Origin of the sequence: Streptomyces sp. NPDC002573, from assembly GCF_042889625.1 — a bacterium.
GTDB lineage: Bacteria > Actinomycetota > Actinomycetes > Streptomycetales > Streptomycetaceae > Streptomyces > Streptomyces gibsoniae.
In genome coordinates this window covers 57672-288357 of the sequence record NZ_JBIARC010000002.1, presented here as the reverse complement: position 1 = coordinate 288357, position 230686 = coordinate 57672, and the positions used below count along the sequence as shown (strand labels likewise).

Below are 230686 nucleotides of genomic sequence, written 5' to 3'. Positions count from 1 at the left end.
GTGCCGACTGTCCCCGCAACGCCCTCCCGGCCGTCCTGCTCCAGGTGCTGATCATGGGACAGAGCATGGCGTAACCGGACCGATCAGCACAGAGTGCCTCGCCGCGTGATACGGGCAGGCGGCGGTTGCCCGCCAGGCCGTAGGGTTACGAGCCACACGCTCCAGGGAAACTGGCGCATCACGGAGACTGGAAGAAGGAAGAGCAGCCACGATGACGGTTCCCTTGCCGACCGACACGACCCGCTGGCGCTGCAAGCTCTGCGGCAACCTGACCCGGTTCGACGTGACCCGCTCATCGAAGGTGATCGAGTACGTGCATCTCGATCTGGCCGGGGAACCGACGGTGGAGGAGCGCGAGGTGGTCAGTGAGACCATCGAGTCGGTGCGGTGCCGCTGGTGCAACGCCCTGGATCAGGTGGAACTCGTGGACAGGCCGGGCGCCGGCTCCTGACGGAGGCGGCCCCGCACAGGCATTGGGGTGACGGATGGTGGAGACTTCGGGCGGGGAGCCGGTCGACGGCACCGCTGAGGTGCTCGACCGTCCGATGCCCGACGGAGTGCGCCGTCGGGTCGTACAGATCGTCTCGGACGGCTTCGGCGGGCTGACCCTGGCCGAACTGCCCGCACAGTTGCGGCAGTACGCCCGATTCACCCCGAACCGTCGGGCCAAGTTCGCCAGCAACGCCATGGCGGCGGCCCTGGAGACCGACGCGGTGTTCCGGCAGCGGATCGCGGAGAAGCTCAGAGAGGCCCAGCCGGAACTCACCGGCGCCCTCGACTCCGGCTCGCCGCCCCCGGCCGCGGACCCGCTCGACGTGGCGGCCGCGGCCTATGTACTGCGCCCGGCGGGCTGGGTGAAGCTCGTGACCGCCGCGGGCGAGGAGGCCCAGCGGGCGGACGCCGAGCGCGCCGACGAGGAGAGCCGGGCCGAGCTGGAACGGCTGCGCGAGGAACTGGGAGCCGCCCGCGAGCAGACCCGCGCCGAGACCGAACGGCTGCGCGGGGAGCTGGAGTCGGCCCGCAAGGAAGCCGAATCGCTTCACCGGAAGCTGCGCGCCGCGCTCAGTGACGTAAAGCGCGGCGAGTCCGCCCTGCGCAAGGTCCAGGGCGAGATCGAGACGGTGCGCGCCGAGGGCCAGGCGCAGGTCTCCGCCGCCGAGAGCGAGACCCGGCGGCTCAAGGCGCGTCTCGGTGAGGCGGAGGCCGCCCTGGAGGCCACGCGCCGGGCGGCGCGCGAGGGGCGCAGCGTCGAGGACATGCGGGTACGGCTGCTGCTGGACACCGTGCTGGACGCGGCCCAGGGGCTGCGGCGGGAGCTGGCGCTGCCACCGGTCTCGGTGCGGCCCGCGGAGACCGTGGACGCGGTCGAACCGGGACGGATGACACCGAAGGACATCGCCGCCCGGGCGCTGTCCGAGAACGATCCCGCCATCCTCGACCAGTTGCTCGCGCTGCCCCAGGCGCATCTGGTCGTCGACGGTTACAACGTCACCAAGACCGGCTATCCGCAGATGCCGCTGGAGAAGCAGCGGCTCCGGCTCCTCGGGCAGCTCTCGCAGCTGGCCGCGCAGACCGGCGCGGAGGTCACCTGTGTCTTCGACGGGGCCGAACTGGCCGCCCCCGTGCTGCTCGCGCCGCCGCGCGGAGTGCGGGTGCTGTTCTCCAAGCCGGGTGTCACCGCCGACGAGTTGATCCGTCAGCTGGTGCGCGCGGAGCCGCCGGGCCGGCCCGTCATCGTGGTCTCCACCGACCGGGAGGTGGCCGACGGGGTCGCCAGGGCGGGCGCCCGCCCCGTCGCGTCGGTGGTGCTGCTCAGGCGATTTTCCCGGGCATAACGGACTTCCTTGTCCGGCCCGCCCGGTGCGCCATACACCACCCCATGAGTCGCCTACGCACCAAGCGCAACATCCGTCGGTCATGCCCGAATTGGGGTGGTCGTGGCGCAACGTAGCGTCAAGGCCGCATCACCTGGGGTGAGTTCCGTGCAAAGAATGCATTGCGTGACGGGAATTTTCCCCCTCAGGATTTGAACTGATCACAGCGAGGTCACTAGGGTCGGGCCTCGAACCTCCGCACGGGTGATCACTCACAAGGGGTGGGTGACCGGCGGAGGGCACCGCCCGCCGGCGTGTCGGTAGGCGGCTGGAGGAAGAAGGAGCTCGCCCCCGTGGCGTCCCACCGTCGACCCAAGCAGCCGAGCCGCACCCGTGTGACCGTGCTCACCACCGCCGCTGCCGCCGCCGTGGCCTTCAGCGCCCAGGCCGCAAACGCCGCCCCCAGCGAGAAGCCGAACAAGGACGAGGTCAAGTCCCGGGTAGACAAGCTCTACCAGGACGCCGAGCAGGCCACCGAGGCCTTCGACGGCGCCAAGGAGAAGCAGGAGAAGCTCCAGAAGGAGATCTCCGGTCTGCAGGACAAGGTCGCCCGGGGCCAGGACGAGCTGAACCAGCTGCGCGACGGCATCGGCACCATGGCGAGCGCCCAGTACCGCACCGGCAGCATCGATCCCTCCGTGCAGCTGTTCCTCTCCTCCAACCCGGACGACTACCTCGACAAGGCGTCCACCCTGGACCAGTTGAGCAGCCAGCAGGTCGAGGCGCTCAAGAAGATCCAGGAGAAGCAGCGCGAGCTGGCCCAGGAGCGCCAGGAGGCCGCCGACAAGCTCAAGGACCTCGCGGCCACCCGGACCGAGCTGGGCAAGAACAAGCAGGAAGTCCAGGGCAAGCTCGCCGCGGCGCAGAAGCTGCTCAACTCCCTGACCGCGCAGGAGAAGCAGCAGCTTGCCGCCGAGCAGAACCGGGCCAGCCGGGCCAGTGAGCGCAGCGTCCTCAGCGGCGACACCGGCTCCGCCTCCGGTCGGGCGGCCGCGGCGTTCGCCGCAGCCCAGTCCATGATCGGCAGGCCCTACTCGTACGGCGCCACCGGCACGGCCGAGTTCGACTGCTCGGGCCTGACCTCCTGGGCGTACGCGCAGGCCGGCGTCTCCATCCCGCGCACCTCGCAGGAGCAGGCCAACATAGGCACCCGGATCTACTCGGTCAACGACCTCAAGGTCGGCGACCTGGTCTTCTTCTTCAACGACATCCACCACGTGGGTCTCTACGCGGGCAACGGCCAGATCCTGCACGCGCCGCGCACCGGCACCTTCGTCCGCTACGAGTCGATGAGCACGATCGGCGGACCCTTCATGTTCGGCGTCCGAGTCTGATCGGATCCCTCGCGGACCGGGCCGCCACTCCGCCCGAACGGGCGAATTCCAGCGACGCCCGCTGACCCCACGCCCCGCCGATGACCTGCGTCAGCGGCGGGGCGCCGCGTTGTGCGCCCATCGCGGCGGCTTTGAACCCTGAGTGATCACCCGGCTACTGTCTGCCGCGCTTCCCTCGCCGTTCGGCGGGGGTCTGTCAGCGGAAGGGAGTGCGACCGGTCGTGGGGTCCCATCGCCGCCTTGCACCAACCGGCCTCGGCCGGGGCCGTGGCGCCGCCATGCGTCCGGTGAGCCGAAGGGGCACCGGGGAGGGCGCCCCGGAGGCGCACCAGGCGCTGAGGAAGACAGCCGCCGTGCTGTCGGCCGCCGCTGCGGCGGCAGCCGCGACCGCGTTCGGCGCCGCACCCGCGGACGCCGCCCCGGCGCGTGACGCCCGGGTCACGGTGGACCGGCTGTACCAGGAGGCCGAGCAGGCCACCGAGGCCTACGACAAGGCCACCGAGCAGACCGCTTCGCTGCGCCGGCAGATCGGCCAGGCGCAGGACCGGATTGCCCGGCAGCAGGACCGGGTCAACGCCCTGCGGGACACGCTCGGTTCGCTCGCCGGGGCCCAGTACCGCTCCTGCGGCCTCGACTCCTCCCTCGGGCTGCTGCTGTCCGACGACCCGGGCGAGTATCTGGACCGGGCGGCCGTGCTCGACCGGATCGACTTCCGCCAGGCCGGACAGCTCAGGGAACTCCAGGCGGCCCTGCGCGAGCTGGCCCAGGAACGCGCGGACACCAGCGGCCGGCTGGCCGAGCTGGAGCGCAACCGCGAGGTCGTCGCCCGGCACAAGAGGACCGTCGAGCACAAACTCGCCATCGCCCGACGGCTGCTCGCCTCCCTGCCGTCCACCACGCGCGCCGCCTACGACCGGGCGTCCCGCTCCGGTGCCGACGTGCCCGGCCTCACCGCCGCCAAGGCGCCCGACGCGCGCGCCGCGGCCGCGGTCGCCGCGGCCCGCTCCGCGCTCGGCCGCCCGTATGTGTGGGGAGCCAGCGGGCCGGGCGGCTTCGACTGTTCGGGCCTGATGCAGTGGGCGTACGGGCGGGCGGGCATCGGACTGCCGCGCACCTCCCAGGAGCAGCGGTACGCCGGCCATCAGGTGCCGCTCTCCCAGGTGCGCCCCGGCGACCTGATCGTCTACCGCTCCGACGCGAGCCATGTGGCCATGTACGTCGGCGGCGGCCAGGTCATCCACGCACCGCATCCGGGGGCCGCGGTCCGCTACGACCCGGTCGGGATGCTGCCGATCTCCTCGGTCACCCGGCCCTGACCGCGGCACCCGTACCCGGCTCGGCCGCCGCGTACGATCGGACAGTGGCTGGTCATGGGCGTGTGCCGGGGGTCGTGGCGTGCTGTGTGCTGCTCCTCGCCGGGCTCGTCGGCTGCGGCGGGCAGCCCGCGCCGGACTCCCAGACGGCCGCCGTGCAGCAGGTCCTCGACCGGCGGGCGGCCGCCGTCCTCGCCGGGAACCGGCCCGCGTTCCTCGCGACCGAGGCACCGACCACCGGCACGGCCGAGTTCGACAACCTGCGCGACGTTCCGCTGGCCGCCCTGTCGTACCGCGTGACGGCCCTGCACCGCACCGGCGACCGGGCGAGTGCCGACGCCGAACTGCGCTACCGCGTCAAGGACTACGACCGGGCGCCGGTCACCGCCTCCCGGGTGCTGCGCCTGACCCGCACCGGCGGCCACTGGTACGTCAGCGCCGACCGGCCCGCGGAGAAGGCCGGCGAACAGCTGTGGGAGCAGGGCACGGTCGAGACCGTCCGCGGAACACACAGCCTGGTGCTCGGGGTGGGGCAGCCCCGGGACGTCCTGCGGACCTACGCGGACCTCGCGGACCGGTCGGTCCCCGCCGTCACCCGGGCATGGGGCACGGACTGGGTCCAGCACGTCGTGGTGCTCGTACCGCGGTCGCTGGAGGGGATGGCGGGGCTGCTCGGCGCGCCGGCGTCCGGGTACCGGGGGATCGCGGCGGTCACCACCGGGGAGGCGGGCGGCACGTCCCGGGCGCCCGCGGACCGGATCATCGTCAACCCGGACGCGTACAGCGTCCTCGGCGACCTGGGCAAGCAGGTCGTGCTCCGGCACGAGACCACCCATGTGGCCACTCGCGCCCACACCACGGCGGCCACCCCCCTGTGGCTGTCCGAGGGCTACGCCGACTGGGTGGGCTACCGCGACAGCGGCCGCACCCCCAGGGAGGTGGCCCCCGAACTCGGCCGCTCGGTCGCCCGGGGCCGGATCCCGGCCGCGCTGCCCCGGGACACTGACTTCGCCTTCTCCACGGACGCGGACACCCTGGCGCAGGCGTACGAGAGCGGCTGGCTGGCCTGCCGGATGATCGCCGAGCACTGGGGAGAGGCCCGGCTGAACGCCTTCTACCGAGCGGTGGGCGACCACCGGACCCGCACCGGCGCGGTCGAGTCCGCCCTGCAGCACACCCTCGGGACGAACCTGGAGACGTTCACCCGGGAGTGGCGGGCGTATCTGCGGGCGCAACTGGCCTGACGGTTCACCCCTCGAGTCGGTCGACCGCCTCGCGCAGCCAGGCCCGCTCGGCCTCGCCCGTCGCCCGTGCGACCCGCAGCATGCCCGCCCGGAACGGATCCTCCGCCTCCTCGGCCCGTACGGGCCTGCCGTCACGGTAGAAGAAGCTCGCCGGGGTCTCCAGGAAGTCCAGCCGGCGGCGCAGCACCGCGGCCTGTTCGCCGGGGTCCGGGAGATACCGCAGGAACGCCAGCACGGTGTTGAAGCGGACATGGTCGGTGATCTCGGCCTGCTTGGGGTGCCGCAGCCGCTCCAGGAGGTCCGCGCGGCCCTCGTCGGTGAGCGACAGGATCCGCCGCGGAGCCGCGCTCGTGCCCGCCTCGGTGCGCTGGTCCAGCTTTCCGGCCGCCACCAGGCGGCTGATCGCGGGGTACAGGGCGCCATCGCTGATCCGGTGGACATGACCGTTCAGCGCCGCGATCCGTGCCTTCAGTTCATAGCCGTGCAGGGGTTCCTCCGCCAGGAAGCCCAGGATCGACAGTTCCAGCACGGGTGGCCTCCTCTTGCCGACGTCGCACGCTCATGGTACCTCTTTTCGAGCTACCTCGAAACGAGGTAGCTCGAAAAGAGGGGGCTTTCGCTGTGAACGCGCATCGCAGGCGACTCATCGCGCTCGCCCACCCCGTCTACCTCTCCCTGCTCGCCTCCGTGGCCGCCGGAATCATCAACACCGTCTGGGTCTCCCGGCTCGGGGGCCCGGCCGTGGCGGCGGTCGCCGTGGCGACCAACACCGAGAACGTGCTGCTCGGCATCGCCCTGGTGTTCGCCTCCGGGACGACCGTGCTGGTCGCCCACGCCCGGGGCGCCGAGGACCCCGGGGACGTCCGGGCCGCCGTGCGCGGCGGCTGGGCGCTGTGCGCGGTGACCACCCCGGCCGTCGTGGCGGTCGGCCTCCTGCTGCGGGAGCCCCTGGCCCGGCTGGTCCTGGGCGGCGGGGGACCCGCGCTGCCCCTGGCCACCGCCTACTTCGCGATCTCGCTGCCAGGCATCGCCGTCTTCTTCGTCCAGCAGCTCGTCGACGGCATCCTCAAGGGCGCCGGAGACACCCGCACCCCGATGCGCCTCGCCCTCCTGGCCAACGGGCTGATCCTCGTCTGCGACCCTCTGCTGATCCACGTCTACGGCGTCCGGGGCGCCGCCGCCTCCACCGTGCTGTGCCGCTGCGCCGCCCTCGCCGTGGGGCTGCGCGTCCTACGGCGCATCCCGCTGCCGGGCGCGGCGGAGGACCCTGGACCGGTGCGGCCGGTCGGAACCGCACTGCGCCGCACGTTCACCACCGGCCTGCCGATGTCGGCCGACTTCACCGTGCGACAGACCGGAGCCCTGGTCCTGGTGGCGCTGGTGGCCCGGCTCGGGGTGACGGCGGTGGCCGCCTATGCGATCGCCTACAAGGTCATGTACCTCGCCACCATGGCCTTCTACGCGGTCCGCCAGGCCGCTTCCATCCACACCGCGCAGACCCGGGGAGCCGGCCGGGAGCAGGGGCGGGAGATAGGACGGCAGGCCGTGCTCGTGTCGGGGACGGTGGGGCTGGCCGCCGCGGTGCTGCTGGGCACCCTCGCGCCATGGATCATGCGCGCCTTCGGTGCCGGGCCCGCGGTCGCGCACGACGGTGTGGTCTTCCTCCGCTGCATCGGCCCCTATCTGCTGCTGATGGCGTGCTGCATCGCCCTCGGCGGGGTCTTCGAGGGCGGCGGGGGCGCACCCCGGCTGCTGCGGGTGACGGTGCTCGGCACGGCGGTGCAACTGCCGCTCTCCTACGCCCTGTCGGAACGCGCCGGGCTGCCCGGGATCGCCATGGCGTTCGCGCTCTCCATGGCGTTGCAGTACGGCGCGCTGGCCCTGCTGGTGCCCCGTCAGGAAGGCGCCAGAGTCTCCTGGGTGCGGGGGGTCTGAGGGGGGACGGCCGGCGGGGGGACGGAGACGGTGGTGCGCCACAGGGTCCGGGCCGCCGTCAGCGCGGCGAGGAGCAGCAGGCCGTTGCGGGCGAGGAGGAGGGTGACGCCCAGTCGGTCGCTGGCTACGACGTCCCCGAAGTAGACCGGGAACTCCAGGACGGTGGCCAGGCAGGCGCCGAGGACCAGTACGGCGGGAAGGGTCATCCGGCTGCCGCGCCGGGACAGGCACACCGCCGCCAGACCCACCAGCCACACCAGGTACTGGGGGCTGATCACCCGGCTGGTGACCGTGAACAGCAGGACGGCGACGAAGGCCGCGTCCGCGAGCGCGCGCGGCGGCAGTCGGCGCACGCGCAGCCGCCACAGCAGCAGCCAGCCGAAGGCGATCACGGACAGGGCCAGGGCCGCCGCGCTCACCCAGTCCACGTACGGGCCGAGGAACTCCACCGAGCCGTAGTTCAGCAGCACCTGCCCCTGCCAGCCGAAGTGCCGGGCGATGTGGAAGACCAGCGAGCCCATCGACTCCACCTCGGTGCCGCGGTCGCGCTGGGCGGTCAGGAAGGAGAAGGCGCCGGGCGCCGTCAGACCGAACAGCAGCGCCAGTGCCCCGGCCGTCGCCGCGGCCGAGACCCAGGCCCGGCGGCTCGCGGCCCCCACCAGCAGCAGCGCCGGCCACACCTTCAGCAGGGCGCCGACGGCCGTGAGCGCGCCCATCGCACGCGGCCGGCCCGCTCCCGCGAGCAGCGCCGCGACCGCCACCGCGGTCACCATCACGTCGTAGCGGGCGTAGACGGTCGGGCCGAGCAGGGCGACGCCGGCCGTCCACAGCCAGGCGCCGCGCGGCGTCCGGCCGGGGCGTGTGCCCGCGTACCAGAGCAGGCAGACGACGACCAGGTCGGCGAGGAGGGCGAGGACGAAGAAGGCCCGCGTGTAGTCCAGGAAGGGCAGCAGCGCGGGGGAGAGGATCGCGAGCGCGGCGGCGGGCGGGTACTGCCAGGTGACGTCGTGACGGGGGAACGTCCCGGTGCGCAGGGTGTCGTACCACCCGTGGTAGATGACCGAGACGTCGGTGGTGACGTCCGGGCCGGGGAAGACGAGCACCCTGAGGACGTACAGCAGCAGGGCCACTCTGGTCAGGCTCCAGACGGCGACCAGCCAGACCGGGAACCTCCGTGTGCCCGCCATCTCCACCCGACCCCTGTTCCGGCGCGTCCCGCGTCGTCCTCGCCCTGCGGGGCCATGATTCCGTGCGGGACTGTGCGAGGGCCATGAAGCGCGGCCGTGCGGAGGTGTGAGGACGGTCGCACAGCGGATTCGGTACTGTCGACGGCGATGCACAAGACCCTGATCGTGACCAACGACTTCCCGCCCCGTCCGGGTGGCATCCAGGCGTTCCTGCACAACATGGCGCTGCGTCTGGACCCGGAGCGCCTGGTCGTCTACGCCTCCACCTGGAAGCGCGGCCGCGAGGGCGCGGAGGCGACGGCCGCCTTCGACGCCGCGCAGCCCTTCACCGTCGTACGGGACCGCACGACGATGCTGCTGCCGACTCCGGGCGCGACCCGGCGGGCCGTGGGGCTGCTGCGGGAGCACGGTTGTACGTCGGTGTGGTTCGGCGCGGCGGCCCCGCTCGGCCTGATGGCGCCTGCGCTGCGCCGGGCCGGGGCGCGGCGGCTGGTGGCCACCACCCACGGTCATGAGGCGGGCTGGGCCCAGCTCCCCGCGGCGCGCGACCTGTTGCGCCGGATCGGGGAGTCGACGGACACGATCACCTACCTCGGCGAGTACACCCGCTCGCGGATCGCCTCCGTGCTGACCCCGCAGGCGGCGGGGCGCATGGTGCAACTGCCCCCGGGGGTCGACGAGAAGACGTTCCACCCGGGCTCGGGCGGCGACGAGGTCCGCGAGCGCCTCGGGTTCACGGACCGCCCGGTGGTGGTCTGTGTGTCCCGGCTGGTCCGGCGCAAGGGCCAGGACACGCTGATCCAGGCGATGCCGCGGATCCTGGCCAAGGAGCCGGAGGCGGTCCTGCTGATCGTCGGGGGCGGGCCCTACGAGGGGGACCTGCGCAGACTCGCGCACGAGACCGGGGTCGCCGACGCCGTCCACTTCACCGGCACCGTCCCCTGGTCCGAGCTGCCCGCGTACTACGGCGCGGGCGACGTCTTCGCGATGCCGTGCCGCACCCGCCGCGGCGGCCTGGACGTCGAGGGCCTCGGCATCGTGTACCTGGAGGCGTCCGCCACGGGCCTCCCGGTGGTCGCGGGCGACTCGGGCGGCGCCCCGGACGCGGTGCTCGACGGCGAGACCGGCTGGGTGATCCGGGGCGGCTCCGCAGAGGACGCCGCGGACCGGATCATCACCCTCCTGGGCGACCCGGAGCTGCGCCGCCGCATGGGGGAGCGGGGACGGCAGTGGGTGGAGGAGAAGTGGCGCTGGGACCTCTTGGCGGAGCGGCTCGAAGCGTTGCTGTGAAGGGCTCCGCAGCAGGCCCTGTCGTCACACTCCCGCCTGCCCCGCCGGGCGGACGACGGGAGTTTGACGACAGGGCCTAGCCGGAACCAAATAGTCCGCGGATGCTGCGCTCATGACAGAAAAGCTGACACATCGTCACCCGACCAGACGTCACATACTGGGCATGATCGCCCTCCAGACGGCCGCCACCGCCGGCCTCGCCCGTGTCGGCCTCCAGTCCGCACACGCGGCGGAGCCCGACGCCGTCGACAACGCCCCCGCGATCGTCATCGGCTCCGGCTACGGCGGCGCCGTAGCCGCCCTGCGCCTCGGCCAGGCGGGCATCCGCACCCTCGTCCTGGAGATGGGCCGGCTGTGGAACACCACCGGCTCCGACGGCAAGGTGTTCTGCTCCACCAGCGCCCCCGACCAGCGGGCCATGTGGTTCCGCACCCGCACCGAGGCGCCGCTCGCCACCTTCCTGTGGCTGGACGTCGTCAACCGAAACATCAACAGCTACCCCGGCGTCCTCGACCGCGTGCACTTCGACAACATGTCCGTCTACGTGGGCCGGGGCGTCGGCGGCGGCTCCCTGGTCAACGGCGGCATGGCCCCGACCCCCCAGCCGTCCTACTTCAGCGAGCAGTTCCCCACCGTCGACGCCGGCGAGATGTACGCCACGTACTTCCCGCGCGCCCGCTCCATGCTCGGCGTCAACACCGTCGACCCGGGCTGGTTCGAGTCCACGGAGTGGTACCGGTTCGCCCGCACCTCACGGAAGGCCGCCGCCAACGCCGGCCTGAAGACCACCTTCGTGCCCAACGTCTACGACTTCGACCACATGCAGCGCGAGGCGGCCGGCACGGCGACCAGATCCGCGTTGGCCGGCGAGGTCATCTACGGCAACAACTACGGCAAGCGCAGCCTCGACAAGACCTATCTGGCCGCCGCGCTCGGCACCGGCAACGTCACCATCAACACCCTGGAGCGGGTCAGGGAGATCCGCCGGGCCGCCGACGGCACGTATCTGCTGACCGCCGACCGGATCGACCTCACCGGCGCGGTCGTCGAGACCAGGCAGTACGCGTGCACGTACCTCATCCTCGGCGCCGGCAGCCTCGGCACCACCGAACTGCTGGTGCGCGCCCGCGAGACGGGCACCCTGCCCGCGCTGGACGCGAGCGTCGGCACTGGCTGGGGCACCAACGGCAATGTGATGCTCGGCCGCGCCAACCACATCTGGGACACGGTCGGCGCCAACGAGTCGACCATCCCCGTGATGGGCATCGACGACTGGGCCAACACCGACAACCCCGTCTTCGCCGAGATCGCCCCCCTGCCCATGGGACTGGAGCACTGGGTCAGCCTGTATCTGGCGATCACCAAGAACCCGGAGCGCGCCTCGTTCTCCTACGACGCGGCGACGGACTCGGCACGGCTCGGCTGGACCGCCGCCCAGAGCGCCGTCTCCGTGAGCATGGCGAAGAAACTGTTCGACCGGATCAACGCCGCCAACGTGACCATCTACCGGTACGACCTCTTCGGCACCCCCAGCAAGGCCTTCGCCGACGACTTCACGTACCACCCGCTCGGCGGCTGCGTCCTGGGCCGGGCCACCGACGACTACGGCCGGGTCAAGGGCTATTCGAAGCTCTACGTCACCGACGGCTCCCTGGTGCCGGGCTCCCTCGGCGTCAACCCGTTCCTCACCATCACCGCGCTCGCCGAACGCACCATGACGCGGGTCCTCGCCGAGGACACCGCGCCATGACCTGACAGCCGGGGCCGGCTACTTGCGGTAGATGGCCTCGATCTCCTCCGCGAAGTCCTTGGCCACCACGGAGCGCCGGAGCTTCAGGGACGGCGTCAGGTGGCCCGAGTCCTCGTCGAACTGGGAGGGGAGAATGCGGAACTTCCGCACCGATTCCGCCTTCGACACCGCGGCGTTGCCGTCGTCGACCGCGTCCTGGATCGCCGCGATCAGATCCGGGTCGTCGCGCAGCGACGCCGCAGTGGAACCCGCCGGCTTGCCGTGCTCGGAGGCCCAGCGCGCCAGGAACTCCTCGTCGAGGGTGACCAGCGCGCCCACGAACGGCCGCCCGTCACCCACCACCATGCACTCCGCGACCAGCGCGTGCGCCCGGATGCGGTCCTCGATCACGGCCGGGGCGACGTTCTTCCCGCCCGCGGTGACGATGATCTCCTTCTTGCGGCCGGTGATCATCAGATAGCCGTCCTCGTCGAGGGTGCCGATGTCACCGGTGTGGAACCAGCCGTCGGCCAGCGCCTCCGCGGTCGCGGCCTCGTTGTTCCAGTACTCGTGGAACACGTGCTCGCCGTGCAGCAGCACCTCGCCGTCGTCCGCGATACGGATCACCGAACCCGGCAGCGGCTGGCCGACCGTGCCGATCTTCTGCCGGTCCCAGGGGTTGAAGGCGGTGGCCGCGGTGGTCTCGGTCAGACCGTAGCCCTCCAGGACCGTGAAGCCGATGCCGCGGAAGAAATGGCCGAGGCGCTCGCCGAGCGGGGCGCCGCCGGAGATGGCGTACTCGCCACGACCGCCCAGGACCGCGCGCAGCTTGCTGTAGACGAGCTTGTCGAACGCCTTGTGCTTGATCTTCGGACCGAGCGACGGGCCGGAGGGGGTGTCCAGCGCGCGGCTGTACGCGATCGCCTCGTCCACCGCCTTGTCGAAGATCTTGCCCTTGCCCTCGGCCCGCGCCTTGGCCCGCGCCGAGTTGTAGACCTTCTCGAAGACGCGCGGCACACCGAGGATCAACGTCGGCCGGAACGCCGCGAGTTCGTCGGTGAGGTTCTTGATGTCCGGGACACAGCCGAGCTTGATGGGCGCCATCATGGGCGCGATCTGCACCAGACGCCCGAAGACGTGCGCGAGCGGCAGGAAGAGGAGGACGGAGCACTCGCCCGTGCGGAAGAGCGGGCGCAGCCGCTCGACGATGTTGCCGCACTCGGCGAAGAAGTTGCGGTGCGTGAGCACACAGCCCTTCGGGCGACCGGTGGTCCCGCTGGTGTAGACGATGGTCGCCGTGTCGTCGGCCTTGGCGAGCGAGCTGCGCTCCTCGACCGTCGCGTCGCTGACGTCCTGGCCGGCCCGGCCCAGTTCCTCGACGCCCCCGGCCTCGATCTGCCAGACGTGCTTGAGCGCGGGCAGCCGGTCGCGGACCGACTCGACGGCCGCGGCGTGCGCGTCCAGCTCCACGAGACAGGCGGTCGCGCCCGAGTCGCCGAGGATCCACTCCACCTGCTCCGGCGAGCTGGTCTCGTACACCGGGACGGTGACCGCCCCGGCGCTCCAGATCGCGAAGTCCAGCAGGGTCCACTCGTAGCGGGTGCGGGACATGAGACCCACCCGGTCGCCCGGCTGCACACCGGAGGCGATGAGTCCCTTCGCCGCGCTGCGCACCTCGGTGAGGAAGGTGGCGGCGGTGACGTCCTGCCAGACACCGGCCACCTTGCGGCCCATGACGGCGACGTCCGGATGCTGCGCGGCGTTTCTGCGGACGATGTCGGTCAGATTGCCGTCCGCAGGGACCTCGTACAAAGCCGGAAGGCTGAACTCGCGCAAGACTGCTGCTCCTCATAGGGCGCCGACGCCACGACTCTGTGTGCTGCGACGGTGCGGTCCAAGGCTCGGTCAGGTGCGCAGGGTCTCTGGGACAGTCGTTGGTTGAAACCCTGAGCACGACTGGACTGCCCGGACGTTACCCGCCGGTATGGCCTCCGGGACAGGGGGTCCCGGCGAGATGTTCCGTGCGTCACACGTCTTGGCGTTCCTTGACGCACAGTAGTCCACCGCTTTCCTGACTGGCCAGTAATCGCCGGTCCGGCCGCCACTGTTCACGTATGTCCCACACCCCTACGCTTGATCGTCATGACACCCACACCGACGGGGAAGCCGAGGACGCGCGTCCATGTGGTCAGCGACGTGCACGGCAACGCGCGTGACCTGGCCAGGGCCGGCGACGGGGCCGACGCCCTCGTCTGCCTGGGGGATCTGGTCCTCTTCCTGGACTACGCCGACCACTCGCGCGGCATCTTCCCGGACCTCTTCGGCAAGGAGAACGCCGACCGGATCGTCGAGCTGCGCACCGCCCGCCGCTTCGAGGAGGCGCGCGCCTTCGGCGCCCGGCTGTGGACCGGCGTGGGCCAGGACCGCGCCGCGCTGATCGAGAAGGCGGTGCGCAGACAGTACGCCGAGCTGTTCGCCGCGTTCCCGTCCCCGACCTACGCCACCTACGGCAATGTCGATATACCGACTCTGTGGTCCGAGTACGCCGGCCCGGGCACCACCGTGCTCGACGGCCAGCGGGTGGAGATCGGCGGATGGACCTTCGGCTTCGTCGGCGGGGGCCTGCGCACCCCCATGCGGACGCCCTACGAGCTCAGCGACGAGGAGTACGCGGCGAAGATCGAGGCGGTGGGGGAGGTGGACGTGCTGTGCACCCACATCCCGCCGGAGGTGCCCGAGCTGGTCTACGACACGGTGGCGCGCCGCTTCGAGCGCGGCAGCCGGGCCCTGCTGGAGGCGATCCGCCGCACCCGCCCGCGGTACTCCCTCTTCGGTCATGTCCATCAGCCGCTGGTGAGCCGGATGCGGATCGGCGCGACCGAGTGCGTGAACGTGGGGCATTTCGCGGGGCGCGGGAGGCCCTGGGTGCTGGAGTGGTGACCCGCGGGACCCTTTGCGCCGCCCGGTGCGCGCGGCCGATGGCCGAACCGCAGGTGGGGTGGTAGCGGCCCGGCGCGTGCGCGGTAGCCTTCACGCTGCACACACGTGCGCGCGGGCGCACCACCCTCCCTCACCGGACCGCATCTGGAGGAGCCACGGCGATGGCGGAACACACCAGCTCGAGCATCACGATCGAGGCGGCTCCGGCCGACGTCATGCGGGTGATCGCCGACTTCGCGCGCTATCCGGACTGGACGGGCGAGGTGAAGGAGGCGGAGGTGCTCGCGACGGACGCGCAGGGCCGCGCCGAACAGGTGCACCTCGTCATGGACGCGGGCGCGATCAAGGACGACCAGACGCTGGCGTACACCTGGACCGGCGGCTACGAGGTCTCCTGGACCCTGGTCAAGTCACAGATGCTGCGCTCCCTCGACGGTTCGTACCTGCTCAAGCCGGCGGCCTCGGGCGGTACGGAGGTCACGTACCAGCTGACGGTCGACGTCAAGATCCCGATGCTCGGCATGATCAAGCGCAAGGCGGAGAAGGTCATCATCGACCGCGCCCTGGCGGGGCTGAAGAAGCGGGTGGAGTCGGGCGAGGGCGAGCAGTAGCGGAGCCCGTCAAGGGGGAGCGGGACGGCCCGGTCCGGGGACGCGCGGAACAGGCCGGCCCGCAGGTCCGGGGCGGCGGCCGCCGGACGGTGCCCGCCGTCCGGGCTCGCCGAGGACCTGCTCAGCATGGGGGCCGGGCACCGGTAGCGTTCACCCCCATGCGCACCATCCTGATCACCGGCCCCGGCGGCTCCGGCCGCACCACCGTCGCCGCGGCCACCGCGCTGGAAGCAGCCCGCCGGGGCACCCGCACCCTCGTCCTCAGCGCCGACCGCACCGACACCCTCGGTGCCGTCCTCGGGGTCCCCACCGGCAGCACCCCCGCCGAGGCCGCGCCCGGTCTCACGGCCTGGCGCCCGGACGCCGACGCCCGCTTCCGGGAGGACCTCGTCGCCTTCCAGGACCGTGCGGCCGGGGCCCTCGATCTGCTGGGCGCCGCCCGGCTGGACCCCGAGGAGGTCACCCCCCTCCCCGGCGCCGCGGAACTCGCCCTTCTGCGCGCCCTGCGCGACGCCGCCCTCTCTGACGCCTACGACCTTCTCGTCGTCGATCTGCCCCCCGCCCCGCAGGCGCTCGCCCTGCTCGCCCTGCCCGGGGAGCTCCGCCGCTATCTGCGCCGGCTGCTGCCGCCCGAGCGGCAGGCCGCCCGCGCCCTGCGCCCCGTCCTCGGCCGCCTCGCGGGCGTGCCGATGCCCGCCGAGTGGCTGTACGAGACCGCCGCCCGCTGGGACGTCGAACTGGCCGCCGTCGAGGCCGTCGTCGCCGACCGGGCCACGAGCGCCTGGCTGGTCGCCGAGCCGGGCCCGGCCGGTGCCGACGCCGTCCGGACCGCCGCCACCGGCCTCGCCCTGCACACCCTGCGCCCCGAGGCACTGGTCGCGAACCGGGCCCTGCCCGACGACGCCCCCGACGCGTGGCCGGCCGGCCTCGTGGCCCAGCAGCGCAAGGCCGTGGAGGAGTGGCGGGACGCCTACGACGTCCACGTCGTCCCGCACCTCGGCCGGGACCCGCGCGGCGCCGACGATCTCATCGCGCTCGACGTCCCCGCCGTCAATCCGGCGCCCGCCCCCGTGGAGTGGCCCGTGACGGACCGGCGCGCCGAGGACGGCGTACTGGTGTGGCACATCCCGCTGCCCGGTGCCATACGCGACGAACTGGACCTCGTCAGGCGCGGGGACGAACTCGTCGTGACCGCGGGATCGTTCCGCCGGATCGTCCCGCTGCCGTCGGCCCTGCGCCGCTGCACCGTCGCCGGGGCCGCGCTGCGGGAGGGCGAGCTGCGCATCCGTTTCGCACCCGACCCGGAGCTGTGGCCACGGAGGGTCTGACCGGGACCGTGCTGCCCCCGGAATCGGCCCCCGTACACAGTGAACCGCGTACCCCCGTTCGGGTACCGTCGGAGGTACGAACCGCCAGTCAGGAGTCCGCCATGAGCGAAGAGCGCCCCCCGTCCGACGCCGCTCAGGAGAAGGCAGCCGACGGCTGGGGCACCTCCTCTTCGGGCGCAGCCGACGCCGACGCCTGGGCCGAGGCGTGCGCCGAGGACCTCGCCGCGGAGAGGTCCCGCCGCCGTGCCCGGTACGGACCGCCGCCCGGCTCGGCCGCCGAGGAGCTGCGCCGCCTCGTCGACGCCGTCGCGGACAAGCTGTCCGAGCTGCCGACGCCCCTGTTCGGCGCCGCGGCCTCGGGCGCGGCCCAGCAGATGGTCCAGCAGGTGGTGCAACAGGCCAAGGCCGCCGTGGAACCGGTGATAGAGCGCAACCCGGACATCTTCGACCATCTCGCCGCGGCCGGTTCGGAACTGCTCGCGGCCTACCGCTCCGCAGTCGAGTCACAGGAGCGGCGCTGGACGACCCGAACCTCCGACGACGCAGACACCCGCCGAAGGGGCGGGGAGCAGGGGCCCGGAGAGCGCATCGACCTCGACTAGCGCTGTGGCCGGGAAGGTTTGCCGGGCGTCGCGAGCCGGTGAACCTTGCCGGTCGCAGCACTAGGGCGGCGGGGGCTGCCGTCCGACGGCCCTCAGCCCCCTCGGGTACGGTTGGCCGTAGCGGGGCTCGACCGAAACTGAGGGATTCATGGGACTCACCATCGGCGTCGACATCGGCGGCACGAAGATCGCGGCCGGTGTGGTCGACGAGGAAGGCAACATCCTCTCGACCCACAAGGTGCCGACTCCGGGCACGCCCGAAGCGATCGTGGACGCCATTGCCGCTGCCGTCGAGGGCGCCCGTGCCGGGCACGAGATCGTCGGCGTGGGGATCGGAGCCGCGGGCTACGTCAACCGTCAGCGGTCCACGGTCTACTTCGCGCCGAACATCGACTGGCGCCAGGAGCCGCTGAAGGAGAAGGTCGAGGCCCGCGTGGGCCTCCCGGTGGTCGTCGAGAACGACGCGAACGCGGCCGCGTGGGGCGAGTACAAGTTCGGCGCGGGCAAGGGCCACCGCAACGTCATCTGCATCACACTCGGCACCGGCCTCGGCGGCGGCATCATCATCGGCAACAAGCTCCGCCGCGGCCACTTCGGCGTGGCCGCCGAGTTCGGCCACATCCGGATGGTCCCGGACGGCCTGCTGTGCGGCTGCGGCTCGCAGGGCTGCTGGGAGCAGTACGCCTCCGGCCGCGCCCTGGTGCGCTACGCCAAGCAGCGCGCCAACGCCACCCCCGAGCACGCCGAGGTGCTGCTCTCGCTCGGTGACGGCACCCCCGAGGGCATCGAGGGCAAGCACATCTCCATGGCCGCCCGTCAGGGCGACCCGGTGGCCGTCGACTCCTACCGCGAGCTGGCCCGCTGGGCCGGTGCCGGTCTCGCCGACCTGGCCTCGCTGTTCGACCCCTCCGCGTTCATCGTCGGCGGCGGCCTCTCGGACGAGGGCGAGCTGGTCCTCGACCCGATCCGCAAGTCGTACAAGCGCTGGCTGGTCGGCGGCAACTGGCGCCCGGTCGCCGATGTGATCGCCGCGCAGCTCGGCAACAAGGCGGGCCTGGTCGGCGCCGCGGACCTGGCCCGGGAGCCCGACCCGATCATGTGAGACGAGCAGGGGCGGAAGCGGACCGCACGCGGGAGCTTCCCCGCGGCGGCCCACCTCCGCCCCTCACGCGCCGCCCTCGTGCGACGCCTCTCACCAGCCTGACCGCACCCGCCGCCGTCCCGCACGCGACGTCCCCCACCGCCGACCCCCGCCCCGGCGTATCTTGATCGGCATGGCGACGACCCTCACGCTGCCCAACTCCCGCACCGAGCCCGACGGTTCGGCCGTCATCCGCGTCCTCAGCTACAACATCCGCTCGATGCGCGACGACACCGACGCGCTCGCCCGGGTGATCAGCGCCTGCGCGCCCGATCTGGTGCTCGTCCAGGAGGCGCCGCGTTTCTTCCGCTGGCGCAAGAAGCTCGCCCGGCTGGCGTCGGCCTCGAACCTCGTGATCCTCTCGGGCGGCGCGACCGCCGCCGGACCGGCCCTGCTGTGCTCGCTGCGCGCCACGGTCGAGCGCACCGAGGACGTGCTGCTGCCGCTCACCCCGGGACTGCACCGGCGGGGCCTCGCGACGGCGGTCGTACGGTTCGGCGGCGCCCGGCTCGGCGTCATCAGCTGCCATCTGAGCCTGCAGAAGGACGAGCGGTACGCGCAGGGCGGCATGCTGCTCGACCGGCTCGCCCGCCTCGGCACCCCGCACGCGATCGTCGGCGGTGACCTCAACGAACGGCCGGGCGGTCCCACCTTCGCGCGCCTGGCCGGCGAACTCCAGGACGGCTGGGCCACCGCCCCCTGGGGCGCCGAGCACACCTGGACGCCGTCCGATCCCTATCAGCGCATCGACGCGATCTTCGCCATGGGCGGCGTCGAGATCCTCGGCTGCGGCGTCCCGCTCGGCCATCCGGGAGTGACGGAGAACGACCTGAGGGCGGCCACGGACCACCTTCCGGTCCTGGCCGCCCTCAGAGTGCCCGCGTCGTCGTAGACACATCACCGCCCGGGCGGGGCGCCTCGCCGGGGGCCGGTCAGACCACCGCGCCCCGGCCCGGGTCGTCGCCGTCGTCGTCCGTCTTCATCCGCACCACGAGCGTCGCGCAGCCGCCCAGGAAACCGCCGACGCCGAGCGTGGTGAGCCACCACGTCATGTCCCAGCCGAACACCACCGCGAGCAGCAGCAGGAGCGGGCCACCGATCATGCCGAGCCAGGCGAACCTCGCCGTGGTGTCGGCCGTCGGCAGCGGCGGCGGCTCCGGGGGCACGAAATGCCCCTCGTCGCCCTCGTCGAAGTCCTCCTCCGAGGGCTCCGGCGCCGTGTAGTCGCGCGGGCCGACACCGGGCGCGAAGGAGATCGAGCTGCCCAGCGGCTTCGGCGGCTTCGCCGGCTCGATCTTCGTCTCGTCGCCCTTGCCGCCGGCCGGCTCCGGATCGGGCAGTGCAAGGTCCTCGATCGACCGGAACGGTCTGGCGCCCGGCGGGTCCGCCGGCTCCTCGCCGTACCCCGCGACGATCGCCGCCCAGGCGGCCTCCTCGTCGATGGGCACACCCTTCTCTTCCGGCTCGCGGTCCTCGCGGTCGGAGTCGTGCTCAGCCACCTGCGGCCGTCCCTTCCTTGCCGAGACTGGGCGCGAGCCGGCCGATGAACGCGAGGCTCTCCTCGAAGATCCGGTCCGCATCGTGGTCCAACGTCGCCACGTGGTAGCTCTGTTCCAGCAAGATCTCCCGTACGTCCGTGGAGGAGACCCGGCTGAGGATCCGCGCCGAGTCGGCGGGTGGAACCACATGGTCCTGAGGGCTGTGCAGAAGCAGCAGCGGCTGGGTGACCTGCGGCAGCTCGCCGTCGACCACCCGGAAGAAGTTCCGCACGGAGTGCGCGGCGTGCAGCGGCACCCGGTCGTACCCCAGCTCGGTGCTGCCCTCCTTGGCGATGTCGCTGGCGATGCCCTTCGTCGACCGGACGAGGTGGCGGGCCACCGGCAGGGCGTACCCGGTCAGGCCGTGCACCTTGTTCGCCGGATTGACGACCACGATGCCGCTGACCGTCGACCCGTGCCGGGCGGCGAGCCGCAGGGCCAGGGCGCCGCCCATGGAGAGCCCGGCCACGAACACCTGGGTGCAGCGGTCGCTCAGGGCGCGCAGGGCACGGTCCACCTCCGCGTACCAGTCGTGCCAGCCGGTGAGCTGCATGTCCTCCCAGCGCGTGCCGTGCCCGGGCAGCAGCGGCAGCGACACGGTGAGGCCACGCTCGGCGAGATACTCCGCCCAGGGGCGCAGCGACTGCGGGGAACCGGTGAAGCCGTGGCAGAGAAGGACGCCGATCTCCCCGCCCTCGTGGCGGTACGGCTCGGCTCCGGGGAGGACCGGCACGTCGGTCTCCTGTTCATGAAAAGAGGCGGGGCACGTCGAGTGCAGGTACTTCACCGTACGCGACCGCACTGACACCGACCAGGGTCGTCGGGCTCATTGACGGCGGACCGGGTTAAGGTCTGTTCGACAGACACAGGAGGCACTCGGTTGTTGTACGGCGCGATGAAGGTATCCATCGGAGGGCCGCTGAAGCTTGCCTTCAGGCCCTGGGTGGAAGGCCTCGAGAATGTCCCCGCCGAGGGCCCCGCCATACTGGCGAGCAACCATCTGTCCTTCTCGGACTCGTTCTTCCTGCCCGCGGTCCTGGACCGCAAGGTCACGTTCATCGCGAAGGCCGAGTACTTCACCACGCCCGGCGTGAAGGGACGACTGACCGCCGCCTTCTTCAAGGGCGTGGGCCAGCTCCCCGTCGACCGCTCCGGAGCCCGCGGGGCGGGTGAGGCGGCCATCAGGAGCGGCATCGAGGTGCTGGAGCGCGGCGAGTTGTTCGGCATCTATCCGGAGGGCACCCGTTCGCCCGACGGCCGGCTCTACCGGGGCAAGCCCGGCGGCCTGGCCCGGGTGGCGCTCGCCACCGGGGCGCCCGTCATCCCCGTCGCCATGATCGACACCGAGAAGATCCAGCCTCCGGGGAAGGTCATGCCCAAGCTGATGCGTCCGGGCATCCGCATCGGCAAGCCGCTCGACTTCAGCCGCTACCAGGGCATGGAACAGGACCGTTTCGTGCTGCGCGCGGTGACCGACGAGGTCATGTACGAGATCATGAAGCTCTCCGGCCAGGAGTACGTCGACATCTACGCGACCGCCGCCAAGCGGCAGATCGCGGAGGCGGCGAAGGCGGAGAAGCAGGCCCAGAAGGACGCCGTCCAGGCGCAGAAGGACGCCGCGCAGGCGGAGAAGGTGCCCGGGAAGGAACAGGCGGGCGCGTAGGAGCCGGTCCGCCCGGCTCGGAGGGGGCGGGGGCACGACGTCTCCCGCGGGGCGAACGGCCCACAAGGGGGAGGGGCATGGCCAAGCGCGAGCGGGTCGTCAGGATGTCGGTCGAGCAGCCGCTGTGGCGTGCGCTCACGGCGTACCGGGTGCTCACGATGCTGTACGCGATCGGGCTGTTCGCCACGGCCTACGGCAGGTTCGCGCGCCCCTGGCTGGCGATCGCGTACTACGTCGTCCTCGTCGTCTGGACGCTGGCCACGCTGCCCCGGGTGGCGAACGCGGCGAGCTGCACCAAGCGGTTCCTCGCCGTCGACCTCGCCGCCGCGCTCACCGGCATCCTCCTCACGCCCCTGGCCGACACCCATGCGCGGGTCGTCGCGGGCGGCCCGACCCTGCCGTCGATATGGACCGCCGGATCCGTGCTCGCGTACGCCGTCAAGGGCGGCTGGCGCTGGGCGGCCCTCGCCTCCACCCTGGTCGCGGCGGCCAATCTGGTCGAACGCGGCGCCCCCGCCCGTGACACTGTCCACAACGTGGTGCTCGTGTGCATCGCCTCCATCGCGATCGGCTACGTCGTCGAGGTCGCCCGTGCCTCCGAGCGCACCCTCGCCCGCGCCCTGGAGATCGAGGCGGCGACCCGTGAGCGGGAGCGGCTTGCCCGCGACATCCACGACGGCGTGCTCCAGGTGCTCGCCATGGTGCAGCGGCGCGGCACCGCCCTCGGTGGCGAGGCCGCGGAGCTGGGCCGGCTCGCCGGTGAGCAGGAGGTCGCGCTGCGCACCCTCGTCACCGGCGGCCTGGTGCCCCTCTCGCGGGTGTCGGAGGACGCGGCGCTCGGCGCGGTCGTCCGCGTGGTCGACGAGCCGGACGCCGAGGACGGCCCGGTGGATCTGCGCCTGCTGCTCGCCCCGTACGCCTGCGCCCGGGTGACGCTCTCCGAGCCGGGCGCCCCGGTGCCGCTCGCCCCGGCCGCCGCGCGCGAGATCGCCGCCGCTGTCGGTGCCGCCCTGGACAATGTCCGCCGGCACGCGGGGCCGGAGGCGCGCGCCTGGATCCTGGTCGAGGACGAGCCGGACGGCATCGTGGTGACCGTGCGCGACGACGGGCCCGGCATCCCGGAGGGACGGCTCGTCCAGGCCGAGGGGGAGGGGCGGCTCGGGGTGGCCCAGTCGATCCGCGGCCGGCTGCGCGACCTCGGCGGCACGGCCGAGCTGATCTCGGTCCCGGGCCAGGGCACGGAAGTGGAATTGAAGATACCGAAGGACGCGGGGACCCGGGGGGCCTCACGAGGGAGGGCTGAGACGCGATGACCGCCGACACCGCCGGCACCGGGGAGACGCGGCAGGAACCGATCAGGGTGATGGTGGTGGACGACCACCCCATGTGGCGGGACGCCGTCGCCCGGGACCTGACCGAGTCGGGCTTCGACGTGGTCGCCACCGCGGGCGACGGCGAGCAGGCGGTGCGCCGCGCCCTGGCCGCCGCGCCCGACGTCCTCGTCCTGGACCTGAACCTGCCCGCGAAGCCGGGCGTCCAGGTGTGCAAGGAACTCGTGGGCGCCGACCCGGCGTTGCGGGTCCTGGTGCTGTCGGCGAGCGGGGAGCACGCGGATGTGCTGGAGGCGGTGAAGTCGGGCGCGACGGGCTATCTGCTGAAGTCCGCGTCCACCCAGGAACTGCTCGACGCGGTGCGCCGTACGGCGGCCGGGGACCCGGTGTTCACCCCGGGCCTCGCGGGCCTGGTCCTCGGCGAGTACCGCCGTCTCGCCGCCGAACCGGCCCTCGCCGCGGGTGCCGGCGAGCCCGAGGCGCCGCGGCTGACCGACCGTGAGACGGAGGTGCTGCGGCTGGTGGCCAAGGGCCTGAGCTACAAGCAGATCGCCGAACGCCTGGTCATCTCGCACCGCACCGTGCAGAACCATGTGCAGAACACCCTCGGCAAGCTCCAGCTGCACAACAGGGTGGAGCTGGTGCGGTACGCCATTGAGCGAGGACTCGACGAGGACTGACGAGGATTGACCGGAGCTGACGGGGACTGACGGGAGCGGTCGGGGCTGACGGGAGCGGTCGGGCGCGCGAGGGGAGTGAATCGCTCACACGCGCCTCCAGTCCCCACCTTCGAGTGAAGTCCGAATGATCCAGAGTGATCAACTTCCCGTCCATTCACCGGAATTGACCTTTCGGAGCATGCCGGAGTGACGTGGGTCACCATTAGCGTGACCCGCATCAGGCAACCGCGGCGAAGGGACATTTCCATGCGGGTCGGAGTACTGACCGGAGGCGGCGACTGCCCCGGGCTCAACGCCGTCATCCGGGGCATCGTGCGCAAGGGCGTCCAGGAGTACGGCTACGACTTCGTCGGCTACCGGGACGGCTGGCGCGGTCCCCTCGAAGGCGACACCGTGCGGCTCGACATCCCCGCCGTGCGCGGCATCCTGCCTCGCGGCGGCACGATCCTCGGCTCCTCGCGCACCAATCCGCTCAAGCAGGAGAACGGCATCCGCCGGATCAAGGACAACCTCACCAAGGACGAGGTCGACGCGCTCATCGCGATCGGCGGCGAGGACACCCTCGGCGTCGCGGCACGCCTGTCCGACGAGTTCGGCGTCCAGGTCGTCGGCGTCCCCAAGACCATCGACAACGACCTGTCCGCCACGGACTACACCTTCGGCTTCGACACCGCCGTCAACATCGCGACCGAGGCGATCGACCGTCTGCACACGACGGCGGAGTCGCACATGAGGGTTCTGGTGGTTGAGGTGATGGGCCGCCACGCCGGTTGGATCGCGATCCACTCGGGGCTGGCGGGCGGCGCGAACGCGATCCTCATCCCCGAGCAGCGCTTCGACGTCGAGCAGGTGTGCGCCTGGGTGACGTCGCGGTTCAAGGCCTCGTACGCCCCGATCGTGGTGGTGGCCGAGGGCGCGATGCCCAAGGACGGCGACATGGTGCTGAAGGACCAGTCGCTGGACTCGTTCGGGCATGTGCGGCTGTCGGGCGTGGGCGAGTGGCTCGCGAAGGAGATCGAGAAGCGCACGGGCAAGGAGGCCCGTACGACCGTCCTCGGCCATGTCCAGCGCGGCGGCACGCCCAGCGCCTTCGACCGCTGGCTCGCCACCCGCTTCGGCCTGCACGCCATCGAGGCCGTCCGCGACGGCGACTTCGGCAAGATGGTCGCCCTGCGCTCCACCGACATCGTGCGCGTCCCGCTGTCCGAGGCCACGGCCAAGCTGAAGACGGTCGACCCGAAGCTGTACGAAGAGGTCGGCGTGTTCTTCGGCTGACGGGTCCGCGCCGGCCCCCAACCTCACCTCATGGGGGTGCCGTCCGCACGGGCACCCCCAGCCCCCATTCCCTACCTCGCCAGGCCCTACCGGACCGGTCGCCGCTCGGACAGCGTGCCCGCGCCGGACAGCCGGCCGGCCAGCTCCCGGACGATGCCGATGCCGTTCAGCGTCAGCACCGACTCCGGATGGAACTGCACCCCGGCGAAACCCGGCCCGCGCAGCGCGTGCACCTCCCCGTTCTCCCCGCGGCTGACCTCGATCCCGTGCGCCGCCAGCTCCGTGGCCGCCTCGTCGTCGCAGCGCGCCACGAAGCTGTTGTAGAAGCCGACGGTCTCCCGCCGCCCGAACAGGTCGATCTCCGTCTGCGCGCCTTGGTACGGCACCTCCTTGCGGACGGTCTCCAGCCCCAGTTCGGCCGCGAGCAGCTCATGGCCCAGGCAGACACCCAGCACCCCGTGCCCGTGCGTGCGGACGACCTCCGCCGTGAGGTGCCGCAGGAACCGCATCTTGGGGTCGGTCAGGTCCGACGGGTCGCCCGGGCCCGGCCCGAGCACCAGCGGGCCCTCGTGCGCGAGCACCGCCTCCCGCAGCCCCGGCTCGTCGTAGCGCCGTACCGTCACCTCCAGGCCCGACGACCGCAGAAGATGCGTGAGCATCGCCGTGAAGGTGTCCTCGCCGTCGACGACCAGGGCGTGCCCGCTCAGTTCGGCGGACGGCGTCTGCATCCGCAGCCAGAACGGCGAGAGCTGGGCCCGCCGTCCGTCCAGCGCCGCGCGCACCCGGGGGTCGTCGGCCAGCCGGGGCCGCGCCCGCTCCTCGGCCGGCCGGGACGGCCCCACCCCCAGCGCCGCCAGCACTCCGGCCGCCTTGGCGTGCGTCTCCGCGACCTCGCTCGCGGGGTCCGAGCCGCGCACCAGGGTGGCGCCGACCGGCACCCGCAGCCGTCCGTCCGCGTCGATGTCGGCGGTGCGGATGAGGATGGGGGAGTCCAGGGTCTGCGCGCCGCCCGCGTCCCGGCCGATGAGCGCCAGAGCCCCCGAGTAGTAGCCGCGCCCGCCGGCCTCGTGCCGTTCGATGACCCGGCAGGCGTTCTGCACGGGGGAGCCGGTGACGGTGGCCGCGAACATGGTCTCGCGCAGCACCTCCCGCACGTCCAGGGACGTCCGCCCGCGCAGCTCGTACTCGGTGTGCGCGAGGTGCGCCATCTCCTTCAGCCGCGGCCCGACGACCATCCCGCCCCGGTCGCCGACCGTGCACATCATCTTCAGTTCCTCGTCGACCACCATCGACAGCTCCTCGATCTCCTTGCCGTCGGCGAGGAAGCCGAGCAGGTCCTCGGGGGTCGGTCCGCCGGCCGGATAGCGGTAGGTTCCGCTGATGGGGTTCATCACGACGGTCCCTCCCGTCCGTGCCCCGCCGTCGCCCGGGAGCGAGTCGCCCTCGGTCCTTCCGCCGGACATCCGCACATGCACCTCGGGGCTGGCGCCGACCAGGGTGCGCTCGCCGGTGTGCACCACGAAGGTCCAGTACGCGCCGCGCTCGCCGACCAGCAGCCGCCGGAACAGCGCGAGCGCGTCGGCCCGGCCGAACCCCGGGACGCGGCCCTCGTACGTCCGGCGGATCACGAAGTTCGCGCCCTCGCCCCGTCCGATCTCCTCACGCAGCACCCGCCCGACGATCTCGGCGTACTCCTCGTCGGGAACGTCGAAACCGCCGTCCTCGACCCGGACCTCGTGCCGCGGCAGCTGCTCCAGGGCCCGCTCCAGTGGGAGGGTGCTGGACTCCTCGGGCGTCAGGGCCAGCAGCGGGGTGCCGTCGTCGCGGACGTCGAAGCCGCGCTCACGGATCTGCCGGTACGGGATCAGGGCCAGTGCCTCGCCGGGGAGGTCGGCGAGGCGCGCGTACTCCCGGACCGGGCCGGTCAGCACCTCCACGGTGTTGTGATCGTGCCCCGGGGTGCGGCGGCGGAGCAGGGCGAACGGGCGGGGATCGGTCAGCAGATCGGTCAGCTGCATGGTCCGGTTCCTTCTCGGTGATCGTTGATCGGTGCGGTGAGAGGAACGGCCCGGTGCCGGAAACACGGAAGGCCGCCCCTCGGGCGGCCTTCGCGAAGTCGTGGGTACGCGCGTCAGTGGGCCGCCGGAGAAGCGGTCCACCACCAGTTCTGGGTCGAATGCGCGAACATGCGGAGCACTGTACCCCATGTCCACAGGGTGTAGCGGGTGTCTCACTTTCTGGGCATGCGGCAGGAGGCACCATGGGACCCCGTAATGTTGAGGGCGTGACCGTGAACGCTAAGACCAGCACCAGTGCTGGCAACACCTGGCGAGACCTGCCCGCGGCGCAGCAGCCCGAGTACCCCGACCCCGAGGCTCTGCGCAAGGTGATCGCGGACCTCGAGTCGTATCCGCCACTCGTCTTCGCGGGCGAGTGCGACCAGCTGCGCGCCCGGATGGGAGCCGTCGCCAGGGGCGAGGCGTTCCTCTTGCAGGGCGGCGACTGCGCGGAGGCCTTCGACGCGGTGTCCGCCGATCACATCCGCAACAAGCTCAAGACGCTGCTCCAGATGGGCGCCGTACTCACGTACGCCGCTTCGGTCCCGGTCGTGAAGGTCGGCCGGATCGCCGGCCAGTACTCCAAGCCGCGCTCCAAGCCGACCGAGACTCGCGACGGGGTGACCCTGCCGGTCTACCGCGGCGACTCCGTCAACGGGTTCGAGTTCACCGAGGAGTCCCGGATCCCCGACCCGGAGCGCCTGAAGCGGATGTACCACGCGTCCGCCTCGACGCTGAACCTCGTGCGCGCCTTCACCACGGGCGGCTACGCCGACCTGCGCCAGGTGCACGCCTGGAACCAGGACTTCGTGCGGTCGTCGCCGTCCGGGCAGCGCTACGAGCAGCTCGCGCGCGAGATCGACAACGCGCTGAACTTCATGCGCGCCTGCGGGACCGACCCGGAGGAGTTCAAGACCGTCGAGTTCTACTCCTCGCACGAGGCGCTGCTGCTCGACTACGAGTCGGCGCTGACCCGCACCGACTCGCGCACCGGGCACCTGTACGACGTCTCCGGGCACATGGTGTGGATCGGTGAGCGCACTCGTCAGCTGGACGGCGCGCACATCGAGTTCGCCTCCCGGATCCGCAACCCGATCGGCATCAAGCTGGGTCCGACGACCACGGCCGAGGAGGCGCTGCAGTACATCGAGCGCCTCGACCCCGACCGTGAGCCGGGCCGGCTGACCTTCGTCGTGCGCATGGGCGCGGACAAGGTCCGCGACCGGCTGCCCGAGCTGGTGGAGAAGGTCACGGCGTCCGGCGCGGTGGTGGCCTGGGTGACCGACCCGATGCACGGCAACACCTTCGAGGCGGCCTCCGGCCACAAGACCCGCCGCTTCGACGACGTGCTCGACGAGGTCAAGGGCTTCTTCGAGGTCCACAAGGAGCTGGGCACGCACCCGGGCGGCATCCATGTCGAGCTGACCGGTGACGACGTCACCGAGTGCGTGGGCGGCGGCGACGAGATCTTCGTCGACGATCTGCACCAGCGCTACGAGACGGCGTGCGACCCGCGGCTGAACCGCAGCCAGTCCCTGGACCTGGCGTTCCTCGTCGCCGAGATGTACCGGGACCAGTAGTCCGCGGACTGCTGCCGGCGTGGTGAGTGGGGCGCGGATCACATGCGATCCGCGCCCCGACCCGCTTTTACGGGCCCGGGGCGACAGGTAAGGTTAGGTTTGCCTCACCGAGCGATCGGGGTGGCACGGCCCAGCGACCCACTCGGGAGGTGAACCGCGTGTACGTCTGCAGTTGCTTCGGCGTCACCGAGCAGCAGGTCAAGGACCACGCGGCGAACGGTGCCTGCACTCCCCGGCAGATCGCGTCGGCCTGCAAGGCGGGCACGGACTGCGGATCGTGCGTACGGCGGATCCAGGCGCTGCTGGGCCGCGGCGCGTGTCCCCGCCGTGAACTCGCCGACCAGGGCCGGCCGGTCCTCACCGCTCTGGACGGTGCGGGGAGCCTGCGGGACGCCGCCTAGCTGTCCGGCTGCTCGATGAGCTGCGCGATGTACAGCGCCTCCCCGAGCTTCTCCACCAGCTCCAGCTGGGTGTCCAGATAGTCGATGTGGTGCTCCTCGTCCGCCAGGATCGACTCGAAGATGTTCGCGGACGTGATGTCGCCCTTCTCCCGCATGATCTTGATCCCGCGCCTGAGCCGGTCGATCGCCTCCACCTCGATCTGCCGGTCCGCCTCGAACATCTCCCGTACGGTCTGCCCGACCCGCACATGGAACAGCCGCTGGTAGTTCGGCAGCCCCTCCAGGAAGAGGATGCGGTCGGTGAGCACCTCCGCGTGCTTCATCTCGTCGAACGACTCGTGCCGCGTGTACTTGGCGAGCTTGTACCAGCCGAAGTTCTCCTGCATCTTCGCGTGCAGGAAGTACTGGTTGATCGCGGTCAGCTCGGCGGTGAGCTGTTCGTTGAGGAACTCGATGACCTCGGGGTCGCCCTGCATCGCCCGGGCTCCTTCCAAGCGGGGGACTGGCGGGTTGCGCCGCATGATTGCATCGGCACAAGGGGGCGTCCAGTAAGTTCACGCTTAGTGTGAGTTGTCCGGGTTGCCGGGATTGAGGTCCGGCTGGTCGGATGCACCCTCTGCGGTCTGTCAGGATGGAGCCATGGGTCATCCGGTGGAACGCGTGTCAGGAGAAGCGGTACGGTCCGAGCTTCCGCCGGGACAGCGCCTCCAGCGGGGCTGGCCGGTGACCCATTACGGACCGGTACCCAAGTTCCGCCCCGAGCGTTGGGACTTCCGGGTCTTCGGTGCCACCGCGGACGGCGAGAAGCACTCCTGGAACCACGAGGAGTTCACGGCCCTGCCGTACGCGACCGTGGTGGCCGATCTGCACTGCGTCACCAAGTTCAGCATGCTCGGGGCCGAATGGGGCGGCATCCCGGCCCTCACGGTCCTGGAGATCGCCCCGCCCGCCCCCGCCGTCACCCATGTGATGGTCTGGGCGGAGTACGGATACAGCGCGAACCTCCGCCTCGCCGACTTCGCCTCGGACCGCACGATCTTCGCCACCCACAAGGACGGTGAACTGCTCACCGCCGAGCACGGCTTTCCGCTGCGGCTGATCGTCCCCCACCTGTACGCCTGGAAGGGCCCCAAGTGGGTCCGCGGCATCGAGTACATGACCGCCGACCGGCGCGGCTTCTGGGAGGAGCGCGGCTACCACAACCTCGGCGACCCCTGGCGGGAGCAGCGCTACTCCTACCAGGAGGAACCCGGCGACGGCCCCGAGCTCTGAGCCCCCGCGGCGACCGCGCTGCACCGGGCCCGGAGAGTCAGCCCTCCCGCAGCTTCTTCAGACGCTCCACGTCCGCCGCGTGGCCTTCCTTGCCGCCCGGTGTCTCGATGACCAGGGGGACGCCCGCGGTGGCCGCGTGGGTCGTCAGGGCGCGGAACGGGTCCTCGCCGATATGGCCGGAGCCGATGTTCGCGTGCCGGTCCCGGTGGGCGCCGACCCCCTCCATGGAGTCGTTCGCGTGGACCAGCTTCAGCCGCCCCTCGCCGACGGTGTCCACCAGCAGATCCAGGGTCTGATGCATACCGCTCGGCCCTGTCAGATCGTGCCCGGCCGCGAAGACATGGCAGGTGTCCAGGCACACGCCCAGCCGGGGATGCGCGTCCAGCGCCTCGAAGTACGGCCCGAAGTCCCAGGTGCGCGAGCACAGCGAGGCGCCCTGGCCCGCGGTCGACTCCAGCAGGAGGTACGGGTCGTCGTCGTGCGTCAGCTCGTCCAGCAGGGGCAGCATCCGCTCACGCACCTGCCGCAGGGCGACCGCCCGCTCCCGCCCGCCGGTGGCGCTCCCGGTGTGCACGACGACGCCCAGCGCCCCGATCTCACGGCCCCGGCGCAGCGAGTGCCGCAGGGATTCCACCGACCTCTCGACGGTCGCCTCGGTGTGCGAGCCGAAGTTGATCAGATATGGCGCGTGGACGTACACCGGTGTCGACCCGGCGGCACACGCGGCCCGGAACGCCTCGTCCTGGCGCGGATTGCCGGGCGGGGTCGCCCAGCCCCGGGGATTGGCGACGAAGACCTGCACGGTCTCGGCCCCGATGTCCCGCGCATAGGCCAGCCCGACGGAGTGCAGACCTCCCGCCACGGGGACATGACTGCCGACGGGATTGCGGAGGGCGGCGGACGCGCCGGGGGCTGGGGAGGTGCTCACGCTCCCAGGGTGTCACGCGGGCCGGGACGCCCGGGCGGCCGGGCGTCCCCCGGGCCTCAGCGGATCTTCAGGGTGATCGTGGACCCCTTGGGCGCCTTCTGGCCGCCCTTCACCGACTGGTGCTTGACCGTGTCGCCGAACAGGCCCAGCAGACCGCGGTCCTCCTCGACCTGGAAGCCCGCCGCCTCCAGGGTCTTGCGCGCGTCGTCGACGTTGTCGCCGACCACGTCCGGCACCTCGACCTGCTCGCGGCCCTTGGAGATCGTCAGCGTGACCGTGTCGCCCTCGGCTACCTGCTTGCCCGGGTCCGGGGACTGCCGGGCGACCTTTCCGGCGTCGAACTCCGAGGTGACCTGCGTGTCCGCGATCTTCACCTTCAGGCCCTCGTCCTGAAGCTGGGCGGTGGCCTCGTCGAGGTCGGAGCCGGCGACCTGGGGAACCTCCACCGGGCTGCCCTTGCTGACGGTGAGCGCGATCGCCGAACCGCCGTGGCGCTTGGTGCCCGCCCCCGGGTCCGTGCCGATCACGGAGCCCTTGGGCACGTCCTCGCTGAACGCCTGCGTGACCATGCCCGGGACCAGGCCGGCCTTCGTCAGCCGCTCCTGGGCCCTGGCCACAGGGTCGCCCTTCACATCGGGCACCTGCACCGTCTCGGGGCCGTCCGAGACGGTCAGCGTCACCGAGTCGTGGGAGCGGATCCGCTCGCCCGCGGACGGATCGGTGCTGATCACCGTGCCCTGCCGCACCGTGTCGCTGTAGGCGTGCCGGACCTGACCGACCTCCAGGTCGGCCCGCTTCAGCCGGGTCCGCGCCTCGGCCTCGGTCTTCGCCAGCAGCGGCGGCACCTTGGTGAACTGGCCCGAGTTGATGTACCAGACACCCGCACCGACGCCGAACACCACGAGCGCGGCGAGGACGAGCGCGAGCAGCCGACGGGGGCGCGCGGGGCGTGCGGCGGGCTCGGACGGCGGGGTCTGCAGCACGCTCGTCCGGTTGAGCACGGCCGTGTGGTGGGCGGAGTCCTCGCCGTCCACGGGGCGGACCGGCAGCAGCCGCGGGATCACGCTCGTACGGTCCCCGGCGTTGTCGTGCTCCGCGGCGAGGGCGCCCGGAGGCACGGCGTCCAGCTGCTCCGCGGTGAGCTCGCTGCGCGCGTCGAGCACCTGCCCGAGCAGCGCCACCGCATCGCCCGGACGCAGCTCGGGGCTGCGGGCGGTCGCCGCCGTGACCAGCTCGTCGAGCTCGATCGCCAGCCCCGGCACGGCGGCCGACGGCGGCGGTACGTCCTCGTTCAGATGCTGGTAGAGCACCTGGGCGGGGGAGTCGCCGCCGTGCGGCTTGGCGCCGGTCAGCATCTCGTACAGCACCACCCCGCACGCGTACACATCGACCCGGGGGTCGGCCGTGCCGTGTTCTATCTGCTCCGGGGCGAGATAGGAGACGGTGCCGAGGACGGCGCCCGTGGTGTTCGTGACGGTGTCGACGGCCCGGACGAGACCGAAGTCGGCCACCTTGACCCGGCCGTCGTCGCCTATCAGGACGTTCTCCGGCTTCATGTCCCGGTGCACGAAACCGGCGCGATGCGCGGCGCCGAGCGCGGCGAGCACCGGTTCCAGGATGTCCAGGGCGGCTCGCGGCTGCAGCGCCCCCCGCTCGCGCAGCACGTCCCGCAGGGTGCAGCCCGCGATGTACTCCATGGCGAGATAGACGTAGGACCCGTCGGCGCCCTGGTCGAAGACCTGCACCACATTGGGGTGGGCCAGCCGCGCGACCGACTTGGCCTCGCGGATGAAGCGGTCCACGAAGGTCGCGTCGGCCGCCAGCGCCGGGTGCATCACCTTGAGCGCGAGGATGCGGTCGAGGCGGGTGTCCAGGGCCCGGTAGACCGTGGCCATCCCGCCGATCGCGATCCGCGCGTCGACGCGATAGCGGCCGTCGAGCACCTGCCCGACGAGAGGGTCCTGAAGGGTCGTATCCACGCTGGTGAGTCTACGAGGGACCACTGTCGGTCCCCTCCGCTCCCGCTTGCCCGGAGCATGACTGCAGCCGAGCTGTGACGCGGACCGCACGCGGCCCGGCCGTCCCCGCGCCGGGTACGGCCGGGCCGGGGTCTCAGAAGGCGGGCCGCTCCGGGTCCAGGCGCGCCAAGCCCTCCGTCGGGGACGACGCCTCCGCGAAGTGCCGGCGCGGGATGCGCCCCGCCCGCCGGGCCATGCGGCCCGCCTCCACGGCGTGCCGCATGGCCTCCGCCATCAGGACCGGTTCCTGCGCCCGGGTGACGGCCGAGGCGAGCATCACCCCCGCGCACCCCAGCTCCATGGCCAGGGCCACGTCCGAGGCCGTGCCCGCACCCGCGTCCAGGATCACCGGCACGTGCGCGTGCTCGACGATCAGCTGGAAGTTGTGCGGATTGCGGATGCCGAGTCCGGAGCCGATCGGCGAGCCGAGCGGCATGATCGCCGCGCAGCCGACGTCCTCCAGCTTCCGGGCGAGGACCGGATCGTCGTTCGTGTACGGCAGCACGGTGAAACCGTCGTCGACCAGGGTCTCGGCCGCGTCCAGCAGCTCGATCGGGTCGGGCAGCAGGGTCCGCTCGTCGGCGATGACCTCCAGCTTCACCAGATCCGTGCCGAGCGCCTCGCGCGCGAGACGGGCGGTGAGCACCGCCTCGCCCGCGGTGAAGCAGCCCGCCGTGTTGGGCAGCACCCGGATCCCGAGCCGGTCGAGCACGGACAGCACCGAACCGTGCACCGAGGCGTCTACGCGGCGCATCGCGACCGTCGTCAGCTCCGTGCCGGACGCCACCAGCGCCCGTTCCATGACGTCGAGGCTCGGCGCGCCGCCGGTCCCCATGATCAGCCGGGAGGAGAACGTCGTGCCACCGAGGACGAAGGGATCGTCGGCCATGGGATCAGCCTCCTTGGACGGCGGTGAGGACCTCGACGCGATCACCCTCGTGGAGGGCGGTCGACGGCCACTGCGTGCGCGGGACGACGGTTTCGTTGAGGGCGGCGGCCACTCCCGAGCGGGCACCGGTGAGGGCCTGTACGACGGCGTCGAGCGCCGTGCCGGGAGCGAACTGGCGGGACTCTCCGTTGACCGAGATGTTCATGCGGGCTGCTCCGTGAGCGCGGTGGCGGCGAACCGCCGGGGGGTGAAGGGGCGCGCCTCGTCCGGGAGGTCGCCCGTGGTCAGAACGTGGGCCATGACGTCGCCGGTCACCGGGGTGAGCAGGACGCCGTTGCGGTAGTGGCCGGTGGCCAGCAGCAGGCCGTCCAGCTCGGTCGGGCCGAGCAGCGGCGCGTTGTCCGGGGAGCCCGGGCGCAGTCCGGCCCGGGTCTCGGTGAGGGGCAGCTCGGTGATCCCGGGGACCAGCTCGTGCGCGTCGCGCAGCAGCTCGTAGACCCCGCCCGCGGTGACCGTCGTGTCCCAGCCCAGCTCCTCGCTGGTCGCGCCGACCACCAGCTCGCCGTTCTCGCGCGGCACCAGGTAGAGGTGGCCGCCGCGGACGACGGCGCGCACGGTACGGCTCAGGAACGGGGCGTACCGCTTCGGCACGGTCAGCCGCAGCACCTGCCCCTTCACGGGCCGTACGGGCGGCAGCACCTCGTCGGGCACCCCCGCGAGCTGCCCGCTGAGGCTGCCCGCGGCGAGCACCACCTGCTCCGCGGCCAGGTCGGTGCCGTCGGCGGTCCTGAGGCCGGCGACCCGCCCCCGCAGCACCGTCAGCCGCTCGGCCCAGCCCCGGTGGAAGCCGACCCCGGCCCGTTCACAGGCCGTGACCAGCGCCGCGACCAGCCGCCGCGGGTCGATCTGGTGGTCGCCGTCGACCTTGAGCCCGCCGCGCACCCCGGGGGCGAGCATCGGCTCCAGGCGTCGGCAGTCACGGCCGCTCAGCCATTCCGACGCAAGGCCGGAGCGCTGCTGGAGGGCATGCAGGTCCCGCAGATCGGCGCGGTCGTCGGCGTCCAGCGCGACGGCGAGCGTGCCGCACCGGCGGTATCCGAGGTCCAGACCGGTGGCCTCGGTCAGCTCGGCGGCGAAGTCCGGGTAGCGCCGTGCGGACTCCAGGTTGAGCGCGAGCAGCGTCTGCTCGCCGTAGTGCAGTTCGGTCACGGCGGCCAGCATCCCCGCGGCCACCTGGGCGGCGCCGCCACCCGGAGCGGGGTCGACCACGGTCGTGGCGAGCCCGCGCTGCGCGGCGCGCCAGGCCGTGACGAGTCCGATGATCCCGCCCCCGACGACGAGGACGTCCGAGGTACGTATGGGTGACATGGGCGTTCAGCCCCCTCCCTTCGCCGGCATGATCCGGATCAGGTTCGTACGGTCGGAGGCCGGCCAGCCTCCCTCTCAGCCCGGTGCGTCCGGGCTCCCGCGAGTGCTTGTACGGGGGCCACCCTAATCCGTGCCCGTCCGCGCCGGTAAGGGAGCCTCCCGGGGGGGCCGAGGTTGTCCGGAGCCGCGGCGGGTAGGCGCAAGGGGACCGCCCCGGTCGCCGGCAGGCAGGGCTCGGGCGGGATCGCGGCAGGCAGCGGGACGAGTGCTGTGCAGCAGGTCACTCAGCATGCCCGCTGACTGACACATTGTCAGTTGGCTAGGGTGATCAGGTGAGCGAGCAGACGCAGGAACGGGGCGATTCGGCACGGCGCGTCGTCGTCGTGGGTGCGGGCATGGCCGGGGTGCAGACCGCGGTCGCGCTGCGCGAACAGGGGTTCACCGGCCGGGTGACGCTGATCGGTGCGGAGCCGCACCAGCCGTACGACAGGCCGCCGCTGTCCAAGGCCGTGCTGCTCGGCAAGGCCGAGGGCTCCGCCTTCGACGTCGACTTCGAGGCCCTCGGCATCGAGCTGCGGCTGGGCTGCGAGGTGGTCGGCCTGCGCACCGCCGACCACGAGCTGGACACCGTGGAGGGACCCGTCGCCTACGACGTGCTGGTCCTCGCCACCGGAGCGGAACCGATCCAGCTGCCCGGCGCGGAAGGCGTCCCCGGGGTGCATCTGCTGCGCACGCTGGACGACGCCGAGCGGCTGCGGCCGGTCCTCGCCGAACAGCACGACATCGTGGTCGTGGGCGCGGGCTGGATCGGTGCCGAGTTCGCCACCGCGGCGCGCGAGGCGGGCTGCACCGTGACCGTGGTGGAGGCCGCCGACCGGCCGCTCGCGGGGGCGCTGCCCGCGGAGGTGGCCGCCCCGATGGCGGCCTGGTACGCGGACAGCGGGGCGGAACTGCGCACCCACGCGCGCGTGGACCGCATCGAGTCCGGGGCCGTGGTGCTCGACGACGGGTCCCGGGTGCCGGCGGACGCGGTGGTCGTGGGCATCGGGGCACGTCCGGCCACGGCGTGGCTCGCCGGCTCGGGCGTCGAGCTGGGCGCGCACGGGGAGGTGCTGGCCGACGAGCACCTGCGCACCTCGGTGCCGGACGTGTACGCCGTCGGGGACTGCGCGTCCTTCCCGTCGGGGCGGTACGAGCAGCGCCTGCTGGTCCACCACTGGGACAACGCCCTCCAGGGCCCGCGCACGGTGGCCGCGAACATCATCGGGGAGACCCCGATGGCGTACGACCCCGTGCCGTACTTCTGGTCGGAGCAGTTCGGCCGCTTCGTCCAGTACGTGGGCCACCACGCCGCGGCCGACACGACCGTCTGGCGCGGGAGCCCGCAGGGTGCCGCCTGGGCCGTGTGCTGGCTGCGCTCGGGCAGCCTGGTGGGCCTGCTGGCGGTGGGCCGCCCCCGGGACCTGGCGCAGGGCCGCCGGCTGATCGAGTCGGGCACCCCGATGGACCCGGAGCTGCTGGCGGACGCGTCGCGCCCGCTGAAGGAGGCGACGGCGTAGGGGCAGGTCCCGGGCGCCGCGTCCCGGCCCGCCCATGCCCCCGTTCGCGGGACGGCGGGGGCCCTCCGTGTCCACCGCCGGAGGCAACCGGCACTCTGCCGGAGGTGCCCCGCTTCCGACTGTCAGTCCGGGATGGCACGCTTGATCCCGTGACCGAGATTGACGCAAAGATTGATGCTCTCGTCCCCGGCTGGCTCACCCTCCCCGACATCGCCGAGGCACTCGACGTCGAGGTGACCCGCGTGCGGCAGCTGGTCAAGGAGGGCCAGCTCGTCGCCGTACGCCGTGGCGAGAACCGCGCACTGCACGTCCCCGACGCCTTCATCGACGGGGACAAGGTGGTCAAGGGCCTGTCCGGGACCCTGACCCTCCTGCGGGACGACGGCTTCACGGTCGAAGAGATGATCGAGTGGCTGTTCACCTCCGACCCGACCCTCCCCGGCACCCCCGCGCAGGCCCTCAGGGAGAATCGCGGCACGGAGGTGAAGCGCCGCGCTCAGGCGCTCGCCGTCTGATCCGATCGAGAACAACCGTCCGGCGTACGGGCCGCGGGTCCACGGGCCCCGGCCTCGGGCCGACCGCGCCCGCCGCGGCCCGTACGCCACCGACCCCGGGGGACCCATCGTGCCCGACACCGCCCGCACCGCCCGGCTCGCCGACGCCCGCGTCTATCTGTGCACGGACGCCCGCACCCGCCAGGGCGACCTCGCCGAGTTCCTCGACGCGGTCCTGGCCGGGGGCGTCGACATCGTGCAGCTGCGCGACAAGGGCATGGAGGCGGCCGAGGAACTGGAGCACCTGGCGGTCTTCGCCGACGCCTGCGCCCGCCACGGCAAGCTGCTCGCGGTGAACGACCGCGCGGACGTCGCCCACGCCGCCGCCTCGGACGTCCTGCACCTCGGCCAAGGCGACCTGCCCGTCCCCGCGGCCCGCGCCGTCCTAGGCGACGAGGTCCTCATAGGCCGCTCGACGCACTCCGTGGCGGAGGCCGAGTCCGCCGCCGTCCAGGACGGCGTGGACTACTTCTGCACCGGGCCCTGCTGGCCCACCCCCACCAAGCCCGGCCGCCCCGCCCCGGGCCTCGACCTGGTCCGGCACACCGCCGCGGTGGGCACCGACCGGCCCTGGTTCGCCATCGGAGGCATCGACCTCGGCAATCTGGACCAGGTACTGGAGGCCGGCGCCCGCCGGGTGGTCGTCGTCCGCGCGATCACGGAGGCGACCGACCCCGGCGCCGCGGCGGCGGAGTTCGCGAAGCGGCTGCGGACGGCGTAGAACGGCCGGTTCGTCGGCCCGACCATGCGCGGATGTCCGACTGGTGGACAACAGCGCGACAATTCCGGCAAATCTCCAGCGTCCGGTTGGGGGACCGCCTCCCCCTGGCTAACCTGCGACTATGGCCCTCGGAACCGCATCCACGAGGTCTGATCGCGCGCGAACGGTGCGTGACATCCTCGCCACCGGTAAGACGACGTACTCGTTCGAGTTCTCGGCGCCGAAGACCCCCAAGGGCGAGCGGAACTTGTGGAGCGCGCTGCGCAGGGTCGAGGCGGTGGCCCCGGACTTCGTCTCCGTGACCTACGGCGCGGGCGGTTCGACCCGCGCGGGCACGGTGAGGGAGACCGAGCAGATCGTCGCCGACACGACGCTGACCCCGGTCGCCCACCTCACCGCGGTCAACCACTCCGTCGCGGAGCTGCGCAACATCGTCGGCCAGTACGCGGACGCCGGGATCCGCAACATGCTCGCCGTCCGCGGCGATCCGCCCGGCGACCCGATGGGCGACTGGGTCCCGCACCCCAAGGGCCTGGCCTACGCGGCCGACCTGGTCCGGCTCATCAAGGAGGCGGGCGACTTCTGTGTGGGCGTCGCCGCCTTCCCCGAGATGCACCCGCGCTCCAGCGACTGGGACACGGACGTCTCGCACTTCGTCGACAAGTGCCGGGCCGGCGCCGACTACGCGATCACCCAGATGTTCTTCCAGCCGGAGTCCTATCTGCGGCTGCGCGACCGGGTCGCCGCGGCGGGCTGTGCGACCCCGGTCATCCCCGAGGTCATGCCCGTGACCAGCGTGCGGATGCTGGAGCGGCTGCCGCAGCTCAGCAACGCCGCCCTCCCGGCCGCCCTGAAAGAGCGGATCCTCGCAGCGAAAGACGATCCGGCGGCTGTACGCTCGATTGGCATCGAGTTCGCCACGGAGTTCTGCTCGAGGCTGCTGGCCGAGGGAGTCCCCGGACTGCACTTCATTACACTCAACAACTCCACGGCGACGCTGGAAATCTACGAAAATCTGGGCCTGCACCACCCGCAGCGGGCCTAGACCGGTCGCACCCAACTACGACACACTGCGTAGCGGCCACTGGGAGAGGGGCGTACATGGGCTGGGCGGTCCTCTACATCGCGTTCGGCATCGTCGCGCTGTGGCTTCTGGGCGAGGTGCTGCTGCAGTACAAGGCACGACTGCGCTGGCGGCTGCTGGCCTTCGTCGGCTTCCTCGGAGTCGTGCTCGGCGTGCTGACCGCCTCGGTGCTGGTCATCGCCGTGGGCGCTGCGGCGTTCGCGGTCGGGCAGACCTACGTCACGCTGTCGTTCCGCCGCGGCTTCGCGGCCGGCTGGGCGGTCGGAAACCGTCCGCGTGAGGGTGGCGGCAGCAAGCGCCGCCGGGGCGAGGCGGCCCGGCAGGAGCACGTGCCGGACGACGACGGCCCCGACGACGAGCAGCTGACCGCGGCGACGCCCCCGCAGGACGACGCCTACGACGACGACAACGTCTTCAACCGCGCCCAGCCCGCGGAGAGCGCCGCCGAGGCGACCGCCGTGTACGAGCCGCAGCCGCTGCCCGAGGAGACCGGCTCGTACGGTGTTTACACGGGCGCGGCGTACGCGGCCGCCACGGACCCGTCCTACGCGAACGCGGGCCAGACCCAGGACCAGCAGGCCTACGCCTACGACGGCTACTCCGGCTACAACCAGCAGGGCTACAGCTACGAGGGCGCCCAGCAGCAGTACGGCGGCTACTCCGACCCCTACGCCGGCACCCAGACCTACGGCGGCGGCTACGACCCCGCGTACGGCGGTCAGGAGCAGTACGGACAGCAGGCGTACGGCCAGGAGCAGTACCCGGTCGGTACCTACGGCGAGACCCCGGCCGGCGGTGTCTGGGTCCCCCAGCAACGCAGCAACGAGGACGCGTTCGGCGGTGAGCTCCCGCAGGAGCAGCCGTACCCGTACCAGGGGAACGGCACGGCACCGAACGGCACCGCGCAGGGCCACGGCTACGACGAGCAGTACCGTTTCTGAACGAACGCCTCACAGCTGTCCGAGGGCCCGGTGCCGAGCACCGGGCCCTCGCGCACGGACGGCCCCCGGTGCCTCACTGCGAGCCCCGGAAGTCCGGCCCCTCCACGATCAGCCCGGCGACCAGGGCCCCCGACATCCCGGCGTGCGGAAGCCCACCCCCGGGGTGGGACCAGCCGCCGACCGTGAAGAGGCCGGGCAGGCGCGTGCTGTTGGACGGCTGCAGCAGCCGTCCGCCAGCCGCCGCGAGGGCCGGTGCCGGGACCGCACCGCCGGGCACACCGGTCTCCTCGGTGATGTCGCCAGGGGCGCGCACCTCCCGCCACAGCACCCGGTCGCGCAGACCGGGTATCGCGCGCTCGGCGGTCTCCACGATCCGGTCCACATCGGACGCGGCCGGGCTCAGGCCCGCCGGCACCGTGACCGACAGGGTGACCGCCTCGTGCTCCGCGTCGGGCACCAGCGCGGGGTCGTCCGGGCGCAGCACCGTCACCGTCGAGGCGGCCGGCAGCCCGGCCTCCGCCCCGAACAGGCGGTCCAACTCGCCCTCGCGGTCGGCCGGGTGGACCACCGTCCGGTGCGCCGTCCCCTCCGGCCGTCCGTCGCGCAGCGCCAGCAGCACCGTCAGCCGGGCGGGCATGCCGCGCTGTGCCGGGACCTCGCCGGCCCCCCGCACCGACACCGTCCCCGGCACCAGGCGGTCCAGCACGGCGGGCGCCACCCCGGCGACCACATGGTCCGCCTCCACCACCGATCCGCCCCGGGAGCCGGGCGCCCCGGAGGTGTCCCCGGCCAGCTCCACGCCCGCGGCCCGGCCGTCCTTCTCAACGATCCCGGTGACCTCGGCGCCGAAGACGAACTCCACCCGCCGCGCCACGCACCGCTCGTACACGGCACGCGCCAGCTCCCGTATCCCGCCGCGCACGTACCAGGTGCCGAAGGCATGCTCCATGTACGGCAGCACCGCCGCGCTCGCCGGTGCCGTCCGGGGGTCCAGGCCGTACGCCAGGGCATGGCTCTCCAGCAGGGCCCGCAGCCGCTCGTCGCGCAGCTCGAAGGCGCCGACCTCGGCGAGCGTGCTGGCCTGCCGGGTGCGCAGCAGTCTGCGGTGCGGCACCGACGGGTACGGCTCGCGCTCGGCCAGATCCGCCCAGTTGGGCCACAGCGGCTCCTCCAGGAGCGGCCTGCGGGTGCGGTCCCAGGCCTCGCGGGCCCGCACCAGGAAGTCGCCCCAGCGCTCGCCCGCCCCGCCGCCGAGCGCCGCGTCCAGCGCCGACACGGCGCCCGCGCGTGACGCGTTCGGCAGCGAGAGCTCCGTGCCGTCCGCGAAGACGTGCCGCGCGGACGGGTCCACCTGGACCAGCTCGACCAGGCTCTCCAGCGGCTCTTTGCCGGTCTTGACGAACAGGTCGCGGTAGACCGCCGGGAGCGGCAGCAGGCCCGGGCCGGTGTCGAAGGAGAAGCCGTCACGTATGAGACGGCGCACCGCACCGCCGTACGTCTCCGTACGCTCGTACACCACCACCCGGTGGCCCGCGACGGCCAGCCGGGCGGCAGCCGCCATCGCGCCCATCCCGGCGCCGATCACCGCAATCCGTGCCATGCCGGTGACTTTATCCGCCACCGCCGACAGCCCGGCCACGGGCCGGTGATCAGTGTCCTCGGCGTGCGTCCGGCCCCCTCGCGGCCTCCGGGACGTGGGGATGAGCGCTCAGGCCTGAGTATCCGTACTCATTCGGTGAGATGAGTACGCGCACGGATGGGGCCCGACGTGCGCGAACGAGACAGTGGAGACACGGGAAAGAGGTGCGGTCCGGGACCGCCGACACGGGGCGGCGGAACGGCTCCCGCGCCCTTGCCCGCTCCTTCCGCCGACCCCGCTCGGCGGAAGCGAGGACGGGGGGACCCGGGGGAACGACCGAACGGGGTCCGACGGGGGAGCACGGGGGAACGACGAAGCGCCGGTCCGAGGCGGCCCGACAGGGACGCGGCCATCTCGGACCGGCGCTTTCGCTCTTGTAGGTTCCCGGGGTTTCGGGCTTCCGGTTTTCGGCTTCCGGCTTCCGGCTTCCGGCTTTTCAGGGTTTTCGGGCTTTTGTGTGCCTGGCGCGCTATCTGTTCCCGCTCACGCGTCCCTGGATCAGCCTGGACAGCGCCGCGTGGACGTCGTCCAGGGAGCGTTCCGGCTGGAACGACTGCCAGTCGAGAGCCGCCACCAGGACCATCCCGACCAGCGCGGCCGCCGTCAGCGGGACATCGATCTCGTCGCTGAACTCGCCGTTCGCCACCCCCTCGCGCAGCACGTCCTCGATGGCCGCGACGACCTGCTGGCGCACCACCATGAGCGTGGACTGCCAGGCCCGGTTGGTGCGCCACAGCTCGGCCACGTAGAGCTGGGTGAAGGCCGGGTAGCGGGCGATGAAGCCGAGTCCCGCGCGGATCATGGCGTCCAGGGCGTCGACCTTGGTGCCGCCGGCCAGGGCGGTCTGCTCGGCCGCCTCCCTCAGGGAGGCGGTGAGCAGACCCACACCGTGTCGCAGCAGCTCCTCGAAGAGGACGGACTTGCTGGCGAAGTTGTAGTAGACCGTGCCCTTCGCGACCCCCGCCCGTTCGGCGATCTCGTCGACGGTCGTCGCGGAGAAACCCTGTTCCGCGATGAGGGTGACCGCCGCCTCGTAGAGCTTCTGCCGGGTCGCCGCGCGTCGGCCCGAGCCGCCTGGTGTGGCGGCACTGGTGCGTTCCATGGCCATGATTCTCACAGGAAAGGCTCCCTCGGAGGACGCGGGTCCGGCTGTGGCCGTCACAGGCTCAGCTCCGGATGCAGCCGGTCGAGGGTCCACACCTGCTTGCGGCGGGCGGACAGGGCGGTGAGCGCGAGGGCGCCCGCGGTGAACGCCGCCAGCACGGCGCACGCCTGCCACACGGGGCCGAGACCGCCGCCGGTGATGAGCCTGCGCAGGGCCTCGATGATGTAACTCATCGGCAGGAAGGGGTGGATCGCGTTGAAGAAGCCCGGACTGGTCTCCACGGGGTAGGTGCCGCCCGCGGACGTCAGCTGGAGCATCAGCAGCGCGAGGACGAGGATCCGGCCCGCCGCCCCGAACTGTGCGTTCAGCCACTGCACGATCGCCGCGAAACACACCGCCACCAGGAACAGGAACCCGACCGTGCCGGCCGCCCGCATCATCTCCAGGCCGATCGCCCAGTGCAGTACGGCCATGAGGGCGGTCGTCTGCAGCACACCCACGGCGGCCGCGGGCAGCCAGCCCGCCAGCGCGATCCGCCAGGCCGAGGCGCCCGCCGCGAGCGCGCGCCGGTTCAGCGGCGGGATCAGCATGTACGCCACCATGGCGCCCACCCAGAGGGAGAGCGGAATGAAGTAGGGGGCGAAACCGGTGCCGTAGTTCGGCGCGTGGTGCAGGTCCCGGGAGGCGAGCTGCACCGGGTCGGCCATCACCTCGGTGCGCCGGTCGCGGTCCTGCTTGCCGTAGGCGGGGATCTTGGACGCCCCGTCGTGCAGCCCGCCCGCGAGCTTCCCGGAGCCGTCGGCGAGCTTGTACATGCCGCCGTTGAGGTCGACCGCGCCCGCCTCCAGCCTGCCGACGCCCTCGTTCAGGTCGGCGGCGCCGGTCTGCGCGGTGCCGAGTCCGGCCTGCAGGGTCCCGGCCCCCTGGGCGACCCGGGCGGCGCCCTTGTTGAGCGCGTCCACCTTGGCGACCGCGTCGTCGAGGTCGTCGGAGAGGTGCGGTGCCGCCTTGGCGAGGGCCCGCGCCTGCTGCTGGAGCGTCTTCAGGTCCGACTGCATGGCGGTCATGTCCCCGTGGTAGTCCTGCACCACGGAGTTGACGTCGTGGGCGAGCTTCGCCGCCTGCGCCGCCGCGTCCTTCGCCTTCTTCAGGTCGTCGCACGCGGGGTCGGGAAGCAGCGGGCTGACACAACGCCGGTCGTAGATGTCGTTCAGCGCGTCGGACGCCTTGCGGGTGCCGCTCTCCGCGATGGGGGCCGTGGTGACGAAGGTGTCGAGGTGGTCGCTGATCACGCCCGCGGAGTCGGCCACCAGGGTCGCGGTGTCGGCGATCTGCCGGCCGTTCTTCTTCAGGAAGGGCCGCACCTGGTCGGCCGTGCCGTCCACCCGGTCGGCCAGCGCCTGGGTGCCGTCGGCGACCTGCTGCGCCCCGCTGTGCAGATCACCGGCGCCCCGGGTGAGCTTCGTCAGACCGCCCGACAGCTTCCCGCTGCCGTTCTCGGCCTCCTGGAGACCGTCGGCTAGGTCCTTGGAGCCCTGCTTCGCCTTGCCGATCCCGCCTGTGAGCCGGTCGGCCCCCTCGGCGGCCTGCACGGTCTTGCCGTGGATGTCGGAGAAGGAGATGAAGATCCGGTCCAGGAACGACCGCGACGTCTTCGTGGAGGCCGCCGCGCGCACCTCGTTGAACACCGTCTTGGAGATCTGCCCGACGATGTAGTTGTTCGCGTCGTTGGTGTGCACCTGGAGGGCGCCGGTCTCGGGGGACTTCCCGGAGCTGGAGGCGATCCGCGCACTGAAGTCGGACGGCATCGTCAGCGACAGGTAGTAGGTGCCGTTCTCGACGCCCTTCCTGGCCTCGGCCGCGCTCACCTCGTGCCACTCGAAGGTCTCGCTCTTGCGCAGTCCCTTGACGAGGTCGTCGCCCGCGGTGATCCTCCGGCCGTCCGCCGTCGCCCCCTTGTCGTCGTCGACGAGCGCCACCGGGATGCGGTCCAGGCGCCCGTACGGGTCCCAGAAGGACCACAGATACAGGGCGCCGTACAGCAGCGGCAGCAGCAGGAGCGCGACCAGTGCCGCGCGCGGCAGCCTTCCCCTGCCGAACCGCCTCAGCTCAAGCGCGGCCAGTTTCGGCGAGCGCATCCGCCGTCTCCTTGTCGTCTTCTGCGCCGTCCTCGGACGGCTCGTCGGGGGTGGTGGCCCTCTGGGATGCGTCCGGCGCGCCGCCCTCGGCGGCCGGCGGGGTCACGTCCCCGCCCTGTGCCGCGCGGTCACCCGGGGCCGTGGACACCACCAGCGCGTCCCGGGGGGCCTCGGTGCACACCGCGAGAACCGTGGTCCCGGCCTGCGCGACGGACCTCAACAGGTCCCATGCCTCGGCCCGTTCGGCGGCGGAGAGCTTGTGGTCGGTGTCGTCCACGGCGAGCAGACGCGGCCGGCCCATCAGGGCCAGGGCCACGGACAGCCGCAGGGCCTCCAGGCGCTCCAGATCGCGTACGGCGGTGCGGGGTCCCTTGGGCAGCGCGTCCTGGTCGAGCCCGGCCGCGGCGAGAGCGGTGTCGATACGTCGCCTCACCGACGCCGTGCGCTCGTCGCGCGGCCGCAGCAGCGCGCGCAGGGAGTCCCCGAACCGGCTCTCCAGCAGGGCTCGTTCACGTAGGTGCTCACCCACGGTCAGCGCGGGCTCCAGGTCGGTGACCCCGGACACGTTCGCGATCGCGCTCATCCGGCGCACCGCGGACATCTCCTTGGGCAGCCGGTGCCCGCCGACCGTGGCATGGCCCTCGCCGGGCCTCATCCGCCCGGTGAGCGTGAGCAGCAGACAGGTCCGGCCCGAGCCCGACGGCCCTTCGACAGCGATGAGCGCGCCGGGCCGGGCCGTCACATGGACACCCCGGAACACAGGGCCGCGCGGGCCCTTCAGGCCGAGGCCCGTGACCTCCACAGCGGCACCGGCCGCTTCCTCCTGCATGTCCATGTCCCCCCTCGTTCCCCTGGGCGAGTCGCCCAGTCGTGGGACCGGTTTTGAACTGACTGGTCAGTTCAAAATCTACCCCGAACCTACGAACGAAGCAAAACCGCAGGTCAGGCCGGATTGTCAGTGCCGTATCCCACGATGGGCACATGCGGCCACAGTGCCGTCACGCAGACGACAGGAGGTTCGTCATGGCCAGCTATCCCGCAGGTGCCGCACCCCGGCGCCGCGCCACCGGCCCTGCCCCCTCACTGACCGGCCCGGCGCGCGACGTGCACCCCGTACTGCGCCGGGCCACCGCCCCGCCCGCCGCACTGGACCTGCTCGCCCAGGCCCGCGCCGGACTCGACGAGGCGGCCCGACTGGAAACCCCCAACGAGCGCTATGCGACGGCCCATCTGGCGGCCCTGCGCACGGCGGCCGCCGTGCTCGCCGCGCGCGGCCGGCCGGAGCCCACCGCCCGGCGCCGCGCCAGGATCAGAAGCGCCTGGGAGGTGCTTCCCGAGATCGCGCCCGAACTGGCCGAGTGGAGCGCGCTGTTCGCCTCGGGTGCCGCCCGCCGCGCCCGCGCCGAGGCCGGCATCCCGGGCGCGGCCCGGCCCCGCGACGCCGACGATCTGATACGGGACGTGGCGATGTTCCTGCGCCTGGTCGAGCGGATGCTGGTGCTCCAGCCGGTCCTGCCACAGCCACGGCAGATCGGCGAGCGGGAGACCGCCGAACGGAGCGGCGGGGCGCGGGGTCCCGGCGAGCGGGGGAGCGGGGGCTGGGGGGACAGGGGCACGGGAGAGCGGGGGACGGAGGACAGGGAGATGCCGGACGCGGGCTGAGCCCTCCGGGCCGGTGTGCGGTGGTGTGGGTCGGGGCTCCGGACATGGTGCCGGAGGCAATAGGGTGGAGGCGCTGAAGCCTTTCGCCCTGGTACCGGGTCCGGAAGGCCGTCCGATCGCTCCGCCGCACGAGCAGGCGGTGCCGCGCCGAGGAGTCAACTGCCGTGTCGGACCCGATGCGCCCCCGCGCTTCTCTCCGTACCGCCGTGGTCTGGGAGGTCCTCAAGGACGCCCTCGACCGCCGCGTCAAGGCCACGGGGCGGGACGTGCTGGACGTCCTCGACACCGGTGGCGGCAGCGGCAACTTCGCGGTGCCCGTCGCCCGCCTGGGCCACCGGGTCACCGTCGTCGACCCCAGTCCGAACGCGTTGTTCGCGCTGGAGCGCCGGGCCGCCGAGGCCGGGGTCGCCGACCGGGTGCGGGGCGTTCAGGGCGACGCCCACGGCCTCTTCGACGTGGTGGAGCCGGCCGGCTACGACGCGGTGCTGTGCCACGGCGTCCTGGAGTACGTGGACGACCCCGCCGAGGGCGTACGCAACGTGGTCGCCGCGCTACGTCCTGAGGGCGTCCTCAGCCTGCTCGCCGCCGGGCTCGGCGGCGCCGTCCTGGCCCGGGCCCTCGCCGGTCACTTCAAGGAGGCCAGGCAGGCGCTCCAGGACCCGGACGGCCGCTGGGGCGAGGGCGACCCCGTGCCCCACCGCTTCACCGCGGACCAGCTCACCGCGCTCGTCCAGGACGCGGGCCTCGGCGTCGCCGCCGTGCACGGCGTCCGGGTCTTCGCGGACCTGGTGCCCGGAGTGCTGGTGGACACCGAGCCGGGGGCCCTCGACGCACTGCTCAAGCTGGAGGCCGCGGCGGCCGAGGAACCCGCCTTCCACTCCGTCGCCACCCAGCTTCATGTCCTCGGTGAGACCCGCGGCACGGCCGAGGTCTGAGTCCGCCGCCGGGACGCGCCGTTGATCAGCGGCGAGACGGCGGATGGAGTACGCCACAGGACCTCCGATCGGGCGGTGCGCGCCGTATGATCGAGGGAGACCGCCCGGCATGACGGGTCGGCCACTGGGGAATGGAAGCCTCAGTGAGCCAGGACGGCCATGGCGGATTCCGGTTGGCCAATTGGCGTAGAGGGGCGGGTTTCAAGGGGGCGATTCCCTGCCTATCCTGAAGGGGACCCCCGGTCGCCCCGGCGACTGCACGATGAGGAGGACTCCGTGCCGCTCTCGGAGCACGAGCAGCGAATGCTCGAGCAGATGGAGCGAGCGCTGTACGCCGAAGATCCCAAGTTCGCGACAGCGCTTGAGGGAAGCGGGCTGCGTACATACACCCGGCGACGGGTCTACCAGGCCGCAGCGGGCTTCCTGGTGGGTATCGCGCTCCTCATGGCCGGAATGGTCGCGAAGCAGATCTGGATCAGCGTGGTGGGTTTCCTCGTCATGCTGGGCTGTGCGGTACTCGTCGTGACCGGTTGGCGCAAGGTTCCGAAGCCGGGCGAGCAGGGGGCGCCGGGCGCCCGCAGGCAGGTCAGGCAGCGACGTTCCATGATGGACCGGATCGAACAGCGCTGGCAGCGACGCCGGGACGAGCAGGGTCACTAGCCCCCGGGCAGGCTGAGAACTTCCGGAAGGGGGCGACCACCGACGAGGTGGCCGCCCCCTTCCGCATGCCGGAACAGGCCTGCCATCGCTTCGGCCGCTTTTCCAGGGTTCCCGGGGTTCCCCAGGGCCCCGGAGCGTGACATCCGCTCCGGGGCCCTGGCCGGCCGCCTCGCCCCGCCTCAGCCGCTCTGCTGGCCGGACGGGCGGCGGAGCAGAGTGGACCAGCGAGTGGCCCAGCGGCCCTTGAGGTCCGCCCAGCGGTCGCCCATCGCCCAGACGACACGCAGGGAGGAGCGCGGTGCCACGACCGCACGCACCCGGGTCCGCAGGCTGACCTGGGACCGCAGTGCCGTCCGCACCTTGCGCACATCGTCGACGAGCCCGGCCTCGGGGCGCGGCTGCGGAGCGAAGAGCACCTGCTCCACGGCGCCGGCCACACGGTGCACGGCAGCGGCGGCGGGCCCGTCCAGGCGGCCGAGCCCCACGATCCGCTCGGCGGCCCCGCGCGGGGTCAGGGCGTCGTCCGGCACGATGCCGTAGTCCCACGCCGTGTCCGTGAGCTCGCGCCACACGGCCAGGGTGTGCCCCACGGCCGCCTCGGCCGCCCGGCCCGGTGGTGCCTCGCCCGGTACCACGGTCACCTCTATGTCCCCGGCGTACTGCTCACCGGTCCCGGGGTCGCGGCCCCGGGACCCGGCCGCCCGCAGGGCCGTCGGCGCGTGCCGGGCGGAGGCCAGCCGGACCGAGCGGCTCCGCAGCCGCCACAGCATCGGCGTCAGCGGCACCGCGACCAGGGCCAGCCCCAGCAGCGTCCACGCGACGACCTGGTACCACGGCGGCCCGCTGTCGCCGGTGACCGCCAGGGCGCCCGAGGACTGGGCCGGGCACGCCTCCAGCTTGCGCATGACCGCCGAGCAGCTCTCGCTCGCCGTCGGACCGGTGGACGCCGCCGCCGTCGACGACAGCGACGCCCGAGGCGGAAGGGGGTTCTGTCCGCTGGGCGCGTCCGACTGGGTGTACGAGGGGGTCGTCCCCCGGTTGGGGGTCGGCTCGAAACGGGTCCAGCCGACGCCCTCGAAGTACAACTCGGGCCAGGCATGCGCGTCCCGCAGTCCCACCGACATGGAGCCGTCCGCCAGCGGGGAGCCCGGGGTGAAGCCCACCGCGACCCGGGCCGGGATCCCCAGGGTCCGCGCCATCGCCGCCATCGCGAACGAGAAGTGCACGCAGAAGCCCTGTTTGTCCCTCAGGAATCGCGCGATCGCCTTCGGCCCGGTGCCGACCTGCACAGCGGTGCTGTAGGTGAACCCGCCGCTGAGCGCGAAGTAGTCCTGGAGCTTGACCGCCTGCTCGTAGTGGTTGGACGCCCCCGCGGTCACCTTGCGGGCCGTCTGCGCCACGACCGCCGGCAGCGACGTCGGCACCTTCGTGAACTCGCGCTTCAGCGGCTCCGACGGCTCCGGCGCGGTGGCCAGCTGCTCCGCGGTCGGCTGCACGATCAGACTCTTGACGTCGTACTGGATGCCGCGTGTGTTCTGCCCGTGGTCGCCGACGAGCGTGCGGCCGACCGGCTCGTAGCGCCAGTTGCCCCTGATCTTCACGCTGGTCGCGGGGTACGGCATCGGCAGCCAGTTCTGCGCGTACCAGTCCGCCGACGAGATCCGCGTCTCGATCTCGGTCCGCCGCACACTGCCCGAGAGGCCGGCCGGTGTGGGGAGCGAGTCCGGCACGGCGGTGATGCGCCGCTGGGCCGGCCGCCAGGTCGTGCCGTCGAAGTCGTCCAGGGCGACGATCCGCAGATACATGTCCTGGGTGTCGTCCGAGTTGGTGCGGTAGGCGATGACCTGGCGGTCCTGGTCCACGTTCAGGCTGTCGCGCAGCGAGACCAGGGGGTTGACCGCGGAGATCGTCTCGCCGTTCCCGAAGCCCGCGCCGACGCCGGTGCCGGTGTTGTCCAGCAGGCCGCCCTTGAGCGAGGGCAGTGCCAGCGGCACCACCAGGGCGACCCCCAGCGCCACCGCGCCGATGCGCCGTCCGGTGCGGACCGGGGCGACCGCGCCCCCGGAGTCCCGGTCCCGGCCGCGCGCGGCGCCGGCGAACACCCGCCCCCACTGGGAGAGCCGGTCACGGCCCTCGGCCAGCAGCAGCATCAGATAGCCGCTCGCGGCGACGAGGAACCACAGCCAGTCGGTGGCGCCGTCGGAGAGCCCGGCGGCCACCGAGTACAGCGCGAGCAGCGGCAGCCCGGCCGGGGCCGCCGCGCGGAAGGTCACCGCGAGCGCGTCCACCAGGAGCCCGATGATCAGCACTCCGCCGACGACCATCAGCCGGATGCCGGGGGTCAGCGGCGCGGGAATCGCATACTGCCCCACGTCCTCGGCGCCCGACCGCAGCAGCTCCGAGAAGTGGCGGACGGCCTCGGGGCCGGGCAGGATCCCGGCGACGGACTGACGGTGCGCGAACATCAGGGTGAGCAGCAGCAGGTCGACGACCCCCTGACAGGCGATGGTCAGCGAACGCGCCAGCGGCACCCGCCGGGCCAGTGCCCCCACCCCGGTCTGCACCGCCAACAGCAAGGCCGCCTGGAAGATCCAGGTCATCGGGGACACCAGGGGCAGCAGCGCGCACGACGCCGCCAGCGTCGCCACCGCTGCACACAGCGCCAGGCGGGCCCGCCCGCTCATGACCGTCCCTCCGCACCGCTCACGGCGCCCACATGCGTGCGCTGCCGGTCCGCCTCGCGCCACAGCTCCGTGATGGACACACCGCGAGGCACGGCCAGCGCCGTCCAGCCCGCCTCGCGCAGCATCCGCAGCCGTTCCCCGGTGCGGTCCGGGGGGCCCGGCACATCGGTCTGCTCGCGTCCCCAGGTGTCGCTGTCCAGCAGAAAGGCGAGCGCGCCGTTGCTGCGTCTGCTCATCTTGGCGGCCACCGTGGCCTGCTCCTCGTCCAGGTCGCCGAAGAAGGCGATCAGCAGTCCCTCGTTCCCGCCGCGCAGCAGGTCGTACGCGGGGGACAGACCCGTGCCGTCCGAATGGCCGATCACGGCGAGCGTGTCCATCATCAGCCCGGCCGCGTCGGCGGACTCCTGGCTCGCGCCCGCGAACCCGCTCGCTCCCTCGCCGGGTACCGAGTCACCCGTGTCCGTCAACAGCCTGACGGAGAAGCCCCGTTCGAGCAGGTGGACCAGCGCGGACGCGGCGCCCGAGACGGCCCACTCGAAGGCCGAGTCCGGTCCGGTGCCCTGGAAGGCGATGCCCCGGGTGTCGAGCAGCACCGTGCATCTGGCCCGCTGTGGCTGTTCCTCCCGGCGCACCATCAGCTCGCCGTAGCGCGCGGTGGAACGCCAGTGCACCCGGCGCAGGTCGTCGCCGTGGCGGTAGCCGCGAGGGATCACGTCGTCCTCGCCGGCCAGCGCCAGCGAACGCTGCCGCCCGTCGCCGTAGCCCATCGCCTCGCCGGTCAGCCGTACGGGCGGCAGCGGCTCCACGCGCGGGATGACCGTCAGGGTGTCGTAGGTCGAGAAGGAACGGGTCAGCTCGCACAGGCCGAAGGGGTCGGTCAGGCGCAGCTGGAGGGGTCCCAGCGGATAGCGTCCGCGCAGATCCGAGCGGACGCGGTAGGACACCTCGCGCCGGCCGCCCGGCTCCACCCGGTCCAGGACGAAGCGGGGGCGCGGCCCGAGGACGTAGGGCACCCGGTCCTGGAGCATCAGCAGCCCGGTGGGCAGCCGGGAGACGTTGTCCATCCGCAGATGGACGCGGGCCTCCGAGCCGGCCGGAACGCGCCCGGGGGACAGCCGGCGGCTGCCCGCGACCCGGTAGCGCGTGCGGTAGAGCACCGCCGCGCAGACCAGGGGCAGCGCCGCCAGCAGCAGTCCGACCCGGAGCAGAGCGCCCTGTCCGAGGACGTAGGCGCAGATCGCGGCCGCGATCCCGGCGGCGAGGAAGGAGCGCCCGCGCGTGGTCAGCCCGGCGAGCGCGGTGAGCGGTCCTCCCTGTTCGGGCCGGCCGCCGGGTGCCGTCCCCCCTTGGGGCATCACAGCCTCCGGGGCGGCTGCTGGCCGTAGCCCCGTCCCAGGGAGAGACCGGACTGCTGGGGTGCTGCGGGCACCGGGGTGCTCTGCAGGATCTCCTGGACGACCTGCTCCGCCGTACGGCGGTTGAGCTGGGCCTGCGCGGTGGGCAGCAGACGGTGGGCCAATACCGCCACGGCGAGGGCCTGTACGTCGTCCGGCAGGGCGTACTCCCGGCCGGACAGGGCGGCGGACGCCTTCGCCGCGCGCAGCAGATGCAGGGTGGCGCGCGGCGAGGCGCCGAGTCTGAGGTCCGGATGGGTGCGCGTGGCGGAGACCAGGTCCACCGCGTAACGCCGGACCGACTCCGCCACATGGACGCCCCGGACGGCCTCGATCAGCTTCAGGATCTCGTGCGCGTGCGCCACCGGCTGGAGGTCGTCCAGCGGGTTGACGCCGCCGTGGATGTCGAGCATCTGCAGCTCGGCCTCCGCGCTCGGGTAGCCGATGGAGACACGCGCCATGAAGCGGTCCCGCTGGGCCTCGGGCAGCGGATAGGTGCCCTCCATCTCCACCGGGTTCTGGGTGGCGACCACCATGAACGGGCTGGGCAGCTCGTAGGTCTGGCCGTCGATGGTGACCTGGCGCTCCTCCAGCGACTCCAGCAGCGCCGACTGGGTCTTGGGGGAGGCGCGGTTGATCTCGTCGCCGATCACGATCTGGGCGAAGATCGCGCCCGGCTTGAACTCGAAGTCCCGACGCTGCTGGTCCCAGATGGACACGCCCGTGATGTCCGAGGGCAGCAGGTCGGGGGTGAACTGGATGCGCCGCACCGAACAGTCGATGGAGCGTGCCAGTGCCTTCGCGAGCATCGTCTTGCCGACGCCGGGGACATCCTCGATCAGAAGATGCCCCTCGGCGAGCAGCACGGTCAGTGAAAGCCGTACGACCTCGGGCTTGCCCTCGATCACTCCTTCCACCGAACTGCGGATGCGCTCCACAGTGGCGGTCAGATCAGTAAGGCTCGCTCGATCGTCATAGGTCGTCACCCGGCCCTCCTCGGCCCGTACTTTCTCCGGGCCGACGCTCTGCGATGCGGACCGGCCCACCCCGAACACGGACACCGCGCGGGAAAAGTTCCGCGCGACGCCTCATCCCGCATTCTTGTTGCCGTTACCGGTTCGTGTCACTCGGCTGTGGATAAGTGGCCGCGATATGTCGGCCTTACGGCCTTTTCGGCCCACCGGAGCCGGGGATTTTGCTCGAATGGATGTTTGTGCCGACGTGGTGACGGGTGAAGGCGGCGGCCGGAACGCGGCGCTACGCCGGGTCCACCTCCCGCAGGAGACCCGTCTTGACGTCGAAGACGAAGCCCCGTACGTCGTCGGTGTGGAGCAGGAACGGCGAGGTGCGCACCCGCTGCATCGACTGACGGACGTCCTGGTCGACGTCGCGGAAGGCCTCCACCGCCCAGGCGGGCCGCTGGCCGACCTCCATCTCCAGATCGTGCCGGAACTCCTCGGTCAGGGACTCGAGACCGCAGCCGGTGTGGTGGATCAGCACTATGCTGCGCGTGCCGAGCGCCCGCTGGCTGATGGTGAGGGAGCGGATCACGTCGTCGGTGACGACGCCGCCCGCGTTGCGGATGGTGTGACAGTCGCCCAGTTCGAGGCCCAGTGCGGCGTGCAGGTCGAGACGCGCGTCCATGCAGGCCACGACCGCGACCTGGAGTACGGGACGGGCGTCCATCCCGGGATCCGTGAACGCGGCGGCGTAGTGCTGGTTGGCCTCGACGAGGCGGTTGGTGACGGTGCCGACTATGGCGCCTTCGGGACCGGTGGGTACGGATGCGGAAGTCGTCATACCCATGACGTTACTGGTCACGGCCGATCCAGGCCTGCTGTGAGAGTGGACAAAGAACGACAGCGCAGCTTGTTGTGACCTATTCCACACGGACGGTGACGCCGCTGCCGTACGGGTGAACACCGGCGCCTCGCCCGCCGCGGCGGGCCGGACGGGCGACGCGCAGGCCGGTTGATTGACCGCAAGACACGGTGGACTAAAGTGACCCGAAGTGGGAGGCGAGACGCTCTCCCCACGGACTGTTCACCCAGGAGACGCCGGCCGCGCGCCGGTTTCTCCCCGCGTGTGCGGCGCGTACGTATGGCTCGGCCTCCTCCCGCTCCCGGTCGGCTGACGCTTCCGGCGCCGGCAGGCCACTTCCTCACGGGGGGCGTCCCCAGCGCTGTCTGGAGGAGGGCGGCCGGCCGTCCGTGCGGACCGGCGCGCCGGATCTGAGAGGCCCCCTTGAGCAAGAGTCGACACGTGCCCGTCATGCTCCGGCAGTGTCTGGACATGCTGGCCCCGGCCCTCGCCGAGCCGGGGGCCGTCGTCGTCGACTGCACCCTCGGACTCGGCGGGCACAGCGAGGCGCTGCTGACGCGCTTCCCCGAGGCACGGCTCGTGGCACTCGACCGCGACAAGGAGGCGCTGCGCCTCTCCGGTGAACGGCTCGCCCCCTTCGGGGAACGCGCCACCTTGGTGCACGCCGTCTACGACGAACTCCCCGCGGTGCTCGGCCGGCTGGGCCTGCCCCGCGTCCAGGGCGTGCTCTTCGACCTCGGCGTCTCCTCCATGCAACTCGACGAGGCGGAGCGCGGATTCGCGTACGCGCAGGACGCCCCCCTCGACATGCGCATGGACCAGACGACGGGAGTCAGCGCCGCCGAGGTCCTCAACACCTACCCGGCGGGCGAACTCGTCCGGATCCTGCGGGCGTACGGCGAGGAGAAGCAGGCCAAGCGGATCGTGTCCGCGATCGTGCGCGAGCGCGAGAAAGAGCCGTTCTCCACCAGCGCACGGCTCGTGGAGCTGATCCGGGACGCGCTGCCGCAGGCCGCCAAGCGGACCGGCGGCAACCCGGCCAAGCGCACCTTCCAGGCGCTGCGCATCGAGGTCAACGGCGAACTCGCCGTCCTGGAGAGGGCGATCCCCGCGGCCGTGAAGGCCCTCGCCGTCGGCGGCCGGATCGCCGTGCTGTCCTACCACTCGCTCGAAGACCGCCTCGTCAAGCAGGTGTTCGCGGCAGGCGCCGCGACCACCGCGCCCCCCGGGCTGCCGGTCGTCCCCGAGCACCACCAGCCCCGGCTCAAGCTCCTCACGCGCGGTGCCGAACTTCCCAGCGAGGAGGAGGTCGCCGAGAACCGCCGCGCGGCCCCGGCGCGTCTGCGGGGTGCCGAGCGCATCCGTGAGGACGCCGAGTGAGCCGGGCGGAAGCCGAGCGGGCCTGACGAAGGGGGTGGGCGAGTGAACAGAGCAGCCGCGGGACGTCCGGGTGCGCCGACGGGCGAGAAGCGCCCGCCCCGGTGCCCCGCCCCGCGCCGGTCCCGGCGGTCCCCGGCCCCGGCCCGGCCGCCCCGCGCCTGCCGGCACCGCACACGGAGGCATACGGCCGCCGCCGCACGGCGGGAGGCCGCGTGAGCGGAAAACCCGAACTCAGGGGTCGGGCCGCCCGGCTCGCCCGTCTCATCCCCACCGGCGGTGGCGGCGCCGCCGCCCGCACCCCCTTCGTGCTGCTCGTCGTCCTGCTGCTCGGCGGCGGGCTCATCGGGCTCCTGGTGCTGAACTCCGCGCTCAGCGAGGGCGCGTTCAGGCTCGACGACCTGCAACGGCAGACCAAGAACCTCACCGACGAGGAGCAGGCCCTCCAGCGGGACGTGGACGCCTACGCGGCCCCGGACGCCCTCCAGCGCCGCGCCAGGGAACTCGGCATGGTCCCCGGCGGCGACCCCGCGTTCCTCAACCCCGACGGCACCGTCAGGGGCGCTCCCTCGGCCGCCGCGGGGCAGCCCGCGGTGAACACCGCCGCGCCCCGCCCGCCCGAGGTGCTCAGCCCCTATCCGGACCCCGCGGCGCCGTCGTCCCCGGGCACCCCGGCCACACCCTCACCGAACATCCCGGCGAAGCCGTCCCCGGCCTCCTCGTCCCCGGCCGGCTCCGCGGCCGCGCCCTCCACCCCGCCCGCACACCCCTCCCCGACCCCCGGCAGGTGACGGAAGTGTCCGACAGGGAACCGCCGCGCCGTCGCGTGCCCGGCCCCGCCCGGCCCGTGCGCCCCGACGCCCGGCGCCGCCCCGCCGCGGGCGCCCGCTCCGCGCGCCGCCCGGCCCCGGCCCGTGGCCCCGCCTCCCGCGCCCCCCGCGGCATCCGGCTCGGCAGCCCCCGCCCCCGGCTGCGCCTGGTCGGGCTCGCCCTGACCCTGGTGATGCTCGCCTTCGTCGTACGACTGCTCCAGGTGCAGGCCGTGGACGCGAGCGCGTACGCCGCCAAGGCCGACCAGAACCGGTATGTGGGGCGCACCCTGGCCGCCGTACGCGGCGAGATCACCGACCGCGGCGGGGTCGAGCTGGCGACCAGCGTGGACGCGTACGACATCATCGCCGACCCCACGCTGTTCACCCCTGACGCCACCAAGACCCCGGACGCCCCCGAGCAGGCCGCCGCGCTCCTCGCCCCGATCATCGGCCAGGACACCGCCGAGGTCACCGCGAAGCTGAAGACCCCGCACACCCGCTACGTCCTGCTGGCCCACCGCCGGACCCCCCAGGTGTGGAACCAGATCAAGGACCTGAAGAACACGCTCTCGGTCAAGGCCGGGACCGACCGCAACACGGTCAACGTCCTCGCCGGCGTCCTCGCCACGCCCACCAGCAAGCGCGTCTATCCGAACGGCGACCTCGCCGCCGGGATACTGGGCTGGGTCAACGCCGAGGGCAGGGGCGGGGGCGGCGTCGAGCAGCAGCTGAACAAGGAACTGGCCGGCAAGGACGGCAAGATCCGCTACGCCCAGTCCGGCGGCCGGCTGGTGCCGACCGCGGGCTCGGCCGAGACGCCCGCCGTGGCCGGCACCGACGTGGAACTCACCATCGACCGCGACATCCAGTGGGCCGCCCAGAACGCCATCACCGAACAGGTACGGAAGTCCAAGGCGGACCGCGGCTATGTGGTGGTGCAGGACACCCGCACCGGCCAGATCCTGGCCATGGCGAACTCGCCCGGCTTCGACCCCAACGACCTCTCCAAGGCCAGTTCGGCGGCGCTCGGCAACGCGGCCCTCCAGGACGCCTACGAACCCGGCTCCACCGCCAAGGTCATGACGATGGCCGCCGTGCTCCAGGAGAACGCCGCCACGCCCATGACCCATGTCACGGTGCCCAACCGGCTGCACCGCGGCGACCGGCTGTTCGCGGACGACGTCGACCACGCGACCTGGTACCTCACGCTCAACGGCGTGCTGGCCAAGTCCAGCAACATCGGCACCATCCTGGCGGCCGGCCAGCTCGGCAAGACCCAGGAGGCGGCCAACCAGGTCCTCTACTCGTATCTGCGCAAGTTCGGCATCGGGGAGCCCACCGGACTCGGCTTCCCGGGCGAGACCAACGGCATCCTGGCGCCGCCCGGCAAGTGGTCGACTTCCCAGCAGTACACGATTCCTTTCGGCCAGGGCGTGTCGATCAACGCGGTGCAGGCCGCGTCGGTCTACTCGACCATCGCCAATGGCGGCGTCCGCGTCGAACCCACCCTGGTGCGCGGCACCAAGGGTCCGGACGGCCGCTTCACACCGGCCCCGAAACCCGAGGAGAACAGGGTCGTCAGCGCGAAGACGGCGAAGACCCTCGCCCAGATGCTGGAGTCCGTCGTGGACGACGAGCAGGGCACGGGCATCAAGGCGCGCATCCCCGGGTACCGGGTCGCGGGCAAGACGGGTACGGCCAACCGCGTGGATCCGGCCACCGGCAAATACCGCGGATACACGTCTTCCTTCGCCGGTTTCGCGCCCGCGGACAACCCCCGCGTCACCGTCTACTGCGCCATCCAGAACGCCACGAAGGGCAGCTACTTCGGCGGCCAGATCTGCGGCCCCATCTTCAAGCAGGTCATGGAGTTCTCCCTGAAGACCCTCCAGGTCCCGCCCACCGGGGCCGAGGCCGCGAACCTCCCCGTCACGTTCACCCCGTGAACAGCTCCACGGAAGAGACCGACCAGGAACCAGCTCGTGACAACGATCACTCCCGACCCCGGGAACCACACCCCGCCGTCGCCCCCGTCCTCGCCGGACCGCGCTGAGCGCGGGCTCCTTTTTAGCTCCGGCGGGGGTACGCCCGGTACGCTCACCGCCGTGCCACACGCTGATCAGTCCCAAACCACCCAGAAGGCCGTTACCGTGACATACCCGGGACCGCCGCGACCGGTTCACGTCTCCGCCGTACCCCTCGCGGAACTGGCCGATCAGCTGGGTGCCACCGCCCCGGAGCCCCCGGCCGGCGCCGTCGAGGTCACGGGGATCACCCATGACTCACGTGCCGTCCGCCCCGGTGACGTGTACGCCGCCCTGCCCGGGGCGCGTCTGCACGGCGCCGACTTCGTCACCCAGGCCGCGAGCCTCGGCGCGGTGGCCGTGCTGACCGACCCGACGGGCGCCGAGCGTGCCGCCGCCACCGGGCTGCCGGTCCTGGTGGCCGACGACCCGCGCGCCCGGATGGGCGAGCTGGCGGCCACGATCTACGGCCACCCGGGCCGCGATCTGCTCCAGATCGGCATCACCGGCACCTCCGGCAAGACCACGACCGCGTACCTCGTCGAGGGGGGTCTGCGAACGGCCCGCTCCACCGGACTGATCGGCACCGTCGAGATGCGCATCGGCGACGAGCGCATCAAGTCCGAGCGCACCACGCCCGAGGCCACCGATCTGCAGGCCCTGTTCGCGGTCATGCGCGAGCGCGGGGTCGAGGCGGTCGCCATGGAGGTCTCCAGCCACGCGCTGGTCCTCGGCCGCGTCGACGGCTGTGTCTTCGACATCGCCGTCTTCACCAACCTCAGCCCGGAACACATGGAGTTCCACTCCGACATGGAGGACTACTACCGGGCCAAGGCGCAGTTGTTCACCCCGCGGCGCAGCCGGCGTGGTGTGGTGAACCTCGACGACGAGTACGGCCGCCGGCTGGCGAAGGAGGCCGGCGTCCCGGTCGTCACCTTCTCGGCCGAGGGCCACCCGGACGCCGACTGGCGCGCCGAGGACGTGGCGATCGGCCCCATGGACGCCCTGTTCACCGCGGTCGGCCCCGAGGGGCAGCGGATCGCGGCGCGGTCGCCGCTGGCCGGTCCCTTCAACGTGGCGAACACCCTCGCCGCGATCGTCGCCCTCGCCGCGGCCGGTCTGGACCCGCAGACCGCTGCCGACGGCGTCGCCGCCGTGCCGGGCGTCCCGGGGCGCCTGGAGCGTGTGGACGCCGGGCAGCCCTATCTCGCGGTCGTGGACTACGCCCACAAGACCGACGCCGTGGAGTCCGTGCTGCGCGCTCTGCGCAAGGTCACCGAGGGCAGGCTGCACGTGGTGCTCGGCTGCGGCGGCGACCGGGACACCACCAAGCGCGCCCCGATGGGGGCCGCCGCCGCCCGGCTCGCTGACACGGCGGTACTGACCTCCGACAACCCCCGCTCCGAGGATCCCCTGGCGATCCTCGCCACCATGCTCCAGGGAGCGGCGTCCGTACCCGCACACGAACGCGGTGAGGTGCAGGTCTTCGAGGACCGGGCCGCCGCCATCGCCGCCGCCGTGGCCCGCGCGCGGCCCGGGGACACCGTGCTGGTCGCGGGCAAGGGCCATGAGCAGGGCCAGGACATCGCCGGGGTGGTCCGTCCGTTCGACGACCGCCAGGTGCTTCGCGAAGCTATCCAGAAGACCCAGGGATGAACTTGTGATCGCCCTCTCCCTCGCCGAGATCGCAGAAGTCGTCGGCGGGCAGACGCATGACATACCGGATCCGTCCGTCCAGGTCACCGGACCCGTTGTCCGGGACTCCCGCGAGGTGGAGCCCGGCGCCCTCTTCGTCGCCTTCGCCGGCGAACGCGTGGACGGGCACGACTTCGCGGACGCGGTCGTCCGGGCGGGAGCCGTCGCCGTGCTGGCGTCCCGCCCGGTCGGCGTGCCCGCGATCGTCGTGGACGACGTCCAGGCCGCCCTCGGCGCCCTCGCCCGCCATGTCGTCCAGCGGCTCGGGGCGACCCTGGTGGCGCTGACCGGCTCCGCGGGCAAGACCAGCACCAAGGACCTCATCGCCCAGGTGCTCCAGCACAAGGCGCCGACCGTGTGGACGCCCGGCTCGCTCAACAACGAGATCGGGCTGCCGCTGACCGCGCTCAGCGCCACCGAGGAGACCAGGTTCCTCGTCCTGGAGATGGGCGCCCGCGGAATCGGCCACATCCGCTACCTCACCGACCTGACCCCGCCGAGGATCGGCCTGGTGCTCAACGTGGGCACCGCCCACATCGGCGAGTTCGGCGGCCGGGAGCAGATCGCCCAGGCCAAGGGCGAACTGGTCGAGAGCCTGCCCTCCGAGGACGAGGGCGGCGTCGCCGTCCTCAACGCCGACGATCCGCTCGTACGCGCCATGGCGTCCCGTACGAAGGCGAAGGTGACGCTTTTCGGAGAGTCCGGCGAAGCGGACGTACGCGCCGAGAATGTGCGACTCACGGACAGTGGACAGCCGGCCTTCAGCCTTCACACACCCTCCGGGTGCAGCGATGTGACCATGCGCCTGTACGGTGAGCACCACGTGTCGAACGCGCTCGCCGCGGCCGCCGTCGCCCATGAGCTGGGCATGTCTGCGCAAGAGATCGCCACCGCGCTCTCCGAGGCGGGCTCCCTCTCCCGCTGGCGTATGGAGGTCACCGAGCGCCCGGACGGCGTGACGATCGTCAACGACGCCTACAACGCGAATCCTGAGTCCATGCGGGCCGCCCTGCGCGCCCTGGCAGCCATGGGCACGGGACGGCGGACCTGGGCGGTGCTCGGCAAGATGGCCGAGCTCGGGGACGAGGCGCTCGCCGAGCACGACGCGGTCGGACGGCTCGCCGTCCGGCTCAACGTCAGCAAGCTCGTCGCGGTCGGGGGCAGGGAAGCGTCCTGGCTGCAACTGGGCGCATACAACGAGGGTTCGTGGGGTGAGGAGTCGGTGCACGTGTCCGACGCACAGGCGGCGGTCGACCTGTTGCGCAGCGAGTTGCGCCCGGGAGACGTCGTACTCGTGAAGGCGTCCCGGTCTGTCGGGCTCGAGAGCGTGGCGCAGGCGCTGCTCGAGACCGGTGCCGAGGGTGAGGTTGCCGCCCGATGATGAAGCAGATCCTGTTCGCAGGAGTCATTGGTCTGTTCCTCACCCTGATCGGCACCCCGCTGCTGATCAAGCTGCTCGCCCGCAAGGGCTACGGTCAGTACATCCGTGACGACGGACCGCGCGAGCACGCCAGCAAGCGCGGTACGCCGACCATGGGTGGCATCGCGTTCATCCTGGCGACGATCGCCGCGTACTTCCTGTCCAAGGTGATCACGGGCAAGCCGCCGACCTTCTCCGGTCTGCTGGTGCTCGGGCTGATGGGCGGCATGGGCCTCGTCGGCTTCCTCGACGACTACATCAAGATCGTCAAGCGGCGCTCGCTGGGTCTGCGGGCCAAGGCGAAGATGGCCGGCCAGCTGATCGTCGGTATCGCCTTCGCGGTGCTGGCCCTGCAGTTCGCCGACGCCCGCGGCAACACCCCGGCCTCCACCAAGCTGTCCTTCGTGCAGGACTTCGGCTGGACCATCGGCCCGGTGCTCTTCGTGGTCTGGGCGATCTTCATGATCCTCGCCATGTCGAACGGCGTGAACCTCACCGACGGTCTCGACGGCCTGGCCACCGGCGCCTCCGTGCTCGTCTTCGGCGCCTACACGTTCATCGGCGTCTGGCAGTTCCAGGAGTCCTGCGCCAACGCGCAGACCCTGACCAACCCGGCCGCCTGCTACGAGGTACGAGATCCGCTCGACCTGGCGGTGGTCTCCTCCGCGCTGATGGGCGCCTGCCTCGGCTTCCTGTGGTGGAACACCTCGCCCGCCAAGATCTTCATGGGCGACACCGGATCGCTGGCCCTGGGCGGCGCGCTCGCCGGTCTCGCGATCTGCTCCCGCACCGAGCTGCTGCTCGCGCTGCTCGGCGGTCTGTTCGTCCTGATCACCATGTCGGTGGTCATCCAGGTCGGCTCGTTCCGGCTGACCGGTAAGCGGGTCTTCCGGATGGCGCCGCTCCAGCACCACTTCGAACTCAAGGGCTGGTCCGAAGTCCTTGTCGTGGTGCGTTTCTGGATCATTCAGGGAATCTGCGTCATCGTGGGACTCGGCATCTTCTACGCGGGATGGGCAGCGGAAAAGTGACCGACTGGCAGGGTAAGCACGTCACCGTCGCAGGGCTCGGCGTCTCCGGCGTCCCGGCGGCCAAGGTCCTGCACGGGCTGGGCGCTCTCGTGACCGTCGTCAACGACGGCGACGACGAGCGGGCGCGGACGCAGGCCGAGGAGCTGCGGGCGCTCGGCATCACCGTGCGCCTGGGCGACGGAGCGACCCTGCCGGAAGGCACCGAGCTGATCGTCACCGCACCGGGCTGGAAGCCCGACAAGCCGCTGTTCGTCGCGGCGGCCGAGGCGGGCGTCCCGGTCTGGGGCGACGTGGAGCTGGCCTGGCAGTTGCGCGGCCCGGACGCCGCCCCGTGGCTGGCGGTCACGGGCACCAACGGCAAGACCACGACCGTGCAGATGCTCGCCTCGATCCTCAAGGCCGCGGGCCTGCGCACGGCCGCCGTCGGCAACATCGGGGTCTCGCTGCTGGACGCCGTCCTCGGCGAGGAGCAGTACGACGTCCTCGCCGTGGAGTTGTCGAGCTACCAGCTGCACTGGGCGCCCTCGCTGCGCGCCCACTCCGCCGCGGTGCTCAACCTGGCGCCGGACCACCTCGACTGGCACGGCTCGATGGAGGCGTACGCCGCCGACAAGGGCCGTATCTACGAGGGCAATCGGATCGCCTGTGTCTACAACGTCGCCGACAAGGCGACCGAGGACCTGGTGCGCGAGGCGGACGTCGAGGAGGGCTGCCGGGCGATCGGCTTCACGCTGGGCACGCCCGGTCCGTCCCAACTCGGCGTCGTGGACGGCATCCTGGTCGACCGCGCCTTCGTCGAGGACCGGCACAAGAACGCCCAGGAGCTCGCCGAGGTCTCCGACGTGAACCCGCCGGCCCCGCACAACATCGCCAACGCCCTTGCCGCGGCGGCCCTCGCGCGCGCCTTCGGGGTGCCGGCCCACGCCGTACGGGACGGACTGCGGTCCTTCACCCCGGACGCGCACCGCATCGCGCATGTGGCCGACGTGGACGGGGTCGCGTACATCGACGACTCCAAGGCAACCAACACGCATGCCGCGGAAGCCTCGTTGGCGGCGTACGAGTCGATCGTGTGGATCGCGGGCGGGCTCGCCAAGGGCGCCACCTTCGACGAACTGGTCACGGGTGCGGCGAAGCGGCTCAGGGGTGTCGTGCTCATCGGCGCGGACCGCGCGCTGATCCGTGAAGCCCTCGCGCGACACGCGCCGGAAGTACCCGTCGCCGACCTCGAACAGACCGACACTGGGGCGATGCGTGCGGCTGTCCGGGAGGCGCGGCGGCTGGCCGGCCCCGGCGACACGGTGTTGCTGGCACCGGCCTGTGCCTCCATGGACATGTTCGCCAACTACAACAAGCGCGGCGACGCCTTCGCAGAGGCGGTTCGCGAACTCGGCGCCACCGGCGCCTGACGCCGGGGCTCGGCCACGGCGGGTGCTTCGGGACCCTTGGAGGGACGCGTGACTCGGATGCGCCCGGGGCGTCGCCCGCGGCTTTCCGCCGGTGGCACGGGACCGTGTGCGGGACGCGCTTCCACGGCAGGGAAGTGAGCATCGATGCCAAGCAGTCGTACCAGCCGTCCGCCCGCCCAGCGCGCCCCCAAGCGGCCCTCCACCGCCCGCGCCCCGCGCGAGAACCCGCTCACCCGGTTCGTCACGCGGGCGCGTCGCGCCTGGGACCGGCCGCTCACCGCCTACTACCTGATCCTTGGTGGCAGTCTGCTGATCACCGTGCTGGGTCTGGTGATGGTCTACTCGGCCTCGCAGATCACCGCGTTGCAGATGTCGCTGCCCGGGTCGTACTTCTTCCGCAAGCAGTTCCTCGCGGCCTCCATCGGCGCCCTGCTGATGCTCCTCGCGTCGCGGATGCCGGTGAAGCTGCACCGCGCGCTGGCCTATCCGATCCTCGCGGGAGCCGTCTTCCTGCTGGTCCTGGTGCAGGTGCCGGGGATAGGAGTGGCGGTCAACGGCAACCAGAACTGGATCTCGCTCGGCGGCTCCTTCCAGATCCAGCCCAGTGAGTTCGGCAAGCTCGCCCTGGTGCTGTGGGGAGCTGATCTGATCGCCCGGAAACAGGACAAACGGCTGCTCACCCAGTGGAAGCACATGCTGGTGCCGCTGGTCCCCGTGACCTTCATGCTGCTCGGGCTGATCATGCTGGGCGGGGACATGGGTACGACGATCATCCTGACCGCGATCCTGTTCGGGCTGCTGTGGCTGGCCGGAGCGCCCACCCGGCTGTTCGCCGGGGTGCTGGGCGTCGCCGTGGTGCTCGCCGCCATCGCCATCGAGACCAGCCCGCACCGCCTGAACCGGCTCGCCTGCATCGGCGCCACCGACCCCGGACCGAACGACATCTGCTGGCAGGGCGTGCACGGCATCTATGCGCTTGCGTCCGGCGGAATCTTCGGTTCCGGCCTGGGTGCCAGTGTGGAAAAATGGGGCCAACTACCCGAAGCGCACACCGACTTCATCTTCGCCGTCACCGGTGAGGAACTGGGCCTCGCGGGCACACTGTCGGTGGTCGCCCTCTTCGCGGCTCTAGGCTATGCGGGTATCCGCGTGGCCGGACGCACGGAGGACCCCTTCGTGAGGTATGCCGCGGGAGGCGTGACGACCTGGATCACCGCGCAGGCGGTGATCAACATCGGTGCGGTGCTCGGTCTGCTGCCGATCGCCGGCGTCCCGCTCCCGCTGTTCTCCTACGGAGGATCCGCTCTGCTGCCGACCATGTTCGCCATCGGGCTGCTGATCGCCTTCGCGCGCGACGAACCCGGTGCACGGGCGGCGCTTGCGCTGCGGCAACCTCGCTTTGGTAGAAAGCGGGCGGGAGGCTCAAGGTCTGACCGGGGGCCTCGGAGATGGAACACGATGCGACGGCGTGCCTCGGCGGCGCGCTCGTCCGGAGAGCGGTGAATTTCGGTGCATGTCGTACTCGCCGGTGGGGGGACCGCCGGCCACATCGAGCCCGCGCTCGCCCTCGCGGACGCCCTGCGCAGGCAGGACCCGACGGTGGGGGTCACGGCCCTGGGCACGGAGCGCGGTCTGGAGACCCGGCTCGTTCCCGAGCGGGGCTATGAACTCGCGTTGATCCCCGCGGTCCCCCTGCCGCGCAAGCCGACCCCCGAGCTGATCACCGTCCCCGGGCGGCTGCGCGGCACGATCAAGGCGGCCGAGCAGATCCTGGAGCGCACCAAGGCGGACGTCGTCGTCGGCTTCGGCGGCTATGTGGCGCTGCCCGGCTACCTGGCAGCCAAGCGGCTCGGCGTGCCGATCGTGATCCACGAGGCCAACGCGCGGCCCGGCCTGGCCAACAAGATCGGCTCGCGCTACGCGGCCCAGGTCGCCGTCTCCACGCCGGACAGCAAGCTGCGCGGCGCCCGCTACATCGGCATCCCGCTCCGCCGCTCCATCGCCACCCTGGACCGCGCCGCCGTGCGTCCGGAGGCCCGCGCCGCCTTCGGGCTCGACCCGAACCTGCCGACCCTGCTGGTCTCAGGCGGTTCGCAGGGCGCGCGCCGGCTCAACGAGGTGGTTCAGCAGGTCGCCCCGTACCTTCAGCAGTCCGGTATCCAGATCCTGCACGCGGTCGGCCCGAAGAACGAACTGCCGCAGGTGCACCAGATGCCGGGGATGCCCCCCTACATCCCGGTACCCTATGTGGACCGGATGGACCTCGCGTACGCCGCGGCCGACATGATGCTCTGCCGCGCGGGCGCGATGACCGTCGCCGAGTTGTCCGCCGTCGGGCTCCCGGCCGCCTACGTCCCGCTGCCGATCGGCAACGGCGAACAGCGGCTGAACGCCCAGCCGGTGGTCAAGGCCGGTGGCGGACTGCTGGTCGACGACGCGGAGCTGACGCCCGACTGGGTCCAGCAGAACGTACTGCCCGTGCTCGCCGACCCGCACCGGCTGTACCAGATGTCCCGCGCCGCCAGCGAGTTCGGCCGCCGGGACGCCGATGAGCTGCTTGTCGGCATGGTGTACGAGGCGATCGCCTCGGCACGGGCCGCCGGCTGACCCGGAGCACGGGTGGGGCGAGCGAGCCGAAGGGGCGCCTGAGCGCCCCGGTGGGGGGGTCTCCCCGGCCGACGGCCGGGGCAGAACCGGGCCAGGAAACGGAGGGCGCGTGGCCGGACCGACGACCGCCGAGCGTGACAGGCGGCAGCAACGGGAGTCCGGCCCGCCCTTGCCGCCCCGTCTTGGGCGGCTTCGTCGCCTTCGTATGCTCATCGTCCTATTGATTTCGCTGGTGTTGGTGAGCGGCGGCTCCATCTGGCTGCTGTACGGCTCCTCGTGGCTGCGCGTGCAGCGGGTCTCCGTCTCCGGCACCCGTGAGCTGACCTCGGCGCAGGTGCGCGACGCGGCCGGCGTACGGCTCGGCACGCCGCTGGTCTCCCTCGACACCGGTGCGATCGAGGCGCGTCTGCGCCGGAGGCTGCCCCGGATCGACACCGTGGACGCCGTCCGTTCCTGGCCCCACGGAATCGCACTGAACGTGACCGAGCGCACCCCGGTCCTGCTCATCCGGGACGGTGCGAAGTATGTCGAAGTGGACCGGGAGGGCGTGCGGTTCGCGACGGTCGCGCAGGCCCCGAAGGGGATCCCCGCGCTGGAACTCGCGCCGCCCCCGTCGTCCGGCCCCCAGCGCTTCGGCACGGACAGGCTGGTGCGCGAGGCGGTCCGGGTGGCCCAGGCTGTCCCGGCCGCCGTCGCCCGTGGCACCCGGGCCGTCAAGGTCCGTACCTACGACTCCATCTCACTGGAGTTGGGCGACGGTCGGACCGTGCTGTGGGGCAGCGGGGACAAGGGCCGAGCGAAGGCGGTCACGCTGACCGCACTGATGAAAGCCGCGCCGCACGCACGGCACTTCGACGTCAGCGTCCCCACCGCCCCGGCGTCATCGGGAAGTTGACGCACATCCGCGCAGGCCAGCACCCTGGTTGGGCACCGCTACGGCTGATCACATAGGGTGAAAAGAAAAACGGGAGGTTCGGCGTGTTCGTTGTACGCGCGCCACTTGTCGACTTAGTGTCCTGTTCGGAAGAGTCCAAGGAACAGACACACTGGTAACCCTAAACTTCAGGGTGAGGGTTCGGGTCGGCGTTCGGACCGTCCCATTCGGCATCTGCCGTCGGACCGCGGGGCACCCGCGGGGCGCCGGCAACGTAATTCGAGGCGAGAGGCCTTCGACGTGGCAGCACCGCAGAACTACCTCGCAGTCATCAAGGTCATCGGTGTCGGCGGCGGTGGTGTCAATGCCATCAACCGGATGATCGAGGTCGGTCTCAAGGGCGTCGAGTTCATCGCCATCAACACCGACGCGCAAGCTCTGTTGATGAGCGACGCCGACGTCAAGCTCGACGTCGGCCGTGAACTCACCCGCGGACTCGGCGCCGGCGCCAACCCGGCCGTCGGCCGCAAGGCCGCCGAGGACCACCGCGAGGAGATCGAGGAGGTCCTCAAGGGGGCCGACATGGTCTTCGTGACGGCCGGTGAGGGTGGCGGCACCGGCACCGGCGGCGCGCCCGTCGTGGCCAACATCGCGCGCTCCCTCGGCGCCCTCACCATCGGTGTGGTCACGCGCCCGTTCACCTTCGAGGGACGCCGCCGCGCCAACCAGGCCGAGGACGGCATCGCCGAGCTGCGCGAAGAGGTCGACACCCTCATCGTCATCCCGAACGACCGGCTGCTGTCCATCTCGGACCGCCAGGTCTCCGTGCTCGACGCCTTCAAGTCGGCGGACCAGGTGCTGCTCTCCGGTGTCCAGGGCATCACCGACCTGATCACCACCCCCGGCCTGATCAACCTGGACTTCGCCGACGTCAAGTCCGTCATGTCGGAGGCCGGTTCCGCCCTCATGGGCATCGGCTCGGCCCGCGGCGACGACCGCGCGGTGGCCGCGGCCGAGATGGCGATCTCCTCGCCGCTGCTGGAGGCGTCCATCGACGGCGCCCGCGGTGTCCTCCTGTCCATCTCCGGCGGTTCCGACCTCGGCCTCTTCGAGATCAACGAGGCCGCCCAGCTGGTGAGCGAGGCCGCGCACCCCGAGGCCAACATCATCTTCGGCGCCGTGATCGACGACGCCCTCGGCGACGAGGTGCGGGTCACCGTGATCGCCGCCGGCTTCGACGGCGGCCAGCCGCCCGCCAAGCGGGAGAACGTCCTCGGCTCGTCCTCGGCGCGGCGCGAGGAGCCCGCCCCGTCGCGTCCCGCCGAGAGCCGCCCGTCCTTCGGCTCGCTGGGCAGCGTCACGCCGAAGGAGGCGCCGGAGCCCGCCCCGGAGCCGGTGAGCGAGCTGCCGGTCACCCCGACTCCGATCCCGCCGTCCCGGACCTACTCGGACAGCGCGGCCGAGGAGCTGGACGTACCGGACTTCCTCAAGTGATAGGACAGCGCGATACCGCGAGCGGCGCGCACTTCGCCTTCACCGACCGGTGGGGTGGGGTGAGCGCCGCTCCGTACGAGGAGCTCAATCTCGGCGGCGCGGTCGGCGACGACGCCGAGGCCGTGCGCACCAACCGCGAACTGGCCGCGAAGTCGCTGGGCCTGGACCCCGGCCGGGTGGTCTGGATGAACCAGGTGCACGGCCGGGACGTGGCTGTGGTCGACGAGCCGTGGGGCGCGCGACCGGTGCCCGAGGTCGACGCGATCGTCACCACCCGGCGCGACCTCGCGCTCGCCGTGCTCGTCGCCGACTGCACCCCCGTCCTGCTGGCCGACCCTGTGGCCGGGGTCGTGGCCGCCGCCCACGCGGGCCGGCCCGGCATGGTGGCGGGGGTGGTCCCCGCCGCCGTCCGCGCGATGATGGAACTGGGCGCCGAGCCGTCCCGGATCGTCGCCCGCACGGGACCCACGGTCTGCGGCCGGTGCTACGAGGTGCCGGAGCAGATGCGCGCCGAGGTGGCCGTCGTCGAGCCGGCGGCGCACGCCGAGACGAGCTGGGGCACTCCCGCGGTCGACGTGGCCGCCGGCGTGCACGCGCAGCTCGAAAGGCTCGGGGTGTGCGACCGGGCGCAGTCGCCGGTGTGCACGCGTGAGTCGGGCGACCACTTCTCGTACCGCCGCGACCGGACCACGGGTCGGCTCGCGGGATATGTCTGGCTGGACTGATGGGGCATGACGGACCGTAAGCAACAAATCTCCGCAAACCTCGCGAAAGTCGAGGAGCGTATCGCGGCCGCCTGCCGGGCTGCCGGGCGCAAGCGCGAGGAGGTGACCCTGATCGTGGTCACCAAGACATATCCGGCCGACGACGTGCGAATTCTGTCGGAACTCGGTGTGCGTGACGTCGCCGAGAACCGGGACCAGGACGCGGCGCCGAAGGCGGCCGCATGCTCGGATCTGCCGCTTACATGGCATTTTGTGGGCCAGTTGCAGACCAATAAGGTGCGATCTGTGGTTGGTTACGCAGGTCTTGTGCAGTCTGTCGATCGTTCGCGGCTCGTCACGGCGCTGTCGAAGGAGGCCGTGCGCGTCGGGCGCGAGATCGGCTGTCTCCTCCAGGTCGCACTGGACGCGGACGAGGGCGGCCGGGGGGAGCGGGGAGGTGTGGCGCCCCAGGGAATCGAAGAGTTGGGCGATCTCGTCGCCGAGGCCCCCGGGCTGAGGCTGGACGGACTGATGACCGTCGCGCCGCTCACCGGGGAGTACGCGGGGCGTCAACAGGCGGCGTTCGAGCGGTTGATGGATTTGTCGACCGACCTGCGCCGAGCCCATCCGGCTGCAACCATGGTCTCGGCAGGAATGAGTGCGGACCTCGAACAGGCCGTGGCTGCCGGGGCGACACATGTGCGCGTCGGCACTGCGGTACTCGGAGTCCGCCCCGGGCTCGGGTAACGTCGCCAAGAAGTCGGACCACAGCAGAAAATATGGTCATTACCGCTGATAGGCGGGCGAAACGACCTCGTGGATCGCGGGCACTTGGCGGTCGTCAGCGGATCCACCACAGAGCGGAGGACTCAGAGCATGGCCGGCGCGATGCGCAAGATGGCGGTCTACCTCGGCCTCGTGGAGGACGATGGGTACGACGGCCGGGGATTCGATCCCGACGATGACTTCGAGCCCGAGCTGGACCCGGAACCGGAGCGGGACCACAGGCGGCACGAGCCGTCCCACCTGTCACACCAGGCACTTCAGCCCCAACGGGACGAGTCGGTGCGAGTGGTTCAGCCGCCGGCGCAGCGCGATCCGGTGGTCCACTCCCCTTCGCTGCCCGCGGAATCCGGGCGTCCCGCCCGGATCGCTCCCGTGGCATCCATCACACAAGAACGCCAGAGCCTGGAGAAGAACGCACCGGTGATCATGCCCAAGGTCGTGTCCGAACGAGAGCCGTACCGGATCACCACGCTCCACCCCCGGACCTACAACGAGGCCCGTACCATCGGGGAACACTTCCGTGAGGGCACGCCGGTGATCATGAATCTGACTGAGATGGATGACACAGATGCGAAGCGACTTGTCGACTTTGCGGCCGGTTTGGTGTTTGGTCTTCACGGCAGTATCGAGCGGGTGACGCAGAAGGTGTTCCTGTTGTCTCCTGCTAACGTCGATGTCACGGCGGAGGACAAGGCCCGCATCGCAGAGGGCGGGTTCTTCAACCAGAGCTGAGACGCACGACCGGAAAGACCTAGGAACAGGGGAGAGGGCAGCACGGATCATGGGTGTGTTCCTGGAGGTTGTCTACATCGCGCTGATGTGCTTCCTCGTCGTGCTGATTTTCCGGTTGGTCATGGACTACGTGTTCCAGTTCGCCCGCTCATGGCAACCCGGCAAGGCGATGGTGGTCGTTCTTGAGGCCACCTACACTGTCACTGATCCACCGTTGAAGCTTCTGCGGCGGTTCATCCCGCCGCTGCGTCTCGGGGGCGTGGCGCTCGACCTGTCCTTCTTCGTACTGATGATCATCGTCTACATCCTGATCTCCATCGTGGGGAATCTCGCGAGGTGAATGTGGACGATACGGTCTTGCCGACTGCCGATGACTACGTTGAGGTGAAGAGATGCCGTTGACCCCCGAGGACGTGCGGAACAAGCAGTTCACGACCGTCCGCCTCCGAGAAGGCTATGACGAGGACGAGGTCGATGCCTTCCTCGACGAGGTCGAAGCCGAACTGACCCGTCTGCTCCGGGAGAACGAGGACCTGCGCGCCAAGCTGGCCGCGGCGACCCGTGCCGCCGCGCAGAACCAGCAGAACATGCGGAAGCCTCCGGAGCCGCAGGACCAGCCGCAGGGGATGCCTCAGCAGGGCATGCCCCAGCAGGGGATGCCCCCGCAGGGCATGCGCGGTCCCGGTGCTCCCGTACCCGCCGGCATATCGGGCCCGCCGCAGCAGCAGATGGGTGGCCCCATGGGTGGTCCGCCCCAGCTGCCGAGCGGTGCCCCGCAGCTGCCTGCCGGCCCCGGCGGCGGTCAGGGTGGTCCCCAGGGACCCGGCCCGATGGGTCAGGGCCCGATGGGACAAGGCCCGATGGGTCAGGGCCCGATGGGTCAGGGCCCGATGGGACAAGGTCCGATGGGCCAGGGGCCGATGGGGGGCCAGCCCCCGATGCAGCAGCAGATGGGTGGCCCCATGGGTGGTCCGATGGGCGGCCCCATGGGCGGTCCGGGCATGCCCGGTCAGGGTCCCGGTGGCGACAGCGCCGCGCGTGTCCTCTCGCTGGCCCAGCAGACCGCCGACCAGGCGATCGCCGAGGCCCGCTCCGAGGCCAACAAGATCGTCGGTGAGGCCCGCAGCCGCGCCGAGGGTCTGGAGCGCGACGCCCGTGCCAAGGCCGACGCCCTGGAGCGGGACGCGCAGGAGAAGCACCGTGTCGCGATGGGCTCCCTGGAGTCCGCCCGCGCCACGCTGGAGCGCAAGGTCGAGGACCTGCGCGGCTTCGAGCGCGAGTACCGCACGCGTCTGAAGTCCTACCTGGAGTCGCAGCTGCGCCAGCTGGAGACCCAGGCCGACGACTCGCTAGCCCCGCCGCGCAGCCCGGCCGCGCCGTCCCTGCCGTCGCCGTCGGCTCCGTCGATGGCTCCGGCGGGCGCGAGCGCCCCGTCGTACGGCGGCAACCAGACGATGGGTGGGGGCCCGGCTCCCTCCGCACCGTCCTACGGCGGCCAGCAGCAGATGTCCCCGGCAATGACCCAGCCGATGGCGCCGGTGCGTCCGCAGGGCCCCTCGCCGATGGGCCAGGCGCCTTCGCCGATGCGCGGTTTCCTCATCGACGAGGACGACAACTGACGTCCTTGCGTCAGTCATAGGAGTCGGCAGCATTTCAGGGCGGGGCCCCGGATCGAGTGATCCGGGGCCCCGCCCTTGTGCTACGCGCGTTCGGGGTTTTTGCCCCGTCTGTTCGGTCGGGGGAGCGGCTGTGCGTGCGTACGCAACGCCGAAGGCCCGGGCCCACCGGATTTCTCCGGCGGGCCCGGGCCTTCGTGCGGGCATCAGACCTTGCGCAGGCGGAAGGTGAGGCTCAGGGAGTCGTCGGTGAACGGCTCGCCGTAGGTCTCGTCCGCCTCGCCCTGGGCGAACTCGGGGGCGAGGACCTCGTCCGCGATCAGTTCCGCGTGCTCGGCCAGGGCCGCGATGACCGCCGGGTCCGTCGAGGTCCAGCGAAGCGCGATGCGGTCGGCGACATCCAGGCCGCTGTTCTTGCGGGCCTCCTGGATCAGCCGGATCGCGTCGCGGGCGAGGCCGGCCTGGCGCAGCTTCTCGGTGATCTCCAGGTCGAGCGCGACCGTCGCACCCGAGTCGGACGCCACCGACCAGCCCTCGCGCGGGGTCTCCGTGATGATCACCTCGTCGGGCGCGAGGGTGACCGTCTCACCGTCGACCTCCACCGCGGCCGTGCCCTCGCGCAGCGCCAGGGACAGCGCCGCCGCGTCGGCGCCCGCGATCGCCTTGGCCACGTCCTGGACGCGCTTGCCGAACCGCTTGCCGAGCGCGCGGAAGTTCGCCTTCGCCGTCGTGTCGACCAGGCTGCCGCCGACCTCGCTCAGCGAGGCGAGACCCTCGACGTTGAGCTCCTCGGTGATCTGCGTGTGCAGCTCCGGGTTCAGCGTCTCGAAGCCGGTCGCCGCGATCAGCGCGCGGGACAGCGGCTGACGCGTCTTGACGCCCGACTCCGCGCGCGTGGCCCGGCCCAGCTCGACGAGCCGGCGAACCAGCACCAGCTGCCTCGACAGCTCCGGGTCGATCGCGGACAGGTCCGCCTCGGGCCAGGCGGCCAGGTGCACCGACTCCGGGGCGCCCGGGGTCACCGGCACGATCAGGTCCTGCCAGACCCGCTCGGTGATGAACGGGGTGATCGGGGCCATCAGCTTCGTGACCGTCTCGAGGACCTCGTGCAGGGTGCGCAGCGCTGCCCTGTCGCCCTGCCAGAAGCGGCGGCGGGAGCGGCGGACGTACCAGTTCGACAGGTCGTCGACGAACGCCGACAGCAGCTTGCCGGCGCGTTGGGTGTCGTAGCCCTCCAAGGCCTCGGTCACCTGGTCGGTGAGCGCGTGCAGCTCGGACAGCAGCCAGCGGTCCAGGACCGGGCGGTCGGCCGGGGCCGGGTCCGCCGCACTGGGCGCCCAGCCCGACGTACGGGCGTACAGCGCCTGGAAGGCGACCGTGTTCCAGTACGTCAGCAGCGTCTTGCGGACGACCTCCTGGATCGTGCCGTGGCCCACGCGGCGGGCCGCCCAGGGGGAGCCACCGGCGGCCATGAACCAGCGGACCGCGTCCGCGCCGTGCTGATCCATGAGCGGGATCGGCTGCAGGATGTTGCCCAGGTGCTTGGACATCTTGCGGCCGTCCTCGGCGAGAATGTGGCCGAGGCACACCACGTTCTCGTACGAGGACTGGTCGAAGACCAGAGTGCCGACCGCCATCAGCGTGTAGAACCAGCCGCGGGTCTGGTCGATCGCCTCGGAGATGAACTGCGCCGGGTAGCGGCTCTCGAACAGCTCCTTGTTCTTGTACGGGTAGCCCCACTGCGCGAACGGCATCGAGCCCGAGTCGTACCAGGCGTCGATGACCTCGGACACGCGCGTGGCCGTCTTGCCGCAGCCGTCGTGGCGGCAGGCGAAGGTGACCTCGTCGATGAACGGGCGGTGCGGGTCCAGGCCCGACTGGTCCGTGCCGGTCAGCTCGGTCAGCTCCGCGCGGGAGCCCACGACGGTGAGGTGGTCGTCCTCGCAGCGCCAGATCGGCAGCGGGGTGCCCCAGTAACGGCTGCGGGACAGAGCCCAGTCGATGTTGTTGTTCAGCCAGTCGCCGAAGCGGCCGTGCTTGACCGTCTCCGGGTACCAGTTGGTCTTCTCGTTCTCCGCGAGCAGGCGGTCCTTGATGGCCGTGGTGCGGATGTACCAGGACGGCTGCGCGTAGTAGAGCAGCGCGGTGTGGCAGCGCCAGCAGTGCGGGTAGCTGTGCTCGTACGGGATGTGCTTGAAGAGCAGACCGCGCTGCTGGAGGTCCTCGGTGAGCTTTTCGTCCGCCTTCTTGAAGAAGACGCCGCCGACCAGCGGGACGTTCTCTTCGAAGGTGCCGTCGGGGCGGACGGGGTTGACCACCGGCAGGCCGTACGCGCGGCAGACCTTGAGGTCGTCCTCACCGAACGCGGGAGACTGGTGGACCAGACCCGTGCCGTCCTCGGTGGTCACGTACTCGGCGTTGACCACGTAGTGGGCGGGCTCGGGGAACTCCACGAGCTCGAAGGGGCGTTGGTACGTCCAGCGCTCCATCTCGGCGCCGGTGAAGCTCTGCCCGGTGGTCTCCCAGCCCTCGCCGAGCGCCTTGCCGACGAGCGGCTCGGCGACGACGAGCTTCTCCTCGCCGTTCGTCACGACGACATAGGTGACCTCGGGGTGCGCGGCGACCGCGGTGTTGGAGACCAGCGTCCAAGGGGTCGTCGTCCACACCAGGAGCGCGGCCTGCCCGGCCAGCGGACCGGAGGTGAGCGGGAAACGGACATAGACCGACGGGTCGACGACCGTCTCGTAGCCCTGTGCCAGCTCGTGGTCCGACAGACCGGTGCCGCAGCGGGGGCACCAGGGGGCGACGCGGTGGTCCTGGACCAGCAGCCCCTTGTTGAAGATCTCCTTCAGGGACCACCAGACCGACTCCACGTACTCGGGGTCCATCGTCCGGTATGCGTCGTCCAGGTCGACCCAGTAGCCCATGCGGGTCGTCAGCTCGGCGAAGGCGTCGGTGTGGCGGGTCACCGACGCGCGGCACTTCTCGTTGAACGCGGCGATGCCGTACGCCTCGATGTCCTGCTTGCCGTTGAAGCCGAGTTCCTTCTCGACCGCCAGCTCCACCGGGAGGCCGTGACAGTCCCAGCCGGCCTTGCGGCCCACGTGGTACCCGCGCATGGTGCGGAAGCGCGGGAAGACGTCCTTGAAGACACGGGCCTCGATGTGGTGGGCACCCGGCATGCCGTTCGCTGTGGGCGGGCCCTCGTAGAACACCCATTCGGGGCGGCCCTCGGACTGCTCCAGGCTCTTGGCAAAGATCTTCTGCTCGCGCCAGAAGTCGAGCACGGCGTGCTCGAGTGCGGGCAGGTCGACCTGGGCGGGCACCTGGCGGTACTGCGTCATGGATCTTCCTCCGGCGGACGTGCTGCCTTCCGTCGGAGGGACGAGAGCCGGGAATTCGGTGAATTCTCCGTACGCCGTGTGCGGCGCGCTCCCGCGGTACCACCCTCCTTGGCCCTCCGGTGCGCCCTACGCTCCGGCGAGCCCCCTCATTGGGGTCGCGATGCCGGGTCTACCGGCCCTGTGCGGTCCCTGGGCGGGGCCCGCTGTCCAAGGCTTTCTTCCGGCGGCTCCGGGGTGATCTTCACGTCGCGCTCGCCCCCGGGCTCCCACCGTCCCCGGGTCGCTCTGGGCTGCGTACGCCGCTACTCGTCCCCATCCACGCTTTTCGCTCCGCCCAGTGTACGGCGCCGCACCTACGGCGGCCGACCGGTTTTCCTCCTTGCCAGGCTTCCCGGGCTTCACCGGCCGGTAAGCCCGGGGCCGCCGGGTGACCCGAATGGCGAGGCGCGGGAATCCGGATCCCGGGGGCGGCGGTCCCGGCGGATTACCGGGCGGAGAGCTGGGCACAACGGATGCAGGCTCGTCACGCGGCACGCGCGGGGCGGGCGAAACGTTGGCGTGCCCCGTTGCCGCGGGCCAGAAGTCGATTTATCGTCCCAGCACGATTTGCGCGCGAGATCACAATATGTGAAGGGGCCGCGGCCATGGTGGCGAAAAAGACCGCCGTACAGCAGCCGTCGTTCGGCAGAACCACGGCTGCGACTGCCTCCGGCGGGGTGGCGGCCGCCAGGGATGTGAACGGCACGAAGAGCACTCACAGCGCATCGGCACGGCGTACGGCCAGACCGGTGAAGGCGCCGCGTGCGGCCGCCGCCGGGGCCGGGCGCACGCGGGCGGCCGCGCCCCCGGGGATCGACGGGAGCGCGACGGCCGCGGGAAGACCGGTGACCGGCAGGACGGCCGCCGGGACAACGGCTCGTACAGAGGCGGCGGGCCGCGCGGAGAGGGCTTCGAGGGCGGGCGCCACCGGGACGCCGGCCACGGCGGAGGCCCTTGTCCACGAGGCTGCCGCCGGGAAGACCGCAGCCATGAGGACGGGCACGACGAAGGCGGGGGCCACCAAGCCGGGCACCCGGGAGGCCACCCGCGAGACGGCCTCCCGCAGGAGGGCCACCGGGGGAACGGCCGCCGACAAGGGCGCCTCCGAGGAGACGTTCGAGGGCGCGCCCGGGAAGACGGCTGCCGGTGACGCGGCGGTCCGGGAGGCTGCCGGAGGGAAATCGGCCACCGGGAAAGCGGTGGCCACGAGGGCGGCGGGGAAGAAGACAGCGTCCGGGAAGAAGGCCGCCGAGAAGGAGGCCGGCAAGAAGGCGGCTGCCGGGAAGGCGATGCCTCGCAAGGCGGCGGGGAAGGCCCCGGCCGGCAAGGCGGTTGTCCCCGGGGGCGCCGCCACGAGGACGGCTGCCGGGAAGGGCGGAACGGTGGTCAAGAAGGCGGCCGTCAAGGAGGCCGGCACCCCAAAGGCGGGGAAGGCCGCGACCAGGACCAAGAAGGCCGAATCCGGGAAATCGTCTTCGTCGAAGGCGGCGTCCGGGAAGGCTGCGGCCGAAACCCGGGCGGCCAAGGAGAAAGGCGGTCCCGAGCGACCGGTGGCGCGGAAGGCCGCGGCCCGCAAGAAGGCGGCGGCGACCGGCACGGTCACCGAGAAGGCGGCGGGGAAGACCGTCGCCGACAGGGCGGCGACCGGCGCCGCCACCAAGAGGGCGGTGGTCGGCAAGAGCACCCCCACACAGAGTGCGGCCAAGAAGAGCACGGCCAAGAAGGCGGGCGCTGGCAGGGCCGCGGAGCAGACGGGAGCCACGACGGTGGTTGCGAAGAAGACTCCTGGCACGGCCACGACGGCGACGACCCCCACGGCGGTTCCCAAGGCGCGGATCGCCGCGGTGGAGCCCGGCGAACTGGCGGTACGCCCCGGCGAGGCCCCGTGGACCCCCGAGGAGGTCGCCGAGGCACGCGCGGAGCTGGAGAGCGACGCGGCGCGCCTGAGCGGCGAGATCGACGCGTCCGAGCAGGCGCTGGTCGGCCTGATGCGCGACTCCGGGGACGGCGCGGGCGACGACCAGGCCGACACCGGCACCAAGAACATCACGCGCGAGCACGAGATGGCGCTCGCCGCCAACGCGCGCGAGATGCTGGAACAGACCGAGCGCGCCCTGGATCGTCTCGGCTCCGGTACCTACGGCCTGTGCGAGAACTGCGGCAATCCCATCGGCAAGGCACGTATGCAGGCATTTCCACGGGCCACGCTGTGCGTGGAGTGCAAGCAGAAACAGGAACGCCGGTAACGGTGCCCTCCTGAACGGCGGGTCCGGCGAGGTCGTGCCGTACTCTCGTCCTCAGTCAGGCACCTAGGTTGAGGGACTCACGTGGCAGAGGCGGAGCGCATCATCGGTACGCCGGATATCCCAGACGCGGCGGGGGCCGGGCCCGAGAAGTCCGGCGTCCCGGCGCAGGACGCCGGGGCACGGACGCCGGGCGCCGACGCCACCGAGGCGCCGCGGGGCAGGCGCCGGATGGGGGCCCTGATCGCGGTCGCCGCCATCGCCTACGCCCTCGACCTGGCGAGCAAGCTGCTCGTGGTCGCGAAGCTGGAGCACCACGCGCCGATCCAGATCATCGGGGACTGGCTGCGCCTGGAGGCGATCCGCAACGCGGGCGCCGCCTTCGGCTTCGGCCAGGCCTTCACCGTGATCTTCACGGTGATCGCCGCCGCCGTCATCGTGGTGATCGCCCGTCTCGCCCGCAGGCTCTACAGCCTGCCCTGGGCGATCGCGCTCGGCCTACTGCTCGGCGGCGCCCTCGGCAACCTCACCGACCGGATCTTCCGCTCGCCGGGCGTCTTCAAGGGCGCGGTGGTCGACTTCATCGCGCCCAAGGGCTTCGCCGTCTTCAACCTGGCCGACTCGGCGATCGTCTGCGGCGGCATCCTGATCGTGCTGCTGTCCTTCCGGGGCCTGGACCCGGACGGAACGGTCCACAAGGACTGACCGCCGGGACTCTCGTACGGCGTTGTCCGACCCGTCCGGCATACTCGACGGGGTGAGCACGCTTCCCGAGATCCGCACCCTGCCCGTACCCGACGGCCTGGAGGGCGAGCGCGTCGACGCCGCCATCTCCCGCATGTTCGGCTTTTCCCGTACGAAGGCCGCGGAGCTGGCCGCTGCGGGCAAGGTGCAGGTCGACGGCACCGTCGTCGGCAAGTCGGAGCGGGTGCACGGCGGTGCCTGGCTCGAGGTGGAGATGCCGCAGGCGCCCGCGCCGGTGCAGGTGGTCGCCGAGCCGGTCGAGGGCATGGAGATCGTGCACGACGACGAGGACGTAGTCGTGATCGTCAAGCCGGTCGGCGTGGCCGCGCACCCCTCGCCCGGCTGGTCGGGGCCCACCGTGATCGGCGGTCTCGCCGCCGCCGGCTATCGCATCTCGACCTCCGGCGCCTCCGAGCGCCAGGGCATCGTGCACCGCCTCGACGTGGGCACGTCCGGCCTGATGGTCGTGGCCAAGTCGGAGCGCGCGTACACCTCGCTCAAGCGTCAGTTCAAGGAGCGCACGGTCGACAAGCGCTACCACACGCTCGTCCAGGGCCACCCCGACCCGACCAGCGGCACCATCGACGCGCCCATCGGCCGCCACCCGAACCACGACTACAAGTGGGCGGTCACGGCCGAGGGCAAGCCCTCCGTCACGCACTACGACCTCATCGAGGCGTTCCGCTCGGCCTCCCTGCTCGACGTCAAGCTGGAGACCGGGCGCACCCACCAGATCCGCGTCCACATGGCCGCCCACCGCCACCCGTGCGTCGGCGACCTGACGTACGGCGCGGACCCCACGATCGCCAAGCGACTGGGACTCACCCGGCAGTGGCTGCACGCGGTGCGCCTCGGCTTCGAGCACCCGGCGGACGGGCAGTGGGTGGAGTTCGAGAGCGCCTACCCCGCTGACCTGCAGAAGGCGCTGGACAAGGTGCGTGAGGAGAGCTGGTCATGACCGCCGCGTTCGAGGTGCGCCCCGCCGAGGACCCCGCCGACCGCGAGGCGTGCTTCGCGGTCCGCAAGGAGGTCTTCGTCCGAGAGCAGGGCGTCCCCGAGGACATCGAGTACGACGCCTACGACGCCGACGCCGTCCATGTGCTCGCGATACGGCAGGACGGGGTGCCGCTCGGCACGGGCCGGCTGCTGTACGGGGAGGCGGCCGCGGCGAAGAACGGCGGCGATCCGTCCGTGGGCTCCCTGGGGCGGCTCGCGGTCAACCGGGAGGCACGGGGTCTCGGCGTCGGCGCCGCGCTGGTGCGGGCGATCGAGGACGCGGCACGCGCGCGGGGCCTGACCGCGGTGGACCTGCACGCGCAGACCCACGCCCTGGGCTTCTACGAACGGCTCGGCTACACGGCGTACGGCCCGGAGTTCCCCGACGCCGGGATACCTCACCGGGCGATGCGACGCCCGGTGTGACCTGGGGCGCCTGGGGCAGCCGACGGGGGTGAGATGGCAGGCTGGACCCCCGCCGTGTGAACGTCGAACCTCCCGGAGCGCTGACCGTGGATCAGTTGGCCCTGTTGCTCCTGCTGCTGCTCGGGGCCGTGGTGAGCGTCCCGATCGGCGACCGGCTGGGGCTGCCCGCGCCGGTGCTGATGACCCTGCTCGGGATCGCGCTCGCGCTGCCCGACTTCGTGCCCAATGTGAACATCCCGCCGCAGCTGATCCTGCCCGCCCTGCTGCCGCCGCTGCTGTACGCGGCGGTGCGCCGGACCTCATGGCGGCAGTTCACGGCCAACAAACGGCCGATCTTCCTGCTGGCCGTGGCGCTGGTGTTCGTCACCACCGTGTCCGTGGCCGCCGTCGCGCACAGCATCGTGCCGGGCCCGTCGGTCGCGGCCGCGGTCGCGCTCGGCGCGGTGGTCGCTCCGCCCGACCCGGTCGCGGCGACCGCTGTCGCGGGACAGCTCGGGCTGCCCCGCCGACTGGTGTCGATCCTGGAGGGCGAGGGCCTGTTCAACGACGTCACGGCGATCGTGCTGTACCACGTCGCGATCGCCGCCGCCGTCACCGGAACCTTCTCGCTGCCACGGGCCCTGCTGGAACTGGCGCTCTCCGCGGTCGTCGCGCTGCTCGTCGGGATGGCCCTCGGCTGGGTCGCCAACAAGCTGATCGGCCTGCTGGAGGACGCCACCCTGCAAGTGGGCCTGACGCTCCTGGTGCCGTACGCGTCCTATGTGCTGGCCGAGGAACTGCACGGCTCAGGCGTGCTGGCCGTGCTCGTCACCGCGCTGTTCCTGGCGGAGTACGCCAGCGACCCGGACGACGTGCTGATGCGCCTGGCCGGACACACGTTCTGGGACGTGGTGGACACCCTGGTCACCGGGGTCGCCTTCGGGCTCATCGGGCTGGAACTGCACCATGCGATCCGGACCGCGGCCGGGCGGTGGGGCGAGATGCTCGGCTGGGCCGCCGCGATCGTGGCCGTCGTGGTGCTCGTACGGCTGCTGTGGCTGCTGCCCGCGACCTGGCTCACCAAGCGGCTGCACGCCCGGCGGGACTACGACGAGGAGATCCCCACGTCATGGCGGGAGACCGTGGTGATGTGGTGGTCCGGGATGCGCGGCGTGGCCTCGGTGGCGCTGGCCCTGGCCATCCCGCTGACCATGGACAACGGTGCGCCGTTCCCCGACCGGAACGAGATCGTGTTCATCGCCTTCGGGGTGATCATGGCGACCCTGGTGCTCCAGGGGCTGACGCTGCCGCTGCTGGTGAAGAGGCTGGGGGTACGCGCCGACACGGTCGGCGAGAAGGAGTTCGAGCGGGGGCTGGCCATCCGCGCGGCCAAGGCGGCGAAGCGACGGCTCAAGGAGATCGAGGAGGTCGAGGAACTGCCGGAGGAGCTGACCGAGCAGCTGCTGCGGCGGGCCTTCGACATCGGCGCCCGCATCAGCCCCGACCTGGGCGACGAGGAGCGGCGCGAGGCGCATGTGCAGCGTGCCCAGCGGCTGCGGAGGCTGCGCAGGATCCAGGGGGAGATGCTGAGCGCGGCGCGCCACGAGGTGCTCGCCGCCCGCAGCGAACCGGGGGCGGACCCCGAGATCGTCGACCGGGTGCTGCGCCACCTGGACGTGCGCAGTCTGCGCTGAACCGCCCCTTCGCGCCCCGGCTTTGTACGATCGGATCATGGCACGCAATGTGGTGATCAGCGGCGGTGGCACGGGGATCGGACTCGCCGCGGCGCGGGCCTTCGCCGCGGACGGCGACCGGGTGCTGCTCATCGGCCGGCGCGCGGAGATGCTCCAGAGGGCGGACGTGCCCGGGGCGCTCACCTACGCGGCCGACCTGAGCGATCCGCACGCCGTGCGCGGGGTCGCCCGGTACGTGGCGGACGAGTTCGGCACCGTGGACGTCCTGGTCAACAGCGCGGGCGGCGCCGGCCATCTGGAGCCCGAGGCGGAGGTCCACGACCCGCTCGGCGCGGTCGCGCACACCTGGACCGTCAACTTCCGGCTGAACGTGCTGACCGCCGCGCTGCTCACGGAGGCGCTACGGGACCGGCTCGCCTCGCCCGGCGGGCGTGTGCTCTTCCTCAGCTCCATCGCCGCCTACAGGGGCTCCGGCAGCGGGGCGTACGCCGCGTCCAAGGCCGCGCTGCACCCGTACGCCTTCGATCTGGCCCGGCAGCTGGGGCCGCGCGGCATCACGGTGAACGTGGTCGCGCCCGGCTATGTCGAGGCCACCGGGTTCTTCGGCGACACGATGGACCCGGCGCGCCGCGACCGGCTCGTGGCCGAGACCTCGACCGGCCGCGCCGGGACGCCCGGGGACATCGCCCAGACCCTGCACTGGCTGGCGTCCCCCGGCGCCCGGCACATCACCGCACAGGTGATCCAGGTCAACGGCGGCGCCGAGCGGGGCCACTGAGGGGCCCGGCACTCAGCGCCGGCCGGTCCGGGACGACTCGTAGGCTTTGTGGAACCGTCCGTCGGGCGACCCCTGCGCCCTCGCGGCCACGTCCTCGGTCCCCGCCTGGCCGTTCCGGCTCGGCGGCGGGACCGCGCTCGCCGTGTTGACCCGGGGCAGCGCGTAGGGATGCTCCTCGTTCAGCCAGCGGATCATCCGCTCGCGCACCGCGACCCGCACCGTCCAGATGTCGTCCGAGTCCTTCGCGGTCATCAGCGCCCGCACCTGCATGGTGTTGGGCGTGCTGTCGGTGACCTGGAGGCCGAAGGCACGCCCGTCCCAGGCGGGGCACTCGCGCAGGATGTCGCGGAGCTTGTCGCGCATGGCCTCCACGGGCGCGGAGTGGTCGACATGGAAGTAGACGATCCCGGTCATCTGGGCGCCGCCGCGGGACCAGTTCTCGAACGGCTGCGAGGTGAAGTACGACACCGGCATGGTGATCCGGCGCTCGTCCCAGGTCCGTACCGTCAGAAACGTCAGGGTGATGTCCTCGACGGTGCCCCACTCGCCGCTGACTACGACCGTGTCGCCGATCCGGACCATGTCGCCGAACGCTATCTGCAGTCCCGCGAAGAGGTTGGCGAGCGTGGACTGCGCGGCGACACCGGCGACGATGCCGAGGATGCCGGCCGAGGCCAACAGTGAGGCGCCGGCCGTCCGCATCGCCGGGAACGTCAGCAGCATCGCGCTGGCCGCCACCACCCCGACGACTGCCGCCACCACCCGCATGATCAGCGATACCTGGGTGCGCACACGCCGGACCCGGGCCGCGTCGCGGTGGGCGCGGGCGTAGCGGGAGTACGACGTCTCGACGACCGCGCCCGCGATACGGATGACCAGCCAGGCGGCGGAACCGATGAGGACGAGCGTCAGCGTCCGTCCGACGGCGACCCGGTGGGCCTCCAGCAGTTTCGCCTGGTCGTAGGAGCCTCTCAGCAGGGCCGCGCACAGGACGAGCTGGTAGGGGATGCGGGCGCGCCGGAGCAGGCCCCACAGGGGCGTCTCGGGATGCCCGGCGTTCGCCTTGCGCAGCAGAAGGTCCGTGGCCCACCCGGCAAGCACCGTGAGCACGACCGAGCCACCGACGACGATCACCGGGCGCAGTACGTTCTCCATGCCTTCGAACGTAACCGGCTGACGGCATCGTGAACCTGTGTCCCGGATCTCCCTGCGAACCCGCTGTTCACAGGGTTGTCCGTCCCTCCTGGCACCATGGGCTCATGAACATCATCCTCTTCCACTCGACGTACGGACCGCGGCCCGCGGTCAGGGCCGCCGCCGACCGGCTCCGGGCCGCCGGGCACGAGGTGTGGACCCCCGACCTGTTCGAGGGCCGCACCTTCGAGACGGTCGAGGAGGGCATGGCCCTCAAGGACGAGATCGGCAAGGAAGAGCTGCTGAAGCGGGCCGTGCTGGCCGCGGCGCCGTACTCGGAGCGGGGCGTGGTGTACGCGGGGTTCTCGCTCGGCGCGTCCATCGCGCAGACCCTGGCGCTCGGCGACCACAACGCGCGCGGCCTTCTGCTGCTGCACGGCACGTCGGACATCGCGCCGGGCGCCTCGGTGGACGAACTGCCGGTCCAGCTGCATGTCGCCGAGCCGGACCCGTTCGAGACGGACGACTGGCTCAGCGCCTGGTATCTGCAGATGGGCAGAGCGGGCGCGGACGTCGAGATCTACCGCTACACGGGCGCCGGCCACCTCTACACCGACCCCGAGCTGCCGGACTACGACGAGGAGGCCGCCGAGGCCACCTGGCGGGTGGCGCTCGGCTTCCTCGACAGCCTGTAGTCGTCCGGCCCTCTGGGATCAGACCGGGTCGTAGGTCCGCTCGACCTTCTGCGTGCCGCTGAGGGTGCGGTACGAGCGTTCCCACTTGGCGGTGGCGTTCGCGTCGGTGCGGTCGGACAGGACGTAGTAGTCCATCTGGGCGCGGGAGGCGGTGACGTCCAGCACGCCGAAGCCGTGCCGGTCGGTGTCAACCCAGTGGACGTGCCGGTTGGCGGCCTCGATGAGCGGCGCGGCGGCCACGGAGACCAGTCCCTCGGGGACCTTCACGATGTCGTCGAGGTTGTCGGAGGTCACCGAGGTGATGACGAACTCGGTGGCGGCCGACGGCGACAGCGGGTAGGTGCCCGCGTCCACGGGCACGTCGTTGGCCCACGACATGTGGATGTCGCCGGTCAGGAAGACGGTGTTGCCGATGGCGTTCGAGCGCAGATGGTCGAGGAGCTCCCGGCGGTCGTGGGTGTAGCCGTCCCACTGGTCGGTGTTGACGCCGATGCCGTCCTGCGGCAGGTCGAGCAGCTTGGCGAGCGGCTTGAGCAGGTCGGCGGTGAGGGAGCCGATGACGAACGGCGCGATCATCACCGAGTTGCCGACCAGCCGCCACTTGGTGTCGGAGGCCTTCAGTCCCGCCTTCAGCCAGTCGAGCTGGGCGCGGCCGGTGATCGTGCGGTTCGGGTCGTCCACCGAGCCGCTGCCGGCGGACGCCTGCTGGGAGCGGAAGGAGCGCAGGTCCAGCAGGGACAGATCGGCGAGCTTGCCGAAGCGCAGCCGCCGGTAGGTGGTGCCCTCGATCGCCGGGCGCACCGGCATCCACTCGAAGTACGCCTGCCGGGCGGCCGACTTGCGGGCGGTCCAGGTGCCCTCGGCGCCCTCGGTGTGGTTGACCGCACCACCCGACCAGGCGTTGTCGGCGAACTCGTGGTCGTCCCAGATCGCGACGACCGGCGCCTTCAGATGCAGGGCCTGCAGGTCGGGGTCGGTCTTGTACTCGGCGTGCCGGATCCGGTAGTCGGCGAGCGTGATGATCTCGTTCGCCGGCGCGTGTGGGCGTACGACCTTGCCCCGGGCCGCGTACTCGCCGGACTTGTACTCGTAGATGTAGTCGCCGAGGTGCAGCCAGGCGTCCAGGTCGTTGCGAGCCGCGAGGTGGCGGTACGCGGCGAAGTAGCCGGCCTCCCAGTTGGCGCAGGTGACGACGCCGAAGCGCAGACCGGACACATCCGCGTCGGCCGCCGGCGCGGTGCGGGTGCGGGCCACGGGGGAGTCGGTGCCGCCGGCCGAGAAACGGAACCAGTAGTCGGTGGCGGGCTGGAGCCCGCGCACGTCCGCCTTGACGGTGTGGTCGGAGGCGGCGGTCGCGGTGACGGCGCCCTTGGCGACGATGTTCGTGAGCGCCTTGTCCTGGGCGACGACCCACTCCACCCGGGTGTCCGGGCCCACCCCGGAGCCGGGTATCGCCTGGGGGGTGGGGGTCACACGGGTCCACAGCAGAACGCCGTCGGGCAGCGGGTCGCCGGAGGCCACGCCGTGCAGGAAGGCGGGGGCGTCGGAGGCGGCCCGGGCCGGGAGGGCGGCGGCGAGCGGGACGCCGATCACGGCCGTCGCGGCGGCGGCCTTGACGACCGTACGGCGGCGCGGGGAGAAGGAGCCGGAGCTCTCGGATGCTCTGTATCGACTGGTCACGGGCGCTGAGATTACTGACCAGTACGAACAGAAGAGCGGGCGAACTCTGAAAGTTCGCCCGCTCTTCACGTGGACGCCGGATTCCCCGGTCGGTGTCAGGCCTTGAGGGCCGCGTCCACCACCCTGTTGAAGTCCGCGACCGTCAGGAGCGGGGTGCCGCCGTTGAGCTGCTTGCCGTCCATGACGAAGCCCGGGGTGCCGGTCACGCCGTCCTTGTTGTCGTCGAAGGTCTTCGACATGGCCATCGCCCAGGCGTCGTAGGTGCCCTTGTGGACCGCGTCCTGGAACTTCGTGTTGCCCTTCAGCGCGGGGACGGTGTCGGCGACCTTGATGAGGTAGCTGTCGTCCTTGAACTTGTCGTCCGTCTCGTCCGGGTGCCACTTCGTCGAGTACAGCGCCGTCTTGTACTCGAGGAACGCCTCGGGGCTGACGTTCAGCGCGGCGCCCAGGGCGCTCAGCGCGTTCTTCGAGCCCTGGCCGTTGTCGTGGCCGTCGATGAACGTGGCGCCGACGTACTGGAACTTGAACTTGCCGCTGTCGATGTCCTGCTTCACGGTCGTGCCGACCGTCTGCTCGAACTGGGCGCACACGGGGCAGCGCGGGTCCTCGTAGACCTTGAGGGTCTTCGGGGCGGTGTCCTTGCCGATGACGACCGTGGTGCCGTTCGTGCCCGTGGTGTTGGCCGGGGCGACGACCTTGGCGCTCTTCGCGGCCTCCCAGTGGCTGGGCTTGTTCCCCTGGACGACGGCGTAACCTATGCCGCCCGCCGCGGCCAGCACGGCCACGACCGAGGCGGCCACGATGATCTGCCGCTTCGCCTTGTCACGCTTGGCCTGCCGCTCGCGCTCGATGCGCAGCCGCTCACGGGCCGCCGTCTTCGCCGCCTGGTTGTTCCGCTTGCTCATGGGTGATCTCCTGTGGGACGCGCACACTCGTGCGCGGGATATACGGGTGGGGGAGTGGTCGTGCTCGGGATGTCGCTCAGATCAGGGCGACCGAGCACGGCGGTCCCCGCCGTCCCAGGGAGTGCACGAAGAGGCGGGTACGCAGGACTGCGATCCGGGGCGCCGGGCGCGGGGCCGGGCGGGCCGGGGTGAGCCGCACCCGCACCGCGGCCGCCGCGATCAGCAGCGGCCGGAAGGTGCTCACCGCGATCGCGCCGAGCAGCTGCACCAGCGCCCGCTCGCCGCGGCGCAGCCAGGCGGCGGCGAGAAGCCCCACGCTGACGTGGGCGGCGAGCAGCAGCCAGGCGGTCGCGGGGTCGGCGTGCGCGAGCAGCGCGGCGATCCGGTCGGTACCGGTACCGGTGCCCGCGGCCCGCATGAGCGGGGTGCCCACGCTGCCGCCGTTGCACAGCACGTCCCAGCCGACCGAGCGCAGCGGGCCGGTGACCGGGCCGCCCGCCCTGCCGTAGCAGGCGTGCTGGCCGGTGGTGAACACCGTGTCGGCGGTCAGCTCCAGCGGCACCAGCAGGACGGCGATCCTCCCGAAGCCGCGCTCACAGCCGGCCAGGGCGTAGGCGACGACGAAGACGGCGGCGGCTATGGCGGCCACCGTCCCCATCGGCAGGGGGACCTCGGACAGCAGCACGTGCGACGCGGTGCTGAGCGTCACGACCAGTGCCGTGAACAGCGCCGCGCGTACGGCTCTGAGGTGGGTCCCGGATATGTCCATCGCAGAGAAGAGTGTGTCATGTGCTCCGGTAAGGGAGCACTAAAGGTTTGCTGTGCCGGGTCCTTCCGTCACAGACCTGGAATCCGGCCGTTGCGGAACAGGTCCACGAAGATCTGGTGGTCGGCACGCGCGCGTGCGCCGTACGTGTGGGCGAAGTCCACCAGCAGCTCGGGGAAGGCGGCCTCGTCGGCGGCGATCGCCGCGTCGATGGCCCGCTCCGTCGAGAAGGGCACGAGGGACTCGCCGGACTGGTCGTCCGCCGCCGCGTGCATCGCGGCCGTGGCCCGGCCGAGGTCGGCGACGACCGCGGCGATCTCCTCCGGATCGTCGATGTCGCCCCAGTCCAGGTCCACGGCGTACGGCGACACCTCGGCGACCAGCTGCCCCGCGGCGTCCAGCTCCGTCCAGCCCAGCCAGGGGTCGGCGTGCGCCTGCAGGGCACGCTGGGAGATCACCGTGCGGTGGCCCTCGTGCTGGAAGTAGTCGCGGATCGCCGGGTCGGTGATGTGATGGGAGACGGCCGGGGTCTGGGCCTGCTTGATGTAGATCACCACGTCGTTCTCCAGGGCGTCGCTGTTGCCCTCGAGAAGGATGTTGTACGACGGCAGGCCCGCGGAGCCGATGCCGATGCCGCGCCGGCCCACCACGTCCTTCACGCGGTAGGAGTCCGGGCGGGCCAGGGACGACTCCGGGAGGGTCTCCAGATAGCCGTCGAAGGCCGCCAGCACCTTGTAGCGCGTGGCCGCGTCCAGCTCGATGGAGCCGCCGCCGGGCGCGAAGCGGCGTTCGAAGTCGCGGATCTCGGTCATCGAGTCCAGCAGCCCGAAGCGGGTCAGTGAGCGGGCGTCACGCAGCGCGTCCAGCAGCGGGCCCTGGGCGGTGTCCAGGGTGAAGGGCGGGACCTCGTCGCTCTTGGCGCCGGTGGCCAGGGCGTGGACGCGCTCGCGGTAGGCCGCCGCGTAGACCCTGACCAGCTCGGTGATCTGCTCGTCGCCGAGCGCCTTCGCGTACCCGATCAGCGCCACGGAGGCGGCGAAGCGCTTCAGGTCCCAGGTGAAGGGGCCGACGTACGCCTCGTCGAAGTCGTTCACGTTGAAGATCAGACGGCCCGTGGAGTCCATGTAGGTGCCGAAGTTCTCGGCGTGCAGGTCGCCGTGGATCCACACGCGCGAGGTGCGGTCGTCCAGGTACGGGCCGCCGCGCTTCTCGGAGTCCAGGTCGTGGTAGAAGAGGCACGCCGTGCCCCGGTAGAACGCGAACGCGGAGGCCGCCATCTTGCGGAACTTCACGCGGAACGCGGCCGGGTCGGCGGCGAGCAGCTCGCCGAAGGCGGTGTCGAAGACGGCGAGGATCTCCTCGCCGCGTTGCTCAGCGCTGAGCTGCGTGACCGACATCGCGGGATGCCTCCAGGTGCAGGTGGTGCGTGACGTGTGGGGACCGGATCGTCCGTTCCCTTCCAACGGACGACGGTACGCGGAAAGTGCCCGTGTCACCCGCACGAGGGCGCGGACGGCAGGGCCCGTGTCCATCGCACGCAGGTACGGATGCATGTCTGCCGTGTTCCGTGTTCCCCGGGGTTCCGCGGTACCTCGGTACCGCGGTTCCCGAGGTTCGTCGGGTTCTCCGGTTCTTCCGGATGAAGGTACGTGGGGAAGCCCGCCGGGTGTCAGTCCCGAGGCATAGACTTCAACGCTGTCCCCACAGACCGTCCGCAGCCGGTCGGACATCCGTCACCGGGGGCCCGCCCGTCTCCCGACCACCGCCCTCAATTGGAGGCCGAAACCGTGTCCAAGCCGCCGTTCACGCACCTGCACGTCCACACCCAGTACTCGCTGCTGGACGGTGCCGCGCGGCTGAAGGACATGTTCAACGCGTGCAACGAGATGGGCATGACGCACATCGCCATGTCCGACCACGGCAACCTCCACGGGGCGTACGACTTCTTCCACACCGCGACGAAGTCCGGAATCACCCCGATCATCGGCATCGAGGCATATGTCGCCCCCGAGTCCCGGCGCAACAAGCGCAAGATCCTCTGGGGCCAGCCGCACCAGAAGCGGGACGACATCTCCGGTTCCGGTGGCTACACCCACAAGACGATGTGGGCGGTGAACAGGACGGGCCTGCACAACCTCTTCCGGCTGTCCTCGGACGCGTACGCCGAGGGCTGGCTGCAGAAGTGGCCCCGGATGGACAAGGAGACCATCGCGCAGTGGTCCGAGGGGATCGTGGCCTCCACCGGCTGCCCCTCCGGCGAGGTGCAGACCCGGCTGCGCCTCGGCCACTTCGACGAGGCCCTGAAGGCCGCCGCCGAGTACCAGGACATCTTCGGCAAGGACAAGTACTTCCTGGAGCTGATGGACCACGGCATCGAGATCGAGCGCCGGGTCCGCGACGGCCTGCTGGAGATCGGCAAGAAGCTGGGCATCCCGCCGCTGGTCACCAACGACTCGCACTACACCTACGCGCACGAGGCGGGCGCCCACGACGCCCTGCTGTGCATCCAGACCGGCAAGAACCTCTCCGACCCGGACCGCTTCAAGTTCGACGGCACCGGCTACTACCTGAAGTCCACGGACGAGATGTACGCCATCGACTCCTCGGACGCCTGGCAGGAGGGCTGCGCCAACACGCTTCTCGTCGCCGAGATGGTGGACACCACCGGCATGTTCGAGAAGCGCGACCTCATGCCCAAGTTCGACATCCCCGAGGGCTACACCGAGGTCACCTGGTTCAAGGAGGAGGTCCGCCGCGGCATGGAGCGCCGCTTCCCGGGCGGCATCCCCGAGGACCGCCAGAAGCAGGCCGACTACGAGATGGACGTCATCATCTCGATGGGCTTCCCGGGCTACTTCCTCGTGGTCGCCGACTTCATCATGTGGGCCAAGAACAACGGCATCGCGGTCGGCCCCGGCCGAGGCTCCGCGGCCGGCTCGATCGTCGCCTACGCCATGGGCATCACCGACCTCGACCCGATCCCGCACGGCCTGATCTTCGAGCGGTTCCTCAACCCCGAGCGCATCTCCATGCCCGACGTCGACATCGACTTCGACGAGCGCCGGCGCGTCGAGGTGATCCGCTACGTGACGGAGAAGTACGGCGCCGACAAGGTCGCCATGATCGGCACGTACGGCACCATCAAGGCCAAGAACGCGATCAAGGACTCCGCGCGCGTGCTGGGCTACCCGTACGCGATGGGCGACCGCATCACCAAGGCCATGCCCGCCGACGTCCTCGGCAAGGGCATCCCGCTGTCCGGCATCACCGACCCGAACCACCCCCGCTACTCGGAGGCGGGCGAGGTGCGCGGGATGTACGAGAACGAGCCGGACGTGAAGAAGGTCATCGACACCGCCAAGGGCGTCGAGGGACTGGTGCGCCAGATGGGTGTGCACGCGGCCGGCGTGATCATGTCCAGTGAGACCATCACCGAGCACGTGCCCGTCTGGGTGCGGCACACCGACGGCGTGACCATCACCCAGTGGGACTACCCGAGCTGTGAGTCGCTCGGCCTGCTGAAGATGGACTTCCTCGGTCTGCGCAACCTGACGATCATGGACGACGCCGTCAAGATGGTGAAGTCCAACAAGGGCATCGACATCGACCTGCTGGGTCTCCCGCTGGACGATCCCACGACCTTCGACCTGCTCCAGCGCGGTGACACGCTCGGTGTCTTCCAGTTCGACGGCGGCCCCATGCGCTCCCTGCTGCGCCTGATGAAGCCGGACAACTTCGAAGACATCTCCGCCGTCTCGGCCCTGTACCGCCCGGGCCCGATGGGCATGAACTCCCACACGAACTACGCGCTGCGCAAGAACAAGCAGCAGGAGATCACGCCGATCCACAAGGAGCTGGCGGAGCCCCTCGAGGAGGTCCTCGCGGTCACCTACGGCCTGATCGTCTACCAGGAGCAGGTGCAGAAGGCCGCCCAGATCATCGCCGGGTACTCGCTCGGCGAGGCCGACATCCTCCGCCGTGTCATGGGCAAGAAGAAGCCCGACGAGCTGGCGAAGAACTTCACCATCTTCCAGGCGGGCGCCCGTAAGAACGGCTACAGCGACGAGGCCATCCAGGCGCTGTGGGACGTGCTGGTCCCGTTCGCCGGCTACGCGTTCAACAAGGCCCACTCCGCGGCGTACGGCCTGGTGTCGTACTGGACCGCCTATCTGAAGGCGAACCACCCCGCCGAGTACATGGCCGCGCTCCTCACCTCGGTCAAGGACGACAAGGACAAGTCGGCCGTCTATCTGAACGAGTGCCGCCGCATGGGCATCAAGGTCCTCCCGCCGAACGTCAACGAGTCGGAGGCGAACTTCGCCGCCCAGGGTGACGACGTGATCCTCTTCGGCCTCTCCGCCGTGCGCAACGTCGGTACGAACGTCGTGGAGTCGATCATCAAGTGCCGTAAGGCCAAGGGGAAGTACGGGTCCTTCCCGGACTACCTCGACAAGGTCGAGGCGGTGGTCTGCAACAAGCGCACCACGGAGTCGCTGATCAAGGCGGGCGCCTTCGACACGATGGGGCACACCCGCAAGGGCCTCACCGCGCAGTACGAGCCGATGATCGACAACGTGGTCGCGGTCAAGCGCAAGGAGGCCGAGGGCCAGTTCGACCTCTTCGGCGGCATGGGTGAGGAGCAGAGCGAGGAGCCCGGCTTCGGCCTGGACGTCACCTTCACCGACGACGAGTGGGACAAGACCTATCTGCTCGCCCAGGAGCGGGAGATGCTCGGTCTCTACGTCTCCGACCACCCGCTCTTCGGCCTGGAGCACGTGCTGTCCGACAAGGCCGACGCGGGCATCGCGCAACTCACCGGAGGCGAGCACGCGGACGGCGCGGTCGTCACCATCGGCGGCATCATCTCGGGCCTGCAGCGCAAGATGACCAAGCAGGGCAACGCCTGGGCGATCGCCACGGTCGAGGACCTTGCCGGCTCCATCGAGTGCATGTTCTTCCCGGCGACCTACCAACTGGTGTCGACCCAACTCGTCGAGGACGCCGTGGTGTTCGTCAAGGGCCGCCTCGACAAGCGCGAGGACGTACCTCGGCTGGTCGCGATGGAACTCATGGTCCCCGACCTGTCGAACGCGGGCACCAACGCGCCCGTGGTGCTCACCATCCCCGCGATGAAGGTCACCCCGCCGATGGTGAGCCGCCTCGGTGAGATCCTCAGCCAGCACAAGGGCGAAAGCGAGGTGCGGATCAAGCTTCAGGGACCGAGCAAGACGACCGTCCTCAGACTGGACCGCCACCGCGTCAAGCCGGATCCCGCGCTCTACGGCGATCTGAAGGTCCTGCTCGGACCCTCCTGCCTGGCGGGCTGACCGTTCACGACGGCCCGTTCGCAACGACGGCGTACGCGAGGGGCGCACCCATCAAAGGGTGCGCCCCTCTGTGCATATCCAGGCTCCCTGGCCACGGGTGGCTTCAGGTGCCCTGGCGCGGGCTTCAGTTGTGGCCGAAGCTCTTCTGCTTCTTACGGGCAACATCCGCAGGGCTGCCCTGGACCTGCGCTATCGGGGACTCGTGGGCCTCCGTGGCGGAGGACCTCTGCCCCTTCTCCGGGGCCTGCTCGGCCTGGGAGGAGCGGTTCTGCGGGCCCGCCTGCTTGCGGTTCTTGTTCTTGGCCATGGTGATCTGCCTCCTGTGGGGGATCTGAGGGCCAGAGCCGGGACCAGATTCACATAGCCTGACAACAGGCGCATGTCGGATAATTACCGTGTGTGACCACGCCTGTTCGTGCGCAGCCGTCCCGATCCGCCACGCCGAAGATCGAGTTCGGGCCGTTAACCTCCCCGTGGTCGGGCAGACTCGAAGCAAGCCCGAAGCAAACCTCCCGGAAAGAGGGTGGATCGCGTGGACCGCTGCATCGTCCTGGTGGACGCCGGGTATCTGCTCGGGGCTGCCGCGAGCCTGCTCGCCGGGGAGCCCTCGAGGTCCCGGATCACGGTCGACCACGCCGCCCTCATCCAGGGGCTGCGCGAGCGTGCCGAGTCCGACACCGAACGGCCCCTGCTGCGCATCTACTGGTTCGACGGCGCCCCCGACCGGGTCCCCCAGCCCGAACACCGCAGGCTGCGCGTGATGCCCCGGGTGACCGTGCGGCTGGGCGCGCTGACCCGCAGCGACGGGCGCTGGGCGCAGAAGGGCGTCGACGCCGCGATGCACGCCGAGCTGACCGAGCTGGCCCGCAACCGCGCCTGCTCGGACGTCGTGCTCGTGACCGGCGACGGGGATCTGCTGCCGGGCATGATGGCCGCCAAGGAGCACGGGGTCGCCGTACACCTGTGGGCCGTGCAGGCCGCGGACGGCGACTACAACCAGTCCGAGGACCTGGTGGCCGAGGCCGACGAGCGGCGGGTGCTCGACCGTGCCTGGATCACCCAGGCCGTACGCGCCAGGGAGCCGGGCGGGGTGTGCGCGCCCCAGCCGGACCCTCGTCCGGAGATCGCCGCGATCCTGTCCGCGCCCCTGCCCGAGTCGGCGCTCGCGGCCACGCCGGACCGGCCCGCCCCGGAGCCGGAGCACGCCGCGGCCATCGCGTCGCGCAACGGCACCCAGGAGCGCGTACCGGCGGCCAAGGGGGTGCCGACGCCGAAGGACCTGGCCGCGCTGCGGGCACCCGGCCCGCAGGCCGTGCAGCAGCCCGCCGGGGCGACGCTGCGCTGGTCCTCCGACAAGGGGTGGGTGGACCGCCCGGTCGCGGCGGATTCGTCGGAGGCCGCCTCCCTGCCCACGCTGGCGCAGCTGACGACCGCGGAGCAGCGGTGGGCCGACCGGGAGGAGGACATCACCACGGTCGGTGGCGATCCCTATGAGGTGGGCCAGGTGTTCGCCCGGCGGTGGATCGAACGGCTCGCCGACGCCGTCCCGCTGCAGAAGCTCTCGGGCATGTATCCGCGGGTGCCGCACCGCATCGACGGGGAGCTGCTCCGTTACGCGGCCCGCTTCGGTCTTCTCGCCCACAAGGACGACCAGATCGACGAGAACGACCGGTACGCGATCCGGGCGGGATTCTGGCGGGAGATCGGCCAGCGCACCTCCACGGAACACGCGTCCGGCGACGAGTAGCGCACGGACGCCTCGGACGGGCCCCGGGGACCGCCCGGCGTCCGTCACCCCTTACCCTCGTCCTTTGTGAACACGCGCACCGCACCGGCACCACGGCAGGATGACGATGTCGTGTGCGCCGTGCGCGGGCTGACCAAGACCTATCCGGCGGTTCGAGGCCGGCGCGGCGCGCCCGGGACGCCCGAGGTGCGGGCGACCGACGGCGTACGGCTGGACGTCCGGCGCGGGGAGATCTTCGGGCTGCTCGGGCCGAACGGGGCCGGCAAGTCCACCCTCGTACGCCAGCTGACCGGGCTGCTGCGGCCCGACCGCGGCACCGTCGAGATCCTCGGCCATGACATCGTGCGCCACCCCGAGCGGGCCGCGCGGATCCTCGCCTACCTCGGGCAGGAGTCCAGCGCCCTCGACGAGCTGACCGTCTCCCTCGCCGCCGAGACGACCGGGCGGCTGCGCGGTCTCGAACTGCGCGAGGCTCGCGCGGAGCGGGACGCGGTGCTCGACGAACTCGGGCTCACCCCGATCGCCGGACGCCCGCTGAAGAAGCTCTCCGGCGGCCAGCGCCGCCTTGCCTGCTTCGCCGCCGCCCTGATGGGCCGGCGCCCGCTGCTCGTGCTCGACGAGCCGACCACCGGGATGGACCCAGTCGCCCGGCGCGCGGTATGGGCGGCCGTGGACCGGCGGCGGGCCGAGCGCGGCGCGACCGTGCTGCTGGTCACCCACAACGTCATCGAGGCCGAGACGGTCCTCGACCGGGTCGCCGTGCTCGACCGGGGGCGGGTCATCGCCTGTGACACCCCGGCCGGGCTCAAGGAGCGGGTCGCGGGCGAGGTGCGCGTCGAGCTCGTCTGGCGCGAGCGGGCGCCGCTGGAGGTCCCGGAGGTCGCGGCGCTGCAGGCCCGCGCGGTGGCGTCCGGACGCCGCTGGTCGCTGCGCATGGCCCCGGAGGAGGCACGTGCGGCCGTCGCCACGGTCACCGGCGGTGCCGCCTTCGCGGCCCTCGACGACTTCACCCTGGCCACGCCCAGCCTGGAGGACGTCTATCTGGCGCTCGGCGGCAGCACCCAGGGTCTGGTGAAGGCATGAGCGTCCGGAGCGCCGAAGCCGTATGCACCGGAAGGGGTGCCGTGTCCGCGGGGGACGGGACGGCGGCAGGAACGAAGAGGAGCAGCACGACGTGAGTGTCGTACCCGCCGAGGTTCTGCCCGGCGCCCGGGTGGCCGAGGACGGCGGCCGGGGCGCGGCCGACCTGGGGCCGCGGGCACGGTTGTGGCCGTCGCTGGCCGCCGTGTACCGGGCACAGCTGTCCCGGGCGCGGGTCGCGCGGATCCCGCTGCTGTTCGTGGCGACCTTCCAGTCGATCGGCATCATGATCATGATGCGCGGGGTCGTGGACGGCGGGGGCGACGCCCGCTCCGTGGTCGCCGGGTCGTCGGTGCTGGTGGTCGCCTACGTCGGTCTCAATCTGCTGGCGCAGTACTTCGGACAGTTGCGCGGCAGCGGCGGGCTCGACCACTACGCGACGCTGCCGGTGCCGGCCGCCGCGGTGGTCCTGGGGGCGGCGGGCGCCTACGCTTCCTTCACCGTGCCCGGGACCGTGGTGACCGCCGTCTCCGGATGTGTGCTGTTCGGGCTGCCGCCGGCCCATCTGTGGGTGCTGGCCGCGGTGATCCCGCTCTCCGGGGCCGCGCTGTCCGGCCTCGGCGCCGCGCTCGGGCTGCTCGCGCCGCGCCCCGAACTGGCGACCCTGCTGGGGCAGTTGGGCATGTCGGCGGCGCTGCTGCTGGGGGTGCTGCCGGCCCATCGGATGCCGGAGGCCATCCAGGTCCTACGGGATCTGCTGCCGTCCACCTATGGGGTCGAGGCGTTTGCGCGGACCTTCGGGGGGCACCCGGACTGGCCGCTGGTCCTCGGTGACCTGGCCGTGTGCGCCGCTGTCGGAGCGGCCTCGCTGGCCCTGGCGACCTGGGCGTACCGTCGGGCGGCCGTCCGGTGACGCGGCTGACAGACACGACTGGCAGGATGTGAAGGTGACCGCTCCGTTGACTCCGCCTCCGCCGCCGCATGAACAGCCCCCGCACGACGGGTGGCAAGCCGTGTCCGCCCCACCCGGGGCCGGCCCCGCGCCGCACGGCGCCACGGCCGCGTCCGGCGCGGACGGACCCGGTATGAAGATCGAACTGCGGGACGCCACCGCGATCACATTGGCCGTCGCGATCGCCGGGGCGCTGCTGGGCGTGCTGTGGTCCTGGCTCTCGCCGCATGTGCCGCTGGTGGGGGACGTCGTCGACAACACCTGGGTCGTCTATCTGAAGGACACCGAGGGGGAGCAGGCCATCGGGGTGGACGGGACGTTCACGCTGCTCGCGCTCGCGTTCGGGGCGGTCAGCGCGCTCGTCGTCTTCCTGCTGCGCAAGCGGGGCGGGGTGCCGCTGGTCGTGGCGCTCGCCGTCGGCGGGCTGCTCGGCTCCCTGCTCGCCTGGCGGGTGGGCATGTGGCTGGGGCCTCCGCAGAACGTGCTCGCGCACGCCAAGGACGTGGGCAAGGGCGTGACGTTCTCCGCGCCGCTCAAGCTCGGCGCGAAGGGTGCGCTGCTGGCCTGGTCGGTGGCGGCACTGGTGGTGCACCTCGGTCTGACGGCGCTGTTCGGCCCCCGGGACCCGGACCCCTACGCGACGCCGTACGGACCGGCCGCCCCGCCGGTGGCGTAGTCCGGTGCCCTTCGGGGCGCATACCCCCTGGTGGGGCGCCGGGTCAGCCCCGTGAGGCTGCCCGGCGCGGGATCGGTGGCGTGGTCACGCCGGACGGTGGCCGTGATTCGAGTGGCCCTTCTTCATGCGCCATTTGCGCTTGCGTGTCCTCTTCGACATATTTCCGTACTAGCCGAAGACGGGCCGTACGTCGAGTCTTCAGGCGCGGCCGATGGGGGCCAGGGTCGCGTCAGTGAGGGCCGTCAGATCCTCGGGGGACACCTCGACCTCCAGTCCCCGGCGGCCCGCCGACACGCAGATCGTGGCGTGCGACGACGCCGACGCGTCCAGGACCGTGCGCAGCTTCTTGCGCTGGCCCAGCGGGGAGATGCCGCCGCGCACATATCCCGTGGTGCGCTCCGCCAGCGCCGGGTCCGCCATGGCCGCCCGCTTGCCGCCCACGGCCGCCGCCAGCGCCTTCAGGTCCAGTGAGCCCGCCACCGGGACCACCCCGACCACCAGGGCTCCGTCCACGTCGGCCACCAGAGTCTTGAAGACCCGGTCGGGGGAGACCCCCATCGCCTCGGCGGCCTCCTCGCCGTAGGAGGGGTGGGACGGGTCATGGTCGTAGGAGTGGACCGTGAACTCCACGCCGGCGGCCGTCAGCGCCACCGTCGCCGGAGTTCCGCCCGCCCGTCGCCCCCCACCAGCCCTATTCGAATGCGCTTCGCGCGTCTCCGATTCCTGCTGGGCGCCCTGCTTCTTCGCCTTCTTCGCCATCCGGCCTGTTCCTCGAAAGTCGTACGTCAGTTCAGGCTCGTCGGAGCCTGCGTCAGATCGGACGCCGGCAAGGACGGCAGGTTACGGATGATCGCGGTCTCCGCGCGAAGGAGTTTCAGCTCGTCCCGCAGACGCGAGGCGGTGTCCGGGGCCTGCAGCAGCCGCTGCTTCGTCGGCGTGTCCAGCATGACCGCGGCCGCCACCAGGTAGGACACCACCGCCGGTTCGTCCGGCAGCTCCGCGCCCGTGGACAGCGATCGCTCCCGCGCGCCCGCGAGCCGCTTCTGGTACTGGCGGAACGCCCGCAGCACGCCCTCGGCGAGGGCACCGGCCTCGTCGCCCGGCTCCTCCGCCAGCTCCTCCAGCTCGGCCGTCAGATAGGGGCCCGACGCGTCCACCGAGAGCAGCCGGACCCGGGTCGTGCCCGTCGCGAGCACCTCGAACGTGCCGTCGGCCCGCTCCCGGATCGTCGCCGCGTCCGCGATGCAGCCCACCCCGTGGAACGCCTTGGACGGGTCGGAGCCGAAGCCCGCCCCCGGTCCGCGCTCGGGCAGGGCGGTGGGATCGGGCATACCCGACGCGCTCGGCGCCACCTCGTGGCCGTCGCGGATGGCGACGACGGCGAAGCGGCGCGGTTCGTCCTCGGGGGTCTTCAGCAGATCGCGCATCAGGGCGCGATAGCGCTCCTCGAAGACGTTCAGCGGGAGCACGAGCCCCGGGAACAGCACCGAGTTCAGCGGGAAGAGCGGGAGCCGGACGGTGGTCACGACCGGAAAGCCTAATGGTCGCGGACGGGAGCGTGTCCGGCGCGTTCACTCCGTGGGAGAACCGGAGCCGCCGACGGGACGGCTCGCAGCGCCGCCGGTTCCCGGCTCACGCCCCTGCGCAGGTCCAGGAAACGGCCCAGCGGATCGTCCGAGAACCGGTCCCAGGGGAACGACGTGGCGTACGGGCCGATCAGGTGCAGTTGGGTCAGCGCGTCCGGCTCGCGCTCCAGTGTGACCAGGACGTACGCGAGGAGATTTCGGACCTCCGCGAGCCGGGGATCGGCGGGCGCGTACCGCGACGACAGCGCGATCGACCGGTCCGCCGCCGCGTCCAGCCGCGCGCGGGACACCGTCGCGCCGCCGCCGTCCGTGAGATACGCGAAGGCGGCCCGCAGGGGCAGGGCCTGCATCAGCGAACCGGGCGGCGTGTCGTGCGCGGCGGTCTCGGCGAAGTCGAAGCACTCGCCGTGCGAGCCGTGCCAGACGGCCGACAGATACGCGAGGGCCGCGGCATGGCAGCCGTAGTGGTGCCGGGAGCGGCGCACCGCCTCCCCCCACAGCCGCTCGAACGCGATGTGGTCCGCGTCGACGCCGCGCGCGTGGTCGAGCGCCACCCGCCACGGCACCGGGTCCCGGGGATCGCCCTCGGCCGCCGCCGCGACCAACGGGCCGACCTCGCGCAGGAGTTCGGCACGGGCCGGCGACTCCCAGCCGCGGGCCACCGCCAGCTCCGCCTTGACCAGCAGCGCGTCCGGATCGTTCGGGACGGTGGCGCACCAGCGCCTGAACCACTCCTCCCGGGAGCGCGCGAAGGCGGCGAGCCGCGTCACATACCGGTCGCGGTCCTCCCACTCACCGGCCTTCCGGGTGGCCGCGAGCAGTTCGGCAGCCGGGCCGTGGTCGCCGTGCCCCGCCGCCACGAGCGCGGGGGCCAGTCGCGGGTCGGGCGCGTCGAGCAGGACGTCGTCGTCCGCGGGCAGCCCGTCGGCGGGGTGGGGGGAGGTACGTGCCATCCGTGTCGTACGGAGGAGCGCGCGCAGCAGTGCCATGGTGTCGACCATTGAAAAGCCGCAGGTCGGAGCGCGCCAGCACGGTTCAGTAACCGACATTTGGTTGTACTCTCAACAGCCAAGAGTCGGCAAAGGCCGCGTTCGTTGCTGTAGGGTCGCTATGCGGCGGCTGTGCCGAAGTCTCGCGGTTTCATGAGTCCGCCGGGGTACCGCGTGCGCGCCTCAGCCGCGCCGCAGCAGCCGGGTCGCGCCCGCCGCGACCGTCGTCGCCAGGATCCAGCCGAGCAGGATGACCACCGCCGACGCCCACTGCCATGCCCCGCTCAGCTGCCACTGGCCCGCCTGGCCGAGGTCGATGAACGGCAGCAGCAGGTCCAGGGCGAACAGCGAGGGGTTCCATGTCGGGTGCCCGTCCTTGTTGACCGGCGGATGGCTCGCGTGCGAGAAGGCGAGCGAGGCCGCCGCCCACAGCACCGCCATCCACACCGCCGCACGGCCGGGCCGGTAGCCGTAGGCGACCGTCCAGTCCTGCACGTACCCCCACAGCTTCGCCGCGGGCGGCAGCGTCTCGCGCCGCCGCCGTTGCTTCGCCAGGAGCACCTCGCGCGCGTCCTCGTCCTCTCCGGAGTTGCGCAGTACCGTCGCGAGCCGCTCGTAGGGCTCGGGGTTGTACTCGGCGGTCGCCGCCGCCACCCACTCCAGGCGCCGGGCGAGCGGGAAGGCGTCCTGCGGGACGAGGTTCTCGTAGGTGAAGCCGCCCATGTGCAGATCGCCGGGGCCCGGCCAGCCGGCCCACCGGTCGACCAGGTTCACGATCCGCGCGCCCGACAGGACCACCTTGCCGCGCCCGGGCCGTTCGCCCAGGAAGCGCAGCTCGGGCGTCTGGACCCGGAGCAGGGACAGCTCCTGGCCCTCGTCCAGCAGGAACCGGGCCCGGTCCAGGTCGACCGCGTCCCCGAACCGCCCGTCGTCCAGCCGGATGCCGCCCCGGCACTCGAACGGCTGCACCCGGGTGCCGCGCGCGGGTGTGGTGCCGCTGGTCAGCAGCGGATTGCCGACTCCCGCGGGGGTCAGATACAGCGTCCGCTCCACCGTCAGCTGCGGGGCGTTCAGCGCCAGCCGGGAGTACGGGTTGGCCAGCCGGGCGCCGCGCAGGCTCAGTGAGACGCCGACGGTGGCGCTGCGCAGGCTCAGCTCGCCGTACGACTCCAGCATCTCGGCCTGGAGGTCCTGCCCGACGCTCAGCCCGTCCGCGGTGATCGAACGGCCCCGCCGGTCGCGCTGGACCACGGCCTGGTTGAGCAGCAGATCGGTGCCGATGTGCGCGTCGGTGAGCCGTACCCCGCCCTCGAAGCGGCAGCGCGGCAGATGCAGATCGCCCTCCGTGTGCACCCGCGCCGCCTCCAGACGCGGCACCGAGCAGTTCACCAGCCGCAGGGTGGTGAAGCGGGCCTCCGGCAGCAGGACCTCGTTCTCGAACCGGCAGCCCTTCAGCTCCACGAAGGGGACGATCGTGCCGCCCGCCAGATCCAGCGTGTCCGTGATCCGCACACCGGTCAGCTTGAGCGAGGACACGCGCCCCGCCAGCGCGGGCGGACCGTCCAGCAGCAGCCAGGCCACGATGCGCGCGCGGACGCTGCGCTCGGGCCCCCAGGGACGGTCGCCGTGCGGATCGTCCACGTCCGCGTCCCCGCTGCGCAGGTCGTACGCGCTGCCGTTGCGGAAGGCCTGCCACATGCCCGCCTCCGTGGCGGTCAGGTCGTCCGGCAGGTCCCCGGCGCGAAAGCCGGCACCCTCGGTCACGGCTCTTCCTTCCTCCCCAGCTACTCGTGAGTTTCGTACGACCGTTCATGCCCGTTGTGTGACGGGCCGAACGCCATCGGTGACGGCGATCTTCCGGATCCCGTCTCAGCCACCGGATCCGGCCACCCCCGGCGGGCCTCGGTGACTCACAAACCACCCGATCCGGCCATCACCCCCCCGGCGACCACCGCCCCGGGGCCGAGCCGCGAGGTCCGAGCGGACGGACGGCGCACGAAGGGGCGGGCGGGCGCGAGCCGGAAACCGTGGTCCGGGCGGGCGTGCGACGGGGTGGTCCGGCGGCGCACAACGGCGCGCGACACGCCGTCGCACGCCCTGCCGTGACACCGACACGCCGACGCCCCACGGGCCCGTGGCCGGCCCGCGCCGCCCGGTTTCGGGGTGCGCCCGGTCCCCGCTCCCGGCCCGCCCGCCGTCGTCCGGCCCAGGCCGGCCACGGTTCCGCACCCCTCCGCCGTGCGGAACCGGCCCCTTTCCCGCCCCTCGCCACGGATCCCGTCCGTCCGTCCACGCTCCGTATCAGCCACTGATACGGCCGTCCGTCGTCTCGGCGCCGTCTGAGAGAATTGGCCCTGTGATCTCCCGAATCGATCTGCGCGGCGAGGCCCTCCCCGAGGGTCCCGCCCTGCGTGACCTGCTGCCCCGAGCCGACTTCGACGTTCAGGCCGCCCTGGAGAAGGTGCGTCCGATCTGCGAAGCCGTGCATCATCGTGGCGACGCGGCGCTGATCGACTTCGCCGAGAAGTTCGACGGGGTGCGCCTGGAGTCGGTGCGGGTGCCGGCCGAGGCCCTCAAGGGCGCGCTGGAGCAGCTCGACCCGGCCGTGCGCGCGGCCCTGGAGGAGTCCATCCGCCGCGCCCGTCTCGTCCACCGCGCACAGCGCCGCACCACGCACACCACCCAGGTGGTGCCCGGCGGCTCGGTCACCGAGAAGTGGGTGCCGGTCGAGCGCGTCGGGCTGTACGCGCCGGGCGGACGCTCCGTCTACCCGTCGTCCGTGATCATGAACGTGGTGCCCGCCCAGGAGGCCGGTGTCGAGTCGATCGCGCTCGCGTCCCCCGCGCAGGCCGAGTTCGACGGGCTGCCGCACCCGACGATCCTCGCCGCGTGCGCCCTGCTCGGCGTCGACGAGGTGTACGCGGCCGGCGGCGCCACCGCCGTCGCGATGTTCGCCTACGGCACCGAGTCCTGCCCGCCCGCCGCCATGGTCACCGGCCCCGGCAACATCTGGGTCGCCGCCGCCAAGCGCTACTTCACGGGCCGGATCGGCATCGACACCGAGGCCGGTCCCACCGAGATCGCGATCCTCGCGGACGGCACCGCCGACCCGGTGCACGTGGCCTCCGACCTGATCAGCCAGGCCGAGCACGACCCGCTGGCCGCCGCCGTACTGGTCACCGACTCGGTGGAGCTGGCCGACGCGGTGGAGCAGGAACTCAAGCCGCAGGTCGAGGCCTCCCGGCACGTCGAGGACCGGATCCGCCCGGCGCTCGCGGGCAGGCAGTCCGCGATCGTGCTGGTGGACGGCGTCGAGGAGGGCCTGCGGGTGGTCGACGCGTACGGCGCCGAGCACCTGGAGATCCAGACGGCGGACGCCGCCGCGGTCGCCGACCGGGTGCGCAACGCGGGCGCGATCTTCGTCGGCCCCTGGGCCCCGGTCTCCCTCGGCGACTACGCGGCCGGCTCCAACCATGTGCTCCCGACCGGCGGCTGCGCCTGCCACTCCTCGGGCCTGTCCGTCCAGTCCTTCCTGCGCGGCATCCATGTCGTCGACTACAGCAAGGACGCGCTGGCCGAGGTCGCGCACCATGTGGTGACGCTGGCGGAGGCGGAGGACCTGCCCGCGCACGGCGCGGCGATCAAGGCCAGGTTCGGCTGGAAGGTACCGGCGAGCAAGTGAGCTTCGAAATCGACGATCTTCCCGTGCGGGACGAGCTGCGCGGCAAGTCCCCCTACGGCGCGCCCCAACTGGACGTCCCCGTACGGCTGAACACCAACGAGAACCCCTACCCGCTGCCCGAGCCGCTGGTCGAACGGATCGCCGAGCGGGTGCGCGAGGCCGCCCGCGGCCTGAACCGCTATCCGGACCGTGACGCGGTCGAGCTGCGCACCAGGCTCGCCGAGTACCTGACGAAGACCGGCGGCCACCGGGTCGGCGTCGAGAACGTGTGGGCGGCCAACGGCTCCAACGAGGTCATCCAGCAGCTGCTGCAGACCTTCGGCGGGCCGGGCCGTACGGCGATCGGCTTCGAGCCGTCGTACTCGATGCACGCGCTCATCTCGCGCGGCACGGGCACCGGCTGGATCTCGGGGCCGCGCAACGAGGACTTCACGATCGACGTCGGCGCCGCCGAGAAGGCGATCGCCGAGCACCGGCCCGACGTCGTCTTCATCACGACCCCGAACAACCCCACGGGCAACGCGGTCCCGGCGCGGACGGTCCTCGCCCTGTACGAGGCGGCGCAGGCCGCACGGCCGTCCATGGTCGTCGTGGACGAGGCGTACATCGAGTTCAGCCACGGCGACTCGCTGCTGCCCCTCCTCGAAGGTCGGCCGAATCTCGTCGTCTCACGGACGATGTCGAAGGCGTTCGGGGCCGCCGGCCTCCGCCTCGGCTATCTCGCCGCACACCCGGCGGTCGTGGACGCCGTCCAGCTCGTCCGGCTGCCGTACCACCTCTCCGCGATCACCCAGGCGACCGCCCTGGCCGCCCTGGAGCACACGGACACGCTGCTGAAGTACGTCGAGCAGCTGAAGTCGGAGCGGGACCGGCTGGTCGCCGAGCTGCGCGCGATCGGCTTCGAGGTCACCGCGTCCGACGCGAACTTCGTGCAGTTCGGGCGGTTCGAGGACGCCCACGCCGCCTGGCGGGAGATCCTCGAACGGGGCGTCCTGGTCCGCGACAACGGCGTACCGGGTCGGCTGCGGGTCACCGCCGGAACCCCCGAAGAGAACGACGCGTTCCTCGACGCGGTACGTGAACTGAAGAAGGAGCAGAGCGCATGAACCGCGTTGGGCGCGTGGAGCGCACCACCAAGGAGACCTCGGTGGTCGTCGAGATCGATCTCGACGGCACGGGCCGGACCGACATCTCGACCGGGGTCGGCTTCTACGACCACATGCTCGACCAGCTCGGCCGACACGGTCTGTTCGACCTCACCGTGAAGACCGAGGGCGATCTGCACATCGACTCGCACCACACCATCGAGGACACCGCCCTCGCCCTCGGCGCCGCCTTCAAGCAGGCGCTCGGCGACAAGGTCGGGATCTACCGCTTCGGCAACTGCACGGTCCCGCTGGACGAGTCCCTCGCCCAGGTCACCGTCGACCTGTCCGGCCGCCCGTACCTCGTGCACACCGAGCCCGAGAACATGGCGCCCATGATCGGCGAGTACGACACCACGATGACCCGCCACATCCTGGAGTCCTTCGTGGCCCAGGCCCAGATCGCGCTGCATGTGCACGTGCCCTACGGGCGCAACGCCCACCACATCGTGGAGTGCCAGTTCAAGGCACTCGCCCGGGCCCTGCGCTACGCCAGCGAGCGCGACCCGCGCGCGGCCGGCATCCTCCCGTCCACGAAGGGTGCGCTGTAAGCCATGAACAGCACTTCGACCATCCTGATCGTCGTCGGTCTCTTCCTCGTCGGCGGGATCATCTCCTTCGCCAAGCAGCAGATGCCGAGGAGCCTCATCGTGCTGCTCTCGATCGGCGCCGGCATGTGCCTGGTGGCGGGCGTCATGCGGTTGGGGGTGTGGAGTTGAGCGACCCGAAGAAGGTCGTGGTCTTCGACTACGGCTTCGGCAACGTGCGTTCCGCCGAGCGCGCCCTCGCGCGCGTGGGCGCGGATGTCGAGATCACCCACGACTACGACCGGGCCATGAACGCCGACGGCCTGCTGGTGCCGGGCGTCGGCGCCTTCGCCGCCTGTATGCAGGGCCTGCGCGGGGCGCGCGGCGACTGGATCGTCGGCCGCCGGCTGTCCGGCGGACGTCCGGTGATGGGCATCTGCGTCGGCATGCAGATCCTGTTCACCCGCGGCATCGAGCACGGCGTGGAGACCGAGGGCCTCGACGAGTGGTCCGGCACGGTCGGGCCGCTCCAGGCCGACGTCGTGCCCCACATGGGCTGGAACACGGTCGACGCGCCGGCCGACTCTGAGCTGTTCGCCGGGCTGGACGCGGACGCCCGGTACTACTTCGTGCACTCCTACGCCGTCCACGACTGGCAGCTGGAGACGCACAACCCGACGCTGCTCGCCCCCAAGGTGAGCTGGTCGACGCACGGCAAGCCGTTCGTGGCGGCCGTGGAGAACGGGGCCCTGTGGGCCACGCAGTTCCACCCCGAGAAGTCCGGCGACGCCGGAGCGCAGCTGCTCACCAACTGGATCGGAACCCTGTAGACCATGCCCAAGCTCGAACTCCTCCCCGCCGTCGACGTCCGCGACGGCCAGGCCGTGCGCCTCGTCCACGGCGAGTCCGGCACGGAGACCTCCTACGGCTCCCCGCTGGAGGCTGCCCTCGCCTGGCAGCGGTCGGGTGCCGAGTGGCTGCATCTGGTCGACCTGGACGCCGCGTTCGGCACCGGCGACAACCGCGCGCTGATCGCCGAGGTCGCTCAGGCCATGGACATCAAGGTGGAGCTGTCCGGCGGTATCCGCGACGACGACACCCTGGCCGCCGCCCTGGCCACCGGTTGCACGCGGGTGAACCTCGGCACGGCCGCCCTGGAGGCCCCGGAGTGGGTCGCCCGGGTGATCGCGGAACACGGCGACAAGATCGCGGTCGGTCTGGACGTCCGCGGCACGACCCTGCGCGGCCGCGGCTGGACCCGCGACGGCGGCGACCTCTACGAGACGCTGGAGCGGCTGAACAAGGAGGGCTGCGCGCGGTACGTCGTCACCGACATCGCGAAGGACGGCACCCTCCAGGGCCCCAACCTCCAGCTGCTGAAGAACGTCTGCGCCGCCACCGACCGCCCGGTCGTGGCCTCCGGGGGTGTCTCGTCGCTGGACGACCTGCGGGCGATCGCCGACCTCGTCCCCCTCGGTGTCGAAGGGGCGATCGTCGGGAAGGCGCTGTACGCGAAGGCGTTCACGCTGGAAGAAGCACTGGAGGCTACATCTTGAAAAAGGATGCGGTGTCATGACGTCGGAAGCCGTGCGGCGGGTGCAGAGCGGAAGTCCCTGGGAGGAGTCCTTCGGTTTCGCACGCGCCGTCGCGGCGGGCGACCGGGTGCTGGTGGCCGGCACGACCTCCTTCCGGGGGCCGGTGCTGTACGGGGAGGGCGACCCGTACGAGCAGGCGAAGGTGGCGTTCACCAGCGCGCTGGAAGCGATCGCGGAGTTCGGGCTCGGTCCCGAGTCGGTGCTCCGGACCCGGATGTATCTGACCCATCTGCGGGACGTCGACGAGGTGGGCCGGGCCCACAAGGAGATCTTCGACTCGGTGCGCCCGGCCGCGACCCTGCTGGTCGTGGAGGGCTTCGTCGACCCGCGCATCCTGGTCGAAGTGGAACTGGAAGCCTTCCGGGGCTAGAAGCAGCCTTCCGGGGCTGGAAGCAGCAAGAGGAGCCGTGGATTCATGACCCTGGCGGTCCGAGTCATCCCCTGCCTGGACGTGGACAACGGCCGGGTCGTCAAGGGTGTCAACTTCCAGAACCTGCGCGACGCGGGCGACCCCGTCGAGATGGCCAAGGTGTACGACGCCGAGGGCGCCGACGAGTTGACGTTCCTGGACATCACCGCGTCGTCCGGCAACCGTGAGACGACGTACGACGTGGTGCGCCGCACCGCCGAGCAGGTCTTCATCCCGCTGACGGTCGGCGGCGGGGTCCGCACGGCCGAGGACGTGGACAAGCTGCTGCGGGCGGGCGCCGACAAGGTGGGCGTGAACACGGCCGCGATCGCCCGCCCGGACCTGATCCGGGAGATCGCCGAGCGCTTCGGACGGCAGGTGCTGGTGCTGTCGGTCGACGCGCGCCGCACCGAGACCGGCGCGTTCGAGGTGACCACCCACGGCGGCCGTCAGGGCACCGGCATCGACGCGATCGAGTGGGCGCACCGGGCCGCCGAGCTGGGCGCGGGCGAGATCCTGCTCAACTCGATGGACGCGGACGGCACCAAGGACGGCTACGACCTGGAGATGATCGCGGCCGTGCGCAGGCATGTGACGGTGCCCGTGATCGCGTCGGGCGGCGCCGGCCGGGCGGCCCACTTCCCGCCGGCCGTCGCGGCGGGCGCGGACGCGGTGCTCGCGGCCTCCGTCTTCCACTTCGGGGACCTGCGCATCGGCGAGGTGAAGGCGACGCTGCGGGAGGCGGGACACCCGGTCCGCTGACGCCGCCCCCGGCCTGAACCCCGCTCGCCTCGCGGCGGCCGGGGCTCCTTTCCGGGCGGATGCGAAAGGAAAGTTGCGCAAAATCCGTTGTGCAATTTTTCTTTCGTATCTACGGTGAGGGCATGACCGACAAGGAGCGGGACCGCCGCATCAGTGATCTGGGCACGCTCAAGGCGCTCGCCCACCCGCTGCGGATCAAGGTGTACCGGGGGCTGACCGTCGCGCGGGCCGCTACCGCCTCACAGCTGGCCGAACAGGTCGACGAGGCCGTCTCCCTGGTCAGCTACCACCTGCGCAAACTCGCCGAGTACGGACTGATCGAAGAGGCCGAACCCCGCAGCACGGACAGCCGGGAGCGCTGGTGGCAGCCGGCGTCCGACGGCGTGCGCATCCGGGACGAGGACTTCCGGGACGCCCCGGAGAAGGCGGCCGCGCACACGGCGGCCAGCCGGCTCTTCCTGGAGCAGCGGAACGAGATGTACCGGCGCTATCTGGACGAGCGGGCGCACTGGAGCCCCGAGTGGAGCTCCGCCGCCGAGTCCGCCGAGTCGATCCTGCGGCTCACCCCGGACGAACTGGCCGCGCTGGGCGAGGACATGCTCGCCCTGGTCCGCAGGTACGAGGAACGCGCCCGGGCCGCCGAGGCGGCGGGCGGCACCGAGGGCCGCGAGAACGTCGCCGTGCACTGGTACACCTTCCCCTTCCGCGCCTGAGAGGACCTCCGCGTGACCTCCACCGCCCTGGGGCCGGCCCCCGTCGCCGAACGCCCCGCCCACCGCGACGGCAACGTCCTGCGCTGGCTCGCCGCCTACACCTCGTCGATGGTCGGCGACAACGTCTACTACCTCGCGCTCTCCTGGGCGGCGGTGCAGGCCGGATCGCCCGCGCAGGCCGGAACGGTGACGGCGGCGAGCGCCCTGCCCAGGGCCCTGCTGATGCTGGGCGGGGGAGTGGTGGCCGACCGGCTCGGGCCGCGGAAGGTCGTCCTCGGCAGCGACGCCGTGCGGTGCGTCGCCGTCCTGGGGGTGGCGGGACTGCTGTGCGCGACCCGGCCGGGGCTGTGGCCGCTGTTCCTGGTGTCCCTGGTCTTCGGCACCGTGGACGCCGTGTTCATGCCCGCCGTGGGGGCCCTGCCGGCCCGGGTGACGAGCCGGGACCAGCTCGCCCGGGTGCAGGGCATGCGGGCCCTCGCGATCCGGTTCGCGAGCGTCGTGGGCGCGCCGCTCGGCGGCCTCGGGGTGGCGCTCGGCGGCGCGGCGGCCGCGTTCGGGCTCGCCGGGCTGCTGATCGCCGTGTCGGTGCCGATGCTGGTCTTCGTACGGATACGGGAGCTGCCGCCGGACGACGCCCCCCGCACGCCCCCCACGACCGCCTGGCGCGACCTGCTGGCGGGCCTGCGCCACATCCGCCGCCACCGCGTCCTCGCCCCGCTGGTGCTCACCATCGCCCTCGGCGACCTCGGCTTCGTCGGCCCGCTCAACCTGGGCCTGACCCTGCTGGCCGACGAGCGCGGCTGGGGTGCCGCGGGGATCGGCTGGGTGCTGGCCGGCTTCGGGACCGGGGCGGGGGCCGTCTCGCTGCTGCTCACGGTGCGCGGACGGCTGCCGCACGCCGGGCGGGTGCTCGCGTACGCGATCATCGCAGGCTCCGTCGCGATCGGGGCCCTCGCCTACGTCCCCGGCGTCGCCGCCGCCGCCGGTGTGGCCCTTCTCATCGGCCTGCTCACCGGCCTGAGCGGCGTGATGTGCGGCGCCTTGCTGCAGACCCAGTCCGACCCTGCCTACCTGGGGCGCGTCACCGCCGTCTCCAGCCTGGTCAGCCTCGGCTTCGCGCCGCTCAGCATGCCGCTGTCCGCCGCCGCGATCGGCCTCTGGGGCACCGGCCCGGTGTTCGTCGTGAGCGCGGCGGTCTGCGGGCTCAGCGGGATCGTCGCCCTCGGCGCGCGCGATCTGCGCCGCGCCGAGCTCCCCCGCTGAGCGCCCGGCTCAGATACCGAGCTCCTTGGCGTCCTGCACCTTGGCGACCGCCTCCTTGTCGCCCGTCAGCTCCACGTCCGCCGCCCGCTGCCGCCCGAACGCGAACATCAGCAGCTCCGAGGGCTCGCCGGTCACCGTCACGACCGGCGTGCCCCGGTGCGCGACCGCCGTCTGTCCGTCCGGACGGCGCAGCACCAGCCCCGTCGGCGCCTTGCGGCCGGTCAGCCGCGCCGTGCGCTCCAGACGGGCCCACAGAGCGTCCTGGAAGACGGGGTCGAGCTCGCGCGGGGTCCAGTCGGGCTGGGCACGGCGGACGTCCTCCGTGTGGACGTAGAACTCGACCGTGTTCGCCGCCTCGTCGAGCTGCTTGAGCTGGAAGGGCGAGAACCGCGGCGGCCCGGTGCGGATCAGCTGGATCAGCTCCTCGTAGGGCTTCGCGGCGTACTCCTCCATCACCTTCTCCAGCCGTGGCGCGAGCTGTTTGACCAGCACGCCGCCGGCCGCGTCGGGGCGGCGCTCGCGGACCACGACGTGCGCGGCCAGGTCCCGGGTGTTCCAGCCCTCGCACAGCGTGGGCGCGTCCGGACCCGTGGCCTCCAACAGATCGGCGAGAAGAAGGCGTTCACGCTTCGCATGGGTCGACATGCAGTCAGCGTACGGCCGGGAGCACCGTCCGCCCAGCGGACCGTGACCGGTGATGACGTTGGGGCGCGGCACAATGGTCGTCATGACCAGTACGCCTGACCCCGCCAGGCCCAGCGGCCTGGACCCCGAGATCGCCGCGCGCCTCAAGCGCAGCGCCGACGGGCTGCTCCCCGCGATCGCCCAGCAGTACGACACCGGCGAGGTGCTGATGCTCGGCTGGATGGACGACGAGGCGCTGCACCGCACGCTGACCACCGGCCGCTGCACCTACTGGTCCCGCAGCCGCCAGGAGTACTGGGTCAAGGGCGACACCTCCGGCCATGTCCAGCACGTCAAGTCGGTCGCGCTGGACTGCGACGCGGACACCCTGCTCGTCAGGGTCGACCAGGTGGGCGCCGCCTGCCACACCGGGGACCGCACGTGCTTCGATGCCGATGTGCTGCTCGGGGACGCCGTGACCGGCGCCGCGTCGGCCGTGGATCAGTAGGGTCGGCCGCCATGGACCTCGAGACGTTCCGCAAGCTGGCCACCGACCGCCGCGTCATCCCGGTCACCCGCAAGCTCCTCGCCGACGGCGACACCCCCGTCGCGCTGTACCGCAAACTCGCCGGGGAGCGCCCAGGCACCTTCCTGCTGGAGTCGGCGGAGAACGGCCGGGCCGCGTACAAGTGGTCCCGCTACTCCTTCGTCGGCGTCCGCAGCGCCGCCACCCTGACCGAGCGGGACGGTGAGGTCCACTGGCTCGGCACCCCGCCGGTCGGCGTCCCGGTCGACGGCGACCCGCTGACCGCCCTCCGGGCCACCATCGAGGCCCTGCACACGCCCCACCAGGAGGGTCTGCCGCCGTTCACCGGCGGCATGGTCGGCTATCTGGGCTACGACATCGTCCGCCGGCTGGAGAAGATCGGCCCCGGCGAGCGGGACGAGCTGCGGCTGCCCGAGCTGACCATGCTCCTCACCAGCGACCTCGCGGTGATGGACCACTGGGAGGGCTCCGTTCTGCTGATCGCCAACGCGATCAACCACAACGACCTCGACACCGGTGTCGACGAGGCCTACGCGGACGCCGTGGCCCGCCTCGACGCGATGGAGGCGGATCTCTCCCGCGCGGTCCCGCAGCCGGCCGCCGCCCTCCCGCCCTCCGAGTTGCCCGAGTTCACCGCCCGATGGGGCGGCGCGGACTTCCGGGCGGCCGTCGACGACATCAAGGAGCGCATCCGGGCGGGCGAGGCCTTCCAGGTCGTCCCCTCGCAGCGCTTCGAAACGCCGTGCACGGCTGGCGCGTTGGACGTCTACCGGGTGCTGCGGGCCACCAACCCGTCCCCGTACATGTACCTGTTCCGCTTCGACGGCTTCGACGTCGTCGGGTCCAGCCCGGAAGCGCTGGTGAAGGTGGAGGACGGCCGGGCCATGGTGCACCCCATCGCGGGCACCCGGCACCGCGGCGCCACCCCGCAGGAGGACCAGGCGCTCGCCGAGGAACTGCTGGCCGACCCCAAGGAGCGGGCCGAGCACCTGATGCTCGTCGACCTGGGCCGCAACGACCTGGGGCGGGTCTGCGAGCCCGGCTCGGTCGAGGTCGTCGACTTCATGTCCGTCGAGCGGTACTCGCACGTGATGCACATCGTCTCGACCGTGACGGGCCGGGTCGCGCAGGGGCGCACGGCCTTCGACGTCCTGACCGCCTGCTTCCCGGCGGGCACGCTGTCCGGCGCGCCCAAGCCGCGCGCCATGCAGATCATCGACGAACTGGAACCGTCGCGGCGGGGGTTGTACGGCGGCTGCGTCGGCTACCTGGACTTCGCGGGCGACTCCGACACGGCCATCGCCATCCGTACGGCGCTGCTGCGGGACGGAACGGCGTACGTCCAGGCGGGCGCGGGCATCGTGGCCGACTCCGACCCGGTCGCCGAGGACGACGAGTGCCGCAACAAGGCGGCGGCGGTACTGCGGGCGGTCCATACGGCCAACCGGCTGGGGCGGTGAGCGGGCCCGGGCGGATCAGGGCCGGTCAGCGGGCTCCGAGCGGGGTCGCGGGCCGGTTCCGGGCATGTCGATCATCCGATAAAGAGGCCCGGGTGACGGTTCGCCCGGGGTTCAGGCGATAGTGGAGTACGTGACTGCCGTACCTCACCCCCGAACCGAGGCCGCCGCACCCGTCCGGTCCGGCCGCCGCAGCCTCGCCCTCGCCCTGCTGTGCGGGGCCCTCGGCGCGGCGGTGGCGCTGCTCGCCTCCAGACAGGGCTGGTCGGCGGGGACCGTGACGGTGGCCGGCGGAGACTTCCCGCTGACCGCAAAGGGCAGCGACGTCACGGGCGTGCCCGCCGCGCTCGCCATAGTGGGCCTCGCCGCGCTCGTCGCCGTTTTCGCCGTCCGCAGGGCCGGGCGCTTCCTCGTCGCCGGGCTGCTCGCGCTCTCCGGCGCCGGCGTCGTCGCGGCGGCGCTCCTCGGCGCCACGGACAGCTCCGCGCTCGACGAGAAGGCGGCCCAGGCGGCCGGCGACACCTCCGCGACCGCCTTCGCGCTCACCCACACAGCCTGGCCGTACGTGGCCGCGGCCGGCGGCGCGCTGCTGCTCCTCGCCGGACTGCTCGCCCTGCGCTACGGCCGGCTGTGGCCCGCGATGTCCGGCCGCTACGAGCGCGACGGCACACCCCGGCCCCGCAAGGCGAAGCCCCTGGACCCCGACCGCCCCGAGGACCTCTGGAAGGCACTCGACCGGGGCGAGGACCCCACGGGCGCCTGACCCGCGCCACCACCCCGCGGCGCGCCTGCCGAAGGGGGCGTGTCGCAGGCGAGCCCGGCTCCTCCGGGAGCGACCCCGAGCTCACCTCATCCACGCGCGTGCGGGACAATGAGGCCCGAGCGTGCGGCTCACACAACTCACGTACAGCCAGCAAGGAGCATGTCATGGCGGGCAACAATCACGGTCACACCCCGGCCGCCTGGGCCGGTGTCCTCATCGCCTTCGTCGGTTTCCTGGTAGCGGGCGCCTTCACCGTGATGGCCCAGCCGGCCGGCTTCTGGGCGGGCATGGCGATCATCGCCCTCGGTGGCGTCGTGGGCGGCGTCATGCGCCAGATGGGCCTCGGCCAGCCGAGGACCCCGGCGCACTCGGCGCACGAGCCCGCGAGCGCGAGCACGAGCCGCTGAACCCGCCACGACCTCGCACGTGGTAGGTCCGGCAGGTCGAGCATCTGCCACGGCTCGTACGCTCTCGTACGTTCCCCTCTGTGAGGCGGCCCCGGCCGGTCCGGCGGCCGCCTCATGCGTCTCCTGCCGCGCGGGGGCGGCGGGGCAGGCAGAATGCCTCCCGTGAACGCCGACAACCTCAGCGTGGTGCCGCCCCGCACACGAACCGGAGCCGCCGTCGTGCTGCGGCGGATCGCCACACCGGCCGGAGTGCTCGCGGGCGTCGTCGGCGCCTTCGCGTACGTCGGGGCCGTGGACCCCAACCAGCCCGGCCACTACCCGGTCTGCCCGCTGCTGCACTACACGGGCCTGTTCTGCCCCGGCTGCGGAGGACTGCGCAGCGCGCACGCCTTCGTGCACGGTGACTTCCAGACCGCGCTCCACGACAACGCGCTCGCCGTCGGGGGCTATCTGGTGTTCGCCGTGGTGTGGGTCCTGTGGGCCGTTCACGCCGCCCGGGGACGGCGTGTGCGCTTCGACCCCGGCCCGGTACCGCTGTGGGGCGTGGGCGCCCTGCTGCTGGTCTTCACCGTTGTCCGCAATCTTCCCTTCGGTGGCTGGCTGCACCCTTGACCGATGGGTGAATGCCCAGGTAGTGGGACGGCCGTCAACCGGATGCGAGATCTACCCCGTCCTCCGGATACCATCGCAGTGACCAGTGGTTCCGCCTTCGGGGCGGTCCCGGTGGACCGAGCCCCGAGGCGCTACCAGCTTCTTCAACCGTCAGGAAGGGGGCCGCTCGCGTGAGTGTGCTCGACGAGATCATCGACGGAGTCCGTGCCGACCTCGCGGAGCGGCAGGCGCGCGTCAGCCTCGACGAGCTCAAGGAGCGCGCGGCGAAGGCACGCCCCGCCAAGGACGGCGTCGCGGCCCTGCGGGGCGAAGGCGTCAAGGTGATCTGCGAGGTGAAGCGGTCCAGCCCGTCCAAGGGCGCGCTCGCCGCGATCGCCGACCCGGCCGCCCTTGCGGCGGACTACGAGGCGGGCGGCGCGGCCGTCATCTCCGTGCTCACCGAACAGCGCCGCTTCGGCGGCTCGCTGGCCGACCTGGAGGCCGTCCGCGCCCGGGTCGACATCCCGGTGCTGCGCAAGGACTTCATCGTCACCTCGTACCAGCTGTGGGAGGCCAGGGCCTACGGCGCCGACCTCGCGCTGCTGATCGTCGCCGCCCTCGAGCAGCCCGCCCTCGAGTCCCTCATCGAGCGCGCCGAGTCCATCGGGCTCACCCCGCTCGTGGAGGTGCACGACGAGGACGAGGTCGAGCGGGCGGTGGACGCCGGCGCCAAGGTGATCGGCATCAACGCGCGCAACCTGAAGACCCTTGAGGTCGACCGCACGACGTTCGAGCGGGTCGCCCCGGAGATCCCCGAGGGGATCGTGAAGGTCGCCGAGTCCGGCGTCCGGGGACCGCACGATCTGATCGCGTACGCCAACGAGGGCGCCGACGCGGTGCTCGTGGGCGAGTCCCTGGTGACCGGGCGCGACCCGAAGGCCGCGGTCGCCGATCTGGTGGCGGCGGGCGCCCACCCGGCGCTGCGGCACGGACGGGACTGACATGACGCCGGGACCGGCCCCGTGCCCCGCGCCCCGCGCGGGTCATCCGGACGGCCCCGGCCCGGTAGAGTTGGCATCGATGATGCTTTCGATCACCATGGCGACCAGGGATCCGTATGCCCGGCTCGCCCGTGGGTGCCGGCCGCGTGGCTGCCGGGCGCCCGCGCGGCGGGTGCACGGGCGACGGGTGCGGTACGTCATCGGTGACGAGCCGGGGCAAGTGAACGGAATGCGATGGCGTCGCCCGCGTGCGCGCCACCTGCGGTGAGCCGAAGCGGGTTCGCTCCTCGGCCGGGTGCCTTCACGGCCACTGGGCCCTGAGCGGGTTTCCCGCCGGACGGCACCGCCGGGGCGGCGTGCGCACGCGACCTCAGGTGATTCCCGTTCCGACCTACCCGGGGCGCTCCGCCCCTGTGAGGTATTCCGTATGCCCAGCGAATTCTTCGTTCCCGACCCTCAGGGTCAGGTTCCCGACGCCGAGGGGTACTTCGGCGCGTTCGGCGGCAAGTTCATCCCGGAGGCCCTCGTCGCCGCCGTGGACGAGGTCGCCGTCGAGTACGACAAGGCCAAGGCCGACCCCGAGTTCGCCCGCGAGCTCGAAGACCTGCTCGTGAACTACACCGGCCGGCCCAGTGCCCTCACCGAGGTGCCGCGCTTCGCCCGGCACGCCGGTGGCGCCCGGGTGTTCCTCAAGCGCGAGGACCTCAACCACACCGGATCCCACAAGATCAACAACGTCCTCGGGCAGGCACTCCTGACCAGGAGGATGGGCAAGACGCGGGTCATCGCGGAGACCGGAGCCGGCCAGCACGGTGTCGCCACCGCCACGGCCTGCGCCCTCTTCGGGCTCGACTGCACCATCTACATGGGCGAGATCGACACCCGGCGGCAGGCCCTCAACGTCGCCCGGATGCGGATGCTCGGCGCCGAGGTCATCGCCGTGCAGTCCGGCTCCCGCACCCTCAAGGACGCCATCAACGAGGCGTTCCGCGACTGGGTCGCCAACGTCGACCACACCCACTACCTGTTCGGCACCGTGGCCGGCCCCCACCCCTTCCCCGCCATGGTGCGCGACTTCCACCGAGTGATCGGCGTCGAGGCACGACGGCAGATCCTGGAGCGCGCCGGGCGCCTGCCCGACGCCGCCGTCGCCTGTGTCGGCGGCGGTTCCAACGCCATCGGGCTCTTCCACGCCTTCATCCCCGACACCTCCGTGCGCCTCATCGGCTGCGAGCCCGCCGGCCACGGTGTCGAGACCGGCGAGCACGCCGCCACCCTCACCGCGGGCGAACCCGGCATCCTGCACGGCTCCCGGTCCTACGTCCTCCAGGACGACGAGGGCCAGATCACCGAGCCGTACTCGATCTCCGCGGGCCTCGACTACCCCGGCATCGGCCCCGAGCACGCCTACCTCAAGGACAGCGGCCGCGGTGAGTACCGGGCCGTCACCGACGACGCGGCGATGCAGGCCCTGCGCCTGCTGTCCCGCACCGAGGGCATCATCCCGGCCATCGAGAGCGCCCACGCCCTCGCCGGCGCCCTGGAGATCGGCCGGGAACTGGGCGAGGACGGGCTGATCGTCGTCAACCTGTCCGGGCGCGGCGACAAGGACATGGACACAGCAGCCCGGTACTTCGGCCTGTACGACACCGACGCGTCCGTCGCCGCGGACGCCGACAGCGACACCGCCGAGATCGAGGGGGACGTCAAGTGAGCGGGAACATCCGACTGCTGTCCGACACCCTCGCGGCCGCGAAGGCCGAGGGGCGGTCCGCGCTCATCGCCTATCTGCCGGCCGGTTTCCCGACCGTCGACGGCGGCATCGCCGCGATCAAGGCGGTCCTGGACGGCGGCGCCGACATCGTCGAGGTGGGGCTGCCGCACAGCGACCCGGTCCTCGACGGACCCGTCATCCAGACCGCCGACGACATCGCCCTGCGCGGCGGCGTCAAGATCGCCGACGTGCTGCGCACGGTCCGCGAGGCCTACGAGGCGACCGGGAAGCCGGTGCTCGTGATGACGTACTGGAACCCCATCGACCGCTACGGCGTGGAGCGCTTCACCGCCGAGCTGGCCGAGGCGGGCGGCGCCGGCTGCATCCTGCCGGACCTGCCCGTGCAGGAGTCGGCGCTGTGGCGGGAACACGCCGAGAAGCACGGGCTCGCCACGGTCTTCGTGGTGGCGCCGAGCAGCAGGGACGGGCGGCTCGCCGAGATCACCGCGGCTGGCTCCGGCTTCGTCTACGCGGCCTCCCTCATGGGCGTCACCGGCACCCGTGAGTCGGTCGGCACCCAGGCCCAGGACCTGGTCCGGCGCACCCGGGCGACCACCGACCTGCCCGTCTGCGTCGGCCTCGGCGTCTCCAACGCCGCGCAGGCCGCAGAGGTGGCCGGCTTCGCCGACGGAGTGATCGTCGGCTCCGCGTTCGTGAAGCGGATGCTGGACGCGGAGGACGAGGCGACGGGCCTTGAGGCCGTACGGGCACTGGCGGGCGAGCTGGCCGAGGGCGTGCGCCGCACCGGGTGACACGACACCGCGGGACACCCCGAGGGAAATCACCTGCGAGGGTGAATTCCGGGATTCCCTGATCATTTCTCGCTCGAACGGGTGGACCTGGGACCGGGGAGGCGCGCTGCGCCTCCCCGGTTCGTTCTGCCGGATGTGAGCGAGAAGAACCGTGACGGAAAGCGCACCGCCCGTGAGCGGCTGGCGGCCGAGCGACAGAGGCAGAGGAGCGCGGACAAGCGCCGCCGGGCGCTGATCGTGGGCGCCTCGATCGTGTGCGTCCTGGGCCTGGCGACGGTGGTGGGCCTCCTGGCGGCGAACGCCGGGAAGAGCGGCAAGAGCGGCGCCGCCGGTCCCGCCGTGGCGCCCTCGGGGGCGACGGGCAAGGACAGCCTCGCGATCCCGGTGGGCCAGGACTCCGCCAAGTCCACCCTCACGGTGTGGGAGGACTTCCGCTGCCCGGCCTGCCAGGCCTTCGAGACCGCCTACCGCCCGACGATCCGCGAGCTGACCGACGCCGGAAAGCTCAGAGTCGAGTACCACCTGGCCACGCTCATCGACGGAAACACCGGCGGCAGCGGCTCCCACCGCGCGGCCAACGCCGCCGCGTGCGCCCAGGACGCCGGCAAGTTCCGCGACTTCCACGACGTGCTGTACGAGAACCAGCCGAGCGAGACCGAGGACGGGTTCTCCGACAAGGCGAAACTGATCGAGCTGGCGGGCAAGGTCCCCGGTCTCGACACGGCCGCCTTCCAGACGTGTGTGAACGACGGCACACACGACGGCTGGGTGACGAAGTCGAACGACGCGTTCCAGAGCGGCGGCTTCAACGGCACCCCGACCGTGCTCCTCGACGGCAAGAACATCTACACCGACCGGACGATGACCCCGGCGAAGCTGAAGCAGATGGTGGAAGCGGCGAACAAGTCCTGAGGGCGGACCGCGCCCGGCGCGCCCCCGGCCCGCCACGCCGGGGGTGGCGTACGTTATGGACCCGTAGCCGGGTGAATTGCCGCCCTGCGTGTCCGGCACGGTAGCGTCGTTCCTGCCATGGAACTTGCCTACATCCCCAGCCCCTCGCGCGGAGTGCTGTACCTCGGCCCCATTCCGCTGCGCGGCTACGCGTTCTGCATCATCATCGGTGTCTTCGTAGCCGTGTGGCTCGGCAACAAACGCTGGGTCGCCCGCGGCGGGCGCCCGGGCACCGTGGCCGACATCGCGGTCTGGGCGGTGCCCTTCGGCCTCGTCGGCGGACGGCTCTACCACGTGATCACGGACTACGAGCTGTATTTCAGCGACGGCCGCGACTGGGTGAACGCGTTCAAGGTCTGGGAGGGCGGCCTCGGCATCTGGGGCGCGATCGCGCTCGGGGCGATCGGCGCCTGGATCGGCTGCCGCCGCCGGGGCATCACCCTGCCCGCCTACGCCGACGCCGTCGCCCCCGGTATCGCCTTCGCGCAGGCGATCGGCCGCTGGGGCAACTGGTTCAACCAGGAGCTGTACGGCCGGCCGACGGACCTGCCGTGGGCGCTGCACATCACGTCCTCCGCGGGCGGCCGGGTGCCCGGCTACTACCACCCCACGTTCCTGTACGAGTCGCTGTGGTGCGTCGGGGTCGGATTCCTGGTCATCTGGGCGGACCGCCGCTTCCAGCTGGGACACGGCCGGGCCTTCGCGCTGTACGTGGCCGCGTACTGCGTGGGCCGCGGCTGGATCGAGTACATGCGGGTCGACGACGCGCACCACATCCTGGGCCTGCGGCTGAACGACTGGACCGCCATGCTGGTGTTCCTGGGCGCGGTCGCGTACATCGTGGTCTCGTCGCGGCTGCGGCCGGGCCGGGAGGAGATCGTGGAGCGGGGCGACTCCGACGGCGGAGCCGGGGAGGACGGCGGTTCCGTGGCCCTGGAGAAGAAGCCGGAGCAGTCCGAGGAGAAGCCGGAGTCCGCGGACGTGAAGCGCGGGCAGTCCGACGAGAAGCCGGAACCGGCCGAGGACGAGCCCGAGATCCCGACTTCGGACACGTCCGAGGCGGAGGAGACCTCCGAGGCCCCCGGCACCGCGCGGGACGCGAAGACCCCGGCGACGGACGAGGCCCGGTCGGCGAAGAAGAGCTGAGAGACGCTTTCCCACGTCGGGGGCGCCGTATCACCGGATACGGCGCCCCCGACGTATTGCGGGCACGGTCCTCAGCGCCTGCGGCGGGCCAGGGACAGCGTGGTGTGCGCCTCTCTGACCACCGCCGTGTCGACGAAGCGCCCGTCGGGGAGGGCCAGGGCGCCCGCCTCCCTGGCCGCCGCCTTCAGGACCTCCTCCGCCCATGAGATCTCCTCCGTGGTGGGCGCGTAGGCCCGCTCGATCACCGGGAGCTGGCGGGGGTGGATCGCCGCCCGTCCCAGAAAGCCCAGGGTCCGGCCGTGGGCGCAGGAGGCCGCGAGCCCCTGCAGATCCCTGATGTCCGGGTAGATCGACTGGGCGGGCGGCGGCAGCGCGGCGGCCCGTGCGGCCACCACCACCCGGGCCCGCGACCAGTCCAGACCCGCATCCTCCCGTACGCCGAGATCCGCCCGCAGATCCGCCTCGCCCAGCGCGATGCCCCGCAGCGCCGGATGCGCCGACGCGATGGTGTACGCGCGCTCCACACCCAGGGCCGTCTCCAGCAGGGCGTAGAGGGGGACCGCCCCGCCCGTCGCGCGAGCGGCCCGCCGCGCTACCTGTACGACGTCCGACGGCGACGTCACCTTGGGCAGCCTGAGGCCCGACAGACCGGGCAGGGCCGGCAGCGCCGCGAGATCCGCGTCGGCCCACGGACTGTCCAGCGCGTTCACCCGGACATGGATCGGCACCGGAGGGTGCTCGGACAGCCGCTCCGCCGTCGCCGCCCGCGCGTAGTCCTTGCGGTCCGGGGCGACCGCATCCTCCAGGTCGATCAGCACCACATCGGCCCCCGACCGCAGCGCCTTGCCGACCACCTCCGGGCGGTCCCCGGGGGCGTACAGCAAGGTGAGCGGGGGGAAGCCCGGGCCCGCGCTCACAGGGCGCCCTCCGCCTCGAGCGCGGCGATGTCCCCGTCCGTCAGGCCCAGCTCGCCGAGGATCACCCGGGTGTCCGCACCGTGCGGCCGGCCCGCCCAGCGGATCGCGCCGGGCGTGGCGGACAGCCGGAAGAGCACGTTCTGCATCCGCAGCCGGCCCAGCTCCGGGTCGGGGACGGTGGTGATCGTGTCCAGGGCCGTGTACTGGGGGTCGGTCATCACGTCCCGTACGTCCTGCACCGGCGCGACCGCCGCCTCCGCCTGTTCGAACTCCTTCAGCACCTCCGCCCGGGTGTGGCGGGCGATCCAGCCGCCGACCGCCTCGTCGAGCACATCGGCGTGCCGGGCCCGTTCCTCGCCACTCGCGAACCACGGCTCCTCGATCACCTCCGGACGGCCCACCAGCCGCATCACCCGCTCGGCGACGGACTGCGCGGAGGTGGACACGGCGACCCAGCCGCCGTCCGCGGTGCGATAGGTGTTGCGCGGGGCGTTGTTCTGGGAGCGGTTGCCGGTGCGCCCCTGGACATGGCCCAGCTGGTCGTACCAGATCGGTTGCGGTCCGAGGACCGTGAGGATCGGTTCGATGATCGCCAGATCCACCACCTGTCCCACACCCGTGCGGTCCCGGCCCGCGAGGGCGGTCAGCACCGCGTACGCCGTGGTCAGCGCCGCGATCGAGTCGGCCAGCCCGAACGGCGGCAGCGTCGGGGGCGCCTCCGGCTCTCCGGTGATCGCCGCGAACCCGCTCATCGCCTCCGCGAGCGTGCCGAAGCCGGGGCGGTGCGCGTAGGGCCCGAACTGGCCGAACGCGGTGACCCGGGCGAGGACCAGCCGGGGGTTCGCGGCCGACAACTCGTCCCAGCCCAGGCCCCACTTCTCCAGCGTGCCCGGGCGGAAGTTCTCGATCACCACGTCGGCGGTCGCGGCCAGACGCAGCAGCGTCGCCCGCCCGCCCGGCCGGGACAGGTCCAGGGTCATCGTGCGCTTGTTGCGGCCCAGCAGCTTCCACCACAGGCCCACCCCGTCCTTCGCCGGGCCGTGCCCGCGGGAGGGGTCCGGCCGGACCGGATGCTCGACCTTGATGACCTCGGCACCGAAGTCACCGAGCAGGGTGGCGGCGAGGGGGCCGGCGAAGAGGGTCGCGAGATCGAGGACGCGGAGGCCGGTGAGGGGCGCGGTCATGAGCGGTGGGCTTCCCGGTGGGTGAGATGGGCCAGGGCGTCGAAGCCGATGCCGTTGAAGTCGCCGACGGACGTGGTCAGCCGGTTCTTGAGCGGGGCCGTCCAGCGGTCGGGCAGTGCGCCGGGGTGTCCGGCCAGCAGGCCCGCCATGCTGCCCGCCGCGGCACCGTTGGAGTCGGTGTCCCAGCCCCCGGACACCGCACGGCAGACGGAGCCGGTGAAGTCGCCGTCGGCGTGGGTGAGGGCGGCGGCGATCAGGGCGGTGTTGGGCACGGCGTGGACCCAGTGACAGGCGCGGTGGGTGGCGTGGAGTTCGTCGACGACCGCCTCGAAGTCCCATGTCGTACGTGCGAGCCGGATCGCGTGGCGGACGGCGCGGGCCAGCCGGGAGCCGGGCGGGACCACGGCGAGGCCGGTGCGCAGGCAGTGGTGGACGTCATGGACGCCGGTGGCCGCCTCGGCGAGGGCTGCGGCAGTGAACATGGCCGCGTAGACGCCGTTCGCGGTGTGCGTGAGGGTGGCGTCGCGATGGGCCTGTGCGGCCGCGGCGGCCGGGTCGCCCGGGTTGGTCCAGCCGTGGACGTCCGCGCGGATCAGGGCGCCGATCCACTCGCGGAAGGGATTGCGGTGCCGGGCCGTGCGCGGGGGTTCGATCCCGCAGAGCAGATTGCGGTAGGCGACGCGCTCGGCGGTGAAGGTGCGCCCGGCGGGCAGTTCGTCGAGCCAGAGCCGGGCCACGTCCCCGGTGCTGAAGGCTTTGCCGTGGCGGCCGAGCAACAGCAGGTTGAGCAGCGGGTAGTTGAGGTCGTCGTCCTCGGGCATCCCGTCGATGTTCTCGGCGAGGGAGTTCGCCGCGGACCGGCGGTTCCAGGGGTACTGCTCGGCGAGCTCGTCCGGTACTCCGCGGGCCGTGAACCAGGTGCGCAGGGGCCAGTTGCCGGTGGCGCGGGCGAGCGCGCGGATGCCGTCCAGGGGGAGCTTCTCGACGGGCTTGCCCAGCAGGCAGCCGACGGCCCGGCCCAGCCAGGCGGCCTCCAGCCGCGCCACCGCAGGGGCCCGTGCGCTCCCGGTCCGCTCGGGCCAGTCCGGACACAGCGCCTTGATGCGCTCCAGACAGGTCGGTTCGCGCTCCGCCGACCGGCGGGGCAGATCGGCCAGCTCGTCCAGCAGATCCTTCGCCAGCACCCGCAGATACGGGGACACCGTCGCGGAGGACGCGCCCGCCCGCGCCGGAGCCTCGGGGCCGCCCGCCCGGTACCACCGCGCCGCGACGGCCGAGGTCTCGCGGCCCTCCAGCTCCGCCTGGCGCAGCTCGTGGCCGAGGAGGTCCTCCGGCTGGACCCAGGTCACTCGGAGCACCTCGGACCTCCCATCCCGGCGAACGCCGCCTCATGGGTCCGGCGGCGGTACACGTCCCGGGCGAAGATCTCCCGCGTGACCTCCGTCAGCGTCCGTGCCGGGGCGTGCAGATCCAGACGGCTGGCCTCGGCGACCTCCTTCGCCCAGTAGGACGGCACCTCCGACCCCAGCGCGCCCGTGATCGCCCCCGCCATGGTCGCGATGGAGTCGCAGTCCCGGCCGTAGTTGACCGAGCCGAGCACCGCGTGCCGGAAGTCGCCGCGCGCCACCACCACCATGCCGAGCGCCACCGGGAGTTCCTCGATCGCGTGCAGCCGGGAGGGCCGGCGGGCGCCCAGGGACGGGGCGCGGTAGTCCGGGCCGACCGTGTCGTAGGGGGCCACCGCCTCCCGCAGCGGACGCAGTGCGGACTCGAAGTCCGAGTAGCGGGACGCCGTGTCGCAGACCGTCTCGATGGCGGCCCGCGTACCGTCCTTCGCCAAGGACAGACACGCGCCCACGACCGAGTCGGCGGTCGCGCCCGGCGCGCACGCCGCCGCCACCGCCGCCGCGAACACCCCGGCCGCCTCCCTGCCGTACGACGACTGGTGCGTTCCCGCCACGTCCAGCGCCTCGGCGTACGCGCCCGCCGGATGGGCCGCGTTGACCAGGCCCACCGGCGCCATGTACATCGCCGCACCGCAGTTGACGATGTTGCCGGCGCCCGCCTCGCGCGGATCGACATGGCCGTAGTGAAGCCGGGCCACCAGCCACTTCTCCGCGAGGAAGATCCGCTGGAGGGGGATCGTCTCCGTCTCCAGCTCCGGGATCCAGCGCGGGTTCGTCATCAGGTCCGGGACCAGGTGGTCGGCGATCGCGTACGCGTCGAGGTGGTCGCGGACGGCCGCGTACACCCGTACCAGCGCATGGGTCATCAAGGTGTCGTCGGTGACATGGCCGTCGCCCTTGTGGTACGGCGCCACGGGGCGTGCGGTGCGCCATTCGTCGCCGTGCCAGGGTCCGACGATTCCGTGCACCCGGCCGCCGTGCCGTTCGACGATCTGCGCGGGGGAGTAACCCTCGACGGGTCCGCCGAGGGCGTCGCCGACGGCGGCGCCGACCAGGGCGCCGGTGATGCGTTCGTCGAGAGGGGTCGTCTCGTCAGAAGTGGGCGTCATGTCCCGAATCATCCACCTGGAGCGGTCAGTTCCGTCGCCTCCAGGAGTTCGGCGAGGTGTACGAGGTCGGTACCGGTCAGCCGGGGGAGCGCGCAGCCGGACAGGGTGCGGCAGGCGTCCCGCCAGGCGGGCGGGATCGCCGCGCCGCCGCCGATCGCCCCGGTCAGCGCGCCGGCCAGGGCCGGGGCGGAGTCGGCGACCCGCGACAGACACGCGGCGGCGGGCACGGCCTCGGCGATCCGGCCGCGGGCCGCCGTCGCCAGGGCGAGCGCGACCGGGACGGTCTCCGCGGCCGCGACACCGTAGCTGTAGACATGGTCGACGATCTGGTGCTCCAGCAGCGGTACGACGGAGAAGGCGCGGTCGCCGTCCCGGGCCAGCGTCAGCGCGTGCCGGGCGTTGCGGCCGATCTCGGTGGACTCCGGAAGTTCGTCCAGGGCGGCCGCCACGCAGGCCTCGACGCCCTCGCCGCACAGGGCGAGCGAGAGGGCCGCGGCCATGGCACGCGCCCCGTGCACCCCGTCGCCGTCCTGGGTGTAGTGGGCGTCGAACTCGGCGAGCTCCGCGGCGACTCGGGGATCCCCGGGGTGCGCCACGGCCAGCACACAGGCCCGTACACAGGCCGCGTCGTCGAAGTAGTGCGGGTTGTCGTGACCGGTGGCGGGCGGGCGCAGACCGGTGGCGAGATTGCCGAGTCCCGCGCGTACGGAGATCCGGGCGCGCAGCGGCGGAACCGCCGACTCGACCTCGGGTGCGCGGTCGGCCGCGGCGGCGACCTCGGCGGCTACCGCGTTCCAGGACAGATCGATGGCCGCGCGCATCCTGCGCTGCCGGCCGAGGTCGCCGAGGGCGCTGCCGTCCCCGGCCCGCAGCACGGCCTCCGCCGCGAACGCCGCCCACTCGGCGTCGTCCGACGGCCCCAGCCGCAGCGGCTCCGGGCGCTGGTTGAGCGCGATCGGCACGGGCAGGGTGGTGGTCGCGTTCTGCTCGGCGAAGGTGTCCAGTTCCCGGGTGAGCCGCCGGGTCCACTCGGGCATCCGGGCGGCCCGGTGCCGGGCGGCCGGCCATCCGGCGGCGTCGCCCGCGGCGAGCCCGAGCAGCAGCCCCTCGACCCGGCGGGGACCGGTGGCCGCGCTCATGACTCCGCCTCGTCCTCGTCCGCCGCGGCCACGTACGCCGCCTCCGCGTAGGCCGCGGGATCGGTCTGCGCCCGGGCGTCCTGGAGCGGGGGGCCGTTGCGGGGCACCGGGTCGCGGGTGGTGGCGGATGCGCCGGGGGCGGCGAGCGGCACGGGGTCCTCGCGTCGCGTCGGAGTGCCGGCGCTCCGCGCCGCTGCCCCCTCCTCCTGAGGCGTCAGCAGGTCCGCCACATCGAGCACATGGTGGCCCGCCACGGACGGCAGGCACCGGCCGCGGACCGGCCCGATGGCCGTCGCCCACGCGGCCGGGATCGCCGACACTCCGCAGGTCGCACCGGCCAGCGCGCCCGCGACCGCGGCCGTGGTGTCGGCGTCGCGGCCCATGTTCACCGCGGTGAGCACCGACTCCTCGAAGTCGCCGTCCGCCGCCGCGTACGCGCCGAAGGCCAGGGCCACCGCCTCGGGGGCGAGGTCCGTCCAGGGGTAGCCGCCGATCACCACCGAGGAGCGGACCGCGCGGGCGCCCCGGCGCGCCGCCGTCACCGCGCGGCGCAGGGAGCGGGCGGTCCACGAGTCGTCGGGGACGACCGCGAGGGCCGCCCCCACCACGGCGGTCGTCGGCGCGCCCGCCATCGCCGCCGCCACCCCGGCGGCCACCGCCTGGCCGCCGTAGATGCCCTCCCCCTCGTGGCTCACCGAGCCGTCGACGGCCACCAGCCGGGCCGCCTCCACGGGGCGTCCCGCCGCGAAGACGCCGAAGGGGGCCGCGCGCATGGCCAGGCCGTCGCTCCAGGCGTGCCGGTGCTGCGCGGAGATGGGCGCCGCGAGGCCCCGGCGGAGGTTCTCCAGCGTGCCCCGCTCGCTGAAGCCCGCCCCGCGGAACGGCCCCTCGTCGCGGTCCGCGATCCACCGGTGCCAGGCCGCCTCCACCTGCGCCACGGTGAGCGCCGAGCCGTACCGGGCCAGCAGCAGCCCTGAGAAGATCGCGTACTCGGTGTCGTCCGTGCCGGAGGGCTGCTCGACGACGTACCCCGTGATGCGGCCCCAGCGGGCGCGGATCTCGGACGGTCGCATGTTCTCGGCGGGCGCGCCCAGCGCGTCCCCGACGGCGAGGCCGAGCAGCGCGCCGCGGGCCCTTTCCCGCAGGCCGCAGGCGTCCCCGGGGGCCGGGGAGGGGGGAGTGCAGGCGCTGGATGCCATACGGAGCCTCTCCTCTCAGGACGCCCCTCCCCGGTCCCGGCCACGGAACCGCTCTGCGGATCTGTGCCACCGGAGTCGTACCGCCGAGCCTCGCGGGCCTCAGCATCACCCTTCCGACATCTGTGCAGGGCTGTACACGGATGAGCATTCAAAGGCAAAAGCGCAGGTTAGCCCAGCCTTTCCTTGCTGGCGGCCGGGCAATATACGACGTACTTTGTGTGTAGTCGAAAAGTGGAAACAGTCCAAGCAAGCACACCTGGGGGACCGGGCATGGCCATCATCGAGACCGAGGCGACCCTGCACGAGGCGCACCGGGACAACCACACCCACCGCGATGTGAACGGCGGATGGCTCCGCCCCGCCGTCTTCGGCGCGATGGACGGACTGGTGTCCAACCTGGCCCTGATGACCGGTGTCGCCGGCGGGTCCGTCGGCCAGCAGACCATCATCATCACAGGTCTCGCGGGCCTGGCCGCCGGGGCCTTCTCCATGGCCGCGGGTGAGTACACCTCCGTCGCCTCGCAGCGCGAGCTGGTCGAGGCCGAGCTGGACGTCGAGCGCCGCGAACTGCGCAAGCACCCGGAGGACGAGGAAGAGGAACTCGCGGCGCTGTACGAGTCCCGCGGGGTCGAGCCCGCACTCGCCCGCGAGGTCGCCCGCCAGCTCTCCCGCGACCCGGAGCAGGCCCTGGAGATACACGCGCGCGAGGAACTCGGTGTCGACCCGGGCGACCTGCCCTCCCCGCTGGTGGCCGCCGTCTCCAGCTTCGGCTCCTTCGCCCTCGGCGCCCTGCTGCCCGTCCTGCCGTTCCTGCTCGGCGCCCACAGCCTGTGGCCCGCGGTGCTGCTCGCCCTGCTCGGGCTCTTCGGCTGCGGTGCGGTCGTGGCCAAGGTGACGGCAAGGTCCTGGTGGTACAGCGGGCTGCGGCAGCTCGCTCTCGGTGGCGCGGCGGCCGGTGTGACGTACGCCCTGGGTACTCTGTTCGGTACCGCCGTAGGATAAAGAGCACAACTCTTATGCGAGGGACCGCATAAGTAGTTGTTACTCGACGGTTTCGACCGCCTGACCACCGGGCATGAGCCGTAAGCACCGCGGGCAATGACGCCTGCGCCGCACCTCCGCGGTGGGCGACGACGCCCGCCCCGCCCCCTGGCCCGACGGACACCGATCTGTCCGCTTGCGCCCCCTGACTCCATCGCCGTGCGTGGGAACCCCAACTCGCCCCGCGCCCCGCTGATGTCCGCATGGTGAAACGGTCTATCCCGCTTCCCGAGAACGACCTCATCATGTAACCTGCACGAAATTTTGCACCTGACGCAGAGGGCCAACGTCGTCCCTCGGCACTGCACATGCCACATGACGACGACGGGAGAGCCGATGCGTACGCCGCGCCAGCCGTCCCAGCACTCCGCGAATGGCCAGAACTGGTCGTTCATGGATGCTCGCCCTGCTGCGCAGGGTATGTACGACCCCCGCAATGAGCACGACGCCTGTGGCGTCGGCTTCGTGGCGACCCTCACCGGTGAGGCGAGCCATGCGCTGGTCGAACAGGCGCTCACGGTTCTGCGCAACCTGGAGCACCGCGGCGCCACCGGCTCCGAGCCGGACTCCGGTGACGGCGCCGGCATCCTCTCCCAGGTGCCCGACGCCTTCTTCCGCGAAGTGGCCGGTTTCGAACTGCCCGCGGCGGGCGGCTACGCCGTCGGTATCGCCTTCCTGCCCGAGGCGACGACCGCCGAGGCCGTCTCACAGATCGAGACGATCGCCGCGGACGAGGGCCTGACCGTCCTCGGCTGGCGTGAGGTCCCGGTCGCCCCCGAACTGCTCGGTGCCACGGCCCGCTCCACGATGCCCGTCCTCCGCCAGCTGTTCGTCACGGACGGCGCGAGCCAGGGCATCGACCTCGACCGCAAGGCGTTCGTGGTGCGCAAGCGCGCCGAGCGCGAGGCCGACGTGTACTTCCCGTCGCTGTCCGCGCGCACGATCGTCTACAAGGGCATGCTGACCACCGGCCAGCTGGAGCCCTTCTTCCCGGACCTGTCCGACCGCCGCTTCGCCACGGCCGTCGCGCTGGTCCACTCGCGCTTCTCCACCAACACCTTCCCGAGCTGGCCGCTCGCCCACCCGTACCGCTTCGTCGCCCACAACGGCGAGATCAACACGGTCAAGGGCAACCGCAACTGGATGCGCGCCCGCGAGTCGCAGCTCGTCTCCGACCTGTTCGGCGCCCAGGAGAACCTGGAGCGGATCTTCCCGATCTGCACGCCGGACGCGTCCGACTCCGCCTCCTTCGACGAGGTGCTCGAACTTCTGCACCTCGGCGGCCGCTCCCTGCCGCACTCCGTGCTGATGATGATCCCGGAGGCGTGGGAGAACCACGAGTCCATGAACTCCAAGGACGCGGCCCGGCGCGCGTTCTACCAGTACCACTCCACGATGATGGAGCCCTGGGACGGCCCCGCCTGCGTCACCTTCACCGACGGCACCCAGGTCGGCGCCGTGCTCGACCGCAACGGTCTGCGCCCCGGCCGCTACTGGGTCACCGACGACGGCCTCGTCGTCCTCGGCTCCGAGGTCGGCGTCCTCGACATCGACCCCGCCAAGGTGGTCCGCAAGGGCCGGCTGCAGCCGGGCCGGATGTTCCTCGTCGACACCGCCGAGGGCCGCATCATCGAGGACGACGAGATCAAGGCGACCCTCGCCGCCGCACAGCCGTACCAGGACTGGCTGGAGGCCGGCGAGATCGAGCTGGGCGACCTGCCCGAGCGCGAGCACATCGTGCACACCCACGCCTCGGTCACCCGCCGCCAGCAGACCTTCGGCTACACCGAGGAGGAGCTGCGCGTCATCCTCGCGCCGATGGCCAGGACCGGCGCCGAGCCGATCGGCTCCATGGGCACCGACTCGCCGATCGCCGCGCTCTCCGAGCGCCCGCGTCTGCTCTTCGACTACTTCACCCAGCTGTTCGCGCAGGTCACCAACCCGCCGCTGGACGCGATCCGCGAGGAACTGGTCACCTCGCTGCGCTCGTCGCTCGGTCCGCAGGGCAACCTGCTGGAGCCGACCGCGGCCTCCTGCCGCAGCGTCGTGCTGCCCTTCCCGGTGATCGACAACGACGAGCTGGCCAAGCTGATCCACATCAACGCCGACGGCGACATGCCCGGCATGAAGGCCGCCACGCTCTCCGGCCTGTTCCGGGTCGCCGGCGGCGGTGACGCGCTCGCCGCACGCCTGGCGGAGATCTGCGCCGAGGCCGACGCGGCCATCGAGAACGGCGCCCGGCTGATCGTGCTCTCCGACCGGCACTCGGACGCCGAGCACGCGCCGATCCCCTCGCTGCTGCTCACCGCGGCCGTCCACCACCACCTCATCCGCACCAAGCAGCGCACCCACGTGGGCCTGCTGGTCGAGGCCGGCGACGTCCGCGAGGTCCACCATGTCGCCCTGCTCATCGGCTACGGCGCCGCGGCGGTCAACCCCTACCTGGCGATGGAGTCCGTCGAGGACCTGGTCCGGGCCGGAACGTTCCTGCCGGGCATCGAGCCCGAGAAGGCCATCCGCAACCTGATCTACGCCCTCGGCAAGGGCGTCCTGAAGGTCATGTCCAAGATGGGCATCTCGACCGTCGCCTCCTACCGCGGCGCACAGGTCTTCGAGGGCGTCGGCCTGGACGAGGCCTTCGTCGAGGAGTACTTCAACGGCACGGCCACCAAGATCGGCGGCGTCGGCATCGACGTCATCGCCCAGGAGGTCGCCGCCCGCCACGCCAAGGCCTACCCGGCCTCCGGCATCGCTCCCGCGCACCGCGCGCTGGAGATCGGCGGCGAGTACCAGTGGCGCCGCGAGGGCGAGCCGCACCTGTTCGACCCCGAGACGGTCTTCCGCCTCCAGCACTCCACGCGCACCGGCCGCTACGACATCTTCAAGAAGTACACGGACCGGGTGAACGAGCAGTCCGAGCGCCTGATGACGCTGCGCGGCCTGTTCGGCTTCCAGTCCGGCCGGCAGCCGATCCCCGTCGACGAGGTCGAGCCGGTCTCCGAGATCGTCAAGCGCTTCTCCACGGGCGCCATGTCGTACGGCTCCATCTCCCAGGAGGCGCACGAAACCCTCGCCATCGCCATGAACCAGCTGGGCGCCAAGTCCAACACCGGTGAGGGCGGCGAGGACCCCGAGCGCCTGTACGACCCGGCCCGCCGCTCGGCGATCAAGCAGGTGGCCTCCGGCCGCTTCGGCGTGACCTCCGAGTACCTGGTCAACGCGGACGACATCCAGATCAAGATGGCCCAGGGCGCCAAGCCCGGCGAGGGCGGCCAGCTGCCCGGCCACAAGGTCTACCCCTGGGTCGCCAAGACCCGGCACTCGACCCCGGGCGTCGGCCTGATCTCCCCGCCGCCGCACCACGACATCTACTCCATCGAAGACCTGGCCCAGCTGATCCACGACCTGAAGAACGCGAACCCGCAGGCGCGGATCCACGTGAAGCTGGTCTCGGAGGTCGGCGTCGGCACGGTCGCGGCGGGTGTGTCGAAGGCGCACGCGGACGTCGTCCTGATCTCCGGCCACGACGGCGGCACGGGTGCCTCCCCGCTCACCTCCCTCAAGCACGCGGGCGGTCCCTGGGAGCTCGGCCTCGCCGAGACCCAGCAGACGCTGCTGCTCAACGGCCTGCGCGACCGCATCGTCGTGCAGACCGACGGCCAGCTCAAGACCGGCCGCGACGTCGTCATCGCCGCGCTGCTCGGCGCCGAGGAGTTCGGTTTCGCGACCGCGCCGCTCGTCGTCTCCGGCTGCATCATGATGCGCGTCTGCCACCTGGACACCTGCCCGGTCGGCATCGCCACCCAGAACCCGGTGCTGCGCGAGCGCTTCGCGGGCAAGGCCGAGTACGTCGTGAACTTCTTCCAGTTCATCGCGCAGGAGGTCCGCGAGCTGCTCGCCGAGCTGGGCTTCCGCTCCATCGAGGAGGCCGTCGGCCACGCCGAGGCCCTCGACGTGACCCGGGCCGTCGACCACTGGAAGGCGCAGGGCCTGGAGCTGGAGCCGCTGTTCCACGTGCCCGAGCTGCCCGAGGGCGCGGTGCGCCACCAGGTCGTCGCCCAGGACCACGGTCTGGAGAAGGCCCTCGACAACGAGCTGATCAAGCTCGCCGCCGACGCCCTGGCCGCGAACTCCCAGGCCGAGGCCCAGCCGGTGCGCGCCCAGGTCGCGATCCGCAACATCAACCGCACGGTCGGCACCATGCTCGGCCACGAGGTGACGAAGAAGTTCGGCGGCGCGGGGCTGCCCGACGACACGATCGACATCACCTTCACGGGCTCGGCGGGCCAGTCCTTCGGCGCCTTCCTGCCGCGCGGCATCACCCTGCGTCTGGAGGGCGACGCCAACGACTACGTCGGCAAGGGCCTGTCCGGCGGCCGGATCGTCGTACGCCCGGACCGCGCGGCCGAGCACCTCGCCGAGTACTCCACCATCGCGGGCAACACCCTCGCCTACGGCGCGACCGGGGGCGAGATGTTCCTGCGCGGCCGTACCGGCGAGCGGTTCTGCGTCCGCAACTCCGGCGCTCTGGTCGTGTCCGAGGGCGTGGGCGACCACGGCTGCGAGTACATGACCGGTGGCCACGCGGTCGTGCTCGGCGAGACGGGCCGCAACTTCGCGGCCGGCATGTCGGGCGGCATCGCCTACGTCATCGACCTGGACCGGGACAACGTCAACGTGGGAAACCGGGGCTCCGTCGAGGCCCTGGACGACGCCGACCGGCAGTGGCTGCACGACGTGGTGCGCCGCCACGCCGAGGAGACCGGCTCCACGGTCGCCGAGAAGCTGCTCGCCGACTGGGAGACGGCCGCGAACCGCTTCAGCAAGATCATCCCCAGCACCTACAAGGCAGTGCTCGCCGCCAAGGACGCCGCCGAGCGAGCCGGTCTCACCGAGACCGAGATCACCGAGAAGATGATGGAGGCGGCGACCAATGGCTGATCCCAAGGGCTTCCTGACGCACGGCCGCGAGGTCGCCACGTCCCGCCCGGTGGGCGAGCGCGTCAGGGACTGGAACGAGGTCTACGTCCCCGGCTCGCTGCTGCCCATCATCAGCAAGCAGGCCAGCCGGTGCATGGACTGCGGCATCCCGTTCTGCCACAACGGCTGTCCGCTCGGGAACCTGATCCCCGAGTGGAACGACTACGCCTACCGCGAGGACTGGACCGAGGCCTCCGAGCGGCTGCACGCCACGAACAACTTCCCGGAGTTCACCGGGCGGCTGTGCCCCGCCCCGTGCGAGTCGGCGTGTGTGCTCGGCATCAACCAGTCGCCGGTCACCATCAAGAACGTCGAGGTCTCGATCATCGACAAGGCGTGGGACAGCGGCACCGTCAGGCCGCAGGCCCCCGAGCGCCTGTCCGGCAAGACGGTCGCCGTCATCGGCTCGGGCCCGGCCGGTCTGGCCGCCGCCCAGCAGCTGACGCGGGCCGGCCACACGGTCGCGGTGTACGAGCGCGCGGACCGCGTCGGCGGCCTCCTGCGCTACGGCATCCCCGAGTTCAAGATGGAGAAGCGGCACATCAACCGCCGCATCGAACAGATGCGCGCGGAGGGCACCCGCTTCCGTACCGGCGTCGAGGTCGGCCGCGACCTCACCGCGACGGACCTGCGCAAGCGGTACGACGCGGTGGTGATCGCCGCGGGCGCGACGACCGCACGCGACCTCCCGGCCCCCGGCCGTGAGCTCAAGGGCGTCCACCAGGCCATGGAGTACCTGCCCCTGTCCAACAAGGTGCAGGAGGGCGACTACGTCACCTCGCCGATCTCGGCCGAGGGCAAGCACGTGGTCGTGATCGGCGGCGGTGACACGGGCGCGGACTGCGTGGGCACGGCCCACCGCCAGGGCGCGGCCTCCGTCACCCAGCTGGAGATCATGCCCCGCCCGAACGACGAGCGGCACCCGGTCAGCCAGCCCTGGCCCACCTTCCCGCTCCTCTACAAGGTCACCTCGGCCCACGAGGAGGGCGGCGAGCGCATCTACTCGGCCTCCACGACCCACTTCGAGGGCGACGAGGACGGCAATGTGCAGTGGCTGCACCTCGCCGAGGTCGAGTTCGTGGACGGCAAGCTGACCCAGAAGCCGGGCACCGAGCGGAAGATCCCCGCGCAGCTGGTCACCCTCGCCATGGGCTTCACCGGCACCGACCAGCAGAACGGGCTGGTCGAGCAGTTCGGCCTGGAGCTGGACCAGCGGGGTAACATCGCCCGCGACGCCGAATTCCAGACCAACGTTCCGGGGGTGTTCGTGGCGGGCGACGCCGGCCGCGGCCAGTCCCTGATCGTGTGGGCGATCGCCGAGGGCCGCTCGGCCGCCCGGGGTGTCGACCGCTACCTCACCGGCGCCAGCGACCTGCCGGCCCCCATCCGCTCGACGGACCGCTCCCTGACGGTCTGAGCCCCGCGGACGTGACCTGACGGTCACGCATACACGTCCCGTACAAAGGCGTACGGAACACAGGCGGCGCCTGCCCCAGTCCCCGACCGGACCATGGGGCAGGCGCCGTCGCTCGTTCCCAACCGCTCAGCTCGTCAGTCCGGTGACCTTGCCGACCGTCAGCAGCACCAGCAGCACCAGCAGCCCCGTACAGGCAGCGGCCTGGATCAGGCCGCGACGCGGGCCGCGCGGGACGTACGCGAACACGAGGGTCACCACACCGCCCGCCAGCAGGCCGCCGAGGTGCCCCTGCCAGGAGGTCAGCCCCGCCGAGATCAGCAGCCACAGCAGCAGGCCCGTCATATAGCGGTTGACGGTGCTCATGTCGGCGCCGAGACGGCGGGCCATCACGTAGTAGGCGGCGCCCAGACCGAAGATCGCACCGGACGCGCCGATCGTGGGGTTCCCGGGCGCGATCAGCAGGACGAGCACCGAGCCGCCGAGAGCCGACAGCAGATAGAGCGTGATGTAGCGGACGCGGCCCAGCTGCGCCTCCACCATCCGGCCGACGTTCCACAGCGACACCATGTTCATCACGATGTGCAGGATGCCGAACGTGCCCTGAGTGGGCGGCAGATGCAGAAACGCACCGGTCAGCATCCGCTCCCACTGCCCGCCGACCACACCCTCCGCATGCAGCTCAGGCGGGTACGGGTACTGCCACGGGTAGTGGCCGCCGTCCGGTCCCCGCAGACCGGCGCCCAGCATCGCGAACCGGTCCACGATCGCCGGACGTACCAACTCGCCGAGGTAGGCGAGCACATTGAGGCCGATCAGCACATATGTCACCACGGGCGCCGTGGTGATCCGGCCGCCGAACGCAGTGCGCGCCTGACGGATCGACCGCGTGCCCTCCTTGACGCACTCCACGCACTGGTGGCCGACGGCTGCCTCACGCATGCAGTCCGGGCAGATGTAGCGGTCGCAGCGGGTGCAGCGGACGTGAGACTCCACCTTGGGATGGCGGTAGCAGGTGGTGACGGCGGACTCGGGCTCCACGGCCGGCTCCTGGGTCGGGGGATGGATGAAGATGAGCCGGTGGGGACGGCGGCGAACAAAATAGCGAACTCGGTGGAACGGTGATCGGCGAGGGGGAGCGATGACGTGACGCAGGCCCCCGCCACCGCCGGTTCAGACGCGGGAACCCCCGCCGCGACGGTTCGGCGGACACCGTCTCAAGGGCCCGGACGACGGCCGCTGAGGACGGCGGCCCGGCACTCCGCCGGTGTCCCCCACATCCCGCGCAGCACGCGGGCCTTCGTCAGCCACAGGGACAGGTCGTACTCGGCGGTGTAGCCGATCGCCCCGTGCAACTGGAGCGCGGTCCGGGCGGTCGTATACGCCGCCTCGCACGCCGCGACCTTGGCGGCGGCGATGTCCGCCGGAGCCATCGACAGCGCGGCCCCGAACAGCAGCGGCCGCGCGAACTCCAGGGCGATCGCGGCGTCGGCCAGCCGATGCTTGACCGCCTGGAACGAGCCGACCGGCACACCGAACTGGACCCGCTGCCGCACATACCCGACCGTCCGGCCGAGAAGGGCCAGACCCACCCCCAGGGCCTGCGCCGCCGTGGCCAGACGCGCCCAGTCGAGAGCACCCGGGGGAACGGCGGAGCACAGCAGCTCCCCGCCGGGCAGCGGGACGGCCAGCCGACGGGCGGGATCCAGCGACGGCCGCACCTCGGGACGGCAGCCGGGCGCGAGCCGCACCTGCCCGTCCGCGAGGACCAGGACGACCTCCGCCACGTCCCCGTCCAGCGCGTACGCCCCGCCCACCGTGGCCATGACCTTGCCGGAGACCAGCGAGGGAAGCAGCCGCGCGGCATGCTCGGGGACCCCGGCCAGCAGGGCCGCCGCGAGCACCGTCTCCACCACCGGGCCCGGCACCGCATGGCGCCCCAGTTCCACGAAGGCCACGGCCAGTTCCACGGGGAGCGGGCCCATTCCCTCGTACGTCTCCGGGACCGCCGGTGCGAACACACCGGCCTCGGCCAACCGCGACCACAGCGCCCGCCCGGCCGTGTGCTCGCCCGCGCCCCAGGCCCGGGCGACCGACGGGGTGCCGGCGGCGGTCAGCAGCGCGTCCAACGACCTGGCGAACGCGCGCTGTTCATCGGTGAGCAGGAAACGCATCAGCGTCGGCCCTTCGGCAGGCCGAGCAGCCGCTCGGCGATGATGTCGCGCTGGATCTCGTTCGTGCCCGCGTAGAGAGGGCCCGCCAGGGCGAAGACGTACCCCTGCGACCAGCTCGTGTCCGCCGGCTCGCCCTCCTCGCCCAGGAGATCGAGCGCGGTCTCGTGCAGCGCGATGTCGTACTCGGACCAGAACACCTTGTTCAGACTGGCCTCCGGACCGATCCGCGAGCCCTCCAGAAAGCGGGCGGCCGCCGCATGGGCGAACAACTGGTAGGCACGGGCGCCGATCAGCGCGTCGGCCACCCGGTCGCTCATCGACGCCGGGCTGCCCTGGGCCCGCCAGAGCCCGAACAGCCGGTCGGCGGCGGCCAGATAGCGGCCAGGGGAGCGCAGAGTCAGCCCGCGCTCGTCGGCCGCCGTCGACATGGCGATCCGCCAGCCCCGGCCCGGCTCACCGATCACGTCCTCGTCGGGCACGAACACGTCGTCCAGGAAGAGTTCGGCGAAGGCCGGCTTGCCGTCGAGACGGCCGATCGGACGAACCGTCACCCCGGGAGCACGCAGGCCGAACATGACGTACGTCAGGCCCTGATGGGGCTTCGGGGCGTCCGGATCGCTGCGGAACAGCCCGAACGCACGGTCCGCGAAGGCCGCCCGCGACGACCAGGTCTTCTGGCCCCTGAGCAGCCAGCCGCCTCGGGTGCGCACGGTCCGGGACCGCAGGGCGGCCAGGTCGGAGCCGGCCTCGGGCTCCGACCACGCCTGGGCCCAGACCACCTCACCCGCGGCCATCGGCGGAAGCACCCGGGCGCGCTGCTCCTCGGTGCCGTGCTCGAACAGGGTCGGCGCCAGCAGGCCGATGCCGTTCTGGCCGACCCGGCCCGGGGCGCCCGCCGCGTGGTACTCCTCCTCGAAGATCAGCCATCGCACCAGCCCCGCGTCCCGTCCGCCGAACCGGGCCGGCCAGGACACCACCGACCAGCGATCCCGGGCGAGTTCGGCCTCCCAGGCACGGTGGGCCGCGAATCCCTCGGCGGTCTCCAGGGAGGGCAGCGGCACCGACGGCACATGCGCGGCCAGCCAGGACCGGGCCTCGGCGCGGAAGGCCTCGTCGGCGGGCGAGCGGGTGAGATCCACGGGCGGCACCCTTCGAAGACGGACTCGGACGGGTTCGGGCTCGGGTGACTCGGGACGGCCCGGGCGGCTCATGCGGGGCTCGGACGGACTCGGCCCCTTCCCTAACAATTGTTTGGTAGGTTAGCGTGGGCCTATGACAGGCGTCGAGAGTCCGGCGTATGTGCCCGGCCACGGGCTGCTGAAAGGCCGCACCGCCGTCATCACGGCGGCGGCCGGCGCGGGCATCGGAGGCGCGACCGCGCGGCGGTTCCTGGAGGAGGGCGCGCGCGTGCTGATCAGCGACGCCCACGCGCGCCGACTGAAGGAGTACGCGGCCGCACTCGACCGGGAGTTCGCCGGGGCGGTGGCCCACACCGTCTGCGATGTCACCGACGAGACCCAGGTGGGCGCCCTCTTCGACACGGCCGTCCGGCTGCACGGCCGACTCGACATCGTCGTCAACAACGCCGGCCTCGGCGGCACCGCCACGCTCACCGACATGACCGACGACCAGTGGTCGAGCGTGCTCGACGTGACGCTGAACGGCACCTTCCGCTGCAGCCGGGCGGCCCTCAGATCGATGAAGGAGACCGGCGGCGGCGTGATCGTCAACAACGCCTCCGTGCTCGGCTGGCGCGCCCAGGCCGGACAGGCCCACTACGCCGCCGCGAAGGCAGGGGTGATGGCCCTGACCCGCTGCGCGGCGATCGAGGCCGCCGAGTACGGGGTACGGGTCAACGCCGTCTCACCGAGCCTCGCCCTGCACCCCCATCTGGCGAAGGTGACGACCCCCGGACTGCTGCGGAATCTCACCGCCCGGGAGGCCTTCGGACGGCATGCGGAGCCATGGGAGGTGGCCAACGTGATCGTCTTCCTGGCCTCCGGGTACTCCTCCTACATGACCGGCGAGGTCGTCGCCGTCAGCAGCCAGCACGCCTGACGCCGTGCGATGGACCAGCACCCCCGGGATCACAATGGACCCGTGCCGACCAAGAAGAAGCCTCAGGTGACCGCCGCGCCCGCGCGCCGCCGTGAACTCCTCGACACCGCCGCCGAGGTCTTCGCCGAACAGGGCTACAACGCCACCACCGTCCGCACGATCGCGGACCACGCCGGGATGCTCGCGGGCAGCCTCTACTACCACTTCGACTCCAAGGAATCGATGCTGGAGGAGATCCTGCGCACGTTCCTCGACGAGCTCTGGAACGGCTACGACACCGTCCTGGACTCCGAACTGGGCCCACGCGAAACCCTGGAGGCGCTGGTCACCGAGTCCTTCAGGGAGATCGACCGGCACCGCGCCGCCGTCGCGATCTACCAGAAGGAGTCCCGGCAGCTCGCCGCGCAGCAACGGTTCGCGTTCCTCGCCGAGTCACAGCGCAAGTTCGAGAAGGCGTGGCTGTCGACGCTGGAGCGCGGGGTCACCGCCCGGGTCTTCCGGTCCGACCTCGACGTCCGGCTCACCTACCGGTTCGTGCGCGACACCGTGTGGGTCGCCGCGTCCTGGTACCGGCCCGGCGGACAGCACAGCCCGGAGGAGATCGCCCGGCAGTACCTGTCGATGGTGCTCGACGGGATCGCCGTACGCACCTAGCGCCCTGTCGTCAAACTCCCGCCTGCCCTGCGACGCCGTGCACGCTCCCCCACTCTCGGCTTCGCTCGAGCGGGAGGGGCCCCACGCCGCCGCAGAGCCCGCCCTCCGGCCGGACGGCGGGAGTTTGACGACAGGACCTAGCCCTATGTGAGACCCGCCCATTGTGAGGGAGTTGACCATGGCCGAGGCCTATGTCGTCGAAGCGGTCCGCACGTCCGTCGGACGGCGCCGGGGCGGACTGAGCGGGGTCCATCCGGCCGATCTGGGCGCGCATGTGCTGAAGGCCCTGATGGCGCGCTCCGGCGTGGACCCGGCCGCCGTGGAGGACGTCGTCTTCGGCTGCCTGGACACGGTCGGGCCGCAGGCCGGGGACATCGCCCGCACCTGCTGGCTCGCCGCCGGGCTGCCCGAGGAGGTGCCGGGCGTGACGGTCGACCGGCAGTGCGGATCCTCCCAGCAGGCCGTGCACTTCGCGGCGCAGGCGGTGCTGTCCGGCACCCAGGACCTCGTGGTCGCGGGCGGCGTGCAGAACATGTCGCAGATCCCCATCGCCTTCGCCTCCCGCCAGGCCACCGCACCGCTGGGACTCACCGAGGGGCCCTTCGCGGGCAGCGTGGGCTGGCGGGCCCGCTACGGCGACCTGCCCGTCAACCAGTTCCACGGCGCCGAGCTGATCGCCGCGAAATGGGGCATCAGCCGCCGCGACCAGGAGGAGTACGCCCTGCGCTCGCACCGCAGGGCGATCCGCGCGATCGACGAGGGCCGCTTCGACCGGGAAACCGTCGCCTACGGGGACGTCACGGTCGACGAGGGCCCCCGCCGGGACACCTCCCTGGAGAAGATGGCCGAGCTGAAGCCGGTCCTGGAGGGCGGCACCGTCACCGCCGCCTGCTCCTCACAGGTCTCCGACGGCGCGGCGGCCCTTCTGCTGGCCTCCGAACGGGCGGTACGAGAACACGGGCTGACACCGCGCGCCCGGGTCCACCATCTCTCGGTGCGCGGGGAGGACCCGATTCGGATGCTGACGGCACCGATCCCGGCGACCGCGCACGCCCTGAAGAAGACCGGACTCACGATCGACCACATCGACCTCGTCGAGATCAACGAGGCCTTCGCCCCGGTCGTCCTGGCCTGGCTCAAGGAGACCGGAGCCGACCCGGAGAAGGTCAACGTCAACGGCGGCGCGATCGCCCTCGGCCACCCCCTGGGCGCCACCGGCGCCAAACTCATGACCACCCTGCTCCACGAACTGGAGCGCACCGGCGGCCGCTTCGGCCTCCAGACGATGTGCGAGGGCGGAGGCCAGGCCAACGTGACGATCATCGAACGCCTCTGAGGAGGCGGGGGATGGGTGGTGGGTGGTGGGCACTGAGTGCCGGGTGGTGGGTGGGTGGTGCGTGCGGGGTGGTGGGTGGTGAGGGCTCGTGGGTCAGGCACCGCGTCCGCCTGACTCGGTAACCCCCGCCCCGCCCCCGGCCCCCCTCCCTCCCCCCTCCCCCCTCCCGCCCCCAACCCCCATCTCCCTCCCCGGTGCACGGGCCGTCAGCGGCCGGGGTCGTTGCCCCGCGCCAAGGTCTTCAGAACCCCCTCCGCCTCCCTCATGATCCGGTCCACCAGTTCAGCGCACGACGGCAGATCGTCGATCACCCCGGCGACCTGCCCCGACGCCATCACTCCCAGGTCCGTCCGCCCGTCCACCATCGCGGCCTTCAGCAACATGGGTGTGTTCGCGGCCAGCAGGATCTGACTCCAGGCCAGATGCCTGCCGTGTCTCAGAGCGAGGCCGTCGCCGACCATGTCGGTCCAGGTCAGTCCCGACACCTTCCGGAAGCCCGCCGCCCGGCACACCGCCTGTACCAGCGCCCGGGCCCGGCCCGCGCGCTCCAGCGACTCGACGAGCGGGGTGCGGAGCATCCGGTGCGGCAGACCGTCCACGGCCCTCGTCACCGTGACGTCCTGCACCGCCGCCGCCAGATACCGCGCCTTCACCGCGTCCGGGACCGTCGAGTCCGAGGTCAGCAGGAACCGCGTGCCCATCGCGACCCCCACCGCCCCGTACGCCAGCGCCGCGACCAGGCCCCGCCCGTCATGGAAGCCGCCCGCCGCCACCACCGGGATGTCCACGGCGTCCACCACCTGCGGCAGCAGCACGCTCGTCGCCACCTCGCCGGTGTGACCGCCGCCCTCGCCGCCCTGTACGACGACCGCGTCCGCACCCCAGGCAGCCACCTTCTCCGCATGCCGCCGCGCGCCCACCGACGGGATCACGACCACCCCCGCCGCCTTCAACTCGGCGATCAGCTCACGGGACGGCGCCAGTGCGAAGGACGCCACCCGCACGCCCTCCTCGACGAGGATCCGCACCCGGTCGCCCGCGTCCCCGGCGTCCGCGCGCAGATTCACCCCGAACGGCGCCTCCGTCCGCGCCCTCACCTCCCGTATCGCCTCCCGCAGCCGGTCGGCCGTCATGGTCGCGGAGGCCAGGATCCCCAGCGCCCCCGCGTTCGCCGTCGCGGAGACCAGGCGTGGCCCCGCCACCCAGCCCATCCCCGTCTGGACCACCGGATGCCGCACCCCGACCAGCCGGGTGAGCGCCGTGTCCATCAGCGCCCCCCGCCCTCGGCGACACGGTCCGGGACCTCCCGCTCCCGTATCCCCTCCGGATCGATCACCTCACGAATCAACCGCAGTTCCTCGGCCGTCGGTTCCCGTGTGCGCGGTACCTCGTCCGGCACCGTCAGCTCGAATTCCGTCGCCGCCCGTACCTCCTCCACCGTCACCCCCGGGTGCAGCGAGGCCAGCCGCATCGAGCGGTCCGCGGTGGCGAAGTCGAAGACGCCGAGGTCGGAGACCACACGCCGGATGTCATGGAAGCGGGCCGTGGCGGGATGGCGGGCCGCGCGGTCGTACCCCACCCCGCAGACCAGATCGACCCGCTCCACGAACACCCGGCGGGAGTGCCTCGGTATCCAGTAACTCGTGGGGTTGTTGAGGGTGTTGACCGGTGCCCCGCGCATCCCCAGCAGCTGTCGCCGAGGCCGCGCCCAGTCCCCGATGCAGGAGATGTTCTGGTTTCCGAAGCGGTCGATCTGGGCGGCGCCCATCATCACATGGCGCCGGCCGCCGGTGACCAGCGCCAGATGCTGGCGGTAGGGCAGCCAGCCCTCCACCGTCCCGTCGGCGTCCACGAGCATGGCCTCCCCGTCGGTGAGCAGCAGCTCCGGCGAGAAGGTGCCCCGGGCGAGCCGCGCCCCGACGGAGGGGACGGCACCCATCGGGCTCGCGAGGATCTCGCCCGCACCGCGCCAGGCCTCGGCGCAGGCGATGACGCAGTACTCGGCGCGGGTGACCGCGCTCATGACCGCTCCCGGTGCCAGGCCCGTACCGCCGACTGGTAGGCGTGCTCGTCGCCGGTGAGGAACCGGCCGGCGAACTCGGGCCATGCGGTGGTCGCGTAGTGCCGCTGGAAGGTCTCGTCCCGCTCGTGGTCGGGCGCGCAGGACGTGAAGTGCGCGCCATGGGGGGTTTCCACCACTCCGGTCACGGTGTGCCGTTTGATCAACAGGGTCTGCGGTGCGGCCTCCTTCGTCAGCTCCGCCGTGTCCACGATCCGCTCGCACGAGACATAGGCCGCGTCGGCCGCCTCGCAGAACAGGTCGTCGAAGTACGGGTCCGGGCCCAGATACTGACCGTTGCCCAGCCGGTCGGCGCGGTTGACATGGACCAGGGCGGCATCCAGTCGCAGCGCCGGCATGGCGACGAACTCCTCGCCGCCGCCCGGCTCCCGCACGCCCGCGCCGGTGACCTCTCCAGCGGCCTCCCCGGTGGCGTGCCCCGATCCGCCGGACCCCTCGACCGGCTGCCCGCCGAACGGCCACCGGTCGCCGTACGGCGAAGTAACCGTCCGCATCCCGGGGTTGACCCGCAGCACGTCCGAGCCGACGCCCGCCCGCACCGGCAGGAACGGCAGCCGGTTCGCCGCCGCGCGCAGCCCCCACATGAACATCGCCTCGTCGACCTCCACCAACTCCAGTGCGCCGTCCTCACGCGCCGCGCGGTAGTGCGGTTCGAGCGGGATCGAGTCGAGGGTCACGAACGCGGCGACCAGTCTGCGGATCCGTCCCGCCGCCGCGAGCATGCCGACGTCCGGGCCGCCGTAGGAGACGACCGTGAGATCGGTGATCCGGGAGCGCAGCAGCGCCCGCACCAGGGCCATCGGCTTGCGGCGCGAGCCCCAGCCGCCGATGCCCAGGGTCATGCCGCTCTCCAGCCGGGAGACGACCTCGTCCGCGGCCATCGTCTTGTCCCTCATCTAGGTGCCCTCCTTCCCGAAGGTGTTCCGGATCCGGTCGGCGACGCCGCCGGTCTGTGCCTCGAAGGTGAAGCCCTGCTCGAAGCGGTAGCTGCGGCGCACGTCCACCGGGTCGATGCCGTTGATGGCCTCCTTGGCGAGCCGCAGCAGCTCTCCGTCCTTGGCGGCGATCTCACGGGCCAGTTCCAGCGCGGCGGCACGCAGACCGTCCCGTGGCACGACCCGCCACACCGAACCGTGCGCCCGTAACTCGGCCGCCGTCGCCGTGCGCGAGGTGTAGTACAGGGTGCGCATCAGATGCGGGGGCACCAGCCGGGCCAGATGCGTAGCCGCGCCGAGCGCACCGCGCTCCAGCTCGGGCAGCCCGAAGACGGCGTCCTCACTCGCCACGACGGCGTCCGCGTTGCCCACCAGACCTATCCCGCCGCCCAGGCAGAACCCCTGCACGGCCGCCACGACCGGCACCTCGCACTCGTACACCGCCGCGAACGCCGCGGAGCATCCGCGGTTGGCCCCGACCAGCGCCGGGCCGCCCTTCGCCCGTATCTCCTTGATGTCCACACCCGCGTTGAAACCGCGGCCCTCCGCGGCCAGCACGACACAGCGGACCTGTGGGTCGCGTCCCGCCGACCGCGTCGCGTCGGCCAGGGAGAACCAGCCGGTCACCGGCACTGCGTTCACCGGTGGGAAGTCGACCGTGACGACGGCGACCCCTTTTTCCGGGTACGAGGTGGAGACACCCATGGGCGCATCAGCTACCTTTCCACCAAACATTTGTTAGGTGCCTCGAAGCTAGCAGCCATCGGATCCCGCGGGGAGGCCCTGTGGACAACTCGGACGGCACGGGCGGCACAGCCGGTAGGGCAGGTATGGCCGGTACGGCTCGTGCGACCGGCGCGACCGGCGCGAGTCTGCGCGGCAGGGTCGCCGTCGTCACCGGCGGCACGCGTGGCGTCGGGGCGGGGATCACCCGGTCGTTCGTCGCGGCCGGTGCCGATGTGCTGGTGTGTGCCCGTCGGCCACCCGAAACACCCTTGCCGGGAAGCCGGTTCGCCCGGCTGGACGTTCGCGACCCGGCCGCCGTACTGGACTTCTTCGACGCGCTGCCCCGCCTCGACGTGCTGGTCAACAATGCGGGCGGCGCCCCCTACCGGTTCCTCACCGACGTCGGACCCGAACGGCATGCCCGGGTCCTCGAACTCAACCTCGTCGCACCGCTGACCGTCTCCCTCGCCGCGTACCCCCACCTGGAGCGTGCCCGGGGATCGATCGTCATGATCGGCAGCGTGAGCGGGGGCCGTCCGTCGCCGGGCACCGCCGCGTACGGCGCGGCCAAGGCGGGCCTGGAGAGCCTGGCCCGCTCCATGGCCGTTGAGTGGGCGCCGCAGGTACGGGTGAACACCCTCGTCGTAGGCATGGTCCGCACCGAACTGTCCCATCTCCACTACGGCGACGAGGACGGTGTCACGGCCGTCTCCCGGACCGTCCCGCTCGGACGACTGGCCGAGCCGTCCGACATCGGCGAGGCCGCCGTCTTCCTCGCCTCGGACACCGCCGCGTACATCACCGGCGCGAGCCTGCTCGTGCACGGGGGAGGGGAGCGGCCCGCGTTCCTGGACGCCGCGACGGTCAACAGGGGCACGACGTGACGGGTATCGCCGACGGCCGGGTGGTGATCGTCACCGGGGCGGGCCGTGGTCTGGGCCGTGCGCATGCCCTCGCGTTCGCCGCCGAGGGCGCGAGAGTCGTCGTCAACGACCTCGGAGTCGGCCTCGACGGCGCCCCCGGTGCCGGCAGCCCGGCCGGGCGGGTCGTCGAGGAGATCCGCGCTGCCGGCGGCCAGGCGGTCGCGCACGGCGGCGACATCGCGACCGGCGCCGGGGCGGCCTCCCTGGTGGCGGCCGCGCTGGAGGCGTACGGACGCCTCGACACCCTCGTCAACAATGCCGGGTTCCTCCGGGACCGGATGCTGGTGAACCTCGACGAGGACGACTGGGACGCCGTACTGCGCGTCCATCTCAAGGGCCACTTCCTGTCGCTGAGGCACGCCGCGGCGCACTGGCGGGCCGAGGCGAAGGCGGGGCGTGTGCCGTGCGCCCGGGTCGTCAACACCAGCAGCGGCGCGGGGCTGCTGGGCTCGGCCGGGCAGGGCAACTACAGCGCCGCCAAGGCCGGGATCGTCGCCCTGACCCTGGTCGCGGCGGCGGAACTCGGACGCTACGGCGTACAGGTCAACGCCCTCGCGCCCGCCGCGCGGACCAGGATGACCGAGCACACCTTCGCCGAGACGATGAGCGCCCCCGCCGCGGGCTTCGACGCGATGGCCCCGGAGAACGTCTCGCCCCTGGTCGTCTGGCTCGGCTCCGCCGCGAGCGCCGGTGTCACGGGCCGGGTCTTCGAGGCCGAGGGGGGCCGGATCACGGTGATGGAGGGATGGCGGCCGGGCCCGACGGCCGACGCGGGGGTGCGCCGCACACCGGCCGAGGCGGGGGAGACGGCCCGGAGACTGCTGGCACGGGCGGAGCCCCCGGGGGCCGTGTACGGGGCGGAGTAGAGCTGCCCCGGGCTGCGTACGGGGGGAGTGGAGTTGTCCAGGCGGTCCATTGGAGGAGGTGGAGGGCCGGAACGGCTACCCCTCGGGCGGGCCGGGATCCCTCTTCAGCAGTGCCACTATCGCGCGGTGCCCCGTCTGCCGGTTGTTGCCCGCCGCCGGCCGGCCGTCGCGCAGGAGCGCCACCTCCACGGTCACCGTGCCGGGCTCGTCCTCCCTGCGGCTGGTGACGTACTCGTACCCAGGGCCGTACGCCGCCTCCAGGCCCGCGCGCAGCTCGGTCTCGACGTCCAGTGTCAGCCACCGCCGAGCCTCGGCCAGGGCCTCGCGCCGCGCCCGCGCCCCGTGCGCCAGCAGCTCCCGTACACAGCCGGGCGAGCCGCGCCGGGCGGCCGCCACCAGCGGGGGGTCGCCGCCGGGACCGGGCAGGTCCGGGTCCGCGCCCGCCGCCAGCAGCTCCCGTACGACCGCGATGTGTCCGCCCTGCACCGCCCAGGTCAGGGCCCGGAACCCGTACTCCTCCCGCAGGTCGGGCGCGGCCCCGCCCGCCAGCAGCGCCCGCACGACCTCGAAGTGGCCCCCGCAGGCAGCCCCGCACAGCGGCGCGTCGGCACCCGCGCTCAGGCGGTCGGGGTCGGCGCCCGCCGCCAGCAGCAGCCGTACGATGCCCGGTGCGTCGCTCACCGCCGCCAGGTACAGGGCGGTCTGGCCGTCGGCGTCCACCGACTCGGGATCGGTGCCCGAGCGCAGCAGCCGTAGGACCGCGTTCTCGTCCCCTGCGTACACCGCCGCGAACAATCCCGGCGGTTGGTGCGTGTTCATGCCTCGACCCTCGCTCGCAAAGGGGGCCGCGGGCAAAGGCATTTCGGGTGTTCTGTGCCACCGTCGGGGTGCTTCCCCGTGTCCTTCGGCGGCGGCCGGGCCTCAGGTCAGGTGTCGCACTCCAGCACGGTCCGGCACAGCCCGCAGCGGGCCCGCACCCGCCCCCGCACGGGCACCCTGATCCGCTGGTGGCAGGTCGGGCAGGGGAAGCAGACGCCCAGCGGGCCGCGGTCGGCCGAGGTGAACGAGTAGGGCACGCCCGGATGCGAGCCGGGCGCGGAGTGGTCCTGGGCGTGCCGGCGGTCCCTGGCATAGCGACGGCGGCCCGCCCAGCCGGCCGCCGTCAACGGGGGCTGCTGCTCGTCTCGGCGGGCCTGGGCCAGGCCCTTTGTGTACGCCGCGTACGCCTGCGGGCTGGTGAACCAGATCGCGGGGTCCTCGCCGAACAGCAGCGCCCGCTTGGCGAGGACGTAGCCGAACTCCTCCGGGGTGAGATAACCGAGCTTCTGCGACGACGCGCCGTCCTCGCGGAAGGCGTCGAGAAGCAGCCAGCCCGCGCCCAGGTAGGTCGCCGCCGTGTCGGTGAGGATCTCGTTGTCGCGCGTGCCGGGGAAGGACAGGTCGAGGCGGTGCAGATACACGTGCATCACCTCGTGCGCGAGGGCCGCGCCGATATCCCTGCGGTGGGTGCGGAAGCGGTCGTTCAGCTCCACGAAGTACTCGGGGCCGGCGGCGAGTTCGACATTCGCCGCGTGGGTCATCTCGCGGAAGCTGACGATGATCCGGGCGTCCGGCAGCCCGTAGTGGCGCACCATCTCGTGCGCCACGCGCTGCGCGCCCAGATGCAGGTCGTCCTGGTCGGAGAACGCCACGTCGGCCGGGGCCACGCTGGTCGCGAAGGAGCGGACGGTGTCGTACGAGAGTCGTTTGTACAGCGCGGTGACGGCCGCCCGCACCGTGTCCAGATGCGGATAGCCGTGCTCCACCGGTCCGCCGTTCGCCACGTCCACACCCCCTGAAGACGCCGGCCCTGCCTCCACTGTATGCGCGCTTCCCGTCGGTGGCGGGGCGTGCGCGCGCGGACGGCCGTCGTGGCGTCCGCGGGCTGGCCGGAAGCGGTTCTTGTCGCCCCGCCCGGTTCTCTCAATAATCCGTAAAGACTTGGTGGGAGCATGTCAATAGTGACAGTCGCGGGCTGCCGCCGGGCGATCAACCCCCCACGAAAGGAAGCACGGTGAAGCTTCTGAAGAAGACCGGCGTCCTCAAGAGAGCCCTGGCGGCCGTCGCGGTCGCGCTGGCCGCCCTCTCACTCCAGCCTCTGTCGGCGCAGGCCGCCCCCCGGCCCGTCGTCGGCGGGACGCGTGCCGCGCAGGGAGAGTTCCCGTTCATGGTGCGGCTCTCCATGGGCTGCGGCGGGGCCCTCTACACCAAGAACATCGTCCTGACCGCCGCGCACTGCGTGAACGGATCCGGCACCAACACCTCCATCACCGCGACCGCCGGTGTCGTGGACCTGCAGAGCAGCAGCGCGATCAAGGTGAAGTCGGCCAAGGTGCTCCAGGCCCCGGGCTACAACGGCAAAGGCGGGGACTGGGCGCTGATCAAGCTCGCCCGGGCCGTCGACCTGCCCACGCTGCCGATCGCCACCGGCGCCGCGTACAACAACGGCGACTTCACCGTCGTCGGCTGGGGCGCGGCGCGCGAGGGCGGCGGCCAGCAGCGCTATCTGCTCAAGGCGCAGGTCCCCTTCGTCGACGACGCCACCTGTCAGCGGGCGTACGGCACCGACCTGGTGCCCGGCGACGAGATCTGCGCCGGGTTCCCGCAGGGCGGCGTCGACACCTGCCAGGGCGACTCCGGCGGGCCCATGTTCCGCAAGGACGCCACGGGCGCGTACCTCCAGGTCGGCATCGTCAGCTGGGGCGAGGGCTGCGCCCGGGCCGGCTACCCCGGCGTCTACACCGAGGTCTCGACGTTCGCGGCGGACATAGCCCGGGCGGCCGCCGGCCTCTGATGGATGGCAGGTATATGACACAGCAGAGGACACAGCAGAGTCCCTGACGAGGACGCCCGCGGTCCGCCCCGTGCCGCGGGCGCCCTCCCCGGAGACCGCCGCCCGCCCGGCCGTGAAGGCCTCCCGGACGTCTTCCGGACGGCTTCCACGCGCGCGTGGACCCCGGTGCACGCCCGGGCGGCGGCGTACCGGCTGTCCCCGGGAGGCGATCCGCGGTCCGGACAGGAATGGGAGAGCGTCCGCGCGCCCCGTAGGGTGGACGCCCATGACCACCCGCAACACCGCCACCGGCGATGTCGACCCGGCCGTCCGTGCCGAACTCGACCGGCTTCGCGACAGCATCGACAACATCGACGCCGCCGTCGTCCATATGCTCGCCGAACGCTTCAAGTGCACTCAGCAGGTCGGCCACCTCAAGGCCGCGCACCACCTGCCGCCCGCCGACCCGGCGCGTGAGGCCGCCCAGATCGACCGGCTCCGCCGGCTCGCCGAGAGCGCCAAGCTCGACCCCGCCTTCGCCGAGAAGCTGCTCAACTTCATCATTGCGGAGGTCATCCGCCACCACGAGCGCATCGCCGACGACGCCACGTCCACCGCCGACACACCGGGGATGTGATCACGGGGCCCCGACGACGCCTTGCCACGGGGACCGCTCGCCCGTTCGGCCGAGTGACACTTTGTCAGGTCAAAGGAACACGCGGTAGGACGGTTCGGGCATAAGCTGGTTCCGCCCAAACGAGGGGACGTCGGGCCATGCCGTCTGATGCGAGGATTCTCATCGTCGACGACCACGAGGGCACGCTCTACGCCCTGGAGAGCGCACTGGCCCCGCTGGGCTACCGGCTGACCCGCGCGACCAGCGGCGACGATGCGCTCAAGGAGGTCCTGCGCGGCCAGGTGGGCCTACTCCTCCTCGATGTGCGCATGCCCAGGGTGAGCGGACTCGACGTGGTGCGGTACATGCGGCGCGTCGAGCAGACCCAGCACATTCCGGTCATCCTGCTCACCGGCTTCGGCGCCGACGCCGAACTCACCTCCGCGGCCTTCGGCCTCGGCGTCGCCGACCTGCTGCTGAAACCCGTCGACCCCTGGACCCTGCGCACCAAGGTCCGCTACCTCTACGACGCCCATCAGCGCTCCCAGGCCCTCGAACAGGAGGTGCGCGCCCTGCGCGACCGGCTCAAGTCACCCGGCGCGCCCCCCGGCCGCGCCCTTCCCCACCCGGACGCACATGTGCCGGGCAGCGCGAGGACGCCCCGGCCGACCCGGCCCCCGAGAGTTCCCCGGCCCCCGAGAGTTCCCCGGCGCCCCACAAGAGGCACACATAGGTGACGCGCGGCGCGCGGCACCGCGAGAGGGCGTGCGCGCCGTACGAGGGACGCGAGCAGGTGGCGTAAGGGGCGAACAAAGAACGCGTACCGGACCGCCTCTGTGCGCTGTCGGCGGCATCAGGCAGCATGTCCCTCATGTCCGTACTGACGCGCGACGAAGCGCAGACCCGTGCCCGGCTCCTCGACGTCCACCGTTACGCGATCGAACTCGATCTGACCTGCGGCGACGAGACCTTCGACTCCCGTACCGCCATTGGCTTCACGGTGCGCGGCGACGGGCCGGCCGCGGACACCTTCGTCGAGCTCAAGCCCGCCGAGCTGCGCTCCGCCACACTGGACGGACACCCCCTCGACCCGGACACCCTCGTCGAGAACCGGCTGCCGCTCACGGGCCTCACCCCGGGCGAGCACGAGCTGCGCATCGACACCGCCATGCGCTACTCGCACACCGGCGAGGGCATGCACCGCTTCACCGACCCCACCGACGGCGCGACCTACACCTACACCCAGCTGTTCCTGGACGACATCCAGCGCGTCTTCGCCGCCTTCGACCAGCCCGACCTCAAGGCCATCTTCGACCTGACCGTCAAGGCACCCGAAGGCTGGAGCGTCCTGGCCAACGGCATCACCGCACACGAGGGCGACGGCATCTGGCGCGCCGCCGAGACCCCCCTCATCTCCACCTACCTCGTCGCCGTCGCCGCCGGCCCCTGGCACTCCGTGCGCACCGAGCACCGCGGACTGCCCTTCGGCATCCACTGCCGCCGCTCCCTCGCCCCGTACCTCGACGCCGACGCCGACGAGCTCCTGGACATAACCCGCCAGTGCTTCGACCGCTACCACGAGAAGTTCGAGGAGCCCTACCCCTTCGACTCCTACGACCAGGCGTTCGTCCCCGAGTTCAACGCCGGAGCCATGGAGAACCCCGGCCTCGTCACCTTCCGCGACGAGTTCGTCTACCGCTCCGCCGTCACCGACGCCCAGCGCCAGACCCGCGCCATGGTCATCGCCCACGAGATGGCCCACATGTGGTTCGGCGACCTGGTCACCCTGCGCTGGTGGGACGACATCTGGCTGAACGAGTCCTTCGCCGAGTACATGGGCTACCAGACCCTCACCGAAGCCACCCGCTTCACCGACACCTGGACCGACTTCGGCGTCGCCCGCAAGGCCTGGGGATACGAGGCCGACCAGCGCCCCTCCACCCACCCGGTGGCCCCCGACGCGGTCGACGACACCGCCTCCGCGCTCCTCAACTTCGACGGCATCTCCTACGCCAAGGGCGCCTCCGCGCTGCGGCAACTGGTGGCCTGGCTCGGCGAGAAGGACTTCCTCGCCGGCATCAACACCCACTTCACCCGCCACCGCTTCGGTAACGCCACCCTCGCCGACTTCGTCGACTCCCTGGCCGCCGCCACCGAACGGGACGTGCACGCCTGGGCCGAGTCCTGGCTGCGCACCACCGGCGTCGACACCCTCACCCCGCAGCTCACCCAGGCCGACGACGGCACCTGCTCCCTCACCGTCGACCGCGACGGCAGCCGCCCCCACCGCATCGCCGTCGGCCTCTACGACCAGGACCTCGCCGACGACGGGGCCCTCACCCTGCGCGAACGCATCGAGCTGGACATCCCGCAGACGGCACCGCAGCCCCTCGGCAAGCGCCCCGCCCTGCTCCTGCTCAACGACAGCGACCTCAGCTACGCCAAGGTCCGCTTCGACCCCGACTCCTTCAAGGCCGTGCAGAGCGCCCTGTCGGGCCTGCCCGAGCCGCTCAGCCGCGCCGTCGTGTGGAACGCCCTGCGTGACGCCGTACGCGACGGCCGCCTCCCCGCCGCCGCCTACCTGGAGACCGCCTGCACGCACCTGCCGCAGGAGAGCGACCTGGCCCTCGCCGAAGGAGTCCTCGCCTTCGCCTCCGCCCAGGTCGTCGACCGCTATCTGTCCCCCGAGGAGCGGCCCGCCGCCCTCGCCGCCCTCGCCCGCCTGTGCCGCGACCTCATCCGCCGCACCGAGGACGGCTCCCACCCCGGGCTGCGGCTGATCGCCGTACGCCACTTCATCGACGCCGCCGCCCACCCCGACACCATCGCCGCCTGGCTCGCCGACGGCACGGTGCCCGGCGGACCCGAGCTCGACCCGGAGCTGCGCTGGCGCATCCTCGGCCGACTCGCCGTCCTCGGCGCCGTCGACGAGGCCACCATCGACGGCGAACTGGAGCGCGACCCCAGCGCCACCGGCCAGGAAGGGGCCGCCCACTGCCGCGCCGCCCTGCCCGACCCCGAGGCCAAGCGGCGCGCCTGGGAGGCGATGTTCACCACCGACGAGCAGAGGGATCTGTCCAACTACCTCTTCACGGCCACCGCAAGGGGCTTCTGGCAGCCCGAACAGGCCGATCTCGTCGCCGAGTACGTCGACCGCTACTGGGCCGACGTACCCGCCCTCGCCGCCCGCCGCGGCCCCGCGATCGCCGCCGCCGCGGGCCGCTGGGCCTTCCCCCGCTACGCCATCGACACGGACACCCTCCGCCGAGGCGAGAAGTGCCTGCGCAAGAAGGACCTCGTCCCGTCCCTGCACCGCAGGCTAGTCGACGAACTCGACGACCTGGTTCGCGCGTTGCGCGTCCGCGAGGCATAGTCCGCGTCGGCCGGCCGGCACCCCTCACCGGGTGCCGGCCCGAGCGTTCCCGCCTCGCGCCACACCCGGCACCACCCCGCGGCCCCTCACCCCGGCGTTTCCTGCCCACGGCGATACCCCCTCCCGGTCGGATCGTTGTCCTCTGTGAGCGGGTGAACTCCCATGCATGCAGGCCTGATTCCCCCCGCCCCATGCCCGGAGGACGTCCCATGAGCTTGCCACCCCTCGCCTCAGGCCCCGAAGGCCCCAGCGCCCTCGGGCCGTTGCTCGCCACCGTCCTCGACGCCCTCCGTGAAGGCGTACGGCTGCGCGGCGGGCCGCTGCCCGCGGGCGGTCCCGCGGCGGTCGCCGCACGGGTCCGCGACGCCGTCGGCGACGTACTCCCGGACAAGGGCGACCCGGACGCCGTCCACACCCTCGTACGCACCTTCGCCGAGGGCGCCGCCGACCCCGCCGACCCCCGCTGCGCCGCCCATCTGCACTGCCCGCCCCTCGCCGTCGCCACCGCCGCCGACCTCGCCGCCTCCGCCCTCAACCCCTCCCTCGACTCCTGGGACCAGGCCCCGGCGGCATCCGAACTGGAGTCCCTGGTCACCGCGGCCCTCGCCCGGGAGGCCGGCGCGGCCACCGCCCTCGTCACCACCGGCGGCACCGAGTCCAACCAACTCGCCCTCCTCCTGGCCCGCGAAGCCCACGGCAGGGTCCGGCTCGTCTGCGGATCAGCCGCCCACCACTCCCTGGCCCGCGCCGCCTGGCTCCTCGGCCTGCCCGAACCCGTCGTCGTCCCCACCCCGCGCGGCACCCTCGACCCCACCGCCCTCGCCGCGGCCCTCACCGGCCTGCCCCACCCGCGCGGACCCGTCCTCGTGGCCGCCACCGCGGGCACCACCGACGCCGGACTCATCGACCCGCTGCCCGCCCTCGCCGACGTGTGCGCCGCTCACGGCGCCCGCCTTCACATCGACGCCGCGTACGGGGGCGGACTCCTCTTCAGCGACCACCACCGCCCGAAGCTCGCCGGCCTGGACCGCGCCCACACGGTCACCCTCGACCTGCACAAACTCGGCTGGCAGCCGGTCGCCGCCGGCCTCCTCGCCGTACACGACCCGCACGACCTGCGGGCCCTGCGCCACCGCGCGGACTACCTCAACGCCGACGACGACACCGAGGCCGGCCTGCCCGACCTCCTGGGACGCTCCCTGCGCACCACCCGGCGCCCCGACATCCTCAAGATCGCCGTCACCCTCAAGACCCTCGGCCGCAGCGGACTCGGCGCCCTCGTCGACCACGTCTGCGCCCGCGCACAGGACCTCGCACAGCTCATCTCGGCACACCCCACCCTCGAGCTGTACGCCCCGCCCACCATCAGCACCGTCCTGTTCCGGCCCGCCGGAGCCCCCGACGACACCGTCGCCACCGTCCGCCGCGCCCTCCTCCACAACGGCCGCGCGGTCCTCGGCCGCGCCCGGCTCGACGGCCGCCTCTGGCTCAAGGCCACCCTCCTCAACCCCCACACCCGGCCCGGCGACCTGGCCGCGCTCCTGAACCTGGTGGAAGGAAGCACGCCCCGATGACCCACCTCCCGCACCACGACCCCCAGGCCCCCCGCGACCTGGTCGGCATCGGCATCGGCCCGTTCAACCTCTCCCTCGCCGCCCTCGCCCACCCCCTCACCGAACTCGACACCGCCTTCTACGAGCAGCGCCCCGGCTTCGACTGGCACCCCGGCCTCCTCATCGACGGCGCCACCCTCCAGGTCCCCTTCCTCGCCGACCTGGTGACCCTCGCCGACCCCACCAGCCCCTGGTCCTTCCTCAACTACCTCAAGAGCCTGGACCGCCTCTTCCCCTTCTACTTCGCCGAGCGCTTCCACATCCAGCGCGCCGAGTACGACGCCTACTGCCGCTGGGTCGCCGGCCACCTCCCCGGACTCCACTTCGGCCACCGCGTCGACAGCGTCCGCTGGGACCCGGAGTACGAGCTCTTCGAGATCGACTTCACCCGCCTCGGCCCGGACGGCGGGGACGAGGCCCGCGGCCGCACCCGGGCGCGCGCCGTCGTCCTGGGCGTCGGCACCGAACCGCACGTCCCCGAGCCGCTGAGCCCCCTCGTCGACGCACCCGGTGTGTCCGTCATCCACGCCGCCGACTACCTGCGCCACCGCGAGCGGTTCCTCACCGCCGGGCACATCACCGTCGTCGGCGCGGGCCAGTCCGGCGCCGAGGTCTTCCTCGACCTGCTGCGCCACCGCCCCGTCGGGTGCGAGCGGATCCACTGGCTCGCCCGCACCGAGGCGTTCGCCCCCATGGAGTATTCCAAGCTGGGCCTGGAACACTTCACGCCCGACTACACGCGCTACTTCCACGCCCTCGCCGAACCCGTGCGCGACCACCTCGTCTCCACCCAGTGGCAGCTGCACAAGGGCATCGACGCCGGCACCAGCGCCGCCATCCACGACGAGCTGTACCGCCGCACCCTGCACGGCGGCTGGCCCGACGCCGTCCTCACCCCCGGCGTCCACGTCCGCACCGCGGAACGCCACCCCACCGGCACGATCGAACTCCACCTGGAACACCCCCAGCAGGGCGCCCGCTTCCGCCTCACCACCGACGCCGTCGTCCTCGCCACGGGCTACCGCGCACGCCCCATGGACCGCATCCTCGCCGGACTCGCCCCGCACCTGTGCCGCGACAGCAGCGAACGGCCCCATATCGACGACCAGTTCCGCATGGTCCTCGACCCCTCGGTCACCGGCCGCCTCTACGTCCAGAACGCCGAACTCCACACCCATGGCGTCGGCACCCCGGACCTCGGCCTCGCGGCCTGGCGCAGCGCCACCATCCTCAACTCCCTCACCGGCAAGGAGCCCTACCCGCTGCCCCGGCGCACCGCCTTCACCACCTTCGGACTCCGGCAATCCGTCCCGAGGCCGTCCCTCCCGGCGGCCCGGGGCCTCGCCCCGGTCGCCGAAGGGCGGTAGACGGGAGGTAAGCCGGAGCAGCCAGGGAACACGGTCCGCCCCCTGACGCCGACGGCGCCGACGCGACCACCGCGCCGACGCCGCCGATCGGTCCCGTTCCCAGGGCCCGAGCAGTCCCGAAGCCTCAGAACACCGGCGTGCCGTCGCGCGTGAGCTTCCAGTCCGCCGCCGCGAAGTCCTTCGGGTCCAGCACACCCTTCGCGGTCACCCACTCCGCGATCCGGGTGCGGATCTCGGTCGACTCGGACCACAGCTCCTTGGCCGAGGCCACATACGGGAAGGCGCCGCCGCCGTTGGCACGGTAGTTGTTCACCGCGAGCACGAACTGCCGCGCGTCGTCCAGCGGGGCACCGGCGTAGGTCAGGTTCTTGATCCGGGAACCCGCCGCCTGCGCGATGTCGATGTCGTAGCGCAGCCCCGACACATAGTCATAGTTGTAGTCCGGGCGGCCGTTCGCGTTGGTCAGCTTCTCCACGTCGACCGCCGCACCCGCGGCCGTCTGCGCGAAGTACTCCGCCGAGTACTCCAGGTACGCCCGGATCTGCGCACCCGTCATCAGCTTCGCCACCAGCGTGTTGTCGTACACGTACAGGCTCGACAGATCCCGGATCGTCACCTCGCCCGCCGGGATCTCCGAGGTGCGCGAGAACGGCGACGCCTGCGCGATCACCGGCAGCGACGCGTACTCCGTGCCCGCCAGCGCCGCCTTGACGACGTCCTCCTGCACCTTGGTGATCAGGTCGATGATCGGGGCGTCCTTGTACCGGGCCTCCACCGTCGTCAGCGTGTCCGTCGCCCGGCCGACCACCTGGTTGACGTACTTCACCACGACCGCGTGCTCGTCGGACAGCAGTCTGGTGATCTTCGGGTCGTCGGCGACCGTGTTGGCGTTGCGCAGGGAGGCGGCGACGGACTCGACCTGCCACCTGCCCTTCTCGAAGGCCAGCTCGATGTCGAAGAGGGTGAGCCGCTCCCCGTAGCACAGCGGCTCGGACAGCACGACCGTCCTCCCCGTGTGCTCGTTGGTGACCTTCGACTCCGGGATCTCCACGTGCGCGTGGCCCACGAGGATCGCGTCGATGCCCGGCACCCGCCGGGCCACATCGGCGGCCGCGTTCTCGACGTACGGCAGCTGGTCACCGTACGACGACGTCCCGGAGGCGCCGGAGTGCGCCGAGACCACCACCACGTCCGCGCCCATCGACCGGAGCTTCGGCACCCACTTCGCCGCCTGCTCCTCCAGCCCCGGAAAGGTCAGCTTCCCCTGCACATACGCCTTGTCCCAGATCGCGATGCCCGGGTTGGTCAGACCGAGGACCGCGACCTTCACCGGCGGGGCGCCCGGCACCTTGAACCGCTTGATGAAGTACGGCGGGAACGCCGGGCGCTGCGTCTTCGCGTCCAGCGCGTTCGCGCCGAGCAGCGGGAAGTGACACTGCGACTCGAACTTCCGCAGCGTCTCGATGCCGTAGTTGAACTCGTGGTTCCCGAGCGCCGCCGCGTCGTACCCGACCGCGTTCATCGCCTGCGCCATCGGGTGCACCGGGCCGCCCTTGGCCGTGATCGGGTCGACCTTCGCGTAGTAGTACGTCAGTGGAGTGCCCTGGATCGTGTCGCCCGCGTCCAGCAGCAGTGTGTTGCAGTGTCCCTTCTCCTTCCTGACCTGGTTCACCAGGGTGGAGATCCGGGCCAGGCCCATCGCGTTGCGGGCGCTGTCCGTGTACTCCGCGTCCTTGAAGTAGTCCCAGTTGAAGACGTGACCGTGCAGATCCGTCGTCCCCATCACCGTCAGCGCGTACCGCTTCGGGCCCTTCTTCGCCGAGGCCGCGGACGACGCCTGGGCCGCCGGAGCCGCCGCGGCGCCGGCCAGTGCCACCCCCGCCCCGGTCACAGCGGATCTCTTCAGGAACTTCCGACGGTTCAACGGCATCTCTTGTACTCCTCAGCACCTGGTCAACGACGCGCGTAGATGTTGACCCGTTCATGGCCAGCCGAAACAGACCCCGGAGGTTTCGATCCGGTGACAGATACATGGCGCCACGTCAGGCCGCCGATGACAGAGTGGAGCGCATGACCTCCACCCCCGTGGAACCCCGGCCGGCCCCCGTCCCCTACGGCACCCCGGACGCCCCCCGTCTCGCCGTCCGCGGAGAGGCCCACCTCGAGGTCGCCCCCGATGTCGCCCGCCTCGGCATCACCGTCGGCGCGCGCGGCACCGACCGCCACGCCACCCTCGACGACCTCACCCTTCGCAACACCACGGTCCTCGATCTCGTCCGCACCTACGCGGACGCCGTCCGGCGGCTGGAGACCGGGCACTTCACCCTCAGCCCCGAACTGACGGAAGGCGGTCACGGCGAACGCGTCCACGCCTACCACGGCCGCGTCCACATCACCGCCGAGCTGACCGACTTCACGGCACTCGGCGAACTGACCACCCGTCTGGCCGTCCTCGAACTCACCCAGGTGGACGGCCCCTCGTGGGACCTCGACCCCGACTCACCCGCCCACGGCGAAGCCCGCCGGCAAGCCGTGCACGACGCGATGCGACGCGCCCGCGAATACGCCGACGCCCTCGGCACCACCCTCACGGCCCTCGTCGAGCTCGCCGACATCGGCGCGGACAACGCCGAACGGCCCGCCTTCGCGGCCCGGTCCGCGCGCCGGACGGCCCTCGACGGCACGGATCTCGCGGACGGGCCCGCAGCCCTCGCCCTCGAGCCCCGGCGGCAACATGTCCACGCCCGGATCGACGCACGATTCACGATGGCACCACCGCGGCTGTAGCCACCCGGCATCACGGGGATCAGTGAAAATGCGAGGCGCGAGGGAAAACGATCCGAATTTCGCTCCGGGATGCTCATCGGAGCGCGGCACCGCACAATTCAACACTTGTCAATAAGGCTTCACGTAAAGGTTGTTGAGTAGTCACGCCGAACGAATTCTCTACCCACCGGTAAGGCATACGCTCAAAGCATGCGCCGAGCGAAGATCGTTTGTACATTGGGGCCCGCCACCGACTCGTACGACCAGATCAAGGCACTGGTCGAGGCCGGAATGGACGTCGCCCGCTTCAACCTCAGCCACGGCAGTTACGCCGACCACGAGGAGCGCTACCAGCGCGTACGCAAGGCTTCCGAGGAAACCGGCCGTAGCGTCGGAATCCTCGCCGACCTTCAGGGCCCGAAGATCAGACTCGGTCGATTCGCCGAAGGACCCGTACTCCTTGAACGCGGGGACACCTTCACCATCACCGTGGAGGAGGGCGTCGAAGGAGACCGCCAGACCTGCGGAACCACCTACGCCGGTCTCGCCTCCGACGTCACTCCCGGTGAACGTGTCCTCGTCGACGACGGCAAGGTGTGCCTGGAGGTCACCTCCGTCGACGGCCCCCGGGTCCACACGACCGTAGTCGAGGGCGGCATGGTCTCGGACAACAAGGGGCTGAACCTGCCGGGCGTCGCCGTCTCCGTCCCCGCGCTCTCCAAGAAGGACGAGGACGACCTGCGCTGGGCCCTGCGCACCGGCTGCGACGTCATCGCGCTCTCCTTCGTCCGCAGTGGCCGGGACGTCAAGGACGTCCACCGCATCATGGAGGAGGAGGGCCGCCGCCTTCCCGTCATCGCCAAGGTGGAGAAGCCGCAGGCCGTCGAGAACATCGACGAGATCGTGGCGGCGTTCGACGGCATCATGGTGGCCCGCGGCGACCTGGGCGTCGAGATGCCGCTCGAACAGGTGCCCATCGTCCAGAAGCGTGCGATCAAGCTCGCCAAGCGCAACGCCAAGCCCGTCATCGTCGCCACCCAGATGCTCGACTCGATGATCGAGAACTCTCGCCCCACGCGCGCCGAGGCCTCGGACGTCGCGAACGCCGTCATCGACGGCACGGACGCGGTGATGCTCTCCGGCGAGACCAGCGTCGGCAACCACCCCATCGAGACGGTCCGGACGATGGCCCGCATCGTCGAGGCGGCCGAGGAGGACATCCTCGCCAAGGGTCTGCCGCCGCTGACCGAGAACAGCAAGCCGCGCACCCAGGGCGGCGCCGTCGCCCGCGCCGCGGCGGAGATCGGCGACTTCCTCGGGGCGAAGTTCCTGGTCGCCTTCACCCAGTCGGGCGACACCGCCCGTCGGCTGTCCCGCTACCGCTCCCCGATCCCGCTCCTCGCCTTCACCCCCGAGCCGGCCACGCACTCCCAGCTGAACCTCACCTGGGGTGTGGAGACCTTCCTGGGACCGCACGTCGACTCGACGGACGCGATGGTCGAGCAGGTCGACGAACTGCTGCTGAAGTACGGCCGCTGCCGGCGGGGCGACGTCGTGGTGATCACGGCGGGCTCCCCGCCCGGGGTGTCGGGCTCGACGAACATGGTCCGGGTCCACCACATCGGCGAGGACGACAGCCCGAAGTAGTCGCTGCGAACACAAAGGGCCCCTCTTTCGGCGGGGCTCTTTTCGCATGTCGTCAGTACTTGGGGCCGACGTGGGCGTCGAGGAGGGCGACGGAGGCCTTGCGGGCGACGGAGAGGTTGTACGGATTTCCGCCGCGGGTGCAGTGCGTCCACTCGACACCGAGCCGGTCGAGGGTGTCCGTGCAGAGCCGGCGGATGTCGTCGGAGACGTCGGTGAAGAAGTACCGCGGATACTCGTAGTGCCTGCGCTCACCGCCGACGAGCCGAGTGGTCCGGTTGGTGGTGCGGCAGCCGTCGGAGTGGATGAGGCCGCGGAGGAACTCCCACGGATGAGCGTCGACGATCTCCTGCTGCCGGGGCTCGAGGGCGATCCGGCGCTCGTGCTTCTTGCCGGGGCCGTGCTGGGGAAACAGACAAGTCCATTGGCCGGTGTACGACTTGACCTCGACACAGCCCGGTTTGCGATGCCGGCTGGTCCTCGGCAGGGGCATCACCCGGCGCATCGCCTCCTCGGCCGCCGCGATCAGTCCTGTCTGGGCCGCGTTGCAGAAGACGGACAGATGGTGCTGCCCGGACTTCGCGATGATGTGACCGTCGCCGAGGTAGAGGCCGAGCAGACAGGCGTAGGCCGGGCGGTCGACGTCCCGGCCTGTGCAGCGGGGCAGTCCATGGGCCGTTCGTAGGACTCACCGCGTGTTCTGCGGTCTTCGCTGCGCCACCAGCCGACGGTCCCGCGCGGGAGATTCAGCTGCTCCGCGACCACGCGGTTCGGGACTCCCTGGCGCATGAGCGCGACCGCCTGTGCGCGGATCGAAGGACTGTGCTCCATGCGGCCACCCTGCGTCACCGCTCGTGACCACGCGCAGAAAAAAGCGGAGGTTCACGAGAATCGTGAGCCTCCGCTTCGATGACTGTGCCGGGTGCGGGATTCGAACCCGCAAGCCCTCACGGGCAGAGGTGTTTGAGACCTCCGTGTATGCCGTTCCACCAACCCGGCCGGGCACCTCCGAGAGTGTACCGGGTCATCATCGTCCGGCGCCTCTGGGTAGGCTGCATAAGCAGCACCACCTGCCCAGCCTGTACGAGGAGCCCGAGTGACCGCCCCCGAGTCGCCCCAGCCCGTTGCCGACGACGACAAGTCGCACGTGCCCCCGCTGACGACCCGTGTCGTCATCGCGGAGGACGAGGCGCTCATCCGGCTCGACCTCAAAGAGATGCTCGAGGAAGAGGGCTACAACGTCGTCGGGGAGGCCGGTGACGGCGAGCAGGCCGTGGAGCTGGCCCGTGAGCACCGGCCCGACCTGGTGATCCTCGACGTCAAGATGCCGAAGCTCGACGGCATCTCGGCGGCCGAGAAGATCGCCGAGGAGCGCATCGCGCCGGTGCTGATGCTGACCGCCTTCTCGCAGCGCGACCTCGTCGAGCGCGCGCGCGACGCCGGTGCCATGGCGTACCTGGTGAAGCCGTTCAGCAAGAGCGACGTCGTGCCGGCGATCGAGATGGCCGTCTCGCGGTTCAACGAGCTGAAGACGCTGGAGAAGGAGGTCGCGGACCTCACGCAGCGGCTGGAGACCCGCAAGCTGGTGGACCGCGCGAAGTCGATCCTCCAGACGGAGTACGGGCTGACCGAGCCCGCCGCCTTCCGCTGGATCCAGAAGACCTCCATGGACCGCCGGATGTCGATGCAGCAGGTCGCCGAGGCCGTCATCCAGGACGCCGAGGAGAAGAAGTCCTCCAAGGGCTGAACAGCGCGTACGGCACACGGCGAGGCCCGCACCCCCTGCCCAGGGGGTGCGGGCCTCGCCGTGTCGGTCCGGGCCTGCGGTCAGTCCTCGCCGAGGTACGCCTTGCGCACCGACTCGTCGTGCAGCAGGTCCTGCCCGGTGCCGGAGAGCACGATGTTCCCGACCTCCATGACATGACCGTGGTCCGCGAGCGACAGCGCCGCCTGGGCGTTCTGCTCGACCAGGAGGATCGTCGTGCCCTGGGACTTCAGCTCGGCGATGGTCGCCATGATCTTCTGCATCATGATGGGGGAGAGACCCATCGACGGTTCGTCGAGCATGAGCAGCTTCGGCTGGGACATCAGTGCCCGGCCCATCGCGAGCATCTGCTGCTCGCCGCCGGAGAGGGTGCCCGCGGCCTGCTTCCTGCGTTCCCCGAGGATGGGGAAGAGGTCGTAGGCCCGCTGGATGTCCTTCTCGATGCCCGGCTTGTCGCTGCGCAGGAACGCCCCGAGCCGCAGATTGTCCTCGATGGTCATCCGGGGGAAGATGTGCCGCCCCTCGGGGGAGTGGGCGAGCCCCAGGGAGACCACCTGGTGGGCGGGGACCTTCTTGAGCGATCTGCCGTTGAACCTGATCCGGCCGCCGACCGGCTTGAGGAGCCCGGAGAGCGTGCGCAGGGTGGTGGTCTTGCCGGCGCCGTTGGTGCCGATGAGGGTGACGACCTCGCCGGCGTCGACCTTGAAGGAGATGCCCTTGACGGCTTCGATCTTGCCGTAGGCGACCCGGAGGTCCTCGACTTCGAGCAGTGCGGTCATCGGTCGTTCTCCTTGCCGGGCGCGGCGTCCGTCTGGGCCTCGGCCTGCGCCTCGGCGGCCTCCACCTCGGCGATCTCCTCGTCGCCGGGGGCGTCCTCGAAGGGTTCGCCGAGGTAGGCGGCGATGACGCGCTCGTCGCCCTGGACGGTCGCGCTGTCGCCCTCGACGAGCTTCTCGCCCTGGACGAGGACGGCGACGCGGTCGCAGAGGTTGAAGATGAAGCGCATGTCGTGCTCGATGACGAGGACGGCGATGCCCTTCTCGCGGATCGCGAAGACGAGTTCCTCGGTGGCCCGGGTCTCCTGCGGGTTCATGCCGGCGGTGGGCTCGTCGAGGAGCAGCAGGCCCGGTTCGCTGGCGAGGGCGCGGGCGATCTCGAGCTTGCGCTGTTCGCCGTAGGGGAGGTTGCGGGCGAGGTGTTCGGCCTTGTCGGCGAGGCCGACGAACTCCAGGAGTTCCATGGCGCGTTCGCGGGAGGCGGCCTCCGCCCGGTGGAAGCCGGGGCCGCGCAGCACGGCGGACCAGAAGCCCTCTTTGGTGCGGGTGTGCCGGCCGACCAGCACGTTCTCCAGGACCGTCATGTTGGAGAAGAGACGGATGTTCTGGAAGGTGCGGGCGATGCCTGCGGCGGTGACCTTGAAGGACTTGGGCGGCAGGACGTTGCCCTTGTAGCGGACCTCGCCCTCGGTGGGGACGTAGAGGCCCGTCAGGCAGTTGAAGAAGGTGGTCTTGCCGGCGCCGTTGGGGCCGATGAGGCCGACGATCTCGCCGCTGTTGACGGTGAGGTCGACGCCGCGCACGGCGGTGAGGCCACCGAAGCGCATGGTGACGCCGCGTGCGTCGAGCACGACCTCGCCGGGGGCGGTGGCGCCCGGGGTGCTGTCCTGGGTGGTGGTGTCGGTGGTCATGGTGGTCAGGCCCCTGTCGTGCTGAGGACTGTGGGCGCTTCCGCCTCTTCGTGGAACTCCAGCTGGCGGCGCCGGTTGGGGATGAGGCCCTCCGGACGGAAGCGCATCAGCAGGATGAGTGCGACACCGAAGGCGAAGAGCTGGTAGTCGCCGAGGAACTGGAGCTTGTTGGGGATGAGGAAGAGCAGTGCGGCGCCGATGAGGGGTCCGCTGATGGTGCCCATGCCGCCGAGGACGACCGCGGCGAGCAGGAAGGCCGAGTTGGGCGGGATGGGACCGGCGAAGAGGTACTGCTCGGGGGTGACCGTGTAGGTGACGTGCGCCTGCACGGTGCCGGCGAGACCGGCGAGGGAGGCGCCGACGGCGAAGGCGATCAGCTTGACCCGGAAGCCGTTGATGCCCATGGCGAGGGCGGCGGTCTCGTCCTCGCGGATGGCGACCCAGGCCCGGCCGATGCGGGAGTTGCCGCTGCGCCGGAAGACGAGCACGACGACGGCGGTGATGATCAGCATCAGGAAGAAGTAGTTGGCGAAGCGGCCGATGGTGAACCCGGCGACGTCGTGCTGGGCGCCGAAGTCGAAGCCGAGGATGTCGAGGTTCGGGATCGACGCGATGCCGTTGGAGCCGTTGGTGACGTCCGGGCCGGAGGTGCCGTCCAGGTTGTTCGCCGTGATCCGGAAGATCTCACCGAAGCCGAGGGTGACGATGGCGAGGTAGTCGCCGCGCAGGCGCAGCGTGGGGGCGCCGATGAGGACGCCGAACACCAGGGAGGCGGCGGCGCCGATGAGGACGGCGGCCCAGAACGGGAAGTGGACGTGGAAGGGAGAGTTGGGGGAGCCGGAGACCAGGGCTGCGGCGTAGGCGCCGACACCGAGGAAGGCGACGTAACCGAGGTCGAGGAGGCCGGCGAGGCCGACGACGATGTTCAGTCCGAGGGCGACGGTGGCGAAGATGAGGATGTAGACGCCGATGGTCGCGTACTGGTCGTCGGTCTGGGTGAAGGGGAACAGCGCCGCCGCGACGAACGCCCCGCAGACGGTGATGTTCTGGTGGCGGGCGGTGAGCTGGGAGGCCTGGCTGATCAGGCCGGCCTTGTTGAGGGCGGCGAAGCCGAAGCCGGCGGTGAGCAGGAAGCCGATGAAGAGTTCGTCGTACTCGGTGCCGATGCCGTAGGTGAAGACGATCAGGCCCAGGGCCAGGATCCCGACGATGATCAGGATCTCGGCGTACGCGGGCAGCTTGCCGAGGGGACGCGGGGTGCCCGAGGCGAAGGAGGCCTTGACCGTCTCCCACTGGTGGGCGGCCTTGCGCCGGAAGCGTTCCCCGGACGTCTCGTCGGGGTCGACGGGCTCGGGCACGGGCCGCTGGAAGGGCAGGGCCAGGGCGCCGATCAGGGCGGCGAGGCTGGTGACGGCCACGAGGTAGCCGCCGGGTTCGAGGTTGACGACTCCGCCGAGTTCGACGCTGATCGCCAGGACCGTGTACCAGGCGGTGGCGAAGGTGGTGAGGGCGGCGAACTTGAGGGCCCCGTCGGCGCCGGCGGGGATGAGCCAGCCAAGTCCCTTGACGCCGTAGGAGGCGAGAGCGAACAGGGTGGTGAGGACGCCGCCGATGAGGACGAGGACCTGCAGGCCGCCCGGGTAGCCGTAGACGGTGAGGTCGCCGGGGAAGTCGGCGGTCCAGGTCCAGGAGAGGAAGGTGGAGATGATGGTGAGGACGCCGCCGGCGGTGGCGAGGGCGCGGCCGATGTGCGGCGGGATGCCGATGAGACCGGACGGGGCGCCTGCGGCAGGGGTGCTCGGGGTGTCGGGTGCGGTGGTCTGTGTGGTCATCGGTGTCACGCCCTGTCCGCGACGCGCTCGCCGAGCAGGCCCTGGGGCCTGAACAGCAGCACGAGGATGAGGAGTACGAACGCCCAGACGTCTGCCCAGGACTGGCTGCCGAACTTCTCCATGCCGGGGAGGTCGGCGATGTAGGCGGTGGCCAGGGTCTCGGCGACGCCGAGGACGATGCCGCCGATCATGGCTCCGTAGATGTTGCCGATGCCACCGAGGACGGCCGCGGTGAAGGCCTTGAGGCCGAGGATGAAGCCCATGCGGAAGTCGATCTGACCGTACTTCAGGCCGTAGGCGACACCGCCGATGGCGGCGAAGGCGGCGCCGAGGGCGAAGGCGACCACGATGATGCGGTCGGTGTTGATGCCCATGAGCTTGGCGGTGTCGGGGTCCTGGGCGGTCGCCTGCATGCCGCGTCCGGTGCGGGTCTTCATGACGAAGTAGGCGAGGACGGCCATGCTGATGGGGGCCGCGATCAGCAGGAAGATGTCACCGGTCTGGATGGTGACGTTGCCGATGTGGAAGGGGCCGCCTTGGATCTGCGGGAAGGTGCGGGCGGACTTGGCGTCGGGGTACCAGGCCCAGACCGCCTGCTGGAGTGCGAGGGAGAGACCGATCGCCGTGATGAGCGGGGCCAGGCGGGGAGCGCTGCGCAGAGGCCGGTAGGCGAACCGCTCCGCTCCCACGGCCACGGTGACGGCGACCAGGACGGCGCCGATGAGCATCAGTGGCAGGGCGACCCACATGGAGGTGCCGTCGGGCAGGATGTACGCGTAGACCGTGAGGGCGCCGAAGGCCCCGGTCATGAAGATCTCGCCGTGGGCGAAGTTGATGAGCTGGACGATGCCGTAGACCATTGTGTAGCCGATGGCGACCAGCCCGTACATGGATCCTAGTAGCAGGCCGTTGACCAGCTGCTGCGGCAGTTCGTTCACCGCATGTCCTCCGAGACTTTCGGACGTTCGACGGATGTGGCCGGATGCGAGACCGCGCGGGGCGCCAGTGGAACAGCGCCCCGCGCGGCTCGTGGGATGGTGCGGGCCTGGTCAGCCGGTGAAGGTGCCGGACTTGACGGGCGTGAAGACGCCGTTCTTGATGGCGTAGACGGTGAGCTGCTTGTTGGTGGCGTCACCGAATTCGTCGAAGGAGACCTTGCCGGTCACACCGTCGAAGGAGACGTTCTGCGTAGCGGCCGTGACCTTGGCGCGGGCGTCGGAGGGCAGCTTGCCGCCGTTGTCCTCGACGACCTTCTTCACCGCTTCGATGATCGCCCAGGCGGAGTCGTAGGAGTAGCCGCCGTAGGCGGAGTACTCGTCCTTGTAGCCGGCGGCCTTGTAGTCGGAGACGAACTGCTTGGCGGAGGGAAGGGACTCGACGGGGGCGCCGACCGAGGTGGCGAGGTCGCCGGTGCTCTCGGGGCCGGCCAGCTTGCCGTAGGTGGCGTCGTTGATGCCGTCGCCGCCGACGAGCGGGATCTTGGCACCGGCGGCCTTGATCTGCTTGCTGAGCGGGCCGGCCTGCGGGTACTCGCCGCCGTAGTAGACGACGTCGGCGCCGGAGTTCTTCACCTTGGTGACGACCGCGGAGAAGTCCGTGGTGTCGGGGTTGATGTGCTCGGTGCCGACGACCTTGCCGCCGAGCTTCTTGAACTCGTCGGTGAAGGTGGCGGCGAGGCCCGCGCCGTAGGTCTTCTTGTCGTCGATGACGAAGACCTTCTTCTTCTTGGCGTCGTTGTAGACGTACTGAGCGGCGAACGGGCCCTGGATGGCGTCCGTGGTGGCCGTGCGGAAGTACGACTTGTACGGACGGACCTTCTTGGTCTGCCAGTCGGCGCCCTGGGTGAGGGCGGGGCCGGTGTTGGCCGGCGAGATCTCGACGAGCTTGGCGTCGTCGAAGACCTTCTGCATCGACTCGGCGACAGAGGAGTTGAGCGGGCCGACGACGCCGAGGACGTTGCTGTCGGCGACGAGCTTGGAGGCGTTCTGCTGGCCCTGGGACGGCTGCTTCTGGTCGTCGAGGGGCTCGATCTTGAAGGTGATGCCCTTGACGTAGTTCTGCTTGTTGGCGTTCTTGGCGGCGAGGTCGGCCGAGTTCTTGATGCCGAGGCCCATGGCGGACAGGTCGCCGGTCAGCGGGGCGTCGACTCCGATGGTGACGGTGGTGCCGCCACCCTTGCCGGAATCCGAGCTCTTGCCGTTGTCGCGCGAGCCACAGGCGGTGAGGGTCAGTGCACCCGCCGCCAGCGCGGCGGTGATGGCGATGAGCGAACGTTGACGCACGATCAGTCCTTTCCCTGGCACGGTCCCTCCCCACCTGGAAGGGGCCGAGTCGAGCGCTGGGCCGAAGTGACATTCAGACCGCGCGGTGACTGGCCGTGACTCTAAGCGTGCGTGGGGAACATGGAGGAGGGTCTGGCCGAGGCTGTGACGCTCTTGTTATGACACGAGGTAATGCAGAGCGGTACTGCACGGGTGGAACAGCGGAATTCCGGCCGATTCGCCCGGTCCGCATGCTGAGAATCCGCAGGACGCGCGGTGAGGGGTTCAGGCGTGTCGGCCGTTTTGGTGATTACCGGGAACGGTTGCCGCAGGCGACGTGCAGGGCTGCAGAGAGGTCGTGCGCATAGCGTGAGCCGAGGATGTAACTGTGGGCCTCTATTGCCCGTGTATTACGCAGAGTTACATCAAGGAAAGGCAGTCCGGCGTTCTCGGGTACTTTTCCGCATTCGGTCACATGCATGGTGATGTCGATCTTGCGGGCAGAGCCCGCCTTTGTGCGGAAAGGGGGCCGCGGGGACGAGATCACGGAAAGGCCCGCATAGGGCTGGGCTATCCCGGTCACGGTGACGGGCGGGCCCGACTGCACGCTCAGCACCACCGACAGGCGGAAGCTTCGAGGCGGAGCGTCCGGAGATGCGGGCTCCGCGTCCAGGTAGCTGACGTCGACGACTTGGGAGGGGTTCGGCGGGGGAGAGGGCGGTGGTGGCGGCGGGCTCTGCGGGCGGGTGACGTAGAGGTAGCCGCCGCCCACGAGGAGAGCGGCCACCGTCGTCGCCGTGAGAAGAGTCCGGCGGTGCCGGCCGTACAGCAGGGCGAGGCGTCCGCGGGACCGCGGGGGGCCCGGATCCGGGTTGTCGTTCCCCGCGCGCGTGCCCTCGCCGGGCTCGACGGGACCGACGCCGCTCACTGCCACGGGCCCTTGCTCGGGCGCCCGGTGCGATTCCGGCCGGCACAGCTCTCACGCACCCGACGGACCGTCAATTGATCAACGGCGGAGGCATCCTGATGCTTTGTCAAGTCTCGGGTCGCAGCGACGACCCGCGCGTACAACTCCCCGGGACGCGTGGGCCCGAGGGACGCCGAGGCGGCGACGGCCGCCTCGGCGCTCGTCGGGCCGGCGAAGCCCATGCGCGCGCGGGCGGCCGTCGTCGCATCCTTCAACAGGGCCTGCCCGAGCCGCAGTCCACGCACCGTCAGCCCCCGCCTGGGGGCTCTGCCCGTCGCCATGCCATGAAGCTAAGGCGCCGGTGCCCCGGGATCAACGGCAGTGCGGACGCCGGTTCAGCCCGCGTGCGGGATGTTGTCCCCGTCGCCCCGCCGCACATCGCGCAGCAGGCAGGTCAGCCGGGCCGTGCACACCCGCTTGCCGTCCTCGTCGCTGATCACGATCTCGTACGTCGCCGTCGAGCGGCCCCGGTGGACGGGGGTGGCGACGCCGGTGACCAGACCGGAGCGCACCCCCCGGTGGTGGGTGCAGTTCAGGTCGACGCCTACGGCGATCTTGGAGCTGCCGCCGTGGAGCATGGAGCCGACCGAACCGAGGGTCTCGGCGAGCACGGCGGAGGCGCCCCCGTGGAGCAGCCCGTACGGCTGGGTGTTGCCCTCCACGGGCATCGTGCCGACGACCCGCTCCGGTGAGGCCTCGGTGATCTGGACGCCCATACGGGTGCCGAGGTGTCCGGCGGAGAAGAGGGCGGGCAGGTCGACGCCGAGCGCGGCGTACTCGTCGACGATCTCTTGCGGGAACTTCACTGTGTGCTGCTCGCCCATGGGACATGGCTCCGTTCGTCGGGGTCGGTCACTCGCCTCCGGCTGAGCAAACGCTCAGTCGGCCGCCGATTGTTCCAGGCGCACCACGACGGACTTGCTCGCGGGGGTGTTACTGGTGTCGGCCGTGGCGTCCAGCGGGACCAGGACGTTCGTCTCCGGGTAGTAGGCGGCCGCGCAGCCGCGGGCCGTCGGGTAGTGGACGACGCGGAAGCCCGGGGCGCGCCGCTCGACGCCGTCCTTCCACTCGCTCACCAGGTCGACGTACGACCCGTCGGCCGCACCCAGGGCCCGGGCGTCCTCCGGGTTCACCAGCACCACCCGGCGGCCGCCCGTGATGCCCCGGTAGCGGTCGTCGAGGCCGTAGATCGTGGTGTTGTACTGGTCGTGCGAGCGCAGGGTCTGGAGCAGCAGCCGGCCCTCGGGCAGGCTCGGGTACTCCACGGCGGCCGCCGTGAAGTTGGCCTTGCCGGTGGCGGTGGGGAAGCGGCGCTCGTCGCGCGGCGCGTGGGGGAGCGTGAAGCCTCCGGGGCGGGCCACGCGCGCGTTGAAGTCCTCGAAGCCGGGGATCACGCGGGCGATGCGGTCGCGGACGGTCGCGTAGTCCTTCTCGAACTCCTCCCACGGCACCACGCTGCCGTCGCCGAGCACGCGGCGCGCCAGGCGGCACACGATGGCCGGCTCCGACAGCAGGTGCGGGCTCGCGGGGTCCAGCCGGCCCCGGGAGGCGTGCACCATGCCCATGGAGTCCTCGACGGTCACGAACTGCTCGCCGCTGCCCTGGAGATCACGCTCGGTGCGGCCCAGGGTGGGCAGGATCAGGGCACGCGCGCCGGTGACCGTGTGCGAGCGGTTCAGCTTGGTCGACACGTGCACGGTGAGCCGGGCCCGGCGCATGGCCGCCTCGGTCACCTCGGTGTCGGGCGACGCGGACACGAAGTTGCCGCCCATCGCGAAGAAGACCTTCGCCTCGCCGTCACGCAGCGCGCGGATGGCCCGCACGACGTCGTAGCCGTGCTCGCGCGGCGGGGTGAACCCGAACTCCTTCTCCAGGGCAGCCAGGAAGGCGGGCGCGGGCCGCTCGAAGATGCCCATCGTGCGGTCGCCCTGCACGTTCGAGTGGCCGCGCACCGGGCACACGCCCGCGCCCGGGCGGCCGATGTTGCCGCGCAGCAGCAGGAAGTTCACGACCTCGCGGATGGTGGGCACGGAGTGCTTGTGCTGGGTGAGGCCCATGGCCCAGCAGACGATGGTGCGCTGCGAGGCGAGGACCATCCGCAGGGCCTGCTCGATCTCGGCGCGGGTGAGACCGGTCGCGGTGAGCGTCTCGTCCCAGTCGGCGGCGCGCGCGGCCTCGGCGAACTCCTCGAAGCCGTGGGTGTGCTCGCGGACGAACTCCTCGTCGACCGCGCCCTCGGTCCGGAGGATCAGTTGGTTGAGGAGGCGGAAGAGGGCCTGGTCGCCGCCGATGCGGATCTGCAGGAACAGGTCGGTCAGGGCGGCGCCCTTGAGCATGCCCTGGGGGGTCTGCGGGTTCTTGAAGCGCTCCAGGCCCGCCTCGGGCAGCGGGTTGACGCTGATGATCTTCGCCCCGTTGGCCTTGGCCTTCTCCAGGGCCGACAGCATGCGCGGGTGGTTGGTGCCGGGGTTCTGCCCGGCGACGATGATCAGGTCCGCCTGGTAGAGGTCCTCCAGCAGAACGCTGCCCTTGCCGATGCCGATCGTCTCGGAGAGCGCGGAGCCGGACGACTCGTGGCACATGTTGGAGCAGTCGGGCAGGTTGTTGGTGCCCAGCTCGCGGGCGAAGAGCTGGTAGAGGAACGCGGCCTCGTTGCTGGTGCGGCCGGAGGTGTAGAAGACGGCCTCGTCGGGGGAGCCCAGCGCGGCGATCTCCTCGGCGACGATGTCGAAGGCGCGCTCCCAGGTGACCGGCTCGTATCGGTCGGCGCCCTCGGGGAGGTACATGGGGTGCGTGAGGCGCCCCTGCTGTCCCAGCCAGTAGCCGCTGCGGGCGGCGAGGTCGGCCACGGAGTGCGCGACGAAGAACTCCGGGGTGACCCGGCGCAGGGTGGCCTCCTCCGCGACCGCCTTCGCGCCGTTCTCACAGAACTCCGCGGTGTGCCGGTGGTCGGGCTCCGGCCAGGCGCAGCCCGGGCAGTCGAAGCCGTTCTTCTGGTTGACACGGAGCAGGGTGAGCGCGGTGCGGCGCACTCCCATCTGCTGCTGGGCGATGCGCAGGGTGTGTCCGATGGCGGGCAGTCCCGCCGCCGCGTGCTTCGGCTCGGCGACCTGCGGTGCGTCCTGAACCGGGTCACCTGTGGGCGGCTTGCTGGCCATCGCGGTCCTCCCCTTCGCGTCCACCTGTGAGGTACGTCTCCGATCCTCGCACGCGCCGCCGACGAGGACTGCGCCCGGTCGCGGAGAGGGCGGCGGCCCCGAGGTGTGGAGGGGGAGGCGGCTTCGGGGCGCGGAGGGCGGCGGGCCGGGGCGGGCCCGAGTGTCGGTGGAGCGTGGCAGGATCGGGGACGTGGCAGAAACAGCATCGAAGAAGACCGAGAAGACCTCCGGCGGCGGCCGTCCCCGGCTGATGCTCATGGACGGGCACTCGCTGGCCTACCGCGCGTTCTTCGCGCTGCCCGCGGAGAACTTCACGACCGCGACGGGCCAGCCGACGAACGCGATCTACGGCTTCGCGTCGATGCTGGCGAACACGCTGCGCGACGAGGCGCCCACGCACTTCGCCGTGGCGTTCGACGTCTCCCGCAAGACCTGGCGCTCCGAGGAGTTCACGGAGTACAAGGCGAACCGGTCGAAGACCCCGGACGAGTTCAAGGGCCAGGTCGAGCTGATCGGCGAGCTGCTGGACGCGATGCGGGCCCCCCGTTTCGCGATCGAGGGGTTCGAGGCGGACGACGTGATCGCCACGCTCGCCACCCAGGCCGAGGCCGAGGGCTTCGAGGTGCTGATCGTCACCGGCGACCGTGACTCCTTCCAGCTGGTCACCGAGCACACGACGGTGCTGTATCCGACGAAGGGTGTCTCGGAGCTGACCCGGTTCACCCCGGAGAAGGTTTTCGAGAAGTACGGACTGACGCCCGCGCAGTACCCGGACTTCGCGGCGCTGCGCGGCGACCCGTCGGACAACCTGCCGGGCATCCCGGGCGTCGGCGAGAAGACGGCCGCGAAGTGGATCAACCAGTTCGGCTCGTTCGCCGAGCTGGTGGCGCGCGTCGACGAGGTCAAGGGCAAGGCCGGGCAGAACCTGCGCGACCACCTGGAGTCGGTGAAGCTGAACCGCCGGCTCACGGAGCTGGAGCGGCAGGTGGAGCTGCCGAAGACGGTCCTCGACCTGGAGCGGGCCGCGTACGACCGCAAGACCGTCACGATGGTCCTGGACACCCTGGAGATCAGGAGCCCCTCGCTGCGCGAGCGGCTCTTCGCCGTCGACCCCGGGGCCGAGGAGGCCGAGACGACGCCGGTCGCGGCGGCCGGTGTGGAGCTGGACGGCGCGGTGCTCGGCGCGGGCGAGCTGAAGCCGTGGCTCGCCGCGCATGGTGACCAGCTCCTCGGCCTGGCGACCGTCGACTCATGGGGACTGGGCGCGGGCTCGGTGGCGGAGATCGCGCTCGCCGCGGCCGACGGGACGGCGGCCTGGTTCGACCCGACGGCGCTGGACGAGGCGGACGAGAAGGCGTTCACGCAGTGGCTCGCCGACCCGGCCCGGCCCAAGGTGCTGCACAACGCCAAGGGGGCGATGCGGGTCTTCCCCGAGCACGGCTGGTCCCTGGCGGGCGTGGCCATGGACACGGCGCTCGCCGCGTACCTGGTGAAGCCGGGTCGCCGTTCGTTCGCGCTGGACGCGCTGTCGCTGGAGTACCTCGGCCGGGAGCTGGCGCCTGCGGCCACGGCGGACGGCCAGCTCGCGTTCGGTGCCGACGAGGGTGCCGAGGCCGACGCGCTGATGATCCAGGCCCGCGCGATCCTCGACCTCGGCCAGGCGTTCGAGGAGAAGCTCGGCGAGGTCGGCGCGGCGGACCTGCTGGGCGACATGGAGCTGCCCGTCTCCGCGCTGCTCGCCCGTATGGAGCGGCACGGCATCGCGGCGGACCGCACGCATCTGGAGGCCATGGAGCAGCTGTTCGCGGCCGCCGCTCAGCAGGCGGTGAAGGAGGCGCACGCGGCGGCGGGGCACGAGTTCAACCTGGGCTCGCCCAAGCAGCTCCAGGAGGTCCTCTTCGGCGAGCTGGGTCTGCCCAAGACCAAGAAGACGAAGACGGGCTACACGACGGACGCGGACGCCCTCGCATGGCTCGCCACCCAGACCGACAACGAACTTCCGGTGATCATGCTGCGTCACCGCGAGCAGGCGAAGCTGCGGGTGACCGTCGAGGGTCTCATCAAGACGATCGCGGCGGACGGCCGGATCCACACGACGTTCAACCAGACGGTCGCGGCGACCGGCCGGCTGTCGTCGACGGAGCCGAACCTGCAGAACATCCCGGTGCGCACGGACGAGGGCAGGGCGATCCGCCGCGGCTTCGTGGTGGGCGACGGGTTCGAGTCCCTGATGACGGCGGACTACAGCCAGATCGAGCTGCGGGTGATGGCGCATCTGTCGGAGGACGAGGGTCTGATCCAGGCCTTCACCTCCGGTGAGGACCTGCACACCACGGTGGCCTCTCAGGTGTTCGGGGTGGCCCGGGACGCGGTCGACGCGGAGATGCGGCGCAAGATCAAGGCCATGTCGTACGGCCTGGCCTACGGTCTGTCGGCCTTCGGTCTGTCCCAGCAGCTGAACATCGAGGCGGCGGAGGCCCGGGCCCTGATGGACACGTACTTCGAGCGCTTCGGAGGAGTGCGGGACTATCTGCGCCGGGTCGTGGACGAGGCCCGGGCCACCGGCTACACCGAGACGCTCTTCGGCCGCCGTCGCTATCTCCCGGACCTGAACAGCGACAACCGTCAGCGCCGGGAGATGGCCGAACGCATGGCGCTGAACGCCCCGATCCAGGGCACGGCGGCGGACATCGTCAAGATCGCCATGCTGAACGTGGACCGGGCCCTGGACGAGGCGGGCCTCGCCTCCCGCATGCTCCTCCAGGTGCACGACGAGATCGTGCTGGAGATCGCTCCCGGCGAGCGCCGGAAGGCGGAGGAACTGGTCCGCCGCGAGATGGCGGGCGCGGTTCAGCTGAGGGCGCCGCTGGATGTGTCGGTGGGTGACGGAGCGGACTGGGAGTCGGCGGCGCACTAGCCCGCCGGACACCCGCGCCCCCGTCCCCGGCAGCCATGGCCCCGTTCCGCGTCGGCGGTCGGGGCCGGCGGCCGGGATCAGGGGGCGGTGGGCCGGCCTCGTTCCGGCCGGGGGGCCGACGGGTCGGCGGGGGCCGGGCGCAACGCCCTGACCCCCGCGACATACACCGCCAGCCCGATGGCGAGCCCGGCGCCCGCCCCGAAGCACACCGGGGGGATCATGTCCCACGGTTTCGCGGTCGCCCCCCAGTACGCCCACCACTGGGACGCCCGCTGCACCGCGCCCACCGCCGCGCAGCCCCCGATCACCGCACCCGCCAGCCAGCGGTCGGCCCAGGACAGCACCGGCACCCCCGACGCCGCGGCCGGGCGCGCCGGCATCCGTCGGAGCAGGACCGGCACGAACAGCGCGATCACCACCAACGCCACCACGGAGCTGCCGTACTGCAGATACGTGTACAGCGGCGTTCCCCCGGCCGGCCTCAGCAGCACCGGGAACAAACGGGTCCCCCACCGGTCGAGATGCGTGAACGCGTCCCAGACGACATGGGTCAGCGCGCCCAGCGCCGCGGACACGTACCACTGGACGAGCAGCCCGAACGAGACCTTGCGGCGCGGTGTGCCACAGCGCACCAGGGCGGCCACCCTCCCCTGTGCCGCCGCCGGCAGCAGCGCCACCACCGGCTCCCGCAGCACCAGCCATGCCCCCATCAGCGCCCACGCGATGAGCACGTCAACCGTGAACACCCCGGCGATGGAGTGGGTGACGGCACCGAAGTCCATCGCTCCGGACACCACGCTCGCCGCGAAATAGGTCATGTCGGGCGCGAACGAACCCGCGACGAGGACCGAGGGCACCAGTCGTCCGCGCCCGGATCCGTCCCCGCGCACGGCGGGCAGTACCGCCGCGGCATGGCTGAGGGTGAACGGCACGTCGGCTCCCTCGGCAGGCATTGACCGGGCACAACCACCCGGCGATCACAGACGTCCAGTATGAGGGACACAAGAAACGGGTGAGGTGAGCTCCCGATTCCTGTTTTCCAACCCAAGGGCACATGACCAACTGGTGAAAACCGGGCGCCAACGGGTGCCGAGGCGGCGGAAGTTGTCGTAGGGTCACTTGGTCGCTGTGCTGGGGGACACGGTCGCACAAACAGACAGACCACTACATAAGGTCGTCGACAGGAGGGGTTCACTCGATGGCGGCGCATATCGGCAGGCGGCTGCGCAAGGGGGCGGCCAGCACGGCTTTGGCCGCGGCCGCGGTCGCGGCTCTGGCCGCGTCCCAAGCTCCGGGAGTGACCATCGACGACCAGGGCAGACAGACCACCGGCGCGCAGGCAACCCCCGAGACGGACAGCACCGCCCTCGACGGCGGTGACGGCACCGCCACCGGCAACGGCGGCTACTACACCGACCTCCCGCCGCTCAACAGCCCCACCGCGTCCCCCGGTCCGACCGCCGGTCCCACGCCCGGCGGCCCCGTCGGCGCGGCGGAGGCCGGAATACCGGCCACCGTCCTGGACGCCTACAAGAAGGCGGCCGCGGAGCTCCGGCAGTCCAAGCCGGGCTGCAATCTGCCCTGGCAGCTGCTCGCCGCCATCGGCCAGGTCGAGTCGGGCCAGGCCCGCGGCGGCGATGTCGACGCGAACGGCACGACGAACTCGAAGATCCTCGGCCCGCTCCTGGACGGCAACGGCTTCGCGAACATCAAGGACACCGACCACGGTGCCTACGACGGCGACGCCACCTACGACCGCGCCGTCGGCCCCATGCAGTTCATCCCGTCCACCTGGGCATGGGCGGGCCGCGACGGCAACGGCGACGGGGTCAAGGACCCCAACAACGTCTACGACGCCGCCCTCGCCGCCGGTCACTACCTCTGCCGTTCCGACCGTGACCTGTCGGTCCAGGCCGACATGAACGAGGCGATCCTCGGCTACAACGCCTCGCAGGACTATCTGAACACCGTTCTGTCCTGGTACGAGTACTACCTCAAGGGCACCCACTCGGTCCCGGACGGCACGGGCACGGTGCCCAGGCACCGCAGCGACTCCGGCGCGAACCACGACCCGAAGCCGGGGAGCACCGAGAACTCCGGCACCCACAAGCCGGGCCGCCCGGACAAGCCCGGCCGCCCCCAGAAGCCCGGGGGCCCGACCACTTCGCCCTCGGACCCGTCGACGCCGGGCAAGCCCTCGTCCAAGCCGCCCACCGCGAGCGACACGGTGGACCATCTGGCGGACGCCGTCACCGGCACGCTCTCGGCCAGGACGGGCGACACGTTCGACCGGAAGATCGCGCTGACGGCCGTGACCAAGGCGGGCAAGGCGGTGCCGAAGGTCCGCGTGAGGTTCACCATCGAGGCCGGTACGGACGCCACCTTCACGGGCGGCGAGACCGTGGCGACCGTCATCACCGACGCATCGGGCAAGGCCACCGCACCGGCGCTCGTGGCCGGCCAGAAGACCGGCGACTTCAAGGTCCGTGCCCTTCTCGTGGGCCGCACGGTGGCCACCGAGTACACGGCCACTGTCACCGAACGCCAGGCCGACACCCTCGCCCGCACCAGCGACACCGCGCTGACCTGCACCCCGGGAGGCGAGTTCGCGGACCAGGTCGAGGTGAAGGCCACGTACAAGGGTGCCGTCGCCGACGGTGTCGCCGCTACCGCGACCCTCGTCAAGTCGGCCGACGACCCGACCGAGAACGACAAGGGCCCCTACTTCAAGGACGCCGACGGCAAGACCGTACGCACCCTCACGGGTCTGCAGACGGACGCCAAGGGCCTGCTGAAGCTCCCGAAGCTGTACGCCGACGACGCCACCGGCACGTTCCTGCTCCGCATCACCACCGCGGGCGGCGCGACCCTCACGGTCGAGCTGAACGTAGCGCAGGCCTCGCCGTCGCCCAGCCCGAGTTCCTCGGACAGCCCGTCGCCCAGCCCCAGCGCGTAGCGCCGCACCGGTCCGCGTACGACGGCGGCGCCCTTCCTTCATGGAGGGGCGCCGCCGCCTTCTTGCAGCACGTGTTCTCATCTGGCGCGCCCGTTGCTACGGTGCCGGACCTGATGGGTTGTCAGCTCTGCCCGGGGAGGCCCGTATGCGCGCCCTCGTCGCCGCCGCGATCGGTCTCGCCGCGGCGCTCGCCGTGGTGTTCGCGCTGTCGGCCCTGGGCCCGCCGTCCGGCAGCACGTCCCCGAAACCGCTGCTGACGACCGTCCCCAGCCATCCGTGACGGACGAGCAGGCGGCCCCGGACGCCCGCACCGTACACACAGGGAGGACGCCGAGATGCGACGCAAGGCCGGTCTGATCCTGCTCGCCCTCGCCGTGTTCTTCACGGCGCTGTCGCCCCTGCTGCGCTGGTACGTCTTCCCGCGCCTGGCCAAGGTCCCCGCGAACCAGTACCAGACCATGGTCCTCCAGGCGAAGAACGCCACCCTCCTCGACTACTCCACCATGACCCCCCGCACGGTCCCCGAGGTCACCGTCGTGCAGACCCTCAAGGGCAACGTGGAGGCCGCGCGGACGGTCCGGCGGACGACGGGCCGGGACGTGGTGGTCTGGGACGGCCTGTCCTACGCCCAGGGCCCCGACGGGCAGATGGTCTCCCGCATCCCCGAGCGCTACATCTTCGACGCCCACAGCCAGCAACCCGTCCACGCCGCCGGCGAGATGGTCGACCAGGACCCCGTCCGGCGCGACGGCATCGAGTTCAAGTGGCCGTTCCTCACCCAGAAGAGGGACTACGAGTACTTCGACGCCCAGGCGCGCGTCACCGCTCCCATCCACTACAAGGGCACCCGGACCTTCCGCGGGGTGACGGTCTACTACTTCGAACAGACCATCCCCTGGACCAAGGTGCCCTTCCCCAAGGTCATGCCCGTCAAGGGCATCACCCCCGAGGGGGTCGCGAAGACCGGCACGACCCGCTGGTACACCACGGTCCGCAGGTTCTGGGTCGAACCCCTGACCGGGGCGCCGGTCTCCGGGGAGGAGATCCACAAGGAGGAACTGCGCGGCGGCGCGCTCCTCGGCGGCCGCGCCAGGGTCACGGCGTTCGCGGGCGATGTGAAGATGCGCGAGGACTACATCAGGTCGACCGTCGCGCTCGTCAAGCACAACCGCCTGCCGATCCTGCTGCTGACGTCGTATCTGCCCTGGGGCTTTCTCTCCCTGGGCCTCTGTCTGCTGGCGCTGTCGCTCTACCTGGAGGCGCGCGGCCGCCGCCCGGCCGGTCCGGCGCCCGCCGAGCCGGCCGAGCCCGAGCCGGTCACCGCCTGAGCCGCGCGTTGGTGTGCCGGGTCGGCTCCGCGGAGGCGGGGTCCTCGGGCCAGGGGTGCTTGGGGTACCGGCCGCGCAGCTCGGCGCGTACGGCCCGGTAGCCGTCCCGCCAGAAGGAGGCGAGATCGGCGGTCACGGCGACCGGCCGCCCGGCGGGGGACAGCAGATGCACCAGCACGGGCACACCGGCGATCCTGGGCGACTCCTGGAGCCCGAACATCTCCTGGAGCTTCACGGCGAGGACCGGCCGCTCCGGGTCGCCGTAGTCGACCCGGACGGCGGACCCGCTCGGGACGGTGAGCCGCTCGGGCGCCAGTTCGTCGAGCCGGGCCGCGTCCCCGGTGGACCAGGGCAGCAGCCGCGAGAGCGCCTGTCCCGCGTCGATCCGCGCGAGATCGGCGCGCCGCCGCGCACGGCTCAACTCGGGCTCCAGCCACTCCTCCACGCGCGCGTGGAGCGCGTCGTCGCGGACGTCCGGCCAGGGATCGGCCAGGTGCAGCCGCAGGAAGGCGAGCCGCTGCCGCAGCGCTTGCGCCCCCGGCGACCACCGCAGCAGACCGAACCCCTCCTCCCGCAGCCCCGCGAGCAGCGCATCCCGTACGAGGCCCGGGTCCGGGTCCCGCAGCGGCCGCACCGTCAGCTCCACGGCCCCGAGCCGCTCGACCCGACGGGCCACGACGTCCCCGTCCGCCCAGCGGACCTCCTCGCCCTCGGCATGCAGCGCGGCGGCGGCCCGCCGCGCCACGTCCTCGTCCACCACCGCGGCGAGCCCCACGCGCGCGTGGACCGCGCCGACGGGCCGGTCGGCCACGGCGACCGCCAGCCAGGGAGCACCGCGCAGTCCGGACCCGTCCGCGGGCTCGGCACGGGTGCCGTTCACCATCAGGCAGGAGCCGCCGTCGGCACGGGCGAGCCGCTCGGGGTAGGCGAGGGCCGCGGCAAGACCGGCCACCTGATCGTCCGTCGGCCTCGTCGGCCGCTCCGCGTCGCGGTGCCGGGCCCCGTCCGCCCGTACGGGGAGGCCGTCCGCCGTCGACCGCAGCCGGCGCACCTCGTCCCGCCAGCGGGCCGCGTACGCGTCGCTGCCGCGCCGGGCCGCCCGCCAGGCCGCCGCCAGATCGTCCCCGTACTCCCGCGGCGGCTCCTCGCTCAGCAGGGCGACCACCTCGGCGGCCCGGTCCGCCCCCACTTCCGGGGCCGCGTCCAGCAGGGCCCGGGCCAGCCGCGGATGCAGACCGAGCCGGGACATCCGCACACCCCGGTCCGTGGCCCGTCCCGCCGCGTCCACCGCGCCGACCGCCGTCAGCACCGACCGCGCCGCCGCCATCGCCCCGCCCGGCGGCGGATCCAGGAGCGCCAGCCCGGACGCGTCCGGATCGCCCCAGCACGCCGTCTGCAACGCGAACCCCGTCAGATCGGCGAGCCTGATCTCGGGCGCCGGGAAACGGGGCAGTCGTCCGTCCTCCGCCTCGGGCCAGCAGCGGTAGACCCGTCCCGGCGCCTCACGCCCCGCCCGGCCCGCACGCTGCCGTCCCGACGCCTGCGAGGCCCGTACCGTCGTCAGCGCGCTCAGCCCGCGCGCGTGGTCCACCCGCGGCTCCCGCGCGAGCCCGGAGTCGACGACCACCCGCACCCCCGGCACCGTCAGCGACGACTCCGCGACGGCCGTCGCCAGCACCACCCGCCGTCCGGCGCCGGGGGACAGCACCGCGTCCTGCACGGCCGCCGGAGCCCGCCCGTGGACCTGGAGCACCTCGACGTCCCCCAGGCCCCCGAGCTGTCCGGCCACCCGCGCGATCTCCCCGACCCCGGGCAGGAAGCAGAGGACGTCGCCCTCGCACTCGGCGAGCGCCCGCCGCACCACCGACGCCACATGCGTGAGCAGCGCCGGGTCTACCCGCAACCCGTGCGGCGGCCGCACCGGACGCGTGGGCGGCGCCCACACCACCTCCACGGGGTGCGACACGCCCTCCGCCTCGACGACCGGGGCCCCGCCCAGCAGCCGGGCCCAGCCCTGCGCGTCCGTCGTCGCCGAGGCCGCCACCAGCCGCAGCTCGGGCCGCAGGGCCTCGCGTACGTCGAGCAGGAAGGCGGCGACCGTGTCGGCGTCCAGATGCCGCTCGTGGCACTCGTCGAGGACGACGACGTCGACGCCCGAGAGTTCCTGGTCCCGCTGCAGCCGCTGCAGCAGCACACCGGTCGTGACGACCTCCACGCGCGTGTGGCGCCCCGTCACCCGCTCCCCGCGCACGGTGTAGCCGACGCTGTGGCCGGGCTGCTCACCGAGCAGCCACGCCATCCGCCGGGCCGCGGCCCGCGCGGCGATCCGGCGCGGTTCGGCGACCACCACACGGCGGGCCGGGCCGCCGCCGACGAGCCCGGCGAGGGCCAGCGGCACGAGGGTCGTCTTGCCGGTACCGGGCGGCGCGCACAGCACCGCGACCCCGTGCTCGTCGAGCGCGTTCCCGAGGGCGGGCACGGCCGAGCGGACAGGAAGGCGGTCGAGGGCGTCGTGGCGGATCACCGCACCAGTGTTCCAGGAGGCCCGGGCACGGTGTCGGGGGAGAAGCCCGCACGGTGTCAGGGACACGGCGGCAGCGTCACAGGAGGGATGTCAGGGACAGACGTCACGGGAGAAAGGCGTGGTGGCAGCGACGGCAGAACTGCTTCCGGTGCCAGTCGGCCCGTAGCCGCGCCGCCTGGGCCACCTTGTCGCGCAGCGACACCAGCCAGACGCCCCCGCCGGCCACCCCGACGAACCCCAGCCACGCCTCGGAGACGAGGAGGGCGCAGCCCAGGGTGAGCAGCCCGAGCGGCTCGCTCCAGCGCTCGTCGTGGAGCGCGGGGCGCGCGAGGTGCGGCGCCCCGGCCCGCTGGCCGGCCGACAGCGCCCTCCAGTGCGCGCTGAGCTTCGTGGTCCTGTCGCTGCGCCCGCAGACCGGGCAGACGTGACAGACGTGCATGCGCGTACCCCCCACCGCGTGGCACCGCTGACCGCAGCCCTGAGGGCGACGACTTGTCGACTCATCGTTTGTGCCCGGCCGGTACGGCGGGCACACGCGGACGGCGGCCCGCACCGCTGATTGACCGGAACCCTCCGGAACCGCCCCGCCCCCGTGCCCGCGCTCGCCCCGCTCCGTCAGTCCCGCTCGCACACGAAGATCGCCGTGCCCGGGATCAGACCGCCGCGCAGCGGCGACCAGCCGCCCCACTCCGAGGTGTTCCAGGCGGGCCACTCGGGCTCGACCAGATCGACCAGCCGGAAGCCGGAGGACGCGATATCCCGCACCCGGTCACCGAGCGTTCGGTGGTGCTCCACGTAGACCGCCTGCCCCTCCTCGTCCTGCTCGACGTACGGCGTGCGGTCGAAGTAGGAGGCAGACACCGACAGCCCCTCGGGGCCCGGCTCGTCCGGGAACGCCCAGCGGATCGGGTGCGTCGCCGAGAAGACGAAGCGGCCCCCGGGACGCAGCACCCGGTGCACCTCGCGCAGGACCAGGACCGGGTCCGCGACGAACGGCAGCGCGCCGTACGCGGAGCACGCGAGGTCGAAGGAGCCGTCCCGGAAGGGCAGCACGCCCGCGTCGGCCTGGACCAGGGGGAAGGTCCCGCCGATGCGCAGGGCGTGCTGGAGCTGGCGGTGGGAGAGGTCCAGGGCCACCGGACGGGCGCCCTGCGCGGCCAGCCAGCGGGAGCACTGGGCGGCGCCGGCGCCGATCTCCAGGACGTCCTTGCCCTTGAGGTCCTCCTGCGGGCCGAGGAGCTCGGCCTCGACCTCGTCGAGCCCCTCCGGGCCCCAGACGAAGCGGTCGTCGCCGAGGAACGTCCCGTGCTCGATCTGGTACTCGTCCGCGTTCCGGTCCCACCAGCCCCGGTTGGCCCGGGAACTCTCCGTGACACCCGCCGTACGTCGGGTGGCTTCCGGGTCGGACTGCTCGGGCTCTTGGATGATCGGCTCCCTCGTCGTACTCTTCCGTCCATCCCGCTTCGGCGGAGTCACGGAAGAGGTGTCTCAGGCCTGCGCGGCCTCGTGGCGTGTCCGGTATACGGGTGGTGTCGCACGCCGCCTTGTGCCTGGAATGCGGCGATCCGCCCCGGGTGTGCGTCTTCGCGCATTGACCCTGTCCGGCTGCCCCCGTATGCTACAAGTTGCGCTGCGGGCCTGCGCACCTCAGACGTAGCAGGCTGCGCTCGCATCTGTTGTATGTCCCCTCGGTTCTCGAGGCGTCATCACCAGTGATTGGTGGGGCGCTTCCTTGGCTGTCCGGCTTCTGCAGAGCGAAACAGGCTCCCGGCGTAAGCAGTACCTACGACTTCAATGTCCGTACCGGAGCCCTTTCCCACATGACGAGCAGCACCGAGACCACCGCCACCACCCCGCAGGTAGCGGTCAACGACATCGGTAACGAGGAAGCCTTCCTCGCCGCGATCGACGAGACGATCAAGTACTTCAACGACGGCGACATCGTCGACGGCGTCATCGTGAAGGTCGACCGGGACGAGGTCCTGCTCGACATCGGTTACAAGACCGAAGGTGTCATCCCGAGCCGCGAGCTCTCGATCAAGCACGACGTCGACCCCAACGAGGTCGTCGCCGTCGGTGACGAGATCGAGGCCCTGGTCCTCCAGAAGGAGGACAAGGAAGGCCGCCTGATCCTCTCGAAGAAGCGCGCCCAGTACGAGCGTGCCTGGGGCACCATCGAGAAGATCAAGGAAGAGGACGGCATCGTCACCGGTACCGTCATCGAGGTCGTCAAGGGTGGTCTCATCCTCGACATCGGCCTCCGTGGCTTCCTCCCGGCCTCCCTGGTCGAGATGCGCCGCGTCCGCGACCTTCAGCCGTACGTCGGCAAGGAGCTCGAGGCCAAGATCATCGAGCTGGACAAGAACCGCAACAACGTGGTCCTGTCCCGCCGTGCCTGGCTGGAGCAGACCCAGTCCGAGGTCCGCCAGACGTTCCTCACGACCCTCCAGAAGGGTCAGGTCCGCTCCGGTGTGGTCTCCTCGATCGTCAACTTCGGTGCCTTCGTGGACCTGGGTGGCGTCGACGGTCTGGTCCACGTCTCCGAGCTGTCCTGGAAGCACATCGACCACCCGTCCGAGGTTGTCGAGGTCGGCCAGGAGGTCACCGTCGAGGTTCTCGACGTCGACATGGACCGCGAGCGCGTCTCCCTGTCGCTGAAGGCGACCCAGGAAGACCCGTGGCAGCAGTTCGCCCGCACCCACCAGATCGGCCAGGTCGTGCCCGGTAAGGTCACGAAGCTGGTTCCGTTCGGTGCGTTCGTCCGCGTGGACGAGGGCATCGAGGGTCTGGTCCACATCTCCGAGCTGGCCGAGCGCCACGTGGAGATCCCGGAGCAGGTCGTCCAGGTCAACGACGAGATCTTCGTCAAGGTCATCGACATCGACCTCGAGCGCCGCCGCATCAGCCTCTCGCTGAAGCAGGCCAACGAGTCCTTCGGTGCCGACCCGGCCTCGGTCGAGTTCGACCCGACCCTGTACGGCATGGCCGCGTCCTACGACGACCAGGGCAACTACATCTACCCCGAGGGCTTCGACCCCGAGACCAACGACTGGCTCGAGGGCTACGAGAAGCAGCGCGAGGAGTGGGAGCGCCAGTACGCCGAGGCGCAGCAGCGCTTCGAGCAGCACCAGCAGCAGGTCATCAAGTCCCGCGAGGCCGACGCTGCCGCTGCCGCCGAGGGTGGCGAGGCCGCCGCTCCGGCCGCGACCGGCGGTTCGTACTCCTCCGAGGGTGGCGACACCTCCGGCGCCCTGGCGTCGGACGAGGCGCTGGCTGCCCTGCGCGAGAAGCTGGCCGGCGGCCAGAGCTGAGCGCACGTCGCTAGGCACTAGCCACTGACTGAAGGCCCGTCCCCTCTGGGGGCGGGCCTTCAGTGCGTCTCAGCGTGCCTCCGGTGTGTCCCCAGTGCTCCTCCCCCAGGGCAGTGGCCGGCCCTCCACGCATGCGTAACACACCTCGTCGCGACCTCGTACAGACCCGCGCCCCGAGGCCACCGCCCCAACCGGCAGGAGAGGCAGGCGGAAGGGCGCGGTCCGGGAATGCCCACGTCCTGGAGCGCGTTGTGCCGGAAAGAACACGAGGAGGAGCGGTCCACAGTGCTTGATCCGCAGGGTTTGTACGCATGGGAGCCGAAGGGGCTCGCCGTGGTCGACATGGCGCTCGCCCAGGAGTCGGCGGGCCTGGTGATGCTCTACCACTTCGACGGATACATCGACGCGGGCGAGACCGGCGACCAGATCGTCGACCGGCTCCTCGACTCACTGCCGCACCAGGTCGTGGCCCGCTTCGACCACGACCGGCTCGTGGACTACCGCGCGCGCCGTCCGCTGCTCACCTTCAAGCGGGACCGATGGACGGACTACGAGGTCCCGTCCATCGAGGTGCGCCTCGTCCAGGACGCCACCGGAGCGCCCTTCCTGCTGCTGGCCGGCCCCGAACCGGACGTGGAGTGGGAGCGGTTCGCCGCGGCCGTCGGACAGATCGTGGAGCGGCTGGGGGTGCGCCTGGCCGTCAACTTCCACGGCATCCCCATGGGCGTGCCGCACACCCGCCCGGTGGGGCTCACCCCGCACGGCAACCGCACCGATCTGGTGCCGGGCCACCGCAGCCCCTTCGACGAGGCGCAGGTCCCCGGCAGCGCCGAGTCCCTGGTCGAGTACCGGCTCATGGAGGCCGGACACGACGTTCTGGGCGTGGCCGCGCATGTCCCGCACTACATCGCCCGCTCCCCGTACCCGGACGCCGCGCTGACCGTGCTGGAGGCCATCACGGCCGCGACCGGCCTCGTCCTCCCCGGGATCGCGCACGCGCTGCGCACGGACGCGCACCGCACCCAGACGGAGATCGAACTTCAGATCCAGGAGGGCGACGAGGAACTGGTCGCTCTCGTCCAGGGCCTCGAGCACCAGTACGACGCCGCCGCGGGCGCCGAGACGCGCGGCAACATGCTCGCGGAGCCCGTCGAGATCCCGTCCGCGGACGAGATCGGACAGGAATTCGAGCGCTTCCTGGCGGAGCGCGAGGGCGAGGGCTGAACGCCCGGGCCTGCCACGGAGGCTGTCAGTGGCAGGCCGTAGGCTTCCGGTCATGCTGAAGGTGGGCCTGACCGGCGGTATCGGCGCCGGCAAGAGCGAGGTGTCGCGGCTGCTCGTGGAGTGCGGGGCCGTGCTGATCGACGCGGACCGCATCGCGCGCGAGGTCGTCGCGCCCGGCACCGCCGGGCTCGCGTCGATCGTCGAGGCCTTCGGGGAGGGCGTCCTCACGCCGGACGGCAGCCTGGACCGCCCGAGACTGGGCTCCCTCGTCTTCTCCGATCCCGAGAAGCTCGCTGTCCTCAACTCGATCGTGCACCCGCTGGTCGGCGCCCGCTCCCGTGAGCTGGAGACCGCCGCGCCCGAGGACGCCGTGGTCGTCCACGACGTGCCCCTCCTCACGGAGAACGGACTGGCCCCGCTCTACGACCTGGTGGTCGTCGTCGACGCGAGCCCCGCCACCCAGCTCGACCGGCTCGTCCGTCTGCGCGGCATGACGGAGGAGGACGCACGGGCGCGGATGGCCGCCCAGGCGCCGCGCCAGAAGCGTCTGGAGATCGCGGACATCGTCATCGACAACGACGTCCCCCTGGAGGAGCTGCGACACCAGGTGGGGCAGGTATGGGCGGATCTCGTGCGCAGGGCCGGACGTTCGCCGGAATAGCGATCGCCGCGGGGAGCGTTGAATCGCTCCAGTGAGGGAAGGACTCAGCCGTGCCCGAGATCAGCGATCCGACCGGACGTACTCCGGAGACCCATGTGATCGACTTCCGTGCTGCCGAGCAGTTGCTCGCCGCACGGGATCCGAGGGGCGCGGTCAAGCTGCTGGACGGCGTGATCGCCGCGCACCCCGAGAACACGGCCGCCCGGCTGCTGCGCGCCCGGGCCTTCTTCGCCGCCGCGCAACTGCGTCCTGCCGAGCTGGAGTTCAGCATCGTGCTGGAGCGTGAGCCGGACAACGCGTTCGCGCACTTCGCGCTGGCCCGCACCTATGAGCGCCAGGCGCGGCCCGAGGAGGCGAAGCGGCACTTCCGGCTGGCGGCCGCGCTGGACCCGAACCCGCAGTATCTGAAGGCGGCGGGTTTCGACTCGTAGCGCCGATGCGGCGGGCTCAGGGACGTGGTCCGGATACGGCGGGCTTGGGCTTCGTCTGAATCCGGACGGCGCTGGTGCGCGACGGCCGGCCGTCACCAGCGGCGTCGGTCCGGCGGCGGATACGGCGGGACGTCGCGGCCCGGCTGCCAGTGGGGCCCCTGCCGGATGTGCCGCACGATCATCGTCAGGTCCGCGCTGATCACCAGCCACAGCACGCCGCAGGCCGCCGCCCAGCCCGGTCGCCCCACGAGGGCGAAGATGACCGTTCCGAAGGTCGCCCAGGCCAGGCCCCAGACGCTCAGCCAGAAGCGCATCCGCAGTGCACTGCGTGCCGTCGCCGGTTCACTGCCTGTACGCATCGACATCACCCACTCCTGACCCGACACGTACCCTTCGTGGTGCATGTTCACCATGGAACGGCGACCAGAATCCGGCGGCGCGGGGGCGCGGCCGGGGTCACCCGGGGAGGCGATGGTGCTGCTGGACGCGGTGCGGGCGGACGCGAGGCTCGCCGAGTGGATGAAGGACCTGGAGCGTGAGGACGGCGCGTGGGTGACGGTCGTCCTGCCCGATGCGGACGAGCTGCCCGACGTCCTGCTCGACCTGGCCGTACCCCACGAGGACATCAACGAAGTGGTCGCGCTGCGCGTCCGGCTCGCGCGGGATGCCGAGGCGATGACGCTGCTGGCGCGGTGTGTCACCCGCTTCGTGCGGGACATGGGAGAGATCGGGAAAGCCTGTGAGCCGCCTTCGTTCCCGGACTCGGCCGGCGCGCTCGGGCGGTTCTTCCATCTCTACGTCTTCGTCGCCTCGCTTCCGTATGTGCGCGCCTACCACCGGGAGCGCGGTGTTCCGGAGGCGGTGACCCGCCGTACGCTCGCGGATCTCGGACGCCAGGTCGCGGTCCACCGAAGACGACGTGGCACCGGGGGACTGCTGTTCCCGTGGTGGCCGGCCCTGCACTTCCACGGGGAGCTGTTCCAGTTGGGGCGGCTGCAGTTCCAGCGTGGACGGCTCGGCGAGCGCACGGGCCGGGCCGTCGCGGCGGCGGGCCATGGGCTGGGGCCCGGCGATCCATGCCTGGAACTGCACATCCCCGACTTCCGGGGCCCGCTGTCATCGTCCGCCTGCGAGCGGTCCCTGACCTCGGCACGGGAGTTCTTCGCGCGCCACTACCCGGACGAACGCCATGAGATCGCCGTGTGCCACTCGTGGCTGCTGGATCCGCAGCTCAAGCGGTACCTGCCCGCCGACTCCAACATCATCCGTTTCCAGGACCGCTTCGAGCTCGCGTACGAGGAGGCGACCCCCGACGACGGGGTGCCGATCGGGTTCGTCTTCGGCGATCCCGATCTGCCGGTGGAAAGCCTGCCGCGGCGCTCCGGCGTCGAGCGGGCGGTGGCGGACCACCTGCGCGGGGGCGGGCACTGGTACACGGGGCACGGCTGGTTCGCCCTGTGAGCCGAGCGGGGCGGACCGGCGGACCGTTCGGGAGCGACAAGGCCCCGGACACCGATGAGCCCGGGGCATCAACAAGTCCCGGGACAGCGATGAGTTCCGCGACGGACAAGGGTCTTACCTCTGACAGCACGCGCACCCGTTGCCTTCAGGAGGACCCCATGTCCGAGACCGTCGCCGCTGCCCGCCGAGCCACCTCCGTCGCCTCGGCCACCGCCGCCGCCCCGGCCCCCGTCGCCTCGTCGGTGAACCGAGGCCGGAGCCGGCGCGCCCAGATCTCCCTGCGCGCCCTGCAGATCGTCCTGGCGCTGTTCTACGGCCTCGCCAGCGCACTGCCCAAGCTGATCGCGCACCCGTCGGCGGTCGAGTCCTTCGACAGGATCGGCTGGGGGAGCACGGGGATGTACACCATCGGCGCACTCGAACTGGCCGGGGCCGTCGGCCTGGTCGTACCCCTGCTGTCGTCGGTCGCGGCCGTGGCGCTGTCCGGGCTGATGGTCGGCGCCTTCGTCGTCCAGCTCACCGTCTTCGACGGGCAGAACGCGGCGACCCCGCTGATCCTGATCCTCCCGCTCACCGTGATCGCCTGGACCCGCATCGCCGACCTGGCAGGCCTGGCGCGGCGCCGGGTGTGACCGCCTCCGTCGCCTCCTCAGCGACCGCCGGTGCCGCTTCGCCCCTGAGGCCGGCCGCGACCACCGGACTCGCCGTGGCCACCGGAACGGTCCCGTCCACCGGACGACCCGCCCTTGCCACCGAACCCGCCCTTGCCACCAGACCCACCTGTGTCACCGGCCCGGTCCTGGCCACCGGCGCGGTCCCGGTCCTCCGAGCGGCCCCGGCTCTCGGCCCGGGTCTGGGCGCCGAGGGCCTCGGCGTAGCCGCCGTACGGCGTGCCCGGTGCCGCGCCCATACCGCGGAGGCGTTCCATCTCGCGGCGGTCGCGCTTGGTGGGACGGCCGGCCCCGCGGTCGCGGACGCCCGCCGGGGCCACGGCCTCGCGGGGCGGCGGAGGCGGGCTGTTGTCGACATAGCACTGAACCGCCACCGGGGGTCCCACCCGCTTGCGGATCAGCCGCTTCACGACGACGACCCGCTCCCGGCCCTCTTGGCGCAGCCGTACCTCGTCGCCGATCCGCACGGCGTACGCGGGCTTCACACGCTCGCCGTTGACCCGGACGTGTCCGCCCCTGCAGGCGGTGGCGCCGGCAGAACGGGTCTTGATGAGCCGCACGGACCAGATCCAGCTGTCGATGCGCACACTCTCGCCGTGCGACGGGCCGGCCGCCTCGGCGGCGGCCACCGCGGCGGCGGTCTTCGGGTCCATGCCCTGGGCGGCGGGCTCCGGCGCGCCCTCACCGGAGTCCCGGGAGTCCGTCTCGCCGTCCCGGCGTGCCCCGGACTCCTGGTCCGTCGCCGTCGCGCGGGTTCCCCCGGTCCCGCCCGCCTTCTCGTCGTCCGTGCCTTCGGAAGCCATGCCCCCGACCTTAGCCCGCCGAGCCCGGAGCATCCGACGCCTTTTCCGCCGGGGCCCGACCGCCCGGACCCTCGCCGTCCAGACCTACCGTGGAGGCATGGAAGACAGCAGCCTCGCCAGGCTGGACGAGCGGATCACCGGGTGCCGTGCCTGTCCCCGCCTGGTCGCCTGGCGCGAGGAGGTGGCCCGTACCAAGCGCGCCGCGTTCGCCGACTGGACCTACTGGGGACGGCCGGTACCGGGCTTCGGGCCGCCCGACGCGAGGCTGCTCGTCGTAGGACTCGCACCCGCGGCGCACGGCGGGAACCGGACCGGACGGATGTTCACCGGCGACCGGTCGGGAGACGTGCTCTACGAGGCCCTGCACGCCGTCGGGCTGGCGTCGCAGCCCACGTCGGTGTCCGCCGACGACGGGCTCGAACTCTACGGCGTACGCGTCACCGCCCCCGTCCACTGCGCCCCGCCGGCCAACAAGCCGACCCCCGAGGAGCGGGACACCTGCCGACCCTGGCTCGTCCAGGAACTGCGGCTGCTGCGCCCCTCCCTGCGCGCCGTGGTCGCGCTCGGGGCCTTCGGCTGGCAGGCCTCGCTGACCTCGCTCGCCGAGGCGGGCTGGGCGCTGCCCCGGCCACGGCCCGCCTTCGGGCACGGGGCCCGGGTGCCGCTGGACGGGCTGGAGCTCTTCGGCTGCTTCCACGTCAGCCAGCGCAACACGTTCACCGGCCGGCTCACCCCTGAGATGCTGCGGGACGTGCTGCGTACGGCGGCGCGGGCGGCGGGGTTGCCGACCGCATCGTAGCGACGGACCGGCGCGGTCCCACGCCGGTTCAGCGCTCCGTGGGAACCACGGCGGTCGCGGTGATCTCCACGAGCTGGCCGGAGTAGCCGAGGCAGGCCACGCCGATCAGCGTCGAGGAATGCGGCCCGGCGCTGAGCCCCGACGCCTCGACGACGTCCCACACGGCCGAGAGCACCGTCGGCTCAGCGCTCACCACGTACACATCCGTGGACACCACATGCGCCAGGTCGCTGCCGACCGCGTGCAACTGCTCGTCGAGGTTGGCGAGCACCTGCTGCGCCTGCCGTACGGGATCGCCCTCGCCGACGAGCTTCCCCTCGGCGTCGAGGGGCACGGATCCGGCCAGGAACGCCAGCCGGGTCCCCGCCTCCACGACGGACGCGTGCGCGTAGCGGGGCGGCGGGAACAGGGTGGGAACGGTGACGCGCTTGAGCATGGGACCTCCCGGAAACGTTCCTCGTATCGGCCCGGCCGAGCGCCGGCCTGGGCGGCAAGTGTCGGCCTGAGCGGCAACCCGTCGATCGACGGCAAATCCGCCGGACGACGGCAACCCGTCGATGGAGGGGGACCCCGCCGGTCGACGCCAATCCCCGATCATGCGGGGACCGGACGGCGCGTGCATCCGATTTTCCGGTCCCCACGTCACCACGAACGCACACCGGTCCGCGGCGGAACTGAGGTAGGTTGCGTCCCCTCAACAAGAGGGCCTGACGGCCCCGTTGACGGAGGTGGCAGCAACGACCCCGATGCCCATGGACGACGAGACGTTTCTCGACGGCGTGGCGGACCGTCTGGCCGCCCTGCCCGCCGTCCGGGCCGTCGCGCTCGGCGGCTCCCGCGCGCAGGGCCTCCACGGCCCGGACAGCGACTGGGATCTGGCCGTCTACTACCGGGGCCCGGGATTCGGCCCCGCCGACCTCCGGGCCATCGGCTGGCCCGGTGAGGTCTCCGAGATCGGCGGCTGGGGCGGAGGCGTGTTCAACGGCGGCGCCTGGCTGACCGTCGAGGGCCGCCGGGTCGACGTGCACTACCGCGATCTCGATGTCGTGGAACATCAGCTGGCGGAGGCCGAGGAAGGCCGCTTCCACGTGGAGCCGCTGCTCTTCCACCTCGCGGGCATCCCCAGCTACCTGGTGGTCGCCGAACTGGCCGTCAACCGGGTACTGCGAGGCACCCTTCCACGCCCCGCGTCGTACCCGCGCAAGCTGCGCGCCTCCGCCCCCGGCCGCTGGCACGACACGGCGGGCGCGACCCTGGCGTACGCGAAGGCCAACCACGCCCCGAAAGGCCGCCTCACCGAGGTCGCCGGCGCCCTCGCCCTGGCCGCCGCGCACACCGCGCACGCGGTGCTCGCGGCATGCGGGGAATGGGTGACCAACGAGAAGCGGCTGCTGGAGCGGGCGGGGCTGCGGGCCGTGGACGGGATCGTGGCGGGGCTGCGGGCCGATGCCGACAGGCTCGTGGCGGCCGTCGTGGCGGCCGAAAGGCTCTTCGAGGACGCCCTCGCCGCCGCGCGGGGACCGGCGGCCGGGTAGCCCTACGGGGCGCACGGTTCCACGCTCCCGCCACTGCGTGAAGGCAGACCGCCCTCGTCCATCAGGAGCCCTGTGTCGCGCCGCGCGTGCCCATGGGCCCATTGCCTGTCCGTGTTCACGGGTGACGTGGGGGACTTGAGGTGTTCCTGTGGCCGGGCAAATCGGATCGCTCCAGGCTTTTCCTCACCAATGGACCGTGACTGAGTGTCGAATACGTCTCAGTACCGTCACTTCACGATCCGTTCACCGGGAGATTGGCGTTTAACTCTACGAGCCGATCGGGATCGGCCGCCGATACTCGGCGTTGCAAGGAGGTGCAGGGTGAGCGGGCGAATGGTTCTGGAGCGCTTTCCCGCAGGTGGTCCGCGCGGCTCGTGGCCCGCGGAGGAGTACGCGCAGGCGCGCCGCCTGGAGGGGCAGCCCGCGGAGGTCGTCATGGACCTGGCGACGGACGCGTTCCTGGTGATCGTGCGGGGGGCCGACGCCGCCGAGTGACGCCCTCGTGGTCAGGCGCTGAGGGGCCGCGACCACGCCGGCGCCGTGCCCGTGACCTGACAAACGGCCAGGTACAGCGGGATGGGCGGGGTGTACGGCACGGTGTCGTCCGGCCGGTGGATGAGGCCGGGGCCGTCCGAGGCCTCCGGGACGAGTGCTTCCTTCGCGTAGCGCGTGGGCGCGGGCCAGCTCAGTGCGACGTCGGAGTCCGACGGCACGATCCACCACCAGTCGGCGCGGTCGGCGTAGACACAGCCCACCCTCGGCAGTCTGGACAGCAGCAGCGGGCCGTAGGACGCGGGTACGGTCACCGCGTCGCAGCCCAGTGGCGCGGCCATGTCCTCGGGCAGGGCAAGCCTGCCGGGCATCGCGCCGGACGTCCGCCGTGCCCGCTCCAGGCGGACCAGCGAGTCCAGGGACAGCATCGCTCCGGCTCCCTGCCCCAGGGCCCCGGTGCCCCTCACGCCCACGTGGTCCCCGTCCCCCGGGACGCCTCCGCCCCGGAACCCCGGCCGTCGGCCGGGGGTCGCTTCGCGCCCCATCCCAGGTCGCACCGTGCCTCGCCGTTCACGGGCGGCCTTTTGGCGCCCCAGCCGAGGTCGGACCGGGCCGTCGTGTCCTCGGTCGCCCGGGACCTGTCGCCGGAACACGACAGGTCCCGGGACGACTGCTCGGGCCCGGACGGCTCACGGGACGCCGGCTGTTCGGCATCCCGTGCCAGCTCCGCCCAGACCAGCAAGCCGGGCCCCGCCTCCTGGGCTCCCCAGGCCCGGCACAGCGCCGCGACGAGAAGCAGTCCCCTCCCGTGCTCCTCATCGGGGCGCTGTGGACCCGTGTGCGGCTCACCCGGAGCGCATCCCTCGTCCTGGACGGCTATGCGCACCAGGTCGCCGGTGTCGTGCAGTTCACACAAGACATGCTGTCCGGCGGTGTGCACGATCGCGTTGGTGACCAGTTCGGAGACGACCAGGGCGGCCGTGTCGCATGTGTCCTCGCACACCGCCCAGCCGGACAGCCGGGCGCGTGCCAGCCGTCGGGCCTGCCCGACGGAGCCCGGGTGCGAGGCCAACTCGAAGCGGAAACGGCGCTCGGCAGCCGCGGCGGGGCGCGGCACTGAGGTGCCGCCCCGGCCGAACCGGTCTGCGGCGGCGTCTGTTCCTAACGGCGCGGACGGAATCACGATTGCCACTATCGCTGTGACATGAACACTTGGCAAGGGTCACTCTGAAAAATGCAGAGTGCAGTGTGACTCGGCGAAAGGCCATGGCACACTGCTCGCAACGGCCCGCGAGGCGGAGCCAGTTGGGATCCGAAGCACGGACGGCCGGGTGCGGTGCCCACACCGGCTGAGAACGGATCGAACCGCGGGGAACGGGTCGAACCAGCACCGAAGCGGATCGAACCAGCAGCGAAGTGGATCGAACCAGTACGGAAACGGATCGAAGCTTAAGACGGGTGTGCGGCGAGAGCGCCGGACGGTCCCGAACGGCGCCGTCCGGGCTGTCAGGACACATCAGGACGGGAGGAACGCGAGGTGAGCGAGCCGCGGTCAGCACCGACGGTCGGTCAGGTCGTCCTCGGTCGGCGCCTGCTGGACCTCCGTGAACGCGCGGGCCTCAAACGGGAGGAGGCCGGACGCATTCTGCGCGTCGCGCCCGCCACCGTCCGCCGCATGGAGACGGCCGAGGTCGCCCTGAAGATCCCGTACCTTCAGCTGCTGCTGAAGGCGTACGGAGTGAGTGACGAGGAGGCCGAGGCCTTCGTCCAACTCGCCGAGGATGCCAACAAACCGGGCTGGTGGCAGCGGTTTCACGACATTCTGCCGGGCTGGTTCTCGATGTACGTCAGCCTGGAGGGCGCGGCCGCGCTCATCCGCCAGTACGAACCGCACTTCGTGCCCGGCATCATGCAGACCGAGGCGTACGCCCACGGGGTCCTGAGGTCGGGGGCCGTCGGGCAGACCAGTCCCGAGGACATCGAGCGTCATGTGGCGTTGCGCATGCAGCGTCAGGAACTGCTCTCGCGCAAGGACGCGCCCCGGATCTGGGTCGTGATGGAGGAGACCGCGCTGCGCCGCCCGGTCGTCGGGCCCGCCGTCATGCGTGCCCAGGTCGAGAGGCTGCTGGAGGTCACCCAGCTGCCCCATGTGACGCTCCAGGTGCTGGAGTTCGCCTCGGGACCGCATGCCGGTACGTACGGGCCCTTCGCCCTGTTCCGATTTGCCATGTCAGAACTGCCGGACATGGTCTACAGCGAGTACCTGACCGGCGCGGTCTACCTCGACGCGCGCACCGAGGTGGCGACCCACCTCGAGGTCATGGACCGCATGGCGGCCCAGGCCGCTACGGCACAACGCACGAAGGAGATCCTCGAGGGTCTCCGCAAGGAGCTGTGAATGGACCGCATCACGCCGCGCGAACGCGTCTACAACGGCATGCCCGCCCATGAACTCGGCAGCGAGGGCTGGCACAAGCCGTGGAGCGGAGGCAACGGCGGCAACTGTCTGGAGGCGATGAAGCTCGCCGACGGCCGGATCGCCGTCCGTCAGTCCACCGACCCGGACGGGCCCGCGCTGATCTACACCTGCGACGAGATGACGGCGTTCATCGAGGGGGCCAAGGCGGGGGTGGCCGACTTCCTGCTCTCGTGACCAGCCGTCGGTCCACGGCCTTGTCGTCCGCGCCCCTGACCTGTCGTTCAGCTTTTCAGTTCAGTTGATCATTGACGTTCCCATGGAATTACGGAGTTCCTTCATGACCGGGCAGAACCCCGCACCGGACGCCGTCGTCATCGACACCAGCAAGCCGCACCCGGCACGGATGTACGACTGGTACCTCGGCGGGAAGGACAACTATCCCGTCGACGAGGAGATGGGCCGGCAGATGCTCGCCCTCGACCCGAGGGTGCCGGTGATGGCACGAGTCAACCGTGCGTTCATGCACCGTGCCACGCGCTGGCTGGCGCACCACGGCGTACGGCAGTTCCTGGACATCGGCACGGGCATCCCGACCGAGCCGAACCTGCATCAGGTCGCGCAGGAGATCGCGCCGGACGCGCGCGTCGTCTACTTCGACAACGACCCCATCGTGCTGGCCCACGCGGCGGCCCTGCTGCGCAGCACGTCCGCGGGGGTCACCGAGTACCTGCAGGCCGATGTGCGGGAGCCGGACACCATCATCGAAGGCGCCAAGCGGATCCTGGACTTCGACCAGCCCGTCGCGCTGTCCCTCGTGGCGCTGCTGCACTTCGTCTCCGACGAGGACGGCGCGCACGCCCTGGTGGATCGGCTGCTGTCCGAACTTCCCTCCGGCAGCTACCTGATGATGACCCACGCCACCGCCGACTTCACCCCGGAGGAGTCCGCGGCGGCCACCGAGAAGCTCAAGGCGGCCGGCGTCACCCTCGCGCTTCGCTCCCGCGACGAGTTCGCCCGCTTCTTCCACGGGCTCGACCTCGTCGAACCCGGGGTGGAGGTGGCCCACAAGTGGCACCCGGAGCTGGGCGAGCCGGTCCCGGGCCAGGACGACGGAGTCATTCCCGGCTACGGCGCGGTGGCTCGCAAGCTGTAAGTCGGAAGCCGGGGATCCAGAGGCCCCGTGGAGCCTGGGTATCAGGCGTTCGTCGCCTTCGGGGAGCAGGCATCATCGCAGCCCGCTCCCGTTGGTCTGCGCGATCCGCCCGCTCCCCGTCGGTTCGCCTGATCCGCCCGGTCACCCGTCATCGGCCGCGCCGCTACGCCGTCATCGGCCGGTCGTACGGCCCGATCGGTGCCGGCAGGCGCGACGCACTGCCCGTCAGCCGCCGGTCGACCGCCGCCGCCACGGCCCGCCCCTCGGCGATCGCCCACACGATCAGCGACTGCCCGCGCGCGGCGTCCCCCGCGGCGTACACCCCCGGGACGTTCGTCGAGAAGTCCTCGTCCCGCGCGATGGTCCCGCGTGGATCGAGGGCTATCCCGAGCTGGTTGATCAGCCCGTCCTCGCGGTCGGGCCCCGAGAACCCCAGCGCGAGCAGCACGAGGTCCGCGGGCAGCGTCCGCCCGGTGCCCGACACCGGTCGCCGCCGCTCGTCCACCTCGGTCAGGCGCAGTGCGCGCACATGCCCCTCGGCGTCCCCCGTGAAGCTCAGCGTGGACGCCGCGAACAGGCGCGCGTCCGCGTCCGCTGCGGGCGCCGTGCGCAGATCGCGCGCCTCCTCGTGCGCGGCGGACAGTCGGTAGATCTTCGGGTACGTCGGCCAGGGCTCGGTGTCCTCGTTCCGGCCCGGCTCCGGCTGCGGGTAGATGTCGAGCTGGGTCACGGACGCCGCCCCTTCGCGCACCGCGGTGCCCAGACAGTCCGCCCCCGTGTCCCCACCACCGACGATCACGACGTGCTTCCCCGCCGCCGACAACGGCGAGACCTCAAGGTCTCCCTCGCACACCCGGTCCGCCAGCGGCAGGTACACCATCGCCTGATGGATCCCGGCCAGCTCCCGCCCGGGCACGTCCAGCTCACGCCATGCGGTGGCGCCCGTCGCGATCACCACCGCGTCGTACCGTGCCCGCAGCTCCACGGCCGCGATGTCCCTCCCTATGGCCGTCGAGGTACGGAACTTCGTCCCCTCCGCCCGCATCTGCCCCAGGCGCCGGTCGAGATGCCGCTTCTCCATCTTGAACGCCGGTATCCCGTACCGCAGCAGCCCGCCGATCCGGTCCGCGCGCTCGTACACCGCCACCGTGTGCCCGGCGCGGGTGAGCTGCTGGGCCGCCGCGAGCCCGGCCGGACCCGACCCCACGACCGCGACCGTGCGCCCGGACAGCCGCTCGGGCGGACGCGGCTGGGCGAACCCCTCCTGCCAGGCCCGGTCGGCGATGGCCACCTCCACGTTCTTGATGGTGACCGCGGGCTGGTTGATGGCGAGCACACACCCCGCCTCGCACGGCGCCGGACACAGCCGTCCCGTGAACTCAGGGAAGTTGTTGGTGGCGTGCAGCCGGTCGGCGGCCGCGCGCCAGTCCTCGCGCGAGACGAGGCCGTTCCACTCGGGGATCAGGTTGCCGAGGGGGCAGGCCTCGTGGCAGAACGGGATCCCGCAGTCCATGCACCGGTTCGCCTGGCGGCTGATGATCGGCAGCAGCGCGCCCGGGACGTACACCTCGTTCCAGTCCCGCACCCGTTCCTCCACGGGCCTGCGAGGCCATTCCTCCCGGGGGGTGCTCATAAAGCCCTTGGGATCGGCCATGGCCCTCCCCCTTGCGCGCACGTACGGGGTCGCTTCGTGCCAGGGTACGACGCCCTACGCCGCTCCGCCCCTCGTCATCAGGGCCCCGACCAGGCATCGGGTCGCCCGGGCCCGGGCGAGGACGCACCCGCTGACCTTCACGGCCTACGGTCGCCGTACGTCACGCCGCGTATGTGCGCAGTGACCACCCGGTCGCCCCACACGGACGACATACGCGAGGCACGGCTGACCTCCCACGGAGTCCGACGCCGCCTGCCCGGCGCCCGGCGACCGTGTCCCCTACGCCCGACAGCCGCCCCTCCGAATCCGCCGGGCCCCTTCCTGGCCCCGCCCCGACCGCATGCGCCGCCCTGCTACGCCGCCTCTCGAAGCCCCCACTCCCGCAGCACCGCCTCCACGCTCCCCGCGATGCGCCGACGCGCCTCGGGCCTCGGCACCCCGTTCATCAGCAGCTGGTCGTACGGCGTCTCCAGGTGCCGTATCGACGCCCGTACCGCGGCCGACACCGCGTCCGGTGACAGCGCCCGCCCCGCCGCACTGCGGCCGACCCGTCCGCTCCCGCGCACTGAGGCATGCGCCGCGATCTCCGCCGCGCGCCCGGCCGGGCACCCGGGGAGCAACCGACGGATCTCCCGCGCGAAAGCCTCCGTGAACCGCAGGTCCTCGGCCGCCCGCCGCCGTGCGTCCCGCGCCCGGCGTCTGCGCCGGGCCTCCGCGTCCGCCAGGCACCGCTCCTCGGCGAGCGCCAGCGCCTCCTCCTCGACGAGCACCCCCTGCCGCTCGTACCGGCCCTGCCGTCGGTTGAAGCGCACCACCACCGCCGAGAGCGCACTCGCCTCCCGCGACCGCCGGGTCAGTGCCGTGTCGCCGCGCGGCAGGAACACCAGATGCCCGAGATCCGCGCAGTCCAGGCACCGGGGCGCGCCCTCCTCCAGCACCAGCAACGACAAAGGCCCGCGGCTGCATGCGGCGCAGTGCCGCCGTCTCACTGGCTGGAAGGCCAGAAGTCCGCCACCACGCGGGGGAGTTGCGCTCGGTGCCATACCCGTCTCATTCCCCACCCTGTTCAGCGGTGACCCCGAGGGACGCCGGTCCGGCGGCGGCTTCGTCGCGCTCCGCCCCTGTGGGCGGTCAGCGGCCGGGTCGTGGTTCCACCCTGTTGGCGGGGCATCATGGGCCCTGTGCGACTCGAAGCGATCACCTGGGAGCGGCTCGGCGATGTTCTCGCCGACCGGCTGCTCGATCTGAAGCCCGACGACGGCAGTCCCTGGCCGCGCGTCGCCTTCGACGGAGCCCCGGCCGCGCGCCCCGGCGACCTCGCCCTGCGTGTGTCCGACGCCCTGCGGATACGCGGCCGCTCCTCGCTCGTCGTCGGCGCGGAGGGCTTCCTGCGCCCCGCGTCCGTCCGCCTGGAGTACGGCCACCGGGACCTGGACTCCTACTACGACGGATGGCTCGACACCGGCGCCCTGTGGCGCGAGGTCTTCGGCCCCCTCGAACCAGGCGGCGACGGCAGCGTCCTGCCCGATCTGTGGGACCCGGTCACCGACCGTGCCACTCGGAGCCCATACGTCCAACTTCCACCCGGCGGCATTCTGTTGCTCCATGGTCCCCTCCTCCTTCGGCACTGGTTCCCCTTCGACCTGACCGTCCACGTGCTGCTGTCGGCCGGCGCCCTGCGCCGACGCACCCCCGAGTCCGAGCACTGGACGCTTCCCGCCTTCGGGCGCTACGAGGCGGAGACCGACCCGGGTGCCCTCGCCGACGTCCTGGTCCGCGCGGACGACCCGCGTCACCCCGCCTGGAACGGCTGAACCCACGCCCGGCCACCATGCCGTCGGCCCGGCCGCACCCGCCCGCCTGTCGCCTCGGGGTGCACTACCGCGCGGGCACGGCGAGAATTGAGGGCGCCGGGACATGCGGTGCGTCCCGTGCCGCGCCGGCCGTCCGGCAACGGGAGGTACTACATGACCACCGCCGGAGACATCATGCACCGTGGTGCCCAGTGGATCCCCGCGCACGAAACCCTGGACCGTGCCGCCCAGCTGATGCGCGAACTCAACGTCGGCGCGCTGCCCATCAGTGACGAGAACGAGCGGCTCTGCGGCATCCTCACCGACCGCGACATCGTCGTCGGCTGCGTGGCCGCGGGCCACGACCCCGCACGTGTGACCGCGGGCGAGATGGCCCAGGGCACACCGCGCTGGGTCGACGCGCGGGCCGACATCAGCGAGGTCCTCCAGGAGATGGAGGGCCACCAGATCCGCCGGCTTCCCGTCATCGACAACAAGCGCCTCGTCGGCATGATCAGCGAAGTCGACCTGGCCGAGCACCTGACGCAGGGTCAGATGGTCGAGTGGGTCGGCAACGTCTACGCGAGGAGCACCTCGCGCTGACCCGGAGCACTCCGATCCGGACCCACCGACCCGGACCACGCGGCGCCACCCGCCTGCCGATCGCCCCGCCCGGGGCGAAGGCCGCCCAAGGCCCGTCCGCCGGCCGGTCGGCATTAGTCGACCGGCTCGGACCGGCGGCGCTCAACGCCCCTGGAGGTCCGTCGGCGGCTGAGTGAAGGACCCGCGGGGTCACAACCAGCCGTTGCGCTTGAATCCCCGGTACAGGACGAGACAGCCCACGGCTATCAGGACCAGAACCGCCGGGTAGCCGAATCTCCAGCGCAACTCGGGCATGTGCGCGAAGTTCATGCCGTACACACCGGTGAGCATCGTCGGCACCGCGATCAACGCGGCCCAGGCCGTGATTTTGCGCATGTCCTCGTTCTGAGCGACGCTCACCTGCGCGAGATGCGCCTGAAGGATCGAGTTGAGCAGTTCGTCGAAGGCGGCTATCTGCTCGATGGCGCGCAGCAGATGGTCGGAGACGTCCCGGAAGTACGCCTGTATCTCCGGGTCGATCACCCGGATCGGCCTGGTGGCGAGCTCCTGGATGGGGCGGTCCAGGGGCGCCACTGCCCGCTTCAGTTCCAGGAGTTCCCGCTTGAGCTGGTAGATGCGGCCCGGATCCAGTCGCGCGCTGTTCTCCGCGAACACGTCCGTCTCGACCTGGTCGATGTCCTCCTGCACCGCGTCAGTGACGCTCAGATAGTCGTCCACCACCTGGTCGGCGATCGCGTGCAGCACCGCGGCGGGGCCCTTCGCGAGCTGTTGAGGGTGGGCCTCCAGCTCCTCACGCAGGGGCCCGAGCGAGCCGTGCCGTCCGTGCCGCACCGTGATGACGAAGGCGGGACCGATGAACACCATGATCTCGCCGGTGCTCACCACCTCGCTCGTCGCGGTCAACTCCTTGTGCTCCACGTAGCAGACGGTCTTGAAGACCGCGAACAGCGTCTCCCCGTACCGCTCCAGCTTCGGGCGCTGATGCGCCTCGACCGCGTCCTCGACCGCGAGCGGATGCAGATCGAAGAGCTCGGCGATCCCCGCGAACTCCTGGTCCGTCGGCTCGTGCAGTCCGAGCCAGACGAACCCGTCGGCGCTCTTGCGGACCCGCTCCACGGAGTCGACCAGATCGCTGGCGTCGGGAACGCGGACGCCCTTCTGATACGTCACGCAGTTGACCACCGCGGAGCCCAGGGGTGACCGGGCGGGGTGGCTCAGGTCGACGCGTGTTCGACGCCGCGCCAACCGTGCCACCTTACGGAGGCCGCTGACCCTGTCGAGGCCCGTGACCTTCCGAAGATTCCCTGCCATGGACATCTGGATCTCCTTGCGTGGATCTCCTCGCGCCGCGCATTCCGCGCCTTCGCGTGCCAGTCTGCCAGTCGGCCCCGATAGCCGGAAAAGCCTGTGGAAACGGAGAGTTCCGCTTCGATGCGAAGGTGGGCGTCACGCTGCGCCGGTCGCACGGAGCGTCGTCGGGCACGGCCCGCGCGGCCGGCTGAGATGATCGTTGCATGACGCAGAGCGACGGATATCTCCTCGACAACCAGCAGGCCGAGGCGGGGCGGCGCTTCGACGCGCTCTCCACCCTCCTCGACCCCACCACGTTCCGTCACATCGAGGACCTCGGTATCGGCCCCGGCTGGCGCTGCTGGGAGGTCGGCGCCGGAGGCACCTCCGTGGTCTCCTGGCTGGCCGAGAAGGTCGGTCCGACCGGACAGGTCCTCGCCACCGACATCGACACCTCGTGGGCGGCGTCGGCCGCCCGGCCCCCGATCGAGATCCGCACCCACGACGTCGGGACCGAAGAGCCGCCGGGGGAGGGATTCGACCTGGTGCACGCCCGGCTCGTCCTGGTCCATGTACCGGACCGGGAAAGAGCGTTGCAGTCGATGATCAAGGCCCTGCGCCCCGGCGGACGGCTGCTGATCGAGGACGCCGATCCTGCGCTCCAGCCCCTCATCTGCCCGGACGAGTACGGCCCCGAGCAGCAGCTCGCCAACCGCCTGCGCCAGGGTTTCCGCTCGCTCCTCGCCCAACGCGGCGCCGACCTCTCCTACGGCCGCCGACTTCCGCGCCTGCTTCGCGAGGCGGGACTGCAACGGGTGGAGGCCGACGCCTACTTCCCGATCACCTCGCCCGCCTGCTCGGCCCTCGAATCCGCGACGGTCCGGCAGATCCGCGACCGGCTCGTCGCCGCGGGCCTCGCCACGGACGAGGAGATCGACCGCCATCTGTCCCATGTCGCGTCCGGCACGATGGACCTGGCCACGTCCCCCTTGATCTCGGCGTGGGGCCGCAAGGAGTAGACGCACACGGGAAGGGCGGCGCCTGCCGGGCGTCGCCGACCGGAGCCGCCTACCGGACGGCCGCCGGAGGTCTGCCTCCCACTCTCTCCACCGCCATGGCCCCCGCCCTGCACCCTTGCGCCGTCGCCTCCTCCGGCTCCGCCCCCGACAGGAGGGCCGCCAGAAAGGCGCCGGTGAAGGCGTCGCCCGCGCCCGTCGTGTCCCGAGGGGTGGCGGGCACAGCCGGGATCCGGGCACGGACCGTTCCCGACACGGCCACCAGCGCCCCCTCCGCGCCCTGCTTGGCGACCACCAGGGGCAGATGGCGACTCAGTTTGGCGGCCGCGTCCGCGGGGTCGGGCAGCCCGGTCAGCAGACACGCCTCGTCCCGGCTGGGCAGCAGCACGTCCACACCTTCGGTGAGCGTCAGGAACCGGCCCACACCCAGCTCGGTGAGGAACCCGGCCGACGCCGGATCCAGACTCACCGGCACGCCACGCGCGCGTGCCGCCGCCAAGGCCACCTCCACCAACGCCCGGCTCGGCTCGGAGAACAGCAGATAGCCCGACAGATGGAGTCGTGCGACCCCGTCGAGCAGCGCGTCCGACCAGTCCCCGGGGTCCAGCCGCAGACAGGCCCCGCTGTCCGTGAGGAAGGTGCGCTCCGCCGAGGCGCCTCGGTCCACCAGACAGATGACCGTCCCTGTGGCCGCCTCGGCGTCGACGACCAGGTGGGGCCGTACCCCTGACCCGGTCAGTTCCCGTGCGTGCCAGGCTGCCGTGTCGGCCCCGACGCGTCCGAGCAGCCGCACGTCCGGGCAGCCCCAATGGGCCGCCCAGCAGGCCACGTTCGCACCGGCGCCGCCAGGAAGCGTGCGGATGACGGCGGCCGTGTCCGTGCCCGCCGCGAGCGGGCCGCGGTGCCGGGCGACGACATCCGTGACGACGTCCCCGATGACGAGCAGCGCCCCGCTCACGCCTTCGCCCAGGCCGCCGCGATCCGTGCGGCGAGGCGTACGTTGCCGCGCACCGCGGCCAGATTGGCGCTCAGCGAGGCCCCCTCGGTGTGCCGCACCAGATAGTCGAGCAGGAACGGTGTGACCGCTTGGCCGGCGACCCCCTCGTCCTCGCACGCCTGCAGCGCGGCGGAGAGCACACGCGCGTGGAGCTGCGGATCGAGCTGCTCCTCCTCCGGAACGGGATGAGCGACGACGAACGCCGACTGCGGACCGCCGAGCGCGTCCTGCGCCCGCATGACAGCCGCCACCTCCTCCGGGGACTCGAGGGTCCAGTCGACCGGATGCCCGGAGTCGGAGAGATAGAAGCCCGGGAAGCGGTCGGTGCGGTAACCGGCCACCGCCACGCCCAGCGTCTCCAGACGCTGCAGCGTCGCCGCCACGTCCAGGATCGACTTCACGCCCGCGCACACCACGGTGATCCTCGTCCTGGCCAGCAGCCCCAGGTCCGCGGACTCGTCCTGGGTCGCGGTCCACTGCCGGTGCACCCCGCCGAGGCCGCCGGTCGCGAAGACCCGTACCCCGGCGAGGGAGGCCAGCAGGGCCGTCGCGGACACCGTCGTCGCCCCGCTCACGCCCGCTGCGGCCGCGAGCGGCAGGTCGCGATGGCCCAGCTTGCGGATCCCCCCCTCGTTCGCGATCCGCTCGACCTGTTCCTTGTCCAGCCCGACATGGGCCCGGCCGTCCAGGACAGCGATCGTGGCCGGTACGGCACCCTCCTGGCGTACAAGGTCCTCCAGCTCCAGCGCGGTCTGGAGGTTCCGCGGACGGGGCAGCCCGTGCGCGATGATCGTCGATTCCAGGGCCACCACCGGTCGGCGGGCGGCGAGGGCCTCCCGTACCTCTTCGGACACCATCAGCACGTGCGTGCCTCCTGTCTCTCGGTCTTCCCTCATCTCTGGCGGGCGGCGCCCGGGACCAAACACATGCGAGCTGTGGAGGGGAGAACACCAGCCTGGGCGCATGGCGGACAACTCGCCACGTCTCGACCATGTCGTCCTATGGGTCCGGGGCCGCGACGCAGCCGCCGGTTCCTGTGAGGAGGCGGCCGGCCTGGAAACGCTCGGGGGCGCCTTCGAGGCACGGCACCGCGAGCAGCGCGCGGCGCGGGTCAGAAGAGCGGCTCCGGCAGTACCCCTTCGAGGGCGAGCAACTGGCGTTTGGTCTCCCGTCCGCCCCCGAACCCGCCGAGGCCGCCGTCGCTCTCGACCACGCGGTGGCACGGCACGACCACCGGCAGCGGGTTCGCACCCATCGCCATCCCCACGGCCTGGGCCGCGCCCGGCTGACCGACCCGGCGGGCCAGGTCGCCGTACCCGACCACGGCGCCGTACGGCACCCCGGAGTCCAGCGCGCGCAGCACCTGCCGGTTGAAGCCGGTGATCAGGGACCAGTCCAACGGCAGCGTGAAGTCGCGCAGCTCACCCGCGAAGTAGGCCGCCAACTGGCGTATCGCCTCGGCCAGGACCGGGGCGTCCGGCGTCTCGAGGGGCTCCGTGCCGAACTGGGACGCCAGTCGTGCCAGGGCCTTGTCGCGCACGGCATCCGTCGCATGGAACACCACGTTCACCAGGCCGTCGCGCGTCGCGGCCAGCAGCAGGGGTCCGATGTCCGTGCCGAGCACGGTCCACACCAGATACTGCTCGTCCTGCCCGTCACTGTTCATGCGCCCACCGTACGACCCGCCACCGACAGCGCCGCTGTGGGCGGGCGCCGGGGCCGGACAGAGCCCGCGGGCGCCGCGGGGTCAGCTGGCCGTGACCGCCCGCCGCACCACGTCGGGGACGTTCGTGATGACACCGTCCACGCCGAAGTCGTCCACCCGCCGGGCCTCGTCCGCTCTGTTGACGGTCCAGGCGAAGACCCTCATCGGCTTGTCGTGCGGCCCCTTGAGCGCGTGCACCGCGGAGACATAACCGAGCGAGAGCTTGGTGTACTCCCCGTTGATCTGGTCGGCGAACCGGGAGTACGCCTGCAGCTCCGACACCGGCGGCGTGCCCAAATACGCGGTACTGATCGCAGGTCGCAGGTCGTGGACCGTGCGCACACTGGCCGCGCTGAAGCTCTGGACGATCAGCCGGTTCCTCAGATGGCCGGAGTCGAGCCAGCCCTCCTTGTCCAGCAGGGCGAGGGTCTGCCGCTCGATGCCCGGGTACAGCTCAGGATTCTTGATCTCCAGGATCAGGCTCTGGTGGTTGTGCGACAGGCGCTCCATGTACTTCTGCAGTGTCGGCACGCGGACGCCCGCGTACCGGCGGTCGTACCAGCTCCCCGCGTCCAGACGCGCGATCTCCTTCGCGGTGAAATCCTTCACGCGCCAGGGCGCCCGATGGGGGAACAGCTTCTTGACGTCGGTCGTCCGGTCCAGCGTGGCGTCGTGGATCACGACGAGCCGGCCGTCCTTGGTGCGCTGCACGTCGTTCTCGACCCAGCCGAAGCCCATGGCGGCCGCCCTGTCGATGGCGGCCAGGGTGTTCTCGGGCGCGTAGCCGGAGGCGCCGCGGTGGGCCACGACGACCAGTCGGTCGCTGCCGTCGGCACCCGCGTGCGGCGTCGGCAGTATGGCGATGCCGATTCCGAAGAACGCGATGGCCGTGGCGGTGACTGCAACGCGCGCGTGCATACGTACTCCTCGCATCGAGGTGATCACTTACAGCACCAGAGTGGCAGCAGGGAGTCAAGTAGGCGGCGGAGCGAGACAGGCACAGTTGGGCAGGCGTTACCCAAAAGTGCTCACAAGCGCCGCACAAGTGCGGCAGCGTCGTGCTTCTTTGCCGGAAAATCGTTCGTCCGTTCCGGTGGGAGTCATACTCTCTGCCACAGCCCTGACCGTCGTCGCGGTCCTGGGGATGGGGGGCATTTCCGGATTTTCAGGGACGTACAGGGTGAGGAGGGCCGCCGCGTATGCAGGGCACCGTCGACGGCTTCAGCTACGGATTGGTCACCCCGGTGGTGGCGTACCTCATGGCCTGCCTCGGCGGCGCGCTCGGTCTGCGCTGCACCACGAGATCGATGCTGGTGGCCCAGTCCTGGCGGGCCGGATGGCTCGCCCTGGGGTCGGCCGCCATCGGGTCCGGCATCTGGACCATGCACTTCATCGCGATGATGGGGTTCACCGTCCAGCAGACCCCGATCCACTACGACAAGGCGATCACGTTCGCGAGCCTCGCCGTCGCCATCGTCATGGTCGGAGTCGGCGTCTTCATCGTGGGGTACCGGGGCGCGACCGGAGTGGCCCTGTTCACCGGCGGCACCATCACCGGCCTGGGCATCGCCTCGATGCACTACCTCGGTATGGCGGGGATGCGTCTCAACGGCATGCTGGAGTACAACACCGTTACCGTCGCCGCGTCCGTCGTCATAGCGGTCGTCGCGGCGACCGCCGCCCTCTGGGCCGCCGGACAGATACGTGGCTTCCTCTGGAGCATCGGCGCGAGCCTCGTCATGGGACTCGCCGTCACGGGCATGCACTACACGGGCATGGCCGCGCTCAGCGTCCATCTGCACGGCATCGGGGGAACCCCGGACGGCGAGAAGCCCGCGGCCCTGCTCGCCCCGATGATGATCGGCCCGCTCGCCTTCCTGTGCCTGGCCGGCGTCGTCGTGATGTTCGACCCGCTGATGGTCATGGGCAAGCCCGACTGGACCCCGGTGGAGCGCAAGCCCGGGATCCCGGCGCACCCGCAGGTGACCCACACCGGAGGGCGTCCGTCCCACCACCCCCGGCGACGCACCGCACAGCGGAACTTCCGGACCCCGCAGAACCGGTGACCGGCCCCCGTTGTCAGTGCGGGGTCGTACGGTGGAGAACATGCGGCCCGTTTCCCAGATCGAACGCTCGGTGGCGCCCTTCGAGGTCGTCAGCTCCTACCAGCCCAACGGTGACCAGCCCACGGCCATCGCGGAGCTGGACAAGCGCATTCGCGCAGGTGAGAAGGACGTCGTCCTGCTGGGCGCGACCGGCACCGGTAAGTCCGCGACCACCGCGTGGATGATCGAGAAGCTCCAGCGCCCCACCCTGGTGATGGCCCCGAACAAGACACTGGCCGCCCAGCTGGCCAACGAGTTCCGCGAGCTGTTGCCGAACAACGCGGTCGAGTACTTCGTCTCGTACTACGACTACTACCAGCCCGAGGCGTACGTCCCGCAGTCGGACACCTACATCGAGAAGGACTCCTCGATCAACGAGGAGGTGGAGCGCCTGCGCCACTCCGCGACCAACTCGCTGCTCACCCGGCGTGACGTCATCGTGGTCGCCTCGGTCTCCTGCATCTACGGCCTGGGTACCCCGCAGGAGTACGTGGACCGGATGGTCAACCTCAAGGTCGGCGACGAGATCGACCGCGACCAGCTGCTGCGCCGCTTCGTCGACATCCAGTACACGCGCAACGACATGGCGTTCACCCGAGGCACCTTCCGGGTGCGCGGCGACACCATCGAGATCTTCCCGGTCTACGAGGAGCTCGCCGTCCGCATCGAGATGTTCGGCGACGAGATCGAGGCCCTCTCCACCCTCCACCCGCTCACCGGAGAGGTCATCAGCGACGACGAGCAGCTGTACGTCTTCCCCGCCTCCCACTACATCGCGGGACCCGAGCGCATGGAGCGGGCGATCAACGGCATCGAGAAGGAGCTGGAGGTACGCCTGGCCGAGCTGGAGAAGCAGGGCAAGCTCCTGGAGGCCCAGCGGCTGCGCATGCGCACGACGTACGACATCGAGATGCTCCGCCAGATCGGCACCTGCTCCGGCGTGGAGAACTACTCGATGCACTTCGACGCCCGCGAGCCCGGCTCCCCGCCGAACACCCTGCTCGACTACTTCCCGGAGGACTTCCTGCTCGTCATCGACGAGTCACACGTCACGGTGCCGCAGATCGGTGCCATGTACGAGGGAGACGCCTCCCGCAAGCGCACCCTGGTCGACCACGGCTTCCGTCTGCCTTCGGCCCTGGACAACCGCCCGCTGAAGTGGGAGGAGTTCCAGAAGCGCATCGGTCAGACCGTCTATCTCTCGGCGACCCCCGGGCAGTACGAGCTCTCCCGGTCCGACGGCCAGGTCGAGCAGATCATCCGCCCCACCGGACTTGTCGACCCGGAGGTCGTGGTCAAGCCCACCGAGGGCCAGATCGACGACCTGGTGCACGAGATCCGCAAGCGCACCGAGAAGGACGAGCGCGTCCTGGTCACCACGCTCACCAAGAAGATGGCCGAGGACCTCACCGACTACTTCCTGGAACTCGGCATCCAGGTGCGCTATCTGCACAGCGACGTCGACACCCTGCGCCGGGTCGAGCTGCTGCGCGAACTGCGGGCCGGTGAGTACGACGTCCTGGTCGGCATCAACCTCCTGAGGGAGGGTCTCGACCTGCCCGAGGTCTCGCTGGTGGCGATCCTCGACGCCGACAAGGAGGGCTTCCTGCGCTCGGGGACCTCCCTCATCCAGACCATCGGCCGTGCCGCGCGCAACGTCTCGGGCCAGGTCCATATGTACGCGGACAAGATCACTCCAGCGATGGAGAAGGCCATCGAGGAGACCAACCGCCGCCGCGAGAAGCAGATCGCCTACAACAAGGCGAACGGCATCGACCCGCAGCCGCTCCGCAAGAAGATCAACGACATCGTGGCGCAGATCGCCCGCGAGGACGTGGACACGGAGCAGCTGCTCGGCACCGGGTACCGCAAGGCCAAGGACGGCAAGGGTGCCAAGGCCCCCGTCCCCTCGCTCGGCGGCCAGACGACGAAGGGCGCCAAGCCCGCCAAGGGCAAGGCCAAGGAGACGGTCCCGACCGACCGTCCGGCGGCCGAACTCACCGAGCAGATCGAGGAGCTGACGGCGCGGATGCGGGCCGCGGCCGCGGATCTGCAGTTCGAGATCGCGGCCCGGCTGCGCGACGAGGTCTCCGAGATGAAGAAGGAACTGCGTCAGATGAAGGAGGCGGGCCTGGCCTGACGGCCCCGCCACCCGTGGCGGACCCCGGAATGTGCGCGATGTGTTGCAAGACCGACACAAAGCGCGGTCCGGGGTTCGTCACTGTCAGTGCCGCTGCGTAGGGTTTTGGCATCCGCGGATTCCGCGGCCACAGGGGACGGTTCGAGAGGGGAACGGCGTGACCGTCAACATGACCAAGGGGCAGGCCATCAGCCTGCAGAAGAACGACGGAGGCACGCTGACCGCGGTGCGCATGGGGCTCGGCTGGCAGGCTGCCCCCCGGCGCGGGCTGTTCGGTTCGCGCACCCGGGAGATCGACCTCGACGCGTCCGCCGTGCTCTTCGCGGACAAGCAGCCCGTCGACGTCGTCTTCTTCCGTCACCTCGTGAGCGACGACGGATCCGTGCGGCACACGGGCGACAACCTCGTCGGCGGAGCGGGACAGGGTGGCGACGACGAGGCGATCCTCGTCGATCTCCAGCGCGTTCCGGTCCACGTCGACCAGATCGTCTTCACCGTGAACTCGTTCACGGGCCAGACGTTCCAGGAGGTGCAGAACGCGTTCTGCCGTCTGGTCGACGAGACTAACGGCCAGGAGCTGGCCCGTTACACGCTGGCCGGCGGGGGCGCGTACACGGCGCAGATCATGGCCAAGGTCCACCGCCAGGGCGGTGGCTGGACGATGACAGCGCTGGGCACCCCGGCCAACGGCCGTACCTTCCAGGACCTGATGCCGGCGATCCTGCCGCATCTGTAGACGTCTGGACGCCGGGCACACAAAGCGACACAGGGGGACGAGGCGATGACGGCCGAGCTGGTCCGGGGGCAGAACTATCCGCTTCCGCAGGCCCGCCTCGAGGTCCGCGTGTCGGCCTGCACGCCGGTCGTGGCCGGGGTCACGCTCGCCGACGCGCAGGGCAGGGTGCCCGGCGTCGAATGGGTGGCCCACCCGGGCGCGCCCACGCTGCCCGGCCTGGAGGTCTCCCGGCAGGCTGCGGCGGACCACCGGCTGGCGTTCGATCTGGACGCGCTGCCGGAGAGCGTGCACCGGGTCAGCGTGCTGCTCGCCCTGCCCACGGGGACCGGTGGCCCGGCGCGATTCGGGGGCCTCGCAGCCCCCGTCGCCACGGTCACCGGGATCGACGGTTCGGGCGTCGCGCACTACACCATGGGCGGCCTGGACGCCGAGTCCGCGGTCATCGCGCTGGAGCTCTACCGCAGGCAGGGGGCCTGGAAGGTCCGCGCGATCGGCCAAGGATATGCGGGCGGGCTCTCCGCGCTCCTCGCGGACCAGGGCCTGACCGAGGCCGAGCCTCTCGCCGGCGGGATCAACGAGGCGGTGGTCCAGGGCTTGGCCCGCTCGATCGCACCGCCACCGCCGCGCCTCCCGGATGGCGACCGGCCCCGGCAGACGGCCGCCCCTGCGTCCCCTCAGGGGGCGTCCGGCGCCGTACCGCCCCACCAGGATCCGCCCGGTGTGCCCAGGCGGGGATCCCCGTACGACGCCACCGGCTCGCCCGACCCGGTTCCGCAACCGGCCTCCGGCGGCCCGATCGACTATGTGCACCCGCGTCGGGTCGGCGCGGCACCGCCGACGCCCCCGCCGACCGCGCCCGCGACCCCGCCGGGGCAGCCCGCGCTACCGGTCGCGGGCGACGCCACCGGCTGGTCCATGGAGGAGCGGCTCTACAACCAGGTGTGGGGCATGTTCGAGGACCTGGCGCGGACGGCCGCCGCGTACCGCAGCGCCGTCGACTTCGCCGACTCCCGCCTGGATCGGGAGCTGGACAGGACGCTGGCGGATCCGCGCAACCGGATCGGCGGGCAGGGCGACGCGGCGCGCGAGGCGGCCCGGAGCAAGCACGTCGGACTCGTCACCCAGGCCAGGGCCTCGCTCGACCGCGATCTCACCCAGCTCAACGCGGAGTCGGATGTCGTCGAGCCCGCGCTGCCCCCGGCGTTCGCGGGCTGGGACAGCCCGGTCTGGCATGGGTACCGGGTGCCGACGGAGATCCCCATGGCTGTGCGCCTCGGCGATCTGCACCTCCCCGAGAGCGAGGCTCTGCGCATCCCCATGCTGGTCAGACTGCCGCTGCAGCGCGGGCTGTGGATCGACAGTGGCCGCTCCGGATCCCTCGACCCGCTGGTGGACTCCGACGAACTGCGCGGGCTCGCCATGGAGACGGCGGTGGTGCACGCGGCACGGCTGCTGGCGGTGTACCCGCCCGGCGAGTTCGCGGTGCAGGTGATCGACCCGGCGGGCTCGGGTGCCTCGGCACTCGCGCCCCTGGTGCGGTCCGGGGTGCTCGCCGAGCCGCCGGCCGTCGGCGGCTCGGGCGTCGCCGATGTGCTGACCCGGCTGACCCAGCGCGTCGACCTGCTGCAGATGGCCGTGCGCGGCGGCGCCTCGGAGGATCTGCCGCCGGGCCTCGACACCGCAGGGTGTCTGCTGATCGTCCATGACTTCCCGCACGGCTTCGACGACCGGGCGGTGACCCAGCTGCGCTATCTCGCGGACGAGGGCCCGTCCGTCGGCGTGCAGCTGATGATGGTCGCCGACCGCGAGGACGCCGCCGCCTACGGTCCGCTGCTCGACCCGCTCTGGCGCTCACTGCTGCGGCTCACCCCCGTCCCCGACGACCACCTCGCGGACCCCTGGGTCGGCCAGGCGTGGACGTACGAGCCCCCGCGGGTGCCCCGGGGCAGCCAGGTGCTCACCCAGGTGCTCAGCCGGGTCGCGGAGTCCCGTAGCGCCTGGGACCACTGACTGAACTCCCGTTCTCCAAGGGCGAGTAAAGGCATCCTGAGCTGCGAATTTGGATCTTTCTTTACTTTTCTCTTTACCTTTCCTTGGTGGTTGGGGTACTGTCTTTCCCACGGAGGGGAGTACTCCCTATCTGCTGCGGCGCACCCGTCAGTACGGATCAGGCCAGATCCCGGGGCGTCGGCCCGCGGAGACCGGACGCATCACGCGCCCCGGGATCCTCGGGTGGAAGAGACCTCCGGTAGCGACGACGCTGAAATCCGCCGTGACGTACTGCCGGAGGCGCAGTGAATGTTTCCCTGACCCTGTGGGTCCTGACGATCGTGGGCCTCGCGGCCCTCATCGCGGTCGACTTCTTCATCGGCCGCAAACCGCACGACGTGTCGATCACGGAAGCCGGCATCTGGACGATCGTCTGGATCGCCCTGGCCGGACTGTTCGGCCTGGGTCTGCTCGTCTTCGGGGGCGGACAGCCGGCCGGAGAATTCTTCGCCGGTTTCATCACCGAGAAATCGCTCAGCGTCGACAATCTCTTCGTCTTCGTCCTGATCATGGCGAAGTTCGCGGTGCCCTCGCAGTACCAGCAGCGCGTGCTCCTCGTCGGCGTGCTCATGGCCCTGGTCCTGCGCGCCGCGTTCATCGCCGCGGGCGCCGCGATCCTCGGGTCCTTCTCCTGGGTCTTCTATCTCTTCGGCGCGTTCCTCATCTGGACCGCCTGGAAGCTGATCCAGGAGGCCAGGACCAGCACGGAGGAAGAGGAGGAGTACGAGGAGAACAAGCTGCTGAAGGCAGTCGAGCGCCGCTTCGGGGTGGCCGACCGGTATCACGGCACCAAGCTGTGGATCCAGCAGAACGGCAAGCGGGTCATGACGCCGATGCTGGTCGTGATGCTGGCGATCGGCACCACGGACGTGCTCTTCGCCCTCGACTCCATCCCCGCCATCTTCGGCCTGACCCAGGATCCGTACATCGTCTTCACGGCCAACGCGTTCGCGCTGATGGGCCTGCGGCAGCTGTACTTCCTCATCGGCGGCCTGCTCAAGAAGCTGGTCCACCTCTCCTACGGCCTGTCGGTCATCCTCGGCTTCATCGGGGTCAAGCTGGTGCTGCACGCGCTCCACGAGTCCGGTGTGCACGTCCCCGAGATCTCCATACCGGTCTCCCTGGGCGTCATCTGTGCCGTGCTGGCCGTCACGACGATCACCAGCCTGACGGCCTCCAGGAGACGGGAGGCGGTCGAGGCGGTGGACAAGGGCGGCGAGCGCGCACGGAAGGACAGTGTCGAGACGTGATGAGCCCACGAGACCGAAGCAGTCGGCCGGCAGGGACGCGCGACGCGGCACCGCGCATCCCCACCGCGGGCGTCGGGCGGCGCGGTGGGGGCCTGACCCGGAATGCGGGCCCTGTACGGGTCTGCGACGGTCGTTAGCATGGTCGTCCGGTTCCGATCACTCGCGGCACGCTGGCCGGCCGTCGTGCCGGTGGCCGCGGTGGGGCTGCTGGCCCTCACCTGGGGACGGGCTCTGCCCGGCGGGGTCGTAGTCCTGGTGACGGTGATCCTCGCGGGATCCGTCCTGGCGGCGGTCCACCACGCCGAAGTGATCGCGCACCGGGTCGGTGAGCCCTTCGGGTCGCTCGTCCTCGCCATCGCGGTCACGGTCATCGAGGTCGCCCTGATCGTCACCCTCATGGCCGACGGCGGAGCCAAGAGCGCGACTCTGGCCCGCGACACGGTCTTCGCGGCGGTGATGATCACCTGCAACGGCGTCGTCGGCGCGAGCCTCCTGGTGGCCTCGCTGCGCCACCGGATCGCGGTCTTCAACCCTGAGGGGACCGGAGCCGCGCTCGCCACCGTCGCGACCCTGGCGACCCTCAGCCTGGTTCTGCCGGGGTTCACCACGAGCAAGCCCGGTCCGCAGTTCTCCCCGGCCCAGCTCACCTTCGCCGCGCTCTCCTCGCTCATCCTGTACGGGCTCTTCGTGACCACCCAGACGGTGCGCCACCGGGACTACTTCCTCCCGATCACCCGGCAGGGAGAGGTGATCCACGCGGACGACCACGCCGGCGCGCCGTCCGCCCGTGCCGCCGCCCTCAGTCTGGGCCTGCTCACGATGGCCCTCATCGGGGTCGTCGGACTCGCCAAGGGTGTCTCGCCCGCCATCGAGTCCGGTGTGGCGGCGGCGGGCATGCCGCAGTCCGTCGTCGGGGTGGTGATCGCACTGCTGGTGCTGCTGCCGGAGACCATCGCGGCCCTGCGGTCGGCACGCCGCGACCGGGTCCAGACGAGCCTGAACCTGGCCCTCGGTTCGGCGATGGCCAGTATCGGCCTGACCATTCCCGCCGTCGCGCTCGCGTCCGTGTGGCTGTCCGGACCGCTCCTCCTCGGCCTCGGCCCGCTGCACATGGTGCTGCTCGCGCTGACGGTGGTGGTGAGTTCGCTGACCGTGGTGCCCGGGCGTGCCACGCCACTGCAGGGCGGTGTGCACCTCGTGCTGTTCGGGGCGTATCTGGAGCTGGCGGTGAGCCCGTAGACGGCCCGGCGCCCACGACCGGCGGACAGGCCGGCATACGGGCGCCGCTGGGCTCTCGTCCGCTCAGCCGGGCGCTGGTTCCGTCACCGGGACGGGCCCGGGAGCGGTCTCCGGCAGCAGCGCGAAGCACCCCAGGCTGACCAGGGCCACGGCCGTCAGATAGGCGCCGACCCCCCAGGGCACCCGGCCCCCGTACCCGGCCAGCGTCGTGGCCACGATCGGAGTGAGGGCGCCGCCGAGCACCCCTCCGAGGTTGTAGCCCACGGCAGCGCCCGTGCACCGCACTCGGGGTTCGTACAACTCCGGCAGATACGCGGCGGTCACGGCGAACATCGTGATGAAGGCGAGCATCGCTCCCAGGAACCCCAGGAACATCAGCACAGCCTCGCCCGTGGCCAGCAGCGCGACCATCGGGAACATCCATAGGGCGACCCCGGTGCACCCGGTGAGGCACAGGGACCGCCGCCCATAGCGGTCCCCCAGGAGGGCCGCGAGGGGCGTCAGGGCGCCCTGCACCAGGACGGTGGCCATGACGCACGCCAGCATGACCGGACGGCTCACGCCGAGCCGCTCCGTCGCGTACGCCAGGGACCAGGTCGTCACGGAGTAGAAGACCGCGTACCCGATCGCGAGGGCACCGGCCGTGAGCAGCACCAGCCTCCAGTGGACACGCACCACCTCGGCGAGCGGCAGGCGCGCGTGGTCGTCGATCTCCAGGAAGAGCGGACTCTCCGTCACCGAGGAGCGCAGCCACAGACCCGCTGCCGCCAGGAGCCCCGCCGCCCAGAAGGGGATCCGCCATCCCCAGGAGGCGAACTGCGCGTCCGACAGCGTCGTCGACAGCCACAGCACCATGCCATTGGCCAGGACGAACCCCAGTGAGGGGCCCACCTGGGGAAAGCTTGCCCACAGGGCGCGTCGTCCGGGCGGCGCGTGCTCCATGGTGAGCAGCACCGCGCCGCCCCACTCCCCGCCGAGCCCGAGCCCCTGCAGAAAGCGCAGTACCAGAAGGAGCACGGGCGCGGCCGTGCCGATCGTGCCGTACGTCGGCAGACAGCCGACCGCCACCGTCGTGGCGCCGGTCAGAATCAGGGAGGCGATGAGAACCGGCCGTCGTCCGCGCCGGTCCCCCATGTGCCCGAACAGCACCGAGCCGAGCGGACGGGCCAGAAAGCCCACCCCGAAGGTGCCGAAGGCCGCCAGCGTGCCCCCCAGCGGCGAGAAGGTCGGAAAGAACAGAGGCCCCAGGACCAGGGCGGCGGCGGTCCCGTAGACGAAGAAGTCGTAGAACTCGATGGCGGTCCCCGCCAGGGAGGCGGCCGCGAGCCGCAGCAGGGAAGGCGCCCTCACATTGCGTGCATGGTGCATGCCGCTTCAATTACCCAACATGATCGGCGGCTACGGGGGCGCATGGGGGCTCGGTGCACGACGTGACAGGAGAGGGCGTACGCCCGGGGCCGTGGGGTGATCAGTACGCCGCGGTGATGCGCCGGGCGGTCGTGATAGACCGGGGGCTGAGCAACGGTCCTGCGTGGACCGGTGGATCCGAACCGACCGGAGGAACCGTGCCCCGTACCCTCGCCAACGCCCCGATCATGGTCCTCAACGGCCCCAATCTGAACCTCCTCGGACAGCGTCAGCCGGAGATCTACGGCTCCGACACGCTCGCGGACGTCGAGGCGCTGTGCGTGAAGACGGCGGCCGCCCACGGAGGCACGGTGGATTTCCGGCAGTCCAACCACGAGGGCGAACTGGTGGCCTGGATCCAGGAGGCGCGGCTGAACCACGCGGGGATCGTGATCAATCCCGCCGCCTACTCGCACACCTCCGTCGCGATCCTGGACGCGCTCAACACCTGTGACGGACTGCCGGTCGTGGAGGTGCACATCTCCAACATCCACCAGCGCGAGCAGTTCCGGCACCACTCGTACGTCTCCCTGCGCGCCGACGGCGTCATCGCCGGGTGCGGTGTGCAGGGCTACGCCTTCGCGGTGGAGCGGGTCGCGACGCTCGCGGGGGCGCGACGCACGGAGGTGTGACGCCCCGTCACCGGGCCTGAGCGGAGATGTTCAGTCCGGTTGTCAGTGGCGGGTGCCACGCTCAACTCATGAACTTCTTCGACGGACCGGCCGCGCCGGAACCCCCGGGCCGGGCGCGGTCCCAGAGCGAGCAGGGCTTCCTCGTCGCCACAGGGCCGGGGGAGATCGTCACCACCGTCGTCGGTCCCGCCGGGCGCGCCGACGACGGGCCGGCCGATCCGGCGCGCCCCGATCCCGACCGCGACGACTGGGAGAGGATCACCCACGACGGCTGGCGGGACCTCGGCCTCATCAGAGCACGGCTGGCCCGGGGCGCCGATCCCGTCGCGCTGCTGGAATCCTGGAGCGGCGAGACTCCGTTGCACCTCGCCGCGCGGCACGGTTCGCCCGAGGTCGTCGTGGAGTTCCTGCGCCGAGTCGAGGACGTGGACATCCCCGCGGCCGTCGGCCGGACCCCGCTGTGGGACGCGGTCTGCCATGGCGCGCGGGAGGCCGTGGAACTGCTGCTCGCCGCGGGCGCGGACGCGTGGGGCCCGCGTATGGGCGGACGCTCCCCAGGCAGGCTGGCGCTCACCACCGCACTCGCCCCGTTCTTCGAGGGACTACCGAACGCGGTGGCGCTCACCGCCGAGGAGCGCGCGGCCCAGGAGGACGCCGACCGCAGAGCCGCCGTCTTCCACGACGTTCACACCGAGGGAGCCTCGTTCGCGTTCGTGGCCGGGCTCGACGAGGAGACGGCGATACGACGGCTGGGCGCCGGCCCGGTCCTCACGGCCGCACCGGACCCCGACGCGGAGTCGGGCCCGTGCGGTGCGGGACCCGACGGCTTCGACCCCTACGAGGACGAGCTCGGACGTTTCGTGGGGGTGACCGGCGTGCCGGGCGGCTGTGTGCTCGTCCAGCCCCCGGGCTACAGGGTAAGCACGGAAGCGGTGCTCGACGCGCTGTCCCCCGGCACCACCGCGTACGGACTCTACTTCAACCCCAAGGGAGGCACTTTCGGCCGGTTCTCGCGCGACGGCCACTGCGAGCCGCACGAGGAGATCGGGCTCATCCGGGGCGACGCGTCCGACCTGCACTGGCTGTACCGCTTCTGGCAGTGGGACAGAGCGGGGCTGTGGGACGCAAGCGAGCTGGCGTACGCCTCGCACAGGGGTGGAGTGCGCCTGACCGACCAGTACGCGGTCGCGAGGCCGCCGCGGCGGTGGGCGGAGATACCGGAGGGCAGCCCGCTGTTGGCCTGAGGCCGGGTGGCGAGGCCGGACGCCCGGAGTTCGGGCACCCGTGCCTCAGAGCCGCCTCGCCTCCACGATCCGACTCAGAAAGCGCCGGGTGCGCTCCTGCCGAGGATCGCCGAAGACCTGCTCGGCCGTGCCGCGTTCCAGGACCACGCCGCCGTCCAGGAAGCAGACCTGGTCCGCGACCTCACGGGCGAAGCCCATCTCATGGGTGGCCAGCACCATGGTCATGCCCTCGTCCTTCAGGTCCCGGACGACGGCGAGGACCTCGCCGACGAGCTCCGGGTCGAGGGCGGCGGTGATCTCGTCCAGGAGCAGCAGCCGGGGGCGTACGGCCAACGCGCGTGCGATCGCCACCCGTTGCTGCTGGCCGCCGCTCAGCCGGTCCGGATACTCGCCCGCCCTGCTCCCGAGCCCGAGGCGGTCCAGCAACCCTCGAGCGTGCTCCTCGGCGGTGACGCGGTCCACGCCGTGCACCCGGCGCGGGGCGAGGGTGATGTTCTCCAGCACGGTCATGTGCGGGAAGAGGTTGTAGGCCTGGAAGACCACGCCGATCCGGCGGCGTACTGCGTCCTGATCGATCCGTGGGTCGGTGATCTCCTCGCCGTCCAGCCAGATGACGCCGTCGTCGATGTCCTCGAGGAGGTTCGTACAGCGCAGCAGCGTCGACTTGCCGGAGCCGGAGGCGCCGATCAGCGCCGTCACCGAGTGCGGTGCGACCTCCAGATCGACGTCCCGCAGGACGACCGAGCCGCCGAAGGTCTTGCGCACCGACTCCATGCGCAGCACGGGCGACCCGGGGGACTCGGAGTCCTCGGCGGGGCCGTCCGAGGGGAGGATGTCGCTCACAGGTTCCCTCCCTGCGCCCGCTGCCGGTCCATCCGGGCGGTCACCCAGTCCGTGAAGCGGGTCATGGGGATGGTCAGCGCCACGAAGACGAGCCCCGCGACGATGTACGGCGTGTAGTTGAGACTGCGGCCCACGATGATGTCCGCGGCCCGCACCGCGTCCACCGCACCGCCGATCGAGACGAGCCCGGTGTCCTTCTGCAGCGACACCAGATCGTTGAGCAGGGGCGGCACCTGACGCCGTACGGCCTGCGGAAGCACGACGTGGCGCAGCGCCTGACGGTTGGTGAGACCGAGGGAGCGGGCCGCGGCGCGCTGCGAGGGGTGGACCGACTCGATACCGGCGCGGAACACCTCGGCGACGTACGCGGAATACGTCAGGGTGAGCGCCGTGCCGCCGAGCAGGACCGGGTCCACGGTCACGCCCTGCAGGCGCAGCGCGGGCACGCCCAGCACCACGATCATCAGGTTGATGATCAGGGGCAGTCCGCGGAAGAAGTCTGTGTAGGCGGCGGCCAGCACGCGCAGCGGGAAGAACACCGGCCCGCGCAGGGTGCGGGCGACCGCGATCAGCATGCCGAGGACCAGGACGGCGACCCCGCACACCAGCAGCAGACGGATGTTGAGCCACACACCGTCGAGGACCTTCGGGAGGGCCTCGCGCGCGTAACGCGCGCTGAAGAACGTCTCCTTGGTGCGCGGCCAGCCCGGCGCGTCGACGACGATCAGATAGAGGACGGCGCCGGTGACGAGGGTCGACACGGCGGCGACGGCGGTGGCGCGGCGGGCGCGGGCACGCTTGTACCGCTCGCGCTCGATCCGCCGCTCGGAGGGGACGTATGCGCCGTCTCCGCCGCCCCTGTCCGCCGTGTCGTCCGTGACCGACCGGCCGTGCTTGCCGGATCCGTCCCCGGACTCCTCCTCGGTGACGGTCACTTGAGCACCGGGGCGTCGACGGCGTCGGACAGCCACTGCTTCTCGAGCCTGGCCAGGGTGCCGTCCTTGCGCAGGGCGTCCACGGCGGAGGTCACGCACGGAGTGAGCGCGCTGCCCTTGTCCAGGACGAGCCCGAACTGCTCCGGAGTGCCGCCCTGGTTCTCGAACTGACCGACGATCCTCGCGTCGGTGACCTCGGCCGCGGTGATGTAGAAGGCGGTCGGCAGATCGGTGACGATCGCGTCGACCTGACCGTTCTTCAGGGCGGACTTGGCCTGGTCGTTCTTGGCGTACGCGGCCGACTGCCGGGTCGGCTTCACCACGTCGGTGATGTAGTCGAGGCTGGTGGTGCCGACCTGGGCGCCCAGCCTGAGAGCCCTCAGATCCGCGATGCTCTTCGCCTGCGCGGCCTTGGACCCCTTCAGGGCGATGACGGCCTGGCGGACGTCGTAGTAGCCGGACGAGAAGTCCACGGCCTGCTTGCGTTCGGTGCTGATCGAGACCTGGTTGATGTCGAAGTCGAAGGTCTTCTCACCGGGCGCGAAGGCCTTGTTGAAGGGGACGGACTGCCAGACCACGGCGCTCTTGCCGTAGCCGAGCCGCCCCGCCACCGCGTAGGCCACCGCCGACTCGAAGCCCTTGCCGTCGGACGGCTTGTCCTCCTTGAACCAGGGTTCGTACGCGGGCTCGTCGGTCGCGATCGTCAGCTTTCCCGAGATCTTGGTGGCCAACTTGCCCTGCGCACAGGTGCCTGCGGCCGTTCCGGAAGCCGTGGCGGAAGCGTTGCCCTCCGGCTGCGGGGCGCATCCCACTGCGAGGGCGAGCAGGGCGACGGTGGCGCCGGACGCGGCGCGGCGCAGAGCGCGTTGGACACGGTGCATGGCGGGAGAGTGGCAGCGCCGCACACTGCTTGTCGAGGTCACGCGGGCAACTGTCCGTATGGTGGGAACGAGTGTTGCAGCGGTGTGAACGCTCAGGCGGTGGGCGAGCGCCGGGGCCGCCGGCCGAGGGCGGGAGACGAGGGACCGGCGGCCCGTGCCGCGCAGGAGCCGTCGTCCTGAGCGGGGCTGCGCTTCAGTTGACCGCATCGACGTGTGCGCCGGGAGCGCGCGCGGGGGACCGGCGTGTGCGAACGGTTCACACGGGGCGCGTGCGCCCGGCCTTGCGTGCCGGGCGCGTTGCGGGATTGGCGTTCACCACCCGCGTGCGTGCCACTCCGGCAGGTGCGGACGCTCGTCGCCCAGTGTGGTGTCGTTGCCGTGCCCGGGGTAGACCCAGGTCTCGTCGGGAAGCACGTCGAAGATCTTCGTCTCGACGTCGTGGATCAGGCTCGCGAAGGCCTTGGGGTCCTTGTGCGTGTTGCCCACGCCACCCGGGAAGAGGCAGTCGCCGGTGAACACATGGGGGTGTCCGTGCGGGTCGTCGTAGACGAGGGCGATCGAGCCCGGCGTGTGGCCCACGAGGTGGCGCGCCGTCAGCTCCACGTGTCCCACCCGGATCGTGTCGCCGTCGTCGACCGACACGTTCGTCGGTACGGGGATGCCCTCGGCGTCGTCCCGGCCCGCGTACGTCCGTGCGCCCGTGGCCGCCACGACCTCGGCGAGCGCCTGCCAGTGGTCCCCGTGCCGGTGCGTGGTGACGACGGACGCGATGCCGTCGTCACCGATCATGCCGATGAGCGTCCTGGCGTCGTTGGCCGCGTCGATCAGCAGTTGCTCGTCCGTGGCCCGGCAGCGCAGCAGATAGGCGTTGTTGTCCATCGGGCCGACCGCGATCTTGGTGATCATCAGGTCTTTGAGCTCGTGCACATCCGCCGGGCCGCCGACCGTCACCTGTCCGCTGTACGTCATGGCGGCAGCCTATAGCGGTGACAGGGCCCAGGGGGGCGTCGGGCTACAACGGCGGAAGCGTCGGCAGCGGCCCGCCCTCGACGCGCAGCGTGGCACCGTCGTGGCGGCCCGCGAGCCAGCCGAGCAGTACCGGCGCGGGTCCGTGGACCGTGACCTCGGGCTCGGCCGCCTCCCGGCCCATGCTCCACGCGCGCGTGCCGTCCGTGACACGCGTGTGCGGCACCTCCGAGAGCCCGGTGAACCGTTCGGTCAGGAAGACGATCTCGCGCTCGGCGAACTCCGCCGACAGATCCTGAAGCTCGTAGCCGATGCCTAGGTCCACGTGGTGCAGCTCGACCTCGACCCACCGCCGGAACGGCACCCGGGCCGCCACGTCGGTGACGCCGTTGCGCAGCTCCACCGTGCGCGACCAGTCCGCCGGCGCGTCCGCGGTCTTCTGGAACCGCTCCCCGCTCGCGCGCAGGTCGGCGAGCTGGGCGTCCAGGGGGCGCGGGGCGTCCCGCTCGATGTCGGCGTCCCGTGCCTCGCCGGAGACGTACATCGGACGCCCCTCCAGTACGTTCACGAGGGCGTCGGCGTTGCGGGAGACATGGGCGAGGACATGGCCCCGGGTCCAGCCGGGCAGCCGTGACGACTCGGCGACCGCCGCGTTGTCCAGTTCGGTGACTGCGGCGAGAAGTCGCTCGGTGGCGTCATGTACAGACGCCAGGTCGCGCGCGTGATCCATCATGGGCCCGACCCTAGCCCGGCCACTCCTTCGGGTGAAGGAGGCGGACTCCGGCCGCAAATCGAATGCACGTGCTATATGGTCGAGTGCGACGTCGGGCATGCTGGATGGCCGGGGATTGTTATCAACCCAGGAATCCGACCGGCGTTGTCAGTGGCTCCCCCTAGTCTGGGAAAGCAGCGGGGGTCCCGCCCCTGTCGCTTCTCTCAAGAAAGGTGCGGACCGGCGTGGCCGACCGTCTCATCGTCCGTGGCGCGCGCGAGCACAATCTGAAGAATGTCTCGCTCGACCTGCCGCGCGACTCGCTCATCGTCTTCACGGGCCTGTCGGGGTCGGGCAAGTCCTCGCTGGCCTTCGACACGATCTTCGCCGAGGGTCAGCGGCGCTACGTGGAGTCACTGTCCTCGTACGCCCGGCAGTTCCTCGGCCAGATGGACAAGCCGGACGTCGACTTCATCGAGGGCCTCTCGCCGGCGGTCTCGATCGACCAGAAGTCGACCTCGCGCAACCCGCGCTCGACGGTCGGCACGATCACCGAGGTCTACGACTACCTGCGACTGCTGTTCGCGCGCATCGGCAAGCCGCACTGCCCCGAGTGCCACCGCCCGATCTCCCGCCAGTCGCCGCAGGCCATCGTCGACAGGGTCCTCGAGCTGCCGGAGGGCAGCCGCTTCCAGGTGCTGTCGCCACTGGTGCGGGAGCGCAAGGGAGAGTTCGTCGACCTCTTCGCCGACCTCCAGACCAAGGGGTACAGCCGTGCCCGGGTGGACGGCGAGACGATCCAGCTGACAAATCCTCCCACGCTGAAGAAGCAGGAGAAGCACACCATCGAGGTGGTCGTCGACCGCCTCACGGTCAAGGACTCCGCCAAGCGCCGTCTCACCGACTCCGTGGAGACCGCGCTCGGACTGTCCGGCGGCATGGTCGTGCTCGACTTCGTCGACCTCCCCGAGGACGACCCCGAGCGCGAGCGCATGTACTCGGAGCACCTGTACTGCCCGTACGACGACCTATCCTTCGAGGAGCTGGAGCCCCGCTCCTTCTCCTTCAACTCGCCCTTCGGCGCCTGCCCCGAGTGCACCGGCATCGGCACGCGCATGGAGGTCGACCCGGAGCTGATCGTCCCGGACGAGGAGAAGACCCTCGACGAGGGCGCCATCCACCCCTGGTCGCACGGGCACACCAAGGACTACTTCGGCCGTCTCATCGGCGCCCTCGCGGACGCGCTCGGCTTCCGGACCGACATCCCCTTCGCGGGCCTGCCGCAGCGCGCCAAGAAGGCCCTGCTCTACGGCCACAAGACGCAGATCGAGGTCCGCTACCGCAACCGGTACGGCCGCGAGCGCGTGTACACGACGCCCTTCGAAGGTGCCGTCCCCTTTGTAAAGCGCCGCCACAGCGAGGCCGAGAGCGACGCCAGCCGGGAGCGCTTCGAGGGCTATATGCGCGAGGTGCCCTGCCCCACCTGTAAGGGAACCCGGCTCAAGCCGGTCGTCCTCGCGGTCACGATCATGGACAAGTCGATCGCCGAGATCTCCGCGATGTCGATCAGCGACTGCGCGGACTTCCTGGGCGAGCTCAAGCTCGACGCCCGTGACAAGAAGATCGCCGAGCGGGTCCTCAAGGAGGTCAACGAACGGCTGCGGTTCCTGGTCGACGTCGGCCTGGACTATCTGTCGCTGAACCGCGCGGCCGGCACCCTCTCCGGCGGTGAGGCCCAGCGCATCCGCCTGGCCACCCAGATCGGCTCCGGACTCGTCGGCGTCCTGTACGTCCTCGACGAGCCCTCGATCGGCCTGCACCAGCGCGACAACCACCGGCTGATCGAGACCCTGGTCCGCCTCCGCGACATGGGCAACACGCTCATCGTCGTCGAGCACGACGAGGACACCATCAAGGTCGCCGACTGGGTCGTCGACATCGGCCCCGGCGCGGGCGAGCACGGCGGTAAGGTCGTGCACAGCGGCTCCCTGAAGGAGCTGCTGGCCAACGACGAGTCGCAGACCGGACAGTACCTCTCGGGCAAGAAGTCGATCCCGCTGCCCGACATCCGGCGCCCGCGCGACCCGTCGCGTCGTCTCACGGTGCACGGCGCCCGGGAGAACAACCTCCAGGACATCGACGTGTCCTTCCCGCTGGGCGTGTTCACGGCCGTCACCGGTGTGTCCGGCTCCGGAAAGTCGACCCTGGTCAACGACATCCTCTACACCCACCTCGCCCGCGAGCTGAACGGCGCGAGGAACGTCCCCGGGCGGCACACGCGCGTGGACGGCGACGATCTCGTCGACAAGGTCGTGCATGTCGACCAGTCGCCCATCGGCCGCACCCCGCGGTCGAACCCGGCGACGTACACCGGAGTCTTCGACCACATCCGCAAGCTGTTCGCCGAGACCACCGAGGCGAAGGTCCGGGGCTACCAGCCGGGCCGCTTCTCCTTCAACGTCAAGGGCGGCCGCTGCGAGAACTGCGCGGGCGACGGCACCATCAAGATCGAGATGAACTTCCTCCCGGACGTCTACGTCCCGTGCGAGGTCTGCCACGGTGCCCGGTACAACCGGGAGACCCTGGAGGTCCACTACAAGGGCAAGTCCATCTCCGAGGTCCTGAACATGCCGATCGAGGAGGCCATGCACTTCTTCGAGGCGGTGCCCGCAATCTCCCGCCATCTGAAGACGCTGCACGACGTCGGTCTCGGCTATGTCCGCCTCGGTCAGTCCGCGACCACCCTGTCCGGTGGTGAGGCCCAGCGGGTGAAGCTCGCCAGCGAGCTGCAGAAGCGGTCCACCGGACGCACGGTCTACGTGCTGGACGAGCCGACCACCGGTCTGCACTTCGAGGACATCAGCAAGCTGCTCACGGTGCTCGGCGGACTGGTCGACAAGGGCAACACGGTCATCGTCATCGAGCACAACCTCGACGTCATCAAGACCGCCGACTGGGTCGTCGACATGGGCCCCGAGGGCGGCGCCGGCGGCGGTCTCGTGGTCGCCGAGGGCACGCCCGAAGAGGTCGCGGGGGAGCCGGCCAGCCACACCGGCAAGTTCCTGCGCGAGATCCTCGGCGCGGACCGCGTCAGCGACGCGGCCTCGGTCAAGGCGCCGCGCAAGGCGGCGGCCAAGGCGGTCGCGGCCACGTCGACGGCCAGGAAGACGGCGACGGCCCGGACGGCGAAGAAGACCGCGCCGGCCAAGACCGTCAACAACACGGCGACCAAGAAGGCCGTGGGCGCCACGAAGAAGGCGGCACCCGCGAAGAAGACCACGCGGGCACGCAAGGCCTGAACCCGCCTGAACCCTGTGTGACCCGGCGCCCCGCGGAACTCCCCGCGGGGCGCCGCGCGTGGGACGGGCGGGCTACGAGGCGGTCAGCTCGGACGCGTACGGCGGTTCCGCGCCGGCCTGCGAGCAGGTGATCGCCGCGGCACGGGCCGCGAAGCGCAGCAGCTCACGCCAGTCGTCGGGGTCCAGGGCGGCGGCCGCCTCCGGGGAGAGGGCGTAGTGCGCGGCCAGGCCGTGCAGCAGCGCCGCGTTCACCGTGTCCCCGGCCCCGATGGTGTCCACGACCTCGACCGGCACCCCTGGCACGGAATGCTGCGCCCCGTCGCGGGTGAAGACCGTCATCCCGTCGCTCCCGTGGGTGATCACCACCGCGGTGGGACCGGAGGTCAGCCATTCCTGCGGGGTGCCGCCCAGCCACTGAGCGTCCTCGGCGGAGAGCTTGAGCAGGGACACCGACGGCAGCCAGCTCTTGAAGCGGGCCCGGTAGGCGTCGGGGTCCGGGATCAGGCCCGCGCGGATGTTCGGGTCGAGGGCGGTGAACACGCCCTGGGCGGCGGCGCGGCGCATCAGCTCCTCGTAGGCGCTCGCCCCCGGTTCCAGGACGAGGGAGCAGGTGCCGAACGAGACCGCCCGCGTGCCCGGCGGCAGGCGTTCCGGTGCCGTGAACAGCCGGTCGGCGCTGCCGTCGACGTAGAAGGAGTACGCGGCCGAGCCGTGGTCGTCGATGGTGGCGACGGCCAGGGTGGTCGGCTCGGGGCCCCGCTGCACCGCCGACACGTCCACGCCCGCCGCGCGCAGCCCGTCGAGCAGGGCCTCTCCGAAGGAGTCGGAGGACAGACGGGAGCAGAAGGCCGTCGGGGAGCCGAGCCGGCCGAGGGCCACGGCGGTGTTGTAGGGGCCGCCGCCGAGCGCCGGCCGCAACGGTGCGAGGGCGCCCGCATCCTGCGGGACCAGGTCGATCAGGGCCTCACCGGCGACGACGATCACGAGACGGTTCCCTTCTCGGAATGGGTGTCGGGGCAGCCGCACGAGGTGCGGTGGACGAAGGTGCAGGGGAGCCGCACGGTGCGGGAGGGACGGTCCGGCGCGTCGAGACGCTCCAGGAGCAGCCGCACGGCCTCCGCGCCGATCTCCTTGCTGGGCTGGGCGACGGCGGTGAGCCGGGGCGAGAACAGTTCGGCCCAGGCGAAGTCGTCGAAACAGACGAGTGCCAGGTCGTCCGGTACGGACAGTCCGTGATCGCGCAGCGCCCGCAGCGCTCCGATGGTCATCGCGTTGTTGGCGGTGACCAGGGCCGTGGGCCGTGCGGCGAGCGACAGCAGGGCGGCCGTGGCGCGCCGGGCGCCCTCCGCCGCGGAGTCACCGTGAACGACCAGCCGCTCGTCGTGGGGGAGCCCGGCGGCCGCGAGACCGTGCCGGTACCCGTTGATCCGCTCGGTCGTGGTGCTGAACCCGGGCAGACCCGCGACCAGGCCGATCCGCCGGTGGCCGAGTCCGGCGAGATGGGTGACCAGGCTAGCCATGGGGGCGGCGTTCTCGGCGCAGATCTGGTCGAAGCGGAAGGGGGCGCGGGTGTCCTCGTCCTCGGCGGGGGCGCCCGCGGTGTCCTCAAGCGCAGGGGCAGGGGAGACCAGGCGGTCGAGGAACACCGTCGGGACGCGGTGGCGCGCGAGGAGGGCGAGGAGCCCGCGCGGGTCCGCGGAGGGGGCGACGATCACGCCGTCGACCCGGCGCTCGTGCAGGAGCCGGACGACCTCGCGCTCGTGCTCCGGGTCGTCGTGCGGATCGGCGATGAGCAGGCCGTAGCCGTGCTCCCGGGCGCGGGCCTCGACACCCTGGAGGATCTCGGTGAAGTACGGATTGCTGATGGCCGACACGGCGAGCCCGATGGACCGGGTGCGCGAGGTCACCAGGGAGCGGGCGAGCGTGTTCGGGGTGTAGCCGAGCTCGTCGATGGCGTCCAGGACGGCCTGGCGGGTGTGGGGCAGCACCGGGCGGGTGTCGTTCAGCACATGGGAGACGGTCGCGACGGACACACCCGCGCTCCGTGCGACATCGGCCATCGTTGCCAAGCTGTCCCCCTTCTCGGGCCGTCAGGGCGGGAACGTATCCCATTCCGCGGCCGACGTAAACGCTTACGCGAGCGTTTACGTCCGGGTCCGATGCCGAGCACCGTCCAGGTCCGACCCCGGGCACTGTCCGCGCCCGACGCCGAGCACCGCCGCCCCGGTCGTGGGCGGAATGTCCGCCACCGGTATCGTCGGCGTGTCACCCATCCGGCGGGCACCGCCCCCTGACCAGTGGAGATCTCATGTCCGCGCGTCCCTCCGCGAGCCGTCGTACCGTTCTGCGCGGGGCGGCGCTCACCCCGGTCGCCGGGCTGGGAATCGCGGCCTGTTCGCCCGGCGGTGACTCCGGCGCGACGCAGGCCACGCCCACCGCCCCGGTCGCGCTCGGACCCGAGAGCGAGGTTCCCGCGGGGAGCGCGAAGCTGTACCGGGACGAGAACGTCGTCGTGAGCCGCGCTGCGAACGGCTCCATGAAGGCGTACAGCACCATCTGCACGCACGCGGGATGCGCCATCAACAAGCTGGCGGGCACGACGCTGATCTGCCCCTGCCACGGAAGCCGGTTCGACGCCGTCACGGGCAAGGTGGTGCAGGACCCGGCCACCGAGCCGCTGCACGAGCTGTCCGTAGAGGTGAAGAACGGCCGGATCGTGGCGGGCCCGACGGCTTGACCACCCTGCGGGCACGACCGGCAGAAGGCCCGGCGAGCCCGGCGACCTGGCCACGGACGCGCCCGCCTTCGACCGGCGCTCCAACGTCCGCCCTCGGCCGACGTCTCAACGCGCCCGCGCGCCCGCGCGCCTGAGCCCGCCCGCCCGACGGCGCGGCGCACCCGCCCACCTGGCGGCCGACCAGGCTCACCGGGCCCGACGGCTCGCCGGCCTCGGATCACTCCCAGTCCCACCCGATCCCCACCATCCCCGACCGCACCCTCGGCTCCACCAGGTGCACCGAGCGGTGGCTCCCGCTCAGCCGCAGGTCCTGGCGGCCGCTGCGGGGAGCGGCGGGGTTGTGCTGGCTGAACCGGTGGCAGCGCACCGGCAGTGCCTCCTCGTCGAAGCGCACCTGAAGCGCGTACTGGCCGCCCGCCAGGGCGAACCCGCGGACGTATTCACAGGACGCGCCGGCGGTGCCGTCCTCGAAGGCGTAGCGGAAGAGAAACGTATCTCCAGCGTGCAGCCGGGTGTCGAAGAGCAGTTCGGCGACGAGGATGCCGGTGTCGCGGTGCCAGCGCACCCGGCCGGTGCGGCAGTTCTCCAGCGCGTGCACCGCGATCCGCTCGGGGGCGCACCCCGGGTCCCCGTGGTGGACGGCGAGATAGCGGTCCACCCCGACCGTGTGGGCACGCACGATGTGCTGGGACTCCCTGGCCAGCAGCTCACGGCGCGCGCCGATACGGACGTGGTCCTGATGGCCGATGGTGTGCAGTCCGCTGTCGAGCGGCGCCTCCAGCTCCGAGAGGAGCCGCTCCAGCACGTCCGAGGCCTCCACCAGGGAGCGGTAGGACCGGCCCGTCGGACGGTCGGGGCCGGACGGCGCGGC

208 protein-coding genes, 1 tRNA gene, 1 pseudogene and 1 riboswitch (2 of these 211 only partly in view) are annotated in these 230686 nt (G+C 71.6%); of the genes and pseudogenes, 124 read left to right on the top strand and 86 right to left on the bottom strand.

Translation table 11 applies throughout. The annotated features are described in order from the left end of the window. Window positions 1-55, bottom strand: the beginning of a protein-coding gene (locus ACFYX0_RS03440; RefSeq protein WP_355919457.1) for a rhomboid family intramembrane serine protease. The gene continues 641 nt to the left of window position 1, outside the view; 55 of the gene's 696 nt are visible here — the first part of the coding sequence; its start codon is at window positions 53-55; its stop codon lies beyond the left edge, outside the window. Window positions 56-211: 156 nt separating this feature from the next. Between ACFYX0_RS03440 and ACFYX0_RS03435 the strand changes: the two genes are divergently transcribed. The 5 genes from ACFYX0_RS03435 (at window position 212) to ACFYX0_RS03415 (ending at window position 5765) form a co-directional block, all read left to right on the top strand. Continuing rightward, on the top strand, window positions 212-451 hold the full coding sequence (locus ACFYX0_RS03435) for a hypothetical protein (RefSeq protein ID WP_355919454.1): 240 nt from the start codon (window positions 212-214) through the stop codon (window positions 449-451). Between the two features lie 34 nt (window positions 452-485). After that, window positions 486-1835, top strand: coding sequence for an NYN domain-containing protein (locus ACFYX0_RS03430; RefSeq protein ID WP_388965814.1), 1350 nt, complete (start codon window positions 486-488; stop codon window positions 1833-1835). Window positions 1836-2167: 332 nt separating this feature from the next. Next, window positions 2168-3208: an NlpC/P60 family protein gene (locus ACFYX0_RS03425; protein WP_388965811.1), complete on the top strand. Its 1041-nt coding sequence runs from the start codon at window positions 2168-2170 to the stop codon at window positions 3206-3208. A 221-nt stretch (window positions 3209-3429) separates the two neighbouring features. After that, window positions 3430-4524, top strand: a complete 1095-nt coding sequence (locus tag ACFYX0_RS03420) for an NlpC/P60 family protein (protein ID WP_388965808.1) — start codon at window positions 3430-3432, stop codon at window positions 4522-4524. Window positions 4525-4568: 44 nt separating this feature from the next. After that, window positions 4569-5765, top strand: coding sequence for a hypothetical protein (locus ACFYX0_RS03415; RefSeq protein WP_388965805.1), 1197 nt, complete (start codon window positions 4569-4571; stop codon window positions 5763-5765). A 4-nt stretch (window positions 5766-5769) separates the two neighbouring features. Here ACFYX0_RS03415 and ACFYX0_RS03410 read toward each other — a convergent pair whose 3' ends face one another. Continuing rightward, window positions 5770-6294 carry a PadR family transcriptional regulator gene (locus ACFYX0_RS03410; protein ID WP_388965802.1) on the bottom strand — a complete coding sequence of 175 codons (525 nt, stop codon included), beginning with the start codon at window positions 6292-6294 and terminating at the stop codon, window positions 5770-5772. Window positions 6295-6386: 92 nt separating this feature from the next. Here ACFYX0_RS03410 and ACFYX0_RS03405 point away from each other — a divergent pair, with 92 nt between their 5' ends. Beyond that, the gene (locus ACFYX0_RS03405; protein ID WP_388965800.1) at window positions 6387-7700 is read left to right on the top strand and encodes an MATE family efflux transporter; all 1314 of its coding nucleotides are present in this window, start codon (window positions 6387-6389) and stop codon (window positions 7698-7700) included. Here ACFYX0_RS03405 and ACFYX0_RS03400 read toward each other — a convergent pair. Further along, entirely contained in the window at window positions 7661-8893 is a 1233-nt protein-coding gene (locus ACFYX0_RS03400; RefSeq protein ID WP_388965797.1) for a glycosyltransferase 87 family protein, read from the bottom strand. The two genes, ACFYX0_RS03405 and ACFYX0_RS03400, sit on opposite strands and share 40 nt — an antisense overlap. 141 nt (window positions 8894-9034) lie before the next feature. Here ACFYX0_RS03400 and ACFYX0_RS03395 point away from each other — a divergent pair, with 141 nt between their 5' ends. Both ACFYX0_RS03395 and ACFYX0_RS03390 read left to right on the top strand, forming a co-directional pair. After that, the gene (locus ACFYX0_RS03395; protein WP_388965794.1) at window positions 9035-10177 is read left to right on the top strand and encodes a glycosyltransferase family 4 protein; all 1143 of its coding nucleotides are present in this window, start codon (window positions 9035-9037) and stop codon (window positions 10175-10177) included. A 163-nt stretch (window positions 10178-10340) separates the two neighbouring features. Next, window positions 10341-11927: a GMC oxidoreductase gene (locus tag ACFYX0_RS03390; protein WP_388965792.1), complete on the top strand. Its 1587-nt coding sequence runs from the start codon at window positions 10341-10343 to the stop codon at window positions 11925-11927. A gap of 18 nt (window positions 11928-11945) precedes the next feature. On the opposite strand, the gene ACFYX0_RS03385 is transcribed toward ACFYX0_RS03390, so the two are convergent. Then, window positions 11946-13742: an AMP-dependent synthetase/ligase gene (locus ACFYX0_RS03385; protein WP_355918593.1), complete on the bottom strand. Its 1797-nt coding sequence runs from the start codon at window positions 13740-13742 to the stop codon at window positions 11946-11948. Between the two features lie 306 nt (window positions 13743-14048). On the opposite strand from ACFYX0_RS03385, the gene ACFYX0_RS03380 reads away from it, so the two are divergent. The 6 genes from ACFYX0_RS03380 (at window position 14049) to ACFYX0_RS03355 (ending at window position 19420) form a co-directional block, all read left to right on the top strand. Beyond that, entirely contained in the window at window positions 14049-14846 is a 798-nt protein-coding gene (locus ACFYX0_RS03380) for a metallophosphoesterase (protein WP_388965789.1), read from the top strand. Between the two features lie 161 nt (window positions 14847-15007). Further along, window positions 15008-15457, top strand: a complete 450-nt coding sequence (locus tag ACFYX0_RS03375; protein ID WP_311690782.1) for an SRPBCC family protein — start codon at window positions 15008-15010, stop codon at window positions 15455-15457. A 158-nt stretch (window positions 15458-15615) separates the two neighbouring features. Beyond that, window positions 15616-16785, top strand: coding sequence for an ArsA family ATPase (locus tag ACFYX0_RS03370; RefSeq protein ID WP_388965787.1), 1170 nt, complete (start codon window positions 15616-15618; stop codon window positions 16783-16785). A gap of 101 nt (window positions 16786-16886) precedes the next feature. Continuing rightward, entirely contained in the window at window positions 16887-17387 is a 501-nt protein-coding gene (locus tag ACFYX0_RS03365) for a DUF5304 family protein (protein ID WP_388965784.1), read from the top strand. Between the two features lie 148 nt (window positions 17388-17535). Continuing rightward, window positions 17536-18489 (top strand): ROK family glucokinase, encoded by a 954-nt coding sequence (locus tag ACFYX0_RS03360; protein WP_311690788.1) that lies wholly within the window; start codon window positions 17536-17538, stop codon window positions 18487-18489. A 172-nt stretch (window positions 18490-18661) separates the two neighbouring features. Continuing rightward, window positions 18662-19420 (top strand): endonuclease/exonuclease/phosphatase family protein, encoded by a 759-nt coding sequence (locus tag ACFYX0_RS03355; RefSeq protein WP_388965782.1) that lies wholly within the window; start codon window positions 18662-18664, stop codon window positions 19418-19420. A gap of 40 nt (window positions 19421-19460) precedes the next feature. Here the strand turns inward: ACFYX0_RS03355 and ACFYX0_RS03350 are convergent, their stop codons facing one another. Then, window positions 19461-20027, bottom strand: coding sequence for a hypothetical protein (locus tag ACFYX0_RS03350; protein WP_388965779.1), 567 nt, complete (start codon window positions 20025-20027; stop codon window positions 19461-19463). After that, window positions 20020-20799 (bottom strand): alpha/beta fold hydrolase, encoded by a 780-nt coding sequence (locus ACFYX0_RS03345; RefSeq protein WP_355918576.1) that lies wholly within the window; start codon window positions 20797-20799, stop codon window positions 20020-20022. Before ACFYX0_RS03345 ends, ACFYX0_RS03350 begins: the two co-directional genes overlap by 8 nt. A 150-nt stretch (window positions 20800-20949) precedes the next feature. Here ACFYX0_RS03345 and ACFYX0_RS03340 point away from each other — a divergent pair, with 150 nt between their 5' ends. From ACFYX0_RS03340 to ACFYX0_RS03325, 4 genes are all read left to right on the top strand, one after another. Further along, on the top strand, window positions 20950-21729 hold the full coding sequence (locus tag ACFYX0_RS03340) for a lysophospholipid acyltransferase family protein (protein ID WP_388965932.1): 780 nt from the start codon (window positions 20950-20952) through the stop codon (window positions 21727-21729). A 77-nt stretch (window positions 21730-21806) separates the two neighbouring features. Further along, entirely contained in the window at window positions 21807-23042 is a 1236-nt protein-coding gene (gene macS, locus ACFYX0_RS03335) for a MacS family sensor histidine kinase (RefSeq protein WP_388965776.1), read from the top strand. Beyond that, window positions 23039-23740 carry a response regulator gene (locus tag ACFYX0_RS03330; protein ID WP_388965774.1) on the top strand — a complete coding sequence of 234 codons (702 nt, stop codon included), beginning with the start codon at window positions 23039-23041 and terminating at the stop codon, window positions 23738-23740. Before macS ends, ACFYX0_RS03330 begins: the two co-directional genes overlap by 4 nt. Before the next feature lie 246 nt (window positions 23741-23986). After that, complete coding sequence (locus tag ACFYX0_RS03325) at window positions 23987-25015, top strand: 6-phosphofructokinase (protein ID WP_388965771.1); 1029 nt, start codon at window positions 23987-23989, stop codon at window positions 25013-25015. Window positions 25016-25101: 86 nt separating this feature from the next. On the opposite strand, the gene ACFYX0_RS03320 is transcribed toward ACFYX0_RS03325, so the two are convergent. Together ACFYX0_RS03320 and ACFYX0_RS03315 are read right to left on the bottom strand one after the other, a co-directional pair. After that, entirely contained in the window at window positions 25102-27033 is a 1932-nt protein-coding gene (locus tag ACFYX0_RS03320) for a chorismate-binding protein (protein WP_388965769.1), read from the bottom strand. 113 nt (window positions 27034-27146) lie between these two features. Next, a complete protein-coding gene (locus ACFYX0_RS03315) occupies window positions 27147-27203 on the bottom strand; it encodes a trp operon leader peptide (RefSeq protein WP_071659820.1) in 57 nt (18 codons plus the stop codon). 96 nt (window positions 27204-27299) lie between these two features. Between ACFYX0_RS03315 and ACFYX0_RS03310 the strand changes: the two genes are divergently transcribed. Continuing rightward, complete coding sequence (locus ACFYX0_RS03310) at window positions 27300-28652, top strand: class II 3-deoxy-7-phosphoheptulonate synthase (RefSeq protein ID WP_388965766.1); 1353 nt, start codon at window positions 27300-27302, stop codon at window positions 28650-28652. Window positions 28653-28801: 149 nt separating this feature from the next. Next, window positions 28802-29053: a (2Fe-2S)-binding protein gene (locus ACFYX0_RS03305; RefSeq protein ID WP_355918557.1), complete on the top strand. Its 252-nt coding sequence runs from the start codon at window positions 28802-28804 to the stop codon at window positions 29051-29053. Here the strand turns inward: ACFYX0_RS03305 and bfr are convergent. After that, complete coding sequence (gene bfr, locus ACFYX0_RS03300; protein WP_311690810.1) at window positions 29050-29529, bottom strand: bacterioferritin; 480 nt, start codon at window positions 29527-29529, stop codon at window positions 29050-29052. The two genes, ACFYX0_RS03305 and bfr, sit on opposite strands and share 4 nt — an antisense overlap. 163 nt (window positions 29530-29692) lie before the next feature. Between bfr and ACFYX0_RS03295 the strand changes: the two genes are divergently transcribed. Next, complete coding sequence (locus ACFYX0_RS03295) at window positions 29693-30325, top strand: sulfite oxidase-like oxidoreductase (protein ID WP_311690812.1); 633 nt, start codon at window positions 29693-29695, stop codon at window positions 30323-30325. Window positions 30326-30362: 37 nt separating this feature from the next. Here the strand turns inward: ACFYX0_RS03295 and ACFYX0_RS03290 are convergent, their stop codons facing one another. The 5 genes from ACFYX0_RS03290 to thiO form a co-directional block, all read right to left on the bottom strand. Continuing rightward, on the bottom strand, window positions 30363-31253 hold the full coding sequence (locus tag ACFYX0_RS03290) for a deoxyribonuclease IV (RefSeq protein WP_388965763.1): 891 nt from the start codon (window positions 31251-31253) through the stop codon (window positions 30363-30365). Window positions 31254-31309: 56 nt separating this feature from the next. Then, complete coding sequence (gene pknB / locus ACFYX0_RS03285; RefSeq protein ID WP_388965762.1) at window positions 31310-33232, bottom strand: Stk1 family PASTA domain-containing Ser/Thr kinase; 1923 nt, start codon at window positions 33230-33232, stop codon at window positions 31310-31312. A gap of 133 nt (window positions 33233-33365) precedes the next feature. After that, the gene (locus tag ACFYX0_RS03280) at window positions 33366-34160 is read right to left on the bottom strand and encodes a thiazole synthase (RefSeq protein WP_311690818.1); all 795 of its coding nucleotides are present in this window, start codon (window positions 34158-34160) and stop codon (window positions 33366-33368) included. A 4-nt stretch (window positions 34161-34164) separates the two neighbouring features. After that, window positions 34165-34365 carry a sulfur carrier protein ThiS gene (gene thiS / locus ACFYX0_RS03275; RefSeq protein WP_311690820.1) on the bottom strand — a complete coding sequence of 67 codons (201 nt, stop codon included), beginning with the start codon at window positions 34363-34365 and terminating at the stop codon, window positions 34165-34167. Next, entirely contained in the window at window positions 34362-35528 is a 1167-nt protein-coding gene (gene thiO, locus ACFYX0_RS03270; protein WP_388965760.1) for a glycine oxidase ThiO, read from the bottom strand. The genes thiS and thiO overlap by 4 nt, the downstream gene beginning before the upstream one ends. Further along, window positions 35527-35639: riboswitch (TPP riboswitch) on the bottom strand. (Overlaps the previous gene by 2 nt.) A gap of 221 nt (window positions 35640-35860) precedes the next feature. On the opposite strand from thiO, the gene ACFYX0_RS03265 reads away from it, so the two are divergent. The 5 genes from ACFYX0_RS03265 to ACFYX0_RS03245 all read left to right on the top strand — a co-directional run bounded on the left by ACFYX0_RS03265 (window position 35861) and on the right by ACFYX0_RS03245 (window position 40387). Next, the gene (locus ACFYX0_RS03265) at window positions 35861-37087 is read left to right on the top strand and encodes an NAD(P)/FAD-dependent oxidoreductase (RefSeq protein ID WP_388965757.1); all 1227 of its coding nucleotides are present in this window, start codon (window positions 35861-35863) and stop codon (window positions 37085-37087) included. 149 nt (window positions 37088-37236) lie between these two features. After that, complete coding sequence (locus ACFYX0_RS03260; protein WP_311690826.1) at window positions 37237-37602, top strand: Rv2175c family DNA-binding protein; 366 nt, start codon at window positions 37237-37239, stop codon at window positions 37600-37602. Between the two features lie 109 nt (window positions 37603-37711). Then, a complete protein-coding gene (gene thiE, locus ACFYX0_RS03255; protein ID WP_388965755.1) occupies window positions 37712-38362 on the top strand; it encodes a thiamine phosphate synthase in 651 nt (216 codons plus the stop codon). Window positions 38363-38483: 121 nt separating this feature from the next. Beyond that, window positions 38484-39407 (top strand): methylenetetrahydrofolate reductase [NAD(P)H], encoded by a 924-nt coding sequence (metF, locus tag ACFYX0_RS03250; RefSeq protein ID WP_388965752.1) that lies wholly within the window; start codon window positions 38484-38486, stop codon window positions 39405-39407. Between the two features lie 56 nt (window positions 39408-39463). Next, complete coding sequence (locus ACFYX0_RS03245; protein ID WP_388965750.1) at window positions 39464-40387, top strand: hypothetical protein; 924 nt, start codon at window positions 39464-39466, stop codon at window positions 40385-40387. A 73-nt stretch (window positions 40388-40460) separates the two neighbouring features. Here ACFYX0_RS03245 and ACFYX0_RS03240 read toward each other — a convergent pair whose 3' ends face one another. From ACFYX0_RS03240 to ACFYX0_RS03225, 4 genes are all read right to left on the bottom strand, one after another. Then, on the bottom strand, window positions 40461-41987 hold the full coding sequence (locus tag ACFYX0_RS03240) for a phytoene desaturase family protein (RefSeq protein WP_388965747.1): 1527 nt from the start codon (window positions 41985-41987) through the stop codon (window positions 40461-40463). Between the two features lie 508 nt (window positions 41988-42495). After that, complete coding sequence (locus tag ACFYX0_RS03235; protein WP_388965745.1) at window positions 42496-43128, bottom strand: TetR/AcrR family transcriptional regulator; 633 nt, start codon at window positions 43126-43128, stop codon at window positions 42496-42498. Between the two features lie 56 nt (window positions 43129-43184). Further along, window positions 43185-45269: a YhgE/Pip family protein gene (locus tag ACFYX0_RS03230; RefSeq protein WP_388965742.1), complete on the bottom strand. Its 2085-nt coding sequence runs from the start codon at window positions 45267-45269 to the stop codon at window positions 43185-43187. Next, a complete protein-coding gene (locus ACFYX0_RS03225; protein ID WP_388965739.1) occupies window positions 45241-46104 on the bottom strand; it encodes an ATP-binding cassette domain-containing protein in 864 nt (287 codons plus the stop codon). The genes ACFYX0_RS03230 and ACFYX0_RS03225 overlap by 29 nt, the downstream gene beginning before the upstream one ends. Before the next feature lie 188 nt (window positions 46105-46292). Here ACFYX0_RS03225 and ACFYX0_RS03220 point away from each other — a divergent pair, with 188 nt between their 5' ends. The 3 genes from ACFYX0_RS03220 (at window position 46293) to ACFYX0_RS03210 (ending at window position 48526) form a co-directional block, all read left to right on the top strand. Then, window positions 46293-46931 carry an SAV_6107 family HEPN domain-containing protein gene (locus tag ACFYX0_RS03220; RefSeq protein ID WP_388965736.1) on the top strand — a complete coding sequence of 213 codons (639 nt, stop codon included), beginning with the start codon at window positions 46293-46295 and terminating at the stop codon, window positions 46929-46931. A 164-nt stretch (window positions 46932-47095) separates the two neighbouring features. Continuing rightward, entirely contained in the window at window positions 47096-47866 is a 771-nt protein-coding gene (locus ACFYX0_RS03215) for a methyltransferase (protein WP_388965733.1), read from the top strand. A gap of 276 nt (window positions 47867-48142) precedes the next feature. After that, window positions 48143-48526 carry a DUF3040 domain-containing protein gene (locus ACFYX0_RS03210; RefSeq protein WP_311690846.1) on the top strand — a complete coding sequence of 128 codons (384 nt, stop codon included), beginning with the start codon at window positions 48143-48145 and terminating at the stop codon, window positions 48524-48526. A 179-nt stretch (window positions 48527-48705) separates the two neighbouring features. Here the strand turns inward: ACFYX0_RS03210 and ACFYX0_RS03205 are convergent, their stop codons facing one another. From ACFYX0_RS03205 to ACFYX0_RS03190, 4 genes are all read right to left on the bottom strand, one after another. Continuing rightward, window positions 48706-51210: a DUF3488 and DUF4129 domain-containing transglutaminase family protein gene (locus ACFYX0_RS03205; protein ID WP_388965730.1), complete on the bottom strand. Its 2505-nt coding sequence runs from the start codon at window positions 51208-51210 to the stop codon at window positions 48706-48708. Next, the gene (locus ACFYX0_RS03200) at window positions 51207-52565 is read right to left on the bottom strand and encodes a DUF58 domain-containing protein (RefSeq protein WP_388965728.1); all 1359 of its coding nucleotides are present in this window, start codon (window positions 52563-52565) and stop codon (window positions 51207-51209) included. The genes ACFYX0_RS03205 and ACFYX0_RS03200 overlap by 4 nt, the downstream gene beginning before the upstream one ends. Then, a complete protein-coding gene (locus ACFYX0_RS03195; RefSeq protein ID WP_388965725.1) occupies window positions 52565-53590 on the bottom strand; it encodes an AAA family ATPase in 1026 nt (341 codons plus the stop codon). Before ACFYX0_RS03195 ends, ACFYX0_RS03200 begins: the two co-directional genes overlap by 1 nt. 271 nt (window positions 53591-53861) lie before the next feature. Next, window positions 53862-54404 (bottom strand): beta-class carbonic anhydrase, encoded by a 543-nt coding sequence (locus ACFYX0_RS03190; protein ID WP_388965722.1) that lies wholly within the window; start codon window positions 54402-54404, stop codon window positions 53862-53864. A 444-nt stretch (window positions 54405-54848) separates the two neighbouring features. On the opposite strand from ACFYX0_RS03190, the gene rsmH reads away from it, so the two are divergent. From rsmH to ACFYX0_RS03110, 16 genes are all read left to right on the top strand, one after another. After that, entirely contained in the window at window positions 54849-55805 is a 957-nt protein-coding gene (gene rsmH / locus ACFYX0_RS03185) for a 16S rRNA (cytosine(1402)-N(4))-methyltransferase RsmH (protein WP_311690856.1), read from the top strand. A 212-nt stretch (window positions 55806-56017) separates the two neighbouring features. After that, window positions 56018-56593 (top strand): hypothetical protein, encoded by a 576-nt coding sequence (locus ACFYX0_RS03180; protein ID WP_388965719.1) that lies wholly within the window; start codon window positions 56018-56020, stop codon window positions 56591-56593. A 5-nt stretch (window positions 56594-56598) separates the two neighbouring features. Next, complete coding sequence (locus ACFYX0_RS03175; protein ID WP_388965716.1) at window positions 56599-58560, top strand: peptidoglycan D,D-transpeptidase FtsI family protein; 1962 nt, start codon at window positions 56599-56601, stop codon at window positions 58558-58560. A 204-nt stretch (window positions 58561-58764) separates the two neighbouring features. Beyond that, window positions 58765-60294 (top strand): UDP-N-acetylmuramoyl-L-alanyl-D-glutamate--2,6-diaminopimelate ligase, encoded by a 1530-nt coding sequence (locus ACFYX0_RS03170; RefSeq protein ID WP_388965713.1) that lies wholly within the window; start codon window positions 58765-58767, stop codon window positions 60292-60294. A 4-nt stretch (window positions 60295-60298) separates the two neighbouring features. Then, window positions 60299-61714, top strand: a complete 1416-nt coding sequence (gene murF, locus ACFYX0_RS03165; protein WP_388965710.1) for a UDP-N-acetylmuramoyl-tripeptide--D-alanyl-D-alanine ligase — start codon at window positions 60299-60301, stop codon at window positions 61712-61714. Continuing rightward, window positions 61711-62784, top strand: coding sequence for a phospho-N-acetylmuramoyl-pentapeptide-transferase (gene mraY / locus ACFYX0_RS03160; RefSeq protein ID WP_311690864.1), 1074 nt, complete (start codon window positions 61711-61713; stop codon window positions 62782-62784). The genes murF and mraY overlap by 4 nt, the downstream gene beginning before the upstream one ends. After that, window positions 62766-64193 (top strand): UDP-N-acetylmuramoyl-L-alanine--D-glutamate ligase, encoded by a 1428-nt coding sequence (gene murD, locus ACFYX0_RS03155; RefSeq protein ID WP_388965707.1) that lies wholly within the window; start codon window positions 62766-62768, stop codon window positions 64191-64193. Before mraY ends, murD begins: the two co-directional genes overlap by 19 nt. A gap of 144 nt (window positions 64194-64337) precedes the next feature. Continuing rightward, window positions 64338-65696, top strand: a complete 1359-nt coding sequence (gene ftsW / locus ACFYX0_RS03150; RefSeq protein ID WP_388965704.1) for a putative lipid II flippase FtsW — start codon at window positions 64338-64340, stop codon at window positions 65694-65696. 6 nt (window positions 65697-65702) lie between these two features. Next, window positions 65703-66800 (top strand): undecaprenyldiphospho-muramoylpentapeptide beta-N-acetylglucosaminyltransferase, encoded by a 1098-nt coding sequence (gene murG / locus ACFYX0_RS03145; RefSeq protein WP_355903941.1) that lies wholly within the window; start codon window positions 65703-65705, stop codon window positions 66798-66800. A gap of 109 nt (window positions 66801-66909) precedes the next feature. Next, on the top strand, window positions 66910-67695 hold the full coding sequence (locus ACFYX0_RS03140) for a cell division protein FtsQ/DivIB (protein ID WP_388965701.1): 786 nt from the start codon (window positions 66910-66912) through the stop codon (window positions 67693-67695). 279 nt (window positions 67696-67974) lie between these two features. Further along, window positions 67975-69168 carry a cell division protein FtsZ gene (ftsZ, locus tag ACFYX0_RS03135; protein WP_355903935.1) on the top strand — a complete coding sequence of 398 codons (1194 nt, stop codon included), beginning with the start codon at window positions 67975-67977 and terminating at the stop codon, window positions 69166-69168. Then, a complete protein-coding gene (gene pgeF / locus ACFYX0_RS03130; protein ID WP_388965698.1) occupies window positions 69165-69893 on the top strand; it encodes a peptidoglycan editing factor PgeF in 729 nt (242 codons plus the stop codon). Before ftsZ ends, pgeF begins: the two co-directional genes overlap by 4 nt. Window positions 69894-69899: 6 nt before the next feature. After that, entirely contained in the window at window positions 69900-70619 is a 720-nt protein-coding gene (locus ACFYX0_RS03125) for a YggS family pyridoxal phosphate-dependent enzyme (RefSeq protein ID WP_388965695.1), read from the top strand. 129 nt (window positions 70620-70748) lie between these two features. Continuing rightward, window positions 70749-71390 (top strand): cell division protein SepF, encoded by a 642-nt coding sequence (locus ACFYX0_RS03120; protein ID WP_388965692.1) that lies wholly within the window; start codon window positions 70749-70751, stop codon window positions 71388-71390. Window positions 71391-71439: 49 nt separating this feature from the next. After that, entirely contained in the window at window positions 71440-71730 is a 291-nt protein-coding gene (locus ACFYX0_RS03115; protein ID WP_234515022.1) for a YggT family protein, read from the top strand. A 52-nt stretch (window positions 71731-71782) separates the two neighbouring features. Then, a complete protein-coding gene (locus ACFYX0_RS03110; protein ID WP_388965689.1) occupies window positions 71783-73009 on the top strand; it encodes a DivIVA domain-containing protein in 1227 nt (408 codons plus the stop codon). Window positions 73010-73212: 203 nt separating this feature from the next. Here the strand turns inward: ACFYX0_RS03110 and ileS are convergent, their stop codons facing one another. Both ileS and ACFYX0_RS03100 read right to left on the bottom strand, forming a co-directional pair. Further along, a complete protein-coding gene (ileS, locus tag ACFYX0_RS03105; protein WP_388965686.1) occupies window positions 73213-76350 on the bottom strand; it encodes an isoleucine--tRNA ligase in 3138 nt (1045 codons plus the stop codon). Window positions 76351-77104: 754 nt separating this feature from the next. Then, complete coding sequence (locus ACFYX0_RS03100; protein WP_388965683.1) at window positions 77105-77332, bottom strand: hypothetical protein; 228 nt, start codon at window positions 77330-77332, stop codon at window positions 77105-77107. Between the two features lie 46 nt (window positions 77333-77378). Here ACFYX0_RS03100 and ACFYX0_RS03095 point away from each other — a divergent pair, with 46 nt between their 5' ends. The 6 genes from ACFYX0_RS03095 to ACFYX0_RS03070 all read left to right on the top strand — a co-directional run bounded on the left by ACFYX0_RS03095 (window position 77379) and on the right by ACFYX0_RS03070 (window position 83249). Beyond that, the gene (locus tag ACFYX0_RS03095; RefSeq protein WP_388965680.1) at window positions 77379-78635 is read left to right on the top strand and encodes a TraR/DksA family transcriptional regulator; all 1257 of its coding nucleotides are present in this window, start codon (window positions 77379-77381) and stop codon (window positions 78633-78635) included. Between the two features lie 81 nt (window positions 78636-78716). Beyond that, on the top strand, window positions 78717-79337 hold the full coding sequence (gene lspA / locus ACFYX0_RS03090; RefSeq protein ID WP_388965677.1) for a signal peptidase II: 621 nt from the start codon (window positions 78717-78719) through the stop codon (window positions 79335-79337). 52 nt (window positions 79338-79389) lie between these two features. Then, the gene (locus ACFYX0_RS03085) at window positions 79390-80334 is read left to right on the top strand and encodes an RluA family pseudouridine synthase (protein WP_355903910.1); all 945 of its coding nucleotides are present in this window, start codon (window positions 79390-79392) and stop codon (window positions 80332-80334) included. Then, the gene (locus ACFYX0_RS03080) at window positions 80331-80798 is read left to right on the top strand and encodes a GNAT family N-acetyltransferase (RefSeq protein ID WP_311690897.1); all 468 of its coding nucleotides are present in this window, start codon (window positions 80331-80333) and stop codon (window positions 80796-80798) included. Before ACFYX0_RS03085 ends, ACFYX0_RS03080 begins: the two co-directional genes overlap by 4 nt. Before the next feature lie 86 nt (window positions 80799-80884). Then, window positions 80885-82471 (top strand): Na+/H+ antiporter, encoded by a 1587-nt coding sequence (locus tag ACFYX0_RS03075; RefSeq protein ID WP_388965929.1) that lies wholly within the window; start codon window positions 80885-80887, stop codon window positions 82469-82471. Window positions 82472-82508: 37 nt separating this feature from the next. After that, a complete protein-coding gene (locus ACFYX0_RS03070; RefSeq protein WP_355903904.1) occupies window positions 82509-83249 on the top strand; it encodes an SDR family oxidoreductase in 741 nt (246 codons plus the stop codon). A gap of 12 nt (window positions 83250-83261) precedes the next feature. Here the strand turns inward: ACFYX0_RS03070 and ACFYX0_RS03065 are convergent, their stop codons facing one another. After that, on the bottom strand, window positions 83262-84404 hold the full coding sequence (locus ACFYX0_RS03065) for a mechanosensitive ion channel family protein (RefSeq protein WP_388965674.1): 1143 nt from the start codon (window positions 84402-84404) through the stop codon (window positions 83262-83264). 29 nt (window positions 84405-84433) lie between these two features. Between ACFYX0_RS03065 and ACFYX0_RS03060 the strand changes: the two genes are divergently transcribed. Further along, on the top strand, window positions 84434-85078 hold the full coding sequence (locus ACFYX0_RS03060) for a dienelactone hydrolase family protein (RefSeq protein ID WP_388965671.1): 645 nt from the start codon (window positions 84434-84436) through the stop codon (window positions 85076-85078). Between the two features lie 18 nt (window positions 85079-85096). Here ACFYX0_RS03060 and ACFYX0_RS03055 read toward each other — a convergent pair whose 3' ends face one another. From ACFYX0_RS03055 to ACFYX0_RS03040, 4 genes are all read right to left on the bottom strand, one after another. After that, complete coding sequence (locus ACFYX0_RS03055) at window positions 85097-86758, bottom strand: alkaline phosphatase D family protein (RefSeq protein ID WP_388965668.1); 1662 nt, start codon at window positions 86756-86758, stop codon at window positions 85097-85099. Window positions 86759-86853: 95 nt separating this feature from the next. After that, on the bottom strand, window positions 86854-87663 hold the full coding sequence (locus tag ACFYX0_RS03050) for a thioredoxin domain-containing protein (protein WP_388965665.1): 810 nt from the start codon (window positions 87661-87663) through the stop codon (window positions 86854-86856). A gap of 76 nt (window positions 87664-87739) precedes the next feature. Further along, window positions 87740-88432: a hypothetical protein gene (locus tag ACFYX0_RS03045; RefSeq protein ID WP_388965663.1), complete on the bottom strand. Its 693-nt coding sequence runs from the start codon at window positions 88430-88432 to the stop codon at window positions 87740-87742. Between the two features lie 68 nt (window positions 88433-88500). Further along, the gene (locus ACFYX0_RS03040) at window positions 88501-89826 is read right to left on the bottom strand and encodes a DUF2252 domain-containing protein (RefSeq protein ID WP_355903889.1); all 1326 of its coding nucleotides are present in this window, start codon (window positions 89824-89826) and stop codon (window positions 88501-88503) included. Window positions 89827-90216: 390 nt separating this feature from the next. Between ACFYX0_RS03040 and dnaE the strand changes: the two genes are divergently transcribed. Beyond that, entirely contained in the window at window positions 90217-93756 is a 3540-nt protein-coding gene (gene dnaE / locus ACFYX0_RS03035; RefSeq protein WP_355903886.1) for a DNA polymerase III subunit alpha, read from the top strand. A gap of 124 nt (window positions 93757-93880) precedes the next feature. Here dnaE and ACFYX0_RS03030 read toward each other — a convergent pair whose 3' ends face one another. Then, window positions 93881-94063 (bottom strand): hypothetical protein, encoded by a 183-nt coding sequence (locus tag ACFYX0_RS03030; RefSeq protein WP_311690916.1) that lies wholly within the window; start codon window positions 94061-94063, stop codon window positions 93881-93883. A 225-nt stretch (window positions 94064-94288) separates the two neighbouring features. Between ACFYX0_RS03030 and ACFYX0_RS03025 the strand changes: the two genes are divergently transcribed. The 4 genes from ACFYX0_RS03025 to ACFYX0_RS03010 all read left to right on the top strand — a co-directional run bounded on the left by ACFYX0_RS03025 (window position 94289) and on the right by ACFYX0_RS03010 (window position 98211). Then, window positions 94289-95503: an NYN domain-containing protein gene (locus ACFYX0_RS03025; protein ID WP_388965660.1), complete on the top strand. Its 1215-nt coding sequence runs from the start codon at window positions 94289-94291 to the stop codon at window positions 95501-95503. Between the two features lie 111 nt (window positions 95504-95614). Then, window positions 95615-96586, top strand: a complete 972-nt coding sequence (locus tag ACFYX0_RS03020) for an ABC transporter ATP-binding protein (RefSeq protein WP_355903995.1) — start codon at window positions 95615-95617, stop codon at window positions 96584-96586. A gap of 91 nt (window positions 96587-96677) precedes the next feature. Continuing rightward, window positions 96678-97496 carry an ABC transporter permease gene (locus tag ACFYX0_RS03015; RefSeq protein ID WP_388965657.1) on the top strand — a complete coding sequence of 273 codons (819 nt, stop codon included), beginning with the start codon at window positions 96678-96680 and terminating at the stop codon, window positions 97494-97496. 34 nt (window positions 97497-97530) lie between these two features. Next, window positions 97531-98211 (top strand): AAA family ATPase, encoded by a 681-nt coding sequence (locus ACFYX0_RS03010; protein WP_388965654.1) that lies wholly within the window; start codon window positions 97531-97533, stop codon window positions 98209-98211. A gap of 198 nt (window positions 98212-98409) precedes the next feature. On the opposite strand, the gene ybaK is transcribed toward ACFYX0_RS03010, so the two are convergent. The 4 genes from ybaK to ACFYX0_RS02990 form a co-directional block, all read right to left on the bottom strand. Next, on the bottom strand, window positions 98410-98970 hold the full coding sequence (gene ybaK, locus ACFYX0_RS03005; RefSeq protein ID WP_388965652.1) for a Cys-tRNA(Pro) deacylase: 561 nt from the start codon (window positions 98968-98970) through the stop codon (window positions 98410-98412). Window positions 98971-98996: 26 nt separating this feature from the next. Further along, window positions 98997-99737: an LON peptidase substrate-binding domain-containing protein gene (locus tag ACFYX0_RS03000; protein ID WP_355903871.1), complete on the bottom strand. Its 741-nt coding sequence runs from the start codon at window positions 99735-99737 to the stop codon at window positions 98997-98999. Between the two features lie 11 nt (window positions 99738-99748). Beyond that, window positions 99749-100786, bottom strand: a complete 1038-nt coding sequence (locus ACFYX0_RS02995) for a hypothetical protein (RefSeq protein ID WP_388965649.1) — start codon at window positions 100784-100786, stop codon at window positions 99749-99751. A gap of 183 nt (window positions 100787-100969) precedes the next feature. Next, window positions 100970-102550, bottom strand: coding sequence for an oxidoreductase (locus ACFYX0_RS02990; protein ID WP_355903865.1), 1581 nt, complete (start codon window positions 102548-102550; stop codon window positions 100970-100972). Between the two features lie 592 nt (window positions 102551-103142). On the opposite strand from ACFYX0_RS02990, the gene hisD reads away from it, so the two are divergent. From hisD to ACFYX0_RS02940, 10 genes are all read left to right on the top strand, one after another. After that, window positions 103143-104468: a histidinol dehydrogenase gene (hisD, locus tag ACFYX0_RS02985; protein ID WP_388965646.1), complete on the top strand. Its 1326-nt coding sequence runs from the start codon at window positions 103143-103145 to the stop codon at window positions 104466-104468. Continuing rightward, window positions 104465-105574, top strand: a complete 1110-nt coding sequence (locus ACFYX0_RS02980; protein WP_388965643.1) for a histidinol-phosphate transaminase — start codon at window positions 104465-104467, stop codon at window positions 105572-105574. Before hisD ends, ACFYX0_RS02980 begins: the two co-directional genes overlap by 4 nt. Beyond that, window positions 105571-106164, top strand: coding sequence for an imidazoleglycerol-phosphate dehydratase HisB (hisB, locus tag ACFYX0_RS02975; RefSeq protein WP_355903856.1), 594 nt, complete (start codon window positions 105571-105573; stop codon window positions 106162-106164). The genes ACFYX0_RS02980 and hisB overlap by 4 nt, the downstream gene beginning before the upstream one ends. A 3-nt stretch (window positions 106165-106167) precedes the next feature. After that, a complete protein-coding gene (locus ACFYX0_RS02970; RefSeq protein WP_311690937.1) occupies window positions 106168-106332 on the top strand; it encodes a hypothetical protein in 165 nt (54 codons plus the stop codon). Then, a complete protein-coding gene (gene hisH / locus ACFYX0_RS02965; RefSeq protein ID WP_311690939.1) occupies window positions 106329-106970 on the top strand; it encodes an imidazole glycerol phosphate synthase subunit HisH in 642 nt (213 codons plus the stop codon). The genes ACFYX0_RS02970 and hisH overlap by 4 nt, the downstream gene beginning before the upstream one ends. Window positions 106971-106973: 3 nt before the next feature. After that, window positions 106974-107696 (top strand): bifunctional 1-(5-phosphoribosyl)-5-((5-phosphoribosylamino)methylideneamino)imidazole-4-carboxamide isomerase/phosphoribosylanthranilate isomerase PriA, encoded by a 723-nt coding sequence (gene priA, locus ACFYX0_RS02960; RefSeq protein WP_388965639.1) that lies wholly within the window; start codon window positions 106974-106976, stop codon window positions 107694-107696. Window positions 107697-107712: 16 nt separating this feature from the next. Next, the gene (locus ACFYX0_RS02955; protein ID WP_355903849.1) at window positions 107713-108105 is read left to right on the top strand and encodes a RidA family protein; all 393 of its coding nucleotides are present in this window, start codon (window positions 107713-107715) and stop codon (window positions 108103-108105) included. Between the two features lie 45 nt (window positions 108106-108150). Continuing rightward, window positions 108151-108906 (top strand): imidazole glycerol phosphate synthase subunit HisF, encoded by a 756-nt coding sequence (gene hisF / locus ACFYX0_RS02950; protein WP_355903846.1) that lies wholly within the window; start codon window positions 108151-108153, stop codon window positions 108904-108906. A gap of 122 nt (window positions 108907-109028) precedes the next feature. After that, the gene (locus ACFYX0_RS02945) at window positions 109029-109619 is read left to right on the top strand and encodes an ArsR/SmtB family transcription factor (protein ID WP_388965637.1); all 591 of its coding nucleotides are present in this window, start codon (window positions 109029-109031) and stop codon (window positions 109617-109619) included. 12 nt (window positions 109620-109631) lie between these two features. Further along, window positions 109632-110882, top strand: coding sequence for an MFS transporter (locus tag ACFYX0_RS02940; protein WP_388965634.1), 1251 nt, complete (start codon window positions 109632-109634; stop codon window positions 110880-110882). Window positions 110883-110891: 9 nt separating this feature from the next. Here ACFYX0_RS02940 and ACFYX0_RS02935 read toward each other — a convergent pair whose 3' ends face one another. Beyond that, window positions 110892-111527 carry a TIGR03085 family metal-binding protein gene (locus ACFYX0_RS02935; protein ID WP_355903837.1) on the bottom strand — a complete coding sequence of 212 codons (636 nt, stop codon included), beginning with the start codon at window positions 111525-111527 and terminating at the stop codon, window positions 110892-110894. 82 nt (window positions 111528-111609) lie between these two features. On the opposite strand from ACFYX0_RS02935, the gene hisI reads away from it, so the two are divergent. From hisI to lgt, 11 genes are all read left to right on the top strand, one after another. Then, on the top strand, window positions 111610-112014 hold the full coding sequence (hisI, locus tag ACFYX0_RS02930; RefSeq protein ID WP_355903834.1) for a phosphoribosyl-AMP cyclohydrolase: 405 nt from the start codon (window positions 111610-111612) through the stop codon (window positions 112012-112014). Between the two features lie 11 nt (window positions 112015-112025). Continuing rightward, the gene (locus ACFYX0_RS02925) at window positions 112026-113513 is read left to right on the top strand and encodes an anthranilate synthase component I (RefSeq protein WP_388965631.1); all 1488 of its coding nucleotides are present in this window, start codon (window positions 112026-112028) and stop codon (window positions 113511-113513) included. 121 nt (window positions 113514-113634) lie between these two features. After that, on the top strand, window positions 113635-114273 hold the full coding sequence (locus ACFYX0_RS02920) for a TIGR02234 family membrane protein (protein WP_355903828.1): 639 nt from the start codon (window positions 113635-113637) through the stop codon (window positions 114271-114273). Window positions 114274-114437: 164 nt separating this feature from the next. After that, window positions 114438-114680 carry an HGxxPAAW family protein gene (locus ACFYX0_RS02915; RefSeq protein WP_388965628.1) on the top strand — a complete coding sequence of 81 codons (243 nt, stop codon included), beginning with the start codon at window positions 114438-114440 and terminating at the stop codon, window positions 114678-114680. A gap of 153 nt (window positions 114681-114833) precedes the next feature. Beyond that, entirely contained in the window at window positions 114834-115292 is a 459-nt protein-coding gene (locus ACFYX0_RS02910) for a DUF2752 domain-containing protein (RefSeq protein ID WP_388965625.1), read from the top strand. A gap of 170 nt (window positions 115293-115462) precedes the next feature. After that, a complete protein-coding gene (gene trpC, locus ACFYX0_RS02905; RefSeq protein WP_388965622.1) occupies window positions 115463-116272 on the top strand; it encodes an indole-3-glycerol phosphate synthase TrpC in 810 nt (269 codons plus the stop codon). Window positions 116273-116351: 79 nt separating this feature from the next. After that, window positions 116352-116540 carry a tryptophan biosynthesis modulator TrpM gene (gene trpM / locus ACFYX0_RS02900; RefSeq protein WP_388965619.1) on the top strand — a complete coding sequence of 63 codons (189 nt, stop codon included), beginning with the start codon at window positions 116352-116354 and terminating at the stop codon, window positions 116538-116540. A 159-nt stretch (window positions 116541-116699) separates the two neighbouring features. After that, entirely contained in the window at window positions 116700-117986 is a 1287-nt protein-coding gene (gene trpB, locus ACFYX0_RS02895) for a tryptophan synthase subunit beta (protein ID WP_388965616.1), read from the top strand. Then, entirely contained in the window at window positions 117983-118798 is an 816-nt protein-coding gene (trpA, locus tag ACFYX0_RS02890) for a tryptophan synthase subunit alpha (RefSeq protein ID WP_388965614.1), read from the top strand. The genes trpB and trpA overlap by 4 nt, the downstream gene beginning before the upstream one ends. 135 nt (window positions 118799-118933) lie before the next feature. Then, window positions 118934-119710 carry a DsbA family protein gene (locus ACFYX0_RS02885; protein ID WP_388965611.1) on the top strand — a complete coding sequence of 259 codons (777 nt, stop codon included), beginning with the start codon at window positions 118934-118936 and terminating at the stop codon, window positions 119708-119710. Between the two features lie 117 nt (window positions 119711-119827). Next, window positions 119828-120895: a prolipoprotein diacylglyceryl transferase gene (gene lgt / locus ACFYX0_RS02880; protein WP_388965608.1), complete on the top strand. Its 1068-nt coding sequence runs from the start codon at window positions 119828-119830 to the stop codon at window positions 120893-120895. 71 nt (window positions 120896-120966) lie between these two features. On the opposite strand, the gene ACFYX0_RS02875 is transcribed toward lgt, so the two are convergent. From ACFYX0_RS02875 to ACFYX0_RS02850, 6 genes are read right to left on the bottom strand one after another with little or no spacing between them, the layout of a single operon-like run. Beyond that, window positions 120967-121812 (bottom strand): HpcH/HpaI aldolase/citrate lyase family protein, encoded by an 846-nt coding sequence (locus ACFYX0_RS02875; protein WP_388965606.1) that lies wholly within the window; start codon window positions 121810-121812, stop codon window positions 120967-120969. Next, entirely contained in the window at window positions 121809-122996 is a 1188-nt protein-coding gene (locus ACFYX0_RS02870) for a CoA transferase (protein WP_355903802.1), read from the bottom strand. Before ACFYX0_RS02870 ends, ACFYX0_RS02875 begins: the two co-directional genes overlap by 4 nt. Then, the gene (locus ACFYX0_RS02865) at window positions 122993-124354 is read right to left on the bottom strand and encodes an ADP-ribosylglycohydrolase family protein (RefSeq protein WP_355903800.1); all 1362 of its coding nucleotides are present in this window, start codon (window positions 124352-124354) and stop codon (window positions 122993-122995) included. The genes ACFYX0_RS02870 and ACFYX0_RS02865 overlap by 4 nt, the downstream gene beginning before the upstream one ends. Continuing rightward, window positions 124342-125511, bottom strand: coding sequence for an ADP-ribosylglycohydrolase family protein (locus ACFYX0_RS02860; protein WP_388965603.1), 1170 nt, complete (start codon window positions 125509-125511; stop codon window positions 124342-124344). Before ACFYX0_RS02860 ends, ACFYX0_RS02865 begins: the two co-directional genes overlap by 13 nt. 8 nt (window positions 125512-125519) lie before the next feature. Next, on the bottom strand, window positions 125520-126650 hold the full coding sequence (locus ACFYX0_RS02855; RefSeq protein ID WP_388965602.1) for an ADP-ribosylglycohydrolase family protein: 1131 nt from the start codon (window positions 126648-126650) through the stop codon (window positions 125520-125522). Further along, on the bottom strand, window positions 126647-127849 hold the full coding sequence (locus tag ACFYX0_RS02850; RefSeq protein ID WP_388965598.1) for an ADP-ribosylglycohydrolase family protein: 1203 nt from the start codon (window positions 127847-127849) through the stop codon (window positions 126647-126649). Before ACFYX0_RS02850 ends, ACFYX0_RS02855 begins: the two co-directional genes overlap by 4 nt. Window positions 127850-128119: 270 nt before the next feature. Here ACFYX0_RS02850 and ACFYX0_RS02845 point away from each other — a divergent pair, with 270 nt between their 5' ends. The 3 genes from ACFYX0_RS02845 (at window position 128120) to ACFYX0_RS02835 (ending at window position 135287) form a co-directional block, all read left to right on the top strand. Next, the gene (locus ACFYX0_RS02845) at window positions 128120-128851 is read left to right on the top strand and encodes a VIT1/CCC1 transporter family protein (RefSeq protein WP_355903791.1); all 732 of its coding nucleotides are present in this window, start codon (window positions 128120-128122) and stop codon (window positions 128849-128851) included. A gap of 375 nt (window positions 128852-129226) precedes the next feature. Then, the gene (gene gltB, locus ACFYX0_RS02840; RefSeq protein WP_388965595.1) at window positions 129227-133831 is read left to right on the top strand and encodes a glutamate synthase large subunit; all 4605 of its coding nucleotides are present in this window, start codon (window positions 129227-129229) and stop codon (window positions 133829-133831) included. Then, window positions 133824-135287, top strand: a complete 1464-nt coding sequence (locus ACFYX0_RS02835; RefSeq protein ID WP_388965593.1) for a glutamate synthase subunit beta — start codon at window positions 133824-133826, stop codon at window positions 135285-135287. Before gltB ends, ACFYX0_RS02835 begins: the two co-directional genes overlap by 8 nt. A 126-nt stretch (window positions 135288-135413) precedes the next feature. Here the strand turns inward: ACFYX0_RS02835 and ACFYX0_RS02830 are convergent, their stop codons facing one another. The 3 genes from ACFYX0_RS02830 to ACFYX0_RS02820 form a co-directional block, all read right to left on the bottom strand. Next, window positions 135414-136325: a rhomboid family intramembrane serine protease gene (locus ACFYX0_RS02830; protein ID WP_388965591.1), complete on the bottom strand. Its 912-nt coding sequence runs from the start codon at window positions 136323-136325 to the stop codon at window positions 135414-135416. Between the two features lie 176 nt (window positions 136326-136501). Further along, complete coding sequence (locus ACFYX0_RS02825) at window positions 136502-137458, bottom strand: acyl-CoA dehydrogenase family protein (RefSeq protein ID WP_388965589.1); 957 nt, start codon at window positions 137456-137458, stop codon at window positions 136502-136504. Further along, window positions 137458-138597 (bottom strand): acyl-CoA dehydrogenase family protein, encoded by a 1140-nt coding sequence (locus ACFYX0_RS02820; RefSeq protein WP_388965587.1) that lies wholly within the window; start codon window positions 138595-138597, stop codon window positions 137458-137460. Before ACFYX0_RS02820 ends, ACFYX0_RS02825 begins: the two co-directional genes overlap by 1 nt. 133 nt (window positions 138598-138730) lie before the next feature. Between ACFYX0_RS02820 and ACFYX0_RS02815 the strand changes: the two genes are divergently transcribed. The 3 genes from ACFYX0_RS02815 to ACFYX0_RS02805 all read left to right on the top strand — a co-directional run bounded on the left by ACFYX0_RS02815 (window position 138731) and on the right by ACFYX0_RS02805 (window position 141506). Then, window positions 138731-139516 (top strand): SDR family oxidoreductase, encoded by a 786-nt coding sequence (locus tag ACFYX0_RS02815; RefSeq protein WP_388965584.1) that lies wholly within the window; start codon window positions 138731-138733, stop codon window positions 139514-139516. A 42-nt stretch (window positions 139517-139558) separates the two neighbouring features. Then, a complete protein-coding gene (locus ACFYX0_RS02810) occupies window positions 139559-140170 on the top strand; it encodes a TetR/AcrR family transcriptional regulator (protein WP_355903774.1) in 612 nt (203 codons plus the stop codon). A gap of 178 nt (window positions 140171-140348) precedes the next feature. After that, complete coding sequence (locus ACFYX0_RS02805) at window positions 140349-141506, top strand: acetyl-CoA C-acetyltransferase (protein ID WP_388965581.1); 1158 nt, start codon at window positions 140349-140351, stop codon at window positions 141504-141506. A gap of 206 nt (window positions 141507-141712) precedes the next feature. On the opposite strand, the gene ACFYX0_RS02800 is transcribed toward ACFYX0_RS02805, so the two are convergent. Genes ACFYX0_RS02800 through ACFYX0_RS02785 form a run of 4 tightly spaced genes read right to left on the bottom strand, consistent with a single transcriptional unit; the run spans window position 141713 to window position 145226 of the window. Further along, window positions 141713-142774 (bottom strand): NAD(P)H-dependent flavin oxidoreductase, encoded by a 1062-nt coding sequence (locus ACFYX0_RS02800; RefSeq protein ID WP_388965578.1) that lies wholly within the window; start codon window positions 142772-142774, stop codon window positions 141713-141715. After that, a complete protein-coding gene (locus ACFYX0_RS02795; RefSeq protein WP_388965575.1) occupies window positions 142774-143529 on the bottom strand; it encodes a CoA-transferase subunit beta in 756 nt (251 codons plus the stop codon). The genes ACFYX0_RS02800 and ACFYX0_RS02795 overlap by 1 nt, the downstream gene beginning before the upstream one ends. After that, entirely contained in the window at window positions 143526-144482 is a 957-nt protein-coding gene (locus ACFYX0_RS02790) for a CoA transferase subunit A (protein ID WP_388965572.1), read from the bottom strand. The genes ACFYX0_RS02795 and ACFYX0_RS02790 overlap by 4 nt, the downstream gene beginning before the upstream one ends. After that, entirely contained in the window at window positions 144483-145226 is a 744-nt protein-coding gene (locus ACFYX0_RS02785) for an enoyl-CoA hydratase family protein (RefSeq protein ID WP_355903759.1), read from the bottom strand. Between the two features lie 125 nt (window positions 145227-145351). Between ACFYX0_RS02785 and ACFYX0_RS02780 the strand changes: the two genes are divergently transcribed. Both ACFYX0_RS02780 and ACFYX0_RS02775 read left to right on the top strand, forming a co-directional pair. After that, complete coding sequence (locus tag ACFYX0_RS02780) at window positions 145352-146131, top strand: SDR family oxidoreductase (protein WP_388965926.1); 780 nt, start codon at window positions 145352-145354, stop codon at window positions 146129-146131. Then, window positions 146128-147036, top strand: a complete 909-nt coding sequence (locus ACFYX0_RS02775) for an SDR family oxidoreductase (protein WP_388965569.1) — start codon at window positions 146128-146130, stop codon at window positions 147034-147036. The genes ACFYX0_RS02780 and ACFYX0_RS02775 overlap by 4 nt, the downstream gene beginning before the upstream one ends. A gap of 75 nt (window positions 147037-147111) precedes the next feature. Here ACFYX0_RS02775 and ACFYX0_RS02770 read toward each other — a convergent pair whose 3' ends face one another. Continuing rightward, a complete protein-coding gene (locus ACFYX0_RS02770; protein WP_388965566.1) occupies window positions 147112-147855 on the bottom strand; it encodes an ankyrin repeat domain-containing protein in 744 nt (247 codons plus the stop codon). A 107-nt stretch (window positions 147856-147962) separates the two neighbouring features. Further along, a complete protein-coding gene (locus ACFYX0_RS02765; RefSeq protein WP_388965564.1) occupies window positions 147963-148859 on the bottom strand; it encodes a hypothetical protein in 897 nt (298 codons plus the stop codon). Between the two features lie 230 nt (window positions 148860-149089). Here ACFYX0_RS02765 and ACFYX0_RS02760 point away from each other — a divergent pair, with 230 nt between their 5' ends. From ACFYX0_RS02760 to ACFYX0_RS02735, 6 genes are all read left to right on the top strand, one after another. Beyond that, window positions 149090-149869 (top strand): S1 family peptidase, encoded by a 780-nt coding sequence (locus ACFYX0_RS02760; protein WP_388965562.1) that lies wholly within the window; start codon window positions 149090-149092, stop codon window positions 149867-149869. 265 nt (window positions 149870-150134) lie between these two features. Further along, on the top strand, window positions 150135-150485 hold the full coding sequence (locus tag ACFYX0_RS02755) for a chorismate mutase (protein ID WP_355903745.1): 351 nt from the start codon (window positions 150135-150137) through the stop codon (window positions 150483-150485). A gap of 137 nt (window positions 150486-150622) precedes the next feature. After that, window positions 150623-151201 (top strand): two-component system response regulator, encoded by a 579-nt coding sequence (locus ACFYX0_RS02750; protein ID WP_388965559.1) that lies wholly within the window; start codon window positions 150623-150625, stop codon window positions 151199-151201. Between the two features lie 125 nt (window positions 151202-151326). Continuing rightward, entirely contained in the window at window positions 151327-153837 is a 2511-nt protein-coding gene (gene pepN, locus ACFYX0_RS02745; RefSeq protein ID WP_388965556.1) for an aminopeptidase N, read from the top strand. A 209-nt stretch (window positions 153838-154046) separates the two neighbouring features. Next, window positions 154047-155411, top strand: coding sequence for a pyridoxal phosphate-dependent decarboxylase family protein (locus ACFYX0_RS02740; RefSeq protein ID WP_388965554.1), 1365 nt, complete (start codon window positions 154047-154049; stop codon window positions 155409-155411). After that, window positions 155408-156817, top strand: a complete 1410-nt coding sequence (locus tag ACFYX0_RS02735) for a SidA/IucD/PvdA family monooxygenase (protein WP_355903735.1) — start codon at window positions 155408-155410, stop codon at window positions 156815-156817. Before ACFYX0_RS02740 ends, ACFYX0_RS02735 begins: the two co-directional genes overlap by 4 nt. Before the next feature lie 124 nt (window positions 156818-156941). Here ACFYX0_RS02735 and ACFYX0_RS02730 read toward each other — a convergent pair whose 3' ends face one another. Next, window positions 156942-158747: a bifunctional metallophosphatase/5'-nucleotidase gene (locus tag ACFYX0_RS02730; protein ID WP_388965551.1), complete on the bottom strand. Its 1806-nt coding sequence runs from the start codon at window positions 158745-158747 to the stop codon at window positions 156942-156944. 140 nt (window positions 158748-158887) lie between these two features. Here ACFYX0_RS02730 and ACFYX0_RS02725 point away from each other — a divergent pair, with 140 nt between their 5' ends. Next, on the top strand, window positions 158888-159604 hold the full coding sequence (locus ACFYX0_RS02725) for an SIMPL domain-containing protein (RefSeq protein WP_388965549.1): 717 nt from the start codon (window positions 158888-158890) through the stop codon (window positions 159602-159604). 189 nt (window positions 159605-159793) lie between these two features. Further along, window positions 159794-161230, top strand: coding sequence for a pyruvate kinase (gene pyk / locus ACFYX0_RS02720; RefSeq protein ID WP_311697046.1), 1437 nt, complete (start codon window positions 159794-159796; stop codon window positions 161228-161230). Window positions 161231-161282: 52 nt separating this feature from the next. Here the strand turns inward: pyk and ACFYX0_RS02715 are convergent. Continuing rightward, window positions 161283-162016: pseudogene (locus ACFYX0_RS02715) on the bottom strand (helix-turn-helix domain-containing protein). Window positions 162017-162143: 127 nt separating this feature from the next. Beyond that, window positions 162144-162226 (bottom strand) — tRNA-Leu (locus ACFYX0_RS02710). A gap of 97 nt (window positions 162227-162323) precedes the next feature. Here ACFYX0_RS02710 and ACFYX0_RS02705 point away from each other — a divergent pair. After that, window positions 162324-162974: a response regulator gene (locus ACFYX0_RS02705; RefSeq protein ID WP_311697048.1), complete on the top strand. Its 651-nt coding sequence runs from the start codon at window positions 162324-162326 to the stop codon at window positions 162972-162974. 80 nt (window positions 162975-163054) lie between these two features. On the opposite strand, the gene ACFYX0_RS02700 is transcribed toward ACFYX0_RS02705, so the two are convergent. From ACFYX0_RS02700 to ACFYX0_RS02665, 8 genes are all read right to left on the bottom strand, one after another. Next, window positions 163055-163771 (bottom strand): ABC transporter ATP-binding protein, encoded by a 717-nt coding sequence (locus ACFYX0_RS02700; protein WP_355903725.1) that lies wholly within the window; start codon window positions 163769-163771, stop codon window positions 163055-163057. Beyond that, window positions 163768-164679, bottom strand: a complete 912-nt coding sequence (locus ACFYX0_RS02695; RefSeq protein ID WP_355903722.1) for an ABC transporter ATP-binding protein — start codon at window positions 164677-164679, stop codon at window positions 163768-163770. Before ACFYX0_RS02695 ends, ACFYX0_RS02700 begins: the two co-directional genes overlap by 4 nt. Before the next feature lie 5 nt (window positions 164680-164684). After that, the gene (locus ACFYX0_RS02690) at window positions 164685-166511 is read right to left on the bottom strand and encodes a branched-chain amino acid ABC transporter permease (protein ID WP_388965547.1); all 1827 of its coding nucleotides are present in this window, start codon (window positions 166509-166511) and stop codon (window positions 164685-164687) included. Between the two features lie 5 nt (window positions 166512-166516). Next, window positions 166517-167449, bottom strand: coding sequence for a branched-chain amino acid ABC transporter permease (locus ACFYX0_RS02685; RefSeq protein WP_311697052.1), 933 nt, complete (start codon window positions 167447-167449; stop codon window positions 166517-166519). A gap of 111 nt (window positions 167450-167560) precedes the next feature. Further along, window positions 167561-168793, bottom strand: a complete 1233-nt coding sequence (locus ACFYX0_RS02680; RefSeq protein ID WP_311697053.1) for a branched-chain amino acid ABC transporter substrate-binding protein — start codon at window positions 168791-168793, stop codon at window positions 167561-167563. A gap of 289 nt (window positions 168794-169082) precedes the next feature. Next, window positions 169083-169700 (bottom strand): Tat pathway signal sequence domain protein, encoded by a 618-nt coding sequence (locus tag ACFYX0_RS02675; protein ID WP_388965923.1) that lies wholly within the window; start codon window positions 169698-169700, stop codon window positions 169083-169085. A gap of 374 nt (window positions 169701-170074) precedes the next feature. Then, window positions 170075-170563 carry a PaaI family thioesterase gene (locus tag ACFYX0_RS02670; protein WP_388965545.1) on the bottom strand — a complete coding sequence of 163 codons (489 nt, stop codon included), beginning with the start codon at window positions 170561-170563 and terminating at the stop codon, window positions 170075-170077. A gap of 54 nt (window positions 170564-170617) precedes the next feature. Then, complete coding sequence (locus tag ACFYX0_RS02665) at window positions 170618-172897, bottom strand: FdhF/YdeP family oxidoreductase (protein WP_388965541.1); 2280 nt, start codon at window positions 172895-172897, stop codon at window positions 170618-170620. A 190-nt stretch (window positions 172898-173087) separates the two neighbouring features. On the opposite strand from ACFYX0_RS02665, the gene polA reads away from it, so the two are divergent. After that, window positions 173088-175814: a DNA polymerase I gene (gene polA, locus ACFYX0_RS02660; RefSeq protein ID WP_388965538.1), complete on the top strand. Its 2727-nt coding sequence runs from the start codon at window positions 173088-173090 to the stop codon at window positions 175812-175814. Between the two features lie 77 nt (window positions 175815-175891). On the opposite strand, the gene ACFYX0_RS02655 is transcribed toward polA, so the two are convergent. Beyond that, the gene (locus tag ACFYX0_RS02655; protein WP_388965536.1) at window positions 175892-176746 is read right to left on the bottom strand and encodes a DUF4184 family protein; all 855 of its coding nucleotides are present in this window, start codon (window positions 176744-176746) and stop codon (window positions 175892-175894) included. A 266-nt stretch (window positions 176747-177012) separates the two neighbouring features. Between ACFYX0_RS02655 and ACFYX0_RS02650 the strand changes: the two genes are divergently transcribed. From ACFYX0_RS02650 to ACFYX0_RS02640, 3 genes are all read left to right on the top strand, one after another. Then, complete coding sequence (locus tag ACFYX0_RS02650) at window positions 177013-178770, top strand: lytic transglycosylase (protein WP_388965534.1); 1758 nt, start codon at window positions 177013-177015, stop codon at window positions 178768-178770. 145 nt (window positions 178771-178915) lie between these two features. Next, window positions 178916-179050 (top strand): SPW_0924 family protein, encoded by a 135-nt coding sequence (locus ACFYX0_RS02645; protein WP_388965531.1) that lies wholly within the window; start codon window positions 178916-178918, stop codon window positions 179048-179050. A 55-nt stretch (window positions 179051-179105) separates the two neighbouring features. Then, window positions 179106-180098: a DUF3068 domain-containing protein gene (locus tag ACFYX0_RS02640; protein ID WP_388965528.1), complete on the top strand. Its 993-nt coding sequence runs from the start codon at window positions 179106-179108 to the stop codon at window positions 180096-180098. Here ACFYX0_RS02640 and hrpB read toward each other — a convergent pair. From hrpB to ACFYX0_RS02625, 3 genes are all read right to left on the bottom strand, one after another. Further along, window positions 180088-182622 carry an ATP-dependent helicase HrpB gene (gene hrpB, locus ACFYX0_RS02635; RefSeq protein WP_388965525.1) on the bottom strand — a complete coding sequence of 845 codons (2535 nt, stop codon included), beginning with the start codon at window positions 182620-182622 and terminating at the stop codon, window positions 180088-180090. The genes ACFYX0_RS02640 and hrpB overlap by 11 nt on opposite strands. Before the next feature lie 103 nt (window positions 182623-182725). Beyond that, window positions 182726-183061, bottom strand: a complete 336-nt coding sequence (locus tag ACFYX0_RS02630; RefSeq protein WP_388965523.1) for a hypothetical protein — start codon at window positions 183059-183061, stop codon at window positions 182726-182728. A gap of 176 nt (window positions 183062-183237) precedes the next feature. Next, the gene (locus ACFYX0_RS02625) at window positions 183238-184098 is read right to left on the bottom strand and encodes a class I SAM-dependent methyltransferase (RefSeq protein ID WP_388965520.1); all 861 of its coding nucleotides are present in this window, start codon (window positions 184096-184098) and stop codon (window positions 183238-183240) included. Window positions 184099-184442: 344 nt separating this feature from the next. Between ACFYX0_RS02625 and rpsA the strand changes: the two genes are divergently transcribed. The 4 genes from rpsA (at window position 184443) to ACFYX0_RS02605 (ending at window position 188249) form a co-directional block, all read left to right on the top strand. Next, window positions 184443-185933 (top strand): 30S ribosomal protein S1, encoded by a 1491-nt coding sequence (gene rpsA / locus ACFYX0_RS02620; protein ID WP_310775576.1) that lies wholly within the window; start codon window positions 184443-184445, stop codon window positions 185931-185933. Window positions 185934-186218: 285 nt separating this feature from the next. Then, window positions 186219-187157 carry a PAC2 family protein gene (locus ACFYX0_RS02615; protein ID WP_388965517.1) on the top strand — a complete coding sequence of 313 codons (939 nt, stop codon included), beginning with the start codon at window positions 186219-186221 and terminating at the stop codon, window positions 187155-187157. A gap of 52 nt (window positions 187158-187209) precedes the next feature. Further along, complete coding sequence (gene coaE / locus ACFYX0_RS02610) at window positions 187210-187818, top strand: dephospho-CoA kinase (RefSeq protein ID WP_388965514.1); 609 nt, start codon at window positions 187210-187212, stop codon at window positions 187816-187818. Between the two features lie 50 nt (window positions 187819-187868). Beyond that, entirely contained in the window at window positions 187869-188249 is a 381-nt protein-coding gene (locus ACFYX0_RS02605; protein WP_311697067.1) for a tetratricopeptide repeat protein, read from the top strand. A gap of 92 nt (window positions 188250-188341) precedes the next feature. Here ACFYX0_RS02605 and ACFYX0_RS02600 read toward each other — a convergent pair whose 3' ends face one another. After that, window positions 188342-188614, bottom strand: a complete 273-nt coding sequence (locus ACFYX0_RS02600) for a DUF6343 family protein (protein ID WP_355903680.1) — start codon at window positions 188612-188614, stop codon at window positions 188342-188344. 109 nt (window positions 188615-188723) lie between these two features. Between ACFYX0_RS02600 and ACFYX0_RS02595 the strand changes: the two genes are divergently transcribed. Next, complete coding sequence (locus ACFYX0_RS02595) at window positions 188724-189710, top strand: acyltransferase domain-containing protein (RefSeq protein WP_388965921.1); 987 nt, start codon at window positions 188724-188726, stop codon at window positions 189708-189710. Window positions 189711-189868: 158 nt separating this feature from the next. Next, on the top strand, window positions 189869-190342 hold the full coding sequence (locus tag ACFYX0_RS02590; RefSeq protein ID WP_388965511.1) for a DoxX family protein: 474 nt from the start codon (window positions 189869-189871) through the stop codon (window positions 190340-190342). A 17-nt stretch (window positions 190343-190359) separates the two neighbouring features. On the opposite strand, the gene ACFYX0_RS02585 is transcribed toward ACFYX0_RS02590, so the two are convergent. Further along, on the bottom strand, window positions 190360-191034 hold the full coding sequence (locus ACFYX0_RS02585; protein WP_388965918.1) for an RNA-binding S4 domain-containing protein: 675 nt from the start codon (window positions 191032-191034) through the stop codon (window positions 190360-190362). 247 nt (window positions 191035-191281) lie between these two features. On the opposite strand from ACFYX0_RS02585, the gene ACFYX0_RS02580 reads away from it, so the two are divergent. Continuing rightward, window positions 191282-191983, top strand: coding sequence for a uracil-DNA glycosylase (locus tag ACFYX0_RS02580; protein ID WP_355903671.1), 702 nt, complete (start codon window positions 191282-191284; stop codon window positions 191981-191983). A gap of 28 nt (window positions 191984-192011) precedes the next feature. Here ACFYX0_RS02580 and ACFYX0_RS02575 read toward each other — a convergent pair whose 3' ends face one another. Then, window positions 192012-192419, bottom strand: a complete 408-nt coding sequence (locus ACFYX0_RS02575) for a RidA family protein (RefSeq protein WP_388965509.1) — start codon at window positions 192417-192419, stop codon at window positions 192012-192014. A 310-nt stretch (window positions 192420-192729) separates the two neighbouring features. Between ACFYX0_RS02575 and ACFYX0_RS02570 the strand changes: the two genes are divergently transcribed. Both ACFYX0_RS02570 and ACFYX0_RS02565 read left to right on the top strand, forming a co-directional pair. Further along, the gene (locus ACFYX0_RS02570) at window positions 192730-193518 is read left to right on the top strand and encodes a nucleotidyltransferase domain-containing protein (protein ID WP_388965915.1); all 789 of its coding nucleotides are present in this window, start codon (window positions 192730-192732) and stop codon (window positions 193516-193518) included. A 321-nt stretch (window positions 193519-193839) separates the two neighbouring features. Next, window positions 193840-194013: a hypothetical protein gene (locus tag ACFYX0_RS02565; RefSeq protein ID WP_311697072.1), complete on the top strand. Its 174-nt coding sequence runs from the start codon at window positions 193840-193842 to the stop codon at window positions 194011-194013. A gap of 11 nt (window positions 194014-194024) precedes the next feature. Here ACFYX0_RS02565 and ACFYX0_RS02560 read toward each other — a convergent pair whose 3' ends face one another. Next, the gene (locus ACFYX0_RS02560) at window positions 194025-194438 is read right to left on the bottom strand and encodes a hypothetical protein (protein WP_355903664.1); all 414 of its coding nucleotides are present in this window, start codon (window positions 194436-194438) and stop codon (window positions 194025-194027) included. Window positions 194439-194473: 35 nt separating this feature from the next. Next, window positions 194474-195202: an ATP-binding protein gene (locus ACFYX0_RS02555; protein WP_388965506.1), complete on the bottom strand. Its 729-nt coding sequence runs from the start codon at window positions 195200-195202 to the stop codon at window positions 194474-194476. A 345-nt stretch (window positions 195203-195547) separates the two neighbouring features. On the opposite strand from ACFYX0_RS02555, the gene ACFYX0_RS02550 reads away from it, so the two are divergent. The 3 genes from ACFYX0_RS02550 to ACFYX0_RS02540 all read left to right on the top strand — a co-directional run bounded on the left by ACFYX0_RS02550 (window position 195548) and on the right by ACFYX0_RS02540 (window position 197582). Next, window positions 195548-196408, top strand: a complete 861-nt coding sequence (locus ACFYX0_RS02550) for a helix-turn-helix domain-containing protein (RefSeq protein WP_388965502.1) — start codon at window positions 195548-195550, stop codon at window positions 196406-196408. Continuing rightward, window positions 196409-196663: a DUF397 domain-containing protein gene (locus ACFYX0_RS02545; RefSeq protein ID WP_388965499.1), complete on the top strand. Its 255-nt coding sequence runs from the start codon at window positions 196409-196411 to the stop codon at window positions 196661-196663. A 103-nt stretch (window positions 196664-196766) separates the two neighbouring features. Continuing rightward, on the top strand, window positions 196767-197582 hold the full coding sequence (locus ACFYX0_RS02540; protein ID WP_388965496.1) for an SAM-dependent methyltransferase: 816 nt from the start codon (window positions 196767-196769) through the stop codon (window positions 197580-197582). 163 nt (window positions 197583-197745) lie between these two features. On the opposite strand, the gene ACFYX0_RS02535 is transcribed toward ACFYX0_RS02540, so the two are convergent. Together ACFYX0_RS02535 and ACFYX0_RS02530 are read right to left on the bottom strand one after the other, a co-directional pair. Continuing rightward, the gene (locus ACFYX0_RS02535; protein WP_388965493.1) at window positions 197746-199236 is read right to left on the bottom strand and encodes a glutamate synthase subunit beta; all 1491 of its coding nucleotides are present in this window, start codon (window positions 199234-199236) and stop codon (window positions 197746-197748) included. A 353-nt stretch (window positions 199237-199589) separates the two neighbouring features. Then, the gene (locus ACFYX0_RS02530) at window positions 199590-200279 is read right to left on the bottom strand and encodes a DUF2293 domain-containing protein (RefSeq protein ID WP_388965490.1); all 690 of its coding nucleotides are present in this window, start codon (window positions 200277-200279) and stop codon (window positions 199590-199592) included. Between the two features lie 129 nt (window positions 200280-200408). On the opposite strand from ACFYX0_RS02530, the gene ACFYX0_RS02525 reads away from it, so the two are divergent. Then, a complete protein-coding gene (locus ACFYX0_RS02525) occupies window positions 200409-201050 on the top strand; it encodes a uridine kinase (RefSeq protein ID WP_388965487.1) in 642 nt (213 codons plus the stop codon). A 153-nt stretch (window positions 201051-201203) separates the two neighbouring features. Next, window positions 201204-201632, top strand: a complete 429-nt coding sequence (locus tag ACFYX0_RS02520) for a CBS domain-containing protein (protein ID WP_311697081.1) — start codon at window positions 201204-201206, stop codon at window positions 201630-201632. 189 nt (window positions 201633-201821) lie between these two features. Here ACFYX0_RS02520 and ACFYX0_RS02515 read toward each other — a convergent pair whose 3' ends face one another. Further along, on the bottom strand, window positions 201822-202949 hold the full coding sequence (locus ACFYX0_RS02515; RefSeq protein ID WP_388965485.1) for a magnesium and cobalt transport protein CorA: 1128 nt from the start codon (window positions 202947-202949) through the stop codon (window positions 201822-201824). 197 nt (window positions 202950-203146) lie between these two features. Here ACFYX0_RS02515 and ACFYX0_RS02510 point away from each other — a divergent pair, with 197 nt between their 5' ends. Then, window positions 203147-203941, top strand: coding sequence for a methyltransferase domain-containing protein (locus ACFYX0_RS02510; protein ID WP_388965482.1), 795 nt, complete (start codon window positions 203147-203149; stop codon window positions 203939-203941). A gap of 49 nt (window positions 203942-203990) precedes the next feature. Here the strand turns inward: ACFYX0_RS02510 and ACFYX0_RS02505 are convergent, their stop codons facing one another. The 4 genes from ACFYX0_RS02505 to ACFYX0_RS02490 all read right to left on the bottom strand — a co-directional run bounded on the left by ACFYX0_RS02505 (window position 203991) and on the right by ACFYX0_RS02490 (window position 207558). After that, window positions 203991-204896, bottom strand: a complete 906-nt coding sequence (locus tag ACFYX0_RS02505) for a carbohydrate kinase family protein (RefSeq protein ID WP_388965479.1) — start codon at window positions 204894-204896, stop codon at window positions 203991-203993. Further along, window positions 204893-205798: a pseudouridine-5'-phosphate glycosidase gene (locus ACFYX0_RS02500; protein ID WP_388965477.1), complete on the bottom strand. Its 906-nt coding sequence runs from the start codon at window positions 205796-205798 to the stop codon at window positions 204893-204895. The genes ACFYX0_RS02505 and ACFYX0_RS02500 overlap by 4 nt, the downstream gene beginning before the upstream one ends. 248 nt (window positions 205799-206046) lie before the next feature. Continuing rightward, the gene (locus ACFYX0_RS02495) at window positions 206047-206601 is read right to left on the bottom strand and encodes a methylated-DNA--[protein]-cysteine S-methyltransferase (protein WP_388965474.1); all 555 of its coding nucleotides are present in this window, start codon (window positions 206599-206601) and stop codon (window positions 206047-206049) included. Window positions 206602-206682: 81 nt separating this feature from the next. After that, a complete protein-coding gene (locus tag ACFYX0_RS02490; protein ID WP_355903628.1) occupies window positions 206683-207558 on the bottom strand; it encodes a glycerophosphodiester phosphodiesterase family protein in 876 nt (291 codons plus the stop codon). Window positions 207559-207839: 281 nt separating this feature from the next. Here ACFYX0_RS02490 and ACFYX0_RS02485 point away from each other — a divergent pair, with 281 nt between their 5' ends. From ACFYX0_RS02485 to ACFYX0_RS02460, 6 genes are all read left to right on the top strand, one after another. Beyond that, window positions 207840-208706 (top strand): MHYT domain-containing protein, encoded by an 867-nt coding sequence (locus ACFYX0_RS02485; RefSeq protein ID WP_388965472.1) that lies wholly within the window; start codon window positions 207840-207842, stop codon window positions 208704-208706. 40 nt (window positions 208707-208746) lie between these two features. Then, a complete protein-coding gene (gene uvrB, locus ACFYX0_RS02480) occupies window positions 208747-210885 on the top strand; it encodes an excinuclease ABC subunit UvrB (RefSeq protein ID WP_388965469.1) in 2139 nt (712 codons plus the stop codon). Between the two features lie 157 nt (window positions 210886-211042). Next, window positions 211043-211621, top strand: a complete 579-nt coding sequence (locus ACFYX0_RS02475; protein ID WP_388965466.1) for a TerD family protein — start codon at window positions 211043-211045, stop codon at window positions 211619-211621. 45 nt (window positions 211622-211666) lie between these two features. Then, window positions 211667-213631: a TerD family protein gene (locus tag ACFYX0_RS02470; RefSeq protein ID WP_388965463.1), complete on the top strand. Its 1965-nt coding sequence runs from the start codon at window positions 211667-211669 to the stop codon at window positions 213629-213631. 284 nt (window positions 213632-213915) lie between these two features. After that, entirely contained in the window at window positions 213916-214920 is a 1005-nt protein-coding gene (locus tag ACFYX0_RS02465) for a TerC/Alx family metal homeostasis membrane protein (protein ID WP_388965459.1), read from the top strand. Between the two features lie 138 nt (window positions 214921-215058). Then, the gene (locus ACFYX0_RS02460; RefSeq protein ID WP_388965456.1) at window positions 215059-216159 is read left to right on the top strand and encodes a calcium:proton antiporter; all 1101 of its coding nucleotides are present in this window, start codon (window positions 215059-215061) and stop codon (window positions 216157-216159) included. A 63-nt stretch (window positions 216160-216222) separates the two neighbouring features. Here ACFYX0_RS02460 and ACFYX0_RS02455 read toward each other — a convergent pair whose 3' ends face one another. Further along, window positions 216223-217494 (bottom strand): MFS transporter, encoded by a 1272-nt coding sequence (locus tag ACFYX0_RS02455; RefSeq protein WP_388965913.1) that lies wholly within the window; start codon window positions 217492-217494, stop codon window positions 216223-216225. Between the two features lie 230 nt (window positions 217495-217724). Here ACFYX0_RS02455 and aroQ point away from each other — a divergent pair, with 230 nt between their 5' ends. After that, entirely contained in the window at window positions 217725-218198 is a 474-nt protein-coding gene (gene aroQ / locus ACFYX0_RS02450) for a type II 3-dehydroquinate dehydratase (RefSeq protein WP_388965453.1), read from the top strand. A 68-nt stretch (window positions 218199-218266) separates the two neighbouring features. After that, entirely contained in the window at window positions 218267-219442 is a 1176-nt protein-coding gene (locus ACFYX0_RS02445; RefSeq protein WP_388965451.1) for an ankyrin repeat domain-containing protein, read from the top strand. 45 nt (window positions 219443-219487) lie between these two features. Here the strand turns inward: ACFYX0_RS02445 and ACFYX0_RS02440 are convergent, their stop codons facing one another. The 5 genes from ACFYX0_RS02440 to ACFYX0_RS02420 form a co-directional block, all read right to left on the bottom strand. Beyond that, window positions 219488-220216: an amino acid ABC transporter ATP-binding protein gene (locus tag ACFYX0_RS02440; RefSeq protein WP_388965910.1), complete on the bottom strand. Its 729-nt coding sequence runs from the start codon at window positions 220214-220216 to the stop codon at window positions 219488-219490. Window positions 220217-220281: 65 nt separating this feature from the next. Next, window positions 220282-221220, bottom strand: a complete 939-nt coding sequence (locus ACFYX0_RS02435) for an amino acid ABC transporter permease (RefSeq protein WP_388965448.1) — start codon at window positions 221218-221220, stop codon at window positions 220282-220284. Further along, on the bottom strand, window positions 221217-222101 hold the full coding sequence (locus tag ACFYX0_RS02430) for an ABC transporter substrate-binding protein (RefSeq protein WP_388965446.1): 885 nt from the start codon (window positions 222099-222101) through the stop codon (window positions 221217-221219). Before ACFYX0_RS02430 ends, ACFYX0_RS02435 begins: the two co-directional genes overlap by 4 nt. Window positions 222102-222413: 312 nt before the next feature. Continuing rightward, complete coding sequence (locus tag ACFYX0_RS02425) at window positions 222414-223070, bottom strand: MBL fold metallo-hydrolase (protein WP_311697097.1); 657 nt, start codon at window positions 223068-223070, stop codon at window positions 222414-222416. A gap of 43 nt (window positions 223071-223113) precedes the next feature. Further along, window positions 223114-223800, bottom strand: coding sequence for a maleylpyruvate isomerase family mycothiol-dependent enzyme (locus ACFYX0_RS02420; RefSeq protein ID WP_388965444.1), 687 nt, complete (start codon window positions 223798-223800; stop codon window positions 223114-223116). Window positions 223801-224024: 224 nt separating this feature from the next. Between ACFYX0_RS02420 and uvrA the strand changes: the two genes are divergently transcribed. Then, window positions 224025-227078 (top strand): excinuclease ABC subunit UvrA, encoded by a 3054-nt coding sequence (gene uvrA, locus ACFYX0_RS02415; protein ID WP_388965441.1) that lies wholly within the window; start codon window positions 224025-224027, stop codon window positions 227076-227078. A gap of 72 nt (window positions 227079-227150) precedes the next feature. On the opposite strand, the gene ACFYX0_RS02410 is transcribed toward uvrA, so the two are convergent. Beyond that, a complete protein-coding gene (locus ACFYX0_RS02410) occupies window positions 227151-228062 on the bottom strand; it encodes a carbohydrate kinase (RefSeq protein WP_388965438.1) in 912 nt (303 codons plus the stop codon). Further along, a complete protein-coding gene (locus ACFYX0_RS02405; protein WP_388965435.1) occupies window positions 228059-229147 on the bottom strand; it encodes a LacI family DNA-binding transcriptional regulator in 1089 nt (362 codons plus the stop codon). Before ACFYX0_RS02405 ends, ACFYX0_RS02410 begins: the two co-directional genes overlap by 4 nt. A gap of 239 nt (window positions 229148-229386) precedes the next feature. Here ACFYX0_RS02405 and ACFYX0_RS02400 point away from each other — a divergent pair, with 239 nt between their 5' ends. Then, on the top strand, window positions 229387-229815 hold the full coding sequence (locus tag ACFYX0_RS02400; protein ID WP_388965432.1) for a Rieske 2Fe-2S domain-containing protein: 429 nt from the start codon (window positions 229387-229389) through the stop codon (window positions 229813-229815). Between the two features lie 217 nt (window positions 229816-230032). Here ACFYX0_RS02400 and ACFYX0_RS02395 read toward each other — a convergent pair whose 3' ends face one another. Then, window positions 230033-230686, bottom strand: the 3' portion of a protein-coding gene (locus tag ACFYX0_RS02395; RefSeq protein ID WP_388965429.1) for a hypothetical protein. 303 nt of this gene lie beyond the right edge of the window; 654 of the gene's 957 nt are visible here — the last part of the coding sequence; the start codon falls outside the window, past its right edge; its stop codon occupies window positions 230033-230035.

Excerpts from the sequence above, each read along its gene's own strand:
- ACFYX0_RS03435 (WP_355919454.1), top strand. The coding sequence starts at position 212 with ATGACGGTTCCCTTGCCGACCGACACGACCCGCTGGCGCTGCAAGCTC.
- ACFYX0_RS03430 (WP_388965814.1), top strand. The coding sequence starts at position 486 with ATGGTGGAGACTTCGGGCGGGGAGCCGGTCGACGGCACCGCTGAGGTG.
- ACFYX0_RS03395 (WP_388965794.1), top strand. The coding sequence starts at position 9,035 with ATGCACAAGACCCTGATCGTGACCAACGACTTCCCGCCCCGTCCGGGT.
- ACFYX0_RS03390 (WP_388965792.1), top strand. The coding sequence starts at position 10,341 with ATGATCGCCCTCCAGACGGCCGCCACCGCCGGCCTCGCCCGTGTCGGC.
- ACFYX0_RS03380 (WP_388965789.1), top strand. The coding sequence starts at position 14,049 with ATGACACCCACACCGACGGGGAAGCCGAGGACGCGCGTCCATGTGGTC.
- ACFYX0_RS03375 (WP_311690782.1), top strand. The coding sequence starts at position 15,008 with ATGGCGGAACACACCAGCTCGAGCATCACGATCGAGGCGGCTCCGGCC.
- ACFYX0_RS03370 (WP_388965787.1), top strand. The coding sequence starts at position 15,616 with ATGCGCACCATCCTGATCACCGGCCCCGGCGGCTCCGGCCGCACCACC.
- ACFYX0_RS03365 (WP_388965784.1), top strand. The coding sequence starts at position 16,887 with ATGAGCGAAGAGCGCCCCCCGTCCGACGCCGCTCAGGAGAAGGCAGCC.
- ACFYX0_RS03360 (WP_311690788.1), top strand. The coding sequence starts at position 17,536 with ATGGGACTCACCATCGGCGTCGACATCGGCGGCACGAAGATCGCGGCC.
- ACFYX0_RS03355 (WP_388965782.1), top strand. The coding sequence starts at position 18,662 with ATGGCGACGACCCTCACGCTGCCCAACTCCCGCACCGAGCCCGACGGT.
- macS (WP_388965776.1), top strand. The coding sequence starts at position 21,807 with ATGGCCAAGCGCGAGCGGGTCGTCAGGATGTCGGTCGAGCAGCCGCTG.
- ACFYX0_RS03330 (WP_388965774.1), top strand. The coding sequence starts at position 23,039 with ATGACCGCCGACACCGCCGGCACCGGGGAGACGCGGCAGGAACCGATC.
- ACFYX0_RS03325 (WP_388965771.1), top strand. The coding sequence starts at position 23,987 with ATGCGGGTCGGAGTACTGACCGGAGGCGGCGACTGCCCCGGGCTCAAC.
- ACFYX0_RS03320 (WP_388965769.1), bottom strand. The coding sequence starts at position 27,033 with ATGCAGCTGACCGATCTGCTGACCGATCCCCGCCCGTTCGCCCTGCTC.
- bfr (WP_311690810.1), bottom strand. The coding sequence starts at position 29,529 with ATGCAGGGCGACCCCGAGGTCATCGAGTTCCTCAACGAACAGCTCACC.
- ACFYX0_RS03295 (WP_311690812.1), top strand. The coding sequence starts at position 29,693 with ATGGGTCATCCGGTGGAACGCGTGTCAGGAGAAGCGGTACGGTCCGAG.
- ACFYX0_RS03280 (WP_311690818.1), bottom strand. The coding sequence starts at position 34,160 with ATGGCCGACGATCCCTTCGTCCTCGGTGGCACGACGTTCTCCTCCCGG.
- thiS (WP_311690820.1), bottom strand. The coding sequence starts at position 34,365 with ATGAACATCTCGGTCAACGGAGAGTCCCGCCAGTTCGCTCCCGGCACG.
- thiO (WP_388965760.1), bottom strand. The coding sequence starts at position 35,528 with ATGTCACCCATACGTACCTCGGACGTCCTCGTCGTCGGGGGCGGGATC.
- metF (WP_388965752.1), top strand. The coding sequence starts at position 38,484 with ATGGCCCTCGGAACCGCATCCACGAGGTCTGATCGCGCGCGAACGGTG.
- ACFYX0_RS03245 (WP_388965750.1), top strand. The coding sequence starts at position 39,464 with ATGGGCTGGGCGGTCCTCTACATCGCGTTCGGCATCGTCGCGCTGTGG.
- ACFYX0_RS03240 (WP_388965747.1), bottom strand. The coding sequence starts at position 41,987 with ATGGCACGGATTGCGGTGATCGGCGCCGGGATGGGCGCGATGGCGGCT.
- ACFYX0_RS03235 (WP_388965745.1), bottom strand. The coding sequence starts at position 43,128 with ATGGAACGCACCAGTGCCGCCACACCAGGCGGCTCGGGCCGACGCGCG.
- ACFYX0_RS03230 (WP_388965742.1), bottom strand. The coding sequence starts at position 45,269 with ATGCGCTCGCCGAAACTGGCCGCGCTTGAGCTGAGGCGGTTCGGCAGG.
- ACFYX0_RS03225 (WP_388965739.1), bottom strand. The coding sequence starts at position 46,104 with ATGGACATGCAGGAGGAAGCGGCCGGTGCCGCTGTGGAGGTCACGGGC.
- ACFYX0_RS03220 (WP_388965736.1), top strand. The coding sequence starts at position 46,293 with ATGGCCAGCTATCCCGCAGGTGCCGCACCCCGGCGCCGCGCCACCGGC.
- ACFYX0_RS03205 (WP_388965730.1), bottom strand. The coding sequence starts at position 51,210 with ATGAGCGGGCGGGCCCGCCTGGCGCTGTGTGCAGCGGTGGCGACGCTG.
- ACFYX0_RS03200 (WP_388965728.1), bottom strand. The coding sequence starts at position 52,565 with ATGCCCCAAGGGGGGACGGCACCCGGCGGCCGGCCCGAACAGGGAGGA.
- ACFYX0_RS03190 (WP_388965722.1), bottom strand. The coding sequence starts at position 54,404 with ATGACGACTTCCGCATCCGTACCCACCGGTCCCGAAGGCGCCATAGTC.
- mraY (WP_311690864.1), top strand. The coding sequence starts at position 61,711 with ATGATGAAGCAGATCCTGTTCGCAGGAGTCATTGGTCTGTTCCTCACC.
- murD (WP_388965707.1), top strand. The coding sequence starts at position 62,766 with ATGGGCAGCGGAAAAGTGACCGACTGGCAGGGTAAGCACGTCACCGTC.
- ftsW (WP_388965704.1), top strand. The coding sequence starts at position 64,338 with ATGCCAAGCAGTCGTACCAGCCGTCCGCCCGCCCAGCGCGCCCCCAAG.
- ACFYX0_RS03125 (WP_388965695.1), top strand. The coding sequence starts at position 69,900 with ATGACGGACCGTAAGCAACAAATCTCCGCAAACCTCGCGAAAGTCGAG.
- ACFYX0_RS03120 (WP_388965692.1), top strand. The coding sequence starts at position 70,749 with ATGGCCGGCGCGATGCGCAAGATGGCGGTCTACCTCGGCCTCGTGGAG.
- ACFYX0_RS03115 (WP_234515022.1), top strand. The coding sequence starts at position 71,440 with ATGGGTGTGTTCCTGGAGGTTGTCTACATCGCGCTGATGTGCTTCCTC.
- ACFYX0_RS03110 (WP_388965689.1), top strand. The coding sequence starts at position 71,783 with ATGCCGTTGACCCCCGAGGACGTGCGGAACAAGCAGTTCACGACCGTC.
- ileS (WP_388965686.1), bottom strand. The coding sequence starts at position 76,350 with ATGACGCAGTACCGCCAGGTGCCCGCCCAGGTCGACCTGCCCGCACTC.
- ACFYX0_RS03095 (WP_388965680.1), top strand. The coding sequence starts at position 77,379 with ATGAGGACGGGCACGACGAAGGCGGGGGCCACCAAGCCGGGCACCCGG.
- ACFYX0_RS03080 (WP_311690897.1), top strand. The coding sequence starts at position 80,331 with ATGACCGCCGCGTTCGAGGTGCGCCCCGCCGAGGACCCCGCCGACCGC.
- ACFYX0_RS03070 (WP_355903904.1), top strand. The coding sequence starts at position 82,509 with ATGGCACGCAATGTGGTGATCAGCGGCGGTGGCACGGGGATCGGACTC.
- ACFYX0_RS03065 (WP_388965674.1), bottom strand. The coding sequence starts at position 84,404 with ATGGAGAACGTACTGCGCCCGGTGATCGTCGTCGGTGGCTCGGTCGTG.
- ACFYX0_RS03050 (WP_388965665.1), bottom strand. The coding sequence starts at position 87,663 with ATGAGCAAGCGGAACAACCAGGCGGCGAAGACGGCGGCCCGTGAGCGG.
- ACFYX0_RS03045 (WP_388965663.1), bottom strand. The coding sequence starts at position 88,432 with ATGGACATATCCGGGACCCACCTCAGAGCCGTACGCGCGGCGCTGTTC.
- ACFYX0_RS03040 (WP_355903889.1), bottom strand. The coding sequence starts at position 89,826 with ATGTCGGTCACGCAGCTCAGCGCTGAGCAACGCGGCGAGGAGATCCTC.
- ACFYX0_RS03030 (WP_311690916.1), bottom strand. The coding sequence starts at position 94,063 with ATGGCCAAGAACAAGAACCGCAAGCAGGCGGGCCCGCAGAACCGCTCC.
- ybaK (WP_388965652.1), bottom strand. The coding sequence starts at position 98,970 with ATGGCGAAGAAGGCGAAGAAGCAGGGCGCCCAGCAGGAATCGGAGACG.
- ACFYX0_RS02995 (WP_388965649.1), bottom strand. The coding sequence starts at position 100,786 with ATGGCACTGCTGCGCGCGCTCCTCCGTACGACACGGATGGCACGTACC.
- hisB (WP_355903856.1), top strand. The coding sequence starts at position 105,571 with ATGAACCGCGTTGGGCGCGTGGAGCGCACCACCAAGGAGACCTCGGTG.
- ACFYX0_RS02970 (WP_311690937.1), top strand. The coding sequence starts at position 106,168 with ATGAACAGCACTTCGACCATCCTGATCGTCGTCGGTCTCTTCCTCGTC.
- priA (WP_388965639.1), top strand. The coding sequence starts at position 106,974 with ATGCCCAAGCTCGAACTCCTCCCCGCCGTCGACGTCCGCGACGGCCAG.
- ACFYX0_RS02955 (WP_355903849.1), top strand. The coding sequence starts at position 107,713 with ATGACGTCGGAAGCCGTGCGGCGGGTGCAGAGCGGAAGTCCCTGGGAG.
- hisF (WP_355903846.1), top strand. The coding sequence starts at position 108,151 with ATGACCCTGGCGGTCCGAGTCATCCCCTGCCTGGACGTGGACAACGGC.
- ACFYX0_RS02945 (WP_388965637.1), top strand. The coding sequence starts at position 109,029 with ATGACCGACAAGGAGCGGGACCGCCGCATCAGTGATCTGGGCACGCTC.
- ACFYX0_RS02935 (WP_355903837.1), bottom strand. The coding sequence starts at position 111,527 with ATGTCGACCCATGCGAAGCGTGAACGCCTTCTTCTCGCCGATCTGTTG.
- hisI (WP_355903834.1), top strand. The coding sequence starts at position 111,610 with ATGACCAGTACGCCTGACCCCGCCAGGCCCAGCGGCCTGGACCCCGAG.
- ACFYX0_RS02925 (WP_388965631.1), top strand. The coding sequence starts at position 112,026 with ATGGACCTCGAGACGTTCCGCAAGCTGGCCACCGACCGCCGCGTCATC.
- ACFYX0_RS02915 (WP_388965628.1), top strand. The coding sequence starts at position 114,438 with ATGGCGGGCAACAATCACGGTCACACCCCGGCCGCCTGGGCCGGTGTC.
- ACFYX0_RS02910 (WP_388965625.1), top strand. The coding sequence starts at position 114,834 with ATGCCTCCCGTGAACGCCGACAACCTCAGCGTGGTGCCGCCCCGCACA.
- trpM (WP_388965619.1), top strand. The coding sequence starts at position 116,352 with ATGATGCTTTCGATCACCATGGCGACCAGGGATCCGTATGCCCGGCTC.
- trpB (WP_388965616.1), top strand. The coding sequence starts at position 116,700 with ATGCCCAGCGAATTCTTCGTTCCCGACCCTCAGGGTCAGGTTCCCGAC.
- lgt (WP_388965608.1), top strand. The coding sequence starts at position 119,828 with ATGGAACTTGCCTACATCCCCAGCCCCTCGCGCGGAGTGCTGTACCTC.
- ACFYX0_RS02870 (WP_355903802.1), bottom strand. The coding sequence starts at position 122,996 with ATGACCGCGCCCCTCACCGGCCTCCGCGTCCTCGATCTCGCGACCCTC.
- ACFYX0_RS02860 (WP_388965603.1), bottom strand. The coding sequence starts at position 125,511 with ATGACGCCCACTTCTGACGAGACGACCCCTCTCGACGAACGCATCACC.
- ACFYX0_RS02855 (WP_388965602.1), bottom strand. The coding sequence starts at position 126,650 with ATGAGCGCGGCCACCGGTCCCCGCCGGGTCGAGGGGCTGCTGCTCGGG.
- ACFYX0_RS02850 (WP_388965598.1), bottom strand. The coding sequence starts at position 127,849 with ATGGCATCCAGCGCCTGCACTCCCCCCTCCCCGGCCCCCGGGGACGCC.
- ACFYX0_RS02845 (WP_355903791.1), top strand. The coding sequence starts at position 128,120 with ATGGCCATCATCGAGACCGAGGCGACCCTGCACGAGGCGCACCGGGAC.
- gltB (WP_388965595.1), top strand. The coding sequence starts at position 129,227 with ATGCGTACGCCGCGCCAGCCGTCCCAGCACTCCGCGAATGGCCAGAAC.
- ACFYX0_RS02835 (WP_388965593.1), top strand. The coding sequence starts at position 133,824 with ATGGCTGATCCCAAGGGCTTCCTGACGCACGGCCGCGAGGTCGCCACG.
- ACFYX0_RS02825 (WP_388965589.1), bottom strand. The coding sequence starts at position 137,458 with ATGCGTTTCCTGCTCACCGATGAACAGCGCGCGTTCGCCAGGTCGTTG.
- ACFYX0_RS02815 (WP_388965584.1), top strand. The coding sequence starts at position 138,731 with ATGACAGGCGTCGAGAGTCCGGCGTATGTGCCCGGCCACGGGCTGCTG.
- ACFYX0_RS02805 (WP_388965581.1), top strand. The coding sequence starts at position 140,349 with ATGGCCGAGGCCTATGTCGTCGAAGCGGTCCGCACGTCCGTCGGACGG.
- ACFYX0_RS02800 (WP_388965578.1), bottom strand. The coding sequence starts at position 142,774 with ATGGACACGGCGCTCACCCGGCTGGTCGGGGTGCGGCATCCGGTGGTC.
- ACFYX0_RS02795 (WP_388965575.1), bottom strand. The coding sequence starts at position 143,529 with ATGAGCGCGGTCACCCGCGCCGAGTACTGCGTCATCGCCTGCGCCGAG.
- ACFYX0_RS02790 (WP_388965572.1), bottom strand. The coding sequence starts at position 144,482 with ATGAGGGACAAGACGATGGCCGCGGACGAGGTCGTCTCCCGGCTGGAG.
- ACFYX0_RS02785 (WP_355903759.1), bottom strand. The coding sequence starts at position 145,226 with ATGGGTGTCTCCACCTCGTACCCGGAAAAAGGGGTCGCCGTCGTCACG.
- ACFYX0_RS02780 (WP_388965926.1), top strand. The coding sequence starts at position 145,352 with ATGGCCGGTACGGCTCGTGCGACCGGCGCGACCGGCGCGAGTCTGCGC.
- ACFYX0_RS02770 (WP_388965566.1), bottom strand. The coding sequence starts at position 147,855 with ATGAACACGCACCAACCGCCGGGATTGTTCGCGGCGGTGTACGCAGGG.
- ACFYX0_RS02755 (WP_355903745.1), top strand. The coding sequence starts at position 150,135 with ATGACCACCCGCAACACCGCCACCGGCGATGTCGACCCGGCCGTCCGT.
- ACFYX0_RS02750 (WP_388965559.1), top strand. The coding sequence starts at position 150,623 with ATGCCGTCTGATGCGAGGATTCTCATCGTCGACGACCACGAGGGCACG.
- pepN (WP_388965556.1), top strand. The coding sequence starts at position 151,327 with ATGTCCCTCATGTCCGTACTGACGCGCGACGAAGCGCAGACCCGTGCC.
- ACFYX0_RS02740 (WP_388965554.1), top strand. The coding sequence starts at position 154,047 with ATGAGCTTGCCACCCCTCGCCTCAGGCCCCGAAGGCCCCAGCGCCCTC.
- ACFYX0_RS02735 (WP_355903735.1), top strand. The coding sequence starts at position 155,408 with ATGACCCACCTCCCGCACCACGACCCCCAGGCCCCCCGCGACCTGGTC.
- ACFYX0_RS02730 (WP_388965551.1), bottom strand. The coding sequence starts at position 158,747 with ATGCCGTTGAACCGTCGGAAGTTCCTGAAGAGATCCGCTGTGACCGGG.
- ACFYX0_RS02725 (WP_388965549.1), top strand. The coding sequence starts at position 158,888 with ATGACCTCCACCCCCGTGGAACCCCGGCCGGCCCCCGTCCCCTACGGC.
- pyk (WP_311697046.1), top strand. The coding sequence starts at position 159,794 with ATGCGCCGAGCGAAGATCGTTTGTACATTGGGGCCCGCCACCGACTCG.
- ACFYX0_RS02700 (WP_355903725.1), bottom strand. The coding sequence starts at position 163,771 with ATGACCGCACTGCTCGAAGTCGAGGACCTCCGGGTCGCCTACGGCAAG.
- ACFYX0_RS02695 (WP_355903722.1), bottom strand. The coding sequence starts at position 164,679 with ATGACCACCGACACCACCACCCAGGACAGCACCCCGGGCGCCACCGCC.
- ACFYX0_RS02690 (WP_388965547.1), bottom strand. The coding sequence starts at position 166,511 with ATGACCACACAGACCACCGCACCCGACACCCCGAGCACCCCTGCCGCA.
- ACFYX0_RS02670 (WP_388965545.1), bottom strand. The coding sequence starts at position 170,563 with ATGGGCGAGCAGCACACAGTGAAGTTCCCGCAAGAGATCGTCGACGAG.
- ACFYX0_RS02665 (WP_388965541.1), bottom strand. The coding sequence starts at position 172,897 with ATGGCCAGCAAGCCGCCCACAGGTGACCCGGTTCAGGACGCACCGCAG.
- ACFYX0_RS02650 (WP_388965534.1), top strand. The coding sequence starts at position 177,013 with ATGGCGGCGCATATCGGCAGGCGGCTGCGCAAGGGGGCGGCCAGCACG.
- ACFYX0_RS02645 (WP_388965531.1), top strand. The coding sequence starts at position 178,916 with ATGCGCGCCCTCGTCGCCGCCGCGATCGGTCTCGCCGCGGCGCTCGCC.
- ACFYX0_RS02640 (WP_388965528.1), top strand. The coding sequence starts at position 179,106 with ATGCGACGCAAGGCCGGTCTGATCCTGCTCGCCCTCGCCGTGTTCTTC.
- ACFYX0_RS02630 (WP_388965523.1), bottom strand. The coding sequence starts at position 183,061 with ATGCACGTCTGTCACGTCTGCCCGGTCTGCGGGCGCAGCGACAGGACC.
- rpsA (WP_310775576.1), top strand. The coding sequence starts at position 184,443 with ATGACGAGCAGCACCGAGACCACCGCCACCACCCCGCAGGTAGCGGTC.
- coaE (WP_388965514.1), top strand. The coding sequence starts at position 187,210 with ATGCTGAAGGTGGGCCTGACCGGCGGTATCGGCGCCGGCAAGAGCGAG.
- ACFYX0_RS02600 (WP_355903680.1), bottom strand. The coding sequence starts at position 188,614 with ATGTCGATGCGTACAGGCAGTGAACCGGCGACGGCACGCAGTGCACTG.
- ACFYX0_RS02590 (WP_388965511.1), top strand. The coding sequence starts at position 189,869 with ATGTCCGAGACCGTCGCCGCTGCCCGCCGAGCCACCTCCGTCGCCTCG.
- ACFYX0_RS02585 (WP_388965918.1), bottom strand. The coding sequence starts at position 191,034 with ATGGACCCGAAGACCGCCGCCGCGGTGGCCGCCGCCGAGGCGGCCGGC.
- ACFYX0_RS02580 (WP_355903671.1), top strand. The coding sequence starts at position 191,282 with ATGGAAGACAGCAGCCTCGCCAGGCTGGACGAGCGGATCACCGGGTGC.
- ACFYX0_RS02575 (WP_388965509.1), bottom strand. The coding sequence starts at position 192,419 with ATGCTCAAGCGCGTCACCGTTCCCACCCTGTTCCCGCCGCCCCGCTAC.
- ACFYX0_RS02570 (WP_388965915.1), top strand. The coding sequence starts at position 192,730 with ATGCCCATGGACGACGAGACGTTTCTCGACGGCGTGGCGGACCGTCTG.
- ACFYX0_RS02560 (WP_355903664.1), bottom strand. The coding sequence starts at position 194,438 with ATGCTGTCCCTGGACTCGCTGGTCCGCCTGGAGCGGGCACGGCGGACG.
- ACFYX0_RS02545 (WP_388965499.1), top strand. The coding sequence starts at position 196,409 with ATGGACCGCATCACGCCGCGCGAACGCGTCTACAACGGCATGCCCGCC.
- ACFYX0_RS02540 (WP_388965496.1), top strand. The coding sequence starts at position 196,767 with ATGACCGGGCAGAACCCCGCACCGGACGCCGTCGTCATCGACACCAGC.
- ACFYX0_RS02535 (WP_388965493.1), bottom strand. The coding sequence starts at position 199,236 with ATGGCCGATCCCAAGGGCTTTATGAGCACCCCCCGGGAGGAATGGCCT.
- ACFYX0_RS02530 (WP_388965490.1), bottom strand. The coding sequence starts at position 200,279 with ATGGCACCGAGCGCAACTCCCCCGCGTGGTGGCGGACTTCTGGCCTTC.
- ACFYX0_RS02525 (WP_388965487.1), top strand. The coding sequence starts at position 200,409 with ATGGGCCCTGTGCGACTCGAAGCGATCACCTGGGAGCGGCTCGGCGAT.
- ACFYX0_RS02520 (WP_311697081.1), top strand. The coding sequence starts at position 201,204 with ATGACCACCGCCGGAGACATCATGCACCGTGGTGCCCAGTGGATCCCC.
- ACFYX0_RS02515 (WP_388965485.1), bottom strand. The coding sequence starts at position 202,949 with ATGTCCATGGCAGGGAATCTTCGGAAGGTCACGGGCCTCGACAGGGTC.
- ACFYX0_RS02510 (WP_388965482.1), top strand. The coding sequence starts at position 203,147 with ATGACGCAGAGCGACGGATATCTCCTCGACAACCAGCAGGCCGAGGCG.
- ACFYX0_RS02495 (WP_388965474.1), bottom strand. The coding sequence starts at position 206,601 with ATGAACAGTGACGGGCAGGACGAGCAGTATCTGGTGTGGACCGTGCTC.
- ACFYX0_RS02490 (WP_355903628.1), bottom strand. The coding sequence starts at position 207,558 with ATGCACGCGCGCGTTGCAGTCACCGCCACGGCCATCGCGTTCTTCGGA.
- ACFYX0_RS02485 (WP_388965472.1), top strand. The coding sequence starts at position 207,840 with ATGCAGGGCACCGTCGACGGCTTCAGCTACGGATTGGTCACCCCGGTG.
- uvrB (WP_388965469.1), top strand. The coding sequence starts at position 208,747 with ATGCGGCCCGTTTCCCAGATCGAACGCTCGGTGGCGCCCTTCGAGGTC.
- ACFYX0_RS02470 (WP_388965463.1), top strand. The coding sequence starts at position 211,667 with ATGACGGCCGAGCTGGTCCGGGGGCAGAACTATCCGCTTCCGCAGGCC.
- ACFYX0_RS02460 (WP_388965456.1), top strand. The coding sequence starts at position 215,059 with ATGGTCGTCCGGTTCCGATCACTCGCGGCACGCTGGCCGGCCGTCGTG.
- ACFYX0_RS02445 (WP_388965451.1), top strand. The coding sequence starts at position 218,267 with ATGAACTTCTTCGACGGACCGGCCGCGCCGGAACCCCCGGGCCGGGCG.
- ACFYX0_RS02440 (WP_388965910.1), bottom strand. The coding sequence starts at position 220,216 with ATGGAGTCGGTGCGCAAGACCTTCGGCGGCTCGGTCGTCCTGCGGGAC.
- ACFYX0_RS02430 (WP_388965446.1), bottom strand. The coding sequence starts at position 222,101 with ATGCACCGTGTCCAACGCGCTCTGCGCCGCGCCGCGTCCGGCGCCACC.
- ACFYX0_RS02425 (WP_311697097.1), bottom strand. The coding sequence starts at position 223,070 with ATGACGTACAGCGGACAGGTGACGGTCGGCGGCCCGGCGGATGTGCAC.
- ACFYX0_RS02420 (WP_388965444.1), bottom strand. The coding sequence starts at position 223,800 with ATGATGGATCACGCGCGCGACCTGGCGTCTGTACATGACGCCACCGAG.
- ACFYX0_RS02400 (WP_388965432.1), top strand. The coding sequence starts at position 229,387 with ATGTCCGCGCGTCCCTCCGCGAGCCGTCGTACCGTTCTGCGCGGGGCG.